This is a genomic window from Psychrobacillus vulpis, assembly GCF_006861825.1.
GTDB classification, from domain to species: Bacteria; Bacillota; Bacilli; order Bacillales_A; family Planococcaceae; genus Psychrobacillus; species Psychrobacillus vulpis.
This window is the reverse complement of sequence record NZ_VDGI01000002.1, coordinates 173,015-345,062: the sequence shown is the minus strand read 5'-3', so window position 1 is coordinate 345,062 and position 172,048 is coordinate 173,015. Positions and strand designations below refer to the sequence as shown.

Genomic DNA, 172,048 nt, shown 5'->3' with positions numbered 1-172,048 from the left:
TTCACTTCTACTGGATAACTGACTCTTGTTCCCATAGAAAAAACACCTCCGTATTGAATTTAGGTATTGTATACCCGCTTTTCAACGAAAGGTGTTTTTATTTGTCTCATTTTTTTAGGTCAGTGCACTTATTAGCAAGAAGGGCTTTCTTTTTGGTTATCGTACCTCTACCCAACCGTTTTTGATGCCTGTTACTACTGCTTGGGTACGGTCGTTTACATTCATTTTTTGAAGAATGCTAGATACATGGTTCTTTACTGTTTTTTCGGAGATAAATAGTGTTTCTCCAATTGTTCGGTTACTTTGTCCATCTGTTAAAAGTTGGAGCACTTCACATTCGCGCTTTGTTAGTAAGTGGAACGGGCGGCGAATTTCAGTTTGATGGAAGTTTCCTTTATTTTCACGTTCACTTAAGCGACGGAATTCTGCAACTAAATTGCGCGTTACTTTTGGATGTAGGTATGAACCACCTTTTGCTACTACTTTAATAGCGGCTACGATTGCATTAGCATCCATTTCTTTTAGCATGTATCCCAGCGCACCTGTTTTTAGGGCGTGAGTTACATATGATTCATCATCATGAATGGAAAGCATGATTACTTTTGCATCTGGGTATTTCTCGATTAACTCAGCTGTCGCATCTACACCATTTTTCGTTGGCATGTTAATATCCATTAGTAGAACATCTGGAAGATATTGCTCGTATAAGCGTAATACTTCATTGCCGTCGTCACCTTCAGCAACTACATCAAATGAATCTTCAAAATCTAAAATTCGTTTAACACCTTCCCTAAAGAGTTGGTGGTCATCTATTATGATAATTTTTGTCATTTTACATTTCCTCCTATAAAGAACCGATAAAGTTTTTATTGCTCATTATTAATTGGAATACTAAACAGAATGGTTGCCCCAGTGCCGGGAGATGAAACAATTTTCATCGTGCCTTCTAGTAATTCCACTCGTTCACGCATACCTATTAAACCGAACGATTTTTCTTTTACTACATTTGGATCAAAACCAATTCCATTATCTTTGACGATAATATTCATTCTTTGTTTCATCCACTCAATTTTAACCCATGCTTCATCAAACTTTCCGTGCTTTAAACCATTTGTCAAAGATTCCTGTACAAGACGGAAAATGGCTACTTCAAAATTAGGTTGTAGCCTTTGCTCTTCTCCATACGTTTGGAAATTTATACTACAGCTTGGATTATATTCTTGAATTGTTGATATATACTTTCTAAGTGTTGGAACGAGTCCTAAATCATCGAGAGCCATTGGGCGAAGATCATAAATGATTCGACGTACTTCTGAAAGCGCATTGCGAACCATTTCTTTCAGTTCGATAATTTCTTTCATCGCTTCGTCTCCACCGCGCTGTTGATATGTAAGATTGATTAAGTCTGTTCTAAGTAGCACATTCGCAAGCATCTGAGCGGGGCCATCATGTATTTCACGAGAAAGTCTTTTACGCTCTTCCTCTTGTGCCTCGATAATTTTTAAAGTAAAGTCTTGTTTAATTTTAGCATTTTCAAGTGCTTCTCCTACATCTCTTAAATCAGAAGTCAAATAATTTAATACAATATTTACCTGATTTACAAGTTGATCCGCACGATCTATCATTTCTAATAGTCCTTGTAATCTGCGCTCTAATTCATCTCTTCGTTGTCTAAGTTGTCTTTCTTCTGTTCGTTTAATTAGAAGATTGATTTGAATCTCATTTGCAGTCTCATAAGCGCTTCGGACCTGTGGTTCATCGTACGTTTCAAAGTTTTTAGATACTTCGGCTAGTCGATTTCTAGCTAATTTCGATTTTGTTTCTAACATATCCCCTTCAAAAATCACCGTTTCAATGTCACCACGAATTATTTCTAATTCGACTTTCATTTCATCGAAGCTTTGACGACTTTGTTCGCTTATAATGAATATATCCTTTTTCGAATGGTCCATGACTTCAACCATTCGATCGAAAATAACATCTAACGATTGGGATTCTAAACTCTTATTCGTCATCTGTTTTTTTCTCCTTTGTAAATGTCAAATGAGACTTCATTCATTTATCCTGACAATCCCTATTATAGCACTTAATAACTAAAAATAAATTAAAATTAGTTTACAACTATATTTCAATGGACTCAAGGAGGAGCAATTTTAATATGAGAAATGATTATATTACAGTCAAAGGTTTTGGAAAAAGTGAGATTATTATTCAAAAATCACGTTTTATTACATATGTAGACAGAGCCGAAACGGAAGAACAAGCACAAGATTTTATTAATACTATCAAACAAAAGCATAAAGATGCTACTCATAACTGTTCTGCTTATATTATCGGGGAGCATGACAATATTCAAAAAGCAAACGATGATGGTGAACCTAGCGGAACTGCTGGTGTTCCAATGCTTGAAGTACTAAAGAAACAAGGTTTAAAAGATACAGTTGTTGTAGTTACTCGCTACTTTGGAGGTATAAAACTAGGTGGCGGAGGTTTAATTCGCGCGTATGGAAAGGCTACAACAGAAGGGATTGATGCAGCAATTGTAGTAGAACGTAAACTGCATCACATAGTAAAAATTTCAATTGACTATACTTGGTTAGGGAAAGTTGAAAATGAAGTTCGGAATTCTGAATATCCATTGAAAGAAATTAATTATGCAGATTCCGTTGAAGTTTTTGTCTACACAAAAGCGGAAGATGAGCAGAGATTTACAGAATGGATAACCGAATTAACAAATGGACAAGCCGAAATCGAAATTGTCGAAAAAGAATTTTTGGAGTTTGAAGTGAAGTGAACTATAATTTCTTATAAGGGGTGATAGCTTTATGAAGAAATTTTCCATAATCATTATGTTGTTTATTTTCTTAGGCGTAGTTCCTACAATATCTTATGCCACTACAGATTGTTCAAGTAAGTTGTACTGGGATGGCGTCGAGCTTAAATTAGGCCAAATTGGTCGAGTAATAGTTCAAAAACCGACTAATATTTACAAAAATAATAACGGGACATTAGAAGTTGTACGACAAGCAAAGCGAGGGGATAATTACCGAATCTATGCCAATAAAGAAACTTACTTTCATCTAGGAGGAGGTCTAGTAATCAAAAATGATACTTCTATTTTGTATCAAACACCTTCCAAAGAGAAACTAAGTAAACTCCTATGTGCTAAATCTTCTCCAACTACTTTTACAATTGGGGACGATACATCCACCGTAACAGTAAAACTTGGAGCAGCAAAAAAATCGATATCCAATGAATTTCATGCATCCACATCTATCTATCATAAGAGTTATAATAACTTTTATGCAATTAGTTATGTAAACAATAAAATTGCATCTATTTATACGAAAGATAAAGACTATCAATTTAATGGTATTTCGATATCGAGCACGGTTAGCCAGTTAGAAAGTAAATTAGGCAAAGATTACGAAACAACTAGTAATACATACCCAATTGAAGTGATCACATATGATTTACCAAACTATCAAGCTAATTTTTTTATCGATGTCCATAATGAGAATAAAATATCTGCTATTTTATTACTAGATCATCAATTGATTGAAAATAACCCTAATCTTTATCCAAAGAAATCTACTGCATTAGAAACAAGTTATGAAACTCTTTTATTCGAGTTAACCAATGCAGAGCGAAAAGCAAAAGGAGTTCCTGTTCTTCAGCATGCTTCCAATGTTTCAACTGTTGCTCGTAAGCATAGTGCTGATATGGGAACTAATGATTATTTCAATCATGATAATTTAAAAGGAGAAACACCTTTTGATAGGCTTTCTAATGGTGGGGTACTTTTTAGAAATGCAGGAGAGAATATTGCGATGGGCTATACAAATCCATACTTTGCACATGAAGCCTTAATGAATTCATTAGGGCATCGAACAAATATTGTAAGTACCAATTACACGCAAATTGGTGTTGGTGTCTATTTCGCAAAATGGACTTACGGATCGATACCTTACTATACGGAAAATTTTATTAAACCATAACAACAGCAGAGCTTTTTTGTACGATGCTGCTTCAACTACTTAAGGTGCCCAACTTATTGTGCACCTCAGACTGTATTCAAACTCATGTAATTTTTGAGTGTGCTTACAGTCTTTTTTTTTCTTAAATAGAAGACTTTAAGAAAAAAATCGAATTTCCGCTACAGGTGGTGCTTTCCGCTGGCGGGGCTTGAGCCTCCTCGTCGCAGGCTGAGGGCACTGAAAAATTGTCATTCATATAAATTATCTATCAAATAGTCCTAAGAGAATTTAGCACTTTGGCATTCGCTTTCCGCGGGCGAGCGACGAGCCTCCTCCTACGCTTCGCTTCGTGCGGGGTCTCGTCTGTCTCGCTTTCCCGCAGGAGTCTCATGCGTCGCGCTAAATTCTTTAAATGATATACAGCAAATAGTTCCTATAAAAATAATAATTTTGAGTTTTTCAGTGGCCTCCGCAGGCTCCTGCGGGGTCTCAATTGCCTACGCTTTTCCAGCAGGAGTCACCACCCTCCGCTCCAATCTCATTCTATTCTTAGAGATTGAAGTAATATCTGAGGTAATAGATATAATGACAATTTCCATCATCTCATGATTATACTTACTTTTATTATAAAAACGATTGAGTAAATGGAAATATATAAGGTACTTTTATTGGAGAAGTGTCCGCTCGACTCCTACGGGAAAAGCAAGATAGACTAGACCCAAGAGTGTAGCGAGGACACTCTGAAAAACTGTCTATTTTTTTATGTAAATACTTTTTCATTTCTAGAAAATCGTTGAAAAAGGCAACACTCCTGCGGGAATAGCGTTAGCCGAAGACCCCACAGCGCAGCGAGGAGGCTGAGGCAACGCCCGCGGAAAGGGAGCCATTTCAACGATTTTCTTATTTATTGGAATATTGAACACCCTATGAATAATAGGAACTTTTTCAGTGCCCGCATGCTTCGGAAAACATAATCTACCCTATATAAAAACAAAAAGACTGTAGACAACTCGTATTTTGAGTTTGTCTACAGTCTGAGATGGCCAATCTCTTGGGCATCTTTTTCTTAATATTTCTCGATTGTTGCACCTTGGTAATAATGTTTTAGAATGCGATCGTATGTCCAACCCGCATCAGCACGAGCTTTTGCTCCCCACTGACTCATACCAATTCGATGTCCATATCCTTTACCGTTAACAGTAATCGATGGAATGCCAGAAGTTGCAGTAGTGGATACAATCCCTCCATTTGTTTGAATATTGACAGATCCACTAGGAATCGTTTCAGTTCCTGTCGCTGTTTGAACTGTTGTTCCAGATAATGATGTAATTGGCGTTGTACCATTTACTTGTTGAACAGCAAGATCTGTAACTCCAGAAGGTTTTGTAAATTGTATATCAAACCAGTTAGATTTTAACGATGTATTATTAGCATCTAAAAATAACCCTCGCATGACAGTTTCGTTGCCAGTAATTGTTTTTTCACCAGCTGAAGTAACTACAGTAACAGCAGATACTTCTCCATTAGAACCGCCTTTTGTAAGCTTTACATCTAGTAATTGAGCAGAAGTACTAAACCCAAACTTTGTTAATATATTAGTAGCTGGAATATTAACAGACCAGTTATCATATGGAGATTTTTCAATAGAATCATCTACCGATACAAAATGCGGTACTTGTGCTGTGTTCCACACTTCTCCAATATTTGCTGTTCTACCTCCACTAGCCGCGTAATAATAAGCTTGTACAAGCTTTCCACCTGATTTAACAACTAGTCCATTGGTTGCGTCTACTGCTGAATTTGTGCTTGTTTTTTCAGATGTAAACCCTTTATACATTTGATCTTTTGTCGTACTACTTAAAATTCCTGCTTTACTTAGTGTATAGCTTCTTGCAGCAACTGCTTGAGCTTTTAAGGCTTCTTGATGCCAAGAAGCATATGATTCATTTGGAATAACACCTTTTAAGTAGTTTTCTAAATCTAGTCTGTTCACAATTTGAACATTCGCCCCAGATTTCACTACATTAAAACTGCTTCGATATTGCGTACCATTTGGAGTTTTACCAAGTGGCTGCTTTACAACCGAACCTACTGAAGCATCTTTCGCAGGTATCCAGGAAGAGACGCCTTGTTCGTCAGTAACTGAGTACCAAAGTTCCCCATTCGCATTCGTAAATTCATTTACATAATAAGCCCCTTGAAATGCTTTATATGTTTTTATAGTTTCATAATCTGAAGTGGCGCCTTTTTTACCATCTACATCAGAAGTGAAAACTACCATTTTTTCATTTCCGGATAGAGCATGCAAAGCAAAGCCTTTTGATGAATACATTGTTGCCCCTATTTGATAAATAGAAACTTCTCCATTTACTTGTGAAAATGTAATAGACGTATCTGGTAACGCATAGAACATTTCATTCGTTGATAAATTTTCTAATTTATATATACCATTTAAGTGAAGCGATGTCGTTGAAGTATTATGTACTTCCACCGACACTTGCTTCGAATAGCTTTCTTGTGTAAAGGCAAATGCTGTATTTGTTGTCATTAAACTAAGTATCGCTACCGATAGAACGGTTAACCATTTTTTGCTCACTTATTTCACCTCAGTTAACGTACTTAGCACCCAACCTTTAGTTCCTTTTGCGGTTTGCACATTGTACCATGTTTCGCCATTCGCATTTTTAAATGAACCTAAATATTTTAAAGTCGTTCCTTTTGCCACTAGTTCAAGTGATTGGTAATTCGTTGTTGCTCCTTTTCTTACGTTTGCTGCTTGAGTTGTCACAACACTTGTAGGAACATAATTGCCAGGCTTTGTTGTCGTAACGTCTCCCGAAAATACCCATCCTTTAACAGTTGAAGATATTTCTACTCGATACCAAACTCCACTTGCAGATTTATGTTGATCGATTACCGTTAATGCTTTATTTACTCCGAATGTCGCTAATACTTTATAATCACGGCTCGCGCCACTATGGACTTTCACATTACTAGTAGATGTATAGACTGTACTTACAGTTGTGCCTGGCTCGGTAGGACCTGGATTTGTAGGAGGTGTCACAACACCGCCACCTTCTGACACAGCTTTTTGTAATTGTTTAATAATCGCATCTTGCTCTGCAACTTGCTTTTCTAATGCAGTAACCTTTGTTTGTAAAGGATTTAACTGTGCTTGTACCCATTCAACAGACGCCAAGAGTAAATTGGAGTCTGCTTTTGTAGATGTAGGGATGTTGATAGATACTAGTAAACTAAGACCTAGAACTGCTCCAATAGTAGCTAAAAATTTCTTTTTCATTTTATACCTTCCTCACTTTTATTGATTGAAATATTTTTCTAACCCTTTACGAATTCCTACTGCTGCATTTTTACGGAACGTAGTAGAAGCTAATTGAGCTTCTTCTGTAGGATTGGAGATAAACGCTAACTCCACTAATACAGATGGAAGTTCATTCATACGATTCACATAAAAGTTTTGTTGTTTAACTCCTCTATCATAAGTTCCAACAGCTTTTACTAAGTCCGATTGGATACTTTTCGCTAGTGTATAGCTCTTCGGACCATTAAAGTTAACATCTGCATTGTAATAAGTTGTAGAACCTTTGGATGTCGTAGTATATGAATCTGCATGAATACTAACAAATGCATCATAATCCGATTTATTTGCAATGTCTGTACGTTCTTTTAACTCTAAGAAGACATCTGTACTTCTAGTTAAAACTACTTCAGCACCTGCTGCTTCTAATTCTTGTTTTACGGCTTTTGCAGTAGCAAGAGTGACATCTTTTTCTTTCGTTCCATTTTTACCTATTGCACCAGGATCTTTTGCTCCATGACCAGCATCGATAATGATTTTTTTCCCTGCTAAACCTTTTGGAACTACTTTAATCGTTAACTCTTTATCATAATCACGAATCGTATACGTATAATTAGGATTGAATGTAACTAATAGGACATACGTGCCCCCAGATACTTGTTCTACTTTCATACTTTCTACACCAGTAATCTGAGATTTAATCTCGTTGATTTGAGATAGATTACCGAAAACGCGTAAAACATTTGCAGATGGGATGGAATAAGAAATGTTAAATTTAGATGGCTTGGACCACACTAAATATTGCTGACCATTTCTTACCTCTGTTCTACCATTCATTAATGAAATTGGTGACGCATCTGCTAATACAGAGGCTTGAATCCAACCGCGTTTCTCATTTTGCGTTTCGATATTTACCCAACCATTCAATGTTCGTAATACTCTTACAGGTGTGTTCAAATAAATCGTATCTACTTTTTTCGCAGTAGTACTAGCTCCACTATACACAGTAGATGTTTTTGTACCATACTTAGTAGGAATATTTTCATTTATTTCAAAATCAGGAATCCAACCTTCTTTATTTTGAGGGGTTTGAATTTTTAACCAAGTAGTTCCATCTGAAGCTACTACTTTATTTAATATAGTAAATGTTGTATTTTTAGGTAAACCTAATAGAACAGCAGAACTATAGCTACTATCAGCATACAATAATGCATTAAATCTTTGAATTACTCCTGTTTCACCATTACCTGGTGTTTCTCCCTCTTTGTCCACAACAGTAATAACAGATTGATGTAACCAAGCGTCTCCACTCGCAGTGCTTACTTTATACCATTTTTCTTGTTTATCATCTGTTGCATACTCTGTCGATAAGAATACGTCGTCTTGTTTTGACTGTGTCACAACATTAAAATCCAATCCTGGACCTGAACGCATATTTGCAACAGGAACAATAACTTTTAAATTAGTATCTTCGATGACATGATTATCTCCACCTGCAGGAGGTTCTATTGGTGGTGGTTCAGGTACAGAGCCTACACTTTCAAAGGCATCTGCATAAATCCAACCCTTTTTCCCAACTGCATATGTTACTTGGTACCACTTTTCTTTAGAAGCATTTATAAATTCTTGATGAATAGGAAGTTTCGTTCCTACATTAACTGTTGCAACTGTTTTATAGCTTTTAGTAGCACCAGAATGTACTGTTGATTTTTGGATCACTACTTTGTTTGCAATAGATGAATCTTCAAAAGCAGATGCAAGCATCCAACCTTTTTTACCAGTTGCATAAGTTACTTGAACCCATTTTTCGTTCAATCCATTTGTAAACTCTTGATGGATTAATAGGGTTGTACCAGGTTTAGCTGTAGCAACTATATCATAATTTTTCGTTGCACCTTTATGAATGGTTGTTTGATTTAAAACTTTCATAGAAGTTGCTGTTTCACCTGCTGTAGAATTTAATACAAATAAGTCAGATGTAACCCAACCCTTTTTACCTTTGTATTCAACATTAAACCAAACTTCTTTTTGGGCATTCGTAAAAGCTGACAATACTTTTAGTGAAGTACCCGCAGGAATTGTAGCTACTACCTTATAGGAAGTTGTTGCACCACTTCTCATATTCGCAGCATTTTTCCCTATTTTTTGCGTTGTTCCTACATAAGAAGTACCAGAAGTTATAGAACTATTTTTAACAGCAGTTGGAACCGCTTTAATATAGTCACTAATAATCCATCCTTCTGTAGAATTATAGGAAACTTTGTACCAAACTTCGCCTTTGCTATTTTTTTGGCTAGCAGAGACGGATACTATTTGACCTGTATGTACTTTCGAAATACTGTTAAATTCAGTTCCAGCACCAGTTCTTACATTGACATCGGTTGCTGTAAGTATAGCTTTTTTTCCTACAAGTTGTTGGATATCGTTTGTTTCAACTGTTTGATTAGAAGCAGCATATATAATGGATGGATTACTCACGAGTAGGTTAGTGGGCAAAAGGACAGATGTTGCTAAAACAGATGATGCTATTACTTTTTTCATTTTTTCCTCCTTGAAACGTCTTTTTTCTCCATTTTAATAGACAAATTTAGATAAAACAATCCAACGAATGTAATTAAAACCTTTGTAATCAAAATTTAACATAAAAAAAAGAGTAAAACGAATGGTCCATTTGGACGACTCGTTTTACTCACCGATTGAGTAATCATCTGATTGTTTGTTTGTTTTTATTTCACTTTGTGCATTTTGACCAAAGTCATCAAGATTGAGCTTTAGCTGTTTTTTCACTTCTTCTAAAGATTCATCTTTTGGAATGAAATAATACACACCTTTTCTTGTATCATCATAACCTTCTATTTGTAATTGTTCAATTGGAGAAGATTTTATCTTTTGATACATTTTAATTAAACTAAAATATTCCGATGCTGGTATATTCGTTTTTACGTTATTTCCAACGTCTTTAATCATATCGTCAATTTTTGTAATATTACTTACGCTCGTGCCTTTATTGATAATTTCTTGAATCACTTGTTTTTGTCGAATATTACGTCCCATATCACCTTGAGGATCTTTTTTACGCATTCTTACGTAAGCAAGTGCTTCATTACCATTTAAGGACATTGGACCTTTTGTATACGTCTTCCACTTCAAACTACCAGTAAGCTGTGCTTTAAACGTGAAAGGTACTTCTACATCCACTCCGCCAACCGTATTGACTATATCTTCAAAGCCTTGAAAATCAGTAGAAACATAATAATCAATTGGAATATCTAATAAATTTTCTACGGTATTAATCGTGTAATTTATTCCACCATTAGCATACGAGTGATTGATTTTATCCTGATAACCTAAATCTGGAATATACACTCTCGTATCTCGGGGAATACTTACCATAGAAATTTTTTCTGTTTTAGGATTAACTGTAGCAACAATTAATACATCTGAACGACCATATTTTGCTTTTTCTTGATTTTCGATACCTGCTAACAATAGCGTAAAAGCAGAGTCTTCCGCTTTCGCTTTTTTGTACTTATCATTTACATCGCTTTCTTTTGTATCGCGCTCTAATGGTTCGTACATTTTGCTAGTCGCATTTCGTGTCTCAAGTGAAAGGTTAATTGCAAAAACAAGGACACCTGATAATAAAAGCATTGACACTACAATTACTGTATATAAAATTTTTCTTCTCGTCTTTGATTTTCGTTTTATACGACGTGAAGTAGCCATATTACTTCCCTACTTTACTTATAAAATATAATCTCACCAATTATACATAATTTTCGTTGACATGTATATGGTAAAGACTATTACTATTTCGTAAGGTTTTGCAAAAGGTCTTTTACAATGGACGTCCAGCTAAATTCATTCATTGCTAGTTTTCTTCCATTCTCTTGCATAGCCTTTCTATCTTCATCATTTAGCTCTACAAATTCAAACATTGTATTCGTAATTGAATCGACATTTTCAGGCATTGCAACTAGTCCAATATTATTCGTTGTAATAATTTCAGCACTTTCTCCTTTACCACAATAAAGTACTGGTACTCCAGAAGATGCTGCTGGGAAAATTTTAGATGGTCTTGCACCTTCAAATAATTCAAGATCTCTTAGAGGAACGATGCTAACATCTGTTACTGAAAATAGCTTCGGCATTTCCTTCAATGGTAAATGGCCTAGAAAGGAAACATTTGATAACCCTAATTCATCTTTTAGCTGATGAAGCTTTTCTTCTTCTGGACCTGCACCTGCAATTAAGAAATGAGCATGTGGAACGATTTCTTGTATTTTTTTTGCCGCATATAAGATATATTCTAAACCTTGCGCATATCCAAGGTTACCACCGTAAGAAAACACAAACTTATTATGCAATCCAAACTTCTCCACATATTCTGCATTTCTTTCTTCTGGTTGAAAGAAGTTAGTATTAACCCCATTAGGTAATACGAACACTTTATCTTCAGGTTGTGAATGATTAATGATATAAGATTTTATTCCATCTGTAGCTGTAGCTATTTTCCACGAATGTTTATAAAGGAATGACTCTAAAATTTCAGCAAGCTTAATAAAAAACTTATTTTTTACTAGTCCTAGTTTTACCGCAGACTCCGGCCAAACATCCGCAACGTTGAAAACAAACTTCGCTCCTTTTAGTTTGGCACTTAATAATCCAGTTAAACCTAAAAAGATTGGAGGTGAGTTAACGATAATAACATCTACTTTCCCAGTCTTCATTAGTCCATAAAAAGAACTAAAGGTGAATGAAAAGTATGAAACTAATCGTTTCCAAAATGTTCCCTTTTTCGAAGGATATATCCACGTACGATGGACAGGTATGCCATCCCATTTTTCAAATTCATACTTCTTCCCTTTGTATTCGTCTGGAATAATTCCATGCGGATGATGGGGAAAAGCAGTTACTACTTGAATATCATGGCCTTGGGCTAGTATTTCTTTACTTACCTCATATACACGGATTTGTGGAGCTCCGGTCTCAGGCGGAAAATGTTGACACAAATATACTATACGCATAAACTATCACCGATTTAATCTTTCAATTTATTCTTCAAGTAAGCAAGTAACGGTTCTCTTAAATCGTCACGTTTTAATGCAAAGTCAAAAGTTGCTTGTAAAAATCCAAACTTATCTCCAACATCATATCGTTTTCCTTCGAAAATGTAGGAGTAGATAGATTCTTTACTTAATAATGAATCTATCGCATCTGTTAATTGAATTTCTCCTTTTGCATCTGGTTGAACTTTTTCCAGTTCCTCAAAAATTGCAGGTGACAAAATATATCGTCCAACGATTGCTTGATTAGAAGGTGCATTTTCAATAGCTGGTTTTTCTACTAATCGCTTCACCGTAAACAAATTGTTATCTGCTTCACTATAGTCAACAATTCCATATTTATTTACGTCTTCATTTGGAACTTCATTCACACCTAAAATACTACTTTGAACTTCCTCATACTTTTCAATCATTTGCTTTAATGCAGGAACTTCCGCATCGATAATATCATCTGGAAGTAGAACTGCAAATGGTTCATTTCCGATAAATTTTTTCGTACAAAGAATAGCATGTCCTAATCCAAGTGGTTCTTTTTGGCGCATGTAATGAATGTCGACTAAGTTAGAAATGTTCTCGACCGTTTCTAGTAATTCTACTTTACCTGTTTTTTTCAAAAGTAGTTCTAACTCAATTGATTTATCGAAATGATCTTCCATCGATTTTTTATTGCGACCTGTCACAATAATGATATCCTCTATTCCAGATGCAATTGCTTCTTCAATAATGTATTGTAAATTTGGTTTATCTACTATTGGTAACATTTCTTTTGGTAATGCTTTTGTTGCAGGTAGAAAACGAGTTCCAAAACCTGCTGCTGGAATTACAGCTTTTTTTATCATATTCAATCACCTTTTCATTAATCAGACTGTCTGAAAACGCTTGTCAGTCGAGGCTGAATTTAATAGAACGTTTTAACGGACTGAGTTATATTTTTCATACAATGAAAGCATATAATGCGCATTATCAATCCAACTATAATGCTCTTTTACATGAGCTACCCCGGCCTGTCCCATAGCTGCTCTTAGATCACTATTTCTCGCTAGTTTTTTAAATGCCGTAGCTAACTGCTCTGGACTTTCCTTATCGGTAACTATACCCGTTACATCTTGAACGACTACTTCTGGTAAGCCACCTACATTGGAAACGACAACAGGAACACCACAAGCCATTGCTTCTACAGCCGCAACTCCAAAACTTTCACTATCTTCTGTAGATGGTACAGCAAATATGGACATTTTACGTATAATAGTTGGAACTTCTGTATTTGGGACTTTCCCTGTAAATGTTGTAACCTCTTCTATTCCTAAATCTTTTGCAAGCTGTTCGTACTCTGCTCTTTGAGGACCATCACCTGTAATGAGAAGTTCGGAGTTTGGAAACTCTTTATGAAATAGGGCAAACCCTTTTACTAAGTCAGCAATGCCGTATTTATCTTCTAAAGCTTTAACTGTTCCAATAATTATTTTATCTTCTGCATCATCTAAATTAGTCGAAGGATAAAATTTTTCTATATCTACTCCAAAAGGTGTTACCTCTACAGAACGATTTGTGTACAAATTAGTTTCTTTCGCCATTACGCGACTTGTCGAGAAAATAGCAGTTGCTTTACTTAAAGTAAATTCGATTAGTTTCTTATTAAGTCTGCTTTTTTTAGGAACAACGAAAATGTCTTTTCCCCACACCGAAACAAAATACTTTTTATAATTAACAATTGCACCTAATAAGCCGTAGCTTGATACATAGTGAGAATGCAAAATGTCTGGATTCCAGTCCTTTAGCATTTTTTTCAAAGCTGGAGCAGCAGCTATATATGAAGCTTTACTTGGCAATAATTTGGGTAATATCTCGGTTGGCACTTGTTTTGCATTTTCCTCAGAATAATGATCTTTAAATGTATACACCTTAATGTCAATACCTTGTGATTGATAAAACAAAGCCCATTTATGTGTATGAATCGATTTACTTGGAGCTAGTAATGCGATTTTCATTTTTTGCCTCCTATTAGCGCACGCGCCGCTTGTTCAGCTCGCTCATTCCATGCATGCTGCTGTAAAAATGATTGTTGAATATTTTTTTTATATTCTTCAAAACGTGGTTGAATTGACTGCATACCTTGGACAAGACTTTCTGCATCGTCACCTGTTATAACACCATAAGGTCCTGATTGGATAAAGTCTTCCTGTGCGGAACAATTAGTAGCAATAATCGGAAGTCCTGCTGTTAAGTATTCCACTAATTTTATAGGAACGGCAAAATCGTTATAAACTGATCTTTTTCTTGGAATAAAAGCAAAATCAACTTCTTCATAAACTTGTTGTAACTCTGCTCCACTCACATGCTTCAATTTAATATACGTTTTATTTAGCTTTTCCTTATTAGAATCACTTAACTGTACAAATTCATCTTCTCTACATACAATGATTAATTCACCTAAAACACTTTCTTTATTCAACAAATCGTATGATTCTACTAATGTTGGCAATCCATAGTCATCATTATTAATACCACCAACATAAATGCCTTTAAATGGTTTTTGAATAGTATGATGACTTGTTTTTATTTCCGTAAATCGACCTCCGGGAGGTAGAGCCATCTTTTCTGTATGTATATTTACATACTTCCCCATCGCATCACTTGGTAAAAAGACAGTATGAATATATTTTCCATAAAACTTTTCTTCCATTTTATAAATAGTTTGCATGATGAACTTTTTAGGCCCTTTTAACGAATAAAGCTCGTCAAACTTCCAATATACATCCCGATAAAAAACACCTATAGGGATATTGTATTTTCTTAAAGTGCTAAAAACATCCTTATCTATTTTCCAATCTTTCGGGATATGTCCTGGATCTGTTAGCCATAAAGGGATAGTTTGGTTTTCCGAGTAGCAAAAAAGTGTATGCTCATACTTTTTCTCTTCCACTAATTTATTCCAAATCACGCGTCGTTCCGTACTATTCCCAGAAATCACAATCACTTCAAGTCCATGTTTTTCCGCATATACTTCAAACGCCTTCAGCATCTCAACTGGACGAAGTGCAGAACCACTCTTCGGATTGGTAGCTACCGTAAATGGATAATAAATGATGATATTTTTCATGCCTTCACTCTTTTCTTCTTCACTTTGCTCGTTAAAAAACTCCAAATCATGTGAAAATATTGCTCTAAAATGAACAACCCACCTAACACGACCGTCAACAAGACCCAAATGGGATTAAAGAAGAAGTCTGAAACTCCTCCTACAAGTGTTCTTGGAATGTTAATCGTAAAATAGATGAATAATGCTATGACTACTGGCGTTTTTGGCAAACGTAAAAATACAATATAAATAATTTGAATGACAATTGCAATGTAAATAATCGCTACAATCACACCAATATATCCAAAAGAAGCAAATGCTTCTCCTAAGAAAATCGTATTGAGTACTCCACCAGTTCCTTTATCTATGTTTTCAGGAAAGACATTTTCCATCACCATACGTGCGGAACGAACTTGCTCCACATCGAAAATACCCGCTATAAAAGAAGGTAGACCTTTTACTTCAAGCAAAGGAATTGAATGTGAAAATGTATCCAAGTGTAAAAAGAATGGAGAAATTTGTGCTAAAAGAATTCTACCAATTGGTCCTGAATTATAGGATAAAAAACTTTGAACTTCTTTCACACCTTGAATAGAAACATACATTCCAACTAAAAGTACACTTCCAGCAATCACATACCCAGTTATTTTTCTCCAATTCAATTTTAAACGTCCAGTATATACACCTGCTAGCAATAACATAATGATGTAAAAGAAAATTGGAGACTTAGCCAAATCATATGTAGTAATTAAAACAGAAGAACTAAACAGCATTAAAAATAAAAACTTCCAATATAATGCTTTTGTTTGCGTAGCATACACAAATGCGATGATAGATAAAACAGGCGTTAAAGCAATCGCAAATATATTTCGTATATAGACATCTATTCCACTAAACCCTCTAGATGCATCTATTCTCATTTTTGCAAGTTCAGATGTATTACCTTTTAAAAGTTCGAATATTGGCACCGTACTCGTTTTCAATAAAGTATAGGCAACTGCCATAACAGAAATAGCCGCGAGTATTCCAAATGCAAGTTTAAATATACGTCTGTTCTTATCTACACTTGTACGAACGGGTTCATGTAGGTAGCGATCAAATTCTAACTGTGAATTAAATCCAATAATTCTTCCTACAACTAATTGCGTAAGTGGGAACAAAATCATTAATATCGTCAATAAAACAAATCCAATGATTCGATATTCCTCATGGTCCATTCTTTTGATCATGTAATAATCATCTATTCCTAATGCGATTAACAATCCGCCAATATAACTGGAGATAAGGAATGAATAATAATATATTATGGAAATCATATTTGGCTTTACAAGAGAAAGGCTTCCAGAAACCTTTTTAAAAAGGTATGTGGAAGCCACCACAGTAAAGAGCCATATGCTAAAAATTAACAATGCTCACACCTACTTTATTTTCATCAATTACACCTCGGCATAATTGCGCCCAGATTTTTATCGCGTTGCTCGATAAAAATCTGTGGCATCCGCCGAAGGCTTTGGCCAACAGGATGTTAGTCACTCAGGCGGTACCGCAGGACGCTGCGATCCTAGCCAGAGTTCCTCTTTTAAGCTGGGGTTTGAACTCGCAAAACATTTGCTTAATTAAGTTAAATAATTCTTTAGTAAATCTAATACTTTTTCAGCTGTTTTTCCATCACCAAATACAGGTGTATAAGAAGGAGCAACTTGCTTCTGTACCGCCTCAACTATTTTATCCGTATCTGTTCCAGTTAAAATATTTGCATCCTCTATAAGTGTTTCTACCCATTCCGTTTGGTCACGAACTGTAACACAAGGAACTTCTGCAAAATACGCTTCTTTTTGTACTCCACCAGAATCGGTAACAATTTTCTTAGCATTCATCTCTAAAGCAAGCATATCTAAATAACCTACTGGTTCAATTACTTGTAAATTAGGAATCTGATCCAACTGGAATCCATAATCCTCTAGCTTTTTCTTCGTACGTGGATGGATTGGCCATACTTTATTGTCAGGAATTTGACTAAATGCATCTAATATAGATTTCATACGATCTACATCATCTGTGTTTTCAGCGCGATGAATCGTGATTAATAAATAGTCTTTCACATTTAAGTTTTCACGTTCTAAAATAGTCGAAGTTGATTCCACTAATGTTTTATTGTATAAAACTGCGTCATACATAACATCTCCAATATTATAAACGCCATCCGTAATATGTTCGTTTGTTAAGTTTTGGATAGCTGTCTCCGTTGGGCAAAGAAGTAAGCTTGATACATGGTCCGTTAAAATACGGTTTACTTCTTCCGGCATTTTCTTATTGAAACTTCTTAGACCAGCTTCGATATGAACGATTGGAATATGAAGTTTTGCAGCAGCCAGTGCACCTGCTAGCGTAGAGTTAGTATCACCGTAAACAAGCACAAAATTCGGTTGTTCTGTTAAAATAATATCTTCGATTTTTGCTAACATTTCACCAGTTTGTTTTCCGTGATTTCCTGAACCGATTCCTAAATGATAATCTGGTTTCGGGATATTCAATTCCTCGAAAAAGATATCAGACATATTCGCATCATAATGCTGTCCAGTATGGACGATCAGTTCCGTTACTTCTTCACGAATCACTCGTGAAACTGCAGCAGCTTTTATAAATTGAGGTCTTGCTCCTAATATTGTTAGAACTTTCATTTCGTAATCTCCTTCATCATATGAATCATATCTTTCGCAATAAAAGAGTTAATATTATATGGATGTTCATATTTATTGCCGTTTCTTTTAAAGGAAAGTGCTTGTGTATATTGTTTATATGTTGGATAGATTCCATACCATTCCATCGGTTCATCATAATATTGTCGATACAATTTTCGCTTACGATAAATTTTCCGTAAAAGCGGATACAACATACCATATTTATTTCTCAATGAATTTTCTGGACCAGGCTTTTGTGGTAATGGATAAAAGCTCGGATACATTTTATGCAGTGTATAATCATACAAGTATTTTTTATACTTTAAGTCCGCTGGTATTTTACTGAAAAAGTAGATTAGTCGATCGTCCCATAACGGCATCGACCAATCTTGATCGAAATATTCATACACTCGAACTGAGTTTATGATGAATTTAGCTTGTCTTTCTTTCCAGTTCCATTCGTCTATAATCGATGTCACTCGTTCATTTGTCAATTTTGTATAAGCTGATACATCCTTTGTTACCGATCTACCGATATCGCTCGTTGTATGACTTAGACCATTTGCTAACTGCCATAAACGGAAATGCTTCGGAATAATAAAATCTACTACTTCCTTCGTCGTAAATTCTTTATCAAGTATCGCTTCATACGGTAAATGACTTCCACCTAAAAAATCTAGAGAATGTCCTGGTATAAATACAGCGCTTTTCAATCCTTCTTCTTCTACTAATAATTTAGTGCTTGGGAAGTCTTGCAAATGCGCCACAGAAGTTCCATTACTAGCATAAATTACATAGTCTTTCCAAAGTTTTGATTTATACATGCTTTCCCACATTGACTTATCGTAAGCAAAGTATTTCCACTTCAATCCTAAACGATCAGCAATTTCTTTACTTACAGTTGCTTCTCCATTACCTGGTCTACCATACGTAAAAGTAACAATAGAGTCAGAAAGCCCTCTATCTTTTAATAATAGAGCAATAATACGAGAATCATATCCACCACTTAAAGGAAGGACAATTTTTCGTCCTTCTAGTCTCACTACTAAGTCATCAAACACTTCGTTTAAAATATGAGCAAGTTCCTCTGCAAAAGCGTCGATGGAGTCTTGTTCTTTTTCAACTACATACGAATAATATAAATGCTTGGATGCTCGCTCATTTAAATGAACAATAGATGCAACTTCAAGTTGAGACCAATTCTGAAATAATGTTTTTTCACCTGCAACAAAGCCTGCTAATAAAAGTTCTTCTTCTGCATCTTTTCGAATCGACATAGTAGAATTTGGTTCAAGGTGATCTTGTACAATCCAAGCATTAGATTCACTCAACGTATAAAATAATGGAATAGATCTTTTCTTATCTGTAACTAAAACTATCTCATTGTTAGTTTGTAATATGAGGGCAAATTCTCCATTCCAAGCCGCAACCTCAGCCGGAGTTGCTCCTTCATATATATTTGCAAAGTTTTCATGGGTGACATATTGATTTTTATAGTAAAAATAACCTCTAAAAAACCCTTCATACCCCACGCCTTTTATAGGATAAAAATCTTTATGCCTAAGGTTAGTTATACAATTGTTCGCCATGTCTTATCCCTCATTACTTTCTCTTTACTAAATACCTATCCATCCGAACTAGTAGAATTAGGATAATAAAGACAATCCATACACCTAATATTAACCAGTAATTTAAATCATGTAATTGAATATAGACGATGCTTAGAGTAGCACCGATTAACCAAAAAATTGTCCATGCCATTTTAAAGCCAGAGAAAGGCACATAGTAAAGCTTCTGGCTTTTGCGGAACACGATAAATAAAGCTAAACAATATGCTCCAACATACGAAATAACTGTTCCCCATATAGAAAATATCGGCACGAATATAAAATTTAATATTAGCGAGACAATTGCAGCTATTCCAAATGCTATAGAAATATGTTTTGTCTGTTTAGTGTAAAATATCCCTGTTGAGACAATCATATAATAAAAACTTAAAAATGTAGCGATAGAAATTGGTGCTACATATTGAAACGCAATTCTAAATTGTTCTGGCATAACCAAAATGATCCATGGCATAGCTGTAGCTAACAGTAAAACTCCAAAACTACCTATCAGTAAGAAAGCTGCATACAAAGTAGAAAATAACTTTGGACTACTTTCTTTATCTTTTAAAGACATTGAAAATGGTCTCCAAGCTAGTTGAATTCCACTTGTCAATAAAGTAATGAATGTAGCAAATTTAATGGCTGTACCGTAAATACCAACATCTGATATGGTTGCATATGCTGTTAAAAAATAATTATTTGCATTTGCGATTATCCAAAAAGCTAAAGATGCAGGAACCAATGGAGCAGCATAAATTAATATCTTCTTTAAAATACTCCAATCAAATAAAGGGCGTAAGTATACCTTTACTGGTCTTATTAAGACTAAGACAATGATTCCTACACTTACTAATCGTGCTACTAGTATACCTTCAAGTGAAGTCCAAACGAACATTAAGAAAATAATGGAAACAATGGCTATCAAAAGCATCTTTCCAACAGTTGTAGCTACCACTCTCTTAGTATGAAATTCATATCTTAAAATCGTTAATACTAGAGTTACTATAGTATCAAGACAAAGTGTACCGAGTGCAATGTAGAATAATTGAGAGTATCCACTAGAGTCTAATAATATTGAAGAAAGCCAATCTCCGCCAATCAAAAATACGACGAATAACAAGATAACCATCGATAATCGGAAAGTCATAACGGATCGAACATACTTTTCGCGTGTTTCTTTATCTTTATACTCAAAATAATAATATGCTAGGGCTGAATCAGTCCCAAAAATCACTAAGAAAGTCAGCATGGATACATTGGTATCAACAAGCTGAAGCAAACCTATTTGCGATGTATCATTTAAATAATGGGCATATAAAGGAAACAATATAAACGCTATTAGCTTTGTTCCTACATTCATAAATGCGTAAAGGAGCGAATCCGCTCCTAAACGTTTTAGCTGAGAAAACACTTAAAGAAGTTCCTCCTCAGGTACATTTTTCAAGAATTTTGCAGGGAACCCTTTAATCACAGTTTTTTCCTCTGTATCTTTTGTTACAATCGCACCAGCTGCCACAAAGGTTTCTTCCGCAACTGTAATGCCTGGAAGAATGATAGAAGCTCCTCCAACACGAGCTCCTCTTTTTACTATCGCACCTTTGATTTTATCAAAACGAGCTTCAGTTCTTCCCATAAAGTTATCATTCGTCGTTGTCACGCAAGGTGCAATGAAAACATGATCTTCTAGAGTAGAATGTGCAGTAATGTAAGAGTTCGACTGAATTTTCGTGCGGTCACCAATCGTTACAAAGTTTTCTACTGTAACGTTTCGACCAATTATAACGAAAGAACCAACTTCTACATCTTCACGCACTGTTGCCAAGTCAGCGATTAATGTACTTTCCCCAATAATCGCTCCTCTATAAATAATTGTATTTGCTCCAATCGTACATTCTCTTCCAAGTTGTAGTGGAGGAATTTCTTTTGTAATCTGCATTGTACTTGTTTTTGCAGGTTTTGGTTGTTTACCAACTACTGCTCCATCATCAATCGTCGTACCGTCACCAATAATCGTACCCGCATGAATTGTTACACGATTACCTATGCGAACATTGTTCCCAATTTTCGCTCCTTCTTCAATTACTGAAAAATATCCAACTGTAGTGTTTTCTCCTAATTCAGCAGTTTCATGTATAAAATTCATTTTTGCAGCCCCCTTATAGTTTGATATAACGATTTGGAGTTTCAATACCTTTAAATGCATTACGCGTATCAAAAATTACTTTTGATCTTTGAGCGATATTTGCATAGTCAAATGCAGTATGGTCAGTTGCCAAGATAACGATATCAGCTTCATCCAATAATTCATCCGTTAGTTCAGATGTTTCTAGTGTTTCACCATTAACTCTGAATTTATCAACATGAGGGTCAAATGTTTTGAACTCTGCACCATGATGTAGAAGTAATTCAACTAATTTTAATGATGGAGATTCACGCATATCATCAATGTCTTTCTTATAAGCTACACCTAGTAAAAGTACTTTTGCGTTACGAAGTGCTTTACCTTCGTCATTTAAAATTTGCATCGCACGTGTAATAACATAATCAGGCATTGAGTTGTTAATTTCTCCAGCAAGCTCGATTAATCTCGTATGGTAGTTATACTCTCTTGCTTTCCATGTTAGGTAAAATGGATCGATTGGAATACAGTGGCCACCTAGACCTGGACCTGGATAAAATGCCATAAAGCCATATGGTTTCGTTTTCGCTGCATCGATTACTTCCCATACATCAATCCCCATTTTTTCACATAGAACAGCCATTTCATTAGCAAGTGCGATATTAATATGACGGAAAGTATTTTCAAAAATCTTTTCCATTTCAGCAATTGCCGGGCTTGATACTTTGTGCACGTCACCATCTAAAACACTGCTATAAAGTGCAGCTGCAACATTTGTACATTTTTCTGTAATACCACCAACTACTTTTGGTGTATTTTTCGTATTAAAGCTTTTATTACCTGGATCGATACGTTCTGGAGAGTATGCGATGAAGATATCTTCTCCTACTGTAAATCCTTTATCTTCTAATGCTTTTCTAATAATTTCTTCTGTCGTACCTGGGTATGTTGTAGACTCTAACACAACTAAAGTACCTTTTTTTGCATATTTTGCAATTTCATTTACAGAGCTTTCTACGTAAGATGTATCCGGTTGTTGATAAATATCTAATGGTGTTGGAACGCATATTGCAACTGCATCCACCGCACTAATCGAACCGTAGTCAGAAGATGCATTTAAATGTCCTGATTCTACCATTTCTTTTAAATCATTATCTACTACGTCACCAATGTAGTTAATACCTTCGTTTACTTGTTGAACTTTAGATTCTTGAACGTCAAAACCAATAACAGTGTAACCTGCTTTTGCTTTTTCTACCGCAAGTGGTAATCCAACATAACCTAATCCAACAACACCAATTACTGCAGTGTGGTTTTCAATTTTTGCTAATAATTCATTATAATATGTAGACATGATTGTCTCTCCTTTATTTATGGATAAGAAAGTATAAACTTTTCTATTTAGTTACTTACTAGCCCGTGGCTTCTTAAGCTTTCTTTTATGAGAATGAAATGCGTTTCCCTGTCTCAGACGATTCGATAATTGCTTCGATTAGTCGAACTGGATTATAACCATCTATTCCACTTACTGCTGGCTCTCGATTTTCAATAATCGCTGAAACCATATCTTCAATAATACAGTCATGTCCTTTTTTACCCCAAGGATCATTTTGAATGTTAGCTTTCAATGCTTCTACTTCCTCTTCTGCATATCCTTCTACATCCCATGTTTCAACGAATAATGCATTTTTCCCACCTATTTTTACACTTGCAGTTTCACCGAAAATAGACAAAGATTCTTCTAAGTTTTGAGGGTAAATTGTTGTTACCGCTTCTACAACTCCAAGTGCACCACTTTCAAACTCGATGAGGGCAGTTGCAACGTCTTCTGTTTCGATCTTGCGGAATCTTGTTGTTACCATACCTTGAACTGATTTCACTGGTCCCATAAACCATAAAAGTAAGTCTAAATTATGTATTGCTTGATTCATCAATACACCACCATCGAACTTTTTAGTTCCTCTCCAAGGTGCTTGGTCGTAATATTCTTGTCCTCTATTCCATCGTACCGTTGCATTCGCATGGCTTAATTTACCGAATTTCCCTGCATCCATCAATTTACGAACTTCCATGATTGCTGGACGATATCTATTCGGATGTACGATAGCAAGTTTAACGCCTTCTTCTTTTGCTACTTCCATCATTTCTTTTGCATCTGAAGAATGTAATGCCATTGGTTTCTCTGTAATAATATGTTTCTTATGCTTCGCCACAATTTTAGTTAATGTTGCATGTAGACCTGACGGTACGCAGATATTAACGACATCAATTTGTGGGTTTTCTGTAAGCATTTTTTCTAAATCCGTGTATTTTAAAACAGTTTCATCATCTATTACTAATCTCTCCGGGTTTGTATCACAAATCGCAAATAAATTTGCGCCTTTTGTATTGCGAATAGCAGCTATATGTTTATCTGCGATGAAACCCATACCTACAATTGCAAATTGAATCATGCTCTTTTACTCCCTCTTGCCTCTAAAATATATTTCCATAAAGATAAAATAAAGATAGTCAATAAAATCCCGAAAATTAGTCCAGCAATTGTAGCTTCTAATCCGTAAGATTTTGTTTTCACGACATACGAAGTAGCTAATTCAGGTTGTTCGAATACAAGAATATCATTACGAACTCGTTGTACAGTAGCCATTCCATTCGTTAATTCTTGTTCTGCTTGAAGTAATAAACTAGAGAGATTATTTGCTTCTGCTAAGTTCGTTGTGTTTTCCAGAGCAGCTTTATAACTTGGAATAGTTTGTTCTAAGTTTTTAACACGAATATCTTGAGCTACAGCATAAGTTTCCGTACCTTCAATTATCTTATTACTTTGTGCCATTAATGCATCCAATAACTGGTCATTGAATTGATTCAGTTCTTTTGTCACTTCTTCTTCATTATTGCCATAAGTTTCTGTTTTAATATAACTTCTTGTCGGAACAAATACTTCTGATTTTCCTGTGAAATGCTTACCGTATTTCGTCATAATATTATCTGGATTTGTTAGTGCCTCCAGTTTAACGGACCCTGTAAATATAGTACTTTTCCCTACGTAATCACCATCTTTAGGGATTAACATAGATCCTACATAGCCTAGTAACGCTAGCACTAATGGAATAATAATAAACCAAATCTTTTTCTTCCAAAAGAACTCTAATGAATCATATAAACGATAATTTTTATTTTCCGTCATTACACTTCTCCTTCAAAAACTTCTTATTACAGGCATGTAGAGGGAAACGTATAATTACGTCTCCCTCTACCATTTGACCATTTCATTATTTTCTAGCAAAAAATTCAGCAATTTTCTCTACAACATATTGTTGTTGTTCTTCTTTTAGTTCTGGGAACATTGGTAAAGAAAGTGCTTCATTTGCAGCTTTTTCTGCTTTAGGGAAATCCCCTTTTTTATACCCTAAGCTTTCAAAAACAGGTTGAAGATGCAATGGTAGTGGGTAATAAATCATTGTTGCAACACCATTTTCATTTAAGTAAGATTGTAATTCATCACGACGCTCTGTCAAAATTGTATATTGATGGAACACATGATGATAACCTTCTACTTTAACAGGTGTTTTAACAAATTCAGATACTTTTTCGTTTAACAAACTAGTGTAGTAATCCGCATGCTTTCTACGTAACTCACTCCAAGAATCTAAATGAGGGAACTTTACATTCAACACTGCTGCTTGTAATTCGTCTAAACGACTGTTGTATCCTAATACATGGTGGTAATACTTTGGTTTACTACCATGTACTCTAATTACTCTGCTTTTCTCAGCTATATCATCATTTTTTGTAACGACCATTCCTGCGTCACCATAAGCACCTAGGTTTTTAGTAGGGAAGAAGCTATATGTAGCTGCATCTCCAAGTTGTCCTACTGAATACTCACCTTGCTTCGCACCTATTGCTTGCGCTCCATCTTCAATAACTATTAAATTATGCTTATTAGCTATTTCACGAATACGTACCATATCTGCCATTTGACCATACAAATGAACTGGAATAATAGCTTTCGTTTTGTCAGTTATATGTTTTTCAATTTCTTCAGGATCTAAATTAAATGAAACTGGATCAATATCTGCATAAACTGGTGTTGCACCTGCTCTTACAATTGCTCCTCCAGTTGCAAAAAATGTAAATGGTGTTGTAATTACTTCATCTCCAGCACCAATCCCCGCAGCTTGTAGGGCAATATGAATTGCATCACTACCATTTGCACATCCAATGCCGTGTGAAACATTGCTATACTTAGCAATATCTGCTTCCAGCTTTTTCACGTTATCTCCTAAAATGAAGCGTGAACTACTCATAACACCATCTAAAGCTTCTAATACTTCACTTTTTAAAGATGCATATTGCTCGGATAAATCTAACATAGGTACTTTCATTTCGTTTACACCAACCTATCAATGAATTAATTAATTTTTATTATGTGAAAAGCACAAATCCCCATAGTTTAATTTAATAAACTAAGTAGATACGTCAGACTGGTTTGAATACATTTTTATTCTTTCCAAGTCTAATGCTAATTGCGCTTATACCCAACTACCTTACGAAAAACAGAAATTATAGGACGATACTCATCATTTACGAGTCCGATCTTTTCTGCAATAATTTCAAATGCTATCAAGATGAAAACGAGAATAAAAATTGCCCATCTCAAAGTTAAAGTTTCAAAAGTGATAGCAGATATACTAAATATCAAACCAAAACCATATATTACTAATACAGTATCTCGATGTGATAATCCAAGAGCCAACAATCTATGATGTAAATGCGATTTATCTGCTACAGATATTGGCTTCCTATTAACAAGTCTACGTATGATCGCAAACGAAGTATCGAATATTGGTACACCTAAAATCATCACTGGTACTACAAAGCTAAACAATGTAACACTTTTGTACAAACCTAACAGTGATAATATCGCAATCGAATATCCTAAAAACATGGATCCTGTATCCCCCATAAAAATTTTCGCGGGGTAGAAATTATGAAATAGGAATCCAAGTGTACTACCAAGTAATATTAAAGAAAGCGTTAGTATTAACATTTTGTCTGCTGAAAATGCTAGAAATGCAATACTTGCAAATACGATAGATGAGATACCGGCAGATAGCCCATCCAAACCATCTATTAGGTTAATCGCATTTGTAATCGCTAGAATCCAAAATAACGTTACAACGTATGAAAATATCCCAAGATCGAATACGCCTAAGAATGGAATATTCAACACTTCAATCGTTAGACCACTCCCCATTACTGCACAAGCAGCAAGGATTTGACCCAACAATTTTATTTTCGCAGAAATTTCATACTTATCATCTATTATTCCCAAAACAATGATAATCAATGCACCAACCATTATTCCGGTGATTTTTGCTTCATATAATCCTGCTACGAAATAACCTACTGTTACCGCAATAAAAATTGCAAGTCCACCTAATCTAGGCATCACATTTTGATGAACCTTTCGTTTAGAAGGTTTATCGACAGCTCCTATTTTATGTGCCAGTTTAATAACTAGTGGAGTAACAGCAATTGCCGTTACCATAGATATGATAAAAGCAAGAAGTAATTTTATATCCAAAAATATCACCCTTGTCTTTTTATTTAAATTTCATTAATCTTTTGTTCTTCATCCAATAGACGTATTAGCAACATGAAAGTTTCCTCAAGTAATGATTATACTATAAAAATAGCTATGTAACCAAGTTTAATATAAATAAAGAAAAGACTGAACTTTCGCTTCATTATAGCGTAGTTCAGCCTTTTTTATTCTTTACAACAAAGAAATTATTACTTTTTACTTAGTAAATAACTGCCAATCCTATGAAAAATTTGGCCAGTTAACTTGAACTTCATCTCCGTCAATTTGTTCAAGTGTTCGATATTTGAAAGGTAGTAGCTCATCTAATTGCATTTCTTCCATTGCTTTTTCAAGAGGTAATAATTGAAAATTATCATCCTCTTCTATAATTAAATACGCTCCAACAACCTTCCCTTTTTCTTTCGTATTAATTCGGATAAAAGCCGGGAAAAATAATTCATTATTTGATTGAATAATAGAAGAAGCAAGTATAATATCTTTTCCATCAGAAACTACATTGTCTTGATCAATTTTATCAAAAACTTTTAATGCCCAAGCTTGACGTTTATAATATCCTATTACTTTTGGGGCATATTCTTCTACTGAAGAACTAGGTGAATGAATATTCCCTTTATTTTTCTCTTCCGAAGTCATGTACTTCCCTCCACAGTTACCAAAAATCCATACTGATTACGTTATCACACAACAAAAATGTTCGCAACAACTATTACTTTTTACTTAAGGATGAAATACACTAAGGCGTATTTCATCCTACTAATCTAAGTGATTGTAATAGCAGAAAGTTTAGCCTTATTCATCAGGCTTTTTACGCTCTAATTAAGGACGATTCCAATAGTATTCATCTCATCACTAAGGAGATGCCCTCCGTTGAATAAGATTAATCTTTGTAAATTGCTTGTATATCATCAATGATTATTTCACCATTAGATTTCTTAGCATTTTCTGTTTGCATATATCGTACAGGTAGATCCATTTTCAATGGATACGACAAGCCAGTCGGAACAACTGTTTCTACAAATCTCCAATCGGTCCAATCGACATTTTTACTGAAATCTAGCTGAATTATCTTTCCAGTTGAATCCGTTACTTGTGATCTTAACCAGTTACCTTTGCCATCACCTTTTACCCACATACCAATCTTTTTAGGTGGGACACTGATTGTCAAACTAGTTTTAGCATTTACATACGCACCAGAAGTACCAGTTGTATTCATAAAATCGTATACTAGTTTAATAGCCTTCGTACCGTCTCTATCATTCTTCGCTTCCTGTACAGAGACGGAATTTACTCTATCTCCAGAAGCTTCATAGTTTAATATACCTTTATTAAAAGATTCTAATATAGTAGGAGCAACATCTCCAACAATAACTGGAATAATTATAGATTTAGAACCGTATTTAACGTTAATTGTTCCAATACCATCTTTATTTTGAGCGGTAAATTTCCCATTTGGTTGAATTGTCCCAGCATTCGTTGACCAACTAAAAGCAGAAGCATCCGTTAAAACGGCTTGTCCATTTTTCATCCCTTTTGCTGAAAGTTGGATTGTCTGACCCTTTTGGACTTGTAAATAGCTTTCAGAAGGGACAATACTATCTAGTGTATTTGTTACTTTTATTTTGAGATTCGTTGTTTTCCCATCATAAGTTACTACTCCTGCATAAGTTCCTGGTTCAGCTGATACTACTTGTTTTCCTCCACTTGAAACTAGTACAGAAGAGGTAACTTTTCCGTTTCCAGAAACAGCTACTGGATTCATGTATTGATCGATTCCTTTCACCGGAACCGAAACATTCGAATAAGTAGCACCTTGGAACAATTCTAATACATTTGATGACGGTGCTATCGTGTATAATGCACCTGTTTTATATTTACTTACAAATAATAATGTATTAGAAACAGAACGCTCATATCCATCTGAAGGGCGATTAACAACAGACACCTTGTTATTTCCTAGTTCTCTAGTAACTAAAGTAGAAGAACCACCGCCATCAAATGTCATAGCATAGTTAGCCCCTAAATCTTTCATTAGTTTAGCAGTATTTTGTAAAGTCAAACCCTTACTAACGCTAGTTCTTCCATCGATTACTGCAGTAAAGAGACTACCGTCTTTTCTAACTCCTACTGCTGTACGAGGAGCAACGCCCGCAACATTAATCGTTTGAATCGTACCATTTTTCACTAAATGATATCGTCCACTAACTGCCTCTTTCACATCGTTCCATTCAGCAGGAGCAAAGCTAGTTTTGATTTCGATTTTGTCTCCAACTTGTACAGTTTGTAGAAATTGGCTAGCAAAATTATGACCAGATAAAACGATTTCATCTCTATTTAACGTAGCATTTCCTACACCCGTTACGTTATCCACAACAGTTCCTATTAAAGTTTCTGCACCATTTAGCTTTCCTGATTCCACTTTCACCCGAACTTCAGTACCAAGGTCATTAGTATTCGTAGTTGGCGCAAAATCTCTCGTATAAAGTACTAAATGATTGGCTGATCTCTTTCTATTAACCGAATTAATAGCATACGATTGTTGACCATTAACAGATAAATTCATAGAAACTTGAGGTGCACCTATAATTGCTTTTCCATTTGTTGTAATACCTAGAACCGCTAATTCATTTAGAGCAGTTTGAGGAGTTGATACGATGGATCCACCAATCATCATTAAGTCAATTGGTTGTCCTTGTTTATCAAAATAATCAGCATTTACTCCTCCGACAACATGATAAGAATCATTTTGCGGTACACTATTCGCTTGAGATGAAGTTGTTTCTAATCCAATAATTTGATCTTTAGCTAACTCTGTTTTCATCTCAATATTGGCAGTTTTACCGTCATAATCGATTGTAAATAGTTTTTGAGGACCATTTGTGGAATCGATATCAATTACTTTTTTTCGTACTCCTGGAGCAATTTGTGTAATTGATTGACTTAAAACTTTACCAATTGTCAAACCTGGCGTTGATTCTGTCGGAAATAATTGTGACGAATTATTTCCTCCTGGATTTGACCCTTGTGCATTTGCTAGTTCTTGTAATTTCGCTTTAGATGGTGTTTTATATTCAACGTATCCAGCCATTTTCGTAATGTACATATTACCACCAAGTCCATATTGACCACCGTATAAATCATCATAGCGATACACTCGATATTGTTCACCTGGTTTAAGTACTCTTTCAAACACTAACCCTTTTGATGTACGTTTCCACAAATTTATTGGTTTTATTACTTTTATTTTACCGACTTGTCCAGGAACCATTAAAATGCCGTCCCAATATACTTTAGTCGTTTGTGCCTCTACTTGATTTGGTTGAAATAACGCGCCAGTGACTATTGCAAATATGACGAAAAGGTAGAGCAATTTTTGTTTCATCTAATTTGTATTCTCCTTTATTTCCCCTGAGCCTCTATTATTGCTGCTCTTCTTTTTTTGGACGATTTTGTTCAATCGTATATCTCCATAAGTTACTTCCATCGTAATAGTACAGATTTCCATTTAAATCTTTTTCAAGACCATAAACCCCTTTGTCTTTTAACCATTCAACTTCTAAGTTATCTTTAGTCACTCTAAATAATTTTCCTTCTACACTTCCGTAAATATAGCCATCGTCACCTTCTAAAATTTGTGCATTCCGGAATCTTCCTGAGATTAGTGGCAATAATTCAACAGATTTAATATCTGTGTTTTCATCCGTATAAACGAATAGCTTTCCATCTGCCATACCCCAAACTTTATTATCTTTATCTACTATAAGACTTGTAATCATGCTTGAATCGAAAGGTAGATTTATATACTTTTTATCTTCTGGATTGTATCTATTAAAATAGAATAATCTTGCACCCCTTGGATTCACTTGTTGATTTGCATGAATCGAAGTTCCTCCAAATACTTCTGTTCCTCTACTTACTAGAGAGACAATACTTTGGTTATAAATATAGTTTTCGAATATTTCCATTTCCTCAGTTTCAGTATTATAGAAAGCTAATGCCCCACCACCAACACTTGCATCTGGCAATGTCCCAAAAACTATTTCTTTTCCTTCTTTGTAAGGTGCAACAGCTGTAGTTCTTTCTTGACCATATTGGTTCATTCGAATTACTTCTTTAGGATTTTCCAATTCCCATGGTTTCGAACGATCATAAACTAGTAATCTAGCTAACGGATAAGCCCCTATATATAATTTATTGTTTATATCAAACATCGATTCAATTTGACTAATGTTTCGATATAATTCTTTATTTCCTGTTGCAACATCATAAACTCCCAATCCACCCGACATATAACCATTTGCAAAGATTTTAGTACCATCTGAGCTAGAAGCTAATGTATACAACTCTACCGGTTGCTCGGGTAACTCAAATTGAAGATGTTGAATTTCATTCGTTTGAGGATTGTATTCAAATAATTGCCCTAGATTATCGACCATTCCTGTTAAGACCCATTCTTTCGGTTCTTCTACAATCGGCTCTTCCTCTACAACTGGCTTTTCTTCTACAATTGGTTCTCCCACAATCGGAGTTACCAGGTTAAGCTTTTCTGAATTTCCCTCTTCTTCATTTGTCTTCTCAGTTGTAACTTCTTCTGTTTCATTTGTCTCTTTCAAAATAAAGTCTAAATTGATTGCTTCTGTTCCGGTTGGTAAATATAAACCAAGCTCTGTATGCTCTTTCGTCTCAAAATCGTATTTTATTAATTGTTGTGCTTTTGTGTAGTATAAAGATTTACCATCTGGAGACACGGTAGAAACCGTTTTCGAATTCAATTCAAACTCGTCTTCAATTTTTAGTGTTTTTCTATCGAAAACTACTGCCATATTAGATGGGTATAAACGAGCTACAACGTAATCATCTGTTAATACTAAGTCTTGCGCGTATTTTTCAGACATATATTTAGGTGGCAGAAATGAAGTGAAATTTTTTGTCTTTGGCTTTTTAACTAATAAATCCATTGGTGATCCAATAGCAACAAATATTTCATCTGTTTCTTCATCTGCAACTATTGCTTTGACAAATTCTTTTCTTTTACGGATTTGCCCAAATTCTTCTATCTCTTTCGTTTCTGGATCAAAAGCTACAAGTGATCCGCCATATGCTGAGCCTGCGTATACTTTATTTCCCGAGACAATTAAGTCTTGAATAGATGTGTCACTTTTATTGGAAAAAATTGCACCGTGCTTTTCAAAAACTTCTGTGTTAGGATCATAACTATAAAGAACACTTGAAACTGATCCACCGATCCATAACTTTCCGTTTTCATCAACATCTAATCCCCATGCACTCTTTGAATCTTCTAACGTGAAAGTATGTACTATTTCTTTTGTTTCATAATCTACTATAACTAAAGCTGCTGGAGAGCCATGCATAATGTAATAAATAAAGTAATCTCCCTCTTTATTTGCAGCTATTTTAGAAGAAATAGCAGAAGATTTGAATATTAATGGCCCTAAATTTTCATAACCTTCTTGAACTATCTCTTCTTCGGGTTGTTCTTCTACAGCATCTTCTAACCATTCTTCTACATTTCCTTCAACCTCTACTACTTCTTCTACCTCTTGCACTACATCCTGATTTTTTAAGTCTTCTGCATATGCAATACTACTTATAGGTGTCGCTAACATTACTGCAACCATTGAACTATAAATTTTTTTCAAAATAAAAACTCCCTTCCATACTATTTTAACATTAACATCTATTGGTAACATTTAAAACTTATTGTTGTAATATAATTGAAATATTAGCAATTAATCTTGGAAAATGCCTGTTCATTTTTTTCGTGATATAATAGATAATGGACTTTAAAAATAGGGAGAATGAACAATGCTACAATCTATTAAGAAAATGATTTCTGGTGAAGTAATTGAACTGAAACAGCTTAAAAAGATTGTTTCCAAAATTAACTCATTGGAAGAATTATTTACAAATAAAACAGATTCAGAGCTTCAAACTTATACCATTAATTTTCGCGAACAGTTAAACAATGGAGTTTCTCCAGAGGAAATAATGATAGAGGCATTTGCAGTTGTTCGAGAAGCTTCAAAACGTGTGCTCGGAATGCGTCATTATGACTCGCAGTTGATGGGTGGTGCTGTATTAACACAATCACAAATCGCCCAAATGCAAACTGGTGAAGGGAAAACATTAGTTGCTACTCTTCCTGCATACGTGATGGCTTTGCACGGAAAAGGAACTCATGTCATTACAGCTAACGAATACTTGGCAAGCCGAGATTATGAACAAATGAAACCTTTATTTGAATTTTTAGGATTATCAATTGGATTAAACATTTCTGGTTTAGAAAGTGATGAAAAACAGGCTGCATACAATTGCGATATTACATACGGTACAGGAACAGAATTCGGTTTTGATTATTTAAGAGACCATATGGTTAAAAGTGAAGATCAGCTTGTTCAACGGCCTCTTTTCTATGCTTTAATCGACGAAGTAGATAGTATATTAATAGACGAAGCAAGAACACCATTAATTATTGCAGGCAAATCAAATGCGAGCTTGAATTTATTCCCAATAATGCAACTTGTTATCGAATCGTTTCAAGACAGCGAGGAATACAATTATTATCCTGAGACAAAACAAATTGTTTTATTGGACAAAGGTGCTGACCGATTAGAAGCTGCTTTTGGTATCAAGAATGTATATGAAAGTGAACATCGGGAATTTATGCATATAGCGATGCAAACCCTACGAGCAAAAGTAGTTATGCGCAAAGATGTAGATTATATCGTAAAAGACGATAAAATCATGATTGTGGATCCATACACTGGACGTATTATGGAAGGCAGAACATACAGTGATGGTCTTCATCAAGCAATCGAAGCGAAAGAAAAAGTTTCTTTAAAGGAAGAAAACAATACACAAGCATCTGTCATGATTCAACATTATTTTAGATTGTACAAACATGTATCGGGAATGACAGGAAGTGCAGTTCCATCTCGTGATGAATTTTGGGAAACCTATAATTTGAGAGTAACTGAAATCCCAACGAATAAACCTAATAGACGAATAGATTTAGAAACACTAGTTTATTCAACGTATGAAGATAAAATGAAAAAAATTGTAGAAGAAACAATAAAACAACATGAAATAGGTAAACCTGTTTTAATAGGTACGACTTCTATTGAACAATCTGAAAAACTTTCTTCTTATTTAAAAGAGCAACAGATTGAGCATTCTATACTTAATGCAAAAACAGAAGAAGATGAAGCTGGAATCATTTCAAAAGCAGGACAATTAAATAAAATTATGCTTGCAACGAATATGGCAGGACGAGGAACAGATATTATCCTAGGAGAAGGCGTTGCAGAGCTTGGTGGTCTACATATTATCGGCACCGAGCTTCACAGTAGTGCTCGAATTGATATGCAACTTCGCGGACGTGGCGGACGACAAGGAGACCCTGGAAGCACGCAATTTATTATTTCACTAGAAGATGAGCTATTTTACTATTATGATGAAGATGAATTTGCAAAGTATAAAGGTAAAATAAAAACAAATAGCTCTGGTTTAATCCTTTCACCAAACCCGACTAAATTCGTTTACAATGTACAAAATGTCATCGAGGGTATACATTTCTCTAGCCGATCTCATTTATTGAAGTTGGACGATATCAATAATGATCAACAAAAAGTGATGTATAACTACCGAGAAAAAGCATTAAAAGTAGAAAATATGCAATCTCTTATTGAAAATGCTTTACAAGAACGATTTTACGGTTTAGTAGAGGATATTCCTGAATTAAATAATGATGAAGTGAATAGTTCTTCTACATTATCAGAAATTGTAGATGAGATTAAAATCATGTGTATGCTAACATCTAACAATGAAATTGACTTCGCATCTTTAGATACAGAAAATAAGGATCAAGTTACAAAAAGCTTAGAAAATGTATACAATACTGCGTTAGATATTTTAACTAATACTGATCCAAATGATGATTGCTGGGAAGATATCCAATCTATTTATATCGAAGCACTAGATAGATCTTGGATTACACATCTTGATAATTTACATCATTTACGAGAAGGAATTAGTATTAGAGGATATTCGCAAGAGGATCCGTATCGATTATACTCTTTCGACGCACTTCATTTATTCAATGTAATGCTTCATTCGTTCTTTAGGGATGTCATTCGATACTATTTACAAGTAAAAGCAACAAAAAATGAACAATAGAAAAAGCGCAAGGCGCCCTTTAAACATGTCCTTCTCTGATGTTTTCCGAAGCTTACCGCTTACGCTTTCCGCGGGCGAAGAATTTAGCCTCCTCGTCGCGCTTACGCACTCCTGCGGGGTCTAAATTACTCCGTTTTCCCGCAGGAGTCGAGCGGACGCTTCTCCAAACAACAGATAATAAATTTGATTATTCATCCACCGATTAGATATAAATAGTTAAAATAAATGATACGAACTATTGTATAATATTAGCTTTTTATTATTTTACAACGAATGGATGTAGTGAAAAGCGGCGATTCCTGCTGGATAAGCGTTAGTCGAAGACCCCACAGCGTAGCGAGGAGGCTGAGGCCACGCCAGCGGAAAGCGTCCGCTTGTAACGGAATCATTGAACCTAGGTACATGATTATTACTGATTCATGACATACCTAGTTTTTATAATTTCTTATTCTTTAAAAAAGGTCAGTACAATGGATTTTCCAAAGTACTGACCTTTTTATATTATAAAGTTTGTGGAATCATTTCTATTTTCCAAGAGCTGAAATCTGGATTTTCTTTCATAAATACTTCTTTTGAGAAAGATAGACTAATTGGACGAGCTTGTTTAGAATCAATTTGGAATTGTCCAATTGGGAACCCAAGCTTGCATACTAAATCTCCTGCCGCATCAAATAACTGAATCGGTAAATTTTCAATCGTAAGCGCTTGCGAGAAAGCATTTCTAATAATAATATAAACATTTACTGCATCATCTGTTTCGTGGAAATGAAAACCAACAATTGATATTTCATTCACTTTAATAGGTTCCAATGACGAAACTAAATTATGTACATAACCTTTTTGATCTTCTGTCAGTCCATTCGACCAGTTTTCGTCTAAGTACAATTCGAAATCCTTCACTACTTTTTCATAGTATTCGAACACCATTTCGAAGTCCATTTCATTTTCAATTTCATCATGCGAAACTAGTAAATCCGCCTCTTCAAATAAAAACTTCCACGGTCTTGCTGTACATGGCTCTAGCTCTCCAAACAGTTGCATATCAAATTGTTTTTTTGCTAATTCTTTTCCTTCTTTATCTTTTACTATTAACACAACTTGCTCCAAAAGTAATTTTTTTGGTAAAGAATGTCTTAATATAGCTGTAACTACAATTCCCGCATCTACTTTATACAGTTTAACACCATGAACATGAAGTTGATTTGCCTCTAAATCTTCTAACTGTTGGTGAAAAAACTGGTAAATATATTTCTCTTGTGCAGGTATCTCCCAATCTGTTGAAAAATCTATTTCTGTTTTATATGTTTTAGTTAAATTTGTCATTCTTAAAGTCCTTCCTTTTAATAGAAATATATATTTAGTATAACACAACAAAACGCTCAACCAAATTTTCATACGGTTAAGCGTTTCATCTCATTTATTTTCACTAAAAATTTGATCTAATCTTTCTTCTAGCTCTTCTTTTATAGATTCATAACCAGGCTTATTTAGAAGAGCAAATATATTGTTTTTGTACGATTCCACACCTGGCTGATCAAATGGATTTACTCCAGATAAATAAGCACTCATTGCACAAGCTTTCTGGAAAAAATACAGTAAGTAACCTAGATGGTATTCATCTAACTGATTCATTTCCACTTGGATAACCGGTACTTCTCCATCGTAGTGAGCTAAAATTGTGCTATTTTTTGCTATCGTGTTCATATCATGAAATGTCTTATTTTCTAGAAAATTTAATTGGTCAAAATTATTATCTACATATTTAAGTGTGTGGTCCTCTTTTTGGTTGCGGATATGCAAAATTGTTTCAAAAATTTGACGTTTACCTGCTTGAACATATTGACCGATGGAGTGCAAGTCAGTTGTATATGTAACGGATACTGGAAAGATACCCTTTCCATCCTTTCCTTCACTTTCCCCGAAAAGCTGCTTCCACCATTCAAATACATTTCGTAAAGATGGTTCAAAAGAAGCCATTATTTCTAGAATATATCCCTTTTTTTCAAGCAAATATCTTGATAATGCATATTCATATGCTTCATTTTCTTTAAAATTCGAAATCATTAAATCATTTGTTGCTTGTTTGGCACCATCTAATAATGCTTTAATATCAATTTCGCCGACAGCTAGTGGAAATAAACCTACTGGGGTTAATACAGAAAAGCGTCCACCAACATCTGCAGGAACTTCAAAACTTCTAAACCCTTCCTCTTTTGCAAGCTTTCTCAATAATCCATTTGTAGGGTCAGTCGTTAAAATAATTCTATTTTTCATTTCTTCGCCATAACGTTTTTCCATATAGGATTTAATTACACGGAATGATATCGCTGGTTCGAGAGTAGTACCTGACTTAGAAATTACATTTACGTAAACTTCGCGATTTTCTATATATTGAAGTAATTGATTGATATAAGCTCCACTCATATTTTGACCAGCGTAAATTACTTCAGTTTTATCAGTTTGTTTGCTGAAATAGGGAGATAATGCGTCTTGAACTGCTTTTGCCCCTAAGTATGAGCCACCAATTCCAATAACAATTAATACTGCGGATTTGTCTCGTATCTCGTTAGCGACAGAAAGGATGCGATCTACTTCTTCTCTGTTTTGCTTTAACGCTAAGTCAATCCAGCCTATTGCTCCCTTATCTTTACTAGTACTAGCGTGCATCTCTTCATGTATATTACTAATAATTTCTGCATATTTAAATTTTTCATCTTCATTAATAAACTTCGATAATAATGAAAAGTTTAGTGAGAAGGCTTGTTCTGTAACAGTCAATTGGATTTCCTCCTGAAAGCTTCATATTCATCCATCTTACTATACTATCACATTTCGACAGTATTTTCCTCTAATCGAAAGTCCTACAACAAAAGTAAGAATAGTAATAAAAGTTTTCTTACTGTTTTCTAGAGGAGAAATTATTTATTGTCCAATTATTAATGAAGATTGTCCAACTTCTGGCGGTTATTGTCCAACTTCTACTAAAGATTGTCCATCTTTCGGCATCCATTGTCCAACTTCTCACAAAGATTGTCCAATCTAACTAAAATCGTTCTATTTAGAATGGATCCTAAACCTTTTTATTTGCAAAAAAGTTTGCAACGATTGCTCCTAAAGTTAAATTGACGACCATATTTGCTACTGCAGGAACTGCAGCTAATGAGCTAACATGTTCCATCGCTAGAGTTGCAGCTAGTGCTGTATTACAAATTCCTGTGTGAAACAAAATGGCACGCGCATATTGTTCAGGAACCTTCCACCACCTTGCCCCCCAATAACCTACTAGCATAGGAATAGAAACTTGGAAAAAAACTGCTACAAAAATAATAGGTAACTCAGATAAATTATTTTTTAGTGAACTTTGAGCACTCGAAATAACTGATAAAACTACAATAAATAGTGCAATTTGGGAAAGTACTGCTGTATATGGTTTAACTACTTCGATCCTTTTTGAAAACTTCCATTGTAGTAAGAGCCCTAAGAACAATGGAAGAAACACAATATAGATAATATTTAAAAACAATGGCCAAAATGCGATAGGAATCAGTTTTCCGGCAAAAAATTGAACTAATGAAGATGTAAGAAGCGGAGAAATAATCGTGTCCATTGTCGCCATTGTTATACTTAAAGCGGCTTCTCCACCAGCTATAAACGTATATATATTTGCCGATGTCCCGCTAGGTACAGTTCCTGCTAATATAATACCGGTTGCTAATTCGGCACTATCTTTGAAAAAGATATTTGCAATGCCAATAGTTATAGCAACCATTACAGTCCATTTTAATAAAACTCCTATTAACGCAAACTTCGGATTTTTTATGACAGATATAAGTTTTTCTGTTGATAAAGACAAACCCATCAACAAAAATATCATACCTAGTCCAACTCCGGTTAAACTACGGATTGGTCGAAAAAAATCAGAAAAAAAGTAAGCAATTAAGGATAACAGGACAATCCAAAAGGGTAAGTATTTTGAAATAATGAGTGACACTATTTGAATAAACTTCATTTATTAGCCCTCCATACAACAAACCCTGTGCTTTGAATAATAGAGTTATCCAAACACAGGGTATTTCTTAACCTGATATTCTTTTGTATATATAAGCACCTTTATCCATTTTTTCTAATTCAACCTTCTCTCCTATTTGGACAGGGGTATTCACACGAGCTGTTACTTTTACGTTTGCTTCATCCAACTGAATGAGCGCAATCGTGTATGGTGCTATGTCTGCAAATTCAGCAGGTGCAATATGAATATCCGTAAAACTATATACGGATCCATTAGAAGAAACTTCCAAATATTCGAATTTTCCTTTTAAACATTTCGGGCAAACATATTTTTTAGCCATGCTATGATAGTCGCATGAATTACACTTATATACGTTCACTCAACATTCACACCCTCTCCAAAATATGCACAGTAGAATATGAGCCTGTTCCACCGAGATTTTGTGCTAAAGCCAGTCTCGGATTATCCACTTGGTTTGCTGCATTTCCACGTAACTGACGAACCAATTGATAAATTTGTGCAACGCCAGTAGCCCCAATTGGGTGCCCACGTGAAAGTAAACCTCCACTTGTATTGACAGGTTTATCTCCTGTAGATTTCGTTCTTCCTTCTTCTACCGCGATCCAACCTTCTCGCTTATTAAAAAAGCCTAACTCCTCAATCGCAATCATTTCAGTCATTGAAAAACAGTCATGAATTTCTACTACATCTATATCATCAGGTCCCACCCCTGCTTTTTCATAAGCAAGCCGACCAGATTCACGAATTGCAGGAATAGACAATAGATCCTCTGCATCTTGCATTTGAGTTGGTCCAGAAGCTTGTGCAGACGAGCGAATATGAATAGCAGATTTGTCCTTTGAAATAACAACTGCAGCTGCTCCATCCGTCATAGGAGAACAGTCAAACAAGCCTAACGGATTTGTTATCATACGTGCTTCCATAATTTCATTAAATGTAGCAGGCTTTCTAAATTGAGCTACTGGGTTATTTAATGCATGCTCCCTATTTTTCAAAGCAACCATTGCTAAATGCTTTTTAGAAGCTCCTGTCTCATAAAAATATCGATTAGCAAGCACACCGAAAAATCCTGGGAATGTTAATCCTGCATTCTTTTCATTAGAATCGTTATCCATTGCAGCATTGATTGCTTGAGTAACATCAACAGTTGAAGCGTGTTTCATCTTTTCTACACCTGCAACAAGCACCGTATTATACTCGCCACTCATTATTCCGAGAATACCTTGCCTTAATGCAATTCCTCCTGAAGCACATGCACCCTCTACTTTAGCCGTTGGAACAAATCCAAGTCCAAGTTCATTTGCTACAATAGCACCTAATATTTCTTGATTATAAATAGATCCACCCATAAAGTTCCCAACAAAAACAGCATCTACTTTTGGGTTACCTGCATCTTCTAAAGCTTGAATACAAGCATCTAACAACATATCTTTCATTGTTCGGTCTATAAATGTACCAAACTGAGTCATACCAATTCCATGTACGTAAACGTTCGTCATACGCTAACCTCCTTATGTTGGTCTCGCATTTCTCTTTTTAAAATTTTTCCATACGAACTTTTAGGTAATTCATCCACAATATAAATGGATTTAGGCTTTTTAAAGCTCGCCATATTTTCCACACATAATGCTAACAGTGCTTCTGTTGAAACAGTCTCTTTTCCGTTAGGAACGACGTATGCTACAACATTTTCTCCCCACTTTTCGTCTGGGACACCAATGACACATGTTTCTTTTACACCTGGATGTAAGTTAAGCACTTCTTCCACTTCTCGAGGATAAATATTCACTCCTCCTGAAATGATAACATCCTTTTTACGATCAACAATATGAACATATCCTTCCGGACTCTTCCATCCTAAATCACCAGTATGCAGCCATCCATCTCGCAATGTTTCATTTGTTGCTTTCTCATTATTCCAATAACCTTTCATAACAAGAGAGCCTTTACAAATAATTTCTCCTACTTCCCCGTCTTTTACCTCTTTACCTTCATCATCTACAATTTTTACGCTAACGAAAAGCCCAACTCTTCCGCATGATTCTAATCGAGTACTAAGCTCTTTCTTAGGCATCATTGTAATACACATTGGAGCTTCTACTTGTCCGTAAGTTTCAGCAAAAATAGGACCAGTTAGGTTTAATGCTTCTTCCAATTTACTAGAAGCAATTGGGGAGCCTGCCATATTAATTGACTTCAATGTAGATAGTTGGGAAGGATCGAAATTTGGATGTTGAATCATTAAATTCACCATTGTTGGTACTAAAAAAATGACTGATACGGATTCTTTCTTTAAATCATTGACAAATTCTTCTGGTTCGAACTTATTAAACACAACTTGAGTTGACCCATATAACCAAGAAACATGGGATAAGAAATTACTACCGTGTGTTAAAGGAGCAACATGACCAATAACATCGTTGTAGTCCACTTCACATACTTGCGCTAAAGATAAGGCACCGGCAATCATATTTCGATGAGATAACATAACACCTTTAGGATTACCTGTTGTACCAGATGTGTACATAATTGCAAATAAATCGTCTTCGTCCACATTTTCTAAATAATGTTTTCCTAAATAAGAATGGACTACGCTTTCATATGCCTCTCCAACAGATAATACCTCTATATTACTTCCAATCGGATTTATCAACTCTTGCTCACCAATAATTAATTTTGGAAGTGCATCATTTAACATATACTGATGCTCTCTAGGATGTAGACGGTAATTTAAAGGCACTTTGATAAGCCCTGCAAGTGATACTGCAACATCCAGTTCAATATGCTCCAAACGGTTTGGCATCAAAATTGCAATTCTATCACCCTTAACAAAACCTTTATCGTGAAAGTACGAAGAAAGCGCATGTGCTCTGTCTATCATATCTTGATAATTAAACGATCTATATTGATCTTTTACTGCCGTTTTTTGTGGATAAGCTGCAGCTGATTTCAATGCTAATTGTGCTAACGTTTCCATTTAACTCACTCCTTCATTGAAAACTGAAATACTGGTAAATTACTATATAAATCATTTCCACGCTTAAGTTCAATATCCTTCAAAGGAAACAAAATGAATTCAATTGTGATAGCAACCGGATTCTCTCCATCAAGGAAGTGACCTCCACTAATTTGTTGGTGACAATCCACAAACATTCCATGAAAATGTACATCTAGCTCTCCATCTGAACCTAGCCCAACGAATCCAGTACCAGATAATAATTCTACTGGAGAATCGCTTATAATTTTCTTGGAATACTGAAGAACTCCCTCACTCGTTTTCTCCAACTGTACATATGTTGCATGGCTGAGCGAGCCTATACATTGAAACTGGGCAGCTTCTAAATCAAATCTTTTACACACTTCTTTTATTCCACCAAATAAATCTACATCTTTCATGAATCTTCCAACAATACGACTAGATTCTTTATCAAGTACCGCCTGTATTCGATCAGCCAAAGTTATACCCTCCATCGACTTGTAACACTTGACCTGTCGTATAGCTTGACTCTGGTGAAGCAAAATAAAGAACTGCTTCCGCTATATCTTCAGGAGTACCCATACGTTTGACAACTTGTCTACTAAAATCATAATCAACCCCAGATGTAATACCCGTAGCGGTTGCACCTGGTGCAACCGAATTACAAGTAATGCCATGCACACCTAGCTCTTTTGCTACCCATTTTGTTAATGCGATTACCGCTCCTTTAGATGCTGCATACGCTGGACCAGATCTTCTTGTTGCATCTCCATCCCCAGAAGAAGCTCCACCATTTATACCAGAAATGGAACTAATATTAATGATGCGACCATATTTCTGCTCCATCATATGTGGGTATACAACTGCTTGAATAAATAAAAATGATGCTTTTACATTCGTATCTAAATCTCTATCCCATGCATTTAAAGTCATATCTTCAATACTTAAGCGGGCGCACGTACCTGCATTATTTACTAAAATATGTAATTCGCCAAAGGTATCCGATGATCTAGCTACTGTTGCTTTCACAAACTCTTCGTCCCGAATGTCCCCTAAGCATTCCAGCACTTGAGCATCTTCGTTAATAGCACGAATTCGATCAATCGTTTTGGCACAAGAATTTAAGTCTACTAGAACAATATTTGCCCCTTCTTTTGCAAGATAAATGGCAGATTCTGCTCCAATACCACTTGCTGCCCCTGTTATAATGGCTGTTTGACCTTTTACTCTCATGAACCCATCCCCTTATTTATTATTAATATCCTTATTTTATGTTCAATAAATCTGGCAAAAATGTTGAAATTACTGGCACATACGTAATAAGCAACAAAATAATTACAGAAGAAATTACAAACGGTACAACACCTCTCGATATTTCTCCAAGTGACGTTTTAGATATTCCAGATGCTACATACAAATTCAACCCAACAGGTGGTGTAAATAAACCAATCGCTAAGTTAACCGTCATAAATACTCCAAATACCGTTGGATCAACACCTAGTAAAATCATAACGGGTGCTAGTATAGGTACTAGAATGTAGAATGCTGAAATTGCATCGATAAACATACCAGCAATTAGTAGAATGATATTTACTATTAATAAAATAATTATTTTGTTGTCTGAAAGTCCTAACATTGCATCTGATAGAGTAGTTGCAATTTGTTCTGTCGTAATAATATAAGCAAACACTGATGCTGCACTAACGATGAACATAACAGTAGCCGTCTGAACTGAAGATGCTACTAATATATTAAAGAGACTTTTAATATTTAATTCTTTATAAACGAAGAAACCTACGAGTAATCCGTAGAACACAGCAACTACTGCAGCTTCTGTAGGAGTAAAGAAACCACCATAAATACCACCTAAAATGATTACTGGAATCATGAGCCCCCACAAAGCATTTACAAAAGCTTTCCATCTTTCTTTCCCAGTTGCTCGTTTTTGTTGAACAAACCCTTCTAATGGACCTTCTTTTTTCTCTTGTCTCCATCTAACAAACATGGCAGCAAGCACGAATCCTATTCCAAGCAAAATACCAGGAATTATACCAGCGATAAAAAGACGCGCAATCGATACAGGGATTTGATCTCCTGCGACTACTGCAAAAACGATAAATGCAATACTTGGAGGAATTACGATACCAATTGCACCAGAACTTGCTACAAGAGCACCAGCTGTTTCCTTCTTATAGCCATTACCTACAAGTGCTGGAATCAATATACCGCCAATAGCGGCAACAGTAGCAGGACCTGATCCAGAAATTGCAGCGAAGAAGATAGCAACCAACACTGTTACAAAAACAATTCCACTTTTTCTATGACCGACCAATGCTTGAGCAAAATCAATAAGTCTCTTAGAAATACCTGCTTGCTCCATAATTACCCCAGCCAACACAAAGAATGGAATAGCAAGTAACGTAAACTTCGCGACACTTGTGTACATAATATCTGCCACAAGCTCTAGCCCAAATATTCCACTGCCTGTAAATAACACAACAATAGAAGATATCGCTAATGAAACAGCTATTGGAATTCGCAGTAAAACTAGCACAATAAATAGGCCAAATAATATGATTGCTGTCATACTGATTTTCCTCCGTTCACATTTTCTTCACGATACTCGATAACTGTTGCTTGAATAGTACGATATAAACAAAGTAACGCTCCTACTGGCATAGCTAGAGAGAAAACCCATTGAGGCCATCCAAGCGATGGAGTTTTTTGCCCCATATCCATTTGGAAAAGAACCATCTGGATTCCAAAGTATAATAAAATAAGAAATAAAATCCCCATAAGTAAACCTACTAGTAATGTAATACCTTTTTTAAACATGCCATTGACTCTATCAAATATTAAAGTAAATCCAAGGTGTGCGTTTTGACGCACACCTATCGAAGTACCTACAAAAGTTAAAAATACGAACAAATTAATCGTAATTTCTTCCGTAAAGGAAAGTGAATAGTTCACAATTCCCCTAGAAAGTATGTTCAAAAACGCAATGGTCGACATGACGGACATGACAATAGCAACGATCCATTCTTCTAATCTATTCAATAGTTGATCCATCTTATTGCCCTCCAATCTTAACGTTTCTGAAACGCTTTTAGTAAATCTTCTCCCCAAATACTTGTGTATTTATCGTAAACTGGTTGAACAACTTCTTTAAATTTAGCCAGTTCATCTTCCGTTGGCTCATATAGTTTCATTCCAGCAGCTTTTAACTCTTCTAATTGTTTCGTTTCTTTTTCACGAGCTAACTCTACTTGATATTCCGCAGCTTCTTTACCTAATCTTGCAAACAATTCTTGATCCTCTTTACTCATAGAATCGTAAAGTTTTTTGTTCATACCTAGTACAAGTGGGTCATAAGAGTAATTCCACAATGTTAAATAGTCTTGTACTTCATTTAATTTAGATGAATGAATAACATCAATTGGGTTCTCTTGCCCATTAATTGTTCCTTGTTGAAGTGAAGTAAACACTTCTGAGAATGTCATAGTAGTTGGATCCGCACCAAGTGTACGATACAAATCGGTATACATTGTAATACCAGGAATTCGTATTTTTAATCCTTTCAAATCTTCAGGAGACTTAATTTCTTTCACACTATTCGTCACTTGTCGGAATCCATTCTGACCAAATCCTAAGGCCTTGACACCTTTTTCTTCTAGTATTTTTGTTATAGCTTCTCCACCTTCTCCCCCAAATACTTTATCTACTTCGTCGGTATTATTGAATAGGAAAGGTGCGCTCGCTACACCAAAACGCTCATCTAAAATGGAATAAATAATTGTGGAGTTGAATGTTAAATCTGTCGAACCTTTCGAAAGCATTTCTACAGCTTTCCCTGAATCCCCACCAGATAATTGCTCATTTGGGAATACTTCAATTTTAATACGTCCATCTGTTTCTTCACTTACATCATCAGACAACTTCTTAGCAGCTGCGTACCATGTTGAAGAATCGTTTACTGTAACTGACATTTTCAATTTGTATTCTTTTCCTTTTGACTCTTCTGCCGAACCTGATGAACATGCCCCTAACAGAAGCATTGCAGCTAAACCTAATGACCCTAATTTCCAACTTTTTCTTTTCATTCTTATTTCCCTCCAAATTATTATTGGTAAAACATTTTTCCATAAATAAAATCAACCAAATGCAATGCCTGTGTTGTAGTAGATAGTCCTTCTCGCTCAATACCAACCTTCATTTGCAACAAACATCCAGGGTTTGTTGTGATCACGGTACTTGCACTTACTTCTTTCACTTTCTGCATTTTAGACTCTAAAAGGAGTGATGCCATTTTTGGCTGAAGTAAATTATATATGCCAGCAGAACCACAACAAAGATCTGCATTTGGTAACTCCACATACTTGCAATCTTGCACAGCTTTTAATATATCGCGAGGCTCGTCCTTAACACCTGTTACATTTCGTAAATGGCATGAATCTTGATAAGTGACAAGTCCTAAAGATGAACTTACTGGTAGCTTTTCTAAGTAATCAACAATTCCTAATTTTATTAACAAGGAAGATATGTCTATCTGCTTTGCAGTAAATTGCTTAGCTTTTTCAAATAATATTGGATCATTGGAAAGTAATTTATCATACTCTCCTAAAAAAGCACCACAACCTCCTGCATTATTCACAATGAAATCAATCTCATCTAACTCAAATGCTTTGATGTTTGCTATAGCGTTTCTTTTTGATTTTTCTAATTCTCCGCTATGTCCATGTAAAGCTCCGCAGCATTGCTGATTTTCGGGAATTAGCACTTCACAACCTAATTTTTCTAAGATTGCTATCGTATTTCTATTTGTCTCATTAAATAATGTGTCCATTAAACATCCAGCAAAAAAAGCAACTTTTACCTTCACTTTTGCTCTTTCATTTTCAGGTTTCTTTCTTTTTGCTGGTATTGGTAGGACACTTTCCATCTCTTTCATGAAAGGAGGAAAAAGTTCTAAAAACCCTATTTTCCTTACTACTTTCTGTAGACCTGATTTTTGATAAAACGTTACAAGATTAACTGCTTGTTGCATTTTCTTTTGATCTGCAAATAGATTATCAAAAGCACCTTTACGAACAACTTTTTCCTTCAAGGACTGGGGCTTCACTGAAAGTATTGCTTCACGAGTTTCTTCTATTAAAGTGCCATATTGAACTCCTGCAGGACAGGCAGGTTCACAAGCTCTGCAACCTAAGCAAAGATCAAAAGATTCTTCTACCGAACCATCCCACATGATCTGTCCATCTCGTATAGCTTTCATTAATGCAATTCTTCCTCTTGGAGACTGTGTTTCATCAAAGCCCGAATGAATATATGTAGGACATGCTGGTAGACAAAATCCACATCTCATACAATCCATTAGGCGATCATCATCTACATGTGTCACAAATGCTTGTTGCATTTTTTCTTGAAGTGCAGTCGTCATGTTTGAACCACAACCCTCTGCTTACGGTCTTTTGCAAAGATTTTTCCAGGGTTCATTATGTTTAATGGATCAAGTGATTGTTTAATACCCTTCATGACCTCAATTCCAGATGCACCTATTTTCCATTCAAGATAAGGTGCTTTCATTTCTCCTACACCATGCTCTCCAGTAATCGTTCCACCTAGGCGAATAGCACTGTCAAAAATTTCACTGAAAGCCGCTTCCACTCGCTCCATTTCTTCTTTATCGCGAACATCTGTTAGGCAAGTAGGATGGAGGTTGCCATCTCCTGCATGACCGAATGTAAAAATCATTAAGTTATACTTTACTGCAATTCGTTGAATCTCCTTTACCATATTGGCAATTTCGGATCTAGGAACAGTAGCATCTTCTAAAATGGTTGTAGGTCTTTTTCTCGCTAGTACCGACAATGCTACTCGTCTAGCTGTGCTTAGTTGTAGTGCTTCCTCAGCGGACTGCGCTAGCTGGGTAGATTTAGCTCCATGCTCCATACAAATTTTATGTACTAACTGCATATCCCTTTCAACTGTTTGCAAGTCCCCATCCTGTTCAATAAGTAGCATTGCCTCACAATCTGTTGGAAGTCCGATTTTCATATACTCCTCTACATTTTCAATCGTTCCTTTATCCATAAATTCCAAAGTGGCTGGAACTACTTTTGCCGCAATTATGGAAGAAACCGTTTTGGCAGCAGTTTCGAGCTGATCATAAAAAACAAGTAACGTTTGTTTCGTTTGAGGTAATGGTATTAAGGAAAGAATAATTTCTGTAATAACACCAATTGTTCCTTCCGAACCAACAAACAAACTTGTTAAATCGTATCCAGCAACATCCTTTGAAAGCTTTCCTCCTGTTTTAAGAATTTCTCCATTCGGTAGTACTACAGTTAACCCCTTTACATAATCTCGAGTTACTCCGTATTTTAATCCTCTCAGTCCACCAGAATTTTCACTGACGTTTCCTCCAATTGTGGAGATTTTCATAGAACTTGGATCTGGCGGATAAAATAGACCTTTTGGCTCCACTAGCTCGTTAATATCTTTTGTTATAACTCCAGGTTGTACGGTGAGTGTTAAATTTTCTTCATCGAACTCTAATATTTGGTTCATTCTATTAAAGAGAAGAACGACACCACCTGCATTTGGAACTGTCCCTGCTGCTAAGTTCGTTCCAGATCCACGTGAGATGATGGGAATTTTATATTCGGAGCATATTTTAACAATTTCTTGAATTTCCTTAGTATTCGATGGAGATAATACTAAGTCCGGTAATGCTTGAAAGTTTGCTGTAGCATCGTAAGAATAAGCAAGCTTCTGAGCTGTCGTCGTTTTAGCATTTTCTTTACCAGTAATCGCAATCAATTTTTGGATCAGATAGTCTTCCATCTGTAATCCTCCTATTCAACAGAAAACGTTTTCATTTATTTTAATATTCAAATCATTAAGAATATATGGACTTTAACCCAATGTTTTGTCACATTTTAGACAAATTCATTGTGCAAACAAACAAAAATACTTACTAGAATGCTTTACTAGAAATAAGTAAATCGTTGAAACGGCTCCCTTTCCGGAGGGCACTGAAAAAGTGTCATTCAAATACATTATCTATCAAATAGTCCTAAGAGAATTTAGCGCTTTGGCATTCGCTTTCCGCGGGCGAGCGACGAGCCTCCTCCTTCGCTCTGCTTCGTGCGGGGTCTCGTCCGTCTCGCTTTCCCGCAGGAGTCTCATGCGTCGCGCTAATTCTTTAAATGAAATACAGTACATAGTTCCTATAAAAATAATAATTTCGAGTTTTTCAATGGCCTCCCTTTCCGCGGTCGTTTCCTCAGCCTCCTCGCTTCGCTGTGGGGTCTTTTGCTAACGCTTTTCCCGCAGGAGTGTCGCCTTTTTCAACGATTTTCTAGAAATAAAAAAGTAGAGTTTGAATGAGGGTACTGAAAAAGTTCCTATATTCGATTTTGCTAGATGGGGTTGTCCAATAGTCCATTTAATAAGATAATCGTTGAAATGGCTCCCTTTCTGCGGGCGTTGCCTCAGCCTCCTCGCTTCGAGGGCACTGAAAAAGTGTCATTCATATAAATTATCTATCAAATAGTCCTAAGAGAATTTAGCGCTTTGGCATTCGCTTTCCGCGGGCGAGCGACGAGCCTCCTCCTACGCTTCGCTTCGTGCGGGGTCTCGTCTGTCTCGCTTTCCCGCAGGAGTCTCATGCGTCGCGCTAAATTCTTTAATTGATATACAGCAAATAGTTCCTATAAAAATAATAATTTTGAGTTTTTCAGTGGCCTCCTCGCTTCGCTGTGGGGTCTTCGACTAACGTATTCCCGCAGGAGTGTCGCCTTTTCCAACGTTTTCTAGAAATGAAAAGCTAAGAAAAATTTTAAAGGCAGTTGGAATGAGTGCATTTCCAACTGCCTATTATTTTATAAACTATTTAATTCGTCTACTAGTCGAATTCCCAGATAAATAAGAAAGATATCATGGGTCTCAGAAATGGACAATCCCGTTAAATCTTCTACTTTTTGAAGACGATATGTCAATGTATTTTTATGTATGTGTAGCTTATGTGCGGTGTTTTTCATCGACTGATTTTCACTGAACCACACACGTAAATTGTGGAATAGCTCTTCGTCTCCTAACAAAGGGGCAACCGTTCGTTCAATAAATTGTTCTTTCGTTTCCTTTGGTAAACTATGTAAGATTAAATCGAATAGTAGCTCTCTTTCAAATACAATTCTTCTACTTTTCTGAGACACTTTTACGGCTCTCTCCGATTGATTAAACGAAAGAGACAGCTCATTATATTCGGTCTGTTCACCTATACCAACAGCAAGTTCCATTTTCATTTTTCGTTTCACATGTAGCATTAAATTTTCTAATTCAATTTTTAATTTTAGTTGGTCCATTTCTGGCAAAACTAAAATAATTTTTTCTTGTCCCCAACGACTTGCCTTCAGCAATGGATGTATCGTTTGAACAGATAAGAAAAAATCAACGTCTTCTGTTTTAAATCTCCTTTTTTCATCCATCGCTTGAATCATGACAACTTGGGTATACAATTCAACTTGTATATCTAATAACTCTGCTCGTTTGTAAAATTGTTTATCCCTTGATGTAGAAGTTATCCAATCAATCATGAAAAACTCAAACTCTCTGATTTTCTCATCTTTTTCCTGTCTTTTGAGGGAGTCTTGTACAAATAACTCCACTACTCTTCTTATCAGTAGAGCTTGTGGTTCAATTTTCTTTGGATCTCCTGTTACTCCTAATACTGCAATTGGTTTTTCATCAATAATAATAGGAATAACAATTCCTTTTCGAACACCACGAAGCTTGGTAACCTCTTTTTCTGTCATATGAAGTAATTTTTCTGCTTTCATACAATGTAGTGCTCCCTCATGGAATTGGTTCACTCTCTTAGGGTCAGTACTCACCTGAATAAATCCTCGAGAATCTGTCATAATAACTTCCTCTTTGATTAGATATCCGAGTTCATTTATAATATCTTGTCCTAATTCTTCCAAATTAAACACTCTATCCCCTCCCTTTTAAATAACCACTCCTTACGAGAAAAAACATATACCGATATTATTCGACAAAATTCCTCAAATTTCCTTCCGCTGTGTCCAACATGAATTACTGTTATGTATAGGAATAATATTATTCTGACTATACTCATATTAATAACAATAGAATTGCTAAGTTAAAGAAACGGGGTCCTTTATGAAAAAGAGAATAATATGGATAATTGTTGCTGCAAGCTTTTTTATTGGTTGTATCGTATATGCAAGCAGCTTTTATAATGAAGTTTCCACTACACTGGAAACAATTCACGAACCAGAAATACGCCAAGTTTCTAAACTAAGGACTACAGAAGTTGAATTAGTAAAAAAACAACCATTTTCATTGCTTCTCCTCGGTGTAGATGAACGGGAGAATGACAAAGGTCGTTCTGATACAATCATCGTCATAACGGCTAATCCATCCACTAATTCTACAAAAATAATTAGCATACCAAGAGATACGTATACAGAAATCATAGGTAAAAACAAAGTAGATAAAATAAATCATGCATATGCTTTTGGTGGAATGGACATGGCTCTTCATTCGGTGGAAAATCTGCTGAATATACCAATCGACTATGTTGTTCAGGTAAATATGGAAAGCTTTTTGGAAATTGTTGATATTGTGGGAGGGGTTACAGTTGAAAATGCAAATGCATTTCAAGTGGATGACTTTATTTTTGATGAAGGTACTATCCACTTAGATGGAGAACAAGCACTAAGCTATGTTCGAATGCGAATGGATGATCCTTTAGGTGACTTTGGTAGGCAAGCTAGACAAAAACAAGTACTGCAAGCTGTTTTACAAAAAGGGGCTTCCATCAATAGTTTATGGAACTATAAAGATATATTATCCTCTCTCCAGAAGAACCTTCGAACAAATATGACATTTGAGCAAATGATCGATATTCAAAAAGGATATAAAAGCACATTGAATCAGATGGAATCACTTTCTTTTGAGAAAGGAGAAGGAAAGAAAATCGATGGTATTTGGTATTTCATGATGGATGAAGAAGAGTTAAAAAATGTGACTACTAAATTGAAAGAGCATTTAGAGATAGAGTGACTTTCTAGTTAACTATAAAAATCATTAGATATCAGTTAATAATAATCCGGCTAAAATATTAGGAAGCATTAAAAAAAGAAACTCGTTGAAAAAGGCGACACTCCTGCGGGAATAGCGTTAGTCGAAGATCCCGCAGCGACGCGAGGAGGCTGAGGCAACGCCCGCGGAAAGGGAGCCCTTTCAACGATTTTCTTATCTATTGGAATATTGGACAACACCGCCTGGTACCTGCAGGAGAGTAGCGAAGGCACTGAAGAACTGTCTTTTTACTAAGATAAATACTTTTTCATTTCTAGTAAATCGTTGAGAAAGGCGACACTCCTGCGGGAATAGCGTCAGTCGAAGACCCCGCGGCAAAGCGAGGAGGCTGAGGCAACGCCCGCGGAAAGGGAGGCCACTGAAAAAGTCACTTTTTTTCAAAAAATAAAAACGAAATCCCATAATTCCTTCACTTTTTAGGGTGTTTATGGGGACGTCATGCCAATTTTGATACAAATATACTTCTCAAGTGGTGACTTTATTTTCTGAATTTTGGTTTTTCAGTGGCTCCGGAAAGGGAGCCGTTTCAACGATTTTCTTATCTATTGAATATTGGACAACACCGCCTGGTACCTGCAGGAGCATAGCGAAGGCACTGAAGAACTGTCTATTCTATTAAGGTAAATACCCTAGAAATTCGTTGAAAAAGGCGACACTCCTGCGGGAATAGCGTTAGTCGATGACCCCGCAGCGAAGCGAGGAGGCTGAGGCAACACCCGCGGAAAGGGAGCCATTTCAACGATTTTCTTATCTATTGGAATATTGGACAACTCCACCTGGCAAAGCCACATTTCATGTACTTTTTCAGTGCCCACAGCATGTTAGAGGAAAGAAAGCTAATGGCGCCTCGTCTATTAGGAAGGCAACCTAAGTTCGCCACATCCTGTGGCAACGGTTGCATGACCCATGTCGTATGGGCCTCAACGCCTTCATGACCAACATCGTGTTGGCCCAAGTGGCTCAACGCTCGAAAGCGCAGCTTCGTAAAATCTAATCTATCCCATAAAAAAAGTAGACAACTCGTTTTCCTGAGTTGTCTACAGTCTGACCCTAAACATAAGTGTTTAGGTTTGAAGAGTCTTAATAGGACTCAAAAATATCAATATACTTCCATTCATTATTCTCTTTTTTCAATAAGTAGACAGTTGTAACTGTGTCAGATTCTGTACCTTCTGTTATTGTATCTGTCACTTCTACATAGGCATACCCATATATAATTGAATATACATGAGAATGGACAAATTCAAATTTCAAATCAACTTCATTAAATACATTCTTAATTTCTTCTTTTAGATTCTCATAGTTTGGATATTCGGAACTATATTGATTGAATACACCATCTACATTTTCACTGTTAATTAGCTCATTCGTTTTTGCAAAGAATTGATTTAGTTCTTTTTCTTGTTGTATAAAACTAGCATCTTTACGGATGATTAAGCTATATTCATCATAAAGAGTATAATATATTTCGTCCTCTATAATCATATCGAAAGATGTGAATAATTGATCTACTTGCTTTTCCACTAACGACTGATTTGCTTTCTGCGAGACGAGTTTATCTAATTTTCTCAAATCCCCTTTTGCAGAGATAGTATATTTAGCGTCACTAAGTACTGTTTCTGCTGGAGCTTTATACGTAGAAAGAAAAGCATCTCGTGTAGACTTTCCGTATACTTTGTAAAGTAATTTCGCTTGTTTTCTAATTTCAGCAGTTAGTTCATGATACGACTTTTCAGTTGCATCTCCAATTGGATCCTCTGCATATTGTTGTTCGAACTTTTGCGTCAATGCTGATATTTTATTTCCAGAAGTAAGGGCATCAATATAGCCCATCGTGCGCTCATAGTGGATTCCTACATTTTCAGCTAATCTTTTTTCTAACTTTTGCTTATCAGAGCTTTTTAAAGTCGAAATTTCTTTTTGAGCTTGTAAGTAAGCAGACTTTGTATTATTAAACACCTTCATATCAGGTGTTTTGATAGCGTGCGTATTTTCATATGATATTTGCCATTTTAATACTCCCGCATGTTTTTCAGCTGCATTTACTAATGATTCAGCCTTTGACAAGGAAGCAGCCGATGCAGTTGTATAAGGTGTTAATATTGCAGAACTAAAAATCCCCAAAGCTAATGAATACGAAATAATTTTTTTCATCATGTTCTCCATTCTATAATGTGGTATGGAACTTATTGCTACAATAGAAAAAGTAATACAAATTAATTCTATTTTAGTTTAGGGAAATGTAGAACGCAATACTATTTCATATTTTTTACAATTTATTTTTATTATTTTTTCATATTTTGGATAAATTTCTCTATTCTATTTAACCCTTCCACGAGCACAGTCATAGAATAAGCATACGAAATTCGAATAAAGCCTTCCCCGTACGGAGTGAACGTACTACCAGGTACAACAGCGACGCCACCTTCGTGTAAGAGCTTCGTTGCAAAGTCAAAAGAAGTCATACCGAAATCTTTTATAGAAGGAAATATATAAAAGGCACCATTCGGTTTTTCAACAGACAATCCCATTTCTACTAATCGATTGTACACATAATCACGTCTTTTAACATACTCTACATTCATCTCTTCCGGTGTATCTTTGGAATTAGTTAAAGCTTCGATGGTTGCATGTTGTGCTGGTAAAGAAGCACAAATTGAATTATACGAATGTACTAGCATGACTTGCTTTAAGATAGAAAACGGTCCCATTAAGAATCCTACTCTCCACCCAGTCATGGAATGAGATTTGGAAACACCATGAATATAAAAAAGTTTATCTCGAAGTTCTTTGTATGAAGCTAACGAAAAATGCTCTCCCGAAAAAGTATTTTCACTGTAAATTTCATCAGTGAGTACAAATACATCTTTATCTTTTAGCAGGTGAACTAGTTCATCCATCGTTTCCTTTTGGATGACAACGCCTGTAGGATTAGAAGGATTATTAAATAAAATCGCCTTCGTTTTATCCGTAATAAGCGCTTCTAGCTTCTGAGCGGATGGTTGAAAACCAGTTTCCGTCGTATCTAAATAAACGACCTTTGCACCACACAGTTCAATAACCGGTACATATCCCGAATAGATTGGTGCTGGTAAGATAACCTCATCACCTTCCTCTAAAATCGTTCGGAAAATGGAGTCGATCGCTTCACTAGCACCATTTGTAATCACAATTTCATTTTGTGGGTCATATGAAAAACCATATTTAGTAGTGAAAAAGTTGTTAACTGCTTCTCGGAGTTCTAATAATCCAGCATTATGAGAATACCCAGTTAAATTTTGTTCAATTGCTCGAATCCCTGCCTCTTTTACGGAGATAGGTGTAGGAAAGTCGGGCTGACCGATTGTTAAATTAATAGCATTCGGAAAATTTACTAATTGATTTGAAAACTGGCGTATACCTGGTACTTTTAGTGCTTGAGCACGTGGGTTAATGCTTAAAGACATTACATGTCATCCTTCTTTCACATTAAATTACTTAAAAAAACTTGGAAGCCATAAAGATAGGCTTGGAACAAATGTAATTACGATTAAACAGATAATCATCGACAGCAGGAATGGAATAATGGCCATCACTATTTTTTCAAACTTCACATTCCCTACACTAGATGCTACGAATAAATTGACACCTAGCGGCGGTGTGATAAAACCAATCGCTAAATTGGAAACTAAAATAACACCGAAATGAATTGGATCAATTCCAACAGCAATTACTATTGGCAATAAAATAGGTGTTAAAATAACTAAGGCTGAAATAGTATCAATAAACATACCTACAATTAAAAGTATAATATTAATAGCTATTAATATGACAATAGGGTTAGAAGATAATTCTGTTAAGAATAAAGAAATATCATCTGGAACTCTTTCTAAAGTCATAAAATAAGCAAATGAAACGGAAAGTCCAATAATAATCATTGTTGTTGCATTAATGACTACAGCTTCTCGAAAACATTCATATACCGACTTCCAAGTCAATTCTTTATATACATAGAGTCCAACAATTAGCGAATAAACTACTGCCACTACGGCTGCTTCAGTAGGAGAGAAGAATCCTCCATAAATACCTCCCAATATTATGACTGGTATAAGAAGTGCCCATTTCGCATCATATGTAGCTCTTAAAACATCCTTGAACGAAAAAGTAGTATTTGTTTCCGATTTATAACCGCGTTTTTTAGCAATAATATATGCAGTAATCATTAGTCCTATCCCAATCAAGATTCCTGGAATAATACCAGCTAGAAACATACTTCCTACAGAAACACTTCCAATAACCCCATAGAGAACAAAAGGAATACTAGGTGGAATAATAACACCAATCGATCCTGCAGATGCAGAAATTGCAGCAGCAAAACCGCCATCATATTTTTTGTTTTTCATTTCTGGAATCATAAATCCACCAATGGCCGCTACAGTTGCTGGACCTGAACCAGAAATTGCAGCAAAAAACATGGAAGCAACTACTGTTACTAATGAAAGTCCACCTACTATCCATCCTACCATAGCAGCTGCCATATTAAGTAGTCGTTTCGATACACCACCTTTACTCATTAACACCCCTGCTAACATGAAAAACGGAATTGCTAATAAAGGAAAGGAATCCAAAGAGGTGAATGCTTTTTGGGCGATAATACCTAATGGCAACGTAGAACCAAAGTAAATTGCAACAAGTGCTGAAATTCCTAATGAGACAGCGATAGGCACACCGATTAGTAAACATACGAACAAAGTACCAAATAATAACGCTACCGTCATGCGATCATCTCCTCATCAGCAGGTTTCTCGTAATTACCTTTCCACACTTGTACTAGTTGAACAATTAGTCGAACCGCCATTCCCGCACCACCTAGTGGAATGGCAAGAAACGGAATCCATATAGGAATTTGCATCGCTGGAGCAAGCTGACCATGTTTTAGACTACTTAAAACAAGTTGGGTTCCAAATATTGCAAGAAATAATGCCATAAAGAACCAAATAATAATTGATAATGTTTCTAACACTTGTCGAAAAACACCGTGAAAGCGTGTTATAAATGCTTCCACTCGGATATGCTGTCGTAATTTCACTGCATAACTTGCACCTATCCATACTTGGAATATATGAATATATCTTGCCATTTCTTCAGTCCAGCTTGGAGCAGAGTCAAATACTTTCCTTCCAATTACCTGACCAAAAATTAGTGCTACCATGACAGCAAGTGACAAAACGAGTAGTATTTCTTCAAATTTTGAAAATTTCTTTAACACACTACTTCCCCCATCCCTTTTTCCACTTGCTTATTTTTGATTTGCTTCTTTTGCCATATTTACTAAGTCTTCACCGATTTCTGGTACATATTTATCGTAAACTGTCTTAACCGCTTCTTTAAATTCATTTCGTTGCTCTTCTGTCAGCTCATTCACTTGCATACCTTCTTCTTTCAAACTATTTAAGAATTCAACATCTTGCTCTTGAGCAATTTTACGTTGTTCGGTACGGTACTCTTCAGATGTTTTTACAACAAGCTCTTGTAAATCTGTCGGTAAGCTATTATAAAACTCGTTATTCATAAGTAATATAGTTGCAGCGTAAACGTGGCTAGAAATAGTTAAGTACTTTTGAACTTCATAAAACTTGTTTGTGTAGTATAACGAGATTGGTGATTCCATTGCATCATATGTTTTTTGTTGTAGTGCTGTATATAGTTCACCGAATGCGAATGGAGATGCATTTGCACCAAATGCTTTAAAAGTATCTGTATGAACCGGATTTTCTAAAGTACGATACTTTAGTCCTTTTAAGTCGTCTGTCCCCTGAATTGGTCCATTATTATTAGACATATGACGGAAGCCATTTTCTGCAAATACGAGACCTTTCAAATCATTTTTCTCTAACTCCGATAATAATTGTTGACCTAGTTCTCCATCTAGCGCGCGATACGCAGCTTCATTATCATTAAACAAAAATGGTAAATCGAAAACCATAAATTTTTTATTGAAAGAAGCAAGTGGTGCTACAGCTGGTATTGTCATTTCCACATTACCAAGCTGAACTGCTTCAATCGCCTCACGGTCAGATGGATAAAGTTGTCCATTAGGATATAATTCCACTTTCAAGCGTCCTTTAGATTCTTTTTCTAATGTTTCTTTAAATGTTTTTGCAGCTAAATGAGTAGATTGTTCCTCTGACACTAAATAGGCTACACGAATAGTATGTACTTCTTGATCATCCCCATTTGAACTAGAAGTATTACCTGTTGGTCTTCCACACGCTGTAAGCGCTAACATTGCTATTAATACGAAAACTAATAATTTTTTCATTCCATTTCCTCCTCTGTGTAATAGTTCAAAAATCTTTTTTCTACATTTTCTAGATGTAAAATCATCAGTTGTTTAGCTAAATCTTTTTCTAAATTTTGAAGTGCTTGGACAATTTTCTTATGTTCTATATAAGCATCCATTGCACTTACAGGTAGTGTGTTAGATAGAACTAAAAATGCACGATTGACCCCTGTGTTCAACTGATTGATTAGTTCGATTAACTTCACATTATTTCCGATGTTCGCAAGAAGTAGATGGAATTCACGATCCAAATCAATAAATGAATTGTAGTCATTAGAATCTATTGCTTCTTTTTGCCCTACCAAATTACTATTTAATTCATACAGTACTTGGTCAGAAAGGTGATCTGCGTTTTTTTCAATATTATATATTTCTAGAAGTCTTCTAATCTCCATATAATGCAAACCATCATCTTTTGTAAATGTTGCTACTGTTGCAGGTCTAGCTTTATGCAAATTAACAAGACCATCTGCAGCAAGTCTTTTTAAAGCTTCCCGTATGGGAGTACGGCTAATTCCTAAATCTGCTGCTAGTTTTTCCTCAGGTAACTCTTCTTCTTGTTCGAGTTTTCCAGCAATAATCGCATCTTTTATACTTTTAAAAGCTAAATCTGCAAGTGATTCTTTCTGAATTATTTTTTTCAATTAAGACCCTCCTCTCTGTATACTGTATACAGGAATGATATATTATGCTATTCTTCTTGTAAATATAAATTTTAGAATTTTTGAAAAGTTAGGTGAAATATAATGAGAAAATTAGAAGAGTTTTTTCAATTCCTTGATAAAGATAAGATTAGCCAAAGTGAATCCGATCTTTATCGTCATAGTAGAGATGAATCTTTTCATCCATGGATTGAACCAGATTTCGTATACTTTCCGGAAAATACGGAAGATGTAATAAAAGTCTTAAAATTGGCTTGTGAATATGAAGTGCCCGTTACCCCTTTCGGAGCAGGTTCTGGTTTAGAAGGTCAAGCTATCCCTATCAACAAAGGTGTTTCATTGAATTTTGACCGGTTAAATAAAGTAGTGGAATTTTCTCCTGAAGATTTGATGATTACAGTAGAACCTGGTATAACCCGACTTCAACTGAATGAATATGTGAATAAACATGGGCTGTTCTTTCCAATTGATCCAGGTGCTGATGCTACAATAGGTGGGATGGTTGCAACAAATGCAAGCGGAACAACAGCGGTTCGTTACGGATCGATGCGTGATCAAGTTCTAGATTTAGAGGTGGTATTAGCTAATGGCTCGGTATTACATACAGGTTCGAAAGCAAAGAAATCTTCTTCTGGATATCATTTGAATGGAATTTTCACAGGATCAGAAGGAACGCTTGGTGTAATCACGAAAATTACACTTAAGTTACACGGAATTCCAGAACAAACAGTAGCAGCTAGATGTACATTTGAAACACCTTTAGAATGTGCAGAGGCAGCACAAGCAGTATTAATGAGTGGGATTCAAGTTATGCGTATGGAATTTGTGGATGCTGAAAGTATTCATCAGGTGAATAAATACGGAAATTATACATTCCCTGAAGCACATTCTCTATTTTTTGAATTTGCTGGAACTACGAACGCAGTTGAAGAAGAAGCTCATGTAGTGGAAGAATTAATGAGAGATTTCGGCAGCAAACATTGGGAACGTGCTAGCAATTCTAAAGAACGAGCTGAACTTTGGAAGGCTCGACATGAACTTGCATATGCATATCGTCATATGAAAGGAAAAGCATCTACTGGAGCAGATGTATGTGTTCCCATCTCTAAACTACCTGAATTAGTAGATTTAGGAAGAACCTTACTAGAAGACAGTGGGCTAATGGGAGGAGTATTTGGGCACGTCGGAGATGGTAACTTCCATACTATTGTCATGTTTGATCCAACGGACGAAGGAGAAAAGGAAAAAGCAGAGTTTACTAATTCACAGCTCGCATTAAAAGCAATTGAGGTTGGTGGCACTTGTACGGGAGAACATGGAGTTGGACTTGGGAAAATGAAGTATCAACTTACAGAGCATGGTGATGCAGTGCAATATATGAAGTCTATCAAATCGCTATTTGATCCAAAAGGTATTATGAATCCCGGGAAAATGTTTTATTAAAAGAACATTGAACAAAGGATTCATGGATGAAATACTAAATTTATATACTTCCAAGTCTTTAAAAACAGGGCTGTCCAACAAAATTGTTTGTTGAACAGCCCTTTTATATTTCATTATTATTGCATTTCAGCGCCTTCATGGCTAAATTGCCATTCGATACCGAACTTGTCTTTTAATGATCCATAGCATTTACTCCAGAATGTTTCTTGAAGCTCCATACCTACTTTTCCACCCTCTTTTAACGCATCAAAGGCAGATCTAAGTTCTTCTTCGTTCTTGCTTACTAATGCAAGGCTTATATTATTGCCTAAAATAAAAGGAGAACCAGTGAAAACATCCGAAAACATTACGTTACTCCCATTAATAGAAAGTCGAGTATGCATAACTAAATCTTTTGCTTCCTCCGGTAAAGTGTACTCAGGATTTTGAGGTGCTTCACCAAAAGTCATTATTTGTGGTTTTTCAGTCTTAAATACTTCTGCATAAAACTCTGCAGCCTCACGACAATTTCCATTAAAATTAAGATAAACATCTACTGCCATTTGATACACTCCTCTTATTTATCATATTATTCACTCAATAGCGAATGACAACTTCATTGTATCATTTTACCATCCAAAATTATATATTTAATAAAGTGTATACAAATAAATTCAGATGTAGACAAATTCAAAATTGGGGTTTGTTAACACTCGTTTTTCATTTAAAATGGTATTGACTAAAATACCGTTGATTTCCTCTTCGTCGCAAGCTCGAGAGTACTGAAAACTATCCTACTAATAAATATTCTGACATATATTTGCTACTCGGATTTAGTGCTCTGGCATTCGCTTTCCGCGGGCGAGCGACAAGCCTCCTCCTTCGCTTCGCTACGTGCGGTGTCTCGTCTGTCTCGCTTTCCCGCAGGAGTCTCATGCCGCCGCGCTAAATCCTAGTATGTAGTTCAGATACAGCAAATAGTTCCATAAAAAAACTAATTAAGAGTTTTTCATAGACCTCGCAAGCACGCGGGGTATCACCTGGGCACGATGTTCCCACAGGAGTCTCCTCCTCTGTTCCTATCAACTAGTGTACTTTTTAGAAATGGCATAATAGATGTACTCGTATAGTTCTACTCTCGTTACTGTTTTCGTGTGTAATTTTAAACAAAATAGAACAAGGCATTCAGAATATAATCATTCTGAATGCCTTTTAAGAGCACTTGCTGAGTTCTTTATTTGATACATACTTGAAACTTACTATGACCATCCTTAATACCAATAAGTTCAAAGCCGTTGTTTTTGTAGAAGTCGTTCAGTTTAGTGTTATTCGCAACACAATCTAATTTAATTAATTCTTTATCGGTATTAATATTCTCCAGTATCCAATGTAATATACTTTTTCCTATTCCCTTTTTCATAAATTTAGGTGTTATCGCCAGTCTATGTAAGTATAGCGAATTAGACAATCTATCTTCCCCAAATATATGATTATCCCACTCTGATTGTTTACTCGAAAGTGTGAAAGTAGCAATAATTTCTTTGTCTTTTATAATGATATAAGTAACATTATTAGACACTGCTTGTTTAATTTCTTCATCGTCACCACCTCGTAAAAGAAACTCCCATTGCTTTATTCCGCTATCTTTCATCCACTGAGCAACTTCTTTTAACATGGTTATAACTTGATTACTTTCATCTGTTGTTGCTATTTTAATCTGAAAAGCATCCAGGTTATTGAATTTCAACTATAAACCTCCCTGATCATTTCATGTGTTTTTCTATAATAATTCTATTAAATTGCCACTTTTCCTCCACAGCTAAAACAAAAATTTAATTGGAAGAAGAGGTCATAGTTTAATAAAGGCTTTTTTTGTAGATAGAAGTATTACATTAGGCACTTAAACTCAATGTGCCTAATGTATATTATTCTTTAACGCTATTTGCGTTTCTATTAACTTTATCCGTTCGCTTAATTCTAATATTGCTTGCATAATTTGAAGCTGTTGGGTTTTCGTCATATTTGTATGAAGCTCCATATGTTCGACTGATTTCTCTACATTTTGTAGGCTTTGATTCAATGCTTCTGCAAAATATTTCAAATTCATGCAAGATCCCCTCTTTCATTTTTATTATATTTTAACCATTCTTTAAGTTAATGCAATTGTCAGAATTCAGTGTTTTTTTTGAAGATACCGTTTTACTAAGGCTTTCTTAACCAAAAATAAATTTTGGTACCTTTTTAGCGTTCAAAATTTATTTTTGCAATTCATCATATGGAATACAGAATATTTCGTATAATAATAAATAAAGAGTGAAGGAGGAGATTTTGTGAATCCAAATCATGTCGACCCTGAAGAAATGGCCAAGCGACAGGATTTAGACTTAATAGCTTCCCTTAATATGATTGGTGAAGGAGGACCTGCACCAAAAATCGATGATGAAAAGATAGAAAAAAAGGAACCTCCAACCGTCGAAAACTAAATTAAAAACTTCCCAATAATCGTCCCTACTTATGTAGGGACTCAGCTTGTCGACAATGCTTTTTTATGAATCAAAATGTATTAAGAACATAGTGATTATTGCCTTTCCTGTAGCAATCACTCCAGGCGGGCGCTTTCCGCGGGCTCGCGCCAAGCCTCCTCGGCTTTGCCTGCGGGGTCTTGGACTGTCTCGCTGTCCCGCAGGAGTCGCCGCCTTCCGCTTATTTTTAACTTCAATAAACAGAAAAGTGGACAATTCAAGCCTTTTCACTTGATGAGATGGGATAGTCAATCCGTTATTTTTATCAGATGTTTCGAGAAACATTGATTGATCACAGCATCTTCAGATTTCCAATTTCAACTTTTGAAAAATAGGCAGGGCCCGCTACTGAGACTCCTGTGGGAATAGCTTGAGCTGAAGACCCCGCAGGAAAGACACTGGCCGAACTTTATTTGGCCAGTGTCTTTGCGACGAGTAACCGCAGGAGCACATGTTTTTAAAGTGACGAGGAGGCTGAAGCCAAGCCCACGGAAAGCGAAGTGGCGGGCCCTGCTGATTTCTTATACATCTCTACTCATTGTAAAACGAATTTGTCTACAGTCTGCTTCCCTACTTATGTGGGGATTTTTTTGTCCTTTGTAGAATTTGCTGGATGTATAACGAATACAATATTGTTTTCTACTGAATATTGTGATAAATTAAGCAATAACATAAATTGAAGTGTATACTTCATTTAATTTAAATAATAACGGCATACCTTCACGAGGGAGTGAATATATTGATATTGCATGAACTTATTCGAGAGAATTTTGTGGCAATGTCCAAAAGCCAAAAAAAAATGGCCAATTATGTAATAGATCATCCGAAAGATATTGCTATGTGTTCAGCATCAGAACTCGGTTCTAAAATTGGAATAAGTGAGTCAACAGTTATACGTTTTTCCTATACACTTGGCTTTTCAGGTTATGTAGAACTTCAAAAACTTATCCGTGAGCATTTTTTTTCGCATGAAAGCAGCATAACTACCTACCAACAATCGAAACTTGTGCTGCCAAATAATACAAGCTTTTTCAAACAAGTAATGGAGCAAGATCGTCAATCTATCCAACACACGATGAACCAAATTCAAGAAGATCAATATCATGAAGCAATCGAACGACTCTCAAAAGCAAATTCAGTATATATTCTTGGTCTTCGTTCTTCTTACTCCGCCGCCAATTGGCTTTCCTTTTCATTAGGATTAGTGAAAGATAATGTACATTTCATACGTCCAGAAACGGAAGATGTAATTCGTACAATTAGTAAAATGGATACTCATTCGGTTGTAATAATCATATCTTTTCACCGATATTTAAAAGAAACAATTCAAATTGCAGAGCTTGCTCAAAGACAAAAAGCATTCGTTATTGGAATAACTGATTCTTTGCTTGCTCCTATACATATACATAGTAATGTAATATTTCCGATATTTTCACCAAATAAATCGACATTAGACGCAGTCTCTCCCCTCTTCTCATTTATGAATGCAATTGTTGCTGGTTTAATCGTAGAACAAAAAGAGGATTTCATGAAAAGGCAAGAATTGTATAAAAGTATACCTAGTAATTTCCTATTTGATGAGGAGGGAGAAGCAACATGAAAAAGGAAATATCCGAAATAAAACCTATTGTGGAAGCAGTTTTTAAGTATCTACATACTCATCCAGAAATCAGCTGGAAAGAAATTGAAACAACAAACTATATAAAAAAAATTTTATTAAATCAAGGATTTAACGTATCGACATTTGATGACTCTACTGGTCTTATTGTAACAATTGGAAGTGGAAAGCCTTGTGTTGGTCTTCGAACAGATATGGATGCTCTTTGGCAGGAAGTGGATGGTGAATTTAGAGCCAATCATTCTTGTGGTCATGATGCCCATATGACTATGGTATTAGGGGCACTCCTTTTATTAAAAAAACTTGGCGTTCCACATCAAGGAACTTTAAAAGTTTTGTTTCAACCAGCAGAAGAAAAAGGTACAGGAGCACTTTCTTTCATAAGTAAAGGATTAGTAGATGATATTGACTATTTATATGGAGTTCACCTTAGACCAATTCAGGAACTTCAAGATGGTTATGCAGCACCTGCTATCATACATGGCGCAGCAAAACTAGTAAGTGGCAAAATTCATGGAGTGGAGGCCCACGGTGCAAGACCTCATCTAGGGAAAAATGCTATCGAAATAGGTGCACAAATTGTGCAAGCAATTCAAGCAATATATCTAGATCCAATGATGTCTTATTCCGCTAAGCTTACTAGGTTCCAAGCTGGTGGCGAATCTGCGAATATAATTCCCGGAAATGCTGAGTTCAGTATCGACATACGAGCGCAATCAAATGCATCTATGAATGAATTAATTTCTAAAGTAGAGCATGCTATTCAATCTGTTGCAAGCTTAAATAGCATAGTAATAGATTTTCATATTGAAACGGAAATTGCAGCGGCTGAGGTAGATTCGTCAGCAGTGGAAATCATGAAAAAAGCAATAATTGATACTATTGGAAAAGATTATTACATAGCCCCTATTATTACACCAGGCGGAGAGGATTTTCATTTTTACACTTTAAAAAGACCTTCCATAAAAGCAACAATGTTAGGACTTGGGTGTGATTTGGCACCCGGCTTACATCATCCAGATATGACTTTTAATCATGAAAGTATGTTGACCGGTACGGAAATTCTTGCACGTACAGTCATTGGTACTTTCCAAAAAAGGAAGTGAAACAAATGAGTCAAATAAATATTCAAATATTAAAAACAACGGAAGAAATGCGCCTTGTCCAACAATTGGAAGAGCTTATTTGGGGAATTGGCTCCATACCAACCCATCAAACACTTACAGCTGTAAAAAATGGAGGGCTTATGATAGGTGCATTTATCGGAGAAAAATTAATAGGGTTTTCTTATAGCTTTCCTGGGTTCTATAACAATGAGGTATATTTATGTTCGCACATGCTTGGCATTCATCCAGATTATCAACTGAGAGGAATCGGGAAGCAATTAAAAGAAGAACAACTTAAAATTGCAAAAGAAATGGGTTATAAATTAATTACTTGGACATTCGATCCATTAGAAACCCGAAATGCGTACTTAAACGTATCGAAATTATATGGAATAGTCGACACATACATTGAAAATTGTTACGGTGAAATGGAAGGCGGTCTTAACGCCGGCTTACCAACCGATCGATTACAAATTGAATGGCGAATTACAAGTAAAAGAGTGATGGATAAATGGATGCCGAACATATCGATATTTGAAGAGCCTTTTCAAATCACTATTTCTGAGCATGATCATCCAGTATTAATCGAACCTTACTTATTTGAGCCAACACTAGAAGGTTATGAAGTACCTATCCCTCAGCATATTCAAGAAATGAAATCAACCAATCCTGAACTTGCATTAAAATGGAGGTTACAAGTTAGAAAAATAATGCAAAAACTATTCAGAGAAGGATATGCACTCGTAGCTGCTAGAAAAACGGACGAACCAGTAAACTATTATCAATTTGTAAAAAAATCTACCATACCACTATATTAAAAGGAGTTATCACATGATAATCAAAGAAATAAATATCCGCAAAATGAAAATGACGATGAAATCACCTTTCGCAACGAGTTTCGGCTCTTTCCAAGATAAAGAATTTCTTTTATTAGAAGCAACTGATGAACTAGGAAATACAGGTTGGGGAGAATCTACTGCATTTCACTCTCCTTGGTATAACGAAGAAACTATGGAAACCAATTTACATATGATTAGAGATTTTTTAATTCCGCTTGTTTTGGATAAAGAAATCAATCATCCAGACGAAGTGAATGAACTTTTCTCTCCTCTTCGCAAAAATAATATGGCTAAAGCAACTGTTGAAGGAGCTATATGGGATTTATATGCAAAACGGAATAAATTAACGCTTGCAGAAGCACTTGGTGGCACTGCAGAAAAAATTGAAGTTGGAATTAGTATCGGCATTCAAAAAAGTTCTGCTGATCTTATTGAACTTGTTCGAGGGTATATTGCTGAAGGATATAAACGAATGAAAGTAAAAATTAAACCAGGATTTGATATAGATGTTATTCGTGCACTGAGAGAAGCATTTCCGCAAGTTCCACTTATGGCAGATGCGAACTCTGCTTATACATTAGACGATGTAGATTTATTAAAACAATTGGATGAATTTGACTTAATGATGATTGAACAGCCTTTAGCTTCCGATGACATTATTGATCACGCTAAACTACAAAAAGAAATAAAAACACCAATTTGCTTAGACGAAAGTATTCATTCTTTAGAAGATGCTCGCAAAGCCTTCGAACTTGGTAGTACTAGAATAATTAACATTAAAATTGGTCGTGTTGGCGGTTTAACAGAAGCGAAAAAGATTCATGATTTTTGCATGGAAAAAGGCTTACCTGTTTGGTGCGGTGGAATGCTTGAGTCCGGGATTGGACGTGCCCATAACGTTGCACTAACGACACTGCCTAACTTTATATTACCTGGAGATACAGCTAGTTCTTCTCGTTACTGGGAAGAAGATGTTATTACTCCTGAAGTTGTAGCAGAAGACGGTTATATTACTGTCCCTTCTGCGTATGGAATCGGATACGAGCCAAACATGGAGGTAATGAATCGATATACAACGGAACAATTCCAATTTAAATCTAATGACTAAGGAGTTACCCTTATGAAGAAAAGCTTACAAATAGGCTCTGCATTTATCGGTGTCATTGTAGGAGCAGGCTTTGCATCTGGTCAAGAAATACTTCAATTTTTCTCAAGTTTTGGTTACGTAGGTATAGCAGGCTCAATTGTTGCTTCTCTACTTTTCGCCTTTCTTGGGATGAATCTAGTACAACTTGGAAGTCGTTTGCAAACGACTTCACATAAAGATGTGATTTATCATATTTGTGGTCGATATTTAGGCATGTTTGTAGATTTTATCATCACTTTTTTCTTATTTGGTGTAACAGTTGTCATGTTCTCTGGATCAGGAGCAATCTTCGAAGAGCAATTTGGATTACCTATGCTATTAGGAAGTCTCTTAATGGCTATCCTTACTATTTTATCTGTAACTTTAAATATTAAAAAAGTAATCGGTTTAATTAGTGCGGTTACTCCTTTTTTACTAGTAATTGTTCTTGTTATAGCAGGTTATTCTTTTATTCATTTTGACCCATTATCGATTCATATGGATGCTGCCATTGCAAAAACATCACCTGCTGCTTCTAACTGGATTATGGGTTCCCTATTATACGTATCTTATAATATTGCAGCGGGTGCTGCTATGATTACTGTTATGGGAGGGACGATTAAAGACAAGAAAGTAGCTGCTTGGGGCGGAATAATCGGTGGACTTGGGTTAGGTTTGTTAATATTATTAATAAACTTTTCATTGTTAACTCAGATTGATAGTATCGCAGATGTAGCGATGCCTATGATTACATTAGCAAATGGCATGCATCCGATTGTCAGTGTTTTTATGGCGATTATTCTAATAGGTATGATTTATAACACAGCAGTTGCAATGCTATATGCATTTTCTGCACGTGTAGTGAAACCAACGCAGCCTTCGTTTAAAGTTTTTACTGTATTATTTGGAATATTAGCATTTGGTGCAAGTTTTGTAGGTTTCGTAAATCTTGTCGGGACAGTTTATCCACTGATGGGTTATCTAGGATTTACCCTTATTGCTGCCATCATCTATTCATGGTTTGTGCGAGGAAAAAGGTCAACGCAAGTTTCTTAAAGTAAAAGTGGCTCAGAGTAAAATCTGAACCACTTTTTATTTTCAGATTAAAGGTTGTCTATTTTGTTTTTAGTTTCTTTCACTTGTGCTAAATAAGTACAATGGAAGTGCCTATGACTGGCACTAGATTTTATGAAAATACAAAATAAAAGCCCTCCCACTATGAATATAGTGAAAAGACCTCTATTAATATATTATTTTTTCACGTCTACAATTCGACCTTCAACTTTATTATTAACAGTTTTTAATGTTTTTAGCTGTTCTTCAAGGTTCTCCCAATCAGAAAGTCCTAAATCAGTAACTCGGCCCTCTTTATAGATTTTTTCAAATACATCGTAGCCATCCCCACCTTTTGCTGTGAATGCATTTGTTGCTACTACATATTTTTCATTATCTTTAATGTCTACAAAGCTACCATCTGCAGCTTTATATTTAATAGAAACTACACGTTTACCAGCAGGTTGTGAAGAATCGAATTCCACTTTTGCCCCAGAAACGTGTAAGAAACCACCATTCTCTCCTGGGTATGATTTGAAGCTGATTTCAAAAGCTGATTTTAACTCTGCACCTGTGATTTCCATTGTTGCTAATGTATTACCGAATGGAAGTACAGTAATAACCTCACCTACAGTAATTGGACCAGCATCAATTGCAGCACGAATCCCTCCACCGTTTTGTAATGACATTATAACTTTATCATTATACGTTTTAGCTTTTGCTAGCATTCCATCAGTAATAATATTACCTAGTGCAGTTTCATTTTTACGTACGCTTGGTTTTGTATCATCACCGTCTGTACGAGGTGTTTCAAGTGCGGTTTCTGCTACAACTCCAATTTCTTTATTATTAATTTCTTTTATTTTTTCTGAATATTTCTTAAGAAGTTCAGCAGCTGCTGGATCTTCCTTTTGATCTTTAATCGGGATCAACTTTCCAGCATGCCCTATCACTTTACCGTCTTTATCAAAATTGACATCTACCGTACCTAAGAACTCACTATATTGAGATGCTTGTACGATAATTGTTGGATCTTTTTCTTTTCCTTGTTTGTCTTTGTTAACTACAACTGGTTTTTCTAATTTCGTATGGCTGTGACCACCTACGATTACGTCAATACCGCTAACCGCAGCTGCTAATAATAAATCATTATCGTAAGCAGGATTATCATCATAACCAATATGAGTTACAGCAACTACTTTATTGACACCTTGTTTTTTAAACTCGTCTACCATTGTTTGAGCTGCTTTAATATAATCTGTAAAAGTAACATCCTTTGGACTAGAAATGTCTGTTGTTTCAGCTGTTGTGAGACCGAATAAACCAATTTTTTGTCCATCTACCTCTTTAATAATTCCGCTATAAATTTGACCATCCTTTGGATCAGTTGAAACATTTACGTTAAATAACCCTTTAAGGTTGGCATCTTTTGAAAAATCACCATTTGAGCTAACAAATGGGAATTTAGATTTTTCAATGAATTCTTTCAATGCTTTATGACCTTCTGGGCTTGAACCAAGATCAAACTCATGGTTACCAAATGTCATGACATCATAATTCATTAAATTCATTAATTCTACATCTGCTTGTCCTTTGTATTCATTGAAGTACAATGTACCAGAGAATACATCCCCTGCATCAATTAATAATGCAGATGGTTTTTCAGCTCTTACTTCTTTAATAGCCGTTAGACGCTTTGGTGCTTGTTCTGTTCTTGCATGTGTATCATTGACATGCATAAGTGAAAGTGTAAATCCAGGGTCTACTTTAGCAGTAACTTTTTCTACTAATGCTAATAATTCTTTTACCGCAGGAAGTGTTTTTTCACTTGGAAGTCTATCAAGTAGTGGTTTAATTGAATCTACTACTTTTGTTGCTTCTTCATTTTTTCCTGCTGCAAAAAGTGCTTCGGCTTGAGTAGCCTTCATATAAACAGTAACTGGAACCATTAGAGCATCTCTTTTTTGATTTGCAGGCTCTTTATATTGTTTTAACAAAAGTTCACGAGCATCTTTCCCAGTAAAACGATAAAGAATTGCTGTTCTTGTTTTTAGTTGTACTGAAAGCTTATGATAAGCTTTCTCTATTTTTGCCCAGTCTTTATTTGATTCCGCTTGAGCAATTTCTTTCATGATTGGATCTAAGTATTTATCTGCATAGTTGTATGCATCGATATAAGGAATAATTCCTTTTGTTACGCGCTCATTATATAACTCATCTAAATTTTTGAGTAAAGTATCTTTGTTTTTTGCATCTGATTTAATAATTGCATCTTTTGCTTTTTGATAATTAGCTTTAGCTGTATTTAGTACTGCGTATAAATCAGCACTTGCAGCTAGTTTTCCAGACTGTGCAGGAACTACGTATGAATAAGATGCACTTTTAATGTCTTTTCTTGCGTTGTCTACTACCTCTTGTAGCGAACTATTTGCGAAAGAAACACTTGTCGCCGAAAATAATGATGTTGCAATTACCGCAGCAACTGCTGACTTTTTGATCTTACTATTCTTCATATCCTACCTCCTGAGTGAAGTTTGAATAATTAATTCTATTAAAAGATTCATAATTACTCACTTATTTAAAATTAACTTATTTTCCATTATTTCGCAAGTAAATATTCGGATAATTCTAAGTTAATTTCTTGTAAATAACTATATAGATTATTTAGCAAATTCGCTAATTTGACAAAAATCTGTCTGTTCAGCATAACTAATTTAATATGACATTTTCTGTCCTATTTTGATGATTACTTCTAAGAATATGTGGTATAATAAAGCATCAAAACAGAGATGGGAGCATCACTATGTTAAAAGATATTTTTATGGCTTTATCTGAAAATCAAATATTAAATGGAGCAGCAAAAAAATATGGTTTAAAAATGGGAGCACAGCATGTAGTTGCTGGTACAAATATTGCAGAAACAATTGAAAGCATTAAAAAACTTAATGCAGTGGGTATCTCATGTACAGTTGATAATTTAGGTGAATTTGTTTACGAAAAAGCAGAAGCTTTAGAGGCAAAAGATCAAATTATTGCTGTAATTGAGGCAATTGAGGAACACCAAGTAGATGCTCATATCTCATTAAAACCATCACAACTTGGTTTAGATATCGACTATGATTTTGCATTTGAAAACTTAAAAGAAATCGTAGCACTTGCAAATAAATATGGTACATTCATCAACATTGATATGGAATCAAACAAACACTTGCAGCCTTCTTTTGATATTTTGGACGAACTTTCCAAAGAGTATGACAATGTTGGAACAGTAATTCAAGCATATTTCTATCGTGCAGAAGAAGACATTCAAAAGTATAAAAACTTCCGTCTTCGTATCGTTAAAGGTGCATACAAAGAGCCAGAAGAATACGCTTACCAATCAAAAGAAGAAATCGACAAAAACTACGTGGAATTAATTGAATGGCATTTACTTAACGGTAAATTCACTTCAATCGCAACACATGATCACAACGTTATTAACCATGTGAAGCAATTCATTAAAGACAACAATATTCCAAATGACAAATTCGAATTCCAAATGCTTTACGGATTCCGCACAGACATGCAGCTTCAACTTGCTAAAGAAGGTTACAACTTCTGTACGTATGTACCATTTGGTAATGACTGGTACGGTTACTTCATGCGTCGTCTAGCAGAGCGTCCACAAAACATGAACCTTGTTGTAAAACAAGTGTTCAATAAAAACACAAATACTTTAATTGGTATTGCTGCTGGAGCATTTGCACTTGGAAGACTAACAAAAAGAAACAAAAACAGAAAATAATACAAAAAAACTGCGCTGAACAGAAATGTCAGCGCAGTTTTTTTTTTGCAAATTTGTTTGAAAAAGAGTTTTACTAAAATGTTACTGGAGTGTTACTGGTGCCTGGTGTTACTGGTGCCTGGCACCAGTAACACTCCAGTAACATTAATGTAACAAAAGAGCATTCATTATCAATACGTTTTTTGTCTTAATTGATTTTTAAGCAAAAAAAAAACTCATTCTACGGGGAATGGGTAGAATGAGTTTTTTTAGCCTTCCTTGTTATCGCTCAAGGATATAATTTTATATTTAATACGCCGTAAGTTTCCTTCTTTACACTTCGTTTTATCTAATCGCCGTTAGTAAATGATTCCCCTATATTATTCTTTAGTTTTTGAACTCGCTTCCTTCAGAGCTTGTTCATCAACTGTTATTATTATTTTGTTAAGTTAATAGTAAATGAGTTAAATGAGAATACGCATAGAGTTTTATTAGAATTTGATGAGAGTTTTTATTCCCAAGTAACAGAAAGTACTTTTCCGGATATTGCATGTACTTGTATTGTGGCCTTACCTTTCTTTTCTTTACTACTTTCTTTAGAATCGCTCTCCGACATACTTATTTTCATCACGATTAAGTAATATCCACCTTCGTTTGTTTTAACAAACGAGCTGGTTTCTACTGTTCCTTTTTGTTGTTGTTGAGCAATTTTAATCGCCTGTTCTTCTGTAATTAGCACTGTAGTCGAAGGTTTTTCATTTTTAGCTTCACCATCTGGTTTCTTTTCTTCTGTTTGTGCTGTTAATGATTGACTCGGATTTTGCTTTTCCTCAATTTTCGTTTCTTCCGTTTTAGAAGTATCTGGTTTTGTAGATTCTTCCTTCACCGTTTCAGGTTTCGAAACTTCTACTTTTGCTACTTCTGTTTTAGCTACTTCTTCTTTTGGTACATCTGTTTTTGTCTCTTCAGTTTTAGAGGCTTCTTGCTTTAATACTTCTTTAATGGCATCTTTTAACACTTCTTTAATAGGCTTTTCTGCTTTTTCTTCGGAAGGTTTCACTTCAACTTTTGATTGTGCAGATTTGAGACCTTTCGGCGAAGTATTTTCAGTAGTTTTCGGTGTTTCAACTACGTCTGATTTCGTCGTGTCATTCTTAGGTTTCTCGGTAATCACAATTTTCGTTGGTGGCTTTACCATTTCTACTTTCGCGACGTTATCTGTTTTAGCATCTTTTTTGATTACTGGCTGTTCCATAATTGCTAACGTTTCTTCCAATGGAAACTCAATCGTTTCTTCTTGCATATTACTTGTTTTTTCAATAATGAATTCATCAGTTTGTTCAAGGGAATTCACATCACCAGTAACAGCATTCATTTCAACTAAATAGACTGCTCCACTTTTCGTGATGACCGCGTTGTAAACATCCTTCTTCATCGTAACACCAGCAACTTCTGCATCATACATTTGCTCAAGTTGGGAGCGGACTTCATGTTCAGTTATCGGTGGTTGATTTTTTTGACTAATATTTATTAGAATTCCAATTCCTATCAAGACTGTGATTGTTATGATACTAGGTAGAAATCCTTTTATGTTCAAAAATTTCATTCACGCTTTCCCTCCCCCTTAACCATCATACTTCACCAACATTAAAAATCGATGAGAATTTGATTTTTTGGAATAAAAATATGAATGGTCGTTCCAAACCCAACGGTACTTTCAATCGTAAGTTCCGCTGAAATTCTCATTGCTATGTCCTTTGCAATGGCCATACCAAGTCCTGTCCCACCCGTTTTCCTATTTCGATCTTCATCTACACGATAAAAACGATCAAAAATTCGTTCCAAATCTTTTTTAGGGATTCCGTTTCCATAATCCATTATAGAAATCTTAGTCCCTTCTTCGTTTTCTGAGATAATTGTTTTTATCTCTTTTTCACTATATTTTCGTGCGTTGTCTAAAATAATGAAGAGTAACTGTCGCAATTGTTCTAAATCTGTATTTGCATATATTGGTCCTTCTCCTTTTAAGAGGAACTTACGATTATATGCAGTGCCCATCGATTGCAATGCCGCTGCTACTAAATCGAACACATCTACTGTTTCAAAAGAGCTAACTTTCTGCTCATTACTCTTTGCAAGAAGTAGCATTTGAGAAATCATTTCTTTCATTCTACTAGTCTCGTTAATAATTGCTTGAACGGACTCTTTTGCAATATCTGTATTACTAAAGCCATGACGTGAAAGTAGTTTTGCATAACTTTCGATTACGGTTAAAGGTGTTTTTAATTCATGGGAAGCATCAGAAACGAACTGTTCTTGTTTATTATAATTTTGTTCAAGTTGTTCCATCATTTCATTAAAAGCGATTCCCATTTGAGCCATTTCATCTTTTCTACTTGATGAAACTGAAATTTTTTCATATTTACCAGATAATCTACTTTGTGACATCGTATGAATAAGCTTTTTAATTGGTCTTGTAATAATTCTCCCCAGTGTGATACTGGATGCCGCCATGAGCAACATACCTACTAATGTAACTCCGAATAAAATGAGACGTAGAAAATCTAAATTTTTCTCTACATCTACTAATAATTTCATCGTTTGAACTTCCGTAACTTCTCCATCTACCCAAATAACCGGTTTGCTAATCGATAGAATCGGGGTTCCTTGGAATGTTCCTATAGAATATCGCTCTCCTACCTCAAACTTTGGATGATAGTCATTTACATCATTTACAGTTTGGACGAATAACTTCAGTTCACCTTTACTATCATTTACACGAATAGCACCGTTCGCCGGAATGAAAGTTCGTAAAATAGTAGCTGCGTCATCATGCTCCCCCATCTTACTTAATGCTGTGATTAGCTCATCAACATCCGAGTTGAGCTGAGTATATTCCGTATCAAAAGCCATTTCTTCAAATAAAAAATAAACACCTATATTCATCATACTTATTATAACAACCGTAAGAAATGTAGAAAATAAGTGTATTTTCGTATTAAGCTTCATTCTTTTGCTCCTTAAGTACATAACCAACTCCACGAACTGTTTGGATAAAAGTGGACTTTTGATCCTCTTCTATTTTTTTCCGGACGTATCGTATGTATACATCCACTACATTTGTATCCCCATAATAATCAAAACCCCACACTGCATCTAACAACTGCTCTCTTGTCATCACTTGATTTGGGTGTTTCATTAAATAAAGTAACAGGTCATATTCCCGTGGAGTCAAATTAATCGACTGCCCATCCCTCGTTATTTCACGGGTTTGCTCATTGAGCCTTAATGATTCAAAAATATGTATGTTTTCAACTTTGGTAGGAATCATAGTTGTCGTTTTCGAAAAACGAATAGCAGAGCGAATACGCGCTAGTAGCTCTTCTATTTCAAATGGCTTTGTCACATAATCATTCGCTCCAAGATCTAAACCACTCACTTTATCTTCTACATCACTTTTAGCAGTTAACAAAATAACAGGTGTTTCGGATTCCGTCGCTCGAATTCTTCTAAGCACATCCAAACCATTCAAGCCAGGTAGCATCAAATCCAGTAGGACCAAATCCCACTCCTTCTCACGATATTTAATCAAACCATCTGTCCCCGTGTAAGCTATTTCAACCGCATATCCTTCAAATTCCAGCTCCAATTGCAGCACGCGCGCAATATTCTCCTCATCCTCAATTATCAAAACATGCTCCTTCATCCGAATCCCCCTCTCTCCCCCTATTTTATCACACAAAATATTAGTAATATCGCGATATTACAAATTTGTTACTGGTGCCTGGCACCAGTAATAATCTTGAAATATTATAGGAAGCTATTTTGGTTGAAAATTTTATTTTGGGGGCTATTTTACGGGCAAAATGCAATTTTCGAGCATATTTTTGAGGCAAATTTGAATTGTTGTAGAAAATAACAAATTGTGACAATTGTTCTAATTTTAGTTTTGTTGTATGGTGTACTAAAACTATTGGGAGGGGCTTAGAATGGGTAGAATTAGAAGGGTTTGGCAGCCTGAAATTTATTATCATGTGACGATGAGAGGTAATAACCGGCAAAATATATTTTTGAACGAAGGAGATTTTGCGCTATTTTTTCGTGTACTTCAATATACTTACACCAAATATCCTTTCACGCTAATTGCGTATTGCATCATGAATAATCATTATCATTTTCTAATTCGCTCTACCGACGTTCCACTATCAAAAGTAATGGCAATGGTTAACAAACGATATTCTGAGTATTTTAAAAGAAAATATAATTTCTATGGACAGCTTTATGAGACACGTTATTTTGCTAGCATGGTTTCCGATCCGATTAGCTTGTTAAATGTGAGTAGTTATATTCACCAAAATCCTATCAATACTACTAGAGCGATCGTTAATAAAATGGAAGATTATCCATTTAGCTCGTATCGATATTATCATTACCATCTAAAGCCTCATCAACCGTTTCTAGACGTAGAGCTACTTCCTTCCATCGTTAAAAGTTACGAAGAGATTAAAGAAGCAGATTATTGTACTTACTGTGAAAATTTTCGTATGGAAGAAAAAAAAACTCTCTTAGTCCATTAGTTTGACGTAAGAGAGGATTTCAAGCTTAAGCAATCGTTGTTTCGGAGCTTCCTACTAGAGAAGGTATACACTTAGTTTTGCATTCTTCTACGAAAGCAGTGAAAATCGGACGAATAGATGCTAATTTTCCTTCCATCATTTCAGGATGCCACTGTACTGCAACGATAAAGCGATCTTCTTCCCATTCAACAGCTTCGATTATTCCATCAGGTGCTTTCATCGTTGCCTTGAATCCGTTTCCTATATCTTTCACTGCTTGATGATGAAAACTATTTACACCGATTTCATCTACTTGATAAATTTCAAACAGCTTAGAATCTTTCTCAATTTTTACAGGATGAAATGGGTGATGTCTTAAAGCTTGTTTAACTGAATGATTGATTCCTTCTGGTTTCTGTGATTGTAAGTCTTGGTAAAGAGTACCACCTGTTGCAACAGTTAATAATTGCATACCTCGGCAAATTCCAAGGACAGGCAATGTCGTATCTAATAGTATCTTTTGAGCTAGCTTTATTTCGTGATTGTCTCGTCTTGGCTCGATCAATCCTAAACCGAACCTAGGAAATTCACCATAATAGTTAGGATCAATGTCAGATCCACCTGTGAATAAAACACCATCTAACTTTTCTATAAGAGGAGATAGCGTTTCTATATCCTCTGTTATTGGTAAAATAACTGGCACCCCACCAGCTCTTTCAATTGCAACAATATAGTCATCCGCAAGCAATTGCCATTCCTGATACTTAGCTCCAATACCAGCTTGCATACCTGCTGCATCATTTGATAAGTAATTAGCACATATACCAATAAGTGGTTTCATCTTTCAATCCCCTTTTCTATACACTCTTTTCATAAAAATTGCCGCTCCTTAAAGTACAAGGAGCGACTAATTTAGTAATTTAGTTTAATTCAACTACCCAACCAAATGGATCTTCCATTGTTCCTTTTTGAATACCTGTTAAAGAATTATAAAGCTTCTTCGAAAGATCTCCAGTTTCTCCGTTATTCACATAAAACAGTTCTCCTTGCCAACGGAATTCACCAATTGGAGAAATAACTGCTGCAGTTCCAGTCCCAAAAGCTTCATCTAATTTCCCAGTACGATGTGCTTCACGGATTTCTTCCATGGAAACTTTTCGTTCAACTACCGGTACATCCCAATGCTTTAGTAATTGAATAATCGATTTACGAGTAATTCCATCTAAAATACTACCATTTAATGCAGGAGTTACGACTTGTCCATCTATTTTGAAAAATACATTCATACTTCCTACTTCTTCTATATACTTTCGTTCAATACCATCTAACCAGAGAACTTGTGAATATCCTTCTCGATCCGCAACTTCCTGAGCTTTCAAACTGGATGCATAATTTCCTGCAGTTTTCGCAGTCCCTGTTCCGCCTGCTACAGCACGAACATATTCGCTTTCTACAAGAATTTTAACTGGATGAATACCTTCTTTATAATAAGAACCTACAGGAGACATAATGATGATGAAACTATATGTTAGAGAAGCAGAAACGCCTAGATGCGCCTCGGTAGCAATCATAAATGGTCTAATATATAAAGATGTACCTGGTTCTGATGGAACCCACTCTCTATCTACTGTAATTAATTCCTTTAATGCTTCAAGTGCAAGATCTTCATTAATTTTTGGCATGCTCATTCGGTCACATGAATGATTCATACGCTTCATATTCTCTTCTGGGCGGAATAAACGGACAACTCCATCTTGAGATAAATAAGCCTTCATTCCTTCAAAAACAGTTTGTCCATAGTGCAGTATTGTTGCAGATGGATCTAAAGTAATCGGCTGGTAAGGAACAATCCGATGGTCATGCCAACCTATTCCTTCTGTATAATCTGCTATAAACATATGATCAGTAAATGTTCTACCGAAAATAAGCTGATCGGCTGGTACTTTTTCTCGCTTGTTCTCGTTCTTTGTAATTTGAATTTTTAGACTATTCATAACAAACTTTTCCCCAATCAATATAGTTATTAAATTGCAACTACTACCTATGTGCAATATATTATATGCAATTATACTACTTTTACGAAAATTAGAAATACCTTTTACAAATAATTAAAAATTTTTTTATCACCATTAGAAAAGGAATAGATCTTTCCTTTAGATATAAATCTCTTCTTTACTGTAACAAAACGCCATTTTGTTCCGATATACATAGTATATTGTGAATTAGCAAAAGGATAGGAGGCGTCATTTTGTTCAAGTTATCAACATACATACTTACTTTTATTATTTTATTGTCTAGTTGTTTTTCCCTTTCTCTAACGGCAAATGCAGCAACTATTGTAAATGGGATGTTTGTGGATGCTACTTATGAAGAAGTTGTACTAAGTGATCGAACGACAGAAAAACAATTAACAAAGATTACTATAATAAATGATAACGGAAAAACGATTACATTAAAAATTGATAAATATACTCCCCTTTTTATCAATTCCACTTCTACTACTATAGAAGCATTTAAAGAAGGAATATTAGTCCAAGCTACTGTTGATTTGGGCAAAGTAAAAGAACTCCAAGGATTTGCAGACAGTCCTCAAAACAGTTCAGATGCAATTGGAGTGCATTTAACTGGTACAGTGAATGAAATTGATAGGAACGGAAGATTTATCTCTATTAACTTAAAAGATAAACAATCGAAGCGATTTTATGTAAATCAACATACACAAGTTTTTAAGGATACAAAACTTGTCGATTTAAGTGCTGTATTTGCAGGAGACAGAGTTAAACTAAATCTTTCAGAGCACGATAACGATACACTATCATCCATTGAAGTAATTGTTGACGGCATTCAAGTAGAAAATCTCTATAAAGGGACAATACAAAAAATCGATGCAAATCAAAAAAAACTACTTGTGAAAGAAGAAAAAGTTTTTCAAAATTGGGATTGGCAGTCTAGCAGTTCAAATGTAATGACTTCTAAACAATTTACAGCTAAAACGCCTATTTATGTTGGAAATAAAAAAATCGATCCCTCTCAACTTCATTACTATACAAATAATGAGGTTTACTATGTAACTATTAAGCAATTGGGACAAGAAGTAATACAAAAAATGATTATTAAGCAATCAAATGAACGAACGCTTCATGAGAGATTAAACTCTGTTGATACTTCTTCACAAAATATTAGATTATCTAATACTGGTAACATTCCTTATAATAAAGGAACAATCATTATTCGTAATGGTCGATTAGTTGACGCGAGTGCTTTATCTCATAGCGGCAACGCTTATGTTATAACAAATGGAGTTTCTACACATCAGTATGCAAATGTGATTAATATTACAAACGACGGTTTCCAAAGTACAAACTTATCGAATCATGAAATTTACTTCGGACAAATTAGTAATGTAGGAGTAAACCAAATATTACTCACAAATGCAAATAAGTTAATAAATAATTATTGGTACTCTACTCCATTTACTACATTGAATATTAGTAAAGATACGTTTGTCACAGATGATTACAATAGTTCGACGAAAGATTTTACAAACAGCACAAATCAATATGCATATTTCTATGTAAAAGATAATCATGTTGTGGCCGCTCGTATTATTAGTTATGGTAGCCCAGTACAGCTTGTTTCTATCGGACGATACGATAGTATCAGCAATAATTATATTTACTTGAAAGATGTAAACCAATGGAATAATGGTAATTGGACAAATACAAATCAACTTCAATACGTAGACGTTAGCCTTGCCACATTTATTAAAGAAGGCAAAGTAATTTCTATTAACGAACTAAATTGGAACGATAGGTTATATATCATACATGATTCATACTCAAATGCTCGAATTGTTTTAGTCGATTAATATGGAACGGGCATGTAATTCTTTCATTACATGCCCGTTATTAAAATGAAAAGAGGTAAAGAAAATTCAAATGAATATCTTAATCAAAAAACAAATGAAAAAATTCTCCGTTTATGCCATTGCTATTTTATTAATATTTACTATTTTAACTCCTACTGCAAGCGCGAAAGTTCCAGACTTTAATGGTGGAGTTTTAGATGAATATTCGTACGAAGAAGTATTTTTCTTAACAGGATACCCAATTACATTTACCGGAAAAGCAACTGTTACGGAAAAGGAAAGCAAAAATCAATTAACTTCCACTTATAAATTTAACCTAACAAGTCCGGCTGGTGATAAATTAACTCGTAATGTCGTATATGTTTCTGATTTAAAAAAACATGAAACAAAAGGACAAACGACTTCCAATACAACTGTTAAAAGCTATACAGAAAAAGTAACAATCGCATCCGATAAATCAACGTATACTTTAGACGATTATCAGTTCTCACAAGGTTCTGTCATTGATAATCGCCCTGCTACTGATTATTATTCAGGGAATGTAATTGCTCGAAAAATTTACATAAGAAATCAAAAAGTTGGAAAAACAAATGAGAATAAACTGATTACTGTATATATGACTGGCAAAGATGTAGGATACAAAAATTTCTGGGGTTCTACAGATACTCGATTTGTTGATTATGAAATTGCTACTCCAGAAGGGACGGCATTTGTTACTAGTAAAGTTTCTGACAGTAAATCGAGAGTGCTAGAATATGAACCACATAATCCCTCTCTTTCAAGTTTTGTAGGCGGACATGTGGTAATAAGTTCTTCTAATATAGTATCTGAATATGAATATAATATTCCATATAACGCTGGTACAGGCACGATGTATTTAAAAAAAGAAAAAGTACCTACATTGGAGCGTCTAATCGTTCCGAAATTCCGTGATATTGCAAATCACTGGTCAAAACCAAACATCGAAAAACTATATTCTTTAGGTATTTTCGATGAATCAAGTAATTTCTTTTCACCTGATGCAGCAATGAAAAAAGGCCAGTTTACGGCAAGTGTCGCAAAAGCAGTAGACTTACGTGTACTCGAAGCAAAACCTACGAGTAGACAAACAGTGAAAAAAGGATTATTTGAAGATTTAGATCCACAAGACCCTAACTATGTGTTTATAGAAAGCGCCATAAATAAAGGAATCGTCAGTCCTAAAAACGACAAACTGTTTGGAGCAAACGATTCTCTTACACGCGCTGAAGCAGTTACAATTATCGTTCGCTCTCTAGGATTAGAAGGTCGAGCACCAAGCCCAGGCTATAAAACAAAATTCAGCGACGACAATAAAATACCAAAAGGAGCAAAAGACAGTATATACGTAGCAAGTGAGTTAGGATTAATTGACCCGGACAAAAAGAATCGGATTAACGCAAATGAAGTACTTACTAGAGGGAAAGCATCACAACTCCTTGTCCGTTACTTAAATTTCTTAGAATCAGATCTAAAACAAAATTACCGTGACGACATGTTCTATTTTGACTAACCAATAAAAACACGACTGATACTAACAATGTATCAGTCGTGTTTCTTTATTTTACCTAAATTACAGGAGTATTACTGGTGCCTGGCACCAGTAATAATCTTGTAACAATAACTCCATTTTATACAAATATCAGCCAGATGATGATTGTTACTATGATTGTTGTGATACCTTGAAGTAATGTTGCCATTGTTTGTGCTTTGTACGCGTCTGTCACTTTCATTCCACTAAACTGTGTTACTACCCAGAAGTAGCTGTCGTTTACGTGACTCACTGTCATTGCTCCTGCTCCAATCGCCATAACAACTAGTGCAAGTGGAAGTGCCCCATCAATACCTAGCGTTGGAAGCATAGGAGCAATTAGAGAAGAAGTAATAACAAGTGCCGCTGTAGATGAGCCTTGTGCCGTTTTAAGTGCTGCCGCAATTAGGAATGGAACTAGCAGGAATAGTGCTCCATTTGCAAGTGCACCTAAGTCCATTTGTTGTAATTGATCTGCAACACCAGAGTTTTTAATTACCGTACCAAATGAACCACCGGCACCTGTGATCAATAAAATTGGAGCCGCTTCTTTTAAAGACTCTCCAATCCACCCAGATAGTGTTTTTTCACTCATTTCAGGTAGCAATAAAAATGCAGCCAAAACACCAAATAATAATGCTACTGTCGGTGCACCAAGAAATCTTAAGAAATTCGTAAGTCCTGACTCACTTCCAGTCAATGCAGCTACGGATCCAATTCCAATTAATACGATTGGAAGCACAATTGGAAGAAACGATTTAAATGTAGATGGCATTTTACCAAAAGATTTGATGACCTCTTCATAATTGATCGTTTCTTCATGGTCCGCTTCCACCTCAATTTTCGAACCAACTTTCACAGCCCAAATATATCCAACAATAACCGCTGGAATAGCAACGAATAAACCAACTAAAATAATTGTTCCTAAATAATCAGCAGCTCCAATATTACCAGCTGCCGCAATTGGACCTGGTGTCGGAGGAACTAGAGTATGAGTTGCATACAAGCCTGTAGATAACGCAACGGCCATAGATGCAACTTTTACTTTTGCACGTTTAGCTAAAGACTTTTTCAAGCTAGATAAAATAATAAAACCTGAGTCGCAAAAAACAGGAATAGACACGATATATCCAATAATAGACATAGCAAGTTGAGGACGCTTATCCCCTAATAAGCGGAGCACTACTTCTGCCATCCGAAATGCTGCACCCGATTTTTCTAATATTACGCCGATGATTGTTCCTGCAACGATAACAAGTCCAATACTTGTCATCAATCCACCGAAACCGGTGTTTACATTTTCAACTACAGTAAGTAATGGCATTCCAGAAGCTATACCTACAAAAAATGCACTAATTATAAGAGCTAAAAATGGATGAATCTTAAACACAGCTGTCGCTAAAACAACAAAAATTACCCCTAGAAGAATCACAAAAAATAACATTCATTACACCCCTTTTAATTTTAATAATGACTGCATAGTTTCTTTCGTTCTTTCTCTTAAATAATGAGCTGCGTTTCTAATGGACTCTTCTTTCGTAATTACCCCATTCGAAACACTAGCTAGCTGATAAAAGTAAGTGGATAATTGCGAAATACTTTCTAGTTCTATGTTGCCGGATATTAAAATGACTGGAATTCCATGCTTTTTAGCAGCATTAGCAATTCCAATTGGCGCTTTGCCAGAAAGAGTTTGAAGATCCGATTTACCTTCCCCTGTAAAGATAAAATCTGCTTCAATTAATTGCTGATGAAAGTTGATTGCTTCCATAACAACTTCAATACCTGGTTTTAATTCAATTGGGAAAAATGCTAAAAAAGCACCGCCTAGTCCCCCTGCTGCACCTGCCCCTGGTTGATTATGAAGCGAAATTCCGGTTAAACTTTCCACTTTATTTGCTAAATTAAACAAATTTTTATCTAGTTTCTCTACCCAATCAGCTGTAACTCCTTTTTGCGGACCGAAAATTGCAGTAGCACCTTCTGGACCAACAAACGGATTGTCCACATCACAAGCAATGACAAAATGTGAATCACGTATTCTTTTATCAAAACCAGTAGCGTCGATTTCAACTAAATCTTTTAATGATTCTGCACCTTTTTCAATTTCTAATCCATCCTCATTTTGAAACTTCATGCCTAGAGCTTGAAGCATTCCTGTTCCACCATCGTTTGTTGCACTCCCACCTATACCTACAACAAACTTTCTGTAACCGCTATCTAACGCATGACGAATTAATTCACCCGTTCCAAATGTAGAAGCGATAAGAGGATTTTTTTCATTTTCCTTTAAAAGAGTTAACCCGGATGCTTTTGCCATTTCAATGACACAAGTTTCCCCGTCACCAAGTACTCCATATTCTACGCGAATTGTTCGACCAATTGGATCTTGTACATCTACATAAATGGTTTGTCCATTCGTAGCAATGACAAGAGATTCTAACGTTCCTTCCCCTCCATCTGCAACAGGGAGTAATACAGTTTCAATCGTTGGATCGATTTCTTTTATACCTGCCGCTATTTCCTGTGCTGCCTCTATTGCAGATAAAGACCCCTTGAAAGAATCAGGACTGACAATGATTTTCATCAAATCACCTCCTTTATAAAGCGCTTACATAAAAGTATAGTGATAATTTTATAGATTTACATTATACTTATCGTATAAAACATCTGTATTATAACAGCACTATTTTTATACATCGTGGAGGTTCTATGATAACAAAACAGCTTGCCAATCAAATTGTCGAACAAACAATGCTAAGACTTCATCGAAATATTAATGTTATCCAAACAAACGGAATGATACTTGCTTCTGGGGATCAATTACGGGTAGATAGTATCCATGAAGGTGCTGTTATTGTTGCAGAGACTAAAAAAGAATTGTGGATTACAGAAGAGAATAATCATTTATTTCCGAAGACGAAGCCAGGCATTAATTTACCAATATTTTTTCAAAATGAGCTAGTCGGTGTCATCGGCATCACAGGGGACCCACATGAAATCGAAGAAATTGCTACCCTTGTCCAATTGACAACTGAAATGATGGTACATCAAGCATTGATCGTATCGGAAAGAGAATGGAAGCGGAAAATGCAAGAGATGGTATTTGAAGAATTGATGAGCGGACAACCTTTACAAAAGGTTATATTCGAAAGAATAAACAAAATCGGATTTTTGAACCAATCACCTTTTCATGCCATCATGTTAGAAATAAATCCGGAATCTAGATCTTATCAAACTACGTTACAGGCTATTGAATATTATTTTCAAGATGACTCCATCTTAGTTGGACATTATCAACTAAAAGAGCATTTCATACTTATTTCCGGACTAGATGAGAAATCATTTCAAAAGAAAATTTCAAAACTAGCTCCTAAGCTAATAAAAAATAATGCACTGCCAATCGGTATTGGACAAATGGTACATTCCCTTGAGGAAGTACATTACGCTTATCATACGGCTAAAGTCGCTTTGCAGTATGGTCGAACATATAAAAGCATAACTTTCTTCGAGGAAGTTGAACTTTATTCGTTACTTAAAAGTCACGATTCATATGAAGCTCAAAAATTCACTACTCGAATATTAAACGGATTAACTGAAAAATTGATTCAAACACTTCAAGAATACTTTAATTGTAACCAACAGCTTACAATTTGCGCAGACACATTAGACGTCCACCGACATACTCTCGCTTATCGATTGAAAAAAATACGCGAAATAACTGGCTATAATCCAGCCGTTTTCCAGGACGCTATCGTCTTACAAATAGCATTATGGTGTCGGTCTCCCAAAATTCATTGAATATCCCTTTTTGGCTACATAAAAACCGTTCCAGCAAAAAAGCTGAAACGGTTAATTTTTATTATATTATTTTTTTGCTAAAGATACGTTTGCAACTTTTTTTGCTCCAACGTATTTTTTCCCCCAGTAATATGGGTCATTTATTTTATCGACTCTAACGCCTTTTGATGTGGAAGCATGAATAAATTTTCCACTTCCTATGTACATACCTACATGAGATACACCTTTACCTGAAGTGTTGAAAAACACTAAGTCTCCCACTGCTAAATTTGCTTTTTTTACAGCTTTTCCTGTACTATACATTCCTGCTGCTGTTCTAGGTAAATAAACGCCATTTTGCTTGTAAACATATCCGACGAATCCAGAACAATCAAAACCTGCCTTCGTTGTTCCACCATAACGATATTTAATTCCTACTAGACTTTTCGCACTCGATACTATTTGAGTCGATGCTACAGAGCTTGCTGCTTCCGTATTTCCTGCAAATGTTCCCGCGGCTAAAACTACAGATAAACTAAAGATGGTAATGATTTTTTTAAACAAAGAAGTCAAAACTTATGTTCCTCCAAAGATGTAATTTGAGAAAATTAATAACTGAAATTTTTTCTATACCCATACTAACATGAACAAAACAAGATTGGTTTTACAGTTGTGTAACAAAACTATTACATTAAACGTCTAATACTGTTCGCTATTTTTTCTAGTTTTCTTTTTGTTTCTCGTGCCTGGCACCTGTAACAATTTTGTGACATTTTGTCTATTTATGTAGATTTCTAGATAAATAGTTGCAAAATTATATTAAAAAAGTTATAGATTCTGTATCTTTTTTACCTATTTCTATGGTATAACTAGTTTAAATGTTTTAATAGGAATTACCTAGGAACAGGAGAGAATTTTTACATGAAAAACACACTAACGGTTCATTTAGGTTCGATTATAGTCGGCATAATCGTCGCTATGCTATTCATTACTTCCATTGCAACATATAAAACTGCTTACGATAAGTTATATGAAGCTGCTGGGATTGAAGCTTACGGCTGTGCGAACATTACAACTGGGTTGATTGAGCCAGGGAATATTATCAAAATGTTAAATGGAGATGCCGCAGCGGTTGAAGCAATTAGTGAACAGCTAAATTGGACTACTGCACATAAAGATATTTTTGAAACACAGTATATTATTGATTTAAACGGAAATTTATTAGCGCTAGATGATAACTTAAAAGAAGATGGCTTCAAAGCTGGCGATAAATTTTACATAGATCAAGAAGCAATTGATATGCTACTAGAAATGGGACATCCTACTTATTCTAAGATTTACGAGTTCGGAGATATGAAACGTATATCTGGTTATGCACCTATTTATGAAAACCATGACCCTTCTGGAAAAATCATTGCTATTAGCGTGATTGACTTTGATAGCTCAATAGTTGCTGAAAGAACTTGGGACGTTGTTAGCGAAGGAATTCTAATAAGCTTGATACCTATGATTCTCGCTTCTTTTGTTACATTTCTTCTTATTAGAAGAAAAACGAAGCCTCTATCTGCGTTAATCGTACATGCAGGCGAAATAGCAAATGGGAATCTTTCTGTGAAAGATACAAACTTTACAAGTAAGGATGAAATTGGCGATTTAAGTCGAACTTTGAATAATCTTGCTAGTAACTTACGAAATATTATTGGAACAATACAAACGACATCTATCCAATTAACACAAAATGCAGAGAATACTTCCGCTTCTTTAAATGAGATGAAGGGTGCAGCCCATCAAATCTCTACAAATATGAGTGAAGCAGCAGCATCTGTATCCGATGGAACCATTACGTCAGAGAGATCATCAACTATACTACAAACTCTTGCGGAAGGGCTTCAACATTCCAAAGTAAATGCGGATGCAAGTGTTATGAATTCTAAAACAACGATGCAAACTGCTAAAGAAGGTCTAACACGAGCAAGCGAAATCAGCCACGACATGGAGAAAATACGAAGTGCTTCTATAGAAACTGGTGAAACTATTCAATATTTAAATGAAGCAACTACACAGATTCAACAAATCACTAGTTCAATCGCTGCTATTGCAGCACAAACTAATTTACTTGCCCTAAATGCATCTATTGAGGCTGCTCGAGCAGGTGAACAAGGAAAAGGCTTTGCTGTAGTAGCAGAGGAAGTGCGCAAGTTAGCGGAGCAATCCAATGAAGAAGTAAATCAAGTAGAAAAAATCGTCCTAGATATAACACAAAGTATTCAACAAGTAGTTATTTCAACGGAGGAAAGCACGAAATTGATTGAAACAGGTTCAGTTACTGTTCAACAAACATCTCAATCCTTAAGTGATATCTCTATTGCAGTAGCTCAAACTGTTGAAGAAATTTCCCAAATTTCAACAATGACTACTAACGAAGCAGAAAACTCTAAACGTGTAGTTGAACTGATTAATCAATTAACCGAGTCAATTCGTGAAATTGAAGAAGTTACAACATCCATTTCGGCAGCAACAGAACAAACAACTGCTTCTATTGATGAAGTAGCTAGTCGTTCAACCGAAACAAGCCATATGGCACAAGAACTAGAAAAGATTGTTGGCCAATTTAAACTATAAAAAAACAAAGCTCACCTCCGTAAAGGAAGTGAGCTTTGTTTTTTTGAGGCAATTAGTGGATTCCGTGTGCAACCATTGCATCTGCTACTTTTAAGAAGCCCGCTATATTTGCGCCTACTACTAAATTGCCAGGATAGCCGAAACGTGTTGCAGCGTCATGACAGCTTTCGTGTATGTTTTTCATTACGATTTTCAACTTTTCATCGACTTCATCTAACGTCCAAGATAAACGCATACTGTTTTGTGACATTTCCATTGCCGATACGGCTACCCCTCCTGCATTCGCTGCTTTTGCAGGAGCAAATAAAACACCATTCGCTTGGAACGCAAGAACTGCTTCTTCTGTGCAAGGCATATTTGCACCTTCTCCAACAGCTTTCACTCCATTTGCAATAAGCAATCTTGCATCCTTTTCCTCTAGTTCATTTTGCGTTGCACAAGGCAATGCAATATCACATGGAATGGACCATATTCCTGTGCACCCTTCATGGTACTTTGCTTGCTTATGAAATTTCGTATATTCTTGTATTCTTTTATTGTCCAACTCTTTTAATATTTTTACTGTCTCTACATCTATTCCATTCGGATCATATATATAACCACTTGAATCGCTGCAAGCCAACACATTAGCTCCTAGTTCAACAGCTTTTTCCATTGCATATGTTGCAACATTACCAGAACCTGATACGGACACTGTTTTCCCAGCAAAGCTATCCCCATTCCCTTTGAGCATTTCTTCTACAAAATAAACACAGCCATACCCGGTTGCTTCCTTTCTTCCTAAGCTCCCTCCATGGTTTGGGTCCTTCCCTGTGAAAACACCTGCCTCATAGCCACCTTTTATTCGATTATACTGACCGAACATATATCCAATTTCTCTTTTCCCAACACCAATATCGCCTGCTGGAACGTCCATATCTGATCCAATATATTTGCTTAATTCAGTAATAAAGCTTTGGGTAAATCGCATAATTTCACGCTCTGACTTACCTTTAGGGTTAAAATCTGATCCCCCCTTACCTCCCCCTATCGGTTGGCCCGTCAACGCATTTTTAAACGTTTGTTCAAAAGCTAGAAACTTCATAATGCTACTATTTACAGTTGGATGAAAGCGAATGCCACCTTTATATGGCCCCATACTATTATTAAATTGAACACGAAACCCCCGATTAACTTGAACCTTCCCTGTATCATCTTCCCACGAAACACGAAATGTAATTACTCGGTCTGGTTCTGTAATACGCTCTAATATTCCATTATGTATAAATTCAGGGTGTTTCAAAAATACCGGACGAAGCGAGTCAAAAATCTCACGTATCGCCTGTAAAAACTCTTTCTCCTCTGGATTCCGTTTTTTTACTAACTCATAAACTTCATGCACGTAATCGTTTGCTCTATTTTTTTGTTCCACATTAAAATTACGTAAGATTTCCATCAATAGACCGCCCCTCTCATCATCCAACATTATTTCTCCTATTATCTCCAATACTCAAGTAACATTCAACATATATATAAATCCAAATTAATAATTATGCAATCCTCTTCATTTTCAAATTGAAAATAATGCCAATATTATTGCAGTAATGTTTCTGGTGCCTGGCACCAGAAATACAACTGAAATAAACCAAGTGGTATATACTATAATTAGAATAAGATTTAATACTAGAAAAGTAGGTGCTGTGAATGGCAATACGAATTGCATTGATTGGTTCAGAGGAGACATTACAACAGGTACAAGCATTGGAGGATAATTTAGAAAATATAGAAGTGTCCTTAATTATGTACCAAACACCAGAAGAAGCAAGAACACTTCTCCATGAAGCGAAACAATGCGATGTCATACTTTTCTCAGGTGAACTTCCTTTTTACTATGCGAAAAAAGAGTTAGCAAAATTAAATAAACCAGCCCTTTATATACCGGATAATGAGTTAAGTGTAGCGCTTACTCTTCTTTATATTACAAACCATCTAAAAATAGACTACAACAAGCTATCAATTGACCTGACTGATCGTACGTTTTTGCAAGAGGTTGTCAAACAACTGAATATTGAATTAGCATCTTCTTTCATTCAAGATTACCCTTGGTTAAAAGAAGAAACGGACAAAGTATTCCAAATAGAGGACGTTATCAACAAACATATCAAGCTTTGGGAAACTAAACAGATTTCCTACGTTGTTACGAGTATTCACGCCGTTTATGATAGGCTTGTCGCGCTAAATATTCCATGTTTACGATTAATGGAACCTAAAAAAAACATTGTCGATTCACTCATTGAAGCACGTAATTTAGGAATTCTCAATCGAGCAAAAAAATCACAAATTGCAGTAGGTGCTTTCGCATTTCATTCTAAAAATAATAAAGAAAATTTCACTACAGAACTACATAACATAGCCAAGACTATCAATTGCTCAGTCAAAAAAGTAAGTCCACAGCTTTTTTATATTTATGGAACACGCAGTGGAATCGAGTATTTACTGGAAAATAAAGAACTTCTGGATCAGTACTTCCTATCTTTATTTACTTTAGAATCGACTGTGAGCATTGGTTTCGGTTATGGTATGACGATTGTTGAAGCAGAAAAAAATGCAAATATCGCGCTATCTTATTCAGAAAAAAATCCAATGGACAATACGCTACACGTCGTTACGGAAGAACAAATTGTCACTTCTCCCTTTAACAATCAAAAGAATAGTTCCCTTTTAAAAAGTGAAAATAAGGAGTTTATTAAAATTTCAAAGGAACTTGGAATAAGCGTAACTAATCTCAACAAAATGTTTCAATTTTATAAAACTCGACCTGTTAATCGCTTCACATCTAGTGATATTTCAGATTATTTCGGCATTGGTAAACGTGCAGCTGAGCGTATATTGAAGAAGTTTGCTGACGGTGGTTATCTTGAAATAATTGGAGAAGAACAACCTCATTTAAGCGGTAGGCCTCGTTCCATATATCGATTAAAGCTTCCCAAAATATAAAATGTATACAGCATTCATTTTATTGTCAATTACAAATTATCAAAAAACTCATCGACTTCTCAATTCCCCTTTAAGTATAATGAACGAATTAACGACCATATACCGAACGTTAATAGAGAGGGGAAAAATAAATGGGAGCAACAAATGTTCATGAGCAAAAAAAGAAGGGGAAATTTTCTATTCCACATGTGTATGTCATATTGTTTTCACTTATTATTGTTGCAGCAATTTCAACTTACATATTTCCAGCAGGGGAATACGAGCGAATGGTGGACGATGCAGGAAGAACAATTGTCGTAGCTGATACTTACCAAGAAGCAGAGTCTACACCAGCAGGCTTTTGGTCCATTTTCCAAGCAGTTCATAAAGGAATGGTAAATTCAGCAAGTATTATTTTCTATATTTTCATAGTTGGGGGTTCTTTTGGGATATTACAAGCAACTGGTGCTATTGAGGCGGCAGTTGGTTCTATTTCTCAAAAAATGAAGGGGAAAGAAATCTTAATAATACCTATTCTGATGACGTTTTTTGGTTTATCTGGTGCTATGCTTGGTTTAGCAGAAGAAACAATTCCATATATTACGATTTTAGTACCTTTGATGCTTTTAATAGGATATGACTCCATGGTTGGAGCAGCGGTAGTCCTTCTTGGAACATCCGCAGGATTTACTGCAGCATTTATGAATCCTTTTACGGTAGGTGTTGCACAAGGTATTGCAGAAATTCCTTTGTTCTCAGGTCTTTATTTACGAATTATATTCTTTGTTATTTTTCTATCAGTTAGTATTTGGTACGTTATGCGATATGCTAGGAAAATTAAGAAAGATCCTACAAAAAGCTTACTTTATAATGAAGTAAGCAGTGACAGTTTCAAAATACCTGAAACAATATTAACGCTTACTGGTCGTCACAAATTCATCTTCACTATTTTGCTTGCAACACTTGTTACACTTGCATTCGGTGTTATTAAGTTAGGCTGGTATTTATCAGAAATTGCCGGGTTATTTCTATTAATGGGGATTCTAATTGGATTAACTGGGAAAATGAATTTCACCCAAATTTCCGAGTCCTTTATTGAAGGCTGCCGTGTACTTGTTATGGGAGCACTTGTAGTTGGGGTAGCAAACGCGATTCTAGTCGTACTTCAAGACGGTAAAATTATGGATACAATTCTTTACGGATTCTCTTCTGTTATTGGAGAAATGCCATCCGGTTTTGCAGCTTTTGGGATGTATATCGTTCAATGTTTACTAAACTACATTATTCCATCTGGTAGCGGACAGGCTGCTCTGACAATGCCAATTATGGCACCACTTTCTGATCTTGTAGGGGTTACTCGTCAGACAGCAGTACTTGCCTTCCAGTTTGGAGATGGAATATCTAATATTTTCACTCCAACATCCGGGTATTTCATGGCAGGTCTCGCACTCGCAAGAATTTCTTGGGTGAAATGGGTAAAATGGATTTTACCACTTATTATTATCCACTATGCGTTAGGTGCAATTTTCGTTACAATCGCACACTATATAGGATTTTCTTAATAATAGTCTATTAGTTTTTTGAAAGGAAATGAAGCAATGAAACCTGATACTAATTTAACAGAATGGATTATCGAACAACGTCGCTATTTACACACGCATCCAGAACTTTCACATCAAGAGAAAGAAACAAAAACTTATATTACAAGTCAGCTTCATGGTTTAGGAATAGAAACGTATTCTATTACTGGTAAAGACGTCATCGGAATCATTAAAGGAGATCATCCTGGTAAAACTGTAGCAATACGTTCTGATATGGACGCGCTTCCAATACTAGAAGAAACAGGGCTTCCATTCAGTTCTGTAAACAATGGTGTTATGCACGCCTGTGGGCACGATGGACACATGTCTATTCTTTTAGGTATTGCTAGATTACTAGTTTCAAATAAATCAGCAATACACGGCACTATTCATCTATTATTCCAACATGCCGAAGAAGAGGTTCCTGGTGGTGCAGTAGAGATCGTTGGCGCAAACGGATTAAACAATATCGAAGCAATTTTTGGATATCATTTATGGCAACCATTAAAATCCGGATTAATAGGCGTTCGACAAGGACCTACTATGGCAGGTGCCGACCGATTTATCATTCGCATTTTTGGAAAAGGCGGTCATGGATCGATGCCTGAAGAAACGATAGATCCAACGCTTGTCATCTCGCAAATTATTACTCAACTCCACACGATTGTAAGTCGCAGCATTAAAGCAATTGATCAAGCAGTTATTAGTATCGGAGAGTTACATTCAGGGACAAGCTATAATGTAATACCGGATACTGCATTTGCATCAGGTACAGTTCGATATTTCAATAAAGATACTTCCTTGCTTATTGAAAAAAGAATAGAAGATATTATTGCAGGCGTTTGTAAATCTTTTGGAGCTACGTATGAGCTTGATTATATTCACGGTGATCCACCTGTGTTAAATGACAAAGCGTTAACTGCTTTTATTCAAAAAACAGCTATCTCTCTTTTTGGAGAAGAAAAAGTTGTCGAAATCGACCCTATTTTAGGTAGTGAAGACTTTTCCTATTACTCGCATGAAATCCCAGCTTCTTTTACCTTTATAGGAGTTGGTAAGGAAGATACTCCTTACGGTCATCATCATCCAAAATTTGATATTGATGAAGATATGCTGCCTGTTGGAGTTGAGTTATTTACAACTGGTGTGCTGAATTATTTAAGAGGAGGTAATGAGGATGAAAATTAAATCGATTGAAGTGTTTGCTATTCGACTTCCTTTTATCACCCCATTTATTATTAGCTATCACACGTATATGGATATGCCATCGATTATTGTAAAAATGGAAACTGATAATGGAATTATTGGGTTTGGAGAAGCAACACCGGACGAACATGTAACAGGAGAAACATGGGAAAGCACGTATGCGGTTTTGACGAAGACACTTGCCCCTTCTTTGATTGGTTATAACCCATTCCAAATAGAAAAAATGCATGACAAAATGAATCAAATCGTACTAGACGTACCTTCTGCTAAAGCAGCTATTGATATTGCGTGCTATGACATTATGGGGAAAGCAACTGGTCAGCCCGTGTATAACTTATTAGGTGGGCAATACCATGAGAAGTTAGAGGTTCCTAAAGTGATAAGTATCTTAACGCCAGAAGAAATGGCTGAAGAAGCTAAAACGGCATTAGCGAACGGATATACGTCGTTAAAGCTTAAAGTTGGAACAAATAAGGAGTTAGATTTCGAACGTATTTGTGCCGTACGTGCAGCTGTTGGTTCGGGCATACCGATCAAAGTCGATGCGAATCAAGGCTGGGTTAATAGCAGCAATACGATGTACGTGCTCGATCGAATTAAAGCTTGTGAAATCGAATTGATTGAACAGCCAGTAGTTGCTAGTGATATCGATGCACTACTAGAAGTGAAACAAAAAACGTCAATTCCAGTCATGATTGATGAAGGTCTGCATGGTACAAAAGAATTAAAAGAGGTAATTGTTAAACGAGCTGCAGATAAAATAAACATTAAGCTAATGAAGTGTGGGGGCTTATACCCAGCGTCACAATTAGTACATCAAGCAGAGCTTGGCGGCATCGACTGCCAAATCGGTTCCATGGTTGAATCTGCAGTTGCCTCTGCTGCTGGGCTACACTTAGCATTAGCGAAAAAATCCATTCATAGCAATGAACTTGTTGGACCTTTAATGTTTAGTGACGATATAGCTAAGCTCAACTTTGAAATTCCCTATGTCTATCTCTCTGAAGCACCAGGCTTAGGAATCGAAGTAGACGAGAAAAAACTAAAAGAACTAACAACAGAATCCTTCCTCATCCAATAAGTGTTACAAGAATGTTACGGGTGAATGTTACTGGTGCCAGGCACCAGTAACATTTCCGTAACAAACCAAAAAAAGCGTTAAAAAAGTGACTCCATTGACATGAATGGAGTCACTTTTTCTATTAGTATAGGCTTTTAATAAGAGTTTCCAACATGACAGGCATTTCAACAAATGCGCTATCTACGTGTAGACGCTCTGTTCTTTGGTGTGCATCTTTACCAAATGGACCTACGTTCAACACTGGCCCTTTCAGTTGAGCCATGTCTTCGAATGGGATGCTATATGTGTCTCCCCATACTGGAGTGTTACTTTCGAAAGCAGCCCAACCATTTGAGTCGTCTGTATAGTTAACATAGCTCAAATCACAAATACCATTGAAGTAATGGATTTGATCTACTTTATTATTAAATGTTTCAGCCGATTTTTGCATTAGTTCCACCAATTCAATTACTAGTGGATCGTCTGACGTATTTACAGCTGGATAATATGGTGGTGCGAATAATAGAACTGTTGCAGGTGCAAGCTCTTGACATTGAATCATTAGGTTATCGACAATACGAAGTGATTTCTCGCGATCGTCCCATTCATCATTTTGAAGAGCTTCGTTTTTCAAACGCTCTACTTCTGCAGTACCTAATTTTTGAATTGCATGTGCTAAAAGCTGTTCATAGCGTAGAACCTTCACTTCTCCTACACCTGACACCTTCTCACGCTCGCAAATGACTTTATAGTTTTCGTTCAAAACGTCCATTGCTTCCACTGCAACTTGTTCGAACAAATCCATCACTTCTGATGCAGTACGTTTCAGTAAAAATACGTTGTAAAGTGCCACTGCACGGTATGGAGTTTGGGTCGAATAAGACATTTTCAAATCTTTTTGTTGCAATGAAACCGGAAGTGGTGTGCTTTCTCCTAAATCTGTCTCTCGGAATAAAGGATTCCATTCCATACGCTGAGTCAAATAGGATGCGATGTAGTTCGCAGTCATACCTTTCATTGGCTCACCAACATGCGTCTCTTTCCCATAAAATAATGCTGCAGGCATAATTTTTCCAATCGTTCCAGAATAAATATACTCTGCAATATCATTAGGTTTTTGGGAGAAACATGGTTCACTATTTAAATAAAGCTTATAAGTTAATCCATGCTCTTCACGAATTCGTACAAGCTCGGTAACTGCTGCACGCATTCCTGCTGAGTTCACTTCTTCATCTGGAACAGTCGTTAAAATTAAATTAATCGGCCAATGCTCCGTGCTCGCCTTTTCAATCAATTGCATATGAAGAGCAAGTCCCATTTTCATGTCCATTGTGCCACGACCAAATAAATATTTCCCTGTTTCCAAGTCAATACGCGCAGATTCTGGAAGATCTTCTTTATGTTCTAATAGCTTTTTCGTTAGTTCTTCTGGAAAGTAAGCTAGTGGCTCTAGTACACCATACTCCTCCGTCTGAACTGTATCAAAATGGCTAATTAATACTACCGTTTCTGTTGCTTCTGGGTGTTTATACAATGCTGTCACAGCATGTCTACCTAGACCTGCATCATGTAGCTCTAAATGGGATGGATTCTCACGGAAATAATCCAATTCTCTTAATTTATCAGCCACTTTCGGAGCAAAAGCACGTTCACCTTCCGTTAACGTAATACTATCCCAACTAACAATTTCACATAACAAATTTCGAAGCGATTCTGGCGTACTCCACAATAATTGACTCATCTTATATATCTCCTTTGTTACTAGTGCCAGGCACCAAAATTATTATGAATATTCTGAACAAATAGTTATTATTGTTCAGAGGCAACCTTACTATTTGCTGTAGCTGCTTTATCCTTCTTACTTAATTTCAATTTATAGAATAGCATACAAGCTACGAAAAAGCCTACCCCATAATAAAGCCCAACTCGTTGTGTAGGATCGAACGCTAAAAACACTAATATCAATAAACAAAACGCGATACAGAAAATCGGAACGAACGGGTAGAATCGAACTTTATAACCTAAGTCCTCCAATTTACCACCATTCTTTATATAATGGCGACGGAACATTAATTGTGATGTCGCAATCCCCATCCAAGAAATAGTGACAGAAATTCCTGCTATCGACATTAATAATACAAACACTGTGTCCGCTTCCATTACACTTGTCAATAATGACAATAAAGAGAATGCCATCGTGAATATTAATGCTGCTAGTGGAACTTTTCGTTTAGAAAGTCGACCAAATACTTTTGGTGCCATTCCTTCTTTAGCCATTGACCACAGCAAACGTGTTGCAGCATATAAACATGAATTACCTACCGACAAAATGGCAGTTAAAATAACAAAGTTCATAATGTCACCTGCAAATGGTATGCCAGCTAAATTCATCAATGTAACGAAAGGACTTTCGAGTAGCCCAAGTTCAGATGCTGGAAAAATAGCAGATAATACGATAATTGAAGCAATATAAAACACGACGATTCTAATAAGAATTGTTCGAATCGCTTTTGGAATATTCTTTTCTGGATTTTCTGTTTCTCCAGCAGCAATACCTACTAACTCAGATCCTTGATAGGAGAATATTACGTTCATCATTGTTACAAAAACAATAGCAATTCCAGCTGGGAACAGTCCTGAAGGTGCTAAATTAGTAACAAATGGTGTAGCTCTCTCTTCCAGTGGAATAATACCGAAAATTACTGCAACACCAATGATAATAAACAGAACTACCGCAACTACTTTAATACCCGCAAGCCAAAATTCCGCTTCAGCAAATGCTTTTGTTGTAAGCGCATTCAGAGCAAATAATACTACCATGAAAATAGCACACCAAATCCAGACTGGAACATCTGGGAACCAATGTTTCATAAGTATTCCAGCTGCTGTAAATTCTACACCCGCTGTAGCAGCCGATCCTACAAAATACATCCATCCTAGTGAAAACCCAGCAGATGGACTAATAAAGCGTGTTGCATATGTTTGGAAAGAGCCAGTTACTGGCATATAAACAGCAAGCTCACCTAGACAAACCATAACCATATATAAGATTAAACCACCGAACAAGTAACCAAGTATAGCCCCCCCCGGACCTGCTTGATTAATTGTATACCCTGCATTTAAAAATAACCCCGTCCCAATTACTCCTCCAAGAGAAAGCATCAACAAATGACGGCTTTTCATAGAGCGATTTAAAAGATTTTGTTGTGATGGATCCCCAATATTAGACATAACATCCCTCCCCCTATCTATTTAACTAAAATCTCAAAGATAAACAGCTTAAACCACCATCTTGTTTACGAACCTCAGACATATCTAGTTCAATTGTTTCATATCCAGCCTCATTAATTTTGCGTTTCGTTTCGCTATACCCCTCTGGGATAATTACATAATCATTCACGCGAATGCAGTTTGCAGAGTATTCATCTTCACTGCTAATAACGATTTTTTCGTATGAATCAAATGCTGGATGATCCACAAATTCGCCTGCAACGACCATTTTGTTATTCCCTAAATAAGCGATACCCGTTTTCAAATGGAAGAATTTTTTTAGAGGTATGATTGTTGCTTCAAATCCTTCACCCTCTAGAATTTCTTTTAACTGGCGAGCCCCTTCTTCATTCGTACGTTCAGAAATTCCGATATAAAAACGATTATCTGCTTGTAGAATATCCCCACCATCAAGTGTTCCAGGTGATTTTATATAATGAAACTTCTTATAGAAGTCTTTTAAAACGCTTTCAATTTCAACAATCTCTCCATTACGAGATTCCGCACCAGGATTCGTAACAACAGCAAACTCAGTTGTAAGTACTGCAGCATCTTCTACAAACGTTGAATCTGGAAATTCCTCACTTGCAGAAAGAAGTGTTACTTCTACTCCACACTTTTTCAATGTTTCTACATAAGCTTCATGCTGAACTAATAGTTTTTCATAATCTGGTTTTCCAAGATCAGATGTTGTTAATCCTTCTACATAACTTTTTCCAGGTGTTTTTGCGATAACATTTTTAAATTGACTCATTTTATTTTCCCCCTATTAATCTCTTATTACAGGACTTGTTAGACATGTTGGACCGCCAGTTCCTAATACACTGATTTCGCGTCCTTTGTATTCATAAACTGTAGCTCCTGCATCTAACAGTTGTTGTTTTGTAGATTCATTACCTTCTACCATTACACACACACGTGGTGCTAACGCTAGAACATTACAACCAAGATTATCGTATTCTGCTTTTGGTACTTCCACTAATTGAATGCCACGCTCAATCAGTAACTGACGGAAAAATACAGGCATTAATGGAGAATGTACTGCTGCCAAATCTTTATCTACCATGCTGATGAAAGACATTAGATGCAAGCATTCCGCTTCTCCTAGATCATGTGGAAGCTGTACAACGATAAATTCATCTACAAATGATGCTGTCATTTCTTTTAATTGACGAATTGCTTCATCATTTGTACGGTATCCGCGACCAACTACAAACGTTTTATCATCTAACCAAACAATATCCCCACCGTCACATACAGCATCGCCAGTTAACTCTCCAACAATAGGAATCCCTTTTTCTATTAAAAATTCTTTATAAACTTCTGCTTCAGGCTGTCTTAGCTTTTTGCCTGATTTCAAAATTATTGCTCCAGCAGGTGTAAACTTCACTGGATCATGTGCGTAAATTGAATCCAAACCTACTTTGTCTGAGGCAGGTAAATAATCAATTTGAGGAACATGTTTTTCTAGAATTTCGATGAATTGTTTATATTCACGAAGAGCCTCTTCAAAATTTGGTTGCTCTAAGTAATTGTAAGTTTTCCATGCTTCTGCAAGATGTTCTTGACTAATAAAAGCTTCGTTTGGATGCTTCACAATAACTCTTTCTAGTTTTTTGTACATAGATGAATTATAGGACATTTCGTCTCTCCTTTTCCGCATAGTGGAAAACGTTTCCGTACATCGGAAAGTTTATATTTAAAATATAGTGCTAACATGATACAATGTCAATAATATTTAGAATATTAAAATTCGCTATTTTGAAATATTATTTAAGTGATTTTTACTCAATCAGGAGGTGCCTTTTATGCAGTCCATTACTCGTGCAATGACAGTAGCTAAGGTTTTGGCAGCAAATGCTGCTGAGCACGGTGTATCCATTTCGGATTTATCCAAACAATGTGAGCTACCACTTAGTACAATGCACAGATTACTACAAGCAATGATGAAACAAGGAATGGTTGAACAAGACGAAGGAACAAAAACTTATCGACTAGGCACGATTTGGTTAGAATATGGTTTACAAGTATATGACACGATGGATTATGTAAATAAAATCAGGCCTGTGTTAGAAAAGTTAATGAGAGAAGTAGACGAAAGTGTGTACCTTAGTAAGCCTGTGGGATTAGAGGCACTCGTCGTTGAAAGAATTGACAGTGAAAACAATCCGATTCGCATTGTAGACCAACTTGGAATGCGCATTCCTATGAATATTGGAGCAGCAAATAAAGCAATGCTAGCTGCAATGCCACGCGAAAAGGCAACTGCAATTTTAAAAGAGCTACTCTCGGAAGAACAAGTGCTAGAAATGCAAACACTCCTTCAACAAATAAAAAAACAGGGCTATGCAACAAGCCACGCCGAAAAAACGGAAGGCACATCCTCTGTAGCAGTAGCAGTTGTAAATGGTTTTGGAGATGTAATAGGGGCAATCAGTATCGGCTTCGTCAGCTTCAACCTAACCGATAATCGACTAGAATTTCTAATTAATAAGGTTCTAGAAGCAGGCAATACAATTTCCGAAAAACTAGGCTCCTCCACATAACTTTATGGTTACTGGTGCCAGGCACCTGTAACACACCTGTAACAATTCTATACAAAAAGCCACTCAAGCAGCTTGAGTGGCTTTTCTAATATAGTCAAAAAATTATTGATTTTTTACTTCTTCAAATTCTTCCATTCATTTTCTAACCATGTATTAAAGTCGTTTCCTTTTTCTCCTTCATAAGCATCATACACATCAATTCGCATTCTTTTAAGTTTCGCAGCGAATTCTTCAACTGTATGATCTGCAGGTAAACTCTTCTTTACTCTTAAGAACACTTTATTAGCACCTTTAATAACCTCAAATTTTTTAGGCGCAGGTAATTGCACATCTTCTCCAAATTCAAGAAGGATTCGGTAAGCAAGTTCTTGAATTTTATAGACTGGGTCGTTTACCAATCTTGTGTTTAATATATCAATAACTTGGCTTGTATTATAATTCCCTAGTTCTTCTATTGCATTAAAACGTGCTCTCCAGCTTGATGTACGATTGGCTGCTTTTTTTAGTTCCTCATAATTCTCAGGTAACTCATTTTTAATTATTTTCTTACTCAAATAATTCAAACTCCTTCTATGTCCATTTATGTGAGATGAGCGATTTTTAAAATCAGATAATTGTTAGTAGAAACCATTTCTTCTCTATCACTACATTATATACTATCAACCGAATATCTCCTATTTTATACATTCTTCTATCCATTTCTAAGCTCGACACAATTCACCAGAACAAAACAGACATTGTTTCATGTCACTTTATGTCGAAACCCTAATATGGAAATCATTTGTAAGTATGATATACTGATATAAAAAAAGGAGTGTGAAAATTGAGAGAATTCAAGGAGCGAAAAAAATATAAGTTTTATTTAGTGTTTAAAGGCGGTCAACATTTAGTCTTTGAAACAAATACCGACATCCGGACCGCTAAAAGGGAAGTAATTAATGGTGGTATATTTGTTAGCACAGAAAATAAATACACAATCAATATTGCTCAATTGCAAAGTATTAATGTGAAAATCCAATTTTAGAACATAAACTACTAAGATTTCATACATAACAAAACGCATCTATCCTAACCGATAAGATGCGTTTTCTAATAACTCACTTTCATTACATTAATAGTTTTCAGAATAGTGTCCGAATTGTGTGGGTGCCTGGCACCAGTCACAGAACACCTAGACTTATTTCGGCGTAGGTCCGGTTTGAGTTCGTTTTTTTGAACTGTACAAATATTGGTGTTTTTTGAGTCATGTTATGTTCGTTCATATAATTAAAGAGCTCCCAATACTTCACTTGAGATTGTACTTCGTAGTTTTCTGTTACTCTTGTCATTAGTAAGTTATCGACATTAAAATAACTGCTGAAATTCACTTCCTCTTCTTTTGGAAGAGAAAAATAATTTTCTGCAATCGGCAGGAATAATTGAGCTGTCATCACTTCTGCTGTTGGATCACTAATAATGGAAAAGAATATTGGACCAGTAGGATGATATCCATGACTTGTTAAAATCGAATCAAAATCCATTAAAGCAGTATCAATTTCCTCAGGTAAAAAATTATATAATTTTGATGCAACATTTCGGTAAGCAATTTGATGGTTTTCTACAATCATCATTGATCACCTTTTCCTTTAATCGGCACATACAAATCAATAATATAATCTCCATAAACTTCTAATAATACGCAATAATATGTATCGTCTAACTCTATTTGATTAGTATTTGCGTATGATTTTACTTTTTCAAAAGCAGAATAAAAGTCCATTTCTTGATCAGCTTGCCTCAACAACAATGCTCTTTCTAACACCAAAGTATCTAAGTAGGAAAAATCCGTTTCATCTAAAAGAGTTACTGGGCTACTAATAGGTAAGTAGTAAGTAAAGCTACCAGACTTGTAATCTCTCGAACTCTGAACAAATGAAAAGAACAATGGCCCATTTTTGTAGACATCTTTATTAAGTGTAAAATCTTCCAATGCATAAATACCCTCTTGCCAATCTTCTTTTTTCTGCTCCACTTTATAAGTCAATACATTATCGAATACTAAAGAACACAATTCTATGCCCATCTTTACCACCCTTTCTATAATTATTCCTTCTTATATAGATAACCACGCTCATTAAAATTAAAGCTTTTAAATCGGAATTTACAATACAAAATAACAAGCTGTTCCGGTAAAACAAATAGCATGACAAAGAACAAAGCAATCCCAATTACAATAACAACCATAGCATTCAAATCATTCATAGCAGTGTTCCTAACAATGTATTGGATAATAAAAACGATTCCAAGACCACCTAGAATAGCCACTGGCATATATTTGGATGTTTCGAATCGATTTCTCAACTCTTCCTTTTTAGAGCCTTTTTTATAATGACCTTTTTTCAATAGAATATAGAAACGAATAAACGTAGCTATAAAAACCAAAAAACCTAAAACTAATAAAATATAAGTGAAATTCAAGAGTGAACTAGGAGTAGCAGTCATCCCTTCTCCCTCTTTTCCAATAATAAATATTGCACAGATAAAAATGGAAAGGGAGAAGATGTTTTGTGATATTAATATAGAAACAAAATACTGCATTTTTTCACTGTTTTTATATACAACTGGAATTGCATAAATGAGAGATAACACAACTAGCACAGCTGTCAACCAAAAATGAACCTTCAATATCTCTTCCTTATACGGAAAGATGGTTGAATCCGCTGCAACAAAATACTCTAAAGCATAGAGCATCGGCTGAAATATAATACCTAATATTAGCGCAAATCCTATACTTCCTGGGCTTTGTCTTCCTGCTTCTAAAGGGCCTCTAAGTACCTCAAAATCTTCTTCCTTTAGTTTTTTTGACATTTAAGCACTCCACTCAATTTAAACCTATTTATTCAAATTATCTCTCTCATTAAAATTAAAGCTTTTAAATCGGAATTTACAATATAAAATAACAAGTTGCTCTGGCAATATAAATAACATTACAAAAAACAGTCCAATACCATTTACAATGAGTATCATCATATTAAGATCATTAATAGCAGACGTTCTCACAATATATTGAATGATAAAAACTAATCCTAGACTTCCAATAATTGCAGTCGGCACATAAGATGTAGTTTCAAAACGACTCCTCAATGCATCTTTTTTAGAACCTTTTCTATAATGTCCTTTTCTCAATAGAATATAAAAGCGTATAAAAGTAGCAACAAAGATTAAGAATCCAATTCCTAGTACGATATACGTGAACTGAATGAGAGATTCTGCATTAGCAACCTTTCCTTCCCCATCGTAACCGATTATAAATAATGCACTTATTAAAAAGGAAATTGAAAATAAGTTTTGTGATACTAAAATGGATAGCAAATACTGCATCTTTTCACTTTTCTTATATACTATAGGCATTGCATAGATAAGTGACAATACACTGAGTATTACTGTAACTACAAAATGGATCAAAAGAATTTGGTCATTATATGGATAGACGGTGTGACGACCTGCCATAAAATACTCTAAGGCAAATAGTAAAGCCTGCAAAAATATAGATAATATTAGAACTCCTGATAAAGCTTCCGGTCTTTGTCTTCCATACTCAAAGGGTCCTCTCATTACTTCAAAATCTTCTTCCTTTAGTTTTCTTGTCATTTGAGCACTCCACTTCAATTCAACCCTATTTATTCAAATAACCTCGCTCATTAAAATTGAAGCTCTTAAATCGGAATTTACAATATAAAATAACAAGTTGCTCTGGTAAAATAAAGAGCATTACAAAAAATGCAGTGATCCCACCAACAATCAGCACTATCATATTAATATCATCAATGGAAGTACTCCGAACGATATATTGGATAATAAATACAATACCGAGACCAACGATAATAGCAGCTGGTACATAAGAAGTGTTTTCAAATCGTCCTCTCAACTCATCTTTTTTTGAACCTTTACGATAATGTCCCTTGCGTAGCAGCGTATTAAAGCGAATAAACGTAAATATAAAAATCAGTAGTCCAATTAATAGGATTATAAAAGTGAAACGAAGTAGAGAACCCTCAGTAGCAATCATACCCTCTCCCTCTTTTCCAACTAAAAATAAAGCCATGATTAAAAATGGAATGGAAGACATATTTTGAGTAACAATTATAGTAACAAGATACTGCATTTTTCCACTTCTTTTATAAACTGCAGGAATAGCATAAATAATAGATAATATAACAAGTACAACAGTTAACCAGAAATGTACTTGCAATATATTATCTTTGTACGGAAAAATCGTCGAATCTGCTGCCATAAAATACTCTAGAGCATAGAGCATTGCTTGTAAAAATATACTAATAATTAAAGTAAAACCTAAATTACCTGGAGTTTGTCTACCAGATTCGAAAGGTCCTCTAAGTACTCGAAAATCTTCTTCTATAAATCTCAAGATAACCACTCTTCTTTCTTTATCAGTGGAACCAACCTTTTATATGATCCATCACTGATTTATCTTCATCTCCAAATTTAGTATTTAACGCAACATTTGCAAGTATTCCTAACCCGACACCTACAGCTGTACCAACACCAGGAATCGGAATTGCAACTGTGAAAGCTGCCGTAAATGCTGTCTGAACTGCCCCACCAACAGCAACATCAATCGCTGTATCCACTGTAGCACGTCCAGCAGCTTCTCCATCGCTAAGTCCTGCATCCTTTGCAGTAGTATAGTTACTATAATAACTTAATCCCGCACCTATAGGACCTAGTGCTTTTCCTGTCCCTTTGAGAAATCCACTTGTCGCCATTCCTTTGACATCGACAAGATCTGTAAAAGCCTTTCCGGTTCCTTTAAGCGTTGCACTTCCTACAGTTTTAGCCTTTTGAACAGAAGTTGCCTGATCATTCCAATAAGCAAGCGAAGGATGTTTTTTTAAGGCTTCATCTCCAGTGCCAGACCAACCACTTTGCCCTGGTTTCTTTGTTGCATATTTAAGTGTAACCGTGTTGTTTGCTGCAATTTCATAATGCTTAGGTGACCATTTTTTATTTCCTTTCGGAACATTACGCATTAATTCTTTAAATGCTTTCGAATCTAAGTCTGTTCTCAGATTATTTAAAGCTTTGCCTGTTGCATTGATTCGATACGAATACGCCCCGGTTTTTGGATCAAAGACTCTTGATGTGCTTAACCCTCCATCTTTACCTGCTACATACATACCAAAAGCAGAGATTCCACCTGTAATTGCAGTATTTGCTTTTTTAGCCAATCCTACTGCTTCCTTCAATGCCACAACGCTTGGGTTTGCTGAGGACACATCTCCCGGCTTTTCTTCTTTACCATCCGCCTCTACATTATCCGTATCTCCCAAACGACTATCTAGCTCCGTTCGAAGCGGGTGACTTTGGGTATACTCTTTCCAACGTTCTGCAGGAAAATCTATATCTGTCAGACCGTCATTCATCATACCTTCTAAATCCAATAACCATAGTTCCAACATAAGTAAATCTGATTCTACTTGTGTTAATGCATTTGTCTGAGTTGAATCAAATTCGTTCAAATCGGTAACTGTAGTATCTCGCTTCTTTCGCGCATTACTGACACCTTCTTGCACATCACTATCATCTAAATGAGGAAGTGCAACAATATCAGATACTTGGTTCATAATGGCATTTGATTCAGCTGTTAAATTACTTGTCACCTGGGAAATTTCTCTAAGTCCATCTTCCACTTCACCTTCCAAGAAACTTTGACGAATAAAACCGTTCGGATCTGGCTCTAAAGCATCAAGGGAGGAATCCATTTGAGTGAGTGTAGTATTAAAATAGTTTTTAAATGTCGTGAAAAATTGTAAGAAAGGCAAATGACAATCATTGTAGAACGATCGGATTGCATTTCCCCCTTCTCCTTTTAACGAATCTTCCAAAGCAACGAGCCCATCAATAGAGGATTCAATTGCTTTCATCTCCCCTTCAATCCTATTCAGCATTTGAATATTTCGTTGTAAACCGTCATGAAATGGGCTAATATCTAAGACTTTCATGGGATCACCTTCCTCGGTCCAGAAGCTGTACTTTGCATAACATTCGAGATTTTTTCGTCTGATTCTTTCATAAACTCAACAGAACTTATAGTAGTTCTAATATTTGTATTTAGGACGGTTTGATATTTCGTCAATAACTGTTCCAGATTGGAAGAAAGCTCTGTTAATTTAGTTACTACATCCATTGTATTCCCTGTAATCGGCGGTTCTGCTTTTGGATTAAGCGATGCCAAGGCATTGGTCATTTCGGTTAGTTGTGTTTCCACGTCTGCATACACTATTTTCACTTCGGTTGACATTAAATTTCTACCCCCTTCGTTATTTAGAAGCTCTAGCTCTAGCCCTTTCCTCTGCCTCTCTCGCTAAAAGATCTGCAATTGTTTGTTTTATAGACTCGATTTCTGCATTTAGAGATGCAATTTTATTCGAGATTGCGCTAAAAACAGCAGAAAATTGGGCCCCAGCTATTTCTAAATACGAAGTATGAATTCCAGCTTCCCGAATTTCGTCGAAACTGGTAGCAAGTGTTCCATACCATGTAGTAGCAGTAAGTTCTGGTTCAAGACACTTATGTTCATTCTCATTAAATTGAGATTGTTTTTCCGATAATGAGGATTGGCATTCAATCAGTCGTCTTAGTTCTTCTTGTTTTTTCGCTAAAAGTGCATAATAATATCCAAGCAAGTCTGTTCCTCCTTTCCTAACGGTTATGGACGAATTGTTTTTTAGACGTTTCAGTTGCATTAACTAATCTTGGTATAAACACCATAAACAAAGTAATGAGACCAACAGCAATAATAGCTAGTAAAATCATTGTGCGCGCATTATCACTAGCTGTTTCTACCTCATTTACTGTATTTCCTGACAACTCCTTCTCACCTTTACCCTCTTTCGAAAAGAGCTTTAATTCAGAAGTTTTTGCCGCGACTGTACTTTTCTCTCCGCGTTCTGCCGTTTGAAAAAGATAGGATGTATCGCTCCTATTTGGAAGCTGCTTTCTCCCATCAAAGTAAATATCAAACTGCTTTACTGGAATGGTATTTTTCATTTCTATCTTTTTAACATCATGCAAATAATCCGTATTTTTCTTGAACGTTAATTTTTCATAAATAACTGGTTCTAAATTCGAAATGGATTCATCTTTGTTTGCATGCACATTAAATGACCAACTAATTAGAATCACACTTAACAGAAGTAGAACTTTTTTAATTATCATAGGCTTCGGTCGCCTTGGTAGATTCAATTTTTCTATTTTTATTAATAAAATATGAAACAGCTAGCATGATGAATGCAATAACTGCTGTTATTACTGTTCCTCCTATAAAGCTTGTTTCAGGTTCATATTTTATAGACATATACACTGTCGATAAAATATCAGGAATGTTAATGTCAGGTACTGCAAGGATTAGAAGTGGGATAATGTATAAACACATTAAGCTGACACTCGCAATCCATCCTGCCGACTGTCCGAACTCAAGTGCGACACGGATAATCGAAGCACTTGCTAGTAACAAAAGAATAGTGAAAATTGTCCATTCAACTGCACGTTCATCGTTCAGAATATACATATTGATACTGTATAAACTGATAATGAGTCCTACGAGTAAGGATAATATTCCAGTTAATCCTAATCGAATTCCAATCGAACCATCTTTGATTTGATAAGTGAAATAACCTATTAATAGACTGCTAATAAGTAGAATAATAAATAAAATAACAGGTGGAACTTTTTTTACTTCATCTGCGACAGCTGCTTCTCCTTTAACATCTAAAGGATTAACAAAGTGATTGAACACATATCCATTTTCTTGACCATCTACATACGTATTTGCAAGAAAACCTTGTATATCACCATCAAACTCTGACATAGCATCTACATTCGTTTCCCATTTGTCGCTGAAATCGTTCGAAGTGTCTTTTATATCTGCTGCTTTCACATGTAGGTCATTTGCATAATTGACAAGACTACTTTGTTTTTGAGATAAAGACTTTATCATTTCACTCAGTGTAAGAAGTTGGTTACTTACATTTTGTTGACCAGCAATTACTTCTCCTTCTGTTGTTGTCTGCACAGGCTCGCCCGTAGCAATCATCATGGAAGGTGTTTTTATTTGTTGTAGAAGAATATTCGCTTGATCATCAATCGAATTCAAGTCACTGAACAGTGCTGCGTGTTGCTCTTCCACTGATTCTTTGTAACCAGACATAATCGCAGCAAATGTCGTACTTAAATCAGTCATACCAAGCTTTGTTTCAGGAATTCCATCACTAACAGAAGTCCAGCTAGCGAGTTCAATTTCATTTAGATCTACTGCATTTTTCAATAAAGAAGTTAATATTTCATCTTTTAAAATGGCATCTTTATTTGCACTTTGCCCACTTTCATTGAGCGTAAACTCAAATTGTTCCAGCGTTGCATAATAAGAAAGAAGTGCACTCAAATCTGTTCTTGCAGCCCCTTTAGCAAACAATTCCTCCATTCGTACACGCTGGTCGGCTGATAATTTATCATTCTTAAGAAGTGATTCTTCCTTCTTTTTTATTTCAACACCAATTCTCGCTGTATCCACTGGGTATGAATTCAAAATTTGTTGAACGGATTCATATTCCTTGTACACTGAATTGTAATTTCCTAACAAATCTGCATAGTCAGTGGTTGCTTTAGCATAATCATTTGTTCCTTCTTGGCTTTTACTGCTCCAAATATTTTCTTTTTCAGTGATGACTGCATTTACGGAAGTTAACTCCTTTTCGAGCTGTTCTAATTCTCTAATATAAGTAGAGTTAGGATCCGTTTCAGTAAATTTTAATTTTATTGCAGTGAGCGCTGATAAAATGCCATTTACTTTCGTACGCTCTTCCTCAAATCCAGGTAATCCAGTTGCTGTTTTAGCAGCTGCCTTGCTCTTCATTTCATCAAAAATTACAGACATTTGTTGCTGAACAGAGCCAATATTAGCCATACCTAATACTGCTACTCCACTTTTCCCACTCTCAATTCCTTTTTCTAAATTACTCAAAATTGTGTTATTGTATCTATCAATTGCTTCTCCTTGTACAATCAGAAGATCCTCTAACTGTCTATCTACCTCACTTTTTCGCAGTTCCGACAATGCATTGAACTTCTCATTGTTTTCATCGATGATGATATTTACTTTTTCAATTTCATCATTCAACATTTCGTTATTTTCTTCTAACACTTGAACAGATTTAGTGAATTGATCCGCTTGTGTTTTGGCAGCGGCATGAATTTTAGCTAAGCTGTTATCTTGGACCTTCTGTAGAATTTCTTTTTGCTTATCTTGGAATTCTTTATACTGTTGGACGTACGTGATAAAACCATTCATCTGCTGTCCAAATGTATCAGCATTTTCAATTCTAGAATTATAACCATTATTTGCAGAACCAATCATGGAAAGAAGTCCTTCCATTTGTTCTTTCTGACTTTTCATTTCTTCAGCTAACGTCTCTGACTCTGGTTTGTAATAGCCAGACATTGCAGTCAGAAAATCCGTTTCTTTTCCTAAAATATTCGTGAATTCTTTCTTTATATGGTTCATTTCTTGTGCAACATAACTCCAGTAAAGAGTAGATATCTTCTCATTTACACGGTTTGTAGCAGTTTCAATTTCATGTAGTACTTTTTCTTTGCGTAAGCCCGTTTTTTGGCGTTGCACTTGATAAGAAAATTCCGCCTTCTTCGGGTTTTGTTGATCATAGGACATAATATTTTCTGAGAAGTTAGAAGGAATGTAGACGATCGCATCATACTGATTCGATTTCAATCCATTGACCGCAGCTCCACGTCCCATCACTTTCCATTCATAAGGTGAGTCCTTCGCCAAGATGGAAACGACTTCCACTCCCATATCAACTGATTCATCATCTTTTGTAAGACCGATATCTTCGTTAACAATAGCGATAATTCGTTTATTTTGGTTGTCAAAATCCAAAATACTAACACCCATAAACTGAAAGAACAAAATCGGAACAGCTATTATTAATATAATCCCAATAATTATTTTCCAAAAATCAGTATTCTTATTTATTTTCATTGCATGATCTTCCTCTCAATCTTGCATAACGGGGTTTGGATTTTTATAGCATTCCCGTTTAAAATATAATGGGCAAATCCAAGCGGGAGTTCCATTTCTTTTCGCTCGTAAGACACCGTATATAATGTCTGCTCCGATTTTTTCATGAAAATAAGCGCTTGGCGAACAAGTTTTATTTCATTCGTGAATGCATCGTAACCTTTTGTAATCTCCGCGTTATTTCCAGAGATAATGACATTGAATCCTAAATGAGCATATTTTTTCATTAGTTTTGATAGTCGGTCTTGTATGCCGATATCTACTACTTGTAAAAATCTTGTGTATCCGTCGATAATGAAAAAAGATAGAACTATTTCTGGTCCATTTCCTCGTTGCATGTTTTCTAAATACTCTTTCTCTACTTCTTCATAATAATGTTCTACCCTTGTAACCCAATCAATTAGTCGTTCTTTCGTTTCCAAGTAATCGATTTTAGAGTCTTCCGTGAACATAGATAAACCACGTTCGAACGAATCAAAGATGGCAATGAAACCTGTTTCCTGTTCCAAAAGATTATGAATCATCCATTTCAATGTATTTGTTTTTCCTCGCTGTACTTGACCAACAAGTAAACAATGTCGATTTTTCTTGAAATCAATTGAAACTGGGCGTACCGTCTCTTCATCTAATCCAATTGGAACAAGTCCGATTTTTCTTTCACTATCAAAGTAAGAAGGGAAAATGTTAGATGTCAATTCAAATGGCAACATCGGAATAGGTTCAGGAAGTTCCTCTTCACGATATCTTACCCTTAGCGATTGAACTTTCATTTTGATAGATTCTAATACTTCGAAATCATCGTCTCCACTTGCTGGAAGGAAGATTTGTGCAAACTTCGCATCCTCTTTCTTTAATATCGCTCTGCCAGGGAAAGGCTCCAAATTAAACGGAACACGACCTATAATACTGTAAGCTTCAGTCGAATCTATTAGATAATGCACAATCTTTGTTTTCAAATTATTCATCAGTGATTGTCTAACCGATTGCACCCTTGTAGCAGCGATAAACACATAAATACCTAGTGATTGGCCGTCCCTTCCAAACTGGATTAATTGTGATTCCAGATCTTCCATCTCTTCTCGAACAATATCGTAATTATCTACAACTATATAAATAAGTGGTAACTTAAGGTCAGATAATTTATTGTACATATGAATATTGTTAACTTCTGCTTGTTGGAGTGCTATTTTCCTTTTCGAGATTTCTTCTTTTATTAATTTAACGAGTTTTTCCCTTTTCAAATCTTCATCTATCGTGAAATAATCAGCTGTATGTGGAAGTTGTCGCAGCGGAAGCAACGACCCGTTCCCATAATCTAAAATGTAAAAATGTGCTTCAATCGGTGTCAAATAGTCACTTATCCCTAGGAGCATTGTAAGTAAGGTATACGATTTTCCATAACCAGAAGTACCGAAAACACCAACATTACCATCTTTTTTCCAATCATAAGTAATAGGGGTTTGACTTTGTTTTTCTGGTTCATCTATCATGCCTAAAGGAAATGTTTGTTGCATGATAAAAGTGTCTTCCTTATTTTCGATTCGTAATGCCAATGGTGGTAACCAAGGACTAGCCAATTTATGAATCGACATATCTGCTTGAGTTTGTGCAATTTTTGATGTTACAGCTTCCATTTCAGTTAGGATACTTTTTTTCTTACTCACATTCGTTTCTATGCCGGAAAGAGGATATATTCCAAGGTCTGTCACAATCGCTACTTCGTCTTCCCCTTCAAAGGTTTCTTCCATATAAGGTGCACCGCTCCATGCAGATTGGAACAATTCGTACACTTCATTGTTCCCTACCTGCAAGTACCCTCGACCAGTTTCAGTAATCGATGCAGCATCGCTATTTTTCAAAATTTCCTTACTATCCGATGCATCTTGTACTTTTAAAGCAATACGGAAGCGAGCGTTACTCCATATTTGGTCATCAATAATCCCACCTGGTTTTTGCGTTGCCAAAATGAGATGAACACCAAGACTTCGACCAATTCGTGCAGTACTAACAAGTTCTCGAATAAATTCCGGTTCTTCGCTTTTTAACTCTGCAAATTCATCCGAAATGAGGAATAGATGAGGCAATGGCTCCTCTGCTTTACCTTCCTTATAAAGCATCTTGTAATCATCAATATGTGTAACGACATGTTGATCGAATAGACGCTGCCTACGTTTCAGTTCACTATTGATAGAAGCAAGTGCACGCATACTGAAGTTTTTACTTCCTTCTATGTTCGTAATCGTTCCTAATAGATGTGGAATATTCTTAAATGGCTGTGCCATACCTCCACCTTTGTAGTCAATTAAAAGAAAAGCAACTTCATGCGGATGAAAATGAACAGCCAGCGATAAAATATATGTCTGAAGAAACTCACTTTTCCCCGAACCAGTCGTTCCTGCTAGCAAACCATGTGGACCATGCGCCTTTTCATGCAAATTCAATTGAATGAGCTCTTTTTTCCCTTTTAAACCGATTGGAACTGAAAGAGACTTTGCTGATTCATTAATCTTCCAATAATTCCCTATTGGAAGTTCTGCTACATCTTTTACGCCGAACATTTCAAGAAAGCTAACGGAAGTTGGGATTGAGTTTTTCATTCCTATTTGGTGATTTAGGGTTTTCAGAGTACGAGCAAAGCGTTCATTCGTAGTTCGTTCATATTTATCGAGTTGGAACGGTGTATTCACTGCTTTTCCAGCTTCAATCAATATATCTCCTTCTCCTTCATTTACGTAACGCACAAGCGTATGTACATTTTCCGTCATACGCTCTTTCGAAGATTCTGCAAAGATGACCGATATGCCAAGTTCCTTATTATGTTTACTTTCTAAATATTCTAGGATGACATGCTCTGCTATTAACGAGTAATCTGAAACGATGAAAATGAGATGAGGTGCAAATTTCACTTTCCCTTTCATTTCATCCGCATCTCGCTCACGAATCATTTCATAAAGCGAAGACAATAGCTGGTCACGAGTCTCTTCGTTATGAATCAACCCTTTCGCATGCATATTGGGAAGCTTGAAATGGGGCAGCCACTTCATCCACTCAATGTCCGCGTATTCTTTATTGTTAAAAATATGCACGAACCTAACATCGTGGTAGCTATGAGAAAAAGATAATTGACCAACAATCTGCTGCAGTTCACGCTTAATAATGGATTCTTTTCCGACTAGGCCTAAAATTCCTTCTGATAAGCAAGTGGTGATCTGTGCATTTGGGATTTGTTTATATACTTCCTCCATACGCTTCGTCTGTTCCAATAAATCATCTATTTCTCTGTTCGCCAAATCGCCAGAGGATAATTTGACGTCATAGCTTGAAGGGACATCTCCGGTTCCAAGCCTAAATTCTAGAAAGTCATGACTTTCCAACGTTCTTTCCCAGACTCTCCCGGATAACTGATTAGTCATTTGTTTCATTTGTTCAAATGATGGGAAATGATAGTTCAATACTTCCTTTTGTTTTTCGGAAAGCTCGTGAAGTTCATGGCGAATGTTTTCTAGGTAAGCAGTGTAGACTCGTCTTCTTTTCTCCTCATTCACCTTACGCTTTTTTCTTTCTTTAAAAAATTGAACAGTGGAGGTAACTAAGAACATGAGGAACATCGAAATAGAAATGATCACATATATCCCTCGAGGCTTAAGGATTGCAACAAGTCCCATTACTATTAGCATGACTAGAGGTGGTGTAATAATAAGCCAGAGACCACGCCCTGTATCATCACTTTCCTGTGTTGGAAATGATAACGACACTTTGTCGTTTGGCAAATCATAAATCATTCGAGGTGTTCTTCTATATTCGGGGTACATTTGGAATATCTCAGACTTTGGAACTTCTATTTTTGGTAAGTATGTCTCATAATTTACTGAGGAAACAACTTCCAATATATCTTTTTCGATTAATTTCATTTCCATGAATGCCCACTGGAGAACATCACCGATTTGGAGAACTTGATTTGTTTCAACTCGGTTGCCATTCACATATAGGGGACAATTAAAATCCTTCTTAATTACCCATCCTGATGACGTTTTATTAAGTGAAAAATGACCAGACTCCACTGCCGAATTAATCGTTTCGATTCTATGAAACGTTGCTGTTTCAATCTGACTATCAAATGAAACCTCATTTTCATAATCGATATAATACATATCCGATGAAACAGGTTCGGTTGATATATACAAATGGAGTAATCGTTCTTGTTGCTCTATGGACAGTCCTTTTACTGAATCAATTATCCCAATATTCTTATTTCCATCATAAACTGTGATGTTCTGTCCTTCCTTTTCAACTGTAAAATGCCCAAATGTAAAGGGATACGATAAAATCGTAATATCATTTTCGATAGCCGGCCCTATTGTCAGTGAAGTAAATTCATTTTGCTCCCAATATATTCGCTGATAGTATTCCCCGTAAAACACCCATAGTTGTAACAACAAGTACACCTTCTTTCGATACTCATATTTTTAAAATCACTCTTCGGATTCCTTTTCTTCTTGTTCCATCAGCTTTTCATATTCTTCTACTTCTCTATCAACTTCATCTAATAGAGTTTGGATTTCTTCACCTGAAAGTTTTCGATCTGCTTTAATTTCTTCACGTCTTTTCAGTAAACCATAAGTAATGAGTTCTCCATCTTCCATTGACCTTGCCAAATCAACAGCATTTTCCGCTTCCTCTCTACCAAGGTAAATCCAATATTTTAAATAATTCGCGTCCGTTTGCAACGTAATATTCGACAATACATTCTTTTTCTGTTCTTCATCTAATCTTTCATTTGTTACGGATGAGTAGGCAAGTTCATATAGAACTATAAAAGGCATAGATTTCACACTATAAGGGCTAAGATCCGTTACAACTTGACTATAGTTTTGCCCTAAAAAGGATTGATGACTATCAATAAACGCTTCGTTTTTTGGCTTTTCGTGTATGAAATAAATGATGGTAAATATGATAGCAGGAAGAAGTAATACACCAAGCCCAATTGATAACCATTTAGTAACCTTCCACTTTTTACGTGGGAGATTCACATTTTCTCTTTCTTTTATTTCCAATAACTCAAGTTGCTCACCAATATAATCGAGTAATACTTGGCTATCTTGCATAGTCATTACTTTTGCACCGATTTCTTTTAACTCTAGAACCTCGGAATACTTTAAGTACTCTTCAAATGTGAAAGAGTCGTCAATCGTCGCAGCAACAACAGCTTTTGTTTCAAGCCATACACGCTCATCATTTTTATCAAATGGCGGTAAGCTTCCTAACACCCCGTAATAAATAAAAACGGGATCCATACCTCTGCTGTACACAATATTTTCTGGACAAACAATCAAATTCAGTCTAGGATGTGGATGCGAATAAACCCTTTCAATAAGCTGATGAGCAAACATCCACCTAGACTTAGCGTCTTCTAAGTGGATTTTACTAAATCGCTTATAATTACTTGGAATATGTGCTTGAATAATTAATTCATCATCTGTAATAACAACTTCTTTCCTTATGTTCGGATGGACTTCTTTTAGAAAAATAATTTCATCCGTTCTTTTAAAACCAACTCTTTCTTTTTGAAAAACGAAGGTAGTTTTATTATCTTCTTCGCTTATTTCTGCACCTATCCGATTTTTTAAATATGTATGTGAATTAGTAGCCATTTTTATTACTCCTTCACTTCAAATGATTTCAATCCTGTCACCTGTAGTGATTCCGCAATATCGCATCGTCAAATGTCCAGGAAATAATTTGTCTTTGTTTACTACACGTACCCAGCGGCCTTCACGCGGAATTTTGGATATGGAATTTGCTTGCCAAGCGATATCCATCATTTTTTTTATAGAATAATAATCTGACAGTCTTATGTCGATAACATCACCTTCGTAATTCGTTAAATCTACTGTAATTTCTATATACAAATTCTTCACCTCAATAGCAAAGCTAGACTTTTGACAATCATGTTTTGATGCTATTTTATTGTTTTTTCCTTAAGGAAAAAGCGTCTTCCTTTAGGAATGACGCTCTTATTTCGAATTTCCCAAGTCGGAACAACTATCCGCGGATTTGTCCCGCAATTTGTTGATCTGCATCTTGTAATGCTTGACCTGTACGGCTTAATTGAATACCTACTTCACTTAATAGTTCACGCATTTCATTAAAGTGAGGTTTAAGTCTTTCATATTGCTCAGCGAACGCTGCACTGGAAGCACCTTCCCACATGGATTGAAGCTCACCAATCATTCCATCTAATCGGCCAATTTGGGAAGCTACCTCGCTGGATTCATGGTTGTAACGTGAGGCCATTGAATCTAATTCTGCTGGTGTTACGCGAATAATTCCTGACATTTCATACATCTCCCTTATCTTGAAATTTTGTCGTGTTTATAAAATAACTGCTTTGACAAGGCAATTAACTGATAATGATGATAAATTACCTTTTCAAAGTAGATACTTCCAGATTTTCTTATTTGTTCACAGCACGCCCTCCATTAAGTCTCACTTCCGGTAGAGAGGCGCTACCCAAAACAGTATTCCAAATTGATGCAATCATTAAATACATTCCCTATTGGGAGATAGATCACAAAAATTGTTCTACTGAGATGAAGAAATGCTTTTACAATACATTTCATCTTCCCCTTTTACTTTTTTGGATAAATATTCAAATTAAATTCCTAACTTTTCCTGTAATATAATAAATAACATTACAATTTATTCCCGTCAAAGCATTCCCAAAATTAACAAAATCTTCTATAGAACTATCAACCCACGGACTAATGTCACGTCTTTTTAATATCCAAATCAATTTGTCACTTTTTTCTCATAATACTGTATTAAAATTTTTAAAATATCAAAAATTCATAAACAGTTTCAAAAATCAATACTTTTGAATCATTTTTTAAATTATTGATAACTACAAATATCTCGGTATAAAGATACTTAAAACTGTAATTTTTATACCTAAACAACATTTCAGAATTGTTTCTGGTATTATTTCTGGTGCCTGGCACCTGTAATTATTCTGAATTGTGTCAGAGTTGTTTGGGTGCCTGGCACCGACACAATTCTCACGCATTTTATGACAGGAATTGACTTTGTTTTTAAAATGGGTACTGTTTGTCGAATTCTCATTATGGAAATCCGATTTCCAAATTATTATTTATTCACTGATAAATTGGTGTTAAAGTGTGAGCAAAAATTTACATAATAAAAACGCATCTAATTCGATTAAACGAATTAGATGCGTTTACAAAAGTGACACCACCAACACTAACTATAGTTATAGAATCCTTGGCCACTTTTTCTACCAAGGTGTCCAGCTCGCACATGTTTGCGTAATAGAGGAGGAATTCTATATTTAGAATCTCCAGTTTCCTCTAAGAGGGTCTCTGCTACAAATAGCATTGTATCCAACCCTATTAAGTCGGCGAGCGCTAGCGGTCCAATAGGATGATTTGCCCCTAGCATCATGCCTTTGTCAATATCTTCGGCCGACGCAATTCCTTCACCGAGTATAAAAATCGCCTCATTAATTAAAGGAACCAATATCCGGTTTACAACAAACAATGGTGCATCTGAAATTTCAATACTTTCTTTTCCAATTGAATGAACTAAACCCTTCGCTACCTTATAAGTTTCTTCAGAAGTGTCAGATCCTCTAATAATTTCCACAAGCTTCATTATTGGGACAGGATTAAAAAAATGCATTCCGATTACCTTATGTGCTCTTTCTGTTGCTGAAGCAAGTTCGGTAATACTTAGTCCAGATGTATTCGATGCAAGAATTGTATTCTCGTCACAAAGGGCGTCTAGATCAGCAAATACTTTCTTCTTAACATCCATATTTTCAATAATTGCTTCGATAACAACGTCTACATCTTTCAAAAGACTTATCTCCGTTGTAAATGTAATCCTTGCTAAAACTTTACCAATATCATCTAACTCTTTTCCGAGTTTCTTATACACTCTCCATAAATTAGCATCAATTGTTTTTGCTGCTTTTTGAAGTGCCTCTTTATTTACATCACACAAAACAACGAAATGCCCTGCGTCGGCCATCACTTGTGCTATACCATTACCCATAGTACCAGAACCTAAAACACCTATTTTCATTGTTTCAACTCCCTATTTGTTTTATTACTCTCCTCTCAAAGAAGGTAGTTATCCTCTGTAGGATGAAGTTCAAGCAATCAGCAAAAGTAATGTTTCAAACATGGTTCATCATCCCTTTTTTTGCCTCAACATATTCTTTCAAAAGACGATTTACGATGGAAGCTGTACTCTCAACTGATTTTATAGTCGTCACCCCATGTCCGGCAGACCATATATCGCGCCAAGCTTTCACGTCTACCATATGAGACAGATCTATTATTTCACGAGGCTTTAAGCTAGAAGGATCAATATTATTTTTTAACAAACTTGGCACCAAATAATTTGCATGTACACCACTAAATGAATCAGTATACAAGATATCTTCAATCGTTGATTCTACAAGCATTTCTTTGTATTCTGGAAACGCTACACTTTCCTCCACTGCAATAAATTTAGTTCCCATGTATGCAAAATCCGCTCCCATAATTTGAGCAGCTAATACATCTTTTCCATGTGATATGCCTCCTGCTAAAATGATGTAGCCATCCCAAAATTCTCGAACGGCATCCAAAAATGCAAATGGATTTAACATTCCAGCGTGCCCGCCTGCTCCTGCACAGACTAAAATAAGCCCATCTACTCCAGCTGCTGCGGCTTTCCTCGCATGTTTTACCGTCGCAACATCTGAAAATACTAACCCACCATATTCGTGTACAACTTCTGTAACAACACGGGGATGACCTAAAGATGCAATTACAATTGGCGGCTGATATTTACTTATTAATTCCAAATCTTTATCATGTCGTTTGTTCGTTTTATGTGCTATAAAATTCACTGCCCACGGTTCAGTAGGCAATGCATTTTTTAATTCTCTCAACCACTCTTCACAAACTTCCTCAGTCTTTGCATTGAGTAGGGGAATAGATCCAACAACCCCACTTCTACAAGAAACTATGACTAGCTCTGGACTTGATACTAGAAACATTGGCGCAACGATAACAGGAATTGATAAGTTCTCAAACATGTACACTTCCCCCTTATATATTTTCTAATTTTAAAATTTCTACTTCCATCTATACATTCCGAAGTGAGTTTTTCAGCACTTTTCCACTAGCATTTCTAGGTAGCTGATCAATAAAAACAACTTCTTCCGGTAGTTTATATTTCGCTAACTGTTTTGAACAAAAAGAAATAATATCTTCCTCCGTCAATTGTTGACTTTCTTTTAGAACGACAAATGCTTTCGGTACTTCCCCGTAAACTTTATCTGGGACTCCAACAATCGCTGCTTCTAACACTTCAGGAATTTGGTACAAAACTTCTTCAACTTCCACCGGGTAAACATTTTCCCCTCCCCGGATTATCATATCCTTTTTACGGTCCACTATATAAAGTAGACCATCATCATCAAAACGTCCTAAATCCCCACTATATAACCAACCATTTTTAACAGCTTGTCTCGTAGCATCTTCATTTTTCAAATAGCCCTTCATTATTTGTGGACCTTTGATAACTATTTCTCCTACTTGACCAACTGGAAGTGGATCTCCAAACTCATCAACCACTTGCACCTCCGTCATCGGTAATGGCTCGCCAACAGATCCAACCTTTTCAAGTGCATGATGGTCTTTTAAAGTAGTCGCTGCTGGAGAATTTTCTGTTTGCCCATATAAATTTTGAACTTTCACATTTGGGAATAATGCTTTCACTTTTCGAATTAATTCGTATGGCATTGGGGCCGCCCCATAAGTAAAGAGTCGAAGATTGGGAAGATGTAAGTCTCGCATTTTGGGGGTATTCAATAAAATACTGTACATTGCTGGAACACCAAAAAATATCGTTACATTCTCTTTTTCCATCGTATTCATTGTTCGTTCAGGAGAAAATGCTTCTTCTACAATAATTGTTCCACCCGCATAAATTACCGGAATGCAAAAAACATGGATTGCGGCACAATGAAATAATGGTGTGACTATGCATTCGATCATCCAAATTAAGCCCCATCGCTTCTCCCCATACTTGAGCGCTTGCTTTCACATTTTCAGCAGTCAACATTACACCTTTCGGCTTCCCTGTTGTACCAGAAGTATATAAAACTACAGTCGTCGTATTTCCCTCTACTTTTTCTTCAGTGAATAGAATAGATTCATCCGCTATTACTTCTTGGAAAGTGTCCTTGCCACCAATTTGTAGATAATTCTCAAATCTTGTAAATGCATCAGGTACTTCATTTAATACAGATAACAATTGAGTGTCATAAATAAGTGCTTTTGCTTCTGAATGCGTCAAAATATAATCCACCTCAGGAGCAGTTAGCTTTGTATTGACAGGCGTAACGCTGAATCCACCTAGTTGACAAGCATAATAACAAACTAAGAAATAATCCGAGTTATTCAAATACACTGCAATAATATCTTCTTTCTGAAACCCTTTTGTTTGAAAATAGCCTGCTAATCTTTTGGCTTGCTCATAGAACTGTGAATACGTAGTATTTCTACCTTTAAATTGTGTAATCAAATGATTTGGTTGCTCTTTTGCATGGAATGCCAATTTTTCAGTAACGAACATCTCTCAATCCCCTTTGTATTAAATGATGTAATTTACTTTTCTAATAAATAATCAGTATAGAATTATTGCAATTCTGCCTCTGACTTTTCATCTTCTGACTTATACCATTGTTGAAACTAGTTCATAGAGCCTTGCAAAACCATATGTCCAATTTACTTATCTCACTTATAAATCTAATTTTTTTGCAATAATGGTCTTCATAATTTCCGTTGAACCTGCATAAATGCTTGCTACTGGAATATCTCGGTATCTCCTAGCAATCTCGTATTCTTCCATATATCCATAGCCACCATGTAGCTGCAAGCACTCTGCTGCCACTCTTTTAGCCATTTCGCTAATCCACCATTTAGCCATCGACACTTCTTTCACAATGTCTGCTCCTTCTAAATGACGTACAGTTAATTGATTCACATACGTTCTTCCAATATCTATTTCCGTAGCCATTTCCGCAATTTTGAATTGCGTATTTTGAAATTTACTAATTGTTTGTCCAAATGCTTTTCGATTTTTTACATAGTCAATAGTAATTCGGAGCATTTCCTCTGCCTCGATCTGACATTGAATCGCAACTACTAACCGTTCTTGTTGCAAGTTTTGCATTAGATAATAAAACCCTTTGCCTTCTTCTCCAAGTAAATTTGCGACAGGAACCTTTACATCTTCAAATATTAGTTCTCCCGTATCTCCACTATGAATGCCAATTTTATCGAGTTTCTTCCCCCTTTTGAAACCTATCATACCCTTCTCCACAACAAGTAAACTAATCCCTTTATGTGCAGGCTGTGCTTTAGGATCTGTTTTACAAACAACAACTGCAATATCAGCTGTCAGTCCATTAGTAATGAATGTTTTATCCCCGTTTAGAATATAGTAGTCTCCTTCTCTACGCGCGCTTGTCTTCACGCCAGCCAAATCCGAACCAGCACCCGGTTCCGTCATCCCGATAGCACTAATCAGTTCTCCCCGTACACAACCTGGAAGCCATCTTTGTTTTTGTTCTTCCGTACCATACTCTGAAATATAAGGACTGACAATTTCAGAATGCAAGCACATTCCTCCAGCCAACCCTTGACCAACCCGTTCTAACTCTTCTATCAAAATCATGGAATAGGAAAAATCGAGACCTAAACCACCATATTCTTCATCCACCCAAGGGCATAAAAATCCATTTTCACCCATCTTCAACCAAACATCCTTCGGAATATCTCGATTCGCTTCCCACTGATTAAAAAATGGATAAGCCTCTTTGTCCAACATTTTTCGTAAAGATTTTCGAAACAGAATATGTTCTTCAGTCAAAAAAGATAAACTCACCAAAATGACCTCCTTCACTAAAAATATTGATTTTTCAGAAAAATTAATATTTAAACTTATTATACTAATACATTTTTGTAAGTAAATAACTTTCTGAACCAATATAAATATTGAATTTAATTTACTAATTATTAAATATACGATTGAATCCATTAAAATATCTAAAAAATCTCGCATAATTTTTTGTTACTGAGGTGCCTGCTGTGTTTTTTGGTCCTGGTGTGTTACTGGTGCCTGGCACCAGTAACAATCGTGTAACATTTCTCTTTCAATTGTCAATACTTCTTCATATAAAAAGCTCCAGCACATTTGAGCTGGAGCATGTTCATCTTACAATTATTATTCATCTGTTTTTTCATCATTCTTAAGAATTATCACAGGAATATTACTGGTGCCTGGCACCAGTAATATTCCTGTAATAAAAATGGGTTATGAGGTTTTTTCTGCTCGTGCTTTTCTATCATTGTTTTCTAGTTTGGCACTAATTAGTCCAAAGGCGACTCCGAAAAGAGCGCCTACTGCTACTTCCACAGGTTGATGTCCGAGCAGTTCCTTTAGCTCCACATCTCGCTGTACATACTCAAAACTTGGGAAATTTCCAGATAGCTCTGCCACATTGTCTTCTAAATCATTAACAAGTTGCGCGATTTCACCAGTATGTCTTCTAATCCCTTGTGCATCATACATTACTATAGTACCAAACACTACAGCTAATGCTGTTTCCGTGTGACGTATACCTTTATGTGCAGCGACATACGAAGCGATTGCGGCAACACCTGCTGAGTGGGAACTAGGCATCCCACCAGTTGTGAAAAACTGTTTCATGTCCCATTTTCCAGTTAACTTTTTATGAGTTAGTATTTTCAATCCTTGTGCAATACCAATTGCCGATAAGGCGGTAACGATACCTCTATTCATCTTTTTCATCTGCATCCTCCGAAGGTGTAAATAGATTATGTATTTTCCTTGTTAAGTTACCCTTTTCCAAAAGAAATAGTCGCCATTCCACGATCAATTAATTAAAACTTTTCAATGAAACTGGCGTAAAAATATAATCTCCTCTTTTTACTGGCTCCCCAATTTCGATATCCACACGTTCAGAAAAAATCGGTCCATCTATAGCAACTGTATGAAACTCTCCATTTTCACCACACGAATCAATACCTGCGGCTTCTAACTCTTCAATTAACTCATTCGTAATTTTTTTCCCAACATACTTTGCAGGCATTAATGTTGTATTCACTACAATAATCCAAGCTTCAAACCCCTCGTCTAGTAGCCTTTCTACAATGGCTCTGCGTGGTTCTTGCCATAACGGATGCACAGATACTATATCTGATTTCGCACAAGTTTGTTGAACCCACTCTAAATGTCCTTCAATATCTATATCACCAAAAACTCCGTGTGTAATCCCTTTATCACGACATTCATTCATGGCTTCCACAAAAAGTTCTTCATATGTCCCCCAACTAGCTTCTTTCGTTATTAAAGAAACTCCAAGACTATCCGCTTGTGCTTGCACAACCTCTACAGGTAGCGCATGTGACTTAGATATTTCTCCATCCTCCTCAAACATTGTCAAGATCTTCTTCGGTTGCATACCTAATTTCATCGCACGATAATAGGCCAATGCAGAATCTTTTCCGCCACTCCAGGAAGACACAAAAGTAGTATTTTTCATTAATATACTCCCCCTTTTTCCTTCATTAATAATACACCTTTAATGATTATTTTCTATGTATCTGAATAAAATCTTCCAACACTACGTATAATTTAACACTAATTTCGTCATATTAGCACCAGTTACAGCTGCAAATTGTTAATGTTTATCATGACTAAACTACGACGAAAAATTACAAACAACTGTTGATAGGAGTCTATATCTAATTTGCCTAATTCAGTATCTTTTTTGGATTTCTTTTATTAAAATAAAATCCAGCAACTAATTAGCTGCCGGATTTAAATTGCCAATTATTTTTTCATTTTGCGTTCCTCTCGTTCCCAACGCTTCAAGGATGGAAAAGGATCATATGCCCATTCAATTCTTCCATTGTATTTGTACATACCATAATGCAGGTGGGGAGGAAATTTTCCAGAAGTTCCTTTTTTACCATATCCTGAGCTTCCAACGTAACCAATAATAGCTCCTGGCTCCAATATATCTCCTTCTTTTATCCCTTTTTGATAACCAGATAAGTGGGCATAATAATGATACGTATTGTGAATATCCCGTATTCCAATGCGCCAGCCACCATAATCGTTCCATCCCATTATTTCAATGATACCGTATGAGGTTGACTTCACTGGTACACCGTATGAAGCAAATAAATCAGTACCTTCATGCATTCTACGTCCACCCCAACCTCTTCTGTCCCCCCAAGTGCTTCGATAACTATAATCGTGATTAATGGCAAGTGGGAATGCATGTTTATCTAAATTAGATGTTTCAAAATGTTTATAAATTTTCGAAATGATCAATATTTGGTTAACGGTTTCATCTCGATGATAATACTCCTTTAAAGCCCTTTTAAAATCTATTTCTGAAGGGCCGTATGTCCCTAAATATTCAGCCATTGTAAGTATCACATCGTCATCATTTTTACGATCTGCGAAACCATCTTGGTTTGCATCCGATCCATTACCATTAAAAAATACAATGGAAGTCAAATCTATATCTTCTCTCATTGGATTTAAAATACCCGTCCAAAAATCATCTGAAAACTGAATGGCAACTACACCATCCCTTTCAGGAATATCATTACGTACTTGTTGGATATTGCGTTCGTATTGGTCTACAGCCGCCAGATAATACCAAGGAGTAGATTCACTTGAATATTTTATATAATAATCCATTCGCTTTTCTAAAATTTGCTCTCTCGTTAATTCTTCGGCTGCTAAAGCAACGGAGGAAAAAAGAAAGAAAAAGACGCTCATAGTAAATGTAAGTTGAATCCAATATCTCACTTAAAATGCCTCCTTAATTAAATACTTACTGTAGCTTTCCCATTTAAAATAATTTCATGAACAAAATAAAGATGGGAATTTCTATTAATGATTAAATGCACAAAAAAACGACTGTTTTGAATCAGTCGTTTCCGCCATTTTTATTTATTTAATTATTTTTTACAAGCGTCAATAAATGCTTTCAAAATATGTGAAGAAGCCAAATCATTTTTCAACATTAGACTTTCTGGATGCCATTGTACCCCCATAACAAATGTATGGTTTTTACTTTCTATTGCCTCAATGATTCCATCACTTGCAACAGCACTAACGACAAAATCCGATGGAATATCCCGTAAAGCTTGATGATGAAAACTATTCACTTTCATTTTTTCTACTTGTACGATTTCACTTAAAACAGTCCCTTTCGTTACTTGCACATAGTGAGATGCATGCCAACGAGGAGCTTGTTGCGTATGTTGTAAAAGTTTATCTTCTATTTGTGTATGGATATCTTGATACATATCTCCGCCAACTGCGATATTTAGAATTTGAGCACCTCGACAAATTCCTAGTATAGGTTTATTCAGCTGCATCATTCTATGAATAACGGCAATTTCAAAAGCATCGCGTTCAGGAGTGATACTACCAAGACCTTCATGAGGCTCTTCTCCAAATAAAGTTGGATCAATATCTCCTCCACCAGTCAAAAGTAATCCATCAATTGTTTCAGCAATCGATTCGATCTCCTCCATATTAGGTAAAACAATGGGAACACCACCAAATTCCATTACAGCATGTATATTATCCATAGATACAGAAAGAACTTGTTCCTTTAAATTAGAAGAAATACCGATAACTGGCTTCAAAAAAATCCCCCTCACCCTTTTTCACTATCATACTCTAAAATTACTGGTGCCAGGCACTTGTAACATAAATGTAATAATAGGAGAATTAGTTATTTCGATCCTTCCACAATTGCATTGGATTCGCCATTCCTTCTCCTAATTCCATATGAATCATTTCGAATGAGCGTCCTTCCGGAGTTTTTTGTAACTCCCCGTAAATAACTCCTGACTTCCCCAAACCTACAGCTTTAGCATGATCAAGTGTTGCACAAAAATATGCCTTCTCTATTCCTGCAAACATCATCGCAGCAAAACACATTGGACAAGGAGCTCCACTCGCATACATTGTGAACCCTGATAAATCATTCGTTTGTAATTGCTCCTGCGCTCGTCGAATTGCTAACAGTTCAGCATGTCCACTAACGTCATGCTTGATATGCAATTCATTTACACCTTCCGCAATTACCTTGTCGTCCTTTACGAGAACAGCCCCAAATGGTTGTCCTCCGTTATGCACATTCTCAATAGCCAACTCTACAGCACGCTTCATAAATTTATCCATAATCAGTCTCCTATCTTTTTAAATATTCTATCATAATCGACTTTGGCCTTTTAATAATTTGCTTCCTACTGTTTCAAAATTGTTACTGGTGCCTGGCACCAGTAACACCTCTGTAATAATTACTACTACTTTACAAAGTGCAAGAGTGCTCTTTTTTGCCATTAAAAAAAGCCAAGAACTATATGGACTATTTGATCCACTGTTCTTGGCATTGCTTTTATTTATTCAGCATCTGCGTTACGCATTTCATCTAGCACACGGTTAACGCGTTTTTCTAGCATTTTCATACCACTTCCACCTGCTTGGAAATGACGAAGTTGTCCATCTTTATCGAATACGTAATAAGCTGGTACGTATTGATTTTCATATACATCAGTAAGCTTCATATCGCTATCTACAAAAATTGGTTGAGTAATATCGTGTTCTGCAGCAACTTTTTTAATTTCTTCAAGGTCTACGTCTTTTTCGGAGCGTGGCATATGAACTGCCACAACGTTTAGCTCCTCTTTATATTGCTCACGAAATTCGTTAACATTTGGCATTGCTTCTTTACATAAACCACAGCTAATTGACCAGAAATGAACCAATGTCGGTTTTTCGCCGACTAATTGGCTTGTGGAGACTTCTCCATTCAACCATGCTGTAGCACCCGTCAATTCAGGCATTGGTGTACGTAATTTCATTTGAAGTTCCTCCTTTTACATATGTAAAAAGTTCTCCATGCACCTGTTCGTAACATGGAGAACAATTTATCAATTCAAATCAAATTCGCCTTGGCGTAATTGCTCTTGCGCAAACAATCGCCGTAGGCTTTAATTTTATTCAATGGTGCGTCCAAACGCTTACTGAATAAAATTAAAGTGTTTTTTGACCTGGACGCCAGTTTGCTGGGCAAAGACCACCAGTTTGAAGTGCTTGAAGTACACGAAGTGTTTCATCTACGTCCCGACCGATGTTGTTATGGAATACTGTTTGGTATTGCATTTCACCTTCTGGATTAATGATGTATAGACCGCGTAAAGCAATACCTTCTTCTTCAATTAACACACCATATTCACGTGAAACTTCGTGATTTGTGTCTGCAGCTAATGGATATTTTAACTCACCTAAGCCATTATCTTGGCGAGCTGTGTTGATCCAAGCTAAATGTGTGTGAATAGTATCCGTAGAAACTCCAATTACCTCTGCATCTAAATCTTCGAATTCATCATAGCGATCAGACATCGCTGTGATTTCAGTTGGACATACAAAAGTAAAATCCATTGGATAAAAGAATAATACTGTCCATTTATCTTGTTTCATGTTTTCCTCTAAGCTTACTTTACCGAAAGACTTGTCCGCTAATACAGCATCCATTGTAAATCTTGGTGCTTGTTTACCTACCATACGTTCTGCCATGTAAAACCCTCCAAAATATTCATTTATATTAATTGCTCACGCTTTAAAGAATAGCAAAATATCCCTAACAAATCAATTTTTCACTCTCGGATATTGTCGAATCATATTATTACTTGTCATTTATAGTCAGTATAGAAGATGAAAAATGCTATTCCCTGTGGATTTCTCCGCGGAATAACATTTTATCTTTTGTAAATTATCAATTTTTATTCGGTCAGTAGTTGTTTTTTTTCAAGTTTAATGACAATAAGAATGCTGATTTCATATAAAAGTATCATTGGAATTAATACTAGTAACTGACTAACAAAATCAGGTGGTGTCATCAGTGCCGATAACACCCCTAAAATAACATAGGACCATTTACGAACATTCTTCATCTTTTCGGAAGTTAAAATCCCAATTGCGGATAAAAACATTGCAATAATAGGTAATTCAAAAAGTAATCCTAACGGTACTGTCGTTACAATTAAGAAATGAATATACTCCCCTGCAGACACCATTACATCAAAATTTACTTCACCAATATTAATAAGAAATTGATAACTCAAGGGATTTACAACATAATAACCAAAAGCAATACCTATTATAAAAAGGACAAGCATGAGTGGAGAATAATATCCGATAAATCGACTCTCTCTAGTATTTAACCCGGGTTTTATAAATTGCCACATAAAATGAAATAAAAAGGGTAAAGCTAAGCCTAATGAGATAGTACTTGAAATAGACATATATAATTTTACGACTTCAAGTGGCCCAAGGACAATTAATTCATTTCCTCTTGTTACGTATGGAAACCATACATTTATACTAGAAAAAACGACAATGAAAAAGAATAAAAATACAAATGCACTTTTTATCAACTGTTTACGAAGATCTGTTAAATGTTCGACTAGTGTTCCTTCGTCTTTTAAATCAGCAGTATCATCTGTATTCATGTTTACAGCATGATTTCCATATGGATCCATTACTTACACCTTCTATAGAGAATCCGTTTTTTTCTCTTCTTTTTGTACAGGTACCTCTTCATCTATAAGCTCTTTTGTTGATTTTTTAAATTCAGAAAAAGTTTTTCCAACTGCCGATCCTATCTCTGGTAACTTTTTTGGACCGAATAAAATCAGAACAATTACTAGAATGACGATTAATCCAGGTACACCAATACTTCCGAACCCGCCCATCTTACTTCCTCCTTAAACGAGTGAACCGCCTGATTTACTATATTTAATAATGCCTTCCACACTTCGATAAGCTAAAGCGGCTACAGTTCCAGTCGGATTATATCCACCGTTATGAGCAAAGTTTCCTGCTCCAATGACAAATAAGTTCTCTGCATCCCAATGTTGCAAATAATTATTCACGACACTGTTATCTGGACTGCCTCCCATAATTGTTCCACCTGTATTATGAGTCGTTTGATAGCCTACAATATCATAGTCCGTAATAGGTGTGCGGCTTTCAACCGTTTTAGCACCCATTTCCTTCATAATGTTTGCGGATATCTCCGTGATATACTTATGCAATGCTCGGTCTTGGTCCGTAAAATTGTACGTCATTTGAAGAAGAGGTATCCCATAAGCATCCTTGTACTTACTATCCAATGAAAGGAAGTTCTCCTTATGCGGCATCGATGCACCTTGTGTTCCTATTCCCAAAGTACGCGTATAATTGTATATAGAGTTTTTCTTAAATTCTGCTCCCCATGTAGGGGTATCTCGTTGAATTGGATTCGTTTCAATAGGTCTTGATCCTGTTTGTGTAAGTGATATACTACCACCATGAATAAAATCTAAATCACTATGATCGAAGTTATCTCCGTTAAAGTCATCAATAGTCATCCCAAGTGCTCCTGCACCCATAAATGTATTCATTTGTTCTTCAAAATAACCAGTAGCACCAGGGAGTATTTGGTAGCAATAGTTTTTCCCAAGTGTTCCTTTCCCTGTATCAGGGTTATATTGTTCTCCAATATTAGATACCATTAAAAGTTTTGCATTGTTCATAACGTAACTTGTTAGAACAACTATTTCTGCTGGTTGAATAAATTCTTCCCCAGAAAGCGTATCTAAATATCTTACACCGGTTACTTTATTACCACTCTTTAATACTTCCACAACATTTGCACGGAACCTCATTTCAAAATTCCCTGTCTTTGTAGCAGTTGGTATAACTGTAATTTCCGGTGCAGTTTTTGCGCCATATTCACAACCAAAACGCTCACAGAAACCACAATATTGACAGGCATTTATCGCTTCGCCATCTGGATTTGTATACGGTTCCGATAGATTTGCAGATGGTAGCATAAATGGAGTGTAACCTAATTTTTTTGTAGCACCTTCAAACTTACTTAGTATAGGTGTTTTTTTCATCGGTGGAGTTGGAAATGGTTGTGCTCGTTTTCCCCAAAATGGATTGATATCATCACCAGAAACCCCCATCATTTGTTCATATTTATAAAAGTAAGGTTCTAGTTCGTCGTAGGTAACTCCCCAATCTTGTAGTAAATAATCTTTAGATAATTTATTCGGACCATATTTTTCATCCGTCATTGTTTTGATTTGAAAGTCATAAGGTAAAAATCTCCAACAATGCCCATTCCAGTGTGTCCCAGAACCTCCTAGTCCTTCTCCTAGCAGGAAAGACCCTAATTGACGCATTGGTAGTGCTGGCATTTTGCGGTGATTTCGAATGGTAATTGTCTCTTTAGATAAGTTTTGCATTAATTCATATCGAACAGCATAACGATATTCATCATGTATTTTTAAATAATCTTCTGTACCCCGTTTTTCTCCTCTTTCTAAACCAACAACTTTTAATTCTGCCTTTGAGCATTCTGCGGCGACAATACCGCCTGTCCATCCTAAACCTACTGTAACAACATCAACCTTTGGTAATGTAGTAGCCATTTGTAATACCCCTTCCCCTTACCTCATTTCGCCAAGTGGCATTGGCTCGATTTTTTGAAATTTCTCACTTTCAATTACATTGATATAGGCCATTTGATGTCCTGGAAATCCTTTCATTCTCCAACCATCCATATTCTTGTTCCCGTTATACATTGGGTCAGAATATGCTCCTTCTAATGTTGCAGTTCGAAGCAACCGGAAGAAAAATGCGGATGTAGTTCCTGCCATTTTTACTTCGTCTTTTTGAAAAGCTGTTAATATTTCATCCATTTGCTTCCCTTCAAGACTTGAAAAACCACTATTGAACCTTTTCTGTGCCTCTTCCTCCAATTTGATTATTCCTTGTTTAAAAATATCAGCCCTTGTTAAACGACTTTGATAACCTTGTGTAGGAGCACCTACTGCAAATGGACCATGCATGTACTCTCTTGAATTACTACCATATTGACCAGCTAATTGATGATCAATGAAATAAGGAACCCCAAGATCAATTGCCCCTGGTCCTAAATCATCTTTTGGAAAAATTCGCTCCGTAGCATTGGAGAGCACCTGAAAATCACGACTGTTTTGGAAAAACTGCATAGCCTGTGGCACCATAGTTGCATGTTCACTAGGCATTACTTTACCCGGTACATTTGCATTATTATTGACGTTATATCCAACTAGACCACCAATTAATCCACCGCCGATTAAAGCACCAGCAGCAACACCCGACGTTTTTAAAAAGTCTCTTCTTGTAATGTTTTTCTTTTCTTCTGACATACTCATAGTCTCCTTAAAATGAATGATCTTTAAAGTCTCTTCTCCAAAAAAGCATAGACATATATAACCAATTTCAATCACCCAATATTATTTTTTTATTGTTACTGATTGTTACTGATTGTTACTGGTGCCAGGCACCAGTAACATTTTTGTAATAAAAAAGAAATCCAGCCTTTCTCCATTGGAGAGGGCTGGATTTTGATTTGTTTTTTGTAAATTGCTTTCACTCATAGTAAAGAAGAACTCAACTTACTATTCCTTCTATATTATAGTCCTTCCTATTTCCTTCATGATTTCCTCATTATGCTCCCCAAGGTTTGGGGCATGTCTTTGTGTGGAAGTTGGTGTTTCTGAAAAATTAACCGGAAACTTCATTTCCCAAATCTCCCCTTCAGTTGGATGAAGAGTACTCCTAAAGAATTCAGTTGCAAGTAGATGCGGGTCTTCAAATAACGTATCTGGTGTGTTAATCTTCGTACAAGGTATATCTGCTTTTTCAAGAATTTCAAGCCACTCACTTGTATCTTTCGTAGCCATAATTTCTTCGATTGTTCCATATACAAAATCAATATGTTTAGTACGTTCTGTTATGTTACTGAAACGCTCGTCATTCTGCAAATCAGTTCGTCCTGAAATCTTGAAAAAAGATTTCCATTGTTTATCATTATAAATCATCACACCAATATACCCATCTTTTGTTTTGTATGGTTTCCGAAACGGTGAAGTGACCCTGGAATAGTATGAAGGTCCAACTGGTGGTGAAAATGTTTTACCATACATATGCTCAATCATTGAATATGAAACCATTGTCTCAAACATGGGGACTTCGATTTCTTGACCTTCTCCGCTCGATTCTCGATGATATAAAGCAGCTAGTATAGAGCTAAGTCCTACCACCCCTGCTGTTTTATCGGCTAAAACAGTTGCCAAGTATTGGGGGGCACCAGTGATTTCACCTTGAGCCGCAGCGATCCCAGATGCACCTTGGATTATATCGTCATATGCCGGTTTATCTCCATAAGGTCCTTCTTTGCTGAAGCCATACATACCACAATAGATGAGTCGATTGTTCAATTCCTTTAAATCCTGGTAAGACAACCCTAATCTCTCTATCGATTGGGGACGCATGGAATGAACGAAAACGTCCACCTCTCTTACTAGTTCTAGTAGAATTTCTCGACCCTCAACACTTTTTAGATTTAGTGAAACGCTTCGCTTGTTTCGGTTTAAATGAAGAAAGAGACTACCCATCCCTTCATGTTTGGATGGCCCAAGATATCTAGTTATATCTCCCGAAAGATTTTCTATTTTGATGACATCTGCCCCCATATCCCCTAACATGAGTGTACAGTATGGCCCCATCACAACCGAAGTCAAATCGAGAACTCTAATCCCTTCTAATGGTCCACCCATTCCCCTCTCCCCCTTACCTGAACTTATGTAAATCCATTATAATGCATTCATTCAACTTCGCTGTTAATAGTAATAAATCCTCCAACAAGTAAGGCATTTTTCTGTAACTCAATACTCGAAAATTTCCTTGTACTGTATTTTGAATGTTACGACTTGACTGTAGCTCTACCCCCTCTTTAATATATTTCCACTCAACACGACCTTTTTGTTGCTAATTATGAGCAAAATTAATAGCCGCTTGGATTTTTATAGAAATCTTCGACGAAGACGATTAGTAATTCAGCCATGTTCATCACCTATTAATTGCTTTACTTTGTTCATATACATATACTCATTCCCCTTTTTTTGTTTTTAACGGGGGTTAAATTAAATCTCTTCAATTCAACAGAATTTAAACTCTTTTCCTCCTTTTAACGTTAATAATGATTAGCGATGTAATACCATAGAAGGCTAAAATTCCTACTAAAATTCTTATAAATATGGCTGTATCCGGTGCAAATGAATAAATAGTACGCCAAGGCGCATCAAATAAATAAGTTAATATAGGGATTAAAGAGATTGATAAAATTACTGATAATACTGCAACCATATTCCAATACTTCACATGAATAATGACTTTACGTTTCAAACGAAATAAATTAAACAAAATTAGTATTGCCAGCGCACAAGTCACAATCAGTGTTATCCATTGCATTTGATAGTTTGACTTAGGAATATCAGGCATCCTATTATCCTCTAAAATTGTTTTAATACCTTCCCTTATATAAAATGTATGCAAGACTTCGGAAAAATTGTTTTTATTAGTAAGTAATATGAATCCATAATTTTTTTGACGATTTATAAAAAGTTCAGCGCGTGAATCCGGCGTTTCTCCCCCATGGAAGAAGAACTCATCATTTTTCTTTGTAGAAATCCTCCATCCTAATCCATAATACATATCTTCCTTCCTCCATACTTGTGGAGATGTATATAACTCAAAATATTGATCTGTTAATAATTCTCCACCTTCTAACAAGAAATCTATGTATTTCAACATGTCATTGGAAGTGGAAGCTATATACCCATATGGAACTCCACTATCATCGAAGAAGTTCTCACTTTTTATTGGCCTCCCAAACCAAGATTGAAATCCGGGCTGATATTCTAAATCAAGAGCAGCTTCATAATTGGAGACAGTGTTGTTCATATCCAAGGTTGAAAAAATCTCTGATTCCATATATTCTGAAAAAGTTTTATTTGTTATATGTTCAATTATAGAAGCCAAAAGTAAATAGTTGGCAGGACTATACTGATGGACTTCACCTGGTTCATGATTAAGCTTTACGTTATTCAGTTTTTCTACTGCTTCGTTTATAGAATCCTCTCCTCTTAGTTTAAGCTCAGAAATTTTCAAGCCTTCAAAAGAGCTGATTCCACTTGTGTGGGCTAATAAATCCCGTATTGTTATATCATTTTTGTAGTCATTCTTATGATACGTAAAAGTTGGTAAGTAAGTATCGATTGAATGATCAAGCTCTATCTCACCCTGCTCTACCAATCTCATAATAGCTAGACTAGTCAAAGGTTTACTAACAGAACCTAATGTAAACAATGTATCTGTAGTTACTCGTGAACCGTCACTTTGAATTCCCCAGTTCTCTTGGAACATTATTTCCCCATCTTTAATAATTGCTAACGAAACTCCAGGAATTTGATATTCTTGGATTGCCTTTTCCATATACTCTTCTATTAGTATTGTCTGATCGTTGCGAACAGCATTAACCGATAAAGGAAGAATAGTTACTATAACTAATATTAAACATAACATCACCTTTTTCATTTTCCCCCACCTATTCCCTTCTTTTTTGGTTGGTCAACTAACCAAATTCGTTCTAAAAAAAATCTATTTTTTTAAATAGATTTCTAATAGCTTTAATAAAAGATCGTATGCTCGATCAATTTCAAAATTATCATCCACGATTTTCTGTAAGGCTAAACCATCAAAGCAAGCTACAAGTATACTTGCCATTTCATTAGTATCTTCAGAATGACTGACAAGGGTTTGCAGTGGTATTGATAAACTTTCTCTTCCCTTTTTTAGAATAGATGATACTTCTTGTTGAAGTTCTACATTCTTTAATCCTAGTGAATATAATTCATAACGCCATCGATACCAATCAGGGTCTTTTTCAGCTCTTGACTTAATCTCTTGCAATGTATTCATTGGGGATAGAGAAGAGTTTTTATCATCATAATTTTTATGATATTGCTGTTGAACTTGATTTTGAACAGAAAATAGCAACTCCTCCTTATTCTTAAAATAATAATGAACAAGTCCGGGAGTAATATCAGCCTCTTTTGCAATATCTTTTATCGATGCATTTGTAAAACCTTTCTTAACAAATACCTTGTATGCTGCATCAATCAATCGTTTTCGTTTATCCTCGTTGCCCATATTTTTCACCTCAATAATTTGGTCAGTCAACCAAATTATAAAACTATTACAATATTTATGTCAAACTTAATGGTAAATTATCACTTTTTCAAATTCAAAAAAATTCCGTCAAGAATGGGTACTTTATCTTGACGGAATTTTATCTAATTTTTTCTTCTAATTTATAATACAATTCCTATTTAACCTCTAAGGAACTTAATATCCCGTGATTTGATTTCCTTTATTCAGTGTTAGATTCATTCCATATTCATTCGTAACACCTTCAATGGATTCAATCGCTAACGTTCCAGAAAGTTTCCCATCGCGGCCTTTGTCGAGGAGTGATCCAGATCTTTTATTTGTATCAATTGAACCAAACTTAATAGTAAAACCGTTTTTGACTGACTGAAAGTAAGATTCGCTTTGATTGTTTGTGAACCTGACTTTAGTACCATCAGAATCTATTACTATAATGGAAGCTTGTTTCGTAACTAGTGCTTGATCTTGAGCTAGTATCGCACCATTTTTATGTTTAGATGGGGCAATTTTGAAGATTATCTCCTCGTTCGAAAGATCATTATCTTTACTCGCACCTTCACTAATTGACTCAATTTCAAATGGCGCTTCTATTACTCTTAGTGTTTTTTCACCCCAGCCATTATATGCGGGAATAGCTTTACCAGCAGTTTGTTGAACAATTGAAAAATCGTTTATTGCCCGTTGTTCAACATCCGTTGTAAACGTCCACGTTCCATTCGATTTCACTTTTGTCTTTCCAAGGGAAATCCCAGCATTTTTGTAAAAGAATATTTCATAATTTGGTTCCCCGGTGCCAAACAAGACGATATTACTTCCATTCATACGATATCCTGTCGTGCCGTTTTTGTAAGAAAACTTTGTATCAAGATTTACTGGGGTTACATACATATTAGAAGAAATGTTGAAAGACGAGGTTGACGTTGGGTGATAAGTTCCTTGGACAACATCTTCCACATCTAAGGCAGCTTTAAATGAATCAAAGGAAACCAAGTTACCTTCATTACGATAAACGTCTCTAGTTGCTTTCATATTGTATTTCACTCCGTCATTTGTAACAAAGTAGTTATGGTACGTATCTACGAAATGGACTTTTTTATTTGAAATGGTGCCTTCTTTTGCAGCTACATAGAAATTGATAGTTCCTGAAGATTGAGTTTCTACTACTTTACTTTTCTCTATTTTGTTAAAGGTGATTATTTTATCTAGTGCTGAAACATTCAAATCCTTCGCAGTAAATACAATTGTTACTGTCCCGTTTCTATCTGGAGTTACATTAACCGATCTTGCTCCTGCCGTATTATTCGCCGCTCCATTGACGGAAACTAATTTCAATCCAGCAGGAATATCCACACGTATAGTTGCTTTAGAAGGCTGACCATTCGACTCTTTAAATATAGCTGTTAATGCTAATATTTCAGAAGTCTCTTTATGTTGGATTGTCATATCTCCAACATAAATTGGCACGATACTTCCTGGCACACTAAAACTAACGGTATTCCCTTTATATTTCAATGTATAATATGAGCCTGGTGTTTGTACCGAAGTTGTTAACGTAATCGTTACTCCATCTTTATTTAATGAAGCGTTTGTAACTGATAATCCGTTATTAAAGGAAAAATCTGAAGCTTTGATTGAAGAAATTGCTCTGTTCAGTTTTAAAGTTAACGTAGTATTGTTTACATGAGATATTGAAACAATCTGAAACGGTAAAGATACATTCACTTCGTCTATCCTTTTTTGTAGTACGTTCTCCCAAATTAAAACATTTGAACGTAGAATAGCCTGGGCCTCATAAACTTTCTTGGATGCTTCCGCATAATTACCTTTTTTAACGTCTGAAGCAGCACCTTTAGCTAACATATGAACAGTGACATCGTTCTTTAAATCACGAATTAACTTTTCTGCCGGTCCTTTTACAGCGTTGCGAATTCTATCACGAGTTGATTGGCCGTACACTCGATCCAAAAGAATCGTTTGTTTTCGAAATTCTGCCGTCATTTCGTGATATGCCGTTTCCACTTTGTCTAAGTTATTTGAATAGACTGCTACTGAAAGTGCGTTCGTTTTTGCATGAATCTTAGTGCTTGCCGTGATAGCATCAAGATAACCTTGTGCACGTTGAATTTGTATTTTTACATCTGTTAATCGAGCTTCGTACTTCAATTTTTCTGAGAAACCTACTTCTCCTAAAGCTGCCTCTACATTTGCAACTGCAATCTTTGCATCATTAAACTGTTTCCATGGCTGAGTCACTCCATCTGCAGAACCCTCGACAGAAATCGCCCACTTTAATATATTCCCGGCATTTTGCGCATCTGTCATTAATTGTTCCATATTCGCTGCCGCATCCCCGTGTTGACTGGATGGTGCTGCCGCAACAAACGCGGAAGTCGCTATTATAGATGAAACAGCGATTTTAATTGTTTTATTCCTCATAAAACATTCTCCCTTCTTTACGCTCACCATTGTTAATATATGTATAGATAATACAATAATATGAAAATATCTTTATTTATTATTGATATTTAATACATTATTTGAATATCTACTATTAAATACTCATATATTAGTTAATCTGCTTTGTAATGGAGGTTTTTTAATGGGGTACTATGTGAAGGTGGAAAAAGGTGTAAACATTTATGTAGAGGATATTAACTCGTCTTCGAATAAAACCATCTTGTTTATTCACGGATGGCCGGCAAATCATCAAATGTTCGAATATCAGTTCGACTTTCTTCCAGCAATGGGCTATCGTTGTATTGGGATTGATATTCGTGGATTTGGGAAGTCCAGCAGACCGTGGGACGGGTATTCCTATAATCGAGTAGCTGATGACATTCGAGTTGTAATTGACACGCTACAATTGGAGGACATTACACTTGCCGGCCATTCAATGGGGGGAGCTATTTCCATTCGCTACATGGCACGTCATCGTGAGCATAAAGTGTCCAAACTTGCACTTATCGGAGCAGCGGCACCTGTTTTCACAAAGCGACCAAATTTCCCATACGGAATGACAAAAGACGAAGTGAATCAATTAATAAAAGCCACCTACACTGATCGCCCCAAAATGCTAAGTGACTTTGGCGATATTTTCTTTGCGCGTTATTTAACTAAAAGCTTTATAGATTGGTTCCAAGGTCTCGGACTAATGGCTTCCGGTAATGCAACTGCAAAATGCTTAACTTCTCTTCGCGATGAAGATCTACGAAATGATTTATCTTTCATTCAAGTTCCTACTGCTATTTTGCATGGAAAACAAGATAAAGTATGCCCCTTCGTTTTAGGAGAACTATTGCATTCCAGCATTAAAAACTCCATATTGATTCCATTTGAATTTAGTGGACATGGGTTATTCTATTGTGAGCTTGAGAAATTTAACCAAGAGCTTGCTAATTTTATTGGGTGAAACATTACAATCAACATCAATTGATCACTTCCATTTAGAAAATTGTTATGCTTATATTATTTCAGGGGAAATAATTGCTACTCCATTGATAGACATATTCCAAAAGTAGTACTTGGTCTAAGCTACTCTACAATAAGCAATGACTTTTTGGGAAAGAACTTGCGAAGTTTTTGCATAAAAAAATTCCCACTTCAAGCTTTGCTTAGTGGGAATTTCACAATATTTAACCTTACCTAGACTCCATCTCAGCCAATAGATCATTAATCAACACCGGCAACCATTCGTTTAAGTCCTTAAAATGAAAACCTAAATCCCGAGCTATTTTGTTACTGAGTAACCAAGTATTAGATATATTGAATGGTGAAACATTCGCTTCATTAGGAGTAGATGTAATCCTAGCTGAAGTTTGAGTTTTGTCTTCTATCTCGTTGATCAAATCTCCTAAACTTACCTTTCCATTTGATGTAGCATTAATTGGTCCAGTAAACTCTAGAAGACCGACCCATTCTAGGAACTTCCCTGCTTCTTCTTCGGAGATAAAATCAATAGACGCAGCTGGATTTACTAAATGTATCTCCTCATTATTTCGTACTTTTTCAATATGGAAATGGAGTCGTTCTGTGTAATCGTTTAATCCTAGAACAATTGGAAATCTCACTGCTACAACCGGAAATGGAGCTTTTTGAAAAAATACCGCTTCTGCTTGCCGTTTCCCTTCGTTGTATGAAAAGTCCTCTTTTGGACCTTGTATGATTTTGTGTTCGAATGGATTAAAGTCTTCTTCGTTAAACCCTACTTCCCCACTCTTTTCACCATATACGGACTTGGAGGAAGTGAACACATATTTCTTTGTCTTGTCCTTAAACACTTCGATTGCGTCCAAAGCTTCCTGTGAAGAATAACAGATTTGGTCGTAAACGATGTCCCAATTTTCATTTCCACATAGTTCCTTAAATTCATCAAAATTTAATCGATCAAATATGATTCTATTCACTCTTGTTGAAAATGGATCTTGCGTTTTTCCTCTCGTCGCAATCGTTACCTCATAACCTTCTTCCAACAAGGCCTCCACTAGATGCACCCCAAAAAATCTAGTTCCCCCTAATACTAACGCTTTTCTCATTTTTTCATCCCCTTTATTCTATTAATTTTAAAAGATGAAAGCATATTTTGCTATTTTAAATTAACAGAAAACATAAAAAATAAATATTAACAATCCACGATAATTATATTTTGCAATCTATTAAGTAGGTATTATTTAATCTCTTGAATAACGAGAGTATACGACTTCTGCATCTAGGAAAACATCTGAATGGCAATTGCATCTGGAAATGCACTAATTGGAATTGACCTTCTTAAGCGCTCGTATTCGAAGAAAACCTCTCCCACCGATGGTCGTCTAAAACAACTCTCTCGAAGTAAAAAAAGCTGACCCATCAGTCGACTTATATCGACTTTTAGGACAACTTTCATAACTTGTTAACTATATTTATCATTTGTCATTCGATTTCAATTTACAAAATAAGAAGCAAATACCCCATATCCGAAATAAACGGAAAGAAGCGACAAAGCAGCGTAAACTATATTCTCCACTTTGCCACCAGTCTTCGTTGTTAGTGGAAAGCGTATTGTTACTTTAATTGGAAACAATAGTTTGATCCCATTTTTTGTTGCCATATCTAAAACGAGATGACTAACAATCCCAACTAAAATTCCCATTATGATTGATTCATTCGTTACAAATGAATGAAGTAGAATCCCAATTAGAAACAAAAACAAAAGACTATGTGTGAATGAACGGTGCCCAAAAAGTATGTTAATAATTTTTGATACGATCGGAAATGTCTTTCCTATCTTACTTCCACCGTGACAAATATCCGGAATAAGAGCTCCTACGACACCCGCTCCCACCAGTATTACTGGATCATAATTCGAAAATTGTGCATAAGCAAGACTTGCTGCTAGACCGCCTACGATGTGTGTGTTTCCTGTCATGCTTGAAAATTCTCCTTTAATGTTGTTCTTGCTAAATTGTAAATTACTCCTTTCGAGGTAAATCCTCCTTAGCAATATATTCTATTACTTTACAACATTAGCAAGGCTGACTAAATAGACGGAATGAACCCCAACAACACCAGGGTCCAAAGTACCCCTTATAAAATAAATAAAGACATATTGCAAAAGTGTTACTGGTGCCTGGCACCAGTAACACTTTTGTAATAAAACTTATGAAGCTTTTGGGATGATTATTGATGAGCTTGATTGTTTCCAGATTAGATTAACCCATTCTGGATGGTCGATAAATGGATTTCGGTTTCCTTGCCATTTTTGGATGACATTATTTCGGTTACGCTCAAACTCATCGACTGGGTCTTGTTCATGCCATTTTAGAAGTACGGACAGCTTACCATGGTATGGAGCACTTCCATTATTAAGCTTTTCGTTTAGTTCTAAATCAACTTTATCGCCTTTTTCGTAACGAGTTGCCATGTAAAATAGAATTCGTGCTACATCACCTTTTACACGATCTGGTGGCTCAAATGAACTTCCTTTTTTAATAAAACAACCATTACAGCCTTCCACTGGGCTTCCGCCGTTATCAAAATCCAAGTTTCCTCTTGAACTATTTACTTGAACATCTGTAGGACGTAAATGGTGAATATCTGTGCCTGGACCTTTCTCTGTACCCAATTTCCCATGCGATTGTGCCCATGTGTGTTCTCGGTTCCACTGCCCTACCCCTCCGCCATTACTACTTTTAGAGCGAGACTCACCAGAATAAAATAATATAACATTATTCTTGTTTTTTGGATCTTCATCTGTTTCTCTCAACGCTTCCCATGCTTGATCGTATGAAAGTTGTGTATGCCCATCAATAATTTCATGCAAAGCAGCTTTTAATGCTTGCCCCTCTTTACCAAATGCATCTTTATAGTATTCATCTGTTGGTGAAGAAGCAGAGGTTACTATAACACTGAAACTTGCTGTTACACTTTTTTTACCATCTGAAGCAGTAACTCCAACTACATGAGTTCCTTCTTCCAAAGTTAGAGTTAAAGTATTCCCTTGAATAGTACCTTTTGTTGCAGTGTATGTTAATTTATCATTTTCTGGATCGGAGAAGTGATCTGTTAATAAAATGGAAATAGTTTCTCCAACTTTAACATCTTTATTTGGAATTGGTTTCTTTACAATTGGAGCTTTGTTTTCACTAGGAAAAGAAGGAACCTCAATGGGTTCCCCTTTCACGTTTGTAAATTTAATTGAATCACTAGTCGCACCATTAATAAATTCAATTTCTTGAATATTTTCAGCACCACGGATTTCTTTTACATTCGTACCATCAATAATTACTTTTTGAACCTCTACACCTTTAAAGTCAATAATTGCTCCAGCACTTGCTGGTTTAATTGTCACAGTATGCTTTGCAAATCCTGCTCCGTTGAATTCTGCATAAGCGCCTGTAAACAGAATACCTTCTGTAATAACTGACTCATTATCTAATGTAACGGATACGCTACGTTTACCAATCGTCAATTTTTTTGTTTTTAGCTTTGTAATGTTATATGTGTTTTCTACTTCGATAGGTACTTCAATATCATCAGCAAGTAAATCAATTTGAACCATTACAGGATCGTGATCGCTCGCGCGTCCAGCCATATCTGTAAAATCTGCGTTAATATGAAGAATATCGATTTTAGTTTTTGGTTCTAAGTTTTTAGAAACTAAAATGTGATCTAAAACTTGAGAGTTACCTTGGTATAAATACGTGTAACGATCAGATGTTTCAACTTTGTTAATCATATTTGTAATAAGGTTACCCTCATGAATTTTTAGAGATTGAGAGAATTGATAATCATTAAAGTCCCCTAAAGATACAACATTTGCTTTTGAATTTTTTGTTTTTATGTCGTTCACAAAGTTATAAACGATATTAGCAATTTTATGACGCTGAGCTTCTGATTCATATACAGGAGGTTGTTTTGAACCAAATAATGGAGTATCTCCTGATTTGGAGTTCCAGTGATTTGCAATTACAACAACACTTTCACCTTGGAAATCAAATTGAGCAGCTAAAGGCTTACGACTGCTATTAAATGCGCTATTAGTTGGGTCAATTCTACCTGGATTTAATGTTAACTTACCATCTTCGTAACCAACTGCAGTTGTTGCATTACCAGCTGAAATACCTGGAGTTAATGATACTCGTGCTGGATTGTAAAGGAAACCAACTCGAATATTTGCATTTGGTGCACCACCGTCTTGATTATTCTCTGGGTCGATATTTACGTATTTATACTCTACCCCACCTGCTGCTTTAATAGCTGCAATTAATCTTGCATAACTTTGATCTGCTGCAGAATTTCCTGTACTCTCACCGTTATTATCTTGAACTTCTGTTACTCCAACAATATCAGGACTTTGCATATCAGTAGCAATAGCTCTTGCTAATTTACGCGCTTTGTCGTCCGAAGTTGATGTTTTATTGTTCGAAAAGTTCTCTAAGTTATAAGAAGCAATTGTTAACTTGTCATCTGCTTTAACAATTGTTGTTTTTTCTGGTGTAGCTGCTCCTTTCTTATGAGCAGCCTTCATAGAGTCTAAGGAAACATAGATTTTGAAGTTTTGGAATGAATAACCTACTACTCCAGTAATCGGACCAGTAAATTTATCACCCGTTGCCACTTCAAAATCACGACCAGGTCCATTAGGTTCTAAACGGAATTGAATACGATTTGGATTTTGGTTTCCTTCTTCATACAATACTCCACCATGAAGTGAATTCGTTGGAGCATTTTCTAAAACAGTAATTAAATCTCCGTGCTCTTGTGGTGCTACTGCTTTCACATTCCCAACTTGTACACGCATTCCTTCAATACTTTCCCAGAAATCAATTGCGTCCTCAGTTGGATTAAATACAGTTAGATTGTCACTGTCTATTGCCTCTAATGCCATATTTGTTTCATCGATGATAATTGGAGCTGGTAAAGCTATACCACTTTTAACTACAACAACTGATCCACCTTGGTCATTTCGAACATTAATTTGAGTAGTCTTTAGGTCTGTTTCTTGTCTATCTGAATATCCATCATAAGCAAACTCACTTACTTTTCCAGTTACCGAAACTAAGTCTCCAACTTGAATTGGCCAAGCTTTGCTACCACTATAAAGTAAAATAGCCTCGGAAGTATTAGGATTGTTATCCGCTAATTCATCTGGTGTTTGAATGTGGTAATAAGTTGAGCCATTAAGTGTGAATGAATAAGTTACTATCCCTTCAATTCCTTGAACTGTTTGATTATTAAAAGAAGTGGTATGTCCCGCTCCTTGAATATCATGTATTTGTAAACTATTCGTAATTTTGTATTCGAAAGTCTTTACTTCAGAAGAGCCTTTTGATGTGATTACTATTGCTTTGATTGTTGTATCTTGATCAATCACTATAGATGTTGTATATTTTGTGCTATTTTTTGTTGGCTCTTTACCATCTAATGTGTAGTAAATTTCTGCTCCTGCAGTAGTTGTTGATAAAGTTACAGTTGTACTTCCCACAAATGTACCGCTAGTAGGATTTGCTACAACTGGTTGAATGGTTGAACTATCAGCGACGATATCTTGCATTGAGCGAGGGATGATTTGATAGGTACCATTAAATTCTTGGACAATTCCAGTGATAGATTCATATTTTGTACCCGCTACTAATCCTAAGTTACTATTTTCATCACGGACAACAAATTGTGTTCCTTGTGCATCCTTACCTGTGTAATTTGGAGCAGCACCAGATATTATTACATTATTTACTTTTGCCAGTTTAGATTCATTTTCTTCATTAACTTCAGCACCTGTAAGTTCTATTGGATTTGGTACTGTCTTTGATACTGGTTCTCCTACAAGTTTTGCTGTTTGTAATTGTAATAAGCCATTATATTCAGATAAAGTACCCATAACAATAATTTCATCACCAAGCTGAACATTTAATGATGATTTTGGAAAAACAGCGAGTGCACCTGTCTCATCTTGAAAATGGAGAGTATTTTTTAATAATGCAGTGACAATACCTTTTACTTTTACTTCACCTTCTTTAAGTGCACGAGCATCTGCAATTGACAGGACCTCAGATTCACTTGTTATAGTATAAGTAAACTCTGCAATTTCACTGTTATCTAATCCATCTTTCATAGCAATTGCCTTAATCGTCATATCTTTATCAATTACAATAGGATTTAAATATTCAGAACGTGAGCTGGAGTTAGTTGGATCCGATTCATCTACCGTATAATAAATCGTAGCTTCTTTAGTGTTTGTAGATAATGTAATTTCCGTCCCCGATGGAACACTTGAAGATGGTAAAGACACTGTTACAGCTTCAACTTTAGTTTCTACTGGGCCAGGATCATCACTATCCATTATGTGCGAGGCTAAATAATCAAAAGTGTCCTTTGGATATTTTCCCCACTCTGCAGATGGTTCGAATGCATCCTCTGGATTTGTATCACCAGTAGTAACATTGCTATTACGTACTAGAGTAATATCTTTTAAATTCTCAATTCTCTTTCCAATCTGTCCAATGGAATCCACCACTGTACCATTTTTTCTTAGTACAATAGGGTCATCACCGTTAAAATTAATAACAGTCGAGTTTAGCTTATTTGCCTTACTTTTTAAAGTTGCATCTGTATTACTATGATCTTTAACTAAAACATATGTTGCTCCATTAGCCACTGCATCTGTTTCCGCAAATGATAGTGTTTGACTTGCAGTTAATGCTCCATTTGAATAGATTTCTAATGTGTAATCTTTTAAATTAATATCATTTCCTGTGCCATTATAAAGCTCGAGTGCCTTATTTTCTCCACCACCTTCTATATACTCTGAAATAATCAAGTCACTCGCATTCGTTGCAGCTACAGCCTTAGTTGGCATCCCTGGGATTATTAAACTTGCTATTAAACTAGCAGATAGAAAAGCGTTTATAGGCTTTTTCCAATTCCTTTTACTCATCTAAACAATTCTCCTTTTATATAGGGATTTTCAGTGTCGCAATTATCATTAAAAATGAAAAGCTTAGGCAGTTTGCTACTCTGCATTAAAGAATCATTTCGCCTTCAACTGTTAGTCCATCTAAGTTTAATGTTTTCCCACTTAGTCCAGAAAAATCTGCATTTCCTTCAACTGTAATATTGGAAAAAGTAATATCTCCACTTGGACTACCTTTTAGGATTAGATTTCCTTTAATAATTGCATTCTCAAGTTTAGTTACATCTGTTAGTGATACTGTAACGTCGCCATTGTACACTTTTGGTGCCTCTGGTGTACCCGAGAAATCTTCTGGCGCCACTTCACCACCAGGGAATTCAGTACCTGGTTCTTGTCCAGCAACATCCACAATACGCCCTTCCACTTTCGGATCAACGTTTACGATACTTGCAATATGTTCACGTAAGTTTTCCCAATCAGAAAGCCCTAAATCAGTAACTCTTCCCTCTTCATATGCTTTTTTCAATACATCGAAACCGTCTCCACCCTTAGCAGTGAATGCATTAGTAGCAATTGTGTACGTTTTTGTATCTTCGATATTAACAAAATTGCCGTCTGTGTCTTTATAAGCGATGGATACTACGCGTTTACCTACTGGCTTCGAAGAATCAAATTCTACTTTTGCTCCAGATATATGAAGGAATCCACCATTTTCTTTTGGGTAATCTCTAAAACTAGTTTCAAATGTTGCTTTTAATTCTGCTCCAGTAAGTTTTATAGTCGCTAATGTATTTCCAAATGGAAGTACTGTAATTACTTCACCTACTGTAATTGGACCTTTATCAATAGCAGCTCTTATTCCTCCACCATTTTGGAATGCCATGATGACATCTTTGTTATACACTTTCGCTTTTTTCAACATACCATCTGTAATAAGATTCCCTAATGGTGTTTCATTTCTACGTACGCTATTACTCTCTGTACGAGGGTTTTCTAGCGCATTAATAGCTGTTGCCCCAGTTGGCTCATTTTTCAAGTCTGCAATTTTAGATGAGTATTTTTTCAATAATTCAGCCGCTTGAGCATCCTCTTGTTTCGCATTAATGCTTATTAACTCTCCTGAGTGCTTAACTACTTTTCCGTTTTTATCGAACTCTACATCTAACGTTCCTAAAAACTCACTGTATTGATAAGCTTGAACAATAATTGTTGGGTCTTTCGCTTTTCCATTTAGATCTTTGTTTACAACAACTGGTTTCTCAAGTTTTGTATGGCTGTGACCACCAACAATTACGTCAATACCTGTTACTTTTGCTGCTAACTGTAAGTCATTGTCATACGCAGGATTATCATCATAACCAAGATGAGTAACAGCAATCACTTTGTTTACACCTTGTTTTTGGAACTCGTCAACCATTGTTTGGGCTGCTTTCACATAGTCTGTAAACGTCACCTTCTCTGGACTAGAAATATCTTTCGTTTCTGCAGTCGTTAAGCCGAACAACCCTACTTTTTGCCCGTTTACAACTTTAATAATGCCACTATAAATTTGACTGTTTTTCGCATTAGTTGATACTTTTACATTAAATAATCCTTTGAAAGTATCATCCTTTGAAAAATCAACATTCGAGCTTACAATTGGAAAATTAGCTTTTTTAATAAAATCGGCTAATGCTTTATGACCTTCCGTACTTGACCCAAGATCAAATTCGTGGTTTCCAAGAGTCATCACATCGTATTTCATTAAATTCATAAATTCTATATCCGCTTGTCCTTTGAATTCATTAAAATATAAAGTTCCGGAGAATACATCTCCTGCATCTATTAACAATGCAGATGGTTTCGCTTTACGAACGTCTTTTACAGCTGTAACACGCTTCGCTACATTGTCCAAGTTTGCATGTGTATCATTTGTATGCATCAATGATAATTTAAAGTTAGAACTATTGTTGCCACCACCACTGTTACCGCCTCCACTACTTCCTCCACCACCAGTAGTTGGAGGAGTAGTAGGTGTTATTATTTCAACTCCTGCTTTTTTACTTACCATTTCTAGTTCTTCAAGTAACTCTTTCACCATTGGCATATTAGTTGTAGGTGGCAATCTATAAAGTAAAGGTTTAATAGTTTCCAGAACTCTAATAGCATCAGCTTGTCTTCCAGCTGCTAGTAACCTTTCCGCTTCCTTCACTTTCATATAAACGGTTACAGGAACCATTAACTGATCACGCTTGAGATTTGCTGGATCTTTGTATTGTTTTAATAATAAATCCCTCGCATCTTTTCCTGTAAAACGGTAGAGAATAGCAGTACGGCTTTTTAATTGAACAGATAGCTTATGATATAATGTCTCCACTTTAGCCCAACCTTTTTCTGTTTCCGCTTTCTTAATATCAGCCATTATTGGTGTTAAATACTTGTCCGCATAATTGTAAGCGTCAATATATGGGATAACTCCTTTTGTAATTCTTTCGTTATATAAGTCATCTAAATCTTTTAACAAAGCATCCTTATTTTTTGCATCCGATTTCAATATTGCATTTCTTGCTTTTTGATAATTTACTTTTGCAGTATTCAATGCTGGATACAAATCCAAACTTGTAGCAAGTTTTCCATTTTGAGATGGTACTACATAAGCATAAGCTGCCTCTTTCAAATCTTTTCTCGCTTGATCTACAATATCTTGCAATGAATTATTAGCAAAACTAACACTTGTAGAAGTTAATAGGGACGTTGCAAGAACCGTTGCAATTACAGATTTTTTCATCGTATTCTTTTTCATAGTTTCCCTCCTATATTAATTAGCTGTTCGCTTATCCTATTTAAAACAGCATAAATATATGAATAAATTAAATAGAATAATAAGCAGCTATTTAAAAATAAGGAAAAATAATATAGTTCAACACGAAAAATGCAAAAAATTGTAAAACACTTTTTGCTAGAGGGGCACTATTTTGTTTTAACAATAAAAAAGGCATTTCCCCTAAAAGATTTACTGGGAGAGTAGCATTCTCCTCTAAGGAAATTCAAAGAATATAAGATTAATACAATACATATAATCAGTACAATAATGCTTACTAAAAAAATTAATAAAGGGGGAATTTATTTTGAAATGTTTAAATTGCGGCCACGAACAAGCTGTAGGTAATTATTGCAGTAAATGTGGAACTAAATTTGCAGAACCTCTAATAGTTACAGACACAATAGAACCAAAATCGGTAGAACCAAACGTATATGTAGAAAATATTAAAAAGAAATCAAAAAAATATATCGTCTATTTTGTGCAACAACTAAAAAAACCTTCTGTTGCTTTCAATCGTGGAGAATCAGAACTAACTAGTAGTCTAATTAGTATCGTTTTATTTACAGTACTTTTTTCGATGTCGTTATTTTTGATTACGAAGGATCTATATTGGAGCAATTCACCAAGTTTTTTATCCTTCTTTCTAGAAGTATTTTTTCTTACATTCTTTATGATTTGTATCCTCGTACTTTCTCTTTTTCTCATCAATAATTTCTTTGGCCCACAGTATAAACTTAAAGCTATTATCAGTTTTTATGGAGGTCACCTATCATTACTTAATATCGGAGTTATAGTATCTATCTTACTTATGCTAGTAAAATCGTTTACCTATGGGAACACAATTTTAACGATATGTCTTCTTTTAGCTATTTTTATTCTGCCACTTTATGTAATTAGTTATTTACTAATAAAAAACCCAACTGGTGCTGACCCACTATACGGATTTATACTGTACATTGCTACATTTACGATTCTATTTATATTATTTGTGACTTTTATTGCGGATTCAACGGCTAGAGAATATTTTGGTTTTATGAAATTCTTTTTTTAAAGAAATCGAAAGAGTTGCTTTGTTTGTAGCCTTCTTACTTTAACTTTTACTAATTTATTTGATTTAACAATAAAAAGCTCCTCACTAAGTCGATTCTTGTATCAACTTAGTGAGGCAGCTTTTTTGTTGTCTCTATGAAATTCTGAGTATGGCTGAACAAATGAAAGATGTAATTATCGTTGGAAACTCTACTTCTTTATATCACTTGAAGATGATTGAGATTTTACTATAGGATCATTACCTATGTATGTTTTCTTTTCATGATGGATAATATTGTACATGTTTTGAAGGGAGTGGAGTCGTTGTTGTTGTTTTAATAGAACACTTTTAGAAGCATTCACTATGCTATACATACCATTACTAAATGTCACACGTGACTTTCCCTTCCCTAGTTCTTCTACGTGAAAGCGATGATTAAAGATCCAAACACATTCTATATTTTTGTAGGACATTGTTGGAAATGCGGCAATCTTATTAGGTTCGATAAGTATTGGTGATTTATTTTGAAAATCCATAAGCTGTTTAGTTCCTTGAATACGCCCTTCTAATGTCGAAGCATATCGTATACATGCATTATTAAGTAAATGAAGGACGGCCATTTTGGAATAATAGATTCCATGGGTTGTAGTGATTTTCGATTTATAACCATCTGTAAAAACAGATTCAATCATCAATGCTCGATCGTCAATTAAATTAGAATCACAGTTCATCATAAAAAAATCCCCCTTTTCGTCTCGTTTGGATATATACTACCAAATTTTCATATTATTGTATAGTCTAAATATACTGAAAATATGTAATTATGTGAAATTTTATGGTTGTATTACCAATTTTATACCCTAAACATTTCCAATAATGTAATTTAATAAGGAATCTGACATATCTACTTACGAAACGACTAATTTTTCTAAAATACATGCACGATTCTTTCTAAGTAACTAGCCTTTTTGCTTATTCGATAACAATGATAAAACCCATTATGCTTTTGCTACCTAGGAATAAACGAATCGTGCACGACTCCAAAGGATAGCATTTGGATGACATTTGATGAAATTCTGACACAATACGAACCGATGATTTCTGCCTGTATTCGAAAATTACACATATACAAAAATCACGAGCTATATAAACAAGCAGGAAGAATAGCATTGTGGAAAGCATGGGTAAGATATGATGAAACAAGAGGAGACTTCGCACCATATGCATATCGCTTCATGTACGGTGCAATACTAGATGAACTCAAGAGAGAAAGAAATTTTGAAGAAACAATCAACCCTATGGAGGATGAAAAACTGAGTTTCTTATTAGAACAAGTTTTAATCCGACATATTCAAAATGAAGACTTGGGGCTTGCTCTGGAGAACCTGACATTAAACGAACGCCAATTACTTCTTTGGATTTTTGTTGAAGGAATCTCTCTCCAACAAGCTGCAATACGCGCTGGAATTTCTATTCCTGGCATTAAGAAAAGAAGAGAAAGAATGTTGAAGAAGCTGAGGGAGGATATGAAGCAAAAGTAGTAAAATGCTTTTTGCAAGATATCCATAATGCATAAAAGCTATTCCTGTATAAAGTAACTACAGGAATTGCTTTTCTATAATTTAGCAAAAGTTATACAATTATACCGTTGGATTCTTCCGTTTAAAATGATATCTGGCTATCGCTACTTCCGTCTCTTCGTAAATCTCTAAAGCAAGCCACTCCGGTATCTTAAAAGTTGTACTTGCCAAATTTGCTACAATTGGATCGTGCATAACTGGATCATACCCACTTTCCTCATGGAACTTGGAGTACTCACCATTCGTTACAATATCAAAAGTTCTTCGCATATATCGATAAATTAATCCATTTGGAAGTGTATTAATAAATGCTTCCGTTGCAAAATCTTTTTCCGTCCCATTCATACCATCCCATCTTTCACCCCATAATAAAGTTACATTATCATTCCTCATACAAATTATAAGTTTTTTCTGACTATTAGTCATTAGTAAACATCAATGAGTGAATGTTTGGTGACAGTTTTAAATGGGTATCACTATTACAATAAGTAAAAGGAGTGATGAAGATGCTAAAAGGTAAAAAACGTTCCATGTTAATCGGAGGGCTTGTTGCCTTCGCTGTCGTGTATTTCAACAAAATGGAAAATAGAGAAAAAGCGAAAACGACGATGAAAAATTCGAAAACAAAAATGTCTTCCTATATGGATTCGAGAAAGCATCAGCCAACTCAAATGACGAAAGCAGGTTTCTCTGATCCAAACGATCCTGACGACAATCGTATGGTCGAAGAGGGCTCCATGTATAGTGTTCAATATTATATTGAAAAAGTTCAAAGTCCAGATTCTAAAGCGGAAGCAAAACAAGCTTTTCCAAAATCGCAACAAAAAAAACTACCCAAAATGAAAGAGTCTTACCAAGAAGACAACAACGAATCCCCGGCTAAACAGGAAAATACAAATCATAATGTTTCTAACTAAAAGAAAGCCTGTAACTATTCTCAAAACTAGTTACAGGCCTTTTAAAATCATTTATGAAGTGCTTCCGTCTTCTCAACTTAATCATACCAAGATTTTTCAGAAACTAAATAATAAAAGATTTTTTCACTTTTCAAAAATTTAATATCCATTTATGCATAACCTAAAGATTATTTGCGGAAATTCTAGTATATTTTATATGCACAAAGTATTTAAAAAGAGTAATTCACCTAAGTATTTTGTACTCTTGAGTCTCATCTTAGATGTGAAGATGTTACTGTATCTTCCACCAACAAATATTAGAATTTAAAAGGCACTAATCAATCTTAATGATTGAAGAAAGTGAGGATTAGATAATTCAGCAAATAATCAACATATTAAAATCGCAAATAAAGCAACTGTTCCTATTTATTCTCTTATTTTAAGAAACTTTTTTTATTTTCTTTTATAGCTTTAATATAAAAAGGAAGTTCAAGGAATTCAAAAATAAACAAAGCTTGCATGTAGACTTCTTGAATTTCTATAAAGGGAGCGTTCATTTTTTCTAAGCATTGTCCTTTATAGTATAAAAATTGTCCAGCTAAAATGAAAAAACATGTCTCTTTCGATTTTTTTATTCCTTGGTTTGCAGTTTCCAGTGCTGCTTCAATGTCATTTATATCGTATAGCACTTTACACTTATTAAAAAGTACTGTAATAAGCGTTTCATAAATTTTATAATCACTATAATTTTTATGAATATGCTCTTTTAAAATTTTATCATAGTGATATAAGCTTTTAAAACTTTCACCATTTTGCGCATATACATTTGCAATTGCATTGTTAATTTTTATATGTAAAAAGCGGAACTGAATGGTAGTTGGATTAGAATAGTTTAATATTTTCTTCAAGTTTGATATGCATTCTTCGGGAGTAATAATTTTTAAAGCGTAATGTGCTGTATGTAACATATATTCTAAATAAAAATTCAACCAAATGTTTTCTTTATTGATATCATTTTTGTTGATAATCGAAATAACTTTTTTATAATTATGTTCTTTTAAGTGAAACTCAATATTTTTTATTAAGCTTTCACTTTCTAAAACATTTTTATGAAATAACATTTCTATAAAATATTCGATAGGAACTTGTAACTTTAATGCGATTTTTAATAAAGTATCTATTGCTGGATAAACTTCTCCTGCTTCAATTCGACTAATTGTCGATTGTGTACAAATATTATTGGCAAGCTCTTTTTGGGACATCCCTAATTCAGCTCTAAGTTTACTAATTTCTAAACCTAAGTATTTCATTTCCAAAAAATCACCCCATTTTATTATGAAAAGGAAGGTAAACACAATGAAAAAATTATTAATCGTTCTATTTGTTTTATCCGTAGTACTTTATACAAGCACTAGTATTGAGCCTGCTCAAGCAAAAGGTAATGGCACAATCACTACTTTAGATCTACCGCACATCTTTTAGTTTTATTAGTTTTTTCTAATTTTTCAATAAAAACCCTTTTATAATAGGATCCAGTTGATCTTGTCTAAGAGGTTCAGATCAACTGGAAATTCTATTCGAGAGAGCTCATCATACTAATATACGAGGAGAAAGATTATGCAATCTAAAGTAAATTTAGAGAATAGCTCGGACAAAACAAATTCCAAACATACAAACAAATTATCATCAATAGAGTCTGATCTTCGATATGCAATTGAGCGAAACCAATTAGAATTGTATTACCAACCAAAAATTTATGCAAAAACTAATCAAATGATTGGTGCTGAAGCTCTTATAAGATGGAATCATCCAAAATGGGGAATTATTAGCCCAAATGAATTTATTCCATTAGCAGAAAGCACTGGATTAATTAATGAAATAGGAAAATGGGTTAAACATACTGCATGTACTCAAATTAAAGCTTGGCATGAAGCGAAACTACCTATGATTCCAATTTCTATTAATTTATCTGCTACTCGTTTTTTAGAAAGAGATTTAATTACCAATATCGTTCAAACATTAAAGGAAACGAATCTAGAAGCTCAATACTTAGAAATCGAAATTACAGAATCGTCTCTTTTAGAAAATGAAGAAGTCGTTTTCTCCATTTTAGATGATCTAAGAAATTTAGGAATTAAAATTGCTTTAGATGATTTTGGTACAGGGTATTCCTCTCTCTCTTATTTAAATCGATTTAAAGGGAAAATAGATATTCTCAAAATTGACCGTTCTTTTATTAATGACTTAAGTAATTCACACGAAGAGGACTCGAATTTCATTGTTAATATGATTATCCAATTATCTCATCAGTTAAAGATGAGCGTAATCGCTGAGGGAGTCGAAACAATTGAACAACTCAATTTATTACAAAAGTACAATTGCAACACGATTCAAGGTTATTTGTTCTCTAAACCTCTGCCCGCAACTGAATTTGCCAAACTACTTAAGAAAGATAGATTAGAGCCTCTTGAAAATAGCATTTAGACGAAAGATTCAACGTGATAATTTCAAGAATTAATTTGTTTACTAGTGAAACATGATTTTTACATAGGGCAACGATATTAACATTTTGAGTTTTTTCGTCTAAAGTTATATTCAGCTATTTTCATTTCAATCTTCTTATATTTCTAAAGTAAAATTATCGATAATCTAGGTTTTTTACTAGCTAACCTTGACAATCTCAACACCAAACTGTGAACACATATAACATCAAAGGCTCTTCGCATATAGCTAAAAGGTTTACCATTTTAAAGCGAATGAATAAGTGCTACAGTCGTTAAAAAAGGTTAATCCGTCTACCTTCATTTTACATATTTATCTCACTATTCACCATATAAGTGACATCTAATTATAAACAGACGCCCCAAAAATCCAGAGGTTTTTGAGACGTTTTCTATAATAGTTAATTGACTAATAGATCCTACACCGAGTTACTTCTAATCCGCTGTCATTTCTTTTGTTCCCGTAATCTCTATTCCATTCAACGCCTGCGTAGCGAGCCTATCCGCTTCTGCATTCAATTTTCGCGACACTAGTTCGTACTCCGGTTGGATACCGAGGTCTTTCATTTTCGATTCTATCCGGTCTGCCCAACTAGACAGGTCTTTTTCGATTACAGGCCATTCCTCACTTAGATGGTTAATGACTACCTGTGAATCCCCTATGAAACGAACTGGCAGATGATGAACGCTCAGTAGTTCAAGCTCCTGCAAGCTCAAATATAACGCTGCGTATTCTGCTTCGTTGTTCGATATAAGATTGGCAGCAAATTCATTCCGCCGTAATCGGTATGACTTCCCGTTCTGCTCATAATAAATGACGCATCCCAGCCCTGATCTACTAGTTGCACGATCGTAACCACCATCAAAATAAACCCTGATGTTATGCGGTTCAGTTTCAATCCCTTTCAAATAGCCTTTCAACTCTTTTACCGTCCATGAACTGTCGAACCTGTCAATGAATGTTACATCTTTGACACGCCCGGTCCTTTCCATGTCTTCCACAAACAACATTGCTTGAGCTGCGGGCATCTCTTCTGAGCGGAATACTGTTTCCATTCCCTTTGGTACTCTGTAAATCCATTCAATTCGAACTTCCATAAACAAAGCTCCTTTTTTCTATTTTACTTCCTTTTCGGTTACGTATAAACAATATGAGTCTTCCCAATTCCGTATATTTTTATTTTATCAAAAGACGAAAAAAAACGGCTGAAGTTAATATTCTGCCGCTCTGTTCTGTTCTATAATTGTTTATCCTTCAAGAAATTTTGAACGATATGGTTTGACGGATCATATGGCAAAATATTGTACCCTTCCGTTTGTAGCCATGCAATAATTTCTGGCAATGCTTTTGTCGTTTGTACACGGTCATGGAGGAGAATGACGATGTGTGAATCCTTTGCTTTTACAGCTTTTTGTACACCCGTTTTTACATTGGATACAATTTGCTTATAGTCTGCTTCTGTGTATTGCCAGTCAAGTGAATCAACGTCCCAATCCCATAATTTATATCCAGATTTCACTAATTCACCTGCCATTGCTTTTGTAACATAAGGTTGACTTCCATATGGTGCTCGGGCAAGTGATACCGATTTACCAGTCAATTTTTGTGTTAGCGTTTTAACTTCGTTCATTTCTCCAATAAAAGCATTGCTTGAAGCATATAAAATCTTCTTGTCATGAGTCATGCTATGAAGTCCCAGTGAATGGCCTTCTAAATAGGTTTGTTTTACTATTTCGGGATAATGCTTTATTTGTTTGCCAACAAAGAAAAATGTCCCTTTCACTTTATATTTACTAAGCGTATTCATGTTAAGGATAGTGAATTTATTTGGACCATCGTCAAATGTTAGATACACAGTAGGCTTCGTGCTAACTGGTTTTGGCTTGTTATCCAATTTCACTTTTTTTACAAAAGCATCATTGTCCATCGATTTCTCTCGACCGTTTGTTAGCCTCATTGTCTGAATACTAGATAGGTATTCTACCTTATATCCAGTAGATTCCCCTAAAAATTTTATGGGTACGTACAGATCACCCTCGATGAAACGAATTGGATTTGGTTGAATCAATTTACCGTTTAATAAAGTCGTTTTCTCTAAATGATTATACGTAATCTGATCTTTACCTTTCTTAATAGTAAGAACCATTCCATCTTCTGAGAATTCCAAGTTTGCGTCCAAGTAACTCGACATTTTCGCTAGTGGGACAAAAACCTGAGCATTCTCGATAAGCACTTCTCCGGGCTCAAATGACAGCATTTTATCATGAAGTGCAATGTATTTCGTTGGTTGCTCCACTGCAAAAGCTTTGATGGAAATAAATTCAGATACAAACATTAATACTAATAGAATTGCAACTATTTTTCTCAATTTTCTCGCCCCTCTCCATCTATATATATAGATTCAGAGGGGAAAGCATGCATCATTTATATAAAATTTATGAGTGTTCTTCATTATTCCGCAAAACAGTGATAAAACCAGCTAATATTTTATGACTTACAGAAAATCCTTTCCGTTTATAGAATTTCAAGGCATCATCGTTACCATTAGAAACAAAGATAAAATAATCTTGGACATCATCAAACTGTTTCAGCCACTCCATAGACATATTAAAAAGCGTAGACCCAACTCCATATTGTCGGTACCCTTCTTTAATATAAAATTGAGATAAGCAACCTACATTATTTCCGCTTACAGAAGATAGGTCAAAAAAAGTAGCAAAATCATTCGAATAAGTTTCTTTTGTAGAGATGTTGGAATAGACATAGCCGACTATATCATCCTCATCTTTGACTACCACAATAAAATTGTGAATGGCACCATTAATCGATGGAATCATCCGTGTATCAAAATTCATATGGTCAAACAGCTCCGGCTTTATGTACGCTTTCGACTTTTGAAAAACCATTAATTCATTACATAAATCCCTACAGCTTTCCACCTTTTCAGTAGGAATAATTTCGTATGTTATATTCATATAATTCACTCCTTTGTTATTCTAAGAATCTTACTAATTAAAGCTATAATTGTGTCTGACACAGAGTGATGAATTTGAATTAAATTTTACTCAACTCGTCCACAAAGGCTGTCCTTTTCTTATATAAAGCACTTAACTCATGTATTAATTCTTCTTGATTTTTCTTGCCAGCAATCTTTTTGTATCTTTTAAGTATATTGCATACTTCTTTATATTTTTTTCTATCGGATGATGAACTTGCTGCTGATTGTATATATTTTTTGTAAATCTCGTTAACCTCATTACTAAATTTCTTTACTAGCATGTCTGCGTATTTTTCTATGTCTCTTGGATTTTCCTTTACATAATCCAAAATTTCATCCAGATCATTTTCTTCTACTATGAGCTTAAGGTGCATACTCCTTCCATGTGGCCCCTTATGCGTTTTCAGTTCTTGTTTTAAACCGTTATAAAATTCGTCTTTTTCATCTTCTACAACTAATATCTTTAGTTCCTGATAATAATCAAAATCACCTCTAAGAAGCAATTCCCTTGCCAACTTCTTTTGCTCTTCTTTAAGGGAAAGTTCTTTATAAGCTGCGTACCTTATTTTTTTCCATTTCGATAATAACCCTGCAAATTGGCTGTCTTGTTTTTCTCCTTTCAAAGCCAATTCTATGACTTTGGAATAGTTTTTCTTTATCATGTACTTACTTAATAACAGTTCTCTAAAAGACGAGTAATTAATATTATCATTTATGAATTGTTCCGCTTCTTTTTCAGTCCCATATTCCTCTATTATTTGCAGTAATAGCTGAAGCATAGCTTCATTGCGATATTCCATATAGCGATCATCAGATTCCTTATTGACCATGTTCTCTATTTTCACTCTCAGTTTATGCCTTAATGCTTCTACATCAGCGAACTCGGCACATATGTGTAGCAAACCTATTTTATAATCTTCCCATCCGTCAAAAATCTTCTTTTCGCTCTCCTCCAATAGTTTATCGAATATTACTTCTCTTAAATTTAAATCTGTATCATCAACCTCAAACACAGTTTCTTCTATCAGTTCTATTGTTTCTGCTACGAAAGAACCGATATCTCCATTAGAATCATCCGCATATTGGAACGACTTCATGGCTTCGTTAAGCACTAAAAATGCAATATCTATGGCTAATAATGTGTCATCTGTACCCCTTACCTTTTCGAATAGTTCCTCCATCTCGCTCACAAAACGATAGGTTTCCCTATATGAAATAAAACCTGCTCTACCTCTATATTTTATTACAATAGAATTTAATAATTTTTTACACATTTCCAGTTCTCGGGTACCATCGCCTTTTGAATATTTGACAATGAGACTATTTTTTAAAGTTGCATCATTTTGCGTTAAGCCTAGTATGATATCAATTAAATCCTCATTAGATAGACTGTTTAGCACTTCTTTTAATTCCGGCTGTTTTTTCGTTTCTTTTTCCGCATTTCCATTGTTTTCCTTAAAATTAAATATTTCAAACAGCTTAAAATAAACAGCCGCTTGGTGCTTGCAAACAGGACCGAAATCAAAAGGACAATCACAATGAGAATAGAGAATTTCACCATCCTCATCTTTTTTTACTACCACTTCGTAATCATCACTTCCTTTGACTAGAAAAATATATTGATTGTCTCTTTGACTATATGTTTCTATTATATTCCCTTCGTTGTAGTAGTCGTATCCCCTTTTTAAAATCGTTTTATCTACGTTGTCTTTAAATTTTTTTATATTCATCTGAAAATCCTCACCTTCTTTTGCTAAATATATTAACGCTAAGATCTAATTTCCGAGTAATATTCCTTATAATTCTAATTATAATTGGTTCCGAGTCCTATTTACCGCATATTACTTAAATTCCTAATCTATAATATTTTTTCAATGTAATACCGTCTATTTTCATCATTATTATCCAAATCTATAGGTGCTAGTTTCAACTCTACACACTCAACTTCTTAGGGATCCCAATAATGCTCAAACGGTTTGGTGTGGAGAATATTATAAAAACAATACCTAAATGAATAGGTAGGCATTAATTAATGCTAACTTTTGCTTTTATATCTGTGAAGTGACGAAGTTATCTGTTTTAAAATCCCCTTTTAAAAATAGTGTAAACTATCCACCTTAATAAAAGATTATGTAGAATGAACTTAGTTAATTTTAATTTAAAATATACCAATATTTACCTAAAAAAACTTATTAATCCGATGATATACTGAAAAAGTAATAGTACATAATCTACTGTTAACGCAATTATAATTTCATTGGGGGCTTTTCATTGCACTGGTATTTAGAAGTATTAAAAAATTATGTAGGATTTCAAGGAAGAGCTAGACGTAAAGAATACTGGATGTTTAATCTTTTCAGTGCCATCGTTATTATTGTTCTTTCGATAGTGGAGTTAGTCGCAGGATTATCTTCTTTATTATCAGGCCTCTATACTTTGGCTGTATTACTGCCTTCTTTAGCGGTTTCGATTCGCAGATTGCATGACACTGGAAGAAGTGGATGGTGGATTTTAATTGGGTTAATTCCTCTAATTGGTTCTATTATTCTACTTGTCTTTATGTGTTTAGATGGTCAAAAGAATGAGAATCAATTTGGACCAAGTCCTAAAGTATAGGGAAATATAGTATTGAATGAACCACTCATTATTTGAGTGGTTTTCTTTTGATCAGAAATCAACATTAACTAACAAGAATCAATCGTATAAAACAACTGAGCTTGTAGATGACTGTTCTCTGTGATAATGACTCTACTTTCCTAAATCCCCTTCTTGCTCCTTTCACCTAAAGGGGACGCACTCGAAATTTTGAAGTTACTTTTATTATGGAATATAATCCCTTCTTGAGTGAATAATTTTGGTATGCGAGAGAATCTACGCTTTATACGAGAGAATATAGCTGTTATCCGAGAGAATAATCACTTTATCCACGAGAATTAATTCTTCTGAATCAATTAGCTAAATAATCTACTACAAAATTTATAGTCTAATACAAATAGAAAGCCCTTAATCGATTTCTCGATCAAGAGCTTTCTCAAGTTATATTGTAAAAATAGTTTCAGAACCTGGATTTAATTTGTCGGAATTGGTTCAGAACCTGGCATCAAAGTTTCAGAACCTGGTACTAAAGATCTCAATTCTGGTTCTGTAACAATCACATTTATAGTAAGTTCATTTTTACCGTATTTAACGGTAATTGTTGTACTTCCTACATTTTTTGATCTTACTAATCCATTGCTTACAGAAGCCACTTTACTATCTGCGACTTTATAAGTTGCAGCTGTTGTAACATCTCTTTCTGTTGTTGTTCCATCACCCGCTGTTGTTACTTCTTTAATTGTCAGTCGTGTTTCTTTACCGTATTCCAAATTAATTTGTGTATTGTTTGCAGTTAGAGTCACTACTGGTTCTGTAACTGCCACATTTACAGTTACTTCATTTTTACCGTATTTAACAGTAATTGTTGTGTTTCCTGTTGCTTTTGCTCTTACTAAACCATTAGTTACAGAAGCCACTTTACCATCTGCTACTTTATAAGTTGCGGCTGTTGTAACATCTCTTTCTGTTGTTTTACCATCCGCCGTTGTCGTTACTTCCTTAATTGACAATTGCGCTTCTTTTCCTGGTTCCAAATCAATTTGGTTTTTGTCTACACTTAGTGTCACTTCTGGTTCTGTGACGGTCACATTTACTGTTAGCTCATTTTTACCGTATTTAACAGAGATTGTTGTACTTCCTGCTGCTTTTGCTTTTACTACTCCTTCATTTACGGAAGCCACTTGCCCATTTGCTACTTTATACGTAGCATTTTTTGTAACATTTCTTTCTGTTGTTTTTCCATCTGCTGTTGTCGTTACTTCTTTAATTGTTAGTTGAGATTCTTTTCCAGGTTCCAAATCAATTTGTGTTTTGTTTGTTGTTAGTGTCACTTCTGGTTCTGTTACAGACACATTGACAGTTGCCTCATTTTTGCCGTATTTAACAGTAATTGTTGTACTTCCTACAGCTTTTGCTTTTACTAACCCATTACTTACAGAAGCCACTTTACCATCTGCTACTTTATACGTTGCAAAATTTGTTACGTCTACCTGTTTTGTTTTTCCATCCGCTGTTGTCGTTACTTCTTTAATTGACAGTTGTGCTTCTCTTCCAGGTTCCAAATCAATTTGTGTTTTGTTTGGAATTAGAGTTACAACTGGCTCTGTTACATTCACATTTACATTTAATTCATTTTTACCGTATTTCACGCTGATTGTTGTAGTTCCTGCTGCTTTTGCTACTACTAAACCATTACTAACAGAAGCCACTTTACTGTTTGCTACTTTATACGTTGCAGCTTTTGTTACGTCTTTCTGTTTTGTTGTGCCATCTGCCGCTGTTGTTACTTCTTTAATCGACAGCTGTGCTTCTTTTCCAGGTTCCAAATCAATTTGTGTTTTGTTTGCAGTAAGTGTCACTCCTGGTGCTGTAACAGTGACATTTATAGTAACTTCTTTTTTACCGTATTTAGCAGTAATTGTTGTACTTCCTGCAGCTTTTGCTGTTACTAAACCGTTTTTAACGGAAGCCACTTTACCGTCTGCTACTTTATACGTTGCAGCTTTTGTTACGTCTTGCTGTTTTGTTGTTCCATCTGCCATTGTCGTTACTTCTTTAATTGTCAATTGCGATTCTTTTCCTGGATCCAAATCAATTTGTGTTTTGTTTGCAACTAAGGTCACTACTGGTTCTGTAACATCCACATTTATAGTTACTTCGTTTTTACCGTATTTAGCAGTAATTGTTGTACTTCCTACAGCTTTTGCTGTTACTAAACCATCTTTTACAGTAGCAACTTTATTATTTGCAACTGTGTACTTAGCAGCTTTTGTTACGTCTTGCTCTTTTATTGTTCCATCTGCTCTTGTCGTTACTTCTTTAATTGTCAGTTTTGCTTCTTTTTTAGGTTCCAAATCAAGTTGTGTTTTGTTTGCAACTAGTTTCACTCCAGGTACAATAACTACTGGATCTTTCACTGTTACATTTACGGACACTGTATTTTTACCATGAGTGATGGTAATCGTTGTAGATCCTTTTCCTACTGCAGTTACTAAACCGTTAGAAACCTTTGCAACGCTTTCGTCTGCTACAACGTACGTAGCTGCTGCAGTTACATCTTTAACTGTCGCTGCACCTTCTGCTGGTGTTGAAGTTTCTGTAACAGAAAGTTGAGCTGTTCCACCTGTCTCTAAATCGACTTTCGTTGGATTTACAGAAAGTGTTACTACTGGTTCTGGTTCTTCATTTTCATATATCAATGCTTCTCCAATATTGCCTGCTGCATCTTTAATCACAACTTTCACGGAATCTGTTCCTGCAGTTACAGGGAATGTAAATGATCCGTCTTGTGCCAAATCAAAGTCCACTGCTGAAGCTGTGTTACCATTGATAGTTGCAATATAAGAAGCATTAAGCTTGTCATTCAAGTCATATTCTAAGCCGTATAAATATAATTCTTCATTATACTCGATATATTTGTCCGTTACTTTCCCTGTCGCTACTCCATCCTTCACAGAGCCTGTAATTGCAGGTTTCGTTGTTTTCACAACAACTGGTCCAACATAGGCACCAATTGCTCCTGAAGCTGCCAGTGCATTGTAGTCAATTGTATACAGACCATCTGGTATCGTTGTTGCAGGTGCACTGCCCCATGGTTTGTACTGACCATTAACATTCAGCGTATATGATCCTTTTCCAAGTGAAGCGCCTGCGTGTAAATAGCCAATATAGCCGTCTCCGTATTCTCCGCCTTCAGGATTCATAATGTCCCAAATTTCAATATAGTTTGTAGTCACATTTCCCGTTAATGTGAATGAAAGCACAGCGGAATCTTTCACACCATCTCCGTTAAAGGACAAGTCTTTTTCTGTTATACTCATATTTTTTATTTCTGTTGCTGCCTCTCCACCAAAGTTAGCAGCGAATGGCAATGAAATATCTGAACCTCCACCGTTAATGTGGATATATCCTAGTATTTCAGAACCCATTGGTGCTGTCGCTTTGGAAGCAGTCAATGTAACATTTAATATTTGTTCTCCAGCAAGTGTAAATGATGGTTGATCCACTGTTACTTTTGCATCACCGAATGTTTTGGTCACATCAACTGTTACGTTATAACTTCCACCTTTACCCTTTATGTCTTTTACAAGAATTTGCTTCGTAACAGATAGGTTTTCTTTAAGTGACTGAGGACCGAATGTTACAGTACCTTTCTTATTTTCAACGATTTGTCCAGTTCCGTCTAGAACAGCAGTGTCTAAAGCATAGGCAAGTACATTCGGATGAGCTGCCGCATATGCATTTACACGTCCAGCACCTTGAGCGAATACATCGTATTTTGCTGTATTCAGCACTTTTGCTGTATTAGAAAGTGCAACTTTAACGTCGAATGGATTCCAATCCGGATTCGCTTGTTTGATAAGTGCTGCGATTCCAGCGATATGCGGTGTAGCCATCGATGTACCGGATTTACGATCATATGCTTCATTATAAACAGCATCTGGGAAATCTGCTTTGTACATTGGAATTGTAGACATAATATTCGTACCCGGTACACTTACATCTGGCTTGATATCAAAGTTAGGAGTAGATGGTCCACGGGAACTTGAGTCGTTTACTTCATCTCCAGTTGTATTACCAGAGCCAAATTTACCGAATGTAACTTTTCCTGCTCCATTTATTAAAGCTGCTCGAATTGCGTCCCCATCTGTTTGGGACATATCAAATGTTGGAAGAAATGCAAATGAGTCACCTAGAAGTGTTCCAGATGCATTTGGTGCATTCGTACCGCCTGCAAAGTTATGGATAATAGTTGCAACTGCTCCGTTTGCTTTTGCATGCGCAATTTTATCGACAAATGCAATGCTACCACGAGAGATCAAAGCAACCTTTCCGTTTACATCGATTCCTTGATAATCCTTCGCTTCACCGTTTCCAGGAACAGCAACTAAGTCAAATTCCCCTTGAAGTTGTGTTGCTAGGTCTTTCCCAAAAGTAGTTCCCATCAACTGTAATTGCTTAGTAAGGTTATATTGTCCAACCTTAACATTCACTTCTCCGTTGTACATTTTTTCTGGGTTCGTTGTGTTACCAACTGCAATACCTAAACGGGCTGTAGATGGAGATCCTATTGTTCCTCTGTTTGGACCTGAGTTACCTGTTGCTACAACTGCGATTGTCCCAGCCATCATAGCGTTATTGATTGCGAAAGATCCGCTATCCGATTCAGAGTTATTCTCCCCACCAAGTGATAGGTTAATAACATCCATGCCTTCAATCACTGCTGTATCAATCGCTTTTACGATTCCAGAATTAGCCCCACTTCCATAAGCTCCAAGCACACGATAAGCGTAAAGGTCTACTTTAGGCGCAATCCCTTTAATGCCGTATTCATTGGCACCAATTGCTGCGATAGTACCTGCAACATGTGTACCGTGAGATGTATAGAACGCACTTCCTCTAGCATTAAATTCAGGAGTTCCTGCAGGACGTTCTACAGGCGAAGTTTCCGATGCATCATCTGCCGAACGTGTTCTTGTATAGTCAGATGAATTCGGGATAAAGTTCTTTCCACCTTTATAAATACCTGCAAATTCTGGGTGGTTTGCATCGATTCCTGTATCAAGTACAGCAACTTTAATGCCTTGTCCTTCAAATCCCTCGTTCCAAAGCTGTTCAATTCCTAGGAATGAAATACTCGTATTCATCTTTGCTTCTATTTTCTTATCTTTTATAGTAGTATTTGTCGGTTTAGATTTTTTTGGTTCTTCCATCGCATAAACGATTACATCAGGTTCTACTAACGTAACTCCTTGAACAGTAAGTAGTTTCGGGAGATCATTCGCTTTTACAACCGCTGCAAAACCGTTTAAAACTGTATCGAATGAATAACCTTGTTTCATAGAGATATTTTTTAAACTTATTTCTTTTTTTACAGATGTTTGTTGTGCTTTTACTTTCGTTCTTACTTGATTTTCTTGTGAGCTGGAGAATGCTTTGCCTTTTAGTTCGTTTATTCCTTTTTCAAGGGCAACTGGTTTTTCGGATAAATGTATGATTACTGCAACTTCTTGATTGCCCGATAAGTCTTGTAAGTCTTTGTGTAATTTAGGTCCACCGTCCAATACATTCAATTGCTCTGCGATAGCTGCTTTTAATTGTAAAGTGCTTTCGCTAGGAGCATTTTGTTTAAATGGCTTTGTACCTGTGTTTGCAGATGCAGTCATTGCTGGACCTATCATCGCGAAGATCATTGCCACTACCATGAATGCACTAAATAATCTACTAATTAGTTTTTTCTTCAATAGTATATTTCCCCCTTTTAGTACAGTTGATTTCTTTCTATGAAATTATTACTTAGTCCAAATATATTGCTAATGTTGTTCGATAAAGACCGCACCCTTCCTATGAATATGATTGGAGTTTACATATGCAGTAACTTATGCATAATGTGAAACTTTTCCTATTGTATGTACTAGTCCAAGTTACTATGACGGAAGGTTGATAAACTTTCCCTAGTTAGACACAACTCTTTACAATTTGCTAAGATGTAGCACAAGTGTCGAATATTTTGCGGAACAAGAAAATACAATTCGAAATTCATCCAAATAAAAAATAGCCTGTATCTAGTTCCTTTAAAACTAGATACAAGCAGCTTGTTTTATGATGTTATTCATAATAACTATTCATTTTTATCATAAATGAAACGGTCATTTCGAAGGACGCTACTATAAAAATTCTACAAAATAATCTTCGTCATACATATGACAATTCACTAATCTCCCAGGACTAACTGTAATTTCACGAGGTTTAACATTCTCACACACATTTTTTCTATACATACAACGGGTATGAAAAGCACATCCACTCGGTGGACTCGAAGGACTCGGTACGTCTCCAGACAAAATAATTCGGTCCTTTTTGGCATCGGGATCGAGTGTAGGAACCGCAGATATCAGTGCTTGCGTATAAGGATGGAGTGGGTTTTGAAATAGTTGTTTCTTATCAGAAAGTTCTACAATTTTCCCTAGATACATAACTCCAATTCGGTCACTTACGTGTTTCACAACACTTAAGTCATGCGCGATAAATATATATGTTAGCCCCAATGTTTCTTTTAAATCTTGAAATAAGTTTAATATTTGTGCTTGTACAGATACATCTAAAGCAGAAACTGGTTCATCTGCAATAATTAGTGCAGGATTGACCGCTATTGCCCTCGCTATACCGATTCGCTGCCTTTGTCCACCACTAAACTCATGTGGATAACGTTCAATATGGATTGGACTCAGACCCACTTTCCCCAATAATTCTTTTACCTTTTCTTTTCTTTCTTTAGAGCTTTGTCCTAGTTGATGAGTGGCAAGTGCTTCCCCTAAAATAGACCCTACTGTCATTTTAGGATTAAGTGAAGCAAAGGGATCTTGGAAAACAATTTGCATATTGCTACGTAACTTTCTTAAATCTTTTTGATTTAAAGTCGTCACTTCTTTTCCTTCGAACTTAATCGAACCTTCAGTTGGTTCAATTAAGCGTAAGATACTTCTTCCCATTGTTGACTTTCCACATCCGCTTTCCCCTACTATTCCAAGCGTTTCCCCTTTGTTTACTTGAAAGTTAATACCGTCAACTGCTTTAATCACTTGTCTCTCCTTATTAAAGAAGATTTTCTTTGTTGGGAAATATGTCTTTAAATCCTTCACACTTAGCAATGGTTGATTCAAGCTTGCACCCCCTCCTCCTCATACAACCAACATCTAACAAATTGAGAATCTCGTTTAAATAATGGTGGATTTTTCTCATGACATTTAACATAAGCATGTTGGCAGCGAGAGCGAAACGGACAACCCGATTTAATCATACCTAGATTTGGTACGTTTCCCTCAATAGGGATTAATCTGCCCTCGTTTTCACTGTCAATATTCGGTACGGAGTTTAACAAACCAATTGTATAAGGATGTTTTGGGTTCTTGAATAGAGTTCGTACATCTGCTTCCTCAACAATTTGCCCGTAATACATGACAATCACTCGATCAGCCATTTCAGAGATTACTCCTAAATCATGAGTAATTAATAAGATGGCAGTATTATATTCTTCCTGTAACATTTTCATCAAATCCAATATTTGAGCTTGAATAGTTACATCAAGAGCAGTTGTTGGTTCATCTGCAATAAGCAGTTTAGGATTACAAGCCATAGCCATTGCAATCATAATTCTTTGCCTCATTCCACCGGATAACTGATGAGGATACTCATCCACAATACTTTCCGCTCTTGGAATGCCTACTTTTTTTAGGATTTCAATCGTTTTTTCCTTACAATTTATTTTATTTGCAAGTGCGTGTAAATGAAGGACTTCTCCAATTTGCTTCCCAATTTTATGCACTGGATTTAGGGATGTCATTGGCTCTTGGAAAATCATCGATATCTTATTTCCACGAATAGAACGCATCTTTTTTTCTGAAAATAGGTTTATATCTTCGCCTTCCAATTCTATTGTCCCTTCTATGAAACTAGAATTTTTCTCAATTAGCCTCATTAAAGAAAGAGCCGTTACACTTTTGCCACAACCTGACTCTCCAACTAATCCTACTGTCTCTCCTTCATTAATATAGAAGGAAAGATCCTTAACTGCTGAGGTTGTGCCTGATTCATCATCCTTAAAAGAAATATTCATATTTTCTACTTTTAATAATTCGATTGTCAATGATCTACCCCCTCATACCTAATGGATGATACCGGCACCTACTATAGACAGTCCATAAAATATTGGTAGGCAATCTCAGCAATATGCGCTATTGGTTCGTCCCCTTTATACTCCAAAGAACCGCCTGTAGAATATACAGTAATGACAAATTCTCCTTTGTTATGAGGTAAGTAAACGATACCAGCATCGTTAAACATTGTTCCAAGGCTACCTGTTTTGTTTGCTACTTTTTTGTTTCTAGGTAATAAACCCCCGATACGTTGTTGAAAGTGCTGTTTAAATAGAATCTCACGAATTTCTCTTGAACATTCTGTTGAAACAAATTCTCCTAATGCAATCTTTTCTAGTAATAAACTCATATCTTTAGCGGAACTTACATTGTTATCTGTACTTTCCTGAAAAACAATACTATCCCAGTCATATTCTCCTTCTATTAAACGTTGGATAATTTCATTAAAAAGTTCTAAACTATACGGTTGAGGTGGAATTCCAGCACTTAAACTTAAAAGTTCCCAGCAAGTGTGTTTAATATAAATATTATTCAGTCCAATTTGATGCATTTTCTCTTGAACAGAATTAGCTCCTCCAACTATACTCATCACTTTATCCGTAGCTAGATTATCACTAACAATGATCATCATCGTCGCCAAATCTTTTATAGTTGGCTCTATCCCATATTCCATTTCCTGAAATACACCTGAGCCCGGTACAAAATCCTCTTCTAATAGTTTTACTCGTTCATGCAAATCGATTTCACCTTTATAAACTTTCTCATACAAAGTTGCTAAAATAGGGACCTTAAAAACACTGGCCATCTGAAACAAACGATTCCCTTCTATATTCACTTCCTCTTGCGTCCCTAAGTGTTTTATATAAATTCCAAATGTAGCGTCAATATCTCGAATATAAGATTCTATTTTCTGCTGAAGTGTCATACAATCTCTCCCTAAATTAGTCTATTTTGATCTAGGATCTAAAGCATCCCTTAGTCCATCGCCCAATAAATTGAACCCTAACACCACTAACATAATGGCAAGTCCCGGAAATAACGTCATCCACCAAGCCTGGCTTAAAAATGATTTCCCAACATAGACAAGTGCACCCCACTCTGGATTTGGAGGTTGTTCACCTAGTCCAAGAAAACTAAGCGACGCTGCGGACAATATAGAACTACCAAATTCTAAAGTTGCTAAAATAATGATTGGAGAAGCTACATTAGGTAAAATATGCTTTATGATTATTTTCCAGTTTTTTACCCCGATCGCTCGAGAGGCCTCTACATACTCTGTTTCACGAATAGACAAAACGGAGCCTCTTACAACTCGGACAAATGATGGAACTACAGAAATAGCTACTGCTATCATTGCATTGGTTAATCCCACACCTAGGACGGCAACAATGGCTATCGCCATAAGTAACGAAGGAAATGTCATCAATATATCGTTAAACTGCATGATATAAATATCCAGTCGGCGGTAATACCCCGCAATTACACCTAGTGTTACTCCGATAGTACCCGAAAGAGTAACTGCAAAAAGCCCCATTAATAAGGAAACTCGCC

General features: G+C 35.7%; 139 protein-coding genes and 1 pseudogene (1 of these 140 only partly in view). 29 read left to right on the top strand and 111 right to left on the bottom strand.

Annotated elements, in window-relative coordinates:
- Positions 1 to 156: 156 nt before the first annotated feature.
- Together FG384_RS03995 and FG384_RS03990 are read right to left on the bottom strand one after the other, a co-directional pair.
- Positions 157 to 831, bottom strand: coding sequence for a response regulator (locus tag FG384_RS03995; protein ID WP_142641274.1), 675 nt, complete (start codon positions 829 to 831; stop codon positions 157 to 159).
- Between the two features lie 35 nt (positions 832 to 866).
- Positions 867 to 2,015 carry a sensor histidine kinase gene (locus FG384_RS03990; RefSeq protein WP_142641272.1) on the bottom strand — a complete coding sequence of 383 codons (1,149 nt, stop codon included), beginning with the start codon at positions 2,013 to 2,015 and terminating at the stop codon, positions 867 to 869.
- A 143-nt stretch (positions 2,016 to 2,158) separates the two neighbouring features.
- On the opposite strand from FG384_RS03990, the gene FG384_RS03985 reads away from it, so the two are divergent.
- Both FG384_RS03985 and FG384_RS03980 read left to right on the top strand, forming a co-directional pair.
- Positions 2,159 to 2,794: a YigZ family protein gene (locus tag FG384_RS03985; protein ID WP_142641271.1), complete on the top strand. Its 636-nt coding sequence runs from the start codon at positions 2,159 to 2,161 to the stop codon at positions 2,792 to 2,794.
- 31 nt (positions 2,795 to 2,825) lie between these two features.
- On the top strand, positions 2,826 to 3,998 hold the full coding sequence (locus tag FG384_RS03980; RefSeq protein WP_142641269.1) for a CAP domain-containing protein: 1,173 nt from the start codon (positions 2,826 to 2,828) through the stop codon (positions 3,996 to 3,998).
- Positions 3,999 to 5,043: 1,045 nt separating this feature from the next.
- Here the strand turns inward: FG384_RS03980 and FG384_RS03975 are convergent.
- The 21 genes from FG384_RS03975 to FG384_RS03875 form a co-directional block, all read right to left on the bottom strand.
- Entirely contained in the window at positions 5,044 to 6,573 is a 1,530-nt protein-coding gene (locus FG384_RS03975) for a SpoIID/LytB domain-containing protein (protein ID WP_142641267.1), read from the bottom strand.
- Entirely contained in the window at positions 6,574 to 7,278 is a 705-nt protein-coding gene (locus FG384_RS03970; protein ID WP_142641266.1) for an SH3 domain-containing protein, read from the bottom strand.
- Between the two features lie 18 nt (positions 7,279 to 7,296).
- On the bottom strand, positions 7,297 to 9,837 hold the full coding sequence (locus FG384_RS03965; protein WP_142641265.1) for an N-acetylmuramoyl-L-alanine amidase family protein: 2,541 nt from the start codon (positions 9,835 to 9,837) through the stop codon (positions 7,297 to 7,299).
- Between the two features lie 144 nt (positions 9,838 to 9,981).
- Positions 9,982 to 11,022, bottom strand: coding sequence for an LCP family glycopolymer transferase (locus FG384_RS03960; RefSeq protein WP_142641263.1), 1,041 nt, complete (start codon positions 11,020 to 11,022; stop codon positions 9,982 to 9,984).
- 83 nt (positions 11,023 to 11,105) lie between these two features.
- On the bottom strand, positions 11,106 to 12,323 hold the full coding sequence (locus tag FG384_RS03955; RefSeq protein WP_142641262.1) for a glycosyltransferase family 4 protein: 1,218 nt from the start codon (positions 12,321 to 12,323) through the stop codon (positions 11,106 to 11,108).
- 14 nt (positions 12,324 to 12,337) lie between these two features.
- Positions 12,338 to 13,201, bottom strand: coding sequence for a UTP--glucose-1-phosphate uridylyltransferase GalU (gene galU, locus FG384_RS03950; protein ID WP_142641261.1), 864 nt, complete (start codon positions 13,199 to 13,201; stop codon positions 12,338 to 12,340).
- A 72-nt stretch (positions 13,202 to 13,273) separates the two neighbouring features.
- Entirely contained in the window at positions 13,274 to 14,350 is a 1,077-nt protein-coding gene (locus tag FG384_RS03945; RefSeq protein ID WP_142641260.1) for a glycosyltransferase, read from the bottom strand.
- Entirely contained in the window at positions 14,347 to 15,462 is a 1,116-nt protein-coding gene (locus tag FG384_RS03940) for a glycosyltransferase (protein WP_142641258.1), read from the bottom strand. Before FG384_RS03940 ends, FG384_RS03945 begins: the two co-directional genes overlap by 4 nt.
- Complete coding sequence (locus FG384_RS03935) at positions 15,459 to 16,850, bottom strand: oligosaccharide repeat unit polymerase (protein WP_142641257.1); 1,392 nt, start codon at positions 16,848 to 16,850, stop codon at positions 15,459 to 15,461. Before FG384_RS03935 ends, FG384_RS03940 begins: the two co-directional genes overlap by 4 nt.
- A gap of 207 nt (positions 16,851 to 17,057) precedes the next feature.
- Entirely contained in the window at positions 17,058 to 18,122 is a 1,065-nt protein-coding gene (gene wecB, locus FG384_RS03930; RefSeq protein ID WP_142641256.1) for a non-hydrolyzing UDP-N-acetylglucosamine 2-epimerase, read from the bottom strand.
- Positions 18,119 to 19,711, bottom strand: coding sequence for an asparagine synthase C-terminal domain-containing protein (locus FG384_RS03925; RefSeq protein WP_142641255.1), 1,593 nt, complete (start codon positions 19,709 to 19,711; stop codon positions 18,119 to 18,121). The genes wecB and FG384_RS03925 overlap by 4 nt, the downstream gene beginning before the upstream one ends.
- A 13-nt stretch (positions 19,712 to 19,724) precedes the next feature.
- Entirely contained in the window at positions 19,725 to 21,140 is a 1,416-nt protein-coding gene (locus tag FG384_RS03920; protein WP_142641254.1) for a lipopolysaccharide biosynthesis protein, read from the bottom strand.
- The gene (locus FG384_RS03915) at positions 21,141 to 21,872 is read right to left on the bottom strand and encodes an acyltransferase (protein WP_142641253.1); all 732 of its coding nucleotides are present in this window, start codon (positions 21,870 to 21,872) and stop codon (positions 21,141 to 21,143) included.
- A gap of 13 nt (positions 21,873 to 21,885) precedes the next feature.
- Positions 21,886 to 23,202, bottom strand: coding sequence for a nucleotide sugar dehydrogenase (locus FG384_RS03910; RefSeq protein WP_142641251.1), 1,317 nt, complete (start codon positions 23,200 to 23,202; stop codon positions 21,886 to 21,888).
- Between the two features lie 85 nt (positions 23,203 to 23,287).
- Entirely contained in the window at positions 23,288 to 24,301 is a 1,014-nt protein-coding gene (locus FG384_RS03905; protein WP_142641250.1) for a Gfo/Idh/MocA family protein, read from the bottom strand.
- Entirely contained in the window at positions 24,298 to 25,035 is a 738-nt protein-coding gene (locus tag FG384_RS03900; protein ID WP_142641248.1) for a hypothetical protein, read from the bottom strand. The genes FG384_RS03905 and FG384_RS03900 overlap by 4 nt, the downstream gene beginning before the upstream one ends.
- A gap of 85 nt (positions 25,036 to 25,120) precedes the next feature.
- Positions 25,121 to 26,236 carry a DegT/DnrJ/EryC1/StrS family aminotransferase gene (locus tag FG384_RS03895; protein ID WP_142641247.1) on the bottom strand — a complete coding sequence of 372 codons (1,116 nt, stop codon included), beginning with the start codon at positions 26,234 to 26,236 and terminating at the stop codon, positions 25,121 to 25,123.
- Positions 26,237 to 26,373: 137 nt separating this feature from the next.
- The gene (locus FG384_RS03890) at positions 26,374 to 27,438 is read right to left on the bottom strand and encodes a glycosyltransferase family 4 protein (protein ID WP_142641246.1); all 1,065 of its coding nucleotides are present in this window, start codon (positions 27,436 to 27,438) and stop codon (positions 26,374 to 26,376) included.
- Between the two features lie 240 nt (positions 27,439 to 27,678).
- On the bottom strand, positions 27,679 to 28,092 hold the full coding sequence (locus FG384_RS03885; RefSeq protein ID WP_142641245.1) for a hypothetical protein: 414 nt from the start codon (positions 28,090 to 28,092) through the stop codon (positions 27,679 to 27,681).
- 244 nt (positions 28,093 to 28,336) lie between these two features.
- Entirely contained in the window at positions 28,337 to 30,838 is a 2,502-nt protein-coding gene (locus FG384_RS03880; RefSeq protein WP_142641244.1) for a phosphodiester glycosidase family protein, read from the bottom strand.
- 37 nt (positions 30,839 to 30,875) lie between these two features.
- On the bottom strand, positions 30,876 to 33,116 hold the full coding sequence (locus FG384_RS03875) for a hypothetical protein (protein ID WP_142641243.1): 2,241 nt from the start codon (positions 33,114 to 33,116) through the stop codon (positions 30,876 to 30,878).
- A 166-nt stretch (positions 33,117 to 33,282) separates the two neighbouring features.
- Between FG384_RS03875 and secA the strand changes: the two genes are divergently transcribed.
- Positions 33,283 to 35,652 (top strand): preprotein translocase subunit SecA, encoded by a 2,370-nt coding sequence (secA, locus tag FG384_RS03870; protein WP_142641242.1) that lies wholly within the window; start codon positions 33,283 to 33,285, stop codon positions 35,650 to 35,652.
- Between the two features lie 501 nt (positions 35,653 to 36,153).
- On the opposite strand, the gene FG384_RS03865 is transcribed toward secA, so the two are convergent.
- The 14 genes from FG384_RS03865 to FG384_RS03800 form a co-directional block, all read right to left on the bottom strand.
- Positions 36,154 to 36,975, bottom strand: a complete 822-nt coding sequence (locus tag FG384_RS03865) for an SLAP domain-containing protein (RefSeq protein WP_166462372.1) — start codon at positions 36,973 to 36,975, stop codon at positions 36,154 to 36,156.
- 90 nt (positions 36,976 to 37,065) lie between these two features.
- Positions 37,066 to 38,430 (bottom strand): glucose-6-phosphate isomerase, encoded by a 1,365-nt coding sequence (locus FG384_RS03860; protein ID WP_142641240.1) that lies wholly within the window; start codon positions 38,428 to 38,430, stop codon positions 37,066 to 37,068.
- A 292-nt stretch (positions 38,431 to 38,722) separates the two neighbouring features.
- On the bottom strand, positions 38,723 to 39,661 hold the full coding sequence (locus FG384_RS03855; protein ID WP_142641239.1) for a bile acid:sodium symporter family protein: 939 nt from the start codon (positions 39,659 to 39,661) through the stop codon (positions 38,723 to 38,725).
- 67 nt (positions 39,662 to 39,728) lie between these two features.
- Positions 39,729 to 39,950 carry a Zn-ribbon domain-containing OB-fold protein gene (locus FG384_RS03850; RefSeq protein ID WP_240793337.1) on the bottom strand — a complete coding sequence of 74 codons (222 nt, stop codon included), beginning with the start codon at positions 39,948 to 39,950 and terminating at the stop codon, positions 39,729 to 39,731.
- A gap of 97 nt (positions 39,951 to 40,047) precedes the next feature.
- Entirely contained in the window at positions 40,048 to 41,181 is a 1,134-nt protein-coding gene (locus FG384_RS03845) for a thiolase C-terminal domain-containing protein (protein WP_142641238.1), read from the bottom strand.
- Positions 41,178 to 42,659: a class I adenylate-forming enzyme family protein gene (locus tag FG384_RS03840; protein ID WP_142641237.1), complete on the bottom strand. Its 1,482-nt coding sequence runs from the start codon at positions 42,657 to 42,659 to the stop codon at positions 41,178 to 41,180. Before FG384_RS03840 ends, FG384_RS03845 begins: the two co-directional genes overlap by 4 nt.
- Positions 42,660 to 42,664: 5 nt before the next feature.
- Positions 42,665 to 43,138, bottom strand: a complete 474-nt coding sequence (locus tag FG384_RS03835; protein ID WP_240793336.1) for a PCC domain-containing protein — start codon at positions 43,136 to 43,138, stop codon at positions 42,665 to 42,667.
- Entirely contained in the window at positions 43,131 to 43,892 is a 762-nt protein-coding gene (locus FG384_RS03830) for an SDR family NAD(P)-dependent oxidoreductase (protein ID WP_142641235.1), read from the bottom strand. Before FG384_RS03830 ends, FG384_RS03835 begins: the two co-directional genes overlap by 8 nt.
- A gap of 31 nt (positions 43,893 to 43,923) precedes the next feature.
- Positions 43,924 to 45,246: a TRAP transporter large permease gene (locus tag FG384_RS03825; protein WP_142641234.1), complete on the bottom strand. Its 1,323-nt coding sequence runs from the start codon at positions 45,244 to 45,246 to the stop codon at positions 43,924 to 43,926.
- Positions 45,243 to 45,728: a TRAP transporter small permease gene (locus tag FG384_RS03820; protein WP_142641233.1), complete on the bottom strand. Its 486-nt coding sequence runs from the start codon at positions 45,726 to 45,728 to the stop codon at positions 45,243 to 45,245. Before FG384_RS03820 ends, FG384_RS03825 begins: the two co-directional genes overlap by 4 nt.
- A 17-nt stretch (positions 45,729 to 45,745) precedes the next feature.
- On the bottom strand, positions 45,746 to 46,759 hold the full coding sequence (locus FG384_RS03815) for a DctP family TRAP transporter solute-binding subunit (RefSeq protein WP_142641232.1): 1,014 nt from the start codon (positions 46,757 to 46,759) through the stop codon (positions 45,746 to 45,748).
- 20 nt (positions 46,760 to 46,779) lie between these two features.
- The gene (locus FG384_RS03810) at positions 46,780 to 48,096 is read right to left on the bottom strand and encodes a (Fe-S)-binding protein (RefSeq protein ID WP_142641231.1); all 1,317 of its coding nucleotides are present in this window, start codon (positions 48,094 to 48,096) and stop codon (positions 46,780 to 46,782) included.
- The gene (locus FG384_RS03805; protein ID WP_142641230.1) at positions 48,093 to 49,502 is read right to left on the bottom strand and encodes an FAD-linked oxidase C-terminal domain-containing protein; all 1,410 of its coding nucleotides are present in this window, start codon (positions 49,500 to 49,502) and stop codon (positions 48,093 to 48,095) included. The genes FG384_RS03810 and FG384_RS03805 overlap by 4 nt, the downstream gene beginning before the upstream one ends.
- A 1,040-nt stretch (positions 49,503 to 50,542) precedes the next feature.
- On the bottom strand, positions 50,543 to 51,652 hold the full coding sequence (locus tag FG384_RS03800) for a CdaR family transcriptional regulator (protein ID WP_142641229.1): 1,110 nt from the start codon (positions 51,650 to 51,652) through the stop codon (positions 50,543 to 50,545).
- Between the two features lie 190 nt (positions 51,653 to 51,842).
- Here FG384_RS03800 and FG384_RS03795 point away from each other — a divergent pair, with 190 nt between their 5' ends.
- The gene (locus FG384_RS03795) at positions 51,843 to 52,748 is read left to right on the top strand and encodes an LCP family glycopolymer transferase (protein WP_142641228.1); all 906 of its coding nucleotides are present in this window, start codon (positions 51,843 to 51,845) and stop codon (positions 52,746 to 52,748) included.
- Between the two features lie 1,119 nt (positions 52,749 to 53,867).
- On the opposite strand, the gene FG384_RS03790 is transcribed toward FG384_RS03795, so the two are convergent.
- The 6 genes from FG384_RS03790 to FG384_RS03765 all read right to left on the bottom strand — a co-directional run bounded on the left by FG384_RS03790 (position 53,868) and on the right by FG384_RS03765 (position 59,753).
- On the bottom strand, positions 53,868 to 54,941 hold the full coding sequence (locus tag FG384_RS03790) for a hypothetical protein (RefSeq protein ID WP_142641227.1): 1,074 nt from the start codon (positions 54,939 to 54,941) through the stop codon (positions 53,868 to 53,870).
- A 131-nt stretch (positions 54,942 to 55,072) separates the two neighbouring features.
- Positions 55,073 to 56,233 carry an aminotransferase class I/II-fold pyridoxal phosphate-dependent enzyme gene (locus FG384_RS03785; protein ID WP_142641226.1) on the bottom strand — a complete coding sequence of 387 codons (1,161 nt, stop codon included), beginning with the start codon at positions 56,231 to 56,233 and terminating at the stop codon, positions 55,073 to 55,075.
- 27 nt (positions 56,234 to 56,260) lie between these two features.
- Positions 56,261 to 57,544: a TRAP transporter large permease gene (locus FG384_RS03780; RefSeq protein WP_142641225.1), complete on the bottom strand. Its 1,284-nt coding sequence runs from the start codon at positions 57,542 to 57,544 to the stop codon at positions 56,261 to 56,263.
- Complete coding sequence (locus FG384_RS03775; protein WP_142641224.1) at positions 57,541 to 58,035, bottom strand: TRAP transporter small permease; 495 nt, start codon at positions 58,033 to 58,035, stop codon at positions 57,541 to 57,543. Before FG384_RS03775 ends, FG384_RS03780 begins: the two co-directional genes overlap by 4 nt.
- Positions 58,036 to 58,065: 30 nt before the next feature.
- A complete protein-coding gene (locus tag FG384_RS03770; protein ID WP_142641223.1) occupies positions 58,066 to 59,088 on the bottom strand; it encodes a DctP family TRAP transporter solute-binding subunit in 1,023 nt (340 codons plus the stop codon).
- Entirely contained in the window at positions 59,085 to 59,753 is a 669-nt protein-coding gene (locus FG384_RS03765; RefSeq protein ID WP_142641222.1) for a GntR family transcriptional regulator, read from the bottom strand. Before FG384_RS03765 ends, FG384_RS03770 begins: the two co-directional genes overlap by 4 nt.
- A 102-nt stretch (positions 59,754 to 59,855) precedes the next feature.
- On the opposite strand from FG384_RS03765, the gene FG384_RS03760 reads away from it, so the two are divergent.
- Positions 59,856 to 61,214, top strand: a complete 1,359-nt coding sequence (locus FG384_RS03760; RefSeq protein ID WP_142641221.1) for an FAD-binding oxidoreductase — start codon at positions 59,856 to 59,858, stop codon at positions 61,212 to 61,214.
- Between the two features lie 116 nt (positions 61,215 to 61,330).
- Here FG384_RS03760 and FG384_RS03755 read toward each other — a convergent pair whose 3' ends face one another.
- From FG384_RS03755 to FG384_RS03745, 3 genes are all read right to left on the bottom strand, one after another.
- Positions 61,331 to 61,756, bottom strand: a complete 426-nt coding sequence (locus tag FG384_RS03755; RefSeq protein ID WP_142641220.1) for a VOC family protein — start codon at positions 61,754 to 61,756, stop codon at positions 61,331 to 61,333.
- Between the two features lie 671 nt (positions 61,757 to 62,427).
- A complete protein-coding gene (locus tag FG384_RS03750) occupies positions 62,428 to 62,940 on the bottom strand; it encodes a GNAT family N-acetyltransferase (protein ID WP_338101313.1) in 513 nt (170 codons plus the stop codon).
- 168 nt (positions 62,941 to 63,108) lie between these two features.
- Positions 63,109 to 63,300: a hypothetical protein gene (locus FG384_RS03745; RefSeq protein WP_142641219.1), complete on the bottom strand. Its 192-nt coding sequence runs from the start codon at positions 63,298 to 63,300 to the stop codon at positions 63,109 to 63,111.
- 223 nt (positions 63,301 to 63,523) lie between these two features.
- On the opposite strand from FG384_RS03745, the gene FG384_RS19705 reads away from it, so the two are divergent.
- From FG384_RS19705 to FG384_RS03720, 6 genes are all read left to right on the top strand, one after another.
- Positions 63,524 to 63,676 (top strand): hypothetical protein, encoded by a 153-nt coding sequence (locus tag FG384_RS19705; RefSeq protein WP_166462371.1) that lies wholly within the window; start codon positions 63,524 to 63,526, stop codon positions 63,674 to 63,676.
- Positions 63,677 to 64,454: 778 nt separating this feature from the next.
- Entirely contained in the window at positions 64,455 to 65,315 is an 861-nt protein-coding gene (locus FG384_RS03740; RefSeq protein WP_142641218.1) for a MurR/RpiR family transcriptional regulator, read from the top strand.
- Complete coding sequence (locus tag FG384_RS03735; protein ID WP_142641217.1) at positions 65,312 to 66,439, top strand: M20 peptidase aminoacylase family protein; 1,128 nt, start codon at positions 65,312 to 65,314, stop codon at positions 66,437 to 66,439. Before FG384_RS03740 ends, FG384_RS03735 begins: the two co-directional genes overlap by 4 nt.
- Before the next feature lie 5 nt (positions 66,440 to 66,444).
- Positions 66,445 to 67,257, top strand: coding sequence for a GNAT family N-acetyltransferase (locus tag FG384_RS03730; protein ID WP_142641216.1), 813 nt, complete (start codon positions 66,445 to 66,447; stop codon positions 67,255 to 67,257).
- 13 nt (positions 67,258 to 67,270) lie between these two features.
- Positions 67,271 to 68,386 (top strand): o-succinylbenzoate synthase, encoded by a 1,116-nt coding sequence (gene menC / locus FG384_RS03725; RefSeq protein ID WP_142641215.1) that lies wholly within the window; start codon positions 67,271 to 67,273, stop codon positions 68,384 to 68,386.
- A gap of 12 nt (positions 68,387 to 68,398) precedes the next feature.
- Positions 68,399 to 69,460, top strand: coding sequence for a YkvI family membrane protein (locus FG384_RS03720; protein WP_142641214.1), 1,062 nt, complete (start codon positions 68,399 to 68,401; stop codon positions 69,458 to 69,460).
- A gap of 194 nt (positions 69,461 to 69,654) precedes the next feature.
- Here FG384_RS03720 and FG384_RS03715 read toward each other — a convergent pair whose 3' ends face one another.
- Positions 69,655 to 71,970: a 5'-nucleotidase C-terminal domain-containing protein gene (locus FG384_RS03715; protein WP_166462370.1), complete on the bottom strand. Its 2,316-nt coding sequence runs from the start codon at positions 71,968 to 71,970 to the stop codon at positions 69,655 to 69,657.
- A 290-nt stretch (positions 71,971 to 72,260) separates the two neighbouring features.
- Here FG384_RS03715 and FG384_RS03710 point away from each other — a divergent pair, with 290 nt between their 5' ends.
- Positions 72,261 to 73,241: a proline dehydrogenase family protein gene (locus FG384_RS03710; RefSeq protein ID WP_142641213.1), complete on the top strand. Its 981-nt coding sequence runs from the start codon at positions 72,261 to 72,263 to the stop codon at positions 73,239 to 73,241.
- 490 nt (positions 73,242 to 73,731) lie between these two features.
- On the opposite strand, the gene FG384_RS03705 is transcribed toward FG384_RS03710, so the two are convergent.
- The 3 genes from FG384_RS03705 to FG384_RS03695 are packed head-to-tail and all read right to left on the bottom strand — an operon-like array spanning position 73,732 to position 76,926.
- On the bottom strand, positions 73,732 to 74,826 hold the full coding sequence (locus tag FG384_RS03705) for a PepSY domain-containing protein (RefSeq protein WP_142641212.1): 1,095 nt from the start codon (positions 74,824 to 74,826) through the stop codon (positions 73,732 to 73,734).
- A 41-nt stretch (positions 74,827 to 74,867) separates the two neighbouring features.
- Positions 74,868 to 76,229 (bottom strand): sensor histidine kinase, encoded by a 1,362-nt coding sequence (locus FG384_RS03700; RefSeq protein WP_166462369.1) that lies wholly within the window; start codon positions 76,227 to 76,229, stop codon positions 74,868 to 74,870.
- Positions 76,219 to 76,926, bottom strand: coding sequence for a response regulator transcription factor (locus FG384_RS03695; RefSeq protein WP_142641210.1), 708 nt, complete (start codon positions 76,924 to 76,926; stop codon positions 76,219 to 76,221). Before FG384_RS03695 ends, FG384_RS03700 begins: the two co-directional genes overlap by 11 nt.
- Positions 76,927 to 77,209: 283 nt before the next feature.
- Here FG384_RS03695 and FG384_RS03690 point away from each other — a divergent pair, with 283 nt between their 5' ends.
- On the top strand, positions 77,210 to 77,797 hold the full coding sequence (locus tag FG384_RS03690) for a transposase (protein ID WP_142641209.1): 588 nt from the start codon (positions 77,210 to 77,212) through the stop codon (positions 77,795 to 77,797).
- Between the two features lie 25 nt (positions 77,798 to 77,822).
- On the opposite strand, the gene FG384_RS03685 is transcribed toward FG384_RS03690, so the two are convergent.
- Together FG384_RS03685 and FG384_RS03680 are read right to left on the bottom strand one after the other, a co-directional pair.
- Positions 77,823 to 78,617, bottom strand: a complete 795-nt coding sequence (locus tag FG384_RS03685) for a gamma-glutamyl-gamma-aminobutyrate hydrolase family protein (protein ID WP_142641208.1) — start codon at positions 78,615 to 78,617, stop codon at positions 77,823 to 77,825.
- A 79-nt stretch (positions 78,618 to 78,696) separates the two neighbouring features.
- Positions 78,697 to 79,770, bottom strand: a complete 1,074-nt coding sequence (locus FG384_RS03680; protein ID WP_142641207.1) for a branched-chain amino acid aminotransferase — start codon at positions 79,768 to 79,770, stop codon at positions 78,697 to 78,699.
- 254 nt (positions 79,771 to 80,024) lie between these two features.
- On the opposite strand from FG384_RS03680, the gene FG384_RS03675 reads away from it, so the two are divergent.
- Both FG384_RS03675 and FG384_RS03670 read left to right on the top strand, forming a co-directional pair.
- Entirely contained in the window at positions 80,025 to 81,644 is a 1,620-nt protein-coding gene (locus tag FG384_RS03675) for a hypothetical protein (protein ID WP_142641206.1), read from the top strand.
- Positions 81,645 to 81,714: 70 nt separating this feature from the next.
- Positions 81,715 to 83,175 (top strand): S-layer homology domain-containing protein, encoded by a 1,461-nt coding sequence (locus tag FG384_RS03670; protein ID WP_142641205.1) that lies wholly within the window; start codon positions 81,715 to 81,717, stop codon positions 83,173 to 83,175.
- 118 nt (positions 83,176 to 83,293) lie between these two features.
- Here the strand turns inward: FG384_RS03670 and FG384_RS03665 are convergent, their stop codons facing one another.
- Positions 83,294 to 84,637 (bottom strand): GntP family permease, encoded by a 1,344-nt coding sequence (locus tag FG384_RS03665; RefSeq protein WP_142641204.1) that lies wholly within the window; start codon positions 84,635 to 84,637, stop codon positions 83,294 to 83,296.
- 3 nt (positions 84,638 to 84,640) lie between these two features.
- Positions 84,641 to 85,780, bottom strand: a complete 1,140-nt coding sequence (locus tag FG384_RS03660) for a glycerate kinase (protein ID WP_142641203.1) — start codon at positions 85,778 to 85,780, stop codon at positions 84,641 to 84,643.
- 125 nt (positions 85,781 to 85,905) lie between these two features.
- On the opposite strand from FG384_RS03660, the gene FG384_RS03655 reads away from it, so the two are divergent.
- Positions 85,906 to 86,994, top strand: coding sequence for a CdaR family transcriptional regulator (locus FG384_RS03655; protein ID WP_142641202.1), 1,089 nt, complete (start codon positions 85,906 to 85,908; stop codon positions 86,992 to 86,994).
- 66 nt (positions 86,995 to 87,060) lie between these two features.
- Here FG384_RS03655 and FG384_RS03650 read toward each other — a convergent pair whose 3' ends face one another.
- Positions 87,061 to 87,546, bottom strand: coding sequence for a C40 family peptidase (locus tag FG384_RS03650; protein WP_142641201.1), 486 nt, complete (start codon positions 87,544 to 87,546; stop codon positions 87,061 to 87,063).
- Between the two features lie 348 nt (positions 87,547 to 87,894).
- On the opposite strand from FG384_RS03650, the gene FG384_RS03645 reads away from it, so the two are divergent.
- Positions 87,895 to 89,595 (top strand): methyl-accepting chemotaxis protein, encoded by a 1,701-nt coding sequence (locus tag FG384_RS03645; protein ID WP_142641200.1) that lies wholly within the window; start codon positions 87,895 to 87,897, stop codon positions 89,593 to 89,595.
- A 52-nt stretch (positions 89,596 to 89,647) separates the two neighbouring features.
- On the opposite strand, the gene gdhA is transcribed toward FG384_RS03645, so the two are convergent.
- Positions 89,648 to 91,030 carry an NADP-specific glutamate dehydrogenase gene (gene gdhA / locus FG384_RS03640; RefSeq protein ID WP_205961740.1) on the bottom strand — a complete coding sequence of 461 codons (1,383 nt, stop codon included), beginning with the start codon at positions 91,028 to 91,030 and terminating at the stop codon, positions 89,648 to 89,650.
- Between the two features lie 248 nt (positions 91,031 to 91,278).
- Between gdhA and FG384_RS03635 the strand changes: the two genes are divergently transcribed.
- The 4 genes from FG384_RS03635 to FG384_RS03620 all read left to right on the top strand — a co-directional run bounded on the left by FG384_RS03635 (position 91,279) and on the right by FG384_RS03620 (position 96,417).
- Positions 91,279 to 92,571, top strand: a complete 1,293-nt coding sequence (locus tag FG384_RS03635) for a hypothetical protein (protein WP_142641199.1) — start codon at positions 91,279 to 91,281, stop codon at positions 92,569 to 92,571.
- Between the two features lie 131 nt (positions 92,572 to 92,702).
- Complete coding sequence (locus FG384_RS03630) at positions 92,703 to 94,112, top strand: YfcC family protein (RefSeq protein WP_142641198.1); 1,410 nt, start codon at positions 92,703 to 92,705, stop codon at positions 94,110 to 94,112.
- Positions 94,113 to 94,148: 36 nt separating this feature from the next.
- Positions 94,149 to 95,318 (top strand): M20 metallopeptidase family protein, encoded by a 1,170-nt coding sequence (locus FG384_RS03625; protein ID WP_142641197.1) that lies wholly within the window; start codon positions 94,149 to 94,151, stop codon positions 95,316 to 95,318.
- A complete protein-coding gene (locus tag FG384_RS03620) occupies positions 95,308 to 96,417 on the top strand; it encodes a mandelate racemase/muconate lactonizing enzyme family protein (protein ID WP_142641196.1) in 1,110 nt (369 codons plus the stop codon). Before FG384_RS03625 ends, FG384_RS03620 begins: the two co-directional genes overlap by 11 nt.
- Before the next feature lie 121 nt (positions 96,418 to 96,538).
- Here FG384_RS03620 and FG384_RS03615 read toward each other — a convergent pair whose 3' ends face one another.
- The 4 genes from FG384_RS03615 to FG384_RS03600 form a co-directional block, all read right to left on the bottom strand.
- Positions 96,539 to 98,137 carry a M20/M25/M40 family metallo-hydrolase gene (locus FG384_RS03615; protein WP_142641195.1) on the bottom strand — a complete coding sequence of 533 codons (1,599 nt, stop codon included), beginning with the start codon at positions 98,135 to 98,137 and terminating at the stop codon, positions 96,539 to 96,541.
- 68 nt (positions 98,138 to 98,205) lie between these two features.
- Complete coding sequence (locus FG384_RS03610) at positions 98,206 to 99,627, bottom strand: amino acid permease (protein ID WP_142641194.1); 1,422 nt, start codon at positions 99,625 to 99,627, stop codon at positions 98,206 to 98,208.
- Positions 99,628 to 99,652: 25 nt separating this feature from the next.
- The gene (locus FG384_RS03605; RefSeq protein WP_142641193.1) at positions 99,653 to 100,420 is read right to left on the bottom strand and encodes a dimethylarginine dimethylaminohydrolase family protein; all 768 of its coding nucleotides are present in this window, start codon (positions 100,418 to 100,420) and stop codon (positions 99,653 to 99,655) included.
- Between the two features lie 15 nt (positions 100,421 to 100,435).
- Complete coding sequence (locus FG384_RS03600; protein ID WP_142641192.1) at positions 100,436 to 101,308, bottom strand: dimethylarginine dimethylaminohydrolase family protein; 873 nt, start codon at positions 101,306 to 101,308, stop codon at positions 100,436 to 100,438.
- A gap of 166 nt (positions 101,309 to 101,474) precedes the next feature.
- Here FG384_RS03600 and FG384_RS03595 point away from each other — a divergent pair, with 166 nt between their 5' ends.
- Positions 101,475 to 102,212 (top strand): IclR family transcriptional regulator, encoded by a 738-nt coding sequence (locus FG384_RS03595; protein WP_142641191.1) that lies wholly within the window; start codon positions 101,475 to 101,477, stop codon positions 102,210 to 102,212.
- Between the two features lie 113 nt (positions 102,213 to 102,325).
- Here FG384_RS03595 and FG384_RS03590 read toward each other — a convergent pair whose 3' ends face one another.
- The gene (locus FG384_RS03590; protein ID WP_142641190.1) at positions 102,326 to 102,766 is read right to left on the bottom strand and encodes a HEAT repeat domain-containing protein; all 441 of its coding nucleotides are present in this window, start codon (positions 102,764 to 102,766) and stop codon (positions 102,326 to 102,328) included.
- A gap of 269 nt (positions 102,767 to 103,035) precedes the next feature.
- Between FG384_RS03590 and FG384_RS03585 the strand changes: the two genes are divergently transcribed.
- On the top strand, positions 103,036 to 103,236 hold the full coding sequence (locus FG384_RS03585; RefSeq protein WP_142641189.1) for a hypothetical protein: 201 nt from the start codon (positions 103,036 to 103,038) through the stop codon (positions 103,234 to 103,236).
- 136 nt (positions 103,237 to 103,372) lie between these two features.
- On the opposite strand, the gene FG384_RS03580 is transcribed toward FG384_RS03585, so the two are convergent.
- From FG384_RS03580 to FG384_RS03420, 34 genes and pseudogenes are all read right to left on the bottom strand, one after another.
- Entirely contained in the window at positions 103,373 to 103,819 is a 447-nt protein-coding gene (locus FG384_RS03580; protein WP_142641188.1) for a DUF5085 family protein, read from the bottom strand.
- On the bottom strand, positions 103,819 to 104,274 hold the full coding sequence (locus FG384_RS03575; protein WP_142641187.1) for a DUF5085 family protein: 456 nt from the start codon (positions 104,272 to 104,274) through the stop codon (positions 103,819 to 103,821). Before FG384_RS03575 ends, FG384_RS03580 begins: the two co-directional genes overlap by 1 nt.
- A gap of 20 nt (positions 104,275 to 104,294) precedes the next feature.
- Positions 104,295 to 105,059, bottom strand: coding sequence for a hypothetical protein (locus tag FG384_RS03570; RefSeq protein ID WP_142641186.1), 765 nt, complete (start codon positions 105,057 to 105,059; stop codon positions 104,295 to 104,297).
- Positions 105,060 to 105,083: 24 nt separating this feature from the next.
- A complete protein-coding gene (locus tag FG384_RS03565; RefSeq protein ID WP_142641185.1) occupies positions 105,084 to 105,842 on the bottom strand; it encodes a hypothetical protein in 759 nt (252 codons plus the stop codon).
- 25 nt (positions 105,843 to 105,867) lie between these two features.
- Positions 105,868 to 106,629 (bottom strand): hypothetical protein, encoded by a 762-nt coding sequence (locus tag FG384_RS03560; protein WP_420849937.1) that lies wholly within the window; start codon positions 106,627 to 106,629, stop codon positions 105,868 to 105,870.
- A gap of 13 nt (positions 106,630 to 106,642) precedes the next feature.
- Positions 106,643 to 108,214, bottom strand: coding sequence for a ribonuclease YeeF family protein (locus FG384_RS03555; RefSeq protein WP_142641184.1), 1,572 nt, complete (start codon positions 108,212 to 108,214; stop codon positions 106,643 to 106,645).
- Positions 108,211 to 108,513: a YwqI/YxiC family protein gene (locus tag FG384_RS03550; RefSeq protein WP_142641183.1), complete on the bottom strand. Its 303-nt coding sequence runs from the start codon at positions 108,511 to 108,513 to the stop codon at positions 108,211 to 108,213. Before FG384_RS03550 ends, FG384_RS03555 begins: the two co-directional genes overlap by 4 nt.
- Before the next feature lie 19 nt (positions 108,514 to 108,532).
- Positions 108,533 to 108,898 (bottom strand): YwqH-like family protein, encoded by a 366-nt coding sequence (locus tag FG384_RS03545; RefSeq protein ID WP_240793334.1) that lies wholly within the window; start codon positions 108,896 to 108,898, stop codon positions 108,533 to 108,535.
- A gap of 16 nt (positions 108,899 to 108,914) precedes the next feature.
- Positions 108,915 to 109,430: a type VII secretion EssA family protein gene (locus tag FG384_RS03540; RefSeq protein ID WP_142641181.1), complete on the bottom strand. Its 516-nt coding sequence runs from the start codon at positions 109,428 to 109,430 to the stop codon at positions 108,915 to 108,917.
- Positions 109,420 to 112,269: a type VII secretion protein EsaA gene (esaA, locus tag FG384_RS03535; protein ID WP_142641180.1), complete on the bottom strand. Its 2,850-nt coding sequence runs from the start codon at positions 112,267 to 112,269 to the stop codon at positions 109,420 to 109,422. The genes FG384_RS03540 and esaA overlap by 11 nt, the downstream gene beginning before the upstream one ends.
- On the bottom strand, positions 112,266 to 116,744 hold the full coding sequence (essC, locus tag FG384_RS03530; RefSeq protein WP_142641179.1) for a type VII secretion protein EssC: 4,479 nt from the start codon (positions 116,742 to 116,744) through the stop codon (positions 112,266 to 112,268). Before essC ends, esaA begins: the two co-directional genes overlap by 4 nt.
- A 36-nt stretch (positions 116,745 to 116,780) precedes the next feature.
- Positions 116,781 to 117,959 (bottom strand): type VII secretion protein EssB, encoded by a 1,179-nt coding sequence (gene essB, locus FG384_RS03525; protein ID WP_142641178.1) that lies wholly within the window; start codon positions 117,957 to 117,959, stop codon positions 116,781 to 116,783.
- Positions 117,960 to 117,977: 18 nt separating this feature from the next.
- Entirely contained in the window at positions 117,978 to 118,217 is a 240-nt protein-coding gene (yukD, locus tag FG384_RS03520; RefSeq protein ID WP_142641177.1) for an ESX secretion system protein YukD, read from the bottom strand.
- A gap of 133 nt (positions 118,218 to 118,350) precedes the next feature.
- Complete coding sequence (locus FG384_RS03515; RefSeq protein ID WP_142641176.1) at positions 118,351 to 118,644, bottom strand: WXG100 family type VII secretion target; 294 nt, start codon at positions 118,642 to 118,644, stop codon at positions 118,351 to 118,353.
- Between the two features lie 921 nt (positions 118,645 to 119,565).
- Entirely contained in the window at positions 119,566 to 120,408 is an 843-nt protein-coding gene (locus FG384_RS03510; RefSeq protein WP_142641175.1) for a 3-hydroxyacyl-CoA dehydrogenase NAD-binding domain-containing protein, read from the bottom strand.
- A 94-nt stretch (positions 120,409 to 120,502) separates the two neighbouring features.
- Positions 120,503 to 121,411, bottom strand: coding sequence for an NAD(P)H-dependent flavin oxidoreductase (locus tag FG384_RS03505; RefSeq protein ID WP_142641174.1), 909 nt, complete (start codon positions 121,409 to 121,411; stop codon positions 120,503 to 120,505).
- Positions 121,412 to 121,460: 49 nt separating this feature from the next.
- Complete coding sequence (locus FG384_RS20400; protein WP_338101314.1) at positions 121,461 to 121,754, bottom strand: class I adenylate-forming enzyme family protein; 294 nt, start codon at positions 121,752 to 121,754, stop codon at positions 121,461 to 121,463.
- Between the two features lie 171 nt (positions 121,755 to 121,925).
- Positions 121,926 to 122,955: pseudogene (locus FG384_RS03500) on the bottom strand (class I adenylate-forming enzyme family protein); the annotation flags it as partial.
- A gap of 165 nt (positions 122,956 to 123,120) precedes the next feature.
- A complete protein-coding gene (locus FG384_RS03495; RefSeq protein WP_166462368.1) occupies positions 123,121 to 124,269 on the bottom strand; it encodes an acyl-CoA dehydrogenase family protein in 1,149 nt (382 codons plus the stop codon).
- 429 nt (positions 124,270 to 124,698) lie between these two features.
- Positions 124,699 to 125,196, bottom strand: a complete 498-nt coding sequence (locus FG384_RS03490) for a divergent PAP2 family protein (RefSeq protein WP_142641173.1) — start codon at positions 125,194 to 125,196, stop codon at positions 124,699 to 124,701.
- An 88-nt stretch (positions 125,197 to 125,284) separates the two neighbouring features.
- Positions 125,285 to 125,950: a Dph6-related ATP pyrophosphatase gene (locus tag FG384_RS03485; RefSeq protein WP_142641172.1), complete on the bottom strand. Its 666-nt coding sequence runs from the start codon at positions 125,948 to 125,950 to the stop codon at positions 125,285 to 125,287.
- A 290-nt stretch (positions 125,951 to 126,240) separates the two neighbouring features.
- On the bottom strand, positions 126,241 to 127,233 hold the full coding sequence (locus FG384_RS03480) for a M23 family metallopeptidase (RefSeq protein WP_420849936.1): 993 nt from the start codon (positions 127,231 to 127,233) through the stop codon (positions 126,241 to 126,243).
- Positions 127,234 to 127,385: 152 nt separating this feature from the next.
- Positions 127,386 to 128,081 (bottom strand): gamma-glutamyl-gamma-aminobutyrate hydrolase family protein, encoded by a 696-nt coding sequence (locus tag FG384_RS03475; RefSeq protein WP_142641171.1) that lies wholly within the window; start codon positions 128,079 to 128,081, stop codon positions 127,386 to 127,388.
- Positions 128,082 to 128,166: 85 nt separating this feature from the next.
- Positions 128,167 to 128,622: a nucleoside deaminase gene (locus FG384_RS03470; RefSeq protein ID WP_142641170.1), complete on the bottom strand. Its 456-nt coding sequence runs from the start codon at positions 128,620 to 128,622 to the stop codon at positions 128,167 to 128,169.
- 221 nt (positions 128,623 to 128,843) lie between these two features.
- Entirely contained in the window at positions 128,844 to 129,305 is a 462-nt protein-coding gene (locus FG384_RS03465; protein WP_142641169.1) for a TlpA disulfide reductase family protein, read from the bottom strand.
- Between the two features lie 172 nt (positions 129,306 to 129,477).
- The gene (locus FG384_RS03460; protein WP_142641168.1) at positions 129,478 to 130,020 is read right to left on the bottom strand and encodes a peroxiredoxin; all 543 of its coding nucleotides are present in this window, start codon (positions 130,018 to 130,020) and stop codon (positions 129,478 to 129,480) included.
- Positions 130,021 to 130,226: 206 nt separating this feature from the next.
- Positions 130,227 to 130,955, bottom strand: coding sequence for a twin-arginine translocase subunit TatC (tatC, locus tag FG384_RS03455; protein ID WP_240793340.1), 729 nt, complete (start codon positions 130,953 to 130,955; stop codon positions 130,227 to 130,229).
- 42 nt (positions 130,956 to 130,997) lie between these two features.
- Positions 130,998 to 131,198: a twin-arginine translocase TatA/TatE family subunit gene (gene tatA / locus FG384_RS03450; protein ID WP_142641166.1), complete on the bottom strand. Its 201-nt coding sequence runs from the start codon at positions 131,196 to 131,198 to the stop codon at positions 130,998 to 131,000.
- A gap of 12 nt (positions 131,199 to 131,210) precedes the next feature.
- Positions 131,211 to 132,923 carry a GMC family oxidoreductase gene (locus tag FG384_RS03445; RefSeq protein ID WP_142641165.1) on the bottom strand — a complete coding sequence of 571 codons (1,713 nt, stop codon included), beginning with the start codon at positions 132,921 to 132,923 and terminating at the stop codon, positions 131,211 to 131,213.
- A gap of 18 nt (positions 132,924 to 132,941) precedes the next feature.
- Positions 132,942 to 133,685, bottom strand: coding sequence for a gluconate 2-dehydrogenase subunit 3 family protein (locus FG384_RS03440; protein WP_142641164.1), 744 nt, complete (start codon positions 133,683 to 133,685; stop codon positions 132,942 to 132,944).
- A 261-nt stretch (positions 133,686 to 133,946) separates the two neighbouring features.
- Positions 133,947 to 135,098 (bottom strand): CaiB/BaiF CoA transferase family protein, encoded by a 1,152-nt coding sequence (locus FG384_RS03435; protein ID WP_142641163.1) that lies wholly within the window; start codon positions 135,096 to 135,098, stop codon positions 133,947 to 133,949.
- Positions 135,099 to 135,489: 391 nt separating this feature from the next.
- On the bottom strand, positions 135,490 to 136,917 hold the full coding sequence (locus FG384_RS03430; protein WP_142641162.1) for a serine hydrolase: 1,428 nt from the start codon (positions 136,915 to 136,917) through the stop codon (positions 135,490 to 135,492).
- A gap of 63 nt (positions 136,918 to 136,980) precedes the next feature.
- Complete coding sequence (locus FG384_RS03425; RefSeq protein ID WP_142641161.1) at positions 136,981 to 137,532, bottom strand: TetR/AcrR family transcriptional regulator; 552 nt, start codon at positions 137,530 to 137,532, stop codon at positions 136,981 to 136,983.
- A 195-nt stretch (positions 137,533 to 137,727) separates the two neighbouring features.
- Positions 137,728 to 139,986, bottom strand: coding sequence for a hypothetical protein (locus FG384_RS03420; protein WP_142641160.1), 2,259 nt, complete (start codon positions 139,984 to 139,986; stop codon positions 137,728 to 137,730).
- A gap of 163 nt (positions 139,987 to 140,149) precedes the next feature.
- Between FG384_RS03420 and FG384_RS03415 the strand changes: the two genes are divergently transcribed.
- Positions 140,150 to 140,959, top strand: coding sequence for an alpha/beta fold hydrolase (locus tag FG384_RS03415; protein ID WP_142641159.1), 810 nt, complete (start codon positions 140,150 to 140,152; stop codon positions 140,957 to 140,959).
- A gap of 229 nt (positions 140,960 to 141,188) precedes the next feature.
- On the opposite strand, the gene FG384_RS03410 is transcribed toward FG384_RS03415, so the two are convergent.
- The 4 genes from FG384_RS03410 to FG384_RS03395 all read right to left on the bottom strand — a co-directional run bounded on the left by FG384_RS03410 (position 141,189) and on the right by FG384_RS03395 (position 150,719).
- A complete protein-coding gene (locus tag FG384_RS03410) occupies positions 141,189 to 142,082 on the bottom strand; it encodes an NAD-dependent epimerase/dehydratase family protein (RefSeq protein ID WP_142641158.1) in 894 nt (297 codons plus the stop codon).
- Positions 142,083 to 142,468: 386 nt separating this feature from the next.
- On the bottom strand, positions 142,469 to 142,954 hold the full coding sequence (locus tag FG384_RS03405; RefSeq protein WP_142641157.1) for a metal-dependent hydrolase: 486 nt from the start codon (positions 142,952 to 142,954) through the stop codon (positions 142,469 to 142,471).
- Positions 142,955 to 143,185: 231 nt separating this feature from the next.
- Positions 143,186 to 147,961, bottom strand: a complete 4,776-nt coding sequence (locus FG384_RS03400; protein WP_142641156.1) for an endonuclease — start codon at positions 147,959 to 147,961, stop codon at positions 143,186 to 143,188.
- A gap of 85 nt (positions 147,962 to 148,046) precedes the next feature.
- Positions 148,047 to 150,719, bottom strand: coding sequence for a 5'-nucleotidase C-terminal domain-containing protein (locus FG384_RS03395; RefSeq protein WP_166462367.1), 2,673 nt, complete (start codon positions 150,717 to 150,719; stop codon positions 148,047 to 148,049).
- 325 nt (positions 150,720 to 151,044) lie between these two features.
- Here FG384_RS03395 and FG384_RS03390 point away from each other — a divergent pair, with 325 nt between their 5' ends.
- The gene (locus tag FG384_RS03390) at positions 151,045 to 151,791 is read left to right on the top strand and encodes a hypothetical protein (protein ID WP_142641155.1); all 747 of its coding nucleotides are present in this window, start codon (positions 151,045 to 151,047) and stop codon (positions 151,789 to 151,791) included.
- A 188-nt stretch (positions 151,792 to 151,979) separates the two neighbouring features.
- On the opposite strand, the gene FG384_RS03385 is transcribed toward FG384_RS03390, so the two are convergent.
- Positions 151,980 to 152,504, bottom strand: a complete 525-nt coding sequence (locus FG384_RS03385) for a competence protein ComK (RefSeq protein ID WP_142641154.1) — start codon at positions 152,502 to 152,504, stop codon at positions 151,980 to 151,982.
- Positions 152,505 to 152,828: 324 nt separating this feature from the next.
- On the opposite strand from FG384_RS03385, the gene FG384_RS03380 reads away from it, so the two are divergent.
- Positions 152,829 to 153,311, top strand: a complete 483-nt coding sequence (locus FG384_RS03380; RefSeq protein WP_142641153.1) for a sigma-70 family RNA polymerase sigma factor — start codon at positions 152,829 to 152,831, stop codon at positions 153,309 to 153,311.
- Between the two features lie 99 nt (positions 153,312 to 153,410).
- On the opposite strand, the gene FG384_RS03375 is transcribed toward FG384_RS03380, so the two are convergent.
- Entirely contained in the window at positions 153,411 to 153,776 is a 366-nt protein-coding gene (locus FG384_RS03375; RefSeq protein WP_142641152.1) for a hypothetical protein, read from the bottom strand.
- A gap of 80 nt (positions 153,777 to 153,856) precedes the next feature.
- Between FG384_RS03375 and FG384_RS03370 the strand changes: the two genes are divergently transcribed.
- Positions 153,857 to 154,267, top strand: coding sequence for a hypothetical protein (locus FG384_RS03370; protein ID WP_142641151.1), 411 nt, complete (start codon positions 153,857 to 153,859; stop codon positions 154,265 to 154,267).
- A 413-nt stretch (positions 154,268 to 154,680) separates the two neighbouring features.
- Here the strand turns inward: FG384_RS03370 and FG384_RS03365 are convergent, their stop codons facing one another.
- Positions 154,681 to 155,556, bottom strand: coding sequence for a helix-turn-helix domain-containing protein (locus FG384_RS03365; RefSeq protein ID WP_240793339.1), 876 nt, complete (start codon positions 155,554 to 155,556; stop codon positions 154,681 to 154,683).
- Between the two features lie 307 nt (positions 155,557 to 155,863).
- On the opposite strand from FG384_RS03365, the gene FG384_RS03360 reads away from it, so the two are divergent.
- Entirely contained in the window at positions 155,864 to 156,730 is an 867-nt protein-coding gene (locus tag FG384_RS03360) for a putative bifunctional diguanylate cyclase/phosphodiesterase (RefSeq protein ID WP_142641149.1), read from the top strand.
- Positions 156,731 to 157,182: 452 nt separating this feature from the next.
- On the opposite strand, the gene FG384_RS03355 is transcribed toward FG384_RS03360, so the two are convergent.
- The 4 genes from FG384_RS03355 to FG384_RS03340 all read right to left on the bottom strand — a co-directional run bounded on the left by FG384_RS03355 (position 157,183) and on the right by FG384_RS03340 (position 161,476).
- Positions 157,183 to 157,845, bottom strand: a complete 663-nt coding sequence (locus FG384_RS03355) for a reverse transcriptase-like protein (protein WP_142641148.1) — start codon at positions 157,843 to 157,845, stop codon at positions 157,183 to 157,185.
- Positions 157,846 to 157,985: 140 nt separating this feature from the next.
- Positions 157,986 to 159,116: a polysaccharide deacetylase family protein gene (locus FG384_RS03350; protein ID WP_142641147.1), complete on the bottom strand. Its 1,131-nt coding sequence runs from the start codon at positions 159,114 to 159,116 to the stop codon at positions 157,986 to 157,988.
- A 67-nt stretch (positions 159,117 to 159,183) separates the two neighbouring features.
- Complete coding sequence (locus tag FG384_RS03345; RefSeq protein WP_142641146.1) at positions 159,184 to 159,723, bottom strand: GNAT family N-acetyltransferase; 540 nt, start codon at positions 159,721 to 159,723, stop codon at positions 159,184 to 159,186.
- Between the two features lie 79 nt (positions 159,724 to 159,802).
- Complete coding sequence (locus FG384_RS03340; protein ID WP_142641145.1) at positions 159,803 to 161,476, bottom strand: SWIM zinc finger family protein; 1,674 nt, start codon at positions 161,474 to 161,476, stop codon at positions 159,803 to 159,805.
- A gap of 541 nt (positions 161,477 to 162,017) precedes the next feature.
- Here FG384_RS03340 and FG384_RS03335 point away from each other — a divergent pair.
- Entirely contained in the window at positions 162,018 to 162,362 is a 345-nt protein-coding gene (locus tag FG384_RS03335; RefSeq protein ID WP_142641144.1) for a DUF805 domain-containing protein, read from the top strand.
- A gap of 452 nt (positions 162,363 to 162,814) precedes the next feature.
- Here FG384_RS03335 and FG384_RS03330 read toward each other — a convergent pair whose 3' ends face one another.
- The 5 genes from FG384_RS03330 to FG384_RS03310 form a co-directional block, all read right to left on the bottom strand.
- Positions 162,815 to 168,046, bottom strand: a complete 5,232-nt coding sequence (locus FG384_RS03330; protein WP_420849939.1) for a S8 family serine peptidase — start codon at positions 168,044 to 168,046, stop codon at positions 162,815 to 162,817.
- A 462-nt stretch (positions 168,047 to 168,508) separates the two neighbouring features.
- Complete coding sequence (locus tag FG384_RS03325) at positions 168,509 to 169,504, bottom strand: ABC transporter ATP-binding protein (protein WP_142641143.1); 996 nt, start codon at positions 169,502 to 169,504, stop codon at positions 168,509 to 168,511.
- The gene (locus tag FG384_RS03320) at positions 169,501 to 170,457 is read right to left on the bottom strand and encodes an ABC transporter ATP-binding protein (protein WP_205961739.1); all 957 of its coding nucleotides are present in this window, start codon (positions 170,455 to 170,457) and stop codon (positions 169,501 to 169,503) included. Before FG384_RS03320 ends, FG384_RS03325 begins: the two co-directional genes overlap by 4 nt.
- A 71-nt stretch (positions 170,458 to 170,528) precedes the next feature.
- The gene (locus FG384_RS03315; protein ID WP_142641141.1) at positions 170,529 to 171,422 is read right to left on the bottom strand and encodes a serine hydrolase; all 894 of its coding nucleotides are present in this window, start codon (positions 171,420 to 171,422) and stop codon (positions 170,529 to 170,531) included.
- A gap of 21 nt (positions 171,423 to 171,443) precedes the next feature.
- On the bottom strand, positions 171,444 to 172,048 hold the 3' portion of the coding sequence (locus tag FG384_RS03310; RefSeq protein WP_142641140.1) for an ABC transporter permease. Its footprint extends 295 nt past the window's final position; only the last 605 of its 900 coding nucleotides appear in the window; its start codon lies beyond the right edge, outside the window — the gene reads right to left on this strand; it ends in the stop codon at positions 171,444 to 171,446.

Coding starts and splice junctions, on each gene's coding strand:
- FG384_RS03995 (WP_142641274.1), bottom strand. CDS start 831: ATGACAAAAATTATCATAATAGATGACCACCAACTCTTTAGGGAAGGT.
- FG384_RS03990 (WP_142641272.1), bottom strand. CDS start 2,015: ATGACGAATAAGAGTTTAGAATCCCAATCGTTAGATGTTATTTTCGAT.
- FG384_RS03985 (WP_142641271.1), top strand. CDS start 2,159: ATGAGAAATGATTATATTACAGTCAAAGGTTTTGGAAAAAGTGAGATT.
- FG384_RS03980 (WP_142641269.1), top strand. CDS start 2,826: ATGAAGAAATTTTCCATAATCATTATGTTGTTTATTTTCTTAGGCGTA.
- FG384_RS03970 (WP_142641266.1), bottom strand. CDS start 7,278: ATGAAAAAGAAATTTTTAGCTACTATTGGAGCAGTTCTAGGTCTTAGT.
- FG384_RS03965 (WP_142641265.1), bottom strand. CDS start 9,837: ATGAAAAAAGTAATAGCATCATCTGTTTTAGCAACATCTGTCCTTTTG.
- FG384_RS03960 (WP_142641263.1), bottom strand. CDS start 11,022: ATGGCTACTTCACGTCGTATAAAACGAAAATCAAAGACGAGAAGAAAA.
- FG384_RS03955 (WP_142641262.1), bottom strand. CDS start 12,323: ATGCGTATAGTATATTTGTGTCAACATTTTCCGCCTGAGACCGGAGCT.
- galU (WP_142641261.1), bottom strand. CDS start 13,201: ATGATAAAAAAAGCTGTAATTCCAGCAGCAGGTTTTGGAACTCGTTTT.
- FG384_RS03945 (WP_142641260.1), bottom strand. CDS start 14,350: ATGAAAATCGCATTACTAGCTCCAAGTAAATCGATTCATACACATAAA.
- FG384_RS03940 (WP_142641258.1), bottom strand. CDS start 15,462: ATGAAAAATATCATCATTTATTATCCATTTACGGTAGCTACCAATCCG.
- wecB (WP_142641256.1), bottom strand. CDS start 18,122: ATGAAAGTTCTAACAATATTAGGAGCAAGACCTCAATTTATAAAAGCT.
- FG384_RS03925 (WP_142641255.1), bottom strand. CDS start 19,711: ATGGCGAACAATTGTATAACTAACCTTAGGCATAAAGATTTTTATCCT.
- FG384_RS03915 (WP_142641253.1), bottom strand. CDS start 21,872: ATGAATTTTATACATGAAACTGCTGAATTAGGAGAAAACACTACAGTT.
- FG384_RS03910 (WP_142641251.1), bottom strand. CDS start 23,202: ATGTCTACATATTATAATGAATTATTAGCAAAAATTGAAAACCACACT.
- FG384_RS03905 (WP_142641250.1), bottom strand. CDS start 24,301: ATGATTCAATTTGCAATTGTAGGTATGGGTTTCATCGCAGATAAACAT.
- FG384_RS03900 (WP_142641248.1), bottom strand. CDS start 25,035: ATGACGGAAAATAAAAATTATCGTTTATATGATTCATTAGAGTTCTTT.
- FG384_RS03895 (WP_142641247.1), bottom strand. CDS start 26,236: ATGAAAGTACCTATGTTAGATTTATCCGAGCAATATGCATCTTTAAAA.
- FG384_RS03885 (WP_142641245.1), bottom strand. CDS start 28,092: ATGACTTCGGAAGAGAAAAATAAAGGGAATATTCATTCACCTAGTTCT.
- FG384_RS03880 (WP_142641244.1), bottom strand. CDS start 30,838: ATGAAACAAAAATTGCTCTACCTTTTCGTCATATTTGCAATAGTCACT.
- secA (WP_142641242.1), top strand. CDS start 33,283: ATGCTACAATCTATTAAGAAAATGATTTCTGGTGAAGTAATTGAACTG.
- FG384_RS03865 (WP_166462372.1), bottom strand. CDS start 36,975: ATGACAAATTTAACTAAAACATATAAAACAGAAATAGATTTTTCAACA.
- FG384_RS03855 (WP_142641239.1), bottom strand. CDS start 39,661: ATGAAGTTTATTCAAATAGTGTCACTCATTATTTCAAAATACTTACCC.
- FG384_RS03845 (WP_142641238.1), bottom strand. CDS start 41,181: ATGACGAACGTTTACGTACATGGAATTGGTATGACTCAGTTTGGTACA.
- FG384_RS03840 (WP_142641237.1), bottom strand. CDS start 42,659: ATGGAAACGTTAGCACAATTAGCATTGAAATCAGCTGCAGCTTATCCA.
- FG384_RS03830 (WP_142641235.1), bottom strand. CDS start 43,892: ATGAGAGTAAAAGGTCAAACAGCCATTATAACAGGGGCAGCAAGTGGT.
- FG384_RS03825 (WP_142641234.1), bottom strand. CDS start 45,246: ATGACAGCAATCATATTATTTGGCCTATTTATTGTGCTAGTTTTACTG.
- FG384_RS03820 (WP_142641233.1), bottom strand. CDS start 45,728: ATGGATCAACTATTGAATAGATTAGAAGAATGGATCGTTGCTATTGTC.
- FG384_RS03815 (WP_142641232.1), bottom strand. CDS start 46,759: ATGAAAAGAAAAAGTTGGAAATTAGGGTCATTAGGTTTAGCTGCAATG.
- FG384_RS03810 (WP_142641231.1), bottom strand. CDS start 48,096: ATGACGACTGCACTTCAAGAAAAAATGCAACAAGCATTTGTGACACAT.
- FG384_RS03805 (WP_142641230.1), bottom strand. CDS start 49,502: ATGGAAGACTATCTGATCCAAAAATTGATTGCGATTACTGGTAAAGAA.
- FG384_RS03795 (WP_142641228.1), top strand. CDS start 51,843: ATGAAAAAGAGAATAATATGGATAATTGTTGCTGCAAGCTTTTTTATT.
- FG384_RS03790 (WP_142641227.1), bottom strand. CDS start 54,941: ATGAAAAAAATTATTTCGTATTCATTAGCTTTGGGGATTTTTAGTTCT.
- FG384_RS03785 (WP_142641226.1), bottom strand. CDS start 56,233: ATGTCTTTAAGCATTAACCCACGTGCTCAAGCACTAAAAGTACCAGGT.
- FG384_RS03780 (WP_142641225.1), bottom strand. CDS start 57,544: ATGACGGTAGCGTTATTATTTGGTACTTTGTTCGTATGTTTACTAATC.
- FG384_RS03770 (WP_142641223.1), bottom strand. CDS start 59,088: ATGAAAAAATTATTAGTTTTCGTATTAATAGCAATGTTAGCGCTTACA.
- FG384_RS03760 (WP_142641221.1), top strand. CDS start 59,856: ATGAGAAAATTAGAAGAGTTTTTTCAATTCCTTGATAAAGATAAGATT.
- FG384_RS03755 (WP_142641220.1), bottom strand. CDS start 61,756: ATGGCAGTAGATGTTTATCTTAATTTTAATGGAAATTGTCGTGAGGCT.
- FG384_RS03745 (WP_142641219.1), bottom strand. CDS start 63,300: ATGAATTTGAAATATTTTGCAGAAGCATTGAATCAAAGCCTACAAAAT.
- FG384_RS03735 (WP_142641217.1), top strand. CDS start 65,312: ATGAAAAAGGAAATATCCGAAATAAAACCTATTGTGGAAGCAGTTTTT.
- FG384_RS03730 (WP_142641216.1), top strand. CDS start 66,445: ATGAGTCAAATAAATATTCAAATATTAAAAACAACGGAAGAAATGCGC.
- menC (WP_142641215.1), top strand. CDS start 67,271: ATGATAATCAAAGAAATAAATATCCGCAAAATGAAAATGACGATGAAA.
- FG384_RS03720 (WP_142641214.1), top strand. CDS start 68,399: ATGAAGAAAAGCTTACAAATAGGCTCTGCATTTATCGGTGTCATTGTA.
- FG384_RS03715 (WP_166462370.1), bottom strand. CDS start 71,970: ATGAAGAATAGTAAGATCAAAAAGTCAGCAGTTGCTGCGGTAATTGCA.
- FG384_RS03710 (WP_142641213.1), top strand. CDS start 72,261: ATGTTAAAAGATATTTTTATGGCTTTATCTGAAAATCAAATATTAAAT.
- FG384_RS03705 (WP_142641212.1), bottom strand. CDS start 74,826: ATGAAATTTTTGAACATAAAAGGATTTCTACCTAGTATCATAACAATC.
- FG384_RS03700 (WP_166462369.1), bottom strand. CDS start 76,229: ATGAAGCTTAATACGAAAATACACTTATTTTCTACATTTCTTACGGTT.
- FG384_RS03695 (WP_142641210.1), bottom strand. CDS start 76,926: ATGAAGGAGCATGTTTTGATAATTGAGGATGAGGAGAATATTGCGCGC.
- FG384_RS03690 (WP_142641209.1), top strand. CDS start 77,210: ATGGGTAGAATTAGAAGGGTTTGGCAGCCTGAAATTTATTATCATGTG.
- FG384_RS03685 (WP_142641208.1), bottom strand. CDS start 78,617: ATGAAACCACTTATTGGTATATGTGCTAATTACTTATCAAATGATGCA.
- FG384_RS03680 (WP_142641207.1), bottom strand. CDS start 79,770: ATGAATAGTCTAAAAATTCAAATTACAAAGAACGAGAACAAGCGAGAA.
- FG384_RS03670 (WP_142641205.1), top strand. CDS start 81,715: ATGAATATCTTAATCAAAAAACAAATGAAAAAATTCTCCGTTTATGCC.
- FG384_RS03665 (WP_142641204.1), bottom strand. CDS start 84,637: ATGTTATTTTTTGTGATTCTTCTAGGGGTAATTTTTGTTGTTTTAGCG.
- FG384_RS03660 (WP_142641203.1), bottom strand. CDS start 85,780: ATGAAAATCATTGTCAGTCCTGATTCTTTCAAGGGGTCTTTATCTGCA.
- FG384_RS03655 (WP_142641202.1), top strand. CDS start 85,906: ATGATAACAAAACAGCTTGCCAATCAAATTGTCGAACAAACAATGCTA.
- FG384_RS03645 (WP_142641200.1), top strand. CDS start 87,895: ATGAAAAACACACTAACGGTTCATTTAGGTTCGATTATAGTCGGCATA.
- gdhA (WP_205961740.1), bottom strand. CDS start 91,030: ATGGAAATCTTACGTAATTTTAATGTGGAACAAAAAAATAGAGCAAAC.
- FG384_RS03635 (WP_142641199.1), top strand. CDS start 91,279: ATGGCAATACGAATTGCATTGATTGGTTCAGAGGAGACATTACAACAG.
- FG384_RS03630 (WP_142641198.1), top strand. CDS start 92,703: ATGGGAGCAACAAATGTTCATGAGCAAAAAAAGAAGGGGAAATTTTCT.
- FG384_RS03625 (WP_142641197.1), top strand. CDS start 94,149: ATGAAACCTGATACTAATTTAACAGAATGGATTATCGAACAACGTCGC.
- FG384_RS03620 (WP_142641196.1), top strand. CDS start 95,308: ATGAAAATTAAATCGATTGAAGTGTTTGCTATTCGACTTCCTTTTATC.
- FG384_RS03615 (WP_142641195.1), bottom strand. CDS start 98,137: ATGAGTCAATTATTGTGGAGTACGCCAGAATCGCTTCGAAATTTGTTA.
- FG384_RS03610 (WP_142641194.1), bottom strand. CDS start 99,627: ATGTCTAATATTGGGGATCCATCACAACAAAATCTTTTAAATCGCTCT.
- FG384_RS03605 (WP_142641193.1), bottom strand. CDS start 100,420: ATGAGTCAATTTAAAAATGTTATCGCAAAAACACCTGGAAAAAGTTAT.
- FG384_RS03600 (WP_142641192.1), bottom strand. CDS start 101,308: ATGTCCTATAATTCATCTATGTACAAAAAACTAGAAAGAGTTATTGTG.
- FG384_RS03595 (WP_142641191.1), top strand. CDS start 101,475: ATGCAGTCCATTACTCGTGCAATGACAGTAGCTAAGGTTTTGGCAGCA.
- FG384_RS03580 (WP_142641188.1), bottom strand. CDS start 103,819: ATGATTGTAGAAAACCATCAAATTGCTTACCGAAATGTTGCATCAAAA.
- FG384_RS03575 (WP_142641187.1), bottom strand. CDS start 104,274: ATGGGCATAGAATTGTGTTCTTTAGTATTCGATAATGTATTGACTTAT.
- FG384_RS03570 (WP_142641186.1), bottom strand. CDS start 105,059: ATGTCAAAAAAACTAAAGGAAGAAGATTTTGAGGTACTTAGAGGCCCT.
- FG384_RS03565 (WP_142641185.1), bottom strand. CDS start 105,842: ATGACAAGAAAACTAAAGGAAGAAGATTTTGAAGTAATGAGAGGACCC.
- FG384_RS03555 (WP_142641184.1), bottom strand. CDS start 108,214: ATGAAAGTCTTAGATATTAGCCCATTTCATGACGGTTTACAACGAAAT.
- FG384_RS03550 (WP_142641183.1), bottom strand. CDS start 108,513: ATGTCAACCGAAGTGAAAATAGTGTATGCAGACGTGGAAACACAACTA.
- FG384_RS03540 (WP_142641181.1), bottom strand. CDS start 109,430: ATGATAATTAAAAAAGTTCTACTTCTGTTAAGTGTGATTCTAATTAGT.
- esaA (WP_142641180.1), bottom strand. CDS start 112,269: ATGAAAATAAATAAGAATACTGATTTTTGGAAAATAATTATTGGGATT.
- essB (WP_142641178.1), bottom strand. CDS start 117,959: ATGGCTACTAATTCACATACATATTTAAAAAATCGGATAGGTGCAGAA.
- FG384_RS03515 (WP_142641176.1), bottom strand. CDS start 118,644: ATGTCAGGAATTATTCGCGTAACACCAGCAGAATTAGATTCAATGGCC.
- FG384_RS03510 (WP_142641175.1), bottom strand. CDS start 120,408: ATGAAAATAGGTGTTTTAGGTTCTGGTACTATGGGTAATGGTATAGCA.
- FG384_RS03505 (WP_142641174.1), bottom strand. CDS start 121,411: ATGTTTGAGAACTTATCAATTCCTGTTATCGTTGCGCCAATGTTTCTA.
- FG384_RS20400 (WP_338101314.1), bottom strand. CDS start 121,754: ATGATAATCCGGGGAGGGGAAAATGTTTACCCGGTGGAAGTTGAAGAA.
- FG384_RS03490 (WP_142641173.1), bottom strand. CDS start 125,196: ATGAAAAAGATGAATAGAGGTATCGTTACCGCCTTATCGGCAATTGGT.
- FG384_RS03485 (WP_142641172.1), bottom strand. CDS start 125,950: ATGAAAAATACTACTTTTGTGTCTTCCTGGAGTGGCGGAAAAGATTCT.
- FG384_RS03470 (WP_142641170.1), bottom strand. CDS start 128,622: ATGGATAAATTTATGAAGCGTGCTGTAGAGTTGGCTATTGAGAATGTG.
- FG384_RS03465 (WP_142641169.1), bottom strand. CDS start 129,305: ATGAAATTACGTACACCAATGCCTGAATTGACGGGTGCTACAGCATGG.
- FG384_RS03460 (WP_142641168.1), bottom strand. CDS start 130,020: ATGGCAGAACGTATGGTAGGTAAACAAGCACCAAGATTTACAATGGAT.
- tatC (WP_240793340.1), bottom strand. CDS start 130,955: ATGAATACAGATGATACTGCTGATTTAAAAGACGAAGGAACACTAGTC.
- tatA (WP_142641166.1), bottom strand. CDS start 131,198: ATGGGCGGGTTCGGAAGTATTGGTGTACCTGGATTAATCGTCATTCTA.
- FG384_RS03445 (WP_142641165.1), bottom strand. CDS start 132,923: ATGGCTACTACATTACCAAAGGTTGATGTTGTTACAGTAGGTTTAGGA.
- FG384_RS03440 (WP_142641164.1), bottom strand. CDS start 133,685: ATGTCAGAAGAAAAGAAAAACATTACAAGAAGAGACTTTTTAAAAACG.
- FG384_RS03435 (WP_142641163.1), bottom strand. CDS start 135,098: ATGGGTGGACCATTAGAAGGGATTAGAGTTCTCGATTTGACTTCGGTT.
- FG384_RS03430 (WP_142641162.1), bottom strand. CDS start 136,917: ATGAAAAAGGTGATGTTATGTTTAATATTAGTTATAGTAACTATTCTT.
- FG384_RS03425 (WP_142641161.1), bottom strand. CDS start 137,532: ATGGGCAACGAGGATAAACGAAAACGATTGATTGATGCAGCATACAAG.
- FG384_RS03420 (WP_142641160.1), bottom strand. CDS start 139,986: ATGAGGAATAAAACAATTAAAATCGCTGTTTCATCTATAATAGCGACT.
- FG384_RS03415 (WP_142641159.1), top strand. CDS start 140,150: ATGGGGTACTATGTGAAGGTGGAAAAAGGTGTAAACATTTATGTAGAG.
- FG384_RS03410 (WP_142641158.1), bottom strand. CDS start 142,082: ATGAGAAAAGCGTTAGTATTAGGGGGAACTAGATTTTTTGGGGTGCAT.
- FG384_RS03405 (WP_142641157.1), bottom strand. CDS start 142,954: ATGACAGGAAACACACACATCGTAGGCGGTCTAGCAGCAAGTCTTGCT.
- FG384_RS03400 (WP_142641156.1), bottom strand. CDS start 147,961: ATGAGTAAAAGGAATTGGAAAAAGCCTATAAACGCTTTTCTATCTGCT.
- FG384_RS03395 (WP_166462367.1), bottom strand. CDS start 150,719: ATGAAAAAGAATACGATGAAAAAATCTGTAATTGCAACGGTTCTTGCA.
- FG384_RS03385 (WP_142641154.1), bottom strand. CDS start 152,504: ATGATGAACTGTGATTCTAATTTAATTGACGATCGAGCATTGATGATT.
- FG384_RS03380 (WP_142641153.1), top strand. CDS start 152,829: ATGACATTTGATGAAATTCTGACACAATACGAACCGATGATTTCTGCC.
- FG384_RS03375 (WP_142641152.1), bottom strand. CDS start 153,776: ATGACTAATAGTCAGAAAAAACTTATAATTTGTATGAGGAATGATAAT.
- FG384_RS03370 (WP_142641151.1), top strand. CDS start 153,857: ATGCTAAAAGGTAAAAAACGTTCCATGTTAATCGGAGGGCTTGTTGCC.
- FG384_RS03365 (WP_240793339.1), bottom strand. CDS start 155,556: ATGAAATACTTAGGTTTAGAAATTAGTAAACTTAGAGCTGAATTAGGG.
- FG384_RS03360 (WP_142641149.1), top strand. CDS start 155,864: ATGCAATCTAAAGTAAATTTAGAGAATAGCTCGGACAAAACAAATTCC.
- FG384_RS03355 (WP_142641148.1), bottom strand. CDS start 157,845: ATGGAAGTTCGAATTGAATGGATTTACAGAGTACCAAAGGGAATGGAA.
- FG384_RS03345 (WP_142641146.1), bottom strand. CDS start 159,723: ATGAATATAACATACGAAATTATTCCTACTGAAAAGGTGGAAAGCTGT.
- FG384_RS03340 (WP_142641145.1), bottom strand. CDS start 161,476: ATGAATATAAAAAAATTTAAAGACAACGTAGATAAAACGATTTTAAAA.
- FG384_RS03330 (WP_420849939.1), bottom strand. CDS start 168,046: ATGGTAGTGGCAATGATCTTCGCGATGATAGGTCCAGCAATGACTGCA.
- FG384_RS03320 (WP_205961739.1), bottom strand. CDS start 170,457: ATGAATATTTCTTTTAAGGATGATGAATCAGGCACAACCTCAGCAGTT.
- FG384_RS03315 (WP_142641141.1), bottom strand. CDS start 171,422: ATGACACTTCAGCAGAAAATAGAATCTTATATTCGAGATATTGACGCT.